This window comes from Bradyrhizobium sp. BTAi1 (assembly GCF_000015165.1).
GTDB classification, from domain to species: Bacteria; Pseudomonadota; Alphaproteobacteria; order Rhizobiales; family Xanthobacteraceae; genus Bradyrhizobium; species Bradyrhizobium denitrificans.
In genome coordinates this window covers 4794359-5020271 of the sequence record NC_009485.1, presented here as the reverse complement: position 1 = coordinate 5020271, position 225913 = coordinate 4794359, and the positions used below count along the sequence as shown (strand labels likewise).

Annotated in this window: 212 protein-coding genes, 3 tRNA genes and 1 pseudogene (1 of these 216 only partly in view); 125 read left to right on the top strand and 91 right to left on the bottom strand. The window is 65.3% G+C overall.

Annotated elements, in window-relative coordinates; translation table 11 throughout:
- Nucleotides 1-358 carry the 3' portion of an FAD-binding oxidoreductase gene (locus BBTA_RS22465; RefSeq protein ID WP_012044803.1) on the top strand. Its footprint begins 881 nt before the window's first position, so only the last 358 of its 1239 coding nucleotides appear in the window; its start codon lies beyond the left edge, outside the window; its stop codon occupies nt 356-358.
- Between the two features lie 249 nt (nt 359-607).
- Entirely contained in the window at nt 608-982 is a 375-nt protein-coding gene (locus BBTA_RS22460; RefSeq protein WP_012044802.1) for a hypothetical protein, read from the top strand.
- Between the two features lie 68 nt (nt 983-1050).
- Here BBTA_RS22460 and BBTA_RS22455 read toward each other — a convergent pair whose 3' ends face one another.
- On the bottom strand, nt 1051-2232 hold the full coding sequence (locus BBTA_RS22455; protein WP_012044801.1) for a polysaccharide deacetylase family protein: 1182 nt from the start codon (nt 2230-2232) through the stop codon (nt 1051-1053).
- Nucleotides 2233-2466: 234 nt separating this feature from the next.
- The gene (locus BBTA_RS22450; protein WP_063719761.1) at nt 2467-3303 is read right to left on the bottom strand and encodes a polysaccharide deacetylase family protein; all 837 of its coding nucleotides are present in this window, start codon (nt 3301-3303) and stop codon (nt 2467-2469) included.
- Nucleotides 3304-3412: 109 nt separating this feature from the next.
- On the opposite strand from BBTA_RS22450, the gene mgtE reads away from it, so the two are divergent.
- The 8 genes from mgtE (at nt 3413) to BBTA_RS22410 (ending at nt 10037) form a co-directional block, all read left to right on the top strand.
- Nucleotides 3413-4831: a magnesium transporter gene (gene mgtE / locus BBTA_RS22445; RefSeq protein WP_012044799.1), complete on the top strand. Its 1419-nt coding sequence runs from the start codon at nt 3413-3415 to the stop codon at nt 4829-4831.
- A gap of 81 nt (nt 4832-4912) precedes the next feature.
- Nucleotides 4913-5203 carry a DNA-binding transcriptional regulator gene (locus tag BBTA_RS22440; RefSeq protein WP_012044798.1) on the top strand — a complete coding sequence of 97 codons (291 nt, stop codon included), beginning with the start codon at nt 4913-4915 and terminating at the stop codon, nt 5201-5203.
- Between the two features lie 74 nt (nt 5204-5277).
- Nucleotides 5278-6096: an aldo/keto reductase gene (locus tag BBTA_RS22435; RefSeq protein ID WP_012044797.1), complete on the top strand. Its 819-nt coding sequence runs from the start codon at nt 5278-5280 to the stop codon at nt 6094-6096.
- A gap of 147 nt (nt 6097-6243) precedes the next feature.
- On the top strand, nt 6244-7128 hold the full coding sequence (locus BBTA_RS22430; RefSeq protein ID WP_012044796.1) for a hypothetical protein: 885 nt from the start codon (nt 6244-6246) through the stop codon (nt 7126-7128).
- Between the two features lie 104 nt (nt 7129-7232).
- Nucleotides 7233-7892, top strand: a complete 660-nt coding sequence (locus tag BBTA_RS22425) for a glutathione S-transferase family protein (protein WP_012044795.1) — start codon at nt 7233-7235, stop codon at nt 7890-7892.
- Between the two features lie 216 nt (nt 7893-8108).
- On the top strand, nt 8109-8300 hold the full coding sequence (locus BBTA_RS22420) for a hypothetical protein (protein ID WP_012044794.1): 192 nt from the start codon (nt 8109-8111) through the stop codon (nt 8298-8300).
- 288 nt (nt 8301-8588) lie between these two features.
- Nucleotides 8589-9578 carry a hypothetical protein gene (locus tag BBTA_RS22415; protein WP_041750826.1) on the top strand — a complete coding sequence of 330 codons (990 nt, stop codon included), beginning with the start codon at nt 8589-8591 and terminating at the stop codon, nt 9576-9578.
- A gap of 18 nt (nt 9579-9596) precedes the next feature.
- Nucleotides 9597-10037, top strand: coding sequence for a DUF1489 family protein (locus BBTA_RS22410; RefSeq protein WP_012044792.1), 441 nt, complete (start codon nt 9597-9599; stop codon nt 10035-10037).
- 8 nt (nt 10038-10045) lie between these two features.
- On the opposite strand, the gene panC is transcribed toward BBTA_RS22410, so the two are convergent.
- Nucleotides 10046-10897, bottom strand: a complete 852-nt coding sequence (gene panC / locus BBTA_RS22405) for a pantoate--beta-alanine ligase (protein ID WP_012044791.1) — start codon at nt 10895-10897, stop codon at nt 10046-10048.
- A 257-nt stretch (nt 10898-11154) separates the two neighbouring features.
- Between panC and BBTA_RS22400 the strand changes: the two genes are divergently transcribed.
- From BBTA_RS22400 to BBTA_RS22385, 4 genes are all read left to right on the top strand, one after another.
- Nucleotides 11155-12075: a division plane positioning ATPase MipZ gene (locus tag BBTA_RS22400; protein ID WP_012044790.1), complete on the top strand. Its 921-nt coding sequence runs from the start codon at nt 11155-11157 to the stop codon at nt 12073-12075.
- Nucleotides 12076-12579: 504 nt separating this feature from the next.
- Nucleotides 12580-13467 carry an alpha/beta fold hydrolase gene (locus BBTA_RS22395; protein ID WP_012044789.1) on the top strand — a complete coding sequence of 296 codons (888 nt, stop codon included), beginning with the start codon at nt 12580-12582 and terminating at the stop codon, nt 13465-13467.
- 150 nt (nt 13468-13617) lie between these two features.
- The gene (locus BBTA_RS22390; RefSeq protein ID WP_041750825.1) at nt 13618-14376 is read left to right on the top strand and encodes a hypothetical protein; all 759 of its coding nucleotides are present in this window, start codon (nt 13618-13620) and stop codon (nt 14374-14376) included.
- Nucleotides 14377-14482: 106 nt separating this feature from the next.
- Nucleotides 14483-15199: a DnaJ domain-containing protein gene (locus BBTA_RS22385; protein ID WP_012044787.1), complete on the top strand. Its 717-nt coding sequence runs from the start codon at nt 14483-14485 to the stop codon at nt 15197-15199.
- 233 nt (nt 15200-15432) lie between these two features.
- Here the strand turns inward: BBTA_RS22385 and BBTA_RS22380 are convergent, their stop codons facing one another.
- Nucleotides 15433-17205 (bottom strand): D-alanyl-D-alanine carboxypeptidase, encoded by a 1773-nt coding sequence (locus BBTA_RS22380; protein ID WP_012044786.1) that lies wholly within the window; start codon nt 17203-17205, stop codon nt 15433-15435.
- Nucleotides 17206-17613: 408 nt separating this feature from the next.
- Between BBTA_RS22380 and BBTA_RS22375 the strand changes: the two genes are divergently transcribed.
- Nucleotides 17614-17955, top strand: coding sequence for a phasin family protein (locus BBTA_RS22375; RefSeq protein ID WP_012044785.1), 342 nt, complete (start codon nt 17614-17616; stop codon nt 17953-17955).
- A gap of 107 nt (nt 17956-18062) precedes the next feature.
- Here BBTA_RS22375 and BBTA_RS22370 read toward each other — a convergent pair whose 3' ends face one another.
- Nucleotides 18063-19838 (bottom strand): pilus assembly protein, encoded by a 1776-nt coding sequence (locus BBTA_RS22370; RefSeq protein WP_041750824.1) that lies wholly within the window; start codon nt 19836-19838, stop codon nt 18063-18065.
- Nucleotides 19839-20352: 514 nt separating this feature from the next.
- Between BBTA_RS22370 and clpS the strand changes: the two genes are divergently transcribed.
- On the top strand, nt 20353-20685 hold the full coding sequence (clpS, locus tag BBTA_RS22365) for an ATP-dependent Clp protease adapter ClpS (protein WP_008960690.1): 333 nt from the start codon (nt 20353-20355) through the stop codon (nt 20683-20685).
- A gap of 385 nt (nt 20686-21070) precedes the next feature.
- A complete protein-coding gene (gene clpA, locus BBTA_RS22360; RefSeq protein ID WP_012044783.1) occupies nt 21071-23461 on the top strand; it encodes an ATP-dependent Clp protease ATP-binding subunit ClpA in 2391 nt (796 codons plus the stop codon).
- Between the two features lie 231 nt (nt 23462-23692).
- Here clpA and BBTA_RS22355 read toward each other — a convergent pair whose 3' ends face one another.
- From BBTA_RS22355 to BBTA_RS22340, 5 genes are all read right to left on the bottom strand, one after another.
- The gene (locus BBTA_RS22355) at nt 23693-24454 is read right to left on the bottom strand and encodes a sulfite exporter TauE/SafE family protein (RefSeq protein WP_012044782.1); all 762 of its coding nucleotides are present in this window, start codon (nt 24452-24454) and stop codon (nt 23693-23695) included.
- A gap of 58 nt (nt 24455-24512) precedes the next feature.
- Nucleotides 24513-25937, bottom strand: coding sequence for an MFS transporter (locus BBTA_RS22350; RefSeq protein ID WP_012044781.1), 1425 nt, complete (start codon nt 25935-25937; stop codon nt 24513-24515).
- A gap of 99 nt (nt 25938-26036) precedes the next feature.
- Nucleotides 26037-26375 carry a cytochrome c gene (locus BBTA_RS22345; RefSeq protein WP_041750823.1) on the bottom strand — a complete coding sequence of 113 codons (339 nt, stop codon included), beginning with the start codon at nt 26373-26375 and terminating at the stop codon, nt 26037-26039.
- 22 nt (nt 26376-26397) lie between these two features.
- On the bottom strand, nt 26398-26559 hold the full coding sequence (locus BBTA_RS40830) for a hypothetical protein (protein ID WP_012044779.1): 162 nt from the start codon (nt 26557-26559) through the stop codon (nt 26398-26400).
- 55 nt (nt 26560-26614) lie between these two features.
- The gene (locus BBTA_RS22340; protein ID WP_012044778.1) at nt 26615-27571 is read right to left on the bottom strand and encodes a helix-turn-helix domain-containing protein; all 957 of its coding nucleotides are present in this window, start codon (nt 27569-27571) and stop codon (nt 26615-26617) included.
- 179 nt (nt 27572-27750) lie between these two features.
- Here BBTA_RS22340 and BBTA_RS22335 point away from each other — a divergent pair, with 179 nt between their 5' ends.
- Nucleotides 27751-28788 (top strand): carbon-nitrogen hydrolase family protein, encoded by a 1038-nt coding sequence (locus tag BBTA_RS22335; protein WP_012044777.1) that lies wholly within the window; start codon nt 27751-27753, stop codon nt 28786-28788.
- Between the two features lie 11 nt (nt 28789-28799).
- Nucleotides 28800-29822, top strand: coding sequence for a phenylacetaldoxime dehydratase family protein (locus BBTA_RS22330; protein WP_012044776.1), 1023 nt, complete (start codon nt 28800-28802; stop codon nt 29820-29822).
- A 106-nt stretch (nt 29823-29928) separates the two neighbouring features.
- Here BBTA_RS22330 and BBTA_RS22325 read toward each other — a convergent pair whose 3' ends face one another.
- Both BBTA_RS22325 and BBTA_RS22320 read right to left on the bottom strand, forming a co-directional pair.
- Complete coding sequence (locus BBTA_RS22325; protein WP_012044775.1) at nt 29929-30390, bottom strand: PEGA domain-containing protein; 462 nt, start codon at nt 30388-30390, stop codon at nt 29929-29931.
- A 124-nt stretch (nt 30391-30514) separates the two neighbouring features.
- Entirely contained in the window at nt 30515-31441 is a 927-nt protein-coding gene (locus tag BBTA_RS22320; RefSeq protein WP_012044774.1) for a glycine/sarcosine/betaine reductase selenoprotein B family protein, read from the bottom strand.
- Between the two features lie 133 nt (nt 31442-31574).
- Here BBTA_RS22320 and BBTA_RS22315 point away from each other — a divergent pair, with 133 nt between their 5' ends.
- The 8 genes from BBTA_RS22315 to nadC all read left to right on the top strand — a co-directional run bounded on the left by BBTA_RS22315 (nt 31575) and on the right by nadC (nt 38776).
- Nucleotides 31575-32600, top strand: a complete 1026-nt coding sequence (locus BBTA_RS22315) for a transglycosylase SLT domain-containing protein (protein WP_041751554.1) — start codon at nt 31575-31577, stop codon at nt 32598-32600.
- A gap of 125 nt (nt 32601-32725) precedes the next feature.
- Nucleotides 32726-33472: an AzlC family ABC transporter permease gene (locus tag BBTA_RS22310; RefSeq protein WP_012044772.1), complete on the top strand. Its 747-nt coding sequence runs from the start codon at nt 32726-32728 to the stop codon at nt 33470-33472.
- Nucleotides 33469-33813, top strand: coding sequence for an AzlD domain-containing protein (locus BBTA_RS22305; RefSeq protein WP_012044771.1), 345 nt, complete (start codon nt 33469-33471; stop codon nt 33811-33813). The genes BBTA_RS22310 and BBTA_RS22305 overlap by 4 nt, the downstream gene beginning before the upstream one ends.
- A gap of 68 nt (nt 33814-33881) precedes the next feature.
- Entirely contained in the window at nt 33882-34370 is a 489-nt protein-coding gene (gene tsaA, locus BBTA_RS22300) for a tRNA (N6-threonylcarbamoyladenosine(37)-N6)-methyltransferase TrmO (protein WP_012044770.1), read from the top strand.
- 10 nt (nt 34371-34380) lie between these two features.
- A complete protein-coding gene (locus BBTA_RS22295) occupies nt 34381-35340 on the top strand; it encodes a membrane protein (protein WP_012044769.1) in 960 nt (319 codons plus the stop codon).
- 54 nt (nt 35341-35394) lie between these two features.
- Nucleotides 35395-36381: a quinolinate synthase NadA gene (nadA, locus tag BBTA_RS22290; protein ID WP_041750822.1), complete on the top strand. Its 987-nt coding sequence runs from the start codon at nt 35395-35397 to the stop codon at nt 36379-36381.
- Nucleotides 36378-37931: an L-aspartate oxidase gene (locus BBTA_RS22285; protein WP_012044767.1), complete on the top strand. Its 1554-nt coding sequence runs from the start codon at nt 36378-36380 to the stop codon at nt 37929-37931. The genes nadA and BBTA_RS22285 overlap by 4 nt, the downstream gene beginning before the upstream one ends.
- The gene (nadC, locus tag BBTA_RS22280) at nt 37928-38776 is read left to right on the top strand and encodes a carboxylating nicotinate-nucleotide diphosphorylase (protein WP_012044766.1); all 849 of its coding nucleotides are present in this window, start codon (nt 37928-37930) and stop codon (nt 38774-38776) included. Before BBTA_RS22285 ends, nadC begins: the two co-directional genes overlap by 4 nt.
- Nucleotides 38777-38788: 12 nt before the next feature.
- Here nadC and BBTA_RS22275 read toward each other — a convergent pair whose 3' ends face one another.
- From BBTA_RS22275 to BBTA_RS22260, 4 genes are all read right to left on the bottom strand, one after another.
- Nucleotides 38789-39214, bottom strand: a complete 426-nt coding sequence (locus tag BBTA_RS22275) for an HIT family protein (protein WP_012044765.1) — start codon at nt 39212-39214, stop codon at nt 38789-38791.
- Nucleotides 39215-39275: 61 nt separating this feature from the next.
- Complete coding sequence (locus BBTA_RS22270) at nt 39276-40484, bottom strand: GNAT family N-acetyltransferase (RefSeq protein ID WP_012044764.1); 1209 nt, start codon at nt 40482-40484, stop codon at nt 39276-39278.
- Between the two features lie 202 nt (nt 40485-40686).
- The gene (locus BBTA_RS22265; RefSeq protein ID WP_012044763.1) at nt 40687-41439 is read right to left on the bottom strand and encodes a glycerophosphodiester phosphodiesterase family protein; all 753 of its coding nucleotides are present in this window, start codon (nt 41437-41439) and stop codon (nt 40687-40689) included.
- A 36-nt stretch (nt 41440-41475) separates the two neighbouring features.
- Nucleotides 41476-41943 (bottom strand): RidA family protein, encoded by a 468-nt coding sequence (locus tag BBTA_RS22260; RefSeq protein ID WP_012044762.1) that lies wholly within the window; start codon nt 41941-41943, stop codon nt 41476-41478.
- 205 nt (nt 41944-42148) lie between these two features.
- Between BBTA_RS22260 and BBTA_RS22255 the strand changes: the two genes are divergently transcribed.
- The gene (locus BBTA_RS22255; RefSeq protein WP_012044761.1) at nt 42149-43006 is read left to right on the top strand and encodes a cell envelope integrity EipB family protein; all 858 of its coding nucleotides are present in this window, start codon (nt 42149-42151) and stop codon (nt 43004-43006) included.
- A gap of 7 nt (nt 43007-43013) precedes the next feature.
- Here BBTA_RS22255 and BBTA_RS22250 read toward each other — a convergent pair whose 3' ends face one another.
- A complete protein-coding gene (locus tag BBTA_RS22250) occupies nt 43014-44321 on the bottom strand; it encodes a DNA polymerase IV (protein WP_012044760.1) in 1308 nt (435 codons plus the stop codon).
- Nucleotides 44318-44617: a DUF3572 domain-containing protein gene (locus tag BBTA_RS22245; protein ID WP_012044759.1), complete on the bottom strand. Its 300-nt coding sequence runs from the start codon at nt 44615-44617 to the stop codon at nt 44318-44320. Before BBTA_RS22245 ends, BBTA_RS22250 begins: the two co-directional genes overlap by 4 nt.
- A gap of 217 nt (nt 44618-44834) precedes the next feature.
- On the opposite strand from BBTA_RS22245, the gene BBTA_RS22240 reads away from it, so the two are divergent.
- Both BBTA_RS22240 and BBTA_RS22235 read left to right on the top strand, forming a co-directional pair.
- Complete coding sequence (locus BBTA_RS22240; RefSeq protein ID WP_012044758.1) at nt 44835-45200, top strand: response regulator; 366 nt, start codon at nt 44835-44837, stop codon at nt 45198-45200.
- A gap of 12 nt (nt 45201-45212) precedes the next feature.
- On the top strand, nt 45213-46631 hold the full coding sequence (locus BBTA_RS22235) for a PleD family two-component system response regulator (protein ID WP_041750821.1): 1419 nt from the start codon (nt 45213-45215) through the stop codon (nt 46629-46631).
- A 15-nt stretch (nt 46632-46646) separates the two neighbouring features.
- Here the strand turns inward: BBTA_RS22235 and BBTA_RS22230 are convergent, their stop codons facing one another.
- Entirely contained in the window at nt 46647-47375 is a 729-nt protein-coding gene (locus tag BBTA_RS22230) for a hypothetical protein (RefSeq protein ID WP_041750820.1), read from the bottom strand.
- A gap of 487 nt (nt 47376-47862) precedes the next feature.
- Between BBTA_RS22230 and BBTA_RS22225 the strand changes: the two genes are divergently transcribed.
- The 4 genes from BBTA_RS22225 to BBTA_RS22210 all read left to right on the top strand — a co-directional run bounded on the left by BBTA_RS22225 (nt 47863) and on the right by BBTA_RS22210 (nt 50528).
- On the top strand, nt 47863-48267 hold the full coding sequence (locus tag BBTA_RS22225) for a DUF1127 domain-containing protein (protein WP_012044754.1): 405 nt from the start codon (nt 47863-47865) through the stop codon (nt 48265-48267).
- A 524-nt stretch (nt 48268-48791) separates the two neighbouring features.
- Nucleotides 48792-49190, top strand: a complete 399-nt coding sequence (locus BBTA_RS22220) for a DUF1127 domain-containing protein (protein WP_012044753.1) — start codon at nt 48792-48794, stop codon at nt 49188-49190.
- Between the two features lie 188 nt (nt 49191-49378).
- On the top strand, nt 49379-50089 hold the full coding sequence (locus BBTA_RS22215) for an aspartate/glutamate racemase family protein (RefSeq protein ID WP_012044752.1): 711 nt from the start codon (nt 49379-49381) through the stop codon (nt 50087-50089).
- Between the two features lie 208 nt (nt 50090-50297).
- Nucleotides 50298-50528, top strand: coding sequence for a hypothetical protein (locus tag BBTA_RS22210; protein ID WP_012044751.1), 231 nt, complete (start codon nt 50298-50300; stop codon nt 50526-50528).
- A gap of 87 nt (nt 50529-50615) precedes the next feature.
- Here BBTA_RS22210 and BBTA_RS22205 read toward each other — a convergent pair whose 3' ends face one another.
- The 7 genes from BBTA_RS22205 to topA form a co-directional block, all read right to left on the bottom strand.
- Complete coding sequence (locus BBTA_RS22205; RefSeq protein WP_012044750.1) at nt 50616-51968, bottom strand: globin-coupled sensor protein; 1353 nt, start codon at nt 51966-51968, stop codon at nt 50616-50618.
- 243 nt (nt 51969-52211) lie between these two features.
- Nucleotides 52212-52379 carry a 50S ribosomal protein L33 gene (rpmG, locus tag BBTA_RS22200; protein ID WP_008960778.1) on the bottom strand — a complete coding sequence of 56 codons (168 nt, stop codon included), beginning with the start codon at nt 52377-52379 and terminating at the stop codon, nt 52212-52214.
- Nucleotides 52380-52497: 118 nt separating this feature from the next.
- A complete protein-coding gene (locus BBTA_RS22195) occupies nt 52498-53823 on the bottom strand; it encodes an LLM class flavin-dependent oxidoreductase (protein WP_012044749.1) in 1326 nt (441 codons plus the stop codon).
- Between the two features lie 209 nt (nt 53824-54032).
- Nucleotides 54033-54803 carry an NUDIX domain-containing protein gene (locus tag BBTA_RS22190; protein ID WP_012044748.1) on the bottom strand — a complete coding sequence of 257 codons (771 nt, stop codon included), beginning with the start codon at nt 54801-54803 and terminating at the stop codon, nt 54033-54035.
- Nucleotides 54804-54844: 41 nt separating this feature from the next.
- On the bottom strand, nt 54845-55300 hold the full coding sequence (locus BBTA_RS22185; RefSeq protein WP_012044747.1) for a DUF983 domain-containing protein: 456 nt from the start codon (nt 55298-55300) through the stop codon (nt 54845-54847).
- Nucleotides 55297-57675: a ribonuclease R gene (gene rnr, locus BBTA_RS22180; protein ID WP_012044746.1), complete on the bottom strand. Its 2379-nt coding sequence runs from the start codon at nt 57673-57675 to the stop codon at nt 55297-55299. The genes BBTA_RS22185 and rnr overlap by 4 nt, the downstream gene beginning before the upstream one ends.
- A gap of 4 nt (nt 57676-57679) precedes the next feature.
- On the bottom strand, nt 57680-60430 hold the full coding sequence (topA, locus tag BBTA_RS22175) for a type I DNA topoisomerase (RefSeq protein WP_012044745.1): 2751 nt from the start codon (nt 60428-60430) through the stop codon (nt 57680-57682).
- Between the two features lie 226 nt (nt 60431-60656).
- Here topA and BBTA_RS22170 point away from each other — a divergent pair, with 226 nt between their 5' ends.
- A complete protein-coding gene (locus tag BBTA_RS22170) occupies nt 60657-60866 on the top strand; it encodes a hypothetical protein (protein ID WP_049795504.1) in 210 nt (69 codons plus the stop codon).
- 68 nt (nt 60867-60934) lie between these two features.
- Here BBTA_RS22170 and BBTA_RS22165 read toward each other — a convergent pair whose 3' ends face one another.
- Nucleotides 60935-61378 (bottom strand): helix-turn-helix domain-containing protein, encoded by a 444-nt coding sequence (locus BBTA_RS22165; RefSeq protein WP_012044744.1) that lies wholly within the window; start codon nt 61376-61378, stop codon nt 60935-60937.
- A 129-nt stretch (nt 61379-61507) separates the two neighbouring features.
- On the opposite strand from BBTA_RS22165, the gene BBTA_RS22160 reads away from it, so the two are divergent.
- Nucleotides 61508-62278: a glucose 1-dehydrogenase gene (locus tag BBTA_RS22160; RefSeq protein ID WP_041751553.1), complete on the top strand. Its 771-nt coding sequence runs from the start codon at nt 61508-61510 to the stop codon at nt 62276-62278.
- 65 nt (nt 62279-62343) lie between these two features.
- Here BBTA_RS22160 and dprA read toward each other — a convergent pair whose 3' ends face one another.
- From dprA to BBTA_RS22135, 5 genes are all read right to left on the bottom strand, one after another.
- Complete coding sequence (gene dprA / locus BBTA_RS22155) at nt 62344-63462, bottom strand: DNA-processing protein DprA (protein ID WP_012044742.1); 1119 nt, start codon at nt 63460-63462, stop codon at nt 62344-62346.
- Nucleotides 63463-63524: 62 nt separating this feature from the next.
- Entirely contained in the window at nt 63525-64937 is a 1413-nt protein-coding gene (locus tag BBTA_RS22150) for a patatin-like phospholipase family protein (RefSeq protein ID WP_012044741.1), read from the bottom strand.
- A gap of 146 nt (nt 64938-65083) precedes the next feature.
- The gene (plsY, locus tag BBTA_RS22145) at nt 65084-65680 is read right to left on the bottom strand and encodes a glycerol-3-phosphate 1-O-acyltransferase PlsY (protein ID WP_012044740.1); all 597 of its coding nucleotides are present in this window, start codon (nt 65678-65680) and stop codon (nt 65084-65086) included.
- A gap of 30 nt (nt 65681-65710) precedes the next feature.
- Nucleotides 65711-67012 carry a dihydroorotase gene (locus tag BBTA_RS22140; protein ID WP_012044739.1) on the bottom strand — a complete coding sequence of 434 codons (1302 nt, stop codon included), beginning with the start codon at nt 67010-67012 and terminating at the stop codon, nt 65711-65713.
- A gap of 22 nt (nt 67013-67034) precedes the next feature.
- Nucleotides 67035-67988 carry an aspartate carbamoyltransferase catalytic subunit gene (locus BBTA_RS22135; RefSeq protein WP_012044738.1) on the bottom strand — a complete coding sequence of 318 codons (954 nt, stop codon included), beginning with the start codon at nt 67986-67988 and terminating at the stop codon, nt 67035-67037.
- A gap of 231 nt (nt 67989-68219) precedes the next feature.
- Here BBTA_RS22135 and BBTA_RS22130 point away from each other — a divergent pair, with 231 nt between their 5' ends.
- Nucleotides 68220-69863: an acyl-CoA dehydrogenase family protein gene (locus BBTA_RS22130; protein WP_012044737.1), complete on the top strand. Its 1644-nt coding sequence runs from the start codon at nt 68220-68222 to the stop codon at nt 69861-69863.
- Nucleotides 69860-70684, top strand: a complete 825-nt coding sequence (locus tag BBTA_RS22125; protein ID WP_012044736.1) for a CPBP family intramembrane glutamic endopeptidase — start codon at nt 69860-69862, stop codon at nt 70682-70684. The genes BBTA_RS22130 and BBTA_RS22125 overlap by 4 nt, the downstream gene beginning before the upstream one ends.
- A gap of 9 nt (nt 70685-70693) precedes the next feature.
- On the opposite strand, the gene BBTA_RS22120 is transcribed toward BBTA_RS22125, so the two are convergent.
- Nucleotides 70694-71617, bottom strand: a complete 924-nt coding sequence (locus tag BBTA_RS22120) for an AEC family transporter (RefSeq protein WP_012044735.1) — start codon at nt 71615-71617, stop codon at nt 70694-70696.
- Between the two features lie 4 nt (nt 71618-71621).
- Nucleotides 71622-72107 carry a Holliday junction resolvase RuvX gene (ruvX, locus tag BBTA_RS22115; protein ID WP_012044734.1) on the bottom strand — a complete coding sequence of 162 codons (486 nt, stop codon included), beginning with the start codon at nt 72105-72107 and terminating at the stop codon, nt 71622-71624.
- Between the two features lie 179 nt (nt 72108-72286).
- Here ruvX and BBTA_RS22110 point away from each other — a divergent pair, with 179 nt between their 5' ends.
- Nucleotides 72287-73861: an ABC-F family ATP-binding cassette domain-containing protein gene (locus BBTA_RS22110; protein WP_012044733.1), complete on the top strand. Its 1575-nt coding sequence runs from the start codon at nt 72287-72289 to the stop codon at nt 73859-73861.
- 56 nt (nt 73862-73917) lie between these two features.
- On the opposite strand, the gene BBTA_RS22105 is transcribed toward BBTA_RS22110, so the two are convergent.
- Entirely contained in the window at nt 73918-74901 is a 984-nt protein-coding gene (locus BBTA_RS22105) for an aldo/keto reductase (RefSeq protein ID WP_012044732.1), read from the bottom strand.
- Between the two features lie 132 nt (nt 74902-75033).
- On the opposite strand from BBTA_RS22105, the gene BBTA_RS22100 reads away from it, so the two are divergent.
- Entirely contained in the window at nt 75034-75924 is an 891-nt protein-coding gene (locus tag BBTA_RS22100) for a LysR family transcriptional regulator (RefSeq protein WP_041750818.1), read from the top strand.
- A 72-nt stretch (nt 75925-75996) separates the two neighbouring features.
- On the opposite strand, the gene BBTA_RS22095 is transcribed toward BBTA_RS22100, so the two are convergent.
- Nucleotides 75997-76956, bottom strand: coding sequence for a cyclase family protein (locus BBTA_RS22095; protein WP_012044730.1), 960 nt, complete (start codon nt 76954-76956; stop codon nt 75997-75999).
- 237 nt (nt 76957-77193) lie between these two features.
- On the bottom strand, nt 77194-78084 hold the full coding sequence (locus BBTA_RS22090; RefSeq protein ID WP_012044729.1) for a LysR family transcriptional regulator: 891 nt from the start codon (nt 78082-78084) through the stop codon (nt 77194-77196).
- A gap of 104 nt (nt 78085-78188) precedes the next feature.
- Between BBTA_RS22090 and BBTA_RS22085 the strand changes: the two genes are divergently transcribed.
- The 11 genes from BBTA_RS22085 (at nt 78189) to BBTA_RS41400 (ending at nt 88449) form a co-directional block, all read left to right on the top strand.
- Nucleotides 78189-79190, top strand: a complete 1002-nt coding sequence (locus BBTA_RS22085) for a nitronate monooxygenase family protein (protein ID WP_012044728.1) — start codon at nt 78189-78191, stop codon at nt 79188-79190.
- A gap of 3 nt (nt 79191-79193) precedes the next feature.
- Nucleotides 79194-80270, top strand: coding sequence for a nitronate monooxygenase family protein (locus BBTA_RS22080; protein ID WP_012044727.1), 1077 nt, complete (start codon nt 79194-79196; stop codon nt 80268-80270).
- Between the two features lie 109 nt (nt 80271-80379).
- Complete coding sequence (gatC, locus tag BBTA_RS22075; protein WP_012044726.1) at nt 80380-80667, top strand: Asp-tRNA(Asn)/Glu-tRNA(Gln) amidotransferase subunit GatC; 288 nt, start codon at nt 80380-80382, stop codon at nt 80665-80667.
- Between the two features lie 71 nt (nt 80668-80738).
- Nucleotides 80739-80987: a hypothetical protein gene (locus tag BBTA_RS22070; protein WP_012044725.1), complete on the top strand. Its 249-nt coding sequence runs from the start codon at nt 80739-80741 to the stop codon at nt 80985-80987.
- Nucleotides 80984-82459, top strand: coding sequence for an Asp-tRNA(Asn)/Glu-tRNA(Gln) amidotransferase subunit GatA (gene gatA / locus BBTA_RS22065; RefSeq protein ID WP_012044724.1), 1476 nt, complete (start codon nt 80984-80986; stop codon nt 82457-82459). Before BBTA_RS22070 ends, gatA begins: the two co-directional genes overlap by 4 nt.
- The gene (locus BBTA_RS22060; protein WP_041750817.1) at nt 82450-82755 is read left to right on the top strand and encodes a hypothetical protein; all 306 of its coding nucleotides are present in this window, start codon (nt 82450-82452) and stop codon (nt 82753-82755) included. Before gatA ends, BBTA_RS22060 begins: the two co-directional genes overlap by 10 nt.
- Nucleotides 82752-84230: an Asp-tRNA(Asn)/Glu-tRNA(Gln) amidotransferase subunit GatB gene (gene gatB, locus BBTA_RS22055; RefSeq protein ID WP_012044722.1), complete on the top strand. Its 1479-nt coding sequence runs from the start codon at nt 82752-82754 to the stop codon at nt 84228-84230. Before BBTA_RS22060 ends, gatB begins: the two co-directional genes overlap by 4 nt.
- Nucleotides 84231-85637: 1407 nt before the next feature.
- Nucleotides 85638-85904 carry a hypothetical protein gene (locus BBTA_RS22050; RefSeq protein WP_012044719.1) on the top strand — a complete coding sequence of 89 codons (267 nt, stop codon included), beginning with the start codon at nt 85638-85640 and terminating at the stop codon, nt 85902-85904.
- Between the two features lie 303 nt (nt 85905-86207).
- Entirely contained in the window at nt 86208-87416 is a 1209-nt protein-coding gene (locus BBTA_RS22045; protein WP_012044717.1) for a Bcr/CflA family efflux MFS transporter, read from the top strand.
- A 20-nt stretch (nt 87417-87436) separates the two neighbouring features.
- Nucleotides 87437-88045: a TetR/AcrR family transcriptional regulator gene (locus tag BBTA_RS22040; protein ID WP_041750816.1), complete on the top strand. Its 609-nt coding sequence runs from the start codon at nt 87437-87439 to the stop codon at nt 88043-88045.
- A gap of 50 nt (nt 88046-88095) precedes the next feature.
- Nucleotides 88096-88449 carry a hypothetical protein gene (locus tag BBTA_RS41400; RefSeq protein ID WP_012044715.1) on the top strand — a complete coding sequence of 118 codons (354 nt, stop codon included), beginning with the start codon at nt 88096-88098 and terminating at the stop codon, nt 88447-88449.
- A 181-nt stretch (nt 88450-88630) separates the two neighbouring features.
- On the opposite strand, the gene BBTA_RS22030 is transcribed toward BBTA_RS41400, so the two are convergent.
- Nucleotides 88631-88724, bottom strand: a tRNA-Ser gene (locus tag BBTA_RS22030).
- 743 nt (nt 88725-89467) lie between these two features.
- Here BBTA_RS22030 and BBTA_RS22025 point away from each other — a divergent pair.
- Both BBTA_RS22025 and BBTA_RS22020 read left to right on the top strand, forming a co-directional pair.
- Entirely contained in the window at nt 89468-91033 is a 1566-nt protein-coding gene (locus BBTA_RS22025) for a porin (RefSeq protein WP_012044714.1), read from the top strand.
- Nucleotides 91034-91857: 824 nt separating this feature from the next.
- On the top strand, nt 91858-92901 hold the full coding sequence (locus BBTA_RS22020; RefSeq protein ID WP_244424076.1) for a S9 family peptidase: 1044 nt from the start codon (nt 91858-91860) through the stop codon (nt 92899-92901).
- A 116-nt stretch (nt 92902-93017) separates the two neighbouring features.
- On the opposite strand, the gene BBTA_RS22015 is transcribed toward BBTA_RS22020, so the two are convergent.
- Nucleotides 93018-93500, bottom strand: coding sequence for a MarR family winged helix-turn-helix transcriptional regulator (locus BBTA_RS22015; protein ID WP_012044712.1), 483 nt, complete (start codon nt 93498-93500; stop codon nt 93018-93020).
- 441 nt (nt 93501-93941) lie between these two features.
- Between BBTA_RS22015 and BBTA_RS22010 the strand changes: the two genes are divergently transcribed.
- Nucleotides 93942-95501, top strand: coding sequence for a porin (locus BBTA_RS22010; RefSeq protein WP_012044711.1), 1560 nt, complete (start codon nt 93942-93944; stop codon nt 95499-95501).
- 721 nt (nt 95502-96222) lie between these two features.
- Complete coding sequence (locus BBTA_RS22005) at nt 96223-97788, top strand: porin (protein ID WP_012044710.1); 1566 nt, start codon at nt 96223-96225, stop codon at nt 97786-97788.
- A 139-nt stretch (nt 97789-97927) separates the two neighbouring features.
- On the opposite strand, the gene BBTA_RS22000 is transcribed toward BBTA_RS22005, so the two are convergent.
- Nucleotides 97928-100234 (bottom strand): lytic transglycosylase domain-containing protein, encoded by a 2307-nt coding sequence (locus tag BBTA_RS22000; RefSeq protein WP_012044709.1) that lies wholly within the window; start codon nt 100232-100234, stop codon nt 97928-97930.
- A 368-nt stretch (nt 100235-100602) separates the two neighbouring features.
- On the opposite strand from BBTA_RS22000, the gene dapA reads away from it, so the two are divergent.
- The 4 genes from dapA to BBTA_RS21980 all read left to right on the top strand — a co-directional run bounded on the left by dapA (nt 100603) and on the right by BBTA_RS21980 (nt 103086).
- On the top strand, nt 100603-101493 hold the full coding sequence (dapA, locus tag BBTA_RS21995) for a 4-hydroxy-tetrahydrodipicolinate synthase (protein WP_012044708.1): 891 nt from the start codon (nt 100603-100605) through the stop codon (nt 101491-101493).
- 54 nt (nt 101494-101547) lie between these two features.
- Complete coding sequence (gene mscL, locus BBTA_RS21990) at nt 101548-101964, top strand: large conductance mechanosensitive channel protein MscL (RefSeq protein ID WP_012044707.1); 417 nt, start codon at nt 101548-101550, stop codon at nt 101962-101964.
- 1 nt (nt 101965) lies between these two features.
- Nucleotides 101966-102439, top strand: coding sequence for an SsrA-binding protein SmpB (gene smpB, locus BBTA_RS21985; RefSeq protein ID WP_012044706.1), 474 nt, complete (start codon nt 101966-101968; stop codon nt 102437-102439).
- Between the two features lie 62 nt (nt 102440-102501).
- On the top strand, nt 102502-103086 hold the full coding sequence (locus BBTA_RS21980; protein WP_012044705.1) for a peroxiredoxin: 585 nt from the start codon (nt 102502-102504) through the stop codon (nt 103084-103086).
- Nucleotides 103087-103228: 142 nt separating this feature from the next.
- Here BBTA_RS21980 and BBTA_RS21975 read toward each other — a convergent pair whose 3' ends face one another.
- Nucleotides 103229-103918 (bottom strand): uracil-DNA glycosylase, encoded by a 690-nt coding sequence (locus tag BBTA_RS21975; protein ID WP_012044704.1) that lies wholly within the window; start codon nt 103916-103918, stop codon nt 103229-103231.
- Nucleotides 103899-104552 (bottom strand): NYN domain-containing protein, encoded by a 654-nt coding sequence (locus BBTA_RS21970; RefSeq protein WP_012044703.1) that lies wholly within the window; start codon nt 104550-104552, stop codon nt 103899-103901. Before BBTA_RS21970 ends, BBTA_RS21975 begins: the two co-directional genes overlap by 20 nt.
- Nucleotides 104553-104906: 354 nt before the next feature.
- Here BBTA_RS21970 and rpoZ point away from each other — a divergent pair, with 354 nt between their 5' ends.
- From rpoZ to BBTA_RS21915, 11 genes are all read left to right on the top strand, one after another.
- Entirely contained in the window at nt 104907-105299 is a 393-nt protein-coding gene (rpoZ, locus tag BBTA_RS21965; protein ID WP_006612728.1) for a DNA-directed RNA polymerase subunit omega, read from the top strand.
- A 162-nt stretch (nt 105300-105461) separates the two neighbouring features.
- A complete protein-coding gene (locus tag BBTA_RS21960) occupies nt 105462-107756 on the top strand; it encodes a bifunctional (p)ppGpp synthetase/guanosine-3',5'-bis(diphosphate) 3'-pyrophosphohydrolase (RefSeq protein ID WP_041750815.1) in 2295 nt (764 codons plus the stop codon).
- Between the two features lie 81 nt (nt 107757-107837).
- Nucleotides 107838-108611 (top strand): pyridoxine 5'-phosphate synthase, encoded by a 774-nt coding sequence (locus BBTA_RS21955; RefSeq protein ID WP_012044701.1) that lies wholly within the window; start codon nt 107838-107840, stop codon nt 108609-108611.
- Nucleotides 108608-109027, top strand: a complete 420-nt coding sequence (acpS, locus tag BBTA_RS21950; RefSeq protein ID WP_012044700.1) for a holo-ACP synthase — start codon at nt 108608-108610, stop codon at nt 109025-109027. Before BBTA_RS21955 ends, acpS begins: the two co-directional genes overlap by 4 nt.
- A 286-nt stretch (nt 109028-109313) precedes the next feature.
- Nucleotides 109314-110075 (top strand): signal peptidase I, encoded by a 762-nt coding sequence (gene lepB, locus BBTA_RS21945; protein WP_012044699.1) that lies wholly within the window; start codon nt 109314-109316, stop codon nt 110073-110075.
- Nucleotides 110072-111178, top strand: a complete 1107-nt coding sequence (rnc, locus tag BBTA_RS21940; protein WP_012044698.1) for a ribonuclease III — start codon at nt 110072-110074, stop codon at nt 111176-111178. The genes lepB and rnc overlap by 4 nt, the downstream gene beginning before the upstream one ends.
- Complete coding sequence (gene era, locus BBTA_RS21935) at nt 111168-112094, top strand: GTPase Era (protein WP_012044697.1); 927 nt, start codon at nt 111168-111170, stop codon at nt 112092-112094. Before rnc ends, era begins: the two co-directional genes overlap by 11 nt.
- Before the next feature lie 2 nt (nt 112095-112096).
- Nucleotides 112097-112477 carry a hypothetical protein gene (locus BBTA_RS21930; RefSeq protein WP_012044696.1) on the top strand — a complete coding sequence of 127 codons (381 nt, stop codon included), beginning with the start codon at nt 112097-112099 and terminating at the stop codon, nt 112475-112477.
- A 247-nt stretch (nt 112478-112724) separates the two neighbouring features.
- Complete coding sequence (gene recO, locus BBTA_RS21925; protein ID WP_012044695.1) at nt 112725-113471, top strand: DNA repair protein RecO; 747 nt, start codon at nt 112725-112727, stop codon at nt 113469-113471.
- A 32-nt stretch (nt 113472-113503) separates the two neighbouring features.
- Complete coding sequence (locus BBTA_RS21920; RefSeq protein ID WP_012044694.1) at nt 113504-114490, top strand: glutathione S-transferase family protein; 987 nt, start codon at nt 113504-113506, stop codon at nt 114488-114490.
- Nucleotides 114491-114499: 9 nt separating this feature from the next.
- Entirely contained in the window at nt 114500-114907 is a 408-nt protein-coding gene (locus BBTA_RS21915) for an ACT domain-containing protein (RefSeq protein ID WP_012044693.1), read from the top strand.
- 37 nt (nt 114908-114944) lie between these two features.
- Here BBTA_RS21915 and BBTA_RS21910 read toward each other — a convergent pair whose 3' ends face one another.
- Nucleotides 114945-115976, bottom strand: a complete 1032-nt coding sequence (locus BBTA_RS21910; RefSeq protein ID WP_012044692.1) for a LysR family transcriptional regulator — start codon at nt 115974-115976, stop codon at nt 114945-114947.
- A gap of 154 nt (nt 115977-116130) precedes the next feature.
- Here BBTA_RS21910 and BBTA_RS21905 point away from each other — a divergent pair, with 154 nt between their 5' ends.
- The 3 genes and pseudogenes from BBTA_RS21905 to BBTA_RS39060 form a co-directional block, all read left to right on the top strand.
- Complete coding sequence (locus BBTA_RS21905) at nt 116131-117792, top strand: acetolactate synthase large subunit (RefSeq protein ID WP_012044691.1); 1662 nt, start codon at nt 116131-116133, stop codon at nt 117790-117792.
- Nucleotide 117793: 1 nt separating this feature from the next.
- The gene (locus tag BBTA_RS21900; protein WP_012044690.1) at nt 117794-119395 is read left to right on the top strand and encodes an FAD-binding protein; all 1602 of its coding nucleotides are present in this window, start codon (nt 117794-117796) and stop codon (nt 119393-119395) included.
- A 307-nt stretch (nt 119396-119702) separates the two neighbouring features.
- Nucleotides 119703-120221 (top strand): annotated as a pseudogene (locus BBTA_RS39060) (glutathione S-transferase family protein); the annotation flags it as partial.
- A 108-nt stretch (nt 120222-120329) separates the two neighbouring features.
- Here the strand turns inward: BBTA_RS39060 and BBTA_RS21885 are convergent.
- The 6 genes from BBTA_RS21885 to BBTA_RS21860 all read right to left on the bottom strand — a co-directional run bounded on the left by BBTA_RS21885 (nt 120330) and on the right by BBTA_RS21860 (nt 126752).
- Nucleotides 120330-121121 carry an IclR family transcriptional regulator gene (locus tag BBTA_RS21885; RefSeq protein ID WP_012044689.1) on the bottom strand — a complete coding sequence of 264 codons (792 nt, stop codon included), beginning with the start codon at nt 121119-121121 and terminating at the stop codon, nt 120330-120332.
- Nucleotides 121122-121153: 32 nt separating this feature from the next.
- Nucleotides 121154-121915, bottom strand: a complete 762-nt coding sequence (locus tag BBTA_RS21880; RefSeq protein ID WP_012044687.1) for an SDR family NAD(P)-dependent oxidoreductase — start codon at nt 121913-121915, stop codon at nt 121154-121156.
- Entirely contained in the window at nt 121912-123645 is a 1734-nt protein-coding gene (locus BBTA_RS21875) for an FAD-dependent oxidoreductase (RefSeq protein WP_012044686.1), read from the bottom strand. The genes BBTA_RS21880 and BBTA_RS21875 overlap by 4 nt, the downstream gene beginning before the upstream one ends.
- 10 nt (nt 123646-123655) lie before the next feature.
- A complete protein-coding gene (locus BBTA_RS21870; protein ID WP_012044685.1) occupies nt 123656-124867 on the bottom strand; it encodes an ABC transporter substrate-binding protein in 1212 nt (403 codons plus the stop codon).
- Between the two features lie 322 nt (nt 124868-125189).
- Nucleotides 125190-125408 (bottom strand): hypothetical protein, encoded by a 219-nt coding sequence (locus BBTA_RS21865; protein WP_012044684.1) that lies wholly within the window; start codon nt 125406-125408, stop codon nt 125190-125192.
- A gap of 513 nt (nt 125409-125921) precedes the next feature.
- Nucleotides 125922-126752, bottom strand: coding sequence for an alpha/beta fold hydrolase (locus BBTA_RS21860; protein ID WP_012044683.1), 831 nt, complete (start codon nt 126750-126752; stop codon nt 125922-125924).
- A 390-nt stretch (nt 126753-127142) separates the two neighbouring features.
- Here BBTA_RS21860 and parC point away from each other — a divergent pair, with 390 nt between their 5' ends.
- Both parC and BBTA_RS21850 read left to right on the top strand, forming a co-directional pair.
- On the top strand, nt 127143-129395 hold the full coding sequence (gene parC, locus BBTA_RS21855) for a DNA topoisomerase IV subunit A (RefSeq protein ID WP_012044682.1): 2253 nt from the start codon (nt 127143-127145) through the stop codon (nt 129393-129395).
- An 83-nt stretch (nt 129396-129478) separates the two neighbouring features.
- Entirely contained in the window at nt 129479-130441 is a 963-nt protein-coding gene (locus BBTA_RS21850) for a cation diffusion facilitator family transporter (protein WP_012044681.1), read from the top strand.
- Nucleotides 130442-130453: 12 nt separating this feature from the next.
- Here the strand turns inward: BBTA_RS21850 and chrA are convergent, their stop codons facing one another.
- Both chrA and BBTA_RS21840 read right to left on the bottom strand, forming a co-directional pair.
- Entirely contained in the window at nt 130454-131845 is a 1392-nt protein-coding gene (gene chrA, locus BBTA_RS21845) for a chromate efflux transporter (RefSeq protein ID WP_012044680.1), read from the bottom strand.
- Complete coding sequence (locus BBTA_RS21840; protein ID WP_012044679.1) at nt 131842-132660, bottom strand: sulfurtransferase/chromate resistance protein; 819 nt, start codon at nt 132658-132660, stop codon at nt 131842-131844. Before BBTA_RS21840 ends, chrA begins: the two co-directional genes overlap by 4 nt.
- A 210-nt stretch (nt 132661-132870) precedes the next feature.
- On the opposite strand from BBTA_RS21840, the gene dmeF reads away from it, so the two are divergent.
- The 4 genes from dmeF to BBTA_RS21820 all read left to right on the top strand — a co-directional run bounded on the left by dmeF (nt 132871) and on the right by BBTA_RS21820 (nt 136079).
- Nucleotides 132871-133827, top strand: coding sequence for a CDF family Co(II)/Ni(II) efflux transporter DmeF (gene dmeF, locus BBTA_RS21835; RefSeq protein ID WP_012044678.1), 957 nt, complete (start codon nt 132871-132873; stop codon nt 133825-133827).
- 36 nt (nt 133828-133863) lie between these two features.
- Nucleotides 133864-134268, top strand: a complete 405-nt coding sequence (gene arsC, locus BBTA_RS21830; RefSeq protein WP_012044677.1) for an arsenate reductase (glutaredoxin) — start codon at nt 133864-133866, stop codon at nt 134266-134268.
- A 39-nt stretch (nt 134269-134307) separates the two neighbouring features.
- Nucleotides 134308-135582 carry an adenylate/guanylate cyclase domain-containing protein gene (locus BBTA_RS21825; protein ID WP_012044676.1) on the top strand — a complete coding sequence of 425 codons (1275 nt, stop codon included), beginning with the start codon at nt 134308-134310 and terminating at the stop codon, nt 135580-135582.
- 62 nt (nt 135583-135644) lie between these two features.
- Nucleotides 135645-136079 (top strand): universal stress protein, encoded by a 435-nt coding sequence (locus BBTA_RS21820; RefSeq protein WP_012044675.1) that lies wholly within the window; start codon nt 135645-135647, stop codon nt 136077-136079.
- Between the two features lies 1 nt (nt 136080).
- On the opposite strand, the gene BBTA_RS21815 is transcribed toward BBTA_RS21820, so the two are convergent.
- Nucleotides 136081-137307, bottom strand: a complete 1227-nt coding sequence (locus tag BBTA_RS21815; RefSeq protein WP_012044674.1) for an MFS transporter — start codon at nt 137305-137307, stop codon at nt 136081-136083.
- 309 nt (nt 137308-137616) lie between these two features.
- Between BBTA_RS21815 and BBTA_RS21810 the strand changes: the two genes are divergently transcribed.
- Nucleotides 137617-138999 carry an Nramp family divalent metal transporter gene (locus tag BBTA_RS21810; protein ID WP_041750812.1) on the top strand — a complete coding sequence of 461 codons (1383 nt, stop codon included), beginning with the start codon at nt 137617-137619 and terminating at the stop codon, nt 138997-138999.
- Nucleotides 139000-139072: 73 nt separating this feature from the next.
- Here the strand turns inward: BBTA_RS21810 and BBTA_RS21805 are convergent, their stop codons facing one another.
- The 3 genes from BBTA_RS21805 to hemB all read right to left on the bottom strand — a co-directional run bounded on the left by BBTA_RS21805 (nt 139073) and on the right by hemB (nt 141667).
- Nucleotides 139073-139849 (bottom strand): arginyltransferase, encoded by a 777-nt coding sequence (locus tag BBTA_RS21805; RefSeq protein WP_012044672.1) that lies wholly within the window; start codon nt 139847-139849, stop codon nt 139073-139075.
- An 88-nt stretch (nt 139850-139937) separates the two neighbouring features.
- Nucleotides 139938-140483 carry an RDD family protein gene (locus BBTA_RS21800; protein ID WP_012044671.1) on the bottom strand — a complete coding sequence of 182 codons (546 nt, stop codon included), beginning with the start codon at nt 140481-140483 and terminating at the stop codon, nt 139938-139940.
- 125 nt (nt 140484-140608) lie between these two features.
- Nucleotides 140609-141667 carry a porphobilinogen synthase gene (gene hemB, locus BBTA_RS21795; protein WP_012044670.1) on the bottom strand — a complete coding sequence of 353 codons (1059 nt, stop codon included), beginning with the start codon at nt 141665-141667 and terminating at the stop codon, nt 140609-140611.
- A gap of 229 nt (nt 141668-141896) precedes the next feature.
- Here hemB and BBTA_RS21790 point away from each other — a divergent pair, with 229 nt between their 5' ends.
- The 13 genes from BBTA_RS21790 to BBTA_RS21730 all read left to right on the top strand — a co-directional run bounded on the left by BBTA_RS21790 (nt 141897) and on the right by BBTA_RS21730 (nt 153002).
- Nucleotides 141897-142364 carry a DUF6163 family protein gene (locus BBTA_RS21790; protein WP_041750811.1) on the top strand — a complete coding sequence of 156 codons (468 nt, stop codon included), beginning with the start codon at nt 141897-141899 and terminating at the stop codon, nt 142362-142364.
- A 360-nt stretch (nt 142365-142724) separates the two neighbouring features.
- Nucleotides 142725-143237, top strand: coding sequence for a transcriptional regulator LdtR (gene ldtR, locus BBTA_RS21785; protein ID WP_006612768.1), 513 nt, complete (start codon nt 142725-142727; stop codon nt 143235-143237).
- 205 nt (nt 143238-143442) lie between these two features.
- On the top strand, nt 143443-143667 hold the full coding sequence (locus BBTA_RS21780; RefSeq protein WP_012044668.1) for a hypothetical protein: 225 nt from the start codon (nt 143443-143445) through the stop codon (nt 143665-143667).
- Between the two features lie 18 nt (nt 143668-143685).
- Nucleotides 143686-143907 carry a hypothetical protein gene (locus BBTA_RS21775; protein ID WP_006612770.1) on the top strand — a complete coding sequence of 74 codons (222 nt, stop codon included), beginning with the start codon at nt 143686-143688 and terminating at the stop codon, nt 143905-143907.
- 31 nt (nt 143908-143938) lie between these two features.
- The gene (locus BBTA_RS21770) at nt 143939-144553 is read left to right on the top strand and encodes a hypothetical protein (RefSeq protein WP_244424074.1); all 615 of its coding nucleotides are present in this window, start codon (nt 143939-143941) and stop codon (nt 144551-144553) included.
- Between the two features lie 129 nt (nt 144554-144682).
- Entirely contained in the window at nt 144683-145987 is a 1305-nt protein-coding gene (gene glyA, locus BBTA_RS21765) for a serine hydroxymethyltransferase (protein ID WP_012044666.1), read from the top strand.
- Between the two features lie 14 nt (nt 145988-146001).
- Nucleotides 146002-146487 (top strand): transcriptional regulator NrdR, encoded by a 486-nt coding sequence (nrdR, locus tag BBTA_RS21760; protein WP_006612773.1) that lies wholly within the window; start codon nt 146002-146004, stop codon nt 146485-146487.
- A complete protein-coding gene (ribD, locus tag BBTA_RS21755) occupies nt 146484-147635 on the top strand; it encodes a bifunctional diaminohydroxyphosphoribosylaminopyrimidine deaminase/5-amino-6-(5-phosphoribosylamino)uracil reductase RibD (RefSeq protein WP_012044665.1) in 1152 nt (383 codons plus the stop codon). The genes nrdR and ribD overlap by 4 nt, the downstream gene beginning before the upstream one ends.
- Entirely contained in the window at nt 147635-148243 is a 609-nt protein-coding gene (locus BBTA_RS21750) for a riboflavin synthase (protein ID WP_012044664.1), read from the top strand. Before ribD ends, BBTA_RS21750 begins: the two co-directional genes overlap by 1 nt.
- A 180-nt stretch (nt 148244-148423) precedes the next feature.
- Complete coding sequence (gene ribH, locus BBTA_RS21745; RefSeq protein WP_012044663.1) at nt 148424-148915, top strand: 6,7-dimethyl-8-ribityllumazine synthase; 492 nt, start codon at nt 148424-148426, stop codon at nt 148913-148915.
- 1 nt (nt 148916) lies between these two features.
- Complete coding sequence (nusB, locus tag BBTA_RS21740; protein ID WP_012044662.1) at nt 148917-149426, top strand: transcription antitermination factor NusB; 510 nt, start codon at nt 148917-148919, stop codon at nt 149424-149426.
- Nucleotides 149427-149684: 258 nt separating this feature from the next.
- Nucleotides 149685-150677, top strand: a complete 993-nt coding sequence (gene thiL, locus BBTA_RS21735; RefSeq protein ID WP_012044661.1) for a thiamine-phosphate kinase — start codon at nt 149685-149687, stop codon at nt 150675-150677.
- A gap of 204 nt (nt 150678-150881) precedes the next feature.
- The gene (locus tag BBTA_RS21730) at nt 150882-153002 is read left to right on the top strand and encodes a sodium-translocating pyrophosphatase (RefSeq protein WP_012044660.1); all 2121 of its coding nucleotides are present in this window, start codon (nt 150882-150884) and stop codon (nt 153000-153002) included.
- A 108-nt stretch (nt 153003-153110) separates the two neighbouring features.
- On the opposite strand, the gene BBTA_RS21725 is transcribed toward BBTA_RS21730, so the two are convergent.
- The 7 genes from BBTA_RS21725 to BBTA_RS21695 form a co-directional block, all read right to left on the bottom strand.
- Nucleotides 153111-153965 (bottom strand): hypothetical protein, encoded by an 855-nt coding sequence (locus BBTA_RS21725; RefSeq protein ID WP_012044659.1) that lies wholly within the window; start codon nt 153963-153965, stop codon nt 153111-153113.
- A 104-nt stretch (nt 153966-154069) separates the two neighbouring features.
- Entirely contained in the window at nt 154070-154762 is a 693-nt protein-coding gene (locus tag BBTA_RS21720) for a hypothetical protein (RefSeq protein WP_012044658.1), read from the bottom strand.
- Nucleotides 154763-155215: 453 nt separating this feature from the next.
- Nucleotides 155216-155902, bottom strand: a complete 687-nt coding sequence (locus BBTA_RS21715; protein WP_049795394.1) for a response regulator transcription factor — start codon at nt 155900-155902, stop codon at nt 155216-155218.
- Nucleotides 155883-156611: a sensor histidine kinase gene (locus BBTA_RS21710; RefSeq protein ID WP_168167910.1), complete on the bottom strand. Its 729-nt coding sequence runs from the start codon at nt 156609-156611 to the stop codon at nt 155883-155885. The genes BBTA_RS21715 and BBTA_RS21710 overlap by 20 nt, the downstream gene beginning before the upstream one ends.
- A gap of 308 nt (nt 156612-156919) precedes the next feature.
- Nucleotides 156920-157999 carry a DUF2336 domain-containing protein gene (locus tag BBTA_RS21705; RefSeq protein ID WP_012044655.1) on the bottom strand — a complete coding sequence of 360 codons (1080 nt, stop codon included), beginning with the start codon at nt 157997-157999 and terminating at the stop codon, nt 156920-156922.
- 222 nt (nt 158000-158221) lie between these two features.
- The gene (locus BBTA_RS21700) at nt 158222-159229 is read right to left on the bottom strand and encodes a tripartite tricarboxylate transporter substrate binding protein (protein ID WP_012044654.1); all 1008 of its coding nucleotides are present in this window, start codon (nt 159227-159229) and stop codon (nt 158222-158224) included.
- Between the two features lie 157 nt (nt 159230-159386).
- The gene (locus BBTA_RS21695; protein WP_041750809.1) at nt 159387-159860 is read right to left on the bottom strand and encodes an outer membrane protein assembly factor BamE; all 474 of its coding nucleotides are present in this window, start codon (nt 159858-159860) and stop codon (nt 159387-159389) included.
- 117 nt (nt 159861-159977) lie between these two features.
- On the opposite strand from BBTA_RS21695, the gene BBTA_RS21690 reads away from it, so the two are divergent.
- The 9 genes from BBTA_RS21690 to BBTA_RS21650 all read left to right on the top strand — a co-directional run bounded on the left by BBTA_RS21690 (nt 159978) and on the right by BBTA_RS21650 (nt 167790).
- On the top strand, nt 159978-160523 hold the full coding sequence (locus tag BBTA_RS21690; RefSeq protein WP_012044652.1) for a ubiquinol-cytochrome C chaperone family protein: 546 nt from the start codon (nt 159978-159980) through the stop codon (nt 160521-160523).
- Nucleotides 160520-161140 (top strand): DUF177 domain-containing protein, encoded by a 621-nt coding sequence (locus tag BBTA_RS21685; RefSeq protein WP_012044651.1) that lies wholly within the window; start codon nt 160520-160522, stop codon nt 161138-161140. Before BBTA_RS21690 ends, BBTA_RS21685 begins: the two co-directional genes overlap by 4 nt.
- A gap of 360 nt (nt 161141-161500) precedes the next feature.
- Nucleotides 161501-162562 carry a phosphate acyltransferase PlsX gene (plsX, locus tag BBTA_RS21680; protein WP_012044650.1) on the top strand — a complete coding sequence of 354 codons (1062 nt, stop codon included), beginning with the start codon at nt 161501-161503 and terminating at the stop codon, nt 162560-162562.
- Nucleotides 162559-163533, top strand: coding sequence for a beta-ketoacyl-ACP synthase III (locus BBTA_RS21675; RefSeq protein WP_012044649.1), 975 nt, complete (start codon nt 162559-162561; stop codon nt 163531-163533). Before plsX ends, BBTA_RS21675 begins: the two co-directional genes overlap by 4 nt.
- Nucleotides 163534-163665: 132 nt before the next feature.
- Nucleotides 163666-164025: an integration host factor subunit alpha gene (locus BBTA_RS21670; protein WP_012044648.1), complete on the top strand. Its 360-nt coding sequence runs from the start codon at nt 163666-163668 to the stop codon at nt 164023-164025.
- 104 nt (nt 164026-164129) lie between these two features.
- Nucleotides 164130-164693 (top strand): MerR family transcriptional regulator, encoded by a 564-nt coding sequence (locus tag BBTA_RS21665; protein WP_012044647.1) that lies wholly within the window; start codon nt 164130-164132, stop codon nt 164691-164693.
- A gap of 97 nt (nt 164694-164790) precedes the next feature.
- Nucleotides 164791-164868: transfer RNA gene (locus BBTA_RS21660), tRNA-Pro, on the top strand.
- Nucleotides 164869-165277: 409 nt separating this feature from the next.
- Nucleotides 165278-166483 carry an acyltransferase gene (locus tag BBTA_RS21655; protein WP_012044646.1) on the top strand — a complete coding sequence of 402 codons (1206 nt, stop codon included), beginning with the start codon at nt 165278-165280 and terminating at the stop codon, nt 166481-166483.
- A gap of 431 nt (nt 166484-166914) precedes the next feature.
- Entirely contained in the window at nt 166915-167790 is an 876-nt protein-coding gene (locus BBTA_RS21650; RefSeq protein ID WP_012044645.1) for a class I SAM-dependent methyltransferase, read from the top strand.
- Between the two features lie 470 nt (nt 167791-168260).
- Here the strand turns inward: BBTA_RS21650 and BBTA_RS21645 are convergent, their stop codons facing one another.
- From BBTA_RS21645 to BBTA_RS40825, 8 genes are all read right to left on the bottom strand, one after another.
- Nucleotides 168261-169820, bottom strand: coding sequence for an oleate hydratase (locus tag BBTA_RS21645; RefSeq protein WP_012044644.1), 1560 nt, complete (start codon nt 169818-169820; stop codon nt 168261-168263).
- 112 nt (nt 169821-169932) lie between these two features.
- Nucleotides 169933-171492: an oleate hydratase gene (locus BBTA_RS21640; RefSeq protein WP_012044643.1), complete on the bottom strand. Its 1560-nt coding sequence runs from the start codon at nt 171490-171492 to the stop codon at nt 169933-169935.
- Between the two features lie 295 nt (nt 171493-171787).
- Nucleotides 171788-173263, bottom strand: coding sequence for an ABC transporter ATP-binding protein (locus BBTA_RS21635; RefSeq protein WP_049795503.1), 1476 nt, complete (start codon nt 173261-173263; stop codon nt 171788-171790).
- Between the two features lie 50 nt (nt 173264-173313).
- Entirely contained in the window at nt 173314-173997 is a 684-nt protein-coding gene (locus BBTA_RS21630) for a cysteine hydrolase family protein (RefSeq protein WP_012044641.1), read from the bottom strand.
- Nucleotides 173998-174012: 15 nt separating this feature from the next.
- Nucleotides 174013-174939, bottom strand: coding sequence for an ABC transporter permease (locus tag BBTA_RS21625; RefSeq protein WP_012044640.1), 927 nt, complete (start codon nt 174937-174939; stop codon nt 174013-174015).
- Nucleotides 174940-174942: 3 nt separating this feature from the next.
- Nucleotides 174943-176052 (bottom strand): ABC transporter permease, encoded by a 1110-nt coding sequence (locus tag BBTA_RS21620; RefSeq protein ID WP_012044639.1) that lies wholly within the window; start codon nt 176050-176052, stop codon nt 174943-174945.
- A complete protein-coding gene (locus BBTA_RS21615) occupies nt 176049-177158 on the bottom strand; it encodes a BMP family ABC transporter substrate-binding protein (protein ID WP_012044638.1) in 1110 nt (369 codons plus the stop codon). Before BBTA_RS21615 ends, BBTA_RS21620 begins: the two co-directional genes overlap by 4 nt.
- Before the next feature lie 495 nt (nt 177159-177653).
- Nucleotides 177654-177809: a hypothetical protein gene (locus BBTA_RS40825; protein WP_012044637.1), complete on the bottom strand. Its 156-nt coding sequence runs from the start codon at nt 177807-177809 to the stop codon at nt 177654-177656.
- Nucleotides 177810-178032: 223 nt separating this feature from the next.
- Here BBTA_RS40825 and BBTA_RS21610 point away from each other — a divergent pair, with 223 nt between their 5' ends.
- Nucleotides 178033-179001, top strand: a complete 969-nt coding sequence (locus tag BBTA_RS21610) for an SDR family NAD(P)-dependent oxidoreductase (RefSeq protein ID WP_041751548.1) — start codon at nt 178033-178035, stop codon at nt 178999-179001.
- A 209-nt stretch (nt 179002-179210) separates the two neighbouring features.
- On the opposite strand, the gene BBTA_RS21605 is transcribed toward BBTA_RS21610, so the two are convergent.
- Together BBTA_RS21605 and BBTA_RS21600 are read right to left on the bottom strand one after the other, a co-directional pair.
- Nucleotides 179211-179690 (bottom strand): GcrA family cell cycle regulator, encoded by a 480-nt coding sequence (locus BBTA_RS21605; RefSeq protein WP_012044635.1) that lies wholly within the window; start codon nt 179688-179690, stop codon nt 179211-179213.
- Nucleotides 179691-179775: 85 nt separating this feature from the next.
- The gene (locus BBTA_RS21600) at nt 179776-179973 is read right to left on the bottom strand and encodes a hypothetical protein (protein WP_006614936.1); all 198 of its coding nucleotides are present in this window, start codon (nt 179971-179973) and stop codon (nt 179776-179778) included.
- Nucleotides 179974-181227: 1254 nt separating this feature from the next.
- Between BBTA_RS21600 and ltrA the strand changes: the two genes are divergently transcribed.
- Nucleotides 181228-182460 carry a group II intron reverse transcriptase/maturase gene (gene ltrA / locus BBTA_RS21595; RefSeq protein ID WP_244424072.1) on the top strand — a complete coding sequence of 411 codons (1233 nt, stop codon included), beginning with the start codon at nt 181228-181230 and terminating at the stop codon, nt 182458-182460.
- A gap of 414 nt (nt 182461-182874) precedes the next feature.
- Here the strand turns inward: ltrA and BBTA_RS21590 are convergent, their stop codons facing one another.
- The gene (locus BBTA_RS21590; RefSeq protein WP_012044632.1) at nt 182875-183816 is read right to left on the bottom strand and encodes an acetamidase/formamidase family protein; all 942 of its coding nucleotides are present in this window, start codon (nt 183814-183816) and stop codon (nt 182875-182877) included.
- Nucleotides 183817-183946: 130 nt separating this feature from the next.
- On the opposite strand from BBTA_RS21590, the gene BBTA_RS21585 reads away from it, so the two are divergent.
- A complete protein-coding gene (locus tag BBTA_RS21585) occupies nt 183947-184735 on the top strand; it encodes a YdcF family protein (RefSeq protein ID WP_012044631.1) in 789 nt (262 codons plus the stop codon).
- On the opposite strand, the gene BBTA_RS21580 is transcribed toward BBTA_RS21585, so the two are convergent.
- The gene (locus BBTA_RS21580; protein ID WP_012044630.1) at nt 184732-186579 is read right to left on the bottom strand and encodes a tetratricopeptide repeat protein; all 1848 of its coding nucleotides are present in this window, start codon (nt 186577-186579) and stop codon (nt 184732-184734) included. The genes BBTA_RS21585 and BBTA_RS21580 overlap by 4 nt on opposite strands.
- Nucleotides 186580-186777: 198 nt before the next feature.
- Here BBTA_RS21580 and BBTA_RS21575 point away from each other — a divergent pair, with 198 nt between their 5' ends.
- The gene (locus tag BBTA_RS21575) at nt 186778-187563 is read left to right on the top strand and encodes a DUF169 domain-containing protein (RefSeq protein WP_012044629.1); all 786 of its coding nucleotides are present in this window, start codon (nt 186778-186780) and stop codon (nt 187561-187563) included.
- A 131-nt stretch (nt 187564-187694) separates the two neighbouring features.
- Entirely contained in the window at nt 187695-188873 is a 1179-nt protein-coding gene (locus BBTA_RS21570; protein WP_012044628.1) for a trans-acting enoyl reductase family protein, read from the top strand.
- On the opposite strand, the gene BBTA_RS21565 is transcribed toward BBTA_RS21570, so the two are convergent.
- The 3 genes from BBTA_RS21565 to BBTA_RS21555 all read right to left on the bottom strand — a co-directional run bounded on the left by BBTA_RS21565 (nt 188870) and on the right by BBTA_RS21555 (nt 193028).
- Complete coding sequence (locus BBTA_RS21565; protein ID WP_012044627.1) at nt 188870-190141, bottom strand: O-antigen ligase; 1272 nt, start codon at nt 190139-190141, stop codon at nt 188870-188872. The genes BBTA_RS21570 and BBTA_RS21565 overlap by 4 nt on opposite strands.
- A gap of 72 nt (nt 190142-190213) precedes the next feature.
- The gene (locus tag BBTA_RS21560) at nt 190214-191740 is read right to left on the bottom strand and encodes an undecaprenyl-phosphate glucose phosphotransferase (RefSeq protein ID WP_012044626.1); all 1527 of its coding nucleotides are present in this window, start codon (nt 191738-191740) and stop codon (nt 190214-190216) included.
- Nucleotides 191741-191894: 154 nt separating this feature from the next.
- The gene (locus BBTA_RS21555) at nt 191895-193028 is read right to left on the bottom strand and encodes a glycosyltransferase family 4 protein (protein WP_012044625.1); all 1134 of its coding nucleotides are present in this window, start codon (nt 193026-193028) and stop codon (nt 191895-191897) included.
- A 361-nt stretch (nt 193029-193389) separates the two neighbouring features.
- Here BBTA_RS21555 and BBTA_RS21550 point away from each other — a divergent pair, with 361 nt between their 5' ends.
- Nucleotides 193390-195681: an exopolysaccharide transport family protein gene (locus tag BBTA_RS21550; protein WP_012044624.1), complete on the top strand. Its 2292-nt coding sequence runs from the start codon at nt 193390-193392 to the stop codon at nt 195679-195681.
- Between the two features lies 1 nt (nt 195682).
- Here the strand turns inward: BBTA_RS21550 and BBTA_RS21545 are convergent, their stop codons facing one another.
- Nucleotides 195683-196903 (bottom strand): GNAT family N-acetyltransferase, encoded by a 1221-nt coding sequence (locus BBTA_RS21545; protein WP_012044623.1) that lies wholly within the window; start codon nt 196901-196903, stop codon nt 195683-195685.
- A 321-nt stretch (nt 196904-197224) separates the two neighbouring features.
- Between BBTA_RS21545 and BBTA_RS21540 the strand changes: the two genes are divergently transcribed.
- A complete protein-coding gene (locus BBTA_RS21540) occupies nt 197225-198286 on the top strand; it encodes a polysaccharide deacetylase family protein (RefSeq protein ID WP_012044622.1) in 1062 nt (353 codons plus the stop codon).
- Here BBTA_RS21540 and BBTA_RS21535 read toward each other — a convergent pair whose 3' ends face one another.
- Complete coding sequence (locus BBTA_RS21535) at nt 198287-198508, bottom strand: DUF2842 domain-containing protein (protein ID WP_012044621.1); 222 nt, start codon at nt 198506-198508, stop codon at nt 198287-198289.
- A gap of 102 nt (nt 198509-198610) precedes the next feature.
- On the opposite strand from BBTA_RS21535, the gene BBTA_RS21530 reads away from it, so the two are divergent.
- Complete coding sequence (locus tag BBTA_RS21530) at nt 198611-199699, top strand: COX15/CtaA family protein (protein ID WP_012044620.1); 1089 nt, start codon at nt 198611-198613, stop codon at nt 199697-199699.
- A 759-nt stretch (nt 199700-200458) separates the two neighbouring features.
- Here the strand turns inward: BBTA_RS21530 and BBTA_RS21525 are convergent.
- From BBTA_RS21525 to BBTA_RS21515, 3 genes are all read right to left on the bottom strand, one after another.
- On the bottom strand, nt 200459-200866 hold the full coding sequence (locus BBTA_RS21525; protein ID WP_012044619.1) for a type II toxin-antitoxin system VapC family toxin: 408 nt from the start codon (nt 200864-200866) through the stop codon (nt 200459-200461).
- Nucleotides 200863-201123 carry an antitoxin gene (locus BBTA_RS21520; protein ID WP_012044618.1) on the bottom strand — a complete coding sequence of 87 codons (261 nt, stop codon included), beginning with the start codon at nt 201121-201123 and terminating at the stop codon, nt 200863-200865. The genes BBTA_RS21525 and BBTA_RS21520 overlap by 4 nt, the downstream gene beginning before the upstream one ends.
- Nucleotides 201124-201269: 146 nt before the next feature.
- Entirely contained in the window at nt 201270-201605 is a 336-nt protein-coding gene (locus BBTA_RS21515; protein ID WP_012044617.1) for a hypothetical protein, read from the bottom strand.
- A gap of 326 nt (nt 201606-201931) precedes the next feature.
- On the opposite strand from BBTA_RS21515, the gene BBTA_RS21510 reads away from it, so the two are divergent.
- Nucleotides 201932-202126, top strand: coding sequence for a hypothetical protein (locus BBTA_RS21510; RefSeq protein ID WP_041750807.1), 195 nt, complete (start codon nt 201932-201934; stop codon nt 202124-202126).
- A 317-nt stretch (nt 202127-202443) separates the two neighbouring features.
- On the opposite strand, the gene BBTA_RS21505 is transcribed toward BBTA_RS21510, so the two are convergent.
- The 3 genes from BBTA_RS21505 to BBTA_RS21495 all read right to left on the bottom strand — a co-directional run bounded on the left by BBTA_RS21505 (nt 202444) and on the right by BBTA_RS21495 (nt 205598).
- Nucleotides 202444-203727 (bottom strand): O-acetylhomoserine aminocarboxypropyltransferase, encoded by a 1284-nt coding sequence (locus BBTA_RS21505; RefSeq protein WP_012044616.1) that lies wholly within the window; start codon nt 203725-203727, stop codon nt 202444-202446.
- A 227-nt stretch (nt 203728-203954) separates the two neighbouring features.
- Entirely contained in the window at nt 203955-204539 is a 585-nt protein-coding gene (locus tag BBTA_RS21500) for a CoA-binding protein (protein WP_012044615.1), read from the bottom strand.
- 237 nt (nt 204540-204776) lie between these two features.
- Nucleotides 204777-205598, bottom strand: a complete 822-nt coding sequence (locus BBTA_RS21495) for an enoyl-CoA hydratase (protein WP_012044614.1) — start codon at nt 205596-205598, stop codon at nt 204777-204779.
- A gap of 84 nt (nt 205599-205682) precedes the next feature.
- Here BBTA_RS21495 and BBTA_RS21490 point away from each other — a divergent pair, with 84 nt between their 5' ends.
- The 3 genes from BBTA_RS21490 to rpsI all read left to right on the top strand — a co-directional run bounded on the left by BBTA_RS21490 (nt 205683) and on the right by rpsI (nt 207218).
- Nucleotides 205683-206111 carry a PaaI family thioesterase gene (locus BBTA_RS21490; protein WP_012044613.1) on the top strand — a complete coding sequence of 143 codons (429 nt, stop codon included), beginning with the start codon at nt 205683-205685 and terminating at the stop codon, nt 206109-206111.
- A gap of 158 nt (nt 206112-206269) precedes the next feature.
- On the top strand, nt 206270-206734 hold the full coding sequence (rplM, locus tag BBTA_RS21485; protein ID WP_008966110.1) for a 50S ribosomal protein L13: 465 nt from the start codon (nt 206270-206272) through the stop codon (nt 206732-206734).
- A gap of 1 nt (nt 206735) precedes the next feature.
- A complete protein-coding gene (gene rpsI, locus BBTA_RS21480; protein WP_012044612.1) occupies nt 206736-207218 on the top strand; it encodes a 30S ribosomal protein S9 in 483 nt (160 codons plus the stop codon).
- 92 nt (nt 207219-207310) lie between these two features.
- On the opposite strand, the gene BBTA_RS21475 is transcribed toward rpsI, so the two are convergent.
- A complete protein-coding gene (locus BBTA_RS21475) occupies nt 207311-209419 on the bottom strand; it encodes a LamG-like jellyroll fold domain-containing protein (RefSeq protein ID WP_012044611.1) in 2109 nt (702 codons plus the stop codon).
- A 389-nt stretch (nt 209420-209808) separates the two neighbouring features.
- On the opposite strand from BBTA_RS21475, the gene BBTA_RS21470 reads away from it, so the two are divergent.
- The 4 genes from BBTA_RS21470 to BBTA_RS21455 all read left to right on the top strand — a co-directional run bounded on the left by BBTA_RS21470 (nt 209809) and on the right by BBTA_RS21455 (nt 213300).
- A complete protein-coding gene (locus BBTA_RS21470; protein WP_012044610.1) occupies nt 209809-211038 on the top strand; it encodes a GGDEF domain-containing protein in 1230 nt (409 codons plus the stop codon).
- Nucleotides 211039-211115: 77 nt separating this feature from the next.
- On the top strand, nt 211116-211418 hold the full coding sequence (locus BBTA_RS21465; RefSeq protein WP_012044609.1) for an antibiotic biosynthesis monooxygenase: 303 nt from the start codon (nt 211116-211118) through the stop codon (nt 211416-211418).
- A gap of 35 nt (nt 211419-211453) precedes the next feature.
- The gene (locus tag BBTA_RS21460) at nt 211454-212002 is read left to right on the top strand and encodes a phosphohydrolase (RefSeq protein ID WP_012044608.1); all 549 of its coding nucleotides are present in this window, start codon (nt 211454-211456) and stop codon (nt 212000-212002) included.
- Between the two features lie 128 nt (nt 212003-212130).
- Entirely contained in the window at nt 212131-213300 is a 1170-nt protein-coding gene (locus BBTA_RS21455) for a M20 aminoacylase family protein (protein WP_012044607.1), read from the top strand.
- A 22-nt stretch (nt 213301-213322) separates the two neighbouring features.
- Here BBTA_RS21455 and BBTA_RS21450 read toward each other — a convergent pair whose 3' ends face one another.
- Entirely contained in the window at nt 213323-214471 is a 1149-nt protein-coding gene (locus tag BBTA_RS21450) for an AI-2E family transporter (RefSeq protein ID WP_012044606.1), read from the bottom strand.
- Between the two features lie 221 nt (nt 214472-214692).
- Between BBTA_RS21450 and BBTA_RS21445 the strand changes: the two genes are divergently transcribed.
- The 3 genes from BBTA_RS21445 (at nt 214693) to BBTA_RS21435 (ending at nt 216786) form a co-directional block, all read left to right on the top strand.
- A complete protein-coding gene (locus BBTA_RS21445) occupies nt 214693-215463 on the top strand; it encodes a gamma-glutamyl-gamma-aminobutyrate hydrolase family protein (protein ID WP_012044605.1) in 771 nt (256 codons plus the stop codon).
- Between the two features lie 80 nt (nt 215464-215543).
- A complete protein-coding gene (locus BBTA_RS21440; RefSeq protein ID WP_012044604.1) occupies nt 215544-216152 on the top strand; it encodes a hypothetical protein in 609 nt (202 codons plus the stop codon).
- A 160-nt stretch (nt 216153-216312) separates the two neighbouring features.
- The gene (locus BBTA_RS21435) at nt 216313-216786 is read left to right on the top strand and encodes a hypothetical protein (protein WP_244424068.1); all 474 of its coding nucleotides are present in this window, start codon (nt 216313-216315) and stop codon (nt 216784-216786) included.
- A 204-nt stretch (nt 216787-216990) separates the two neighbouring features.
- On the opposite strand, the gene glnA is transcribed toward BBTA_RS21435, so the two are convergent.
- Both glnA and BBTA_RS21425 read right to left on the bottom strand, forming a co-directional pair.
- Nucleotides 216991-218400 (bottom strand): type I glutamate--ammonia ligase, encoded by a 1410-nt coding sequence (gene glnA / locus BBTA_RS21430; RefSeq protein WP_006611030.1) that lies wholly within the window; start codon nt 218398-218400, stop codon nt 216991-216993.
- A 227-nt stretch (nt 218401-218627) separates the two neighbouring features.
- Nucleotides 218628-218966, bottom strand: coding sequence for a P-II family nitrogen regulator (locus tag BBTA_RS21425; protein ID WP_009027873.1), 339 nt, complete (start codon nt 218964-218966; stop codon nt 218628-218630).
- A gap of 526 nt (nt 218967-219492) precedes the next feature.
- Between BBTA_RS21425 and BBTA_RS21415 the strand changes: the two genes are divergently transcribed.
- Entirely contained in the window at nt 219493-220992 is a 1500-nt protein-coding gene (locus BBTA_RS21415; protein ID WP_012044602.1) for a bifunctional ADP-dependent NAD(P)H-hydrate dehydratase/NAD(P)H-hydrate epimerase, read from the top strand.
- Between the two features lie 2 nt (nt 220993-220994).
- On the top strand, nt 220995-221441 hold the full coding sequence (locus BBTA_RS21410; protein ID WP_012044601.1) for an N-acetyltransferase: 447 nt from the start codon (nt 220995-220997) through the stop codon (nt 221439-221441).
- Between the two features lie 4 nt (nt 221442-221445).
- On the opposite strand, the gene BBTA_RS21405 is transcribed toward BBTA_RS21410, so the two are convergent.
- A complete protein-coding gene (locus BBTA_RS21405; protein WP_012044600.1) occupies nt 221446-222528 on the bottom strand; it encodes an enolase C-terminal domain-like protein in 1083 nt (360 codons plus the stop codon).
- Between the two features lie 23 nt (nt 222529-222551).
- Entirely contained in the window at nt 222552-223862 is a 1311-nt protein-coding gene (locus BBTA_RS21400; protein WP_012044599.1) for a multicopper oxidase family protein, read from the bottom strand.
- A 174-nt stretch (nt 223863-224036) separates the two neighbouring features.
- Between BBTA_RS21400 and BBTA_RS21395 the strand changes: the two genes are divergently transcribed.
- Together BBTA_RS21395 and tig are read left to right on the top strand one after the other, a co-directional pair.
- A tRNA-Leu gene (locus BBTA_RS21395) sits at nt 224037-224121 on the top strand.
- Between the two features lie 169 nt (nt 224122-224290).
- Complete coding sequence (gene tig / locus BBTA_RS21390) at nt 224291-225649, top strand: trigger factor (protein WP_012044598.1); 1359 nt, start codon at nt 224291-224293, stop codon at nt 225647-225649.
- Nucleotides 225650-225913: the final 264 nt, after the last annotated feature.

The window sequence follows — 225913 nt, the reverse complement described above, 5'->3', positions numbered from 1 at the left end:
TCTGATGAACCCGATGGCCAAGGGCGTGCGCATCACCACCGGCGCGGAGCTGTCGGCGCCGGACGCCGAACTGACGCCGGTGCAACTCGGCAAGGCCGAAGCTGCGGCACGGCAGCTGATCGATCTCGGCAAGCCGGTCGAGCCGGAGCCCTGGCTGGGCACGCGGCCCTGCATGCCGGACATGCTGCCGGTGGTTGGTGAGACCGCGCGGCACAAGGGGCTGTGGCTGCATTTCGGCCATGGTCATCAGGGCTTCACGTTGGGGCCGGCGACCGGCCGTATCCTGGCCGAGCTGATGAGCGGCGAAGCGCCCAGCGTCACGGTCGATGCTCTCTCGCCGGCGCGTTTCGGTGCCTAGGCGCGTCCACGCACGGCTGTTGCAAAGCAAGGTTCGAAAAGGAGTGATCTAAATAGGCTTCAATTGCCGGCTGCAAAGCTCAGCCAGTCGTTTACCAAGCGAGCCGGTCGGTTCTGTCAAAATCTCCCACTTCACGAATTCGCAAGCCAGCGCTCCTAGGGTCGCGCTGGTTGGGCCGGAACGCGGGGGCGAACGCGGTTCGTGAGTTCTGTTGTCGGCCAGTGATCCGGACATCATGTGGGGGAGCAGATGAACTTCGCGGGCCTAGCCTACCGCTTCGTTTCCAATTTCGTATTTCTCGGGGCCGTCTATATGAGCCTCAACTACATCGAGAAATATCAGAATCGCGCGGTTCTCGCACTGGTCATCCTGCTCTACGCCGGCATGCGTGCGGTCACGGTCATTCGCTCGTTCCACTTCTTCGGGCGGATCGAAAAGCTCGAAGGCGATGTTCGCCGCCTCGCCGGCATGCTCGGCGATGGTCCGGTCAGTCAGGTCGTCAACAAGCAGACCATGAACGACGTCGGCTCGCTGCGGCGCGATGGCGAGAAGAAGTCCTACATGGACCTGTTCTTCCTGGCAGCGGCCGTCATCCTCTGCGTCAGCAAGCTCGTCACCAACTGATCACGCACCCGCAGCGAGACGCCCGAGCCCCATCAAGCGATCTCGGGCGGGTCTTGCAAAACCCCGCCTCAGCGCCGCTTCAGGCTGGCCATGCGAACCGGGCGCGGCGCCGGCTTCACGGCCGGACGCTCGACGCGGGCGACTTGACGGCGCTGCGCCGTCAGCGGTGCCGCAGGTGGCCAAGCGAACAGATCGGCCGAGGGAGCCGGCAAGGCGGGCGCTGTCGCGGTCTGCAGCCGTAGCGCTGGCCGCGGCCATGCCGGTTTCGGTGCCGCTCGCGATGCCGGCAATGGATCGAGCACGCCGAAATCGTCCAATGTCGCGCGGGCACGGGTGTCGGCAGCAGCGAGATCGACCGGCGCAATCGCAGGCCATTTGGCGACCGGCGTCTCATCGGATGGACGATGCACCAGCCAGTCATCGGGTTCGGTGGGTGTGGCCGGACGATCCGGTGTCGCCGCCACCACATGCACGATGCGATAGCCCTTGGCCTTCAGCTCGGTCAGGATCTTCGGCAGCGCGTCGACGGTGCGGGCGTGGATGTCGTGCAGCAACAGGATGCCCTTGCCGCGCGCTTCCAGCCGCTTGATCGCGAGTTCATAGACTTTGGTGCCGGAAATGCTGCGCCAATCGTCTGCAAGGAAGTCGGCGCTCCACATCTGCAGGCCGAGCGTGCCAGCATAGTTCTCGACCGCCTCGCCGCGCAACAGGCCGGGCACGCGGAAGAACGGCGACAGCGCCGAGGGATCGTTGAGCGCGGCCGCGGTCGAGGCGATGCCCTGATCGACCTCGGGCTTGACCCGGTCCAGCGTCATCCGGTTGAAGCTCAGCGGATGGTTCTGGCTGTGCGTGCCGATCGTGTGGCCGGCCGCCGCGAGCTTGCGCACACCTTCGGGATCCGCCTTGGCCTGGCGGCCGATCGTGAAAAACGTCGCCTTGACGCATTCATCGGCGAGGATCTGCAGCACCTGATTGCTGTATTTCGGCACTGGACCGTCGTCGAAAGTCAGCACCACCTCGTGATCCCGCAGCGGCAAGGTCTCCTTGTATTGCATCGCGCCGATGCGCGGATGCTCCTGCGGATCGACAACCAGGACGCGAGACGTGCCCAGCGCATTGGGATGGCCGGGACATTCGGCCGCAGCGGCGCCCGGGGATCCCAGGCCTGAGCCGACAGCGGTCAGGGCGCCGAGCAGCAATGCGACCCATGACGATGTCGATCCGACCCAAGCCCACGCACGATCACGCATCACGCTGCCTGCATTCTCTTCAATGGCCGGACTCACTTGGGTCAGGCGCCTCGATGGTCCCGGATATATCGTGGACATAGCACCGCGCCACAAGGAGGAAGGCATAGCAGGGATGATTGGTGGCGGCGACATTACATCGCCTTGCGTTCCGGTTTGCGCATGGCTGTTGCCGGTTTGCAAGGTCTGCAGGCGCCGCACATCGTTTCAGCCTAGCCGGCGCGCCTGAACGGTGGATTAACCGCCTTCCAGGGGCGGCGTGGCCGCACCGGACGGTCTTTCGCTGTGCTGCTGCGGTGGCTCGTCGGTCTTGGCCGGCACCACATGGACCACGCGATAACCGTGCTCCTTGAGATAGCGAAGGAAGGCCGGAAGCATCGCGGCCGTGCGTGGTTGCGGATCGTGCAGCAGGATGATGCCCTTGCGGGCCTGGTTGAGCCGGCTGGTGAGCAGCTTCAGGGTCTGCTGCGGCGACATCGGGTTCCAGTCGCTGGCCCAGAGATCGGCGCCGAACACCGCGATGCCGCGCGAGGCCAGGAGATCCAGCGCGGCCGGCGTCGATTCGAAATAGGGGAAGCGGAAAAACGGCGTCGACGGCGTTGTTGTCTCGATGCCGTTGAGCGCCTTCTCGTCGGCTGCGATGCCGCGATCGATCTCCTCGACCGCTTGCTCCGGCGTGATGTGCGCAAAATGCGCATGCGTGAAGCTGTGATGGCCGATCGTGTGGCCCTCCGCCGCGATCCGCTGCACCAGCGCGGCGCGGCCCGAGGCCGGCTTGCCGACCAGGAAAAATGTCGCGCGCACGCATTCCCGGGCGAGTGCTGCGAGCACCTTGTTGGTCATAGGCGGCGAGGGGCCGTCATCGAAGGTGAGGACCACTTCGCCGTCATGCAGCGGCAGCGTGTCAGGGAAGCTCTTCAGGCCGACCCGCGGATAGTGCTTGGGGTCCACGCTCAGCACGCGCGAGGTGCCGAGCGTGCCTTCGCGCGGACAGGTTTCGGCGGACGCAGCCGCGGCGCAGTGCCCCACCAGCAGCGCGGCCGCCATCGCTGCTGCATTTACCCATCCCACCATCCGTCGCGTCCGAGGCATCTTTTCCCGTTGCGCTCGCTGTTGCCCATTATGTAATGCGTGAAAGCACAAATCAGACCAATTGCTCTGCATTCCGCTCGTGAGGCACGTCATGAACGAGACATCGGACGTTGCCCCTGCAGGTGTGACTCTATCCGATCGCGCCGCGATGCGCACCGATTCCGGCGAGATTCGCACGGAGTTCATCGACGCCATCACGGCGGCGATTGCCGCCGAGAACGAGGCGTTCCTACGCGCGGAAGTCGCCGAGTTGCACGAGGCGGATCTCGGTGACCTGATCGCCGCGCTCGCGCCCGAGCAGCGCGTCCGTCTGGTCGAGCTGACCGGCACCGATTTCGACTTCTCGGCGCTGAACGAGGTCGACGATTCCGTCCGCGAGGAGATCCTCGAGGAGCTGGAGCCTGCGACCGTCGCCGAGGGCGTTCGCGAGCTCGAGTCCGACGATGCCGTCGAGCTGCTGGAAAGCCTCGACGAAGAGGACAAGGAGGAGATTCTTGAGCGGCTGCCGCCCTCGGAGCGCGATGTCCTCGAACGCAGCCTGGATTACCCCGAGGGCTCGGCCGGCCGGCGCATGCAGAGCGAGTTCATCGCGGTTCCGCCGGCCTGGACCGTCGGCCAGGCGCTCGACTACATGCGCGAGACGCCCGACCTTCCCGAGCGCTTCTACGAGATCTATGCCGTGGACGAGGCGCGGCACTGGCAAGGCGCGGTTGCGCTCGACGCGCTGCTGCGCGCCCGGCGTCTCGCACCGCTCGCCGAACTGATCGACGAGGATCGCCGCCGCGTCACCGTCGCCGACGATCTCGCCGAGGTGGCGCGGCTGTTCGGCAAGTACAATCTGGTCGCAACCCCGGTGGTCGATGCCGAGAACCGGCTGGTCGGCGTCATCACCATCGATGATGTCGTCGACGTGATCGAGGAGGAGGCCGATGAGGATTTCAAGGCGCTGGGCGGCGTGTCGCGCGACGAGGAACTGTCCGACAGCTTCTGGACCATCGCCAAGGGCCGCTTCAACTGGCTCCTGATCAACCTGGCCACTGCCTTTCTGGCTTCCTCGGTGCTCGGGCTGTTCGAAGGCCAGCTGCAGCAGATGGTGGCGCTTGCGGTGCTTGCCCCGATCGTGGCGAGCCAGGGCGGCAATGCCGCGACCCAGACCATGACGGTCGCGGTGCGGGCGCTCGCCACCCGTGAGCTCGGACCGAACAATGCCATGCGCGTGGTCATGCGCGAGGCGCTGGTCGGCCTCGTGAACGGGCTCGCTTTCGCGCTCATTACCGGCATCGCCGCGGTCGCCTGGTTCAAGACGCCGGGTCTCGGCATCGTGATCGGGCTCGCCATCATCTCCAACCTCGTGGCCGGCGCGCTTGGCGGCATCCTGATCCCGATGGTGCTCGAACGGGTGCGCGCCGATCCGGCCGTCGCCTCTGGAACCTTCGTCACCACGGTCACCGACGTGGTCGGCTTCTTCTCCTTCCTGGGCATCGCGACGCTCTGGTTCGGTTTGAAATAAGCCCACTGTCCGAACGACTTATATCGTTAATCCGGCCTTAACGCGGCTCGGCGACACTGTCGTCCGAGACGGAGTCGGATCATGCAACGCTTACGGCTGAAGGCAGACGGACGAATCGTGGAGCTGCGCGACGGCGGCGAGTTTCCGCTGGCGCCGGCGACCACCGCACCGGTCGCGCCACTCGAAGTGCGCGATCTCCGGCGACGGGTGCACCTGACCCAGCAGGAGTTTGCCGCCAAGCTCGGCGTGCCGGTCGAGACGATCCGCAATTGGGAGCAGGGCAAGCGCATGCCGCGCGGACCCGCCCGCGCTTTGCTCACGGTCATTGCGCATGCGCCCGATACCGTGTTCGCGGCCTTAGCTAAGACTTAAGCTAAAAACCGGCCGAGCGTGGCACGGTTCGCGTGTGGCATGCATAATGTTGCACGTATCTGGAGTGCACGGCCATGCTGATGATCGAGGCCAATGGTGCCAGGATTCCAGCCCTGGGTCTCGGGACCTGGGAGTTGCGCGGACGCACCTGCGCCCGCATCGTCGAGCAGGCGCTCACGCTCGGCTATCGCCACATCGACACTGCCCAGGTCTATGAGAACGAGCAGGAGGTCGGGGAGGGCCTGCGCGCCTCACGCGTTCGGCGCAGCGAGTTGTTCCTGACCACCAAGGTGTGGACGACGCATTTCGCGCCGAACGATCTCGAACGCTCGACCAAGGAGAGCCTGGTCCGCTTGCGCGTCAGCGACGTCGATCTGCTGCTGCTGCACTGGCCGAATTCACACGTGCCGCTGGCCGAGACGCTCGGCGCGCTGGCGCATGCCAAGACGCTTGGGCTGACGCGCCATATCGGCGTGTCGAATTTCACCGTCGCTCTGCTCGACGAGGCCGTGGCGCTGTCGCCGGAGCCGCTGGTGTGCAACCAGGTCGAGTATCACCCTTATCTGGAGCAGACCAAGATCCGCGAGGCCTGCGCACGGCATGGCATCGCCATGGTCGCCTACAGTCCGATCGCAAAGGGCAAGATCAGGAATGATCCAACCCTGACCCGGATCGGCCACGCCCACGGCAAGAGCCCGGCGCAAATCTGCCTGCGCTGGCTGGTGCAGCAGAACGTCGTGGCGATCCCGCGGACGTCCAAGATCGAACGGTTGTCCGAAAATCTCGACGTGTTCGATTTCGAGCTGTCCGAGCAGGACATGACCGACATCTTTGCGATGGGCAGCGCCGGGGGGCGGATGACCGACTTCGCCTTCGCGCCCAAATGGGATTGAGGGCGGCGCCCGCGTCTTTATGCTACAGCGCGATGTGACAGGGAGCGGCCGGCGGGCCGCGCGGCGGCTGGCGCCGTAGGCCCTGTGCATGATCGGGGTGATCGCGCGCTGCGCGCGTTCGCTCAGGCGCGGATGTAGTGAAGCAGCATGGAACGTTGGCAGTTCATCCGTTGGGGCATCGCCGCGTCCCTGCTGGCGCACCTTCTGATCGCTGGCGGGATCGTGGTCTCGACCGTGGTGCGGCCCTACGAGTTGCCAAAGGCCGACGAGGTGCCGGTCGATATCGTCGATGCCGACGAGTCGCAGAAGACGCCGGAACCGCCGCCGCCGTCGCCATCACCCACGCCTGATTTGACCTTGCCGCAGCCGGCGGCCACTCCGTCGCTCGCGGCCGCTGCTCCGCCGCCGGCCGCCCCGCCGCCGCAGGATGCCAAGGAAGCAGCCAAGGAGACGCCCAAGCCTCCGGTTCCGCCGGAGGCGCCGCAGCAGCCTTCGCCGGTGCCATCCTCCAAAGCCGAGACGAAGCCTCCGGCCAAATCACAATCGAAAGCGGCCGACGCCAAATCCGCAACCAAGCCGGTGCCTGCTCCCTCACCAAGTTATGTGCCCGCGGAGCCCGATCTCACGGTCAAATATGGCGTCATGCTCGGGCTGCCGGCACCGCTCGCGCCGCTGCCGCCGGCGGGCGACGGGTCGGGCGACGATGCCGGGCCTACGGCGACCACGAATCTTGCCGACGATCTGGTCGCCGTGTTTCGCCGCCATCTCAAGTCCTGCGCACGTCTGCCCGCCACGGTGTCTCCGGCCGACAATGTGATGGTGAAGCTGCGGGTGGCCATGACCCCCGATGGGCGACTTGCGGCCGAGCCGTTGCTGATCGCCGGCACCGCCTCGGTCAAGGCGCTGCAGCTGAAGCAGAGCGCGATGGAGGCGCTGGCGGCCTGCCAGCCTTATGCGATGCTGCCGTCATCGCGCTATCGCGAGTGGAAAGTGCTCGAATTGTCGTTTTCGCCGCAGGATTTCGGCGGCTGATCGTCGACGCCGTCGGGGCCCGCCTGTATGCGTGCTGCAGTCGGCGCGCGTGCCGCGTGTGAGTCCGCGCCGGCTGGATGTTGGACGAGGACGGAGAGAGCGACATGACGCTGAAGCTGGTGGTCGGCAACAAGAACTATTCCTCATGGTCGATGCGGCCATGGCTGGCGCTGCGCGGCTGCGACATCGCCTTCGACGAGACCGTGATCCCGCTCTACACCGACGATCCCGCCGACAAGGCGCGGATCCTCAAGCATTCGCCGGCCGGCAAGGTGCCGATCCTGATCGATGGCGCGGTCACGGTGTGGGACTCGCTTGCGATCATTGAATATGTCGCCGAGCGCTATCCCGAGGCGAAACTGTGGCCGAGCGAGGCGGGGGCGCGCGCTCACGCGCGCTCGGTGTGCGCGGAAATGCATTCCGGCTTCCAGGCCCTGCGCAACGAATGCCCGATGAATCTGCACCGGCCGGTGCGTCCGGTCGCGCTGTCGGCGGATGCAAAGGCCAATATTGCGCGGATCGAGGACATCTGGCGTGATTGCCGCGATCGTTACGGCAGCGGGGGCCCGTTCCTGTTCGGCCGCTTCGGCGCCGCGGATGCCATGTTCGCCCCGGTGGTCACCCGTTTTCACACCTTCGCGGTTCCGGTCGCGGCCGAGACGCGGGCCTATATGGAAACGATGATGGCGATGCCGGCTTTCGTCGCTTGGGTCGAGGCTGGGCTGGCGGAGACATGGATCATCGAGCGGGTCGAGAAGGTCTGACCGGCAGGGTCGATCGGCCCCTGGTCCCGCCTGTTAGTCCAGGAATACCGGTTACGGCGCCATCTCGTTGAAGAAGCTTGCAATCTCCGCGTTGCCGGGCGGGAGTCCGCTGGTCAAAACCCGCTCCAGCGTGCTATAGACGTCAAAGTTATAAAGACACGCCGGCCCGGGCAGCGGGACCAGGGGCTCTTGCCGGCACGCGAGCAGGAGAGGGCGTTGAAGCACAAGTTCCCGATCGGGACGACGGTCTATTTCACCGCGAGCAACGTCTCGCGCCCGGCGGCCAGTGGCACCTATGAGATCGTCCGGCAACTTCCGACAGAAGGCGACGACTGCCAGTACCGGATCAAAAGCTCGACGGAAGCCTTTGAGCGGGTTGCCAGAGAAAGCCAATTGGCCTTGTCTTGAAGAGGTCGGCGGCGTCGGCGGACGCGGCCGGTCGGTGATCGAGAGGCGGCCTTTGCCGCGGCGCAGTCTGGTGCTGCGATGCCTCAACACGACCGCCGTGCGATCGCGTTGGGGATAGCGGGTAGCTGCGCACCATCCTGTGCCCGCAACGGGCCTGGAATCGTCTTATCATGGGGCGGGGCCGTGATGGATGGGTGATGGTTTGGGAATGGTGATCGTTTCACGGGCGCCCCATCGCAGGACGCCATCAGGGCCGTTCTCGACGGCCCGCGGCAGGAATCAGCGCGCATGACTTCGATCTGGCCTTCCTCGTTCGACCAGCTCTTGAACTCACCGGCTTTCCCGATGTGGCTCACCGTGGCCGCGGCGGGCTTCTTCGCCCTGATCGTGCTGGCGACCCTGCTCAGGGCCGAGAAGTCGGTTGCCAATGGCGCGCTCACGGTCATCACCTTGCTGGCCGTCGGCATCGCGGTGGCGTCGATGATGCGAAGCCAGGATCAGGGCGCGCGGGGCGGCAGCGATCCCGCTTCGACCGCCTCCGTCAGCTTTGCGCCGCCGGGTCTCGCTTGCGTGGATGATCTGGCCGGTGATCTGGTCTTGTCCAATTGCGAGAAGAACCTGTTCGGATCGCCGGAGATGACGGCCGCCGCCGTCAGCTATGCCGCGGCGATGCTGAGCCGCCTCGCGCAGGCGGGCGACCTCGCGAGCGCCAACAAGGTGATGACCGCGGAACTGCTCGCGCTGCGCCGGGCGGTGGAGCGCGACCGCTATGGCCTGATGGCCTATGTGCTGCTGACCCGCGACCGCTGTACGCCGACCGATTGCGTGATGTTCCGGGCGGTCGGCGATCGCCAGCAACTCGTCAACAACATGGAAGGCCGGACTTATGAAGGGCTGGTGACGCGCTACGCCTCGCAATGGAATGCGCCGGCCGCCCAAACCGCCCAATCGGCCGCCGCGGGGACCTTTGCGGGCTTGGCGCCGACCGCGCCGACCGGCAAGCCGACCAATGCGGAGTTCCCCAGCTCGGCCAACACGCCTGCGGTCAGCATCATGAACCCCGAGCCCACGGCCTCGACGCGCTCGGTCGCGCCCGCGCCGGCGGCTCCGAAGCCGCCCACCCAGCTTGCTCCTGCACCGGCACCGCCGCCGACCGTTGCTGCCAGCCATGCCCAGGCGCCCGCCGCGGCCAAGAAGGCAGCACCCAAGCCGAAGCCCGCCGCTACCGCTCCGCAGGCTGCGCCGGAGGCTGCGGAGCCTGCTGCGAACAATGAATAAGGCTGGTCGAACCGCGTCATGCCGCTGCATCTGATCAAGCTGGCCGTCGGCTGCGAGTCGGTCAAAGAGCTGAAGGAATGGATCGCGGAGCGCATGCTCGCGGCCAAGAAGAAGGGCCTGCCGCAACAGCATGTCCATGTCACGCGCATGACTCCGAAGCGGGTCGACGAGATCCTCGCCGGCGGCTCGCTCTATTGGGTCATCCGCGGCGAGGTCGCCGCGCGTGAGAAAATCGTGGGCATCGAGCCCTTCCGGGATGGCGACGGCATCGGGCGTTGCCGCCTGATCATGCAGCCGAAGGTGATCGCGGTGTCGCCGCGGCCGATGCGGCCGTTCCAGGGCTGGCGTTATCTCACCCCCGAGGACGCGCCGGCCGATCTCGGCAAGGCCGGCGCTGCGGGGCTCGAAGCCATGCCGGAACCGCTGCGGCGCGAGTTGCGCGATCTCGGGCTGCTGTAGCGCAGCCTCTACACCGCGATGTTGTCGATGAGCCGCGTCGTTCCAATCCGGGCGGCGACCAGGATGCGCTTCGGCCCGGACTCGTCCTGTGTGACAGGGGCCAGCGTCTCGGCGTGGCGCACCTCAAGATAATCCAAGTCGAAGCCGGCTTGGGTAATTGTGGCGTTGCCGTCACGAAGGGCGTCCTGCATGTCGCCGCCGGCGCGCAGCCGGCTCGCGAGCTCCTTCAGTGCACGGTGCAGTGTCGGCGCAACGCGGCGTTCGTCTGCACTGAGATAGACATTGCGCGACGACATCGCGAGCCCGTCGCGTTCGCGCACCGTACGCGACCCGACGACGCGAACGCCGAGGTCGAGATCGCGCGCCATCTGCGTCACCACACGGAGCTGCTGATAGTCCTTCTCGCCGAAGATCGCGACATCGGGACGGCACTGTGCGAACAGCTTCGCCACCACGGTTGCAACGCCGCCGAAGAAGTGAGGGCGAAAGCGATCCTCGAGTCCGGCCAAGGCTGGGCCTTCCGGCACGATCCGGGTCGTGAAGCCATCCGGATACATCGCCTTGGCGTCAGGGTGCCAGATCAGATCGACGCGCTCGGCCGCGAGCTTGGCAACATCCTCCTTCCAGGTGCGCGGATAGGAACCGAAATCCTCCGTCGGCGCGAATTGAGTCGGATTGACGAAGATCGAGACGACGACCTTGTCGGCGCGGCGCTTCGCCTGTCGCACGAGCGAGATGTGGCCGTCATGCAAGGCACCCATGGTGGGCACGAGCGCAACGGTGGCCTTTCTCGCGCGCAGGCTGTCGAGCTCGCGGCGAAGCGCGGAAAGACTGCGGGCGACGCGTGGTGTTCGTGACATTTTTGCTCGATCTCCAGGGAAAAATCGCCGTCTTTCCGTTCGGCCTTGACGCTCGGGCAACCGCCCTTAACAAAGGCAGGACGCTGCCCAGCTGACTTGAACACCTCTGTTAGCACGTCTGCGCAGCCGATGCGGAGTAGGTAAACGCGCACATCAAGTAGTAGCGGTGGATGCGCCCCCGTGGATTTACGATGATGATGTATTTCACTTGACCGCAACCGACCGTGACTCGAAGATGATCGTAAGAGGTCGAAAACATGCTGCAGACTAGCCAGGGACAATCGGGCTCGGCCCATGTGGTTGTGCTTGGAAATGAGAAGGGCGGTTCGGGCAAGTCGACGACCGCTCTGCACATTGCCGTGGCGCTTTTGAAGGCCGGCCAGCGTGTCGCCACGATCGATCTCGACTCCCGCCAGCAGAGCTTCACCCATTACATCAACAACCGCAGCGCCTGGGCGCGGCGGACGGGACTGCATCTCGAACTGCCGACTCACTACTGCATCAAGCTCGGCCAGACGTTGCAGATCGATGAGAATGAAAAAGCCGAATTCCAGCAGTTCATGGAAGCGGTGTGCTCCGTCGAGCATGCATTCGATTTCATCGTGGTCGATACGCCGGGCAATGACAGCTACCTGATGCGTCTCGCGCATTCGATGGCCGACACCCTGGTCACCCCTATCAATGACAGCTTTCTCGATTTCGACGTGCTCGGAACCGTCGATCCTGCGACCTATGCGGTGACCGGTGAGAGCCACTATGCCGAGATGGTGCGCGACGTCCGGCGCAAGCGCCGCCAGGTGGACGGCGCGATGACGGATTGGATCGTCGTCCGGAACCGATTGTCGATGCTCGGCTCGCGCAACAAGCAGCTGGTGGCCGACGGCCTGAAGGAACTGTCGCTGCGGCTCGGCTTCCGCGCCATCGACGGCTTCGCCGAGCGCGTCGTCTATCGCGAATTCTTCCCGCGCGGACTGACGGCGCTGGACGATATCGACGAGGCGACGCTCGGCACCCGCCCCAATCTCGGCCATGTCACGGCCCGGGAGGAGGTCACAAGTCTGCTGCGCCAGCTCAAGCTGCCGCTGGACGAGCGCGGCCGCCGCCGCGCCGCCAATCGCGCCGAATGGTTCGCACAGGTCGACAAGCCTCTTGAACTGCACGACATCATCAGCGCCTGAGCCTGTCGGCGCTGGACTGATTTGAAGCTGGACTGATTTGAGTCGGGACTGATTTGACACCTCCAGCCGGGACCAAGGTTCGCTCGGCCCGGCACCGGCCTGAGACGCGGCGTCGCCTGAGACATTGTGCGTCCTGGACGAGTGCCAGCGCTGCGCTCACAATCAGGGCGACGGTGTTTGGTGACCGCTCCGCATCGTGAGCCCTGGGACTGGCCAGCCGGGCTTTTGGCCATATTTGTCTCAGGTCAAGGCGGAAACGGGCGAAATCGCTAGATTGCCGTCAAATTCCTGACTGATTTGAACGTGACGTTCACGATTGAAATCTCATGGAAGGGCGGCTGGCCCATGTTGCACAGCAACTAGGTGCACCGCACAACGAACGGGCGTCGGATACACAACATTTAGCCTTTCTGTCACAGGGCCGTTATATATATTCAACAGAACGGGCTGCGAGAGTCTTACAGGTTTCAAGCGACTTTGGGTTGCGGACCCCGAGGGACGAACATGAAGCGTGGAATTGCCGTTCTTCTGTCTGTCAGCGTTCTGGCCACCGTCGGCTACTTCACGGCGAGCAAGTGGGCGATCCGCCACGAGACGGTGCGGTTATACGATTCCTCCCGCGGCAACCGGCTGGTCGAGGTCGATATCGCCGTGCGTCGCGACAGGGAGATGCAGGCCGAAGCCGGCATGATCAAGCTGCCGGTCGCTGTCCTCAACCACGGCAACACCGTCAAGTTCACCGAGTACTCGTTCCTGGCCAACGTGTTTGCTGCGCGCGGCTACATGGCTGTCAGCATTCAGCATGACCTGCCGACCGACGCGCCGATGGTGACCAAGGCGGGCGAGCTCTATGTCGGCCGACTGCCGCAGATCCAGCGCGGCGTTGCCAACATCAGATTCGCCGTCGAGCAGATGCGCCAGCTCCAGCCGAATGCCGACTACGATCATCTGACCATCGTCGGCCATTCGATGGGCGGCGACATCTCGATGTATTTCGCCAAGCAGTATCCGGACGATGTGCGCAAGGTGGTCACGCTCGACAATCTGCGGGTGCCGTTCGTGACCGATGGCCGGTTCAAGATCCTCTCGTTCCGCTCCAAAGACCCGGTGTTCAAGCCTGATCCTGGTGTCGTTCCGGATGACGAGATCTGCGAGAAGACCGGTATCACTGTCGTGAACACCGATTTCCAGCATAACGACATGCGTGACACCGGCCCCGACGACGCCAAGCAGTCGATCCAGGCCATGCTCGACAAGTTCCTGGCCGACAGCGACAGCTCGAGCGCTATCTCCCCGGTCAAGACCAAGACGCCGTTGCTCGATCCGGGACCGGTCGCGCCCTATGCGCCGGTCGGCAAGGCCGCCACTGCGGCCAAGCCGCTGACGCACTGACCTGAACTTGCGAACCTGAACTCGCGGATCTGAGTTTGCGGCGGGCGGTGCCGCCGGCCATGACTGTCGCCATGACAAGCCGATGATCCTGGCGGCGCATTGAAGGTCGCCGAGTCGTTGCCCACATCAGGCGCATCGAACAGGTGCGTGATGAGCGACGTCCCTTCCAAATCTCGTTTCGGATCCAAAACGTCTCCGCGTGAGGGGACGTCCGACGAACGGTTGCCGCAGGCCGAGCCGTCCGGCGGCGATGCGATTGCCGCCTTCGTTGCTCAGGTGCGCGCTATGGCGCCCGCGACCCAGGGCGCCAGGGGCCGTCTCGTCTTCGCGCTCGATGCGACCTTGAGCCGGCAGCCGACCTGGGACATGGCCTGCGCGCTGCAGGCGGAAATGTTTCGCGAGGCCGCGGCGCTCGGCAGTCTCGACATCAGGCTGGTCTATTATCGCGGCTTCAGCGAGTGTCGTGCCACCGGATGGATTTCCGACAGCAGCGAGCTGGCGCGGTTGATGGGCAAGATCGATTGCCGCGGCGGCAAGACCCAGATCGGCAAGATCCTTGGCGAGGCCAGACGCAACGCGACCGCCGAGGGAATCCGCGCGGTGGTGTTCGTCGGCGATGCGATGGAGGAGAGCGTCGACGAATTGTGCGCCAGGGCTGGCGAACTCGGACTGTTGAAGGTGCCGCTGTTCATGTTCCAGGAGGGCCATGACCCGGCGGCCGAGCAGGCGTTCCGCGAGATGGCGCGGTTGTCAGGCGGCGCCTGGTGCCGGTTCGATCCCGGAGCGGCGGCGCAACTGCGCGATCTGTTGCGTGCCGCCGCGGCCTACGCTGCCGGCGGCCGTGAGGCTCTGCGTCGGCTGGCCGCGGCCGAATCCGGCGCGGCCTTGCTGCTCGGCCAAATGACGTAGCGGCAAGCGATCGGGCGGGCGCGGTCGCAGCCGCGGGCAGGGCGTTAGCGCCCCGAGTTCTCCGCAGCACGATGCCTTTTTTCCCGACAAGCCCTATATTCGAGTGATGACACTGATCGCTGGCGCCGTTGCCGTCATCACCCTCTATCTGTTGCTGCAGATGTTCCGGAACGCCAACCCGGCCGCGCTGGCGCGCGCGATCAAGGTCGCCGGGGGCATCGGCTGTCTGGCCGCCGCGGCCTTTACCGGGATCAAGGGCGAGCTGGTGGTCGCCATTCCCATCGGCCTGTTTGGAGCGGGGCTGCTGGGCTGGAGCCCGGCTGGCCTCGGCAGCTTCGGAAACATGTTCGGGCTGGGGTCGCAGCGCTCCGGCGGTCAAGGCTCGCGCGTGCGCTCGCAGTTCATCGAGATGACGCTCGATCACGACAGCGGTCGCGTGGAGGGACGGTTCGTCGCCGGCGCGCATGCCGGCCGCGCGCTGGACGAATTCGATCTGGCGCAGCTCGCGGCGACGATTCCGAGTCTCGACGCGGACAGCGTGGCTTTACTTGAAACGTATCTGGACCGCCGGTTTCCCGGATGGCGTCAGAACGCGCAGGGCGACGCGGCAGGGCGGCAGCGCCGCGCGGCGGCGAGTTCCAAAATGACGGACGAGGAGGCCTATCAGATCCTTGGCCTGCAGCCGGGCGCGGGGCGCGACGAGATCGGTCGAGCCCACCGTGCGCTCATGAAGAAACTGCATCCCGACCAGGGGGGGTCGACGTATCTCGCCGCGCGGGTGAACGAGGCCAAGGATACTCTGCTTCGTACGCATCACGGCTAACTCCGGCAACGCCACCAACGCCACAAGACCGACATCCGCTTGCACCGCGGCATCGTGTGCTCCGCGGTCTGCGCCGTTATCCGGCGCGATCGTTCTTCATGGTGAAGAAGTTCTAGCGGCAAATCCTTGACGAGAGGTTTGCGCTCGGCCGTCCCGCCTGCGCTCGCGCAGAGCCAAACAAAAAGGCCCGCGCCTGTGTCGCGCGGGCCGCATCGGCTGGGTGTCTCGGTGAGTTAGTTGTGCATGGTCATGCAGGAGATGTCGGCGCGCTTCAGCTTCTTGCAGACTGCTTCCGCCTGATCGCGATCGAGACCGGCGAAGCGGGCGCGGATGAGCTTCTTGTCGCCTTTCGCAACCGTCTCCGTGAAAGGATCTGCCTTGCTCAGAAGGCCCTGCGCCGAGCTGCGGGCCGCCTCGATCCGCTTCTGCGCCTCGGCTTCGGTGTCGAGCGCACCGACCTGGATGATCCAGCCGCTGCGCGTGACGGTCGGCTTGGAGATCGGTTCGGGCGTCGGACTTGCGGAGGCGAGCTGGGTCGGAGCAGGAGCCGGCGGCGGTGATGGCGCGTAGGCCATCGCCTGCGATGAGGCCGGCGGCAGGCTGGAGGCCGGCAGCACGCCGAGAATGCCGTTGCCGGTGCCGTGACCGGCCGGCTGGACCGGCAGCTCGGGCCGCGGCGCTTCGGCGCGGACCAGCGGAGGCGAGGGCGCGACGGCTTCGACGCGCTGAGCGAAGGCGGCCGGAGCCGGGGCGGGCGCGGGGGCCGGGGCGACGGGCTGCGGTGCGGCTGTTGCGAGCTTGACGGTGCCCGCCTTGACCTGGACCGTCTTGACCTTCACCGGCTTCATCGGGTCGGTGGAGCCGGGGATCAGCGCCATCGGCTGGTTCTGGATCACGCCGGAGGTCATCGGCGCGGGGTCGACCTTGGTCTCCTTGGGGGGCGAGGGTGGCAGCGCGGCCGTGGCCTCGGAGAGCGCCGAGATCATCTTGGCCGCGCGGCTCGGCGCCGGGGCGTCGGCCGCCGCAGAGGCCATCTGAACCGTGCTCTGGTCGGCGGTGTCGCCGCCATCCGATGTGCCGCGCTCGCCGATCGCTGCCACGGTGCGCCTGGTGGCGCCCTTCTCGAGGTTTTCAGCGAGCAGGTTGCGCATGATCGCGTCGCGCGAACCGCCGCTGCGGCCGCCCAGGACGACGCCGACCAGATGCCGGTTGCCGCGGCGCAACGAGGTCACGATGTTGAAGCCGGAGGCGCGGGTGTAGCCGGTCTTGATGCCGTCGATGCCCTCGACATTGCCGAGCAGGTGATTGTGGTTGCGGATCGACTGGCCGCGATAATTGAACACCACGGTCGAGAAATAGCGATAATAGCGCGGGAACCGGTCCTGGATCGCCCGGCCCAGGATCGACTGGTCGCGCGCCGTCGTGATCTGTTCGTCGGCGGGAAGCCCGGACGCGTTGACATAGGTGGTGCGGCTCATGCCGAGCGCCCGCGCCTTGCGCGTCATCATCTTGGCGAACTCGTCCTCGTCGCCGCCGATCGCTTCGGCGATCACCACGGCCGCGTCGTTGGCCGAGCGGGTCACCAGGCCCTTGATCGCATCTTCGACACGGATGGTCTGTCCGGGGCGCAGGCCGAGCTTGGTCGGCGACTGCTCGGAGGCATGCTCCGAGACCGGCATTTCGGTGTCGAGCTTCATCTTGCCGGAGTCGAGGCGCTCGAACAGCAGATAAAGCGTCATGATCTTGGTCAGCGAGGCCGGATGGCGGAGCGCGTCGGGATTGGTCGCGGTCAGGACCGCGCCCGAATTGCCGTCGACGACGATCGACGCGAAGGCCGGGCTGTAGCTGCCCTCATCATTGTGGGGGGAGTGACGCGCGTGATGATGGCGGTGGCGCCGGCGCGCCTCCGCGCTGTCGACGGTGACCACGGCTGCCATCGTCAGGGTGAGCAGCCCGTAAACGCCGACCCGCATCAGGCGCGAGGAAGCCAAGTTTTTGCGAAGCATGAAATCCCCGTCCAATTTCTGACGTGATCACCGGCCCGTAAGGCGAAATTGTGCCGAACGCCCCTATGATCAGACCTGCCGACCCCTCGCGCATGGCCTGACGCGGCCCTGCAATCGAAAGTCCGGAACTGAGGTTTTGTTAAGACGCTGTTTTAGAACAGCTTTACGGTCCCCGCCGACGCTGGCCGGGACCACCGGAGAGGTTAGGACGGTGGAGTTGCCAAAAGATTAAAGAAATCTTGCGCGCACCTACAGGATTTCGGGCGATTCGCGCCGAATTGGAGCGCAATGCCCTCAATTGTGCATTGCACAAGATTCTTGATTTATTTGTGCGGTGCACTATATTGTGATTGCGTCAGGGAGCCGGGGCTTCCCTGAGGGCGCTCAAAGTCAGGGAAAGGAATGCCAATGTTTAAGGTCGAAGATTTCCAGAACTACGGTAAGGAGCAGTTCGAGACCGTCGTCAATTCCGCGACCACGGTGCAGAATGGTCTTCATGCGATCGCCACCGCCTATGGCGACTACACCAAGAAGTCCTTCGAAGACACCAAGTCGTTCGTCGAGAAGCTGCAGGGCGTGAAGTCGCTCGACAAGGTGCTCGAGGCCCAGACCGAGTTCGCCAAATCGGCTTACGAGACCTTCGTCGCCGATTCGCAGAAGATCGCCGGCCTGTACTCGGATCTCGCCAAGCAGGCGTTCAAGCCGCTTGAAGGCATCGCTGCGAAGTTCACCCCGCCGGCCGCTCACTAAGTCGTTGGCGCCCGCGCAGGAAGCACGAAGCCCGGCTGACGCCGGGCTTTTTTATTTTGTCTGGTGATTAGGGGAGAGCCTCGACCGCGCGTCTGTCTTGGACGGATCTATTTGGCGACGCGCAATTTCGACAGAGCGGTGCCGATCGAGTTGAAGGTGGTCACGATCTGGCTCGAACTCGTCAGCATGTAGAACTTGTCCGGGCTGCTGGCGCAGTTCTGCAGCACGGTTGAGGTCGGATCGGCGGGCGAGCTGGTGTTCACCTGGATCGTGTAGATCGTGTACATCGCATTACCCTTCGAATCCTTCGTGTTCTTCAGGTTCGAGCAGAGCAGGGCTTGGCGGGCGTCAATCGGGTTCCCCGAGGCCTGGGTCGAGCCGTTGCCATAGTCCGGCCAGCGATCCTCGGTGTTCAATCCGTCCGACAGCAGAATGATCACACGGTTGTAGGTCGTGTTGGCGTCTTCGGCCGGCGCGCCGAGCACGCCGTTGGGAATCAGCGACTGGACCGCCCAGGCCATTCCGATCGCCTGGTTGGTGCCGCCGGTCGGCTCCATCGCATTCACGGCCGACTTCAACGATGTCCAATTGTAGCTGAGCGGAACGATCTGCCCGAGTTTCGTCGAGGCGGAGCTGCTGCAATATTGGACGTTGTTCTCCATGTGCTGATTTGCGGGAAACAGCGTGGCGACGTCCGAGCTCGCCGGCGAGACCGCGTTCGCATCGTTAGGCTGGGTGCGGTCGGCCACGCAGCCAGTCCAAGTGCTCGTGGCGTTCGCGATCCAGGTGTGCGTGAAGGTGTTGACCTTGCACACCGTGCTGGAGCCGCTCCCCGTACAGCTGCAGGTGTTGTTGGGAACATTGCTGCCGGTGGTGGGGCAGCTGCAATAGCTGCCGGTGCACCAATTCACCCTGGTGCTGTTCTGCACGCTGTTCCAGCAGCCATTGTAATAGCTGTGGGACGCGGAATCGTAGCCCGGGCAGATGTAGCCGCTATACGAGCCGCTGGAGGGGACCTTCGACGCGCTTGAGCTCGCGGTCGCAGGCCCGCTGGTGCAGGAGAAATACGGAAAGCCGTTGCCGGAGGTAAAGGGACACGACGACCCCGGTCCGACCATGTCCCACTGCGACTGCGTGAACGACGCATTCGGAATTGCGGCCTGATAGGACCCGTTATTGGGCTGGATCGTGGGCGGATTCTGCCAATCGGTCCAGTCGATCCAGCTCTGAGCGTAATTGCTCGCGCCGACGTTGACGACCTTGGCGAAGGGGATGAGCGAGATATAGACGTCGCCCGGCGACTTGGCGAGCGCGCTGAGCTGGTCGATCAGTCCGCCGCTTCCCGCAACCGCGTTCTGCAGCGCCGTCATCTTGCCGCTATAGGCCATCGATCCGGTATTATCGAGCGCCAGCGCCACCCGCATCTTGACGTCGCCCCAGGTGGTGGTGGCCTTGGTGTTGAAGGTCATGGTCGGAAAGCCCACGAGCTTCATGAACTGCGTAACGATCTGCCCCGACGCGTTCAGCTGAATGTTGGAGGCCGAGGAACTGGTCGACGCGGTGTAGCTCGCCGTGACCGCGACGCTCTGGGCGTCGGTGCTGGTATAGAGCGCCTTGAAATAGGTGCTTGCCTTGGCTGCGACATCGGCGGCGGTGATCGTCCCCTGCGACAAGTCGCGCGACAGCATCAGGGCCGTCGAGTCGAGCGCCCCCTGCATGGCCGATCGGGCGGCGTTGGCGCGGCTGTAGTCGATCGCGGCGCCGATGAAGGCGAGAATCGGCAGCAGCGCGATCGCGAACAGCGTGGCGATATTGCCGCTGATGTCGCCGGAAAAACGTCGCGAGACCTGGCGGCAAAGGCGGACGAGGGGCACATCGGTCATGTCGCTCACCGGTGATGGTTTTCCGGTGGCCATATCGAGGCCCTTTCGCCAAGGGCGGGTGAATGGAAAGCCGAAAAATCGAGCAATTGCCGCCGTACGGCCCGGGTGTCGCCGCGGCGGCGGTTCCCTGTCAACGTCCGCTGAATCGGCTTTGTCAAATGCGTTCGGTTTGATTAACCTTGCCGCTCATCGCCGGGGGAGGGAATCGGTCCGGTCCTGTCGGCACGTCGCTCCATTGGCGGCTACGCTTGATTGGCGGCTACGCTTGCGGCACACCGGCTGCTGACCCATATTCCTGGTGTCGGTCCGAGCGGACCGGTCGGCTGGGACAGGCGATCTGGAAAGCAGGACCGGGCGGCGGAAGCGGCCCGGCAGGGACGTCGTACGGACGGAATCCCGGACCGGACGACGCCCGAGGGGACTATGCGGGAAACCCTTTGTTGGGATCCTCGCAGTCATATCTAATGCATGTAAAATGTCGCAGCCAGCCAGATTGAACCGACCCGCGCCTAGGATGAGCAATAACGACAACAAATCAGGCGGAACCGGCGGCCCGGTGACCTCCGTCATCACCAAGGTCAAGCCCAAGACCAAGCGGCCGAACCTGTATCGCGTCCTGATTCTGAACGACGACTACACGCCGATGGAGTTCGTCGTTCACGTCCTTGAGAAGTTCTTCAACAAGGACGTCGAGGCCGCGACCAAGATCATGCTCCACGTCCATCATCACGGCATCGGCGAGTGCGGGGTCTTCACCTACGAGATCGCCGAGACCAAGGTGACGCAGGTGATGGATTTCGCCCGCAAGCATCAGCATCCGCTGCAATGTGTGATGGAAAAGAAGTAGGCCGCGCGTTCCCGCGGCGCTGAGACCTCTGGTCAGCCGCGCTCTTGGTCAGGGACTCTTGGTCAGGCGCTATTGGTCCGGCGCTCTTGGCGGGGTCGGCTTTGCGCGCCGCTCACCGAACGCGATAGCGTCCGCCCGGAGAATCACGGGCGCGATCGAGTCGCGAGATCCGGGCGCCGTCTGGCGCCGTGACCGTCCCCGGCCTTGCCGACCGGCGGCCGCAACGGGGGGCGGAACGGGTTTTGCATTGACGATCCGGTGAACCCGTAATCGAGTCGCTCGGCCGGTCTTTTGTCGCACTCGGTTATAACTATATTTGACAAAGGTTGTTGTTGCCTGACCGGGCGGCGGCGATCATGATGGCAGGGGGCCACAGAGGACGCGCATGCCGACTTTTTCTCAAAGCCTTGAACAATCCCTGCATCGTGCGCTGGCGATTGCCAACGAGCGTCATCATCAATACGCGACACTGGAGCATCTCCTGCTGTCCTTGATCGATGACAGCGATGCAGCGGCCGTGATGCGCGCATGCAGCGTCGATCTCGACAAGCTGCGCGGCAGTCTCGTGAATTATCTCGAAACCGAGTTCGAAAACCTGGTTACCGACGGCAGCGATGACGCCAAGCCGACCGCGGGTTTCCAGCGTGTGATCCAGCGCGCCGTGATTCACGTCCAGTCGTCCGGCCGCGAAGAGGTGACCGGCGCCAACGTGCTGATCGCGATCTTTGCCGAGCGCGAGAGCCACGCCGCCTATTTCCTGCAAGAGCAGGACATGACGCGCTACGACGCCGTGAACTACATCAGCCACGGCATCGCCAAACGCCCTGGAGTCTCCGAAGCCCGCCCGGTGCGCGGCGTCGACGAGGAGACCGAGACCAAGGGCAACGAGGACTCGAAGAAAAAGGGCGAGGCGCTGGAAACCTATTGCGTCAATCTCAACAAGAAAGCTCGCGACGGCAAAATCGATCCGGTGATCGGCCGTAACTCCGAGATCAATCGCGCCATCCAGGTGCTGTGCCGCCGCCAGAAGAACAATCCGTTGTTCGTCGGCGAGGCCGGCGTCGGCAAGACCGCGATCGCGGAAGGTCTGGCCAAGCGCATCGTCGACAGCGATGTGCCGGAGGTGCTGTCCGCAGCGACCGTGTTCTCGCTGGACATGGGCACGCTGCTTGCGGGCACGCGCTATCGCGGCGACTTCGAGGAGCGCCTGAAGCAGGTCCTCAAGGAGCTCGAGGCGCATCCGAACGCGATCCTGTTCATCGACGAGATCCACACCGTGATCGGTGCCGGCGCGACGTCGGGGGGCGCGATGGACGCGTCGAACCTGCTCAAGCCTGCGCTGGCCTCGGGCTCGATCCGCTGCATGGGTTCCACGACCTACAAGGAGTACCGACAGCATTTCGAGAAGGATCGCGCGCTGGTGCGGCGCTTCCAGAAGATCGACGTCAACGAGCCGTCCGTCGAGGATGCGATCGCGATCCTCAAGGGCCTGAAGCCCTATTTCGAGGATTATCACCGGCTGAAATACACCAACGAGGCCATTGAGGCCGCGGTGCAGCTGTCGTCGCGCTACATCCATGACCGCAAGCTGCCGGACAAGGCGATCGACGTGATCGACGAATCCGGCGCGGCGCAGATGCTGCTGGCCGAGAACAAGCGCAAGAAGACGATCGGCATCAAGGAGATCGAGACCACGATCGCGACCATGGCGCGGATCCCGCCCAAGAGCGTGTCGAAGGACGACGCCGAGGTGCTCAAGCATCTCGAGCAGACCCTGAAGCGCGTGGTGTTCGGTCAGGACAAGGCGATCGACTCGTTGTCGGCCTCGATCAAGCTGGCGCGGGCTGGCCTGCGCGAGCCGGAGAAGCCGATCGGCTGCTATCTGTTCTCGGGCCCGACCGGCGTCGGCAAGACCGAGGTGGCCAAGCAACTCGCGGCGACGCTCGGTGTGGAACTCCTGCGCTTCGACATGTCGGAGTATATGGAGCGGCACACGGTGTCGCGCCTGATCGGCGCCCCTCCGGGCTATGTCGGCTTCGACCAGGGCGGTCTCCTGACCGATGGCGTCGACCAGCATCCGCATTGCGTGGTGTTGCTCGACGAGATCGAGAAGGCGCATCCGGATCTGTACAATGTGCTGTTGCAGATCATGGACCATGGCCGGCTCACCGACCACAACGGCAAGCAGGTCAACTTCCGTAACGTCATCCTGATCATGACGACGAATGCCGGCGCGGCCGACCTCGCCAAACAGGCCTTCGGTTTCCACCGCTCCAAGCGCGAAGGCGACGACCACGAGGCGATCAACCGGCAGTTTGCGTCGGAATTCCGTAACCGTCTCGATGCGATCGTCTCGTTCGCGCATCTGTCGGTCGACGTGATCGGCATGGTGGTCGAGAAGTTCGTGCTGCAGCTCGAAGCCCAGCTGGCCGATCGCGACGTCACGATCGAGCTGTCGGAACCGGCCAAGAGCTGGCTGATCCAGCACGGTTATGACGAGCAGATGGGTGCGCGCCCGATGGGCCGCGTGATCCAGGAGCACATCAAGAAGCCATTGGCCGATGAGGTGCTGTTCGGCAAGCTGAAGGGGGGCGGCCACGTCCGTGTGGTCCTCGTCAAGGACGAGGAAGGCGCCGACGAGAAGATCGGCTTCGAGTTCGTCGAGGGGCCGGTCACGCCGAAGTCGGAAGTGCCGGCGGCGCGCAAGCGCAAGCCGAAATCCGGCGGTGGCGGCTCGAAAGGCCCGGCCCCGAAGGGACCCCTGGTCAAGGCGTGAGCCCGCACCACGATAGCCATGAATGCAAAAGGCCGGCCTCGCGCCGGTCTTTTTCTTTTTGGCAGCGCGGTCGGTGCTGCTTGTGTTCAGCTATCTCCGCGCCGTCATGGCGGGGACAGAGCCGGACAGAGCCCAGGCATGACCAGCAACAAATTAGCAGCAATCTTCGTTGGATAGACCCGTTTTCGCATCAGCGATCGACTTGCCCTTGATGCGAGGGCCTCGCCGAGGTCAGGCCGGCTTGATGAAGAAGTACACCGTCAGCCCGCAGCCGACCGCGATCACGAAACGCCGCACATAGGCCGGCGGGATGATCTGGCCGAGTCGGGCGCCGACGAAGCCGCCGGCCATGGCCGCGGCCATCATTGTCAGCGTTTCCATCCAATGCACGCGCCCGGAAAAGGCGAAGATCACCGAGGCGGTCGTGTTCATCAGTGCGGCGAGCAGCACCTTCATGCCGTTCATCGCGCGGATGTCGCGAATCCCGTAGAACACCAGCGCGGCCAGCATCAGAATGCCGATGCCGCCACCGAAATAGCCGCCATAGATCGCGATCACGAACTGCACCGCCTGGATGGTCAGGGGGCCGAACCAGGGCTTGCCGTCCTTGGGCGTGAAGCGCATGCCGAAGGCGAACACGACGGTGGCGAACAGCAGCAGCCATGGCACCAGCCGGCTGAACGCCGCCGATGGCGTCACCAGGAGCAGGACTGCGCCGAGCGTGCCGCCGATCAGGCTGATGATCGACAGCCGGACGAGGTCGCGGCGCCACGGCGCCTTTGCGTCCGTCAGCACATCGCGCGAGGCAAAGGCGCTGACGAACTGGCCCGGACACAGCGCCACCGTGCTGGAGGCGTTGGCGTCGATGGCGGGAATGCCGGCCGCGAGCAGCGTCGGGAAGGTCAGGAATGCGCCGCCGCCGGCCAGGGCGTTGACGATACCGGACCCGAAGGCGGCGAGGGCCAACAGCGCCAGCGTTGTCCAGTCGGTCATTCCGGTCGCCCGCGTCTCACGGCTTTGTCGCGCTTGGTACCATAATCCGGCGGGCGCATCATTCGCCCTTGAGCCGCTGGCCGTCATGAATTCGCACATGCTCGGCGCCGCGCGCCCCGGCAGGCGACAGCCGTAGCATGCTCAGGAAGGCGCCCATCAGGGCGAAGCCGACGCCGGTCAGGAGCGACAGCCGGGTGCCGTCCGCCGGGTCGATGGCCAGGAACATCGCCACCAGCGCGGCGCCGGTGGTCTGGCCGAGCAAGCGCGCGGTGCCGAGCATGCCGCTGGCGCCGCCAGCGCGCTCGCGCGGCGCGGCGGCGATCATGGTTCGGTTGTTCGGTGTCTGGAACAGGCCGAAGCCGCAGCCGGCCAGCGCCATGCGCCAGACCACGTCCCAGGCCGAAGGCTCCCGCGGCAGCAGTCCGAGGGCGCCGAGCCCGCAGGCGAAGATCACGAGCCCGATGCCGCCGAGCAGGCCGGCCGGAACGCGCTCCACCAGCCGGCCGGCAATCGGCGCGGTTAGCCCGACCGCGATCGGCCAGGGCGTGATCAGCAGGCCCATCTGCACCGGCGAGTAGCCGAAATGGCTTTCCAGATAGAACGGGATCGCCACGAAGGCGAGCATCTGGCCGCAGAACGAGGAGATCGAGGTCGCAATCGACAGCGCGAACACCGGAATGCGCAGCAGGTCGAGCGGCAGCAGCGGCGAGGCCATGTGAGTCTGGCGATATACCAGCCACACCCCGGCGATGATTGCGACGACGAACTCGATGGCGCAGGTCACCAATGCCTCGCCATGGCCGAGGCTGTCGACGGCGGCAATCAGGAAGCCGAACGTCACCGCGCTCAACGCCGCGCTCTGCCAGTCGAACATATGCGGGGCACGCGGCGTGTGCGGCAGGAAGCGGAAGCCGAACACGAAGGTGACGATGCCGAGCGGCACGTTGATCGCGAACAGCCAGGGCCAGCTGCCGACGGCGAGGATGCCGGCCGCGATGGTCGGCCCGACCGCGGCGGACACTGCGACCACCATGGCGTTGATGCCGATGCCGCGGCCGAGCAGGGCCTGCGGATAGGTGAAGCGCACCAGTGCGGAATTGACGCTGAGAATGCCGGCGGCGCCGAACCCCTGCAGAATGCGCGCCAGCGTCAACAGCGGCAGATTGTCGGCCAGCGCGCAGAACGCAGATGCCGCGGTGAACAGGACGAGGCCCGCGAGATAGACGCGGCGATAGCCGATGATCTCGCCGAGCGACGCCAGCGGCAGCAGCGAGATCGTCACCGCCAGCTGATAGCCGTTGACGATCCAGATCGAGAAAGCCGGGCTGGCATTGAGGTCGCGCGCGATGGTCGGCAGCGCGACATTGGCGATGGCGCCGTCGACCACGGCGAGCACGATGCCGAGCGCGATCGTCACGATCGCCCAGGTCCGCTGCGGCAGCGGCAGGCCGTCGGCGTGCAGAACCGTGGTCGTCGATGTCATTGCGCCGGCTCCGGCCGCAGCCGGGCCGCGGACAACGAACGGAAACAGGCAACCGCGCGGGGGAAACGGTGTTCCAGGCTCGTCAGCGCGGCGCGCGCGTCATTTCGGCTTGGGGCGGACCTGAATCGCCTTGAGATAATTGACCGCAGCCTCCGCATCGGCCCGATCGAAGCGGAAGCTCGGCATGTCCTTGTGGATGGTCGAGAGGCCGGTCTGCAATCGCTGGGCAAAGTCTTCGTCGTAAAGCTTGCTGTCACCAAATGTCCTGAATGGCGGCGCGTCGGGATGCGGGCTCGCGCCGGTCCGACCTACCGCATGGCATCTGCTGCAAAGCCTTTGCAAGAGCGCTTTTCCTCGGCTCTGCTCGCTGTCCAGCGCATGGCTGGGGCTCGCCAACGCGCCGAGCAGCAGCAGTCCAAGCCCAGCTTGCATCCTCATGGAACAGCTCACTCCAGTCCGGCTACCAGCGGCCGGTCGTCTTCCCATAGGCGTAAAGTGCGACCAGGCCAATGGTCACGATCGTCGAGGCGACAAGGACGATCCGGTCCCAGCGGGGCGGATCGTCGTCGTCGCGGCTCAACGTCAGCAGGGCAAACAGAGCCTTCATGGCAAAGCGGCGCATGGCATCATCCGGACGCGACCGACCGATGCATCGGGGCCGCCGCGTGCCGGCGAGCTTAGCGCTTCACGGCGGTGCGTCGCCACTCGCGCGGTGACAGGCCGAACTGCGCCCGGAACACACGGCCGAAATGCGAGAGATCGTTAAAGCCCCAGGACAACGCGATCTCGCTGATGTGACGATGCGCCAGCGCCGGCATGCCGAGGTCGCGCTGGCACTGCCTCAGCCGCTCGGCAAGCACGAAACGCTGGAAGGACAGCTGCTCGTCCGAGAACAGATCGTTGACGTAGCGCGCTGACAGCCCAAGCTCGCGGGCTGCCGTCGCCAGCGACAGGTCGGGATCGGCGAGGTGCGTCCGGACATGCGCCTTGATCCGGTACAGCAATGCCGCGCGATGGCTGGAGGCGGGCAGGGGCTGGGTGCGGAGCCGCTCGGCCAGGGTCATCGCAACCAGGTCGGCGGCCTGATCCGACAGGCGTTCAGCATGTTCGGTGCCGATGTGGTCGGCACGCTCGCACAGCCTGATGATGAAGTCATAGGCAAGCGGCTGCAGCGGGCTGTCGGCGCCGAAGCTGATCGCTGTGACTGCTTCGGTCGCGCCGATCCTGCGCTGCAGCATGTCTCGCGGCAGCTTGAACACGGTCTGCCGGAACGCGGCGTCGAACTGCAACTCGTAAGGGCGGGTCGTATCGTAGATGGCGAATTCGCCTGGTCGGATCACCGTGTCACGGCCATCCTGAACCACGCCGCCGATTCCCTCGCGGCCCAGCGCGATCAGCACGTAGTCGGCATCGGCGCGGGCGATGCGCTGCGACGTGCGGTGCACGCGCTGCCGGTCGGACGCGACCTCGGAGCAGACGGCTCGTCCCAAAGCCGTATGCGTCACTGAGCCGCGAAACGCGCTGCCGAGATCGGACGTGCAGTCGAGGCCGACATAGACGTCGCAAACGATATCCTGCCACTGCGCCAGCCGGCGGTGGCCCGGGCTTCCATCCGTGGTGAACAGGACCGGCATCGCTCCGCCTCCGCCTGTTTCGATCGTATCGCCCGGCGCTGCAGCAAATTCCGGGCCGCCAACCCTGCGCCGTGGCCGCAGTCGAGTTTTCGTTCCTTCCAAGACGAGCGCGAATGACGGCCGAGGTCAATAGTGCGGCCATGACAGCGGCGCCAATCGGCAAGCAGGGGAGACGAGCGATGGGACTGGCACATCCGAAATACAAGGTGGCGGTGGTGCAGGCGGCGCCCGCCTGGCTCGATCTGGACGCTTCGATCAAGAAGACGATCGCGCTGATCGAGGAGGCTGCGGACAAGGGCGCCAAGCTGATCGCATTCCCCGAGGTGTTCATCCCCGGCTATCCCTGGCACATCTGGATGGACTCGCCGGCCTGGTGCATCGGACGCGGCTTTGTGCAGCGCTATTTCGACAATTCGCTGGCCTATGACAGCCCGCAGGCCGAGGCGTTGCGCGCCGCGGTGCGCAAGGCCCAGTTGACGGCCGTGCTCGGCCTGTCCGAGCGGGACGGCGGCAGCCTCTATATCGCCCAATGGCTGATCGGAGCGGATGGCGAGACGATCGCCAAGCGCCGGAAGCTGCGGCCGACCCATGCCGAGCGCACCGTCTATGGCGAAGGCGACGGCAGCGACCTCGCAGTCCATGAGCGCCCGGACATCGGACGGATCGGCGCGCTCTGTTGCTGGGAGCATCTGCAGCCGCTGTCGAAATACGCGATGTATGCGCAGAACGAGCAGGTGCACGTCGCGGCCTGGCCGAGCTTCTCGCTGTATGATCCGTTCGCGCCCGCACTCGGCGCCGAGGTCAACAACGCCGCGTCGCGCGTCTATGCGGTGGAGGGCTCGTGCTTCGTGCTGGCGCCATGCGCGACGGTCTCGCAGGCCATGATCGACGAGCTGTGCGACCGGCCCGACAAGCACGCGCTGCTGCATGCCGGCGGCGGCCATGCCGCGATCTTCGGCCCGGACGGCAGCGCGCTGGCCGCGCAGCTGCCGCCGGATCAGGAAGGTCTGCTGATCGCCGAGATCGACCTCGGCATGATCGGCATCGCCAAGAACGCCGCCGATCCGGCCGGGCACTATTCGCGTCCGGACGTGACGCGGCTGCTGCTCAACAAGAAGCCGCTCAACCGCGTCGAGCATTTCTCGCTGCCGGTCGACAGCGCCGCCGCGGCATTACCCGGCGAGGCCGCCGTCGCGCGGCCCGATCAATCCATCTGAGGAACGGCGCCATGGAATCAGCCATTCCCCCGCATCTGATCACCACGCGCTGCCGGCATCGCCGCGTCGATGACGACTACAAGCCGCCTTATCCGTCGTTCGTCGCGCGTCATGGGGCGGACGTCAGCCGGGTGGTCATGGCCTATTTCGGCGTGCAATACCGCGCCGAGACGCCGGCCGCGGCCTCGACAGCCGACTTCATGGTGCTGGTGTCGCGCGCCGACGGCCCCTCGCATTGGGACCTCGCCCATTATGTCGACCAGGCCGGATTTGCGAACGACGTCTTCGTCGCCTATTGGGACGATGTCGTGCGCTTCGACAGCTGGTTCGAGCCGGCGCGTGCGGCGTGGACCGGGCCCGGCGCGGAGGGGGGCGGCCGCTTCATCGAGGTGCTGCGCCCGGCGGTCGAGCGTTACGAGACGTTGTTCTCGTCGCTGGGGCGTCCGGAGGGGATCGCGGTGATCGCCGAGGGCATGAGCGGCGAGGTCTTGGAGCACGCTTATTGGGGCGGCATGCGCGATCGAATCCCGCTGTCGCAGACCAGCGAGATGAGATCGCTCGGCAAGCCGACCCTTGTGCAAGACGGGCCGCGCCTGCGTGTGATTGCGCAGGATAATTTGTGCATGATCCGCTCCGGCCAGGACTGGAGCGATACGGATGCGGCAGAGCGCCGGATGTATCTCGACGATGTCGAGCCGGTGCTGCGCGAGGGGATGGATTTCCTGCGCGATCAAGGACTGTCGATCGGCTGCTATGCCAATCGCTATATGCGGTTGCGAGGCGCGGACGGGGCCCTGACGGAAAAATCCTACGGCCAGAGCTGGTGGCAGAGCCTGTCCGCGCTGGAGCGCTGGGCCGAGTCGCATCCGACCCATGTCAGGATCTTCGGTGCGGCGATGAAATATCTCTCCTCGCTCGGCCCCGCCGCCAGACTTCGGCTCTATCACGAGGTCACGGTGGCGGCCGCAGACGAACAGTTCTTCGAATATCGTGGCTGTCACGCCAAGACGGGCATGCTCGCTGCCGCCGGCTGAGAGCGTCGGCAGATCCGCGAGCAGGCGCGATCGACTACGACGGGACCGACCGGCGCCGATTTCACTGGAGACGCGCCGGCCGCCGCAAAGCACAGGGCTCTGATCGTCAGGTCCCGGCTTCCGGCTGTGCCGGGGGCGGCGCCGAACGGCGCGGCGGACGCTGCGCTCGGCCGGCCGGTGCCGCCATGCGCGGCTGCAGGGTGACGATGACCGGATTGGGCTTATGGTCGGTCGCGGCGCCGGTCGCTGCGTCGACGCCCATGCCGATCAGGCCGCCGGCGATGATGTTGCCGGCGAAACCGGCCGCGCCGGTCGCTGGGATGTCCTTGGTCAGCGGAATGGTCTGGCTTTCATAGCCCGGCTTCTCGACGGTGACGGAGATATCCGCGTTACGCTTGGCGACGAACGAGCAGGGAGTCGTGCAGGTCATCGGCGCTTCGAGACCCGCGATGGTTGCTTCGGCTCCCGACGGGGTTGACGCCACGCTGATCGTTTCGGTTGTCCCCCGCGTCACGGACGCGCAACCACCTACTACGGCGCACAGCACCGCCACCGCTACAACTCTCATTTGGTACTATCCCCCTTGGAACCCGGGGGAACTCAAGCGCAACTGTGGCGGGAGGGCAAGCCTGATCAGCCTTTTCCGAAGAGATATGCGGCCGAGTTTCGGTCCGGTGTGTCTTTCACACCTGCTATTCGCGCAGGCCGCGCGCAATCGCCTTTTGCGCATCGAACTCGGCGCGCCGGCGCGCGAGCTCGTCAGGCGGGAGCAAAGCGGGATTGCTGTAGTCCTGCTTCCAGCTGTGATCCTCGCTCCACTGCAACGGCGACTGCACGGTCGTGCGTGCGGCTGGTGAACTCTCGAGAACGCGCAGGGCGAGATCGAGCGTGAAAGCCTGGGACGACGGATCGTGCGGTTTGCCGGCGGCGTTGCCGAGCGGAAAATCAGAAAACAGGAAACGCGGCGCGGCCGCGTGCTCGACAATGTCCTTGGCACATCCCATCACGACGGTGGCAATGCCGTTGGCTTCGAGATGCCGTGCCACGAGGCTCACCGTCTGGTGGCACACCGGACAGTTCGGCACCAGCACGACGGCATCGATGGCGTCGTCGCGGCAGCGCGCCAGAATCTCCGGCGCGTCGGTCTCGATCGTCACACGCTGGCTGCGATTGGTCGGCGCGCCGAAGAAGCGTGGCCCGACCGCGCCGATGCGGCCCTCGCGCGCCAGCCTGATGAGCTGCGGAAGCGGAAACCAGGTGCCGGAATCCTCGGCCGATGTGTGCGTGCGGTCATAGGCGATGTGCGAGATGCGCAGATCGTGTTGCGCCGACGTGTCGCCGTCATACACCGAATAGAACTTTGCGCTTCCGTTATAAGGCGCTCCGGGACCTTGATCGCCTTTGGCGGGATCGAAAGGTGCAGCCGTCGTGACGATGGTGACGCGCGACTGCGTCAGCGGCTTGCGCAAGGGCTGGAACGGCGCCGACGTGTAGTGGGCCCAGCGATAGGGCGTGTCGTAGCCGATCGCGAGATAGTAGTCGCGGGTGCGCGCCATGTAGGACAATGGTGCCTCGCTGTCGGGCGCGAAGCCGAGTCTGTCGTCGGTCGGTGCGGTCATCCGTCGCGCTCCCTGCAGGACTGGACGATTGCTAGCCGGCTCATCCGCTGTGTCAAGGCGCCGCGCGGTGGAACCCCGCATGGTCTTGGGCTTTGTCTGTCGGCAGAATGCCCTCCATTGCACCACGCTGACGATGCTTTCCATGGTTTCCGTTGCTCGCATTGCCTGTCTCGGCCTTGCCCTGATGCTGACCATGACGTTGTCCGGCATGGCGGCTGAGCATGCTTCGACCCGTGACGTTGCCGCGCCGGCTGATCGCAAGGACGGCGCGCAGCAGAACTCGCCGCAGGAGGCTGCGAAGCCGGCAGACGCTGCCGCAGAGGGCTCGGAGAACAAGACCGAGGAGCCGAAGGAGAGCGGCACCCGCGAAGCGATCTGCCTGATGATCGAATCCGCAGCCAAGGCCAACGACCTGCCGCTCGAATTCTTTGCCCGCGTGATCTGGCAGGAGAGCCGCTTCCAGAGCGACGTGGTCGGGCCGGCGACGCGCAACGGCCAGCGTGCGCAGGGCATCGCGCAGTTCATGCCGGGTACGGCGAACGAGCGCGAGCTGCTCGATCCCTTCGATCCGGTTCAGGCGTTGCCGAAGTCGGCGCAATTCCTGGCCGAGCTGCGCGATCAGTTCGGCAATCTCGGGCTGGCGGCGGCGGCCTATAATGCGGGGCCGCGCAGGGTACAGGACTGGCTCGCGGGCAAGGGACAAATGCCCTGGGAGACCCGCAACTATGTTTCGGCGATCACGGGGGCGACGATCGATGAGTGGGCGGCCGCCGGCAAGGGCGGCAAGACGCCGCCGAGCCCGCCGCCGACCTCGTGTCATCAGCTGATGGCGATGTTGAAGCGCGCGCCGAATCCGTTTGTGTCCGAGCTCGAGCACCACGTGGCGCTGTCGGCCGCCAAGCCGTGGGGCGTCCAGCTGGCCGCGGGCTTCGACCGCAACAAGGCGCTGGCGATGTATTCGCGGGCGATCAAGGGGCTCGGCCCCATCATCGGCGACCGCGATCCGAGCCTGCTGTCGTCGGTGATGCGCTCGCGCGGCAACTGCGCCTTCTACCAGGTGCGGATCGGCGCCGAGACACGGTCCGAGGCCGACGCGCTCTGCAGCCGGATCCGCGAGGCCGGGGGCGCCTGCTTCGTGCTGCGCAATCGCTCTGGATAGCGCTCTGCGGCTCCACGGGCAGGGATGGCTGCGTCGGACGCAGACCCGCGCGCGCGTGCTGGCGGTTGACGTGAGCGGCCTAAGCCAGCCTTATCGCGGCTTCATTCTGCTGGGCCGCCCGCGTCGTGACACTTCCTCCGCTCGATTCGCCACAATGGGACGGCTCGCTCAAGGCGTTCGCTTTCGGCCTGCGCGCGACATCCGCGACGATCCTGTCGGTCGTGCTGTTCGTCACCTTCATCGGCATCGGCGCGCTCGCCCACGACACCCACTTCAGCATGCTGTGGGCGATCCTCAGCACCGTGCTGGTCTGGGCCGGACCGGCGCAGATCATCCTGGTCTCGACGCTGGGCTCGGGCCAGACCATCCTGCAATCGGCCATTGCCGTCACCATGAGCGCGATCCGGCTGTTTCCGATGGTGGTGGCGGTGCTGCCGCTGATCCGCGGGCCCAACACCAAGCGCCGGCATCTGGTGCTGATCGCGCATCTCACCGCGGTGACCTTGTGGGTCGAATGCTATCGCTTCCTGCCGCATGTGCCGCGCGAGCGACGCATCGCCTTTGTCCACGGGCTCGGCTCGGGATTGATGGCGGTCGCGCTGGTCGCGACCATCATCGGTTACCTCCTGGCCGCCAACCTGTCGCAGACCTTTGGCGCCGCCGTGCTGTTGCTGACCCCGCTGGCCTTCTTGTTCTCGACCCTGCGCAACGCCAGGGAGCTCGCCGATGTGCTCGCGCTGGGCCTCGGCCTCGTGCTCTATCCCGTGGCCGCCCAGCTCAACAGCGGCGTGGATATCCTGATCAGCGGGGTCGTCGCCGGAACGATCGCCTTCGGCGCCCACAAATGGCGCGAGCGGCGGGAGGCGGCATGAGCGATTTCATCGGCGATTGGCATGCTTTGTTTGTGCTGCTTGTTGCGGGCGTCATCCCGAACCAGATCTGGCGCCTGCTCGGGCTGTGGTTCGGCAGCGGACTCGACGAAGGCTCGGATCTGCTGATGTGGGTGAAGGCGGTGGCGACCGCGATCCTGGCCGGCGTCATTGCCCAGATCCTGGTGCAGCCGCCGGGCGCGCTGGCCAGCGTGACCTGGGGCCTGCGCTACGGGGCCGTCGTCGCCGGCCTTGCCGCCTTCCTGGCCTCGCGCCGTTCCATCTTCGCTGGCGTTGTCTGCGGCGAAATGGTCATGCTGGCCGGCAAATGGTGGCTCGGTTGACTTGCGCCACAGCAATTGCGGTGGGCCAAGGTTGGGATAATAGATGGCTCACAACCAAGGGATCCGAGATGAGCACTGATACCGATCTCCGTTCGGGTGAAGTCGCGGTGGATGCGCCGCTGCCCCTTGACGCGTCGTTGTATTTCATTGGCCGCATCCGCACGCCCTGGACCTCGCGGCTGGAGACGCCGCGGCAGGGCAGTCTGGAAGGACCGGTGTGCCGGCTCGAGATCTTCGAGCCCTGGGTGGCGGCGCTGCAGGGGATCGAGGGCTTCAGCCATCTGCAGGTGCTGTACTGGCTCAACCAGGCGCGCCGCGATCTGGTCCGCCAGAGTCCGCGCCACCATGACGGCGAGACCCGCGGTACGTTCGCATTGCGCTCGCCGGTGCGGCCCAATCCGATTGGCGTCTCCACGGTGCGTTTCGTCGCGCTGGAGGGCAGCACGGTGCTGGTGCGTGGTCTGGATTGTCTCGACCAGACGCCGCTGATCGATTTGAAGCCGGATCGCTGCGTGTTCACGCCCGAGGCGGCGTCTGACCACGATGACGGAAAATAAGAAAGACGCGATGTCCGATGTGAATGAGCGGCCGCAACAGACCGCAACGCCCCTGGATGCGATCACCGCCGATCTCGTCGCCGTGCTGGTGGCGGTGACCGACGGGTATCCCAAGATCATGACAATCGATCACGCGCAGGCATTGCCGAGCGGCCCGTTCCAGTTCGCGCACCGCTCGTTGCAGATGGGCCTGCGGGCCTGGGTCGAAGCGCAGACCGGTCATCCGCTCGGCTATGTCGAGCAGCTCTACACCTTCGCCGATCGTGGCCGCACCGGTGATCCCGACGCGCCGCACCGCATCTCGATCAGCTATCTCGGGCTGACCCGCGAGGAGGGCGGCCGCGAGGGCACGGATGCACAATGGTCGTCCTGGTACGACTACTTCCCCTGGGAGGATCATCGCGACGGTTCGCCGGACATGTTGGCGAAGATCATCATGCCGCGGCTGAAGGACTGGGCGAGAGCCGCCGAGGATCCGGCGCTGCAGAAAGCGCGGTGGCGTCGCGCCGCCATCTCGTTCGGTCTCGACGGCCGTGAGTGGAACGAGGAACTGGCTTTGCAGCGCTACGAGCTCCTGTACGAGGTGGCACTGCTCCCTGAAAGCGTGCGCGACAAGGGCGGCAGCGAGCCGACATTGCCCGGCCGCGCGATGGTGGCGGACCATCGGCGCATCCTCGCCACCGGAATCGCCCGGCTGCGGGCCAAGATCAAATATCGCCCCGTCGTGTTCGAACTGATGCCCGAGCAATTCACACTGCTGGAGCTCCAGCGGTCGGTCGAGGCGCTGGCCGGCCGGCTGGTGCATAAGCAGAACTTCCGCCGCCTCATCGAGCAGCAGGAGCTCGTCGAGGAAACTGGCACGATGGCCCCCGACACGATCGGCCGCCCGGCCAAGCTGTTTCGCTTCCGCAAGGGCGTGCTGGCCGAGCGCGCCGTGGTCGGAACCAAGCTTCCGCTGTCCCGCTCTTGACAGGACTTATGCTCAGGATAAGTATAAGCCATCTTATGCTCACGGAGAGTATAAATGGCCGAGCTATCGTTTCCCGCGAACGGGTCAAATTCACCGCTGCCTGACCGTCTAAGGGGGGTGATCCCGCCGCCCGAATGGGCGGTCTTCGAGGAGGACATCGCGGCCATTCTGGCGCTCAAGCGCCAGCGCCATGCGGTGGTTCTCGCGCACAATTATCAGACGCCGGAGATCTTTCACGGCGTCGCTGATATCGTCGGCGACAGCCTTCTGCTCGCGCGCGAGGCCACCAAGGTCGATGCCGACGTGATCGTTCTGGCGGGCGTCCACTTCATGGCCGAGACCGCCAAGCTGCTCAATCCCGGCAAGACGGTGCTGATCCCGGATCTGCAGGCGGGCTGCTCGCTCGCGGATTCGATCACCGCCGCCGATGTCCGGCTGATGCGCGCCCGCCATCCCGGCGTGCCGGTGGTCGCCTATGTGAACACGTCGGTCGCGGTGAAAGCAGAGGCCGACGTCTGCTGCACATCGGGCAATGCACGCGCCGTCGTGGAGTCGCTCGGCGCCGAACACGTCATCATGCTGCCGGACGAATATCTGGCCCGCAATGTCGCCACCCAGACCAAGGTCCGGATCACGGCGTGGAAGGGCCACTGCGAAGTGCATGAGCGCTTCAGCGCCGACGACGTCCGGACCCTGCGTGACAATCATCCCGGCGTCGCCGTGCTCGCCCATCCCGAATGCCCGCCCGAGGTGGTGGCAGAGGCCGATTTCGCCGGCTCCACGGCAGCGATGTCCGACTATGTCGGCGCCAAGCGGCCGTCGCGGGTGGTGCTGCTGACGGAGTGCTCGATGAGCGACAATGTCGCGGTGATGTATCCGGATATCGAGTTCGTGCGGCCGTGCAATCTGTGCCCGCACATGAAGCGGATCACGCTCAAGAACATCCGCCATGCGCTCGAAACCACCACGCACGAGGTCACGATCGATCCGGCGCTGGCCGATCGCGCGCGGCGCTCGGTTGAAAGGATGCTGGCGCTATGAGCAGCAATCTGTCTGAACTTGTCGGCCGTCCCGTGATCATCGGCGGCGGCGCGGCCGGGCTGATGACCGCCTTGCAGCTTGCGCCTGAACCCGTCGTGCTGCTGTCGAAGTCGCCGCTCGGCGCCGAGGCCTCCAGCATGTGGGCCCAGGGTGGGCTGGCTGCTGCCGTCGGTGCGGATGATGATCCGGCGCTGCATCTGGCGGACACCCTCGCGGCCGGCGCCGGCCTATGCGACGCCGTTGCCGCGCAGCGGATCGTGCGGGCCGCACCGGCCGCGGTCGAGCGCCTCGCCCGGCTCGGCGTCACGTTCGACCGGGCGACGGACGGGCGCTGGCGCCTCGGTCTCGAGGCTGCGCACGGCCGCAATCGCATCGTGCACGCGACCGGCGACGGCACCGGGCGCGAAATCATGCGCGCGCTGATCGCCGCGGTCAGGCGCTGCCCCTCGGTGACGCTGCTGGAGGGCATCGAGGCGCGCCGCTTGATCGTCGAAGATCAGGCGATCCACGGCGTGGTCGCGGTGCGCGGCGACGAACCGCTGGTGCTTGCGACGCGGCGGGTCGTGATCGCCACCGGCGGCATCGGCGGGCTGTTTCTCGACAGCACCAATCCGGCGGGTTGCTTCGGCCAGGGCTTGGCGCTTGCGGCGCGGGCAGGGGCCGTGCTGTCCGATCTCGAATTCGTGCAGTTTCATCCGACCGCGTTCGACGGTCCGTCGCGGCCGCTGCCGCTTCTCACCGAAGCAATTCGGGGGGATGGCGCCATCCTGATCGATGAGACCGGGGCGCGGTTCATGGCGGACGAACCGGGCGCCGAGCTTGCGCCGCGCGACATCGTGGCCCGGGCCGTGTGGCGTCAGCGCGCACAAGGCCATCGCGTGTTCCTGGATGCCCGCGCCAAGCCGGGTAAGGATTTCGCCGCGCGCTATCCGGTGATCAGCGCGTTCTGCCGCATGGCCGGCATCGATCCGGCCGAGGATCCGATCCCGGTGCGGCCGGCCGTGCACTATCACATGGGCGGCATTGCCGTTGACGCGATGGGACGCAGCACCGTCGAGGGGCTTTGGGCCTGCGGCGAGGTCAGCCGCACCGGCCTGCACGGCGCCAACCGGCTCGCTAGCAATTCGCTGATGGAGGCTATCGTCTGCGCGCAATCGGTGGCCGAGGACGTGGCCGGCACGGTGCAGGGCAGGGCCGTGCCGCGCGACATCGCCGCGACGCCGCCGGCGTCCGATCCGGCCGCCGTGCGGCCGCTGCTGTCGCACGGGCTCGGCGTGCTCAGGGATCGCAGCGCGATCGCGTCGGCCATTCGCGGCCTGCTGCCGCTGGCCGAAACGGCTGGCGCGGCGGCCGATCCGGCCCTGGTCGGCCTGATGATGTCGGTCGCAGCGCTTGCCCGGGAGGAGAGCCGAGGAGCGCATTTCCGCAGCGATTGTCCGGACACGCTGCCGGTCGCGCTGCCGTCGCGCTTCAGCTTGTCCCAGGCGATCGCCGCCGCACGCCATGTCGTCGAGACCGAGCTGCCATCTTTCAGGAGTGCTCTGCCATGACCCTCAATCCGCTCCCGACCTTGTTGTTCGAGCCGCTGGTGCGCATGGCCCTGGCCGAGGATCTCGGCCGTGCCGGGGACATCACCACGGATGCGATCGTTCCGGCCGAACGGCGCGCCTCGCTGCAGCTGAGGGCACGCCAGCCTGGCGTGATCGCCGGCCTTGACGTCGCGCGTTGCGCCTTCCAGACGCTCTCGCCTGAGGTCCGCATGGAGATCATCCGCGGCGACGGCGGCGCCGTCGAGCCCGGCGATGTGATCGCGACGATCAGCGGGCCTGCGCGCGCGCTGCTGACCGGCGAGCGCGTCGCGCTCAACTTCCTCTGCCATCTCAGCGGCGTTGCCAGCGCGACGGCCTCTCTGGTCGCGGCCGTGAAGGGCACGCGGGCGCAGATCGTCTGCACGCGCAAGACCACGCCGGGGCTGCGCGCGCTGGAGAAATATGCGGTGCGCGCCGGCGGCGGCGGCAATCACCGCTTCGGGCTCGATGATGCGGTGCTGATCAAGGACAATCACATCGCGATCGCCGGCGGCATCAAGCCTGCGATCACCAGCGCCAGAGCCCATGCCGGCCACCTCGTCAAGATCGAGGTGGAGGTCGATACCCTGGCGCAGCTCGAGGAGGCGCTGGCGCTCGGCGTCGACGCGGTGCTGCTCGACAATATGACGTCGCCAGAGCTGGCGCGCGCCGTCGCCATGACCGGCGGCAGGGCCATCACCGAGGCCTCAGGCCGCATCACCGTGGAGACGGCCGCCGCCATCGCCGCGGCCGGTGTCGACCTGATCTCCGTCGGCTGGATCACGCATTCGGCGGCCGCGCTCGATATCGGGCTCGACGAGAGGTGAAACGCGAGGTGATCAGCCCTTGAGCGCCGCGATCAGCTTCGCGGCGTTCTCTTCCAGTACCTTCGGGTCTTCCTTGCGGCTCGCCGGCGGGAGCAGGGAATCGCCATTGTGGCGCGGCATGATGTGGACATGCAGGTGAAACACCATCTGTCCGCCGGCATGTTCGTTGAACTGCTGCACGGTGATGCCGTCGGCGGCGAACGCCGTCTTGGCGGCGCGGGCGATGGTGCGCACGGCGCGGCCGACATGGAGATAATCCTCCTCGCTGATGTCGAGGATGTTGCGCGCCGGAGCCTTCGGGATCACCAGCGTATGGCCGGGCACGCGCGGCATGATGTCGAGGAACGCCAGCACATGGTCGTTCTCATAGACCTTGGTGCAGGGGAATTCGCCGCGCAGGATCTTCGCGAACGGGTTGTTGGGATCGTAGGCGGTCATGGGCAGTCCCTCGGCAGTTCCTCGGATGTCGCGCCTTACTTTCACCGGCGCGTGCCGCGGGTCAAGACGGCTCGTCGGCCCCCTTGCGAAACGGCGCGGATTCGGCGAGTTCGCGGCCGACCTCTTCGACATAAGCGCGCTCGCGCTTGAGATAGTCGTCGACGGCGCGGCGCAGGCCGCGATCGGCAATGTAGTGCGCCGAGTACGTGGTCTGCGGAAGATAGCCGCGCGCGATCTTGTGCTCGCCCTGGGCGCCGGCCTCGACAACTCTCAGCTTGTGCGCAATGGCGAAATCGATCGCCTGATAGTAGCAGACTTCGAAATGCAGGAACGGGTGATGCTCGATGGCGCCCCAATTGCGGCCGAACAGCGTGTCTGAGCCGATGAAGTTGATGGCGCCGGCGATCCAGCGGCCCTCGCGCTTGGCCATCACCAGCAGCACGTCGTCGGCCATGCTCTCGCCGATCAGCGCGAAGAATTTGCGGGTCAGATAGGGGCGGCCCCATTTGCGCGAGCCGGTCTCCATGTAGAACTCGAAGAAGGCGTCCCAGGCGTCCTCGGTGATGTCCTTGCCGGTCAGCCAGTGGATCGTGATGCCGGCCGCGAGGGCGTCGCGCCGCTCCCGCTTCATCGCCTTGCGATGGCGCGAGTTCAAGGTCGCCAGGAAGTCGTCGAAGGTTGAAAAACCCTGGTTGTGCCAGTGGAACTGCTGGTCGGTGCGCTGCAGGAACCCCTGTGCCGCGAGCAGGTCCCATTCCGGCTTCTGGGCGAAGGTGACGTGGACCGAGGAGGCTTCGCTGATCCCGCACAGCGCCTTGAGCCCCTGGGTGAGGGCGTTGCCGATCACATCGCGATCCTGATCGGCGCGGATCAGGAGCCGCGGTCCGGTGGCCGGCGTGAACGGAACCGAGACTTGCAGCTTGGGATAATAACGCCCGCCGGCGCGCTCATAGGCGTCGGCCCAGCCGCGGTCGAACACGTATTCGCCTTGCGAGTGGGACTTCAGATAGCAGGGTACGACGCCGAGGATCTCGTCGCCTCGTTTCGCGACCAGATGGCGCGGCGCCCAGCCGGTGCGCAAGGTGGCTGAGCCGGAGGCCTCCAGCGCCGAGAAAAACGCGTGCGAGACAAACGGATTATAGGCGCGGCCGCAGGGAGGAGATGAGCCGGGCGGCACGCGGCCATCGGGATTGGCGCAGGCATCCCAGGAGGCGGACGGGATCTCGCTGATCCCGGGGACGGCTTCGAGCGTAATCTCAGGTGAGGTCATAGAACCCTTGAAACAGCGCCGACGAGGGCATGATCTGAAAAAGCGGAAAACGGCTTCCCGAAAAGATCATGCTCGAACAAAGAGATAAGTTCATGATGCACTCCTGTTGAAACGCATCATGTTCCAGGGAACGCTCAGCCGAGACGCCCGGATTGCCATCCCTTCAAGATCGTGCATCGCAGCAGCGAGTTCAAGGCCGGCGTCAGCTCTCCGGCGTAAAGCCCTCGAAGATCATCTGATCCGCATAGCGGGCCGCGGTCGCGCGCTGCTCCGGCGTGCGCACCGTCCAGGTCAAAAGCGGGCAGCCGAACAGGTTCCGCGCGATCCAGGGTGGGGCGGCGGGCAGCTGTTGCACCCAATAGGCGACAAAGTGCGGCTGGGTGCTCAAGCCATGCTTGAGATGCAGCATGCTGTCGCGCTGCGCCTGGGTCAGCTTGGCCCAATAGCCGTCGTCATAGGTGCGCTGTGCGACGATGCCGCGCGTCAGGTTCGGCATGATCTCCCGCAATGCCAGCACCTGGTCGGGATCGAACGACATGCCCACGACCGGGCCGCCGTAAGAGGCGAGCACGTCGGCCATGCGCCGGACCAGCCGGCGGTCGCCCTGAAACGTGCTCTTGACCTCGACCACCAGCGGCACGCGGCCGGCGACGAGATCGCAGAGCTCGCCCAGCGTCATCATCCGCTCGTCGGTCTGCTTGAATGTGACGGCCTTGAGTTCTGACGCGGTCTTCTCGATCAGGAGCCCGGAGCCCTCGGTCAGGCGCCCGAGCTCATAATCATGATGCACCATCGCCTCGCCGTCGGCGGACAGCTGGATGTCGCATTCGATCGCGAACCGGCCGGCGACCGCTCCGCGCGCGGCGGCCGGCATGTTCTCGATGATGCCGCGGCTCGCATCGTGCAGACCGCGATGGGCGACGGGGCGGGCCGTCAGCCAGTCAGGTGCGCGCATTCGCCCCGTCCATGCCTTGCTTGTTCAATGCCTTGCTTATTCGATCTCGAACACGCCTTCGACTTCGACGGCCGCGTCCGACGGCAGTGACGATACGCCGACCGTGGTGCGGGCGTGCCGGCCCTTGTCGCCGAACACGGCGACCATCAGGTCCGAGGCGCCGTTGAGGACCTTCGGCCCGTCGACGAAGTCCGGTGCCGAATTGACGAAGCCGCCGAGACGCACCACGCGGACGACCTTGTCGAGGTCGCCGACCGCCGCCTTGACCTGCGCCAGCAGGTTGATGCCGCAGCCCTTGGCCGCCGCGTAGCCTTCCTCGATCGACAGATTGCCGCCAAGCTTGCCGGCCGCGATCAGCTTGCCGTCGGTGCCGAGGCAGACCTGCCCGGACACAAACAGCAGGTTGCCGGTGCGCACGAACGGGACGTAATTGGCCACCGGTGCCTTCGGCGCCGGCAAGGTGATGCCCTGAGCCGCCAGATTCTGTTCAACCGTACCCGCCATATCAAATCCCCGTTCTGTCGCCTGGATGCCGATCACGTACCGGACCGCGGCCCTGTTTGGCGCAGTTGCCATGGACATGCAAGCCGCGCCCACAGGCGCGGAAGCGGCGCCCTGATCGCACGTTTCCGTGAGCCAGCCGCAGTTGCGACGTAATGCAGCGGTCTTTAATGTGACGCTTCAACGAGACATCCCGCGAGGATAACGCATGGCTCATTCGTTTCGACTGTCGCTGGGAGCGCTGGCTGTTGCAGCGATCACTTTCGGCCCGGCGCAGGCCGGGGCGGGAGTGCCGTTCCTGCCGCATCAGGCCCTCTACGAGCTGAGCCTCGTCAAGTCGCGGGGATCGAGCCCGGTCAACAGTGCCCGCGGCCGCATCCTCTACAATTTTACGGGCAATGCCTGTAACGGCTACACGTCGGACTTCCGCCAGGTCTCCGAGCTCGATCTCGGCGAAGGCAAGGTGACGCTGAGCGACCTGCGCTCCACCGCGTGGGAGGATGGCGCCGGCAAGAGCTATCGCTTCAAGATCGACTCTCGCATGAACGACCAGCCGTCCAGCCCGGTCGACGGCATCGCCGAGCGCACTGGTGACCATATCACCGTCAAGCTCAAGCTGCCCGAAGCGAAGACCTTCACGCTCGACGGCGCCACCGTGTTCCCCACCGAGCAGATCAAGCGCATCATCGCCGCGGCCCGCGAAGGCAAGTCGCTGCTCGAATTGTCGGTCTATGACGGCTCCGATAATGGCGAGAAGGTCTACAACACGCTGACCGTGATCGGCGCGCCGGTGGCGGCCGACAAGGCGGCGGCCAAGCCGGATGCCTCCACGGCCAGCGACGAGCTGAAGACGATGACGCGCTGGCCGGTCACTGTCAGCTATTACGACCGCGACGCCAAGCGGACCGAGGGGGAGCAGACGCCGGTCTATGCGATGTCGTTCGAACTGTACGAGAACGGCGTCTCGCGATCGCTGGTGCTCGACTACAATGATTTCGTCATCGCCGGCGCGCTCGGCAAGTTCGACGTCAAGGACAGCAAGGACACCAAGCCTTGCAGCAACTGACGGGGCCTTAGTCCGCTGTTTCAGGGCCGCCATAGGCGATGCCGCGAATGATCGCGGCCTGGCCGAATTTCTTACGCAGCGCGTCCATCGCGCGCTCGGCCGAGGCGGAGCGACGGTCCAGCATGTCGGTGTCCGAGGCCTCGGAGCCTGGACGCAGCGCGCTCACGCCGGCGCCCATCAGCCGGAACGCCGTGCCGTCGGTCTCGCGCGCCAGCATCTCCTTGCACACGGCAAAGATCTTGCCGGCAAGCTGCGTGGGGGCCGCGATCGACTGTGAGCGGGTGCGCTGGCGGAAGTCTGCGGTTTTCAGCTTTAGCGTGATGGTCGCGCCGGCGAGCTGGCTCGCCTTCAGGCGTGCCGACACCTTCTCCGACAGCCGCCACAGCAGTTTTTCGAGCGTTGCATAATCGCGAATGTCGGTCTCGAAGGTGGTTTCGCTCGAGATCGTCTTGGCACCGCGATCGGCCACCACCTTGCGATCGTCGATGCCGCGCGCCAGCCGCCACAGCCTGCGGCCCTCGCCGCCGAACTGCTTCATCAGCTCGATCTCGTCGGCCCGCTGCAGCTCGGCGATGCTGCGAAAACCGTGTTGCGCGAGGCGTTGCTGGGTCGCGGGCCCGACGCCGAAGATGAAGCCGACCGGCTTGTCAGCCAGCATCTGACAGGCCTGCTCCTGGTCCAGCGCGGCGAAGCCGCGGGGCTTGTCGAGGTCGGAGGCGATCTTGGCCAGGAACTTGTTGCAGGACAGTCCGACCGAGACCGTGATGCCGATCGTCTGCTCGACCTCGCGGGCGAACCGCGCCAGCACCTTGGCCGGGATCATGCCGTGGACCCGCTCGGTGCCGGCGAGGTCCAGGAAGGCTTCGTCGATCGACAGCGGCTCGACCAGCGGCGTCAGCGCCTGCATCGCCTGCCGGACCTCGCGACCGACGCGGACATATTTCGCCATGTCCGGGGGAATAACGGCCGCCGCGGGGCACAGCTCCAGCGCCTTGAACATCGGCATCGCCGAGCGCACGCCATAGGTGCGGGCGATGTAGCAGGCTGCCGACACCACCCCACGCTTGCCGCCACCGATGATCACCGGGCGGTCGGCGACGGCGGGATTGTCGCGCTTCTCGACCGTGGCGTAGAACGCGTCACAGTCGATATGCGCCAATGTCAGCGCCGGCAAAGCGTGGTGACGGACCAGGCGCGGCGAACCGCAGGCGGCGCAGCGGCGCGTGCCGAAGTCCAGGTCCGTCAGACAGTCGCGGCAGAAGCAGGTCGGACGGCTGCCCCCGCGCGACGCTCCCTCTGGCGCAGCCGCCGTCACGGCACGTCGCGCTCCCACGGCCGGTCGCCCAATACCTGCCTTGCTGCCATGATATTGGTCGGATGTAACTTGGAGCTGGCGGCAAAAGCCTTTACCGTCTCATCATCGCGCAGCACGAAATCGAGCACGCTGGCCAGGAAGTTCGGGTCGGCCGCCGAGGATCGCAGCGTCTCCGGCCCAATCCCGGTCTCGGCCAGGAACCGGCCGATCCGTTCGGGATCCCCGGCCAGGAAAGACAGCGCCTGAACTGCAACGATTTCAGCGACTTCGCGCGGATTTCGAACTGGCTTTTTCAACGGAGCATTTGCCTTTCCGTTAACTTGTCGTCTCTACTTTGGGCCCATCATGCCCGAGTCTTCGGAATGGGTTCAAGCAAGTGGAAACCATCTCGGGGAAAGATCGAATACCGACTTAACGGCTTAGAACGAATCTGGGGCTAGTTTGAATTAGATGAGTAGCGGTGGACAGGTGTCCGCCGGAGGGCATGCCGGTGTCAGTGATTCGGAGGGGCGGATGGGCAAGACCGTCCTGATCGTGGAGGACAACGAGCTCAACATGAAGCTCTTCCGCGATCTGTTGGAGGCCCACGGATACCAGACATCCGGGACCTCCAGCGGCGTGGAGGCGCTCGACATCGTGCGCCGGACCCGTCCCGATCTGATCCTGATGGACATCCAATTGCCCCAGGTCTCCGGCCTGGAGGTGACGCGCTGGATCAAGGATGATCCCGATCTGCGCGCCATCCCGGTGGTGGCGGTCACGGCTTTTGCCATGAAGGGCGACGAGGAGCGCATCCGCGAGGGTGGCTGCGAAGCCTATCTTTCCAAACCGATCTCGGTCGGAAAATTCATTGAAACGGTACGACGCTTTATCGGCTAGGGAGTTCCTGCAGTGTCCGCGCGCATTCTTGTGGTCGACGACGTCCCGGCCAACGTGAAGCTGTTGGAGGCGCGGCTGTCGGCCGAGTATTTCGACGTGCTGACCGCCTCCAATGGCGCCGAAGCGCTGCAGATCTGCCAGCGCGCCGAATGCGACATCATCCTGCTCGACGTCATGATGCCGGACATGGACGGCTTCGAGGTCTGCCGCCGGCTGAAGTCGAATCCGGCCACGCATTTCATTCCGGTGGTGATGGTGACGGCGCTCGACAGCCCGTCCGACCGCGTCCGCGGGTTGGAGGCGGGCGCCGATGATTTCCTGACCAAGCCGGTGTCCGATGTCGTGCTGATCGCGCGCGTGCGCTCGCTGACGCGGCTCAAGATGATGACCGACGAGCTGCGGATGCGGGCGCTGACCTCGCTCGAGATCGGCGTGCAGGCGCCGGAGCGCAACGCGGTGGCCGACACCGGCAAGGGCGGGCGCATTCTGCTGGTCGACGACCGGCCGTCATCCTATGAGCGGCTCGGGCCGATGCTGGCGGCCGAGCATTCCGTCGATGTCGAGCCCAATCCGTCCGAGGCCGTGTTCAACGCCGCCGAAGGCAATTACGACCTCGTCATCGTCTCGCTCGACCTCGACGATTTCGACGGGCTGAGGCTGTGCAGCCAGCTGCGCTCGCTGGAGCGCACCCGGCACGTGCCGATCCTGGCCATTGCCGAGGCCGAGAACAACACGCGCCTGCTGCGCGGTCTCGAGATCGGCGTCAACGACTATCTGCTGCGGCCGGTCGACAAGAACGAACTGATGGCACGCGCGCGCACCCAGATCCGCAAGCGCCGTTACACGGATCATCTGCGCGACAATGTGCAGAATTCGATCGAAATGGCGATCACCGATGCGCTGACCGGGCTGCACAACCGCCGCTACATGGAGACCCATCTGGCGACGCTGGCGGACCAGGCGGCGAGCCGCGGCAAGCCGCTGGCGCTGATGATGCTCGACATCGACTACTTCAAGGCCATCAACGACACCTACGGCCATGATGCCGGCGATGACGTGCTGCGCGAGTTCGCGATGCGCGTGCGCAAATCGATCCGCGGCATCGATCTCGCCTGCCGCTATGGCGGCGAGGAGTTCGTGATCGTGATGCCCGAGACCGACCTCCACGTCGCCGGCATGGTCGCCGAGCGGCTGCGCCGTTCTGTCGCCAACGAGCCATTCGCTGTGCACAAGGGCGAGAAGCGCATCGAGGTTACGACATCGATCGGCATCTCCACCCTGGAGCAGAAGGGCGAGCCGATCGCCGACGTGATGAAGCGCGCCGACACCGCGCTCTACCGCGCCAAGAACGACGGCCGCAACCGCGCGGTGGCCATCGCCCCGGTGCATCAGCCGCAATTCCTGCCGCAGGCCGCCGGCCGCGGCCGCTGAGGGGCAGGGCGGCGGCTACGGAGAATACGATTGTCGTCCAGCCCTGACCAAGTGCAGCTTCAAATCCCGGTCGGGCGTAGAGGGGATGCTAAGGGGCTTGGTGAGTGCGGCAGAGATGTCGATCTCGCAATGCTCTGGCCCGTCGCGATAGACGAGGGTGTTTCGCGAAATTCGTAATGTGATGTTCGAGCCCCGCAGCGGATCGTCGGACCACCGGTCCAGCGCCGCGATGCTCTCTGGCCCGGCAATCCCCTGGAGCACCTTGACCTCCTCAAGAAGCCACCGGGCTCGTCGCGTCCCGTAGAAAATGAACCAGTGAAGGTTCTGGGACCAAACGTCATCTTGGCCAGCCATTGACCGGATATGTGCGCGCGTGCGCTGAAGCTCGATCGTGCGGTTTCGCACATCGCGACGAACGTTCGGAAGCCATGGCGAAAACAGCAGAACGCCAGGCAGCGCGTAACGCATATTGCCGGTCTTGGTTCGCTGCCACGGCCACGGGCTGTCCCGGCCTGTGTCGGCTGACCGGACGAACAGCACGCCCTTTGTCTTGCGGATGAAGGGCCAGAAATTGCGCGCGGGCGATCTGCGAATGGCCTTGTGGAACTGTACGAGGGCAAGCGTGACCGGTGCCGCTTGAGCCAACGCCTCGATGGCCAGTTCAACGTACTCGCTGTGATCTCGGACGTAGTCCTCCACGAGGCGACGGTTCAAGCTGCGAGGATGCTCGCGATAGGTCCGCATCTGCGCATCATAGGGATCGGCTATTCGATCACGCATCGCTTTCACGTCCGAGGCATACCCATTGGATCACAACGCATATTGCACGATCGCGGACGGTGCGATCCGCCCTTGATCAAATGAAATGAGGTCCCCATTGTTTCGATGTCGGCTCAGAATGAACGAGAGTCCATCAGATCCCCGGTCGACACAGCTGACGCCGCGTTCGGTCGTCATACCGACGGTTGTTATTAGCTCAGACCAACTCGCCTTCAGGGTGCATACCTGCAACATATCGCTTGATGTAGGTTGTTCCTCGTGGTATCGACATGCCATGAGCAACTCGGTGCACATGATCAACCTCGACCACATGACCCGCTTCGGCTGGGCCGTGGGAGGATTGGTGCGCTAGGACGTCAACGACGCGCTCTGTCCACCAGGCCCCGCCGGCATCGGACGGGGCCTTTTCATTTGGCCACGCTCGCTGTCGGCACAACAGCAGGAGCAGCCAATGCCACCTTATCCGATCGACCCCACCGCCGAGAGCGTGCGTGATACTGCGCGGCTCGGCCTCAACATCCCGCCGTCGCAAACCGCGATGGGCATCGCGGTGACGTCGGCGTCCGGCGATGCCTCCACCGCCGCGCCGAACGAGGCCGCGTCGGAGAACAGCGGCGCCGGGCCACCGGGCACGCCGCTCCAGAGCCTGCTCCGCCTGCTCGCAGGAGGCTGGCGCGCGTTCCAAGACTGCCGCCGCCGCGAGCGGTTGCGCGCGAGCCTGTGCGGCCTGAGCGAACGGGAGCTGAAGGATATCGGGCTGACGCCCGGCGACATCGATCACATCGTCGCCTTCCGGGCGTTCGAGACGCGACGCAACGACGCGATGAATCCCTGGCCGTGCCGGAGCGTGATGTAGTTCGGACCGGCGCGCCACGATCGCAGGACGGACGATCTGAGGGGGACGGATGCTGCTCGCGCTCATCCGCCCCCGCAGCAGAGAATGTCTGCCATTTGCGCGCGATGGTCGGCACGAGGCCGTCGCGAGCGTCAGCGAGGCAATCCAGGGTCGCGTGCGGCTCTGGACGGCTTCGCTGCATGCGCAATGACGGCGAAGGAGCAGCGCGTCCCTTGTGCACGTGGCTGTGTCGAAGCCGGTTGTGCGCAGACGTCGGCAGCGTTCGAAACATCAGCCGATGTGCTCATCGGCGCGCGCACGAACTACATGCCTTGATTTCGCGCGATGTCCGTGCTAATTGCAAATCATGATCAACGTCGTGCGCCGCTCCAACCGTAAACATACGACCCGCTGCAGCCGGGCCGTGGGAGGAGTCGTGCGCTAGGTTTTCGACGACACGATCATTCCACCAGGCCCCGCCGGCATCGGACGGGGCCTTTTGTTTGGTCACGCTCCCTGTCGGCAACACACAGCAGGAGCGACCGATGCCACCTCAGACCCACCTCAAGATCGCGCACGACGCCACACGTCGTGGGCTCGATCGTCCCAGCGCTGCGGCGAAGGCCGGGCGCGGCGTTCTGCATGCGCCGCGTCCCGATGCGCCGATCGCTGCGCAGCGCGGGGCAGCGTCGGAGAAGGACGCGGCCGGGCCGCCGGGCGTGGCCGTGCCGGGCTTTTTCGGTTGGCTCGCGCGCCAATGGATCGCGTTTCGGGAGAGCCGCCGACGCCGGATGATGCGACTGCATCTGCGCGACCTGAGCGAGGCGCAGCTCATCGATATCGGGCTGAACCGCGGCGATATCGAGCACATCGCCGCGCACCGCGCGCTGGAGAAACTCAAGGACAGCACGGCGCGTCTGATGATATCGCGCGGCGTGATGTAGCTGCGCGCGCCGGCGCCGGCCGCGCGGGTCGTCGACAGGGTGGATCGGCTTGATCTGCCCTGGCGATGCCGCAACATGTCCCGAGGCACCGTGTATTTGGCTGGCGGGCCGTTGCGAGGCAATGATGGAGTGGAGATGGTGCGTTTCTCGACCATCAGCCGCGAGGAAGCGTAAGGAGGCTATGACGGATGACGCAACATATCGGCATTGTCGGCTGCTCGGCCGAGGGGGCGGCGCTGTGCTATCGCACGATCTGCAAGGAGGGCGCCGACATCCTCGGCCCGCACGCCCATCCCGAGGTGTCGATGCACACGCCGTCGCTGGCGGACTACGTGCTCTGCCTCGACCGCGGCGACCTCGCGGGCGTTGCCGAGCTGATGCTGGTCTCGGCGCGCAAGCTCGCGGCGGCCGGCGCGGATTTTCTCATCTGCCCGGACAATACGATTCATCAGGCGCTGCCGCTCGTGCTGCCGCGCTCACCTCTGCCATGGCTGCACATCGCGGACGAGGTCGCCCGGGAGGCCGCGAGGCGAGGTTACAAGCAGGTCGGCATCACCGGCACGAAATGGCTCGTCGACAGCAATGTCTATCCCGACAGCCTTGCTGCGCGCGGCTTGAGGTTTTCGCGACCGGACGAGGACGATCGCATCACCGCGAACCGCATCATCATGGATGAGCTCGTCTACGGCCGCTTCGCGCCGTCATCCATCGCCGCGTTTCAGGCGATCATCGCGCGGCTTCAAGCGAAAGGCTGCGACGCGGTTGCGCTCGGTTGCACCGAGATTCCGCTGATCATCGACGACACCAACTCGCCCTTGCCGACCTTGGACTCGACCCGGCTGCTCGCGCGCGCAGCGTTGGCACGGGCCGTCACGGGATCGCAATCATCGCATCCGTGATGGATTGTGGCGGTCAAATGCGCCTCGCGACCATGGGCTGATCGAGACATGCCCTGACGCGCTTCAGGTCCGACACGGCCTGGCCCCGCTCAGCCGCGAGCTCAGACAGGCGGGCCGGCCGCTGAATCGATCTCGATGATACGGCGGAGCATCACCGGAACCGCTCGGCGCTGCAGACGTTTGTCCCGGCCCAAGGAGGAGCCCCGAGATGAAGAAGCTGATGTTTGCTGTCGCGCTGTCGCTGGTTGTTCTGCCGTCCTTTGCCCAGGCCCAGGGCCATATGGGAACGCCGCAGGAGCAAAAGGCCTGCGCGCCCGATGCCAAGCGCTTCTGCCGCAGTCAGCTCGGCGACGATTTCGCGGTCCAGAATTGCCTGACCCAGAACCGGCAGAAGCTGAGCAAGCGTTGCTCGGCCGTGTTCCAAAGCCATGGAATGTAGCGCGCCCCGCCGACGGAGCAGAGCAGATCTTGTCGCGTGAGCCGCAGCGCCCGTCCTGCGCGCGGTGCGACGCTGATGACACGCGGTCTATGCCGCGCGGACCTTGCGCAGGAATTTCTCCAGCTCGTCCTTGAGATGATCGCTCTCGCGCGACAGCGAGTGCGCGGAGGCGAGCACCTGCGAGGACGCGGTCCCGGTGGCGTTGGCGCCCTTGCTGACGTCGCCGATATTGCTGGCGACGCGCGCGGTGCCGCCGGCAACCTCCTGGACGTTGCGCGAGATCTGCCCGGTCGCCGCGCCTTGCTGCTCGACTGCGGCAGCGATGCCGGCGGCGATCTCCGAGATCTGCTGGATGGTGCCGCCGATCTGCTTGATCGAGGCGACGGAGGATTGCGTCGCGCTCTGGATGCCTTCGATCTGCTGGCCGATCTCCTCGGTGGCCTTGGCGGTCTGCGATGCCAGCGCCTTGACCTCGGAGGCGACCACGGCGAAGCCGCGGCCGGCGTCGCCGGCCCGCGCCGCCTCGATCGTCGCGTTGAGCGCCAGCAGGTTGGTCTGGGCTGCGATCGAGGTGATGAGCTTCAGCACGTCGCCGATGCGCTCGGCGGTGCGGGAGAGCTCGCTGATGCCGACATCGGTCTGCTCGATCTGGCGCACGGCTTCCTTGGCGATGGTGGTCGATGCCGTGACCTGGCGGCCGATCTCGTTAACGGAGGACGCCATCTGCTCGGCGGCGGAGGCGACCGACTGAACGTTGGACGAGACCTGGGTCGAGGCCGCCGCAGCGCTGGTCGACAGCTGCTGGTTCTGCTCGGCGGTCCTGGTCAGCGTGTTGGCCGAGACCTCCAGCGTTTGCGCATCGGCATGGACCCGGTTGATGATCTGGCCGACCGTGGCTTCGAATTCGTCGGCCATGCGGCGCATCGCCAGGTGTTGCTCCTTCTTGGCCGCGTCGAGATACACCGAGATCGCCAGATCCATGTCGAGCATGGCCGCGCGGGTGATGGCGGCCTGCATCGCGGCTCGCTTCTCGCGCGCCGCCAGGCCACCGAACCAGCCGTCCGACAATTCGGTCTCGATCGCCTTCTGAAGGCCGGTGACGATCAGCGAGTAGCCCGCGATGTACCAGCGCGGCTCGAGCCCCATCCGGTGGTGGGCCTCGCCGATGCGCGTCACCGATTTCACATAGGCGTCGTCGAACGCGGCGGTCGCCAGTGACATCCAGTGGTCGTGCTGGGCCTGCTTCGCATGGCGCACCGCGGCCGGGCTCGAGAACATGGTGGCCAGATGCGGAAACCTGCCGACATGGGCGTAGAACTGGTCGAGCAGGCCGGGCAGCACCTTGCCGATCAGCGGCCGCAGCTCGCGCAGCGCCTCTCGGGTCGCCTGGTCGATGCCGAGGAAATCGAGACGGGATTGCAGGCTCTGGGAAGCGGTCATGCGAGATCTGCCGGGCGAGGGAGCGACGGGGAGGGGCTCAGCCCGCCAATCTGCATGTGTTTGGTTGATGGTTCCTTGCAACGGAACCGAAATCCCCGGCCCAATCACCAAAATAATACCGTTGCAGCCTCGGCCCGTTACAACCGGTGAGGGCGCGGCAGACAGTAAAATGCAGACAATGGAAGGCAGGCAATAAAAAACGGGGCCGAAACGGCCCCGTTGAAGTCGCAGCTGACCGCGATCTTACTTGATCTTGGCTTCGCGGAATTCGACATGCTTGCGCGCGACCGGGTCATACTTCTTCTTGACCATCTTTTCGGTCATGGTGCGCGAGTTCTTCTTGGCAACGTAATAGAAGCCGGTGTCGGCCGACGACACGAGCTTGACCTTGATGGTGACCGCTTTGGCCATGTCTTGAACCTCTGGAAACGAATGGGGGTGGGCACCGGCCAAAGAGGGGGGCGCCGTTGGCGGGCAACCTACCCAGCCAGCCCCCAAAGTCAAGGTTGCCGGGCCAGAATCTGTCCCCTCAGGACGCGAAGAACCGGTTTTTTGGCCGTGGCAGGCCCAGATTGTCGCGCAAGGTCGGCCCCTCATACTCCCTGCGGAAGATCCCGCGACGCTGCAGCTCGGGAATCACCTTGTCGACGAAGTCGTCGAGCCCTGCGGGGAGGAACGGGAACATGATATTGAAGCCGTCGGAGCCGCGGCTTTCCAGCCACTCCTGCATCTGGTCGGCGATGGTCGTCGCGGTGCCGACGAAAGCCAGCCCGCCATAGCCGCCGACCCGCTGCGCCAGCTGCCGGACCGTGAGCTTGTCGCGGGCGGCGACGTCGACCAGGCGCTGGCGGCCGCTCTTGGAGGCGTTGGTCTCGGGAATCGGCGGCAGCGGGCCGTCGGGATCGAAACCGGAGGCGTCGGTGCCCAGGATGACCGAGAGCGAGGCGATGGCGCTCTCGTAATGCACCTTGCTGTCGAGCAGCGCGCGCTTCTCCTTGGCTTCCTCGACGCTGTCGCCGACCACGACGAAAGCGCCGGGCAGGATCTTCAGATGTTCGGGGTTGCGGCCGATCTTCTCCATTCGGCCCTTGATGTCGGCATAGAGTGTCTTGCCGTCGGTCAGGCTGCCGCCGCCGGTGAAGACGGCTTCCGCCGTCTCGGCCGCGAGCTGCTTGCCGTCCTCCGAGGCGCCGGCCTGGACGATGACGGGCCAGCCCTGGACGGGGCGGGCGATGTTCAGCGGTCCCCGTACTTTCAGATATTTGCCCTTGTGGTCGAGCACGTGCATCTTCTCGGGTTCGAAGAACAGCCCGCTCTCGACATCACGCACGAAGGCATCGTCGGCGAACGAATCCCACAGGCCGGTGACGACATCGTAGAACTCGCGGGCGCGCTTGTAGCGCTCGGCATGCTCCATGTGGTCGTCGAGACCGAAATTCAGCGCCGCGTCCGGGTTCGACGTCGTCACGATGTTCCAGCCGGCACGGCCGCCCGAGATGTGGTCGAGCGAGGCGAAGCGGCGGGCGACATGATAGGGCTCGTCGAAGGTGGTCGACCCCGTTGCGATCAGGCCGATGTTCTCGGTGACCGCCGACAATGCCGAGAGCAGCGTGAAGGGCTCGAACGAGGTCACGGTGTGGCTGCGCTTCAGCGCATTGATCGGCATGTTCAGCACGGCCAGATGATCGGCCATGAAGAAAGCGTCGAACTTGCCGGCCTCAAGCTTGCGGATCAGCTGCTTCAGATGTGCGAAATTGAAATTGGCGTCCGGCCAGGCGCCGGGATAGCGCCAGGCGCCGGTATGGATCGAGACCGGGCGCATGAAGGCGCCGAGCTTGAGTTGACGAGGGGCCATGGAGTGGGGTCCGCGATGATTGCGCTGAAGAAAATAGATGGGAACTGCGCGACCACACGCCAGTCACGATGCCCAGAACGATTTGCTGATTTGGGCCGGACTGAGAGAACAAACCCCGTCATTGCGAGCGGAAGCGAAGCAATCCAGGGCTGCACGAGGACTCTGGATTGCTTCGTCGCTGCGCTCCTCGCAATGACGCCAGCCAGCTCTCAGCCGCCCAGCACGTCCTTCTGCATCTTGCCGCCGTAGAAGTGGAAGAACGGTACCGGCGCGTCATGGCGCAATGGGCCGGTGGCGAGGCGGCGGTCGAGCTCGTTGAGCACGTTCTTGGTCATCGGATGCAGATCGGCGAGCGGCTTGGAGCCGAGCTCGACCCAGACCAGCTCGACCAGTTCCGCATCGGCATGCACTACGCCCTCCACGCGGTGGGTGATGGCGGAGGCGTCGGCGGTGAAGAAGCGGGTGTCGAAGCGCTTGATGCGGCCGGGCGGGGTGATGGCGCGGGCGATCAGATAGAGGCCGGAGGGATCGGGCAGCAGGCCGGCCTCGGCGAACGGCGCCCAGGGACCTTTAAGCTGACCGTCGAGTTTCGGCGCGGAGCGGTCGATCTTGCGGCCGAGGCAGAGACCCGTTTCCTCGCAGGCCTCGCGGATCGCGGCGACGGCAAGCGATTTCGCGCGCGACGCCGTCGTCTGCGGCTTGCCCTTAAACAAATTGGCTTCGAGCTCGGCCGGCATGGGCGCGGCGACAGGGATGCGGTGATCGGTTTTGTCGACGCGGCCGCCGGGGAAGACGAACTTGCCGGGCATGAACACGACCTTGTCGTGGCGCTTGCCAACCAGCACCTTCGGCACTGCGCCGCTGCGATCGACCAGGATCAAGGTCGCCGCGTCGCGCGGCTTGGTGTAGGGATGATGATCCGCTTCCTTCTCGGCGGGCTTGCCCGCCGGTGCGTCCGTCGCCTGTGCCGTCTCGCTCATGTCCTCCCCGCGTGCTTCTTATTGGTTGATCATCTGGTCGTTCAGACCGGCGGAATGCCTTCCACCGGATTGTCGTCGAAGCCGTGCATGCGGAACGCCCATTGCAGCCCGACGACGGCGCCCTTGACCGGTTGCAGCAGCGCGAGCGAGGCGATCAAGGTCACCGGCAGATAGATCGCGAGCTGCAGCGCCACCGGCGGCGCGTAGTTGGTCTCGATCGACAGAGCCAGCGGCACGACGATGTGGCCGACGATGACGATCACGAGATAGGCGGGCAGGTCGTCGGCGCGATGGCCGGAAAAATCCTGGCCGCAGCGATCGCAGGCGTCGGCGACCTTCAGGAAGGCGCGGAACAGTCTGCCCTCGCCGCAGCGGGGGCAGCGGCCGCGCAGGCCGCGCTTCATCGCCGTCCAGACGTCACGCTTCTCGACGGCGCCGGCGTCACGCGTCCAAGTCTGTGGCAAGGCCTGTGGCAATGCGCGGGGCGTTGAACTCATGGCGTCCATGATCTGCCTTTCTTCGATGTGCCGGGCTTGCGTTTTGCGCCTGCCTTTTGGTTTTTCTTGCGGCTTTTTTCCTTGTGCCGCGGACGAGCGTCGGCTTGGGTCGCCTTGGCTTTCGTCTTGGTATTCCTCTTGGCGGTACTCTTGCGCCTGGGGCCTGCGCCACGCGGATGCCGCGACACCAGGACATCGGCCTGTGTCAGCAATTCGAAGCGCAGCGCGCCGGCCACCGGTTGAGCTTCTACCAGACGCACGTCGACGACGTCACCCAGCCGATGCATGGCACCGCTGCGCTGGCCGATCAGCGCATGCCGGGTTTCGTCATAGTCGAAATATTCCGTGCCGAGGGTGCGGATCGGAACCAGGCCGTCGGCGCCGGTGTCGTCGAGCTTGATGAAGAGACCGGCGCGGGTGACGCCGGAGATGCGGCCCTGGAAGGTGGCGCCGACGCGGTCCGCGAGGTGATGCGCGATCAGGCGGTCGGCGGTCTCGCGCTCTGCCTTCATCGCGCGCCGCTCGGTGACCGAGATCTGCGCCGCAACCTCGGCGAGATGATCCGGCGTCTCGCTGTCGGGCAGGGCGCCGTCGCCGAGATTCAGCGCGCGCAACAGGCCGCGATGCACGACGAGGTCGGCATAGCGGCGGATCGGCGAGGTGAAATGGGCGTAGCGGCGCAGATTGAGGCCGAAATGCCCGTAATTGTCCGTGGAGTATTCCGCTTGCGCCTGCGAGCGCAGCACGACCTCGTTGACGAGATGTTCATAGTCCTGGCCCGCGACGAGCGTCAGCACGCGGTTGAACAGCGACGGCCTGAGCGCTCCGCTCTTGGCGAAGGGTACGTCGAGCGTCTTGAGAAATTCCTGCAGCGCATGGATCTTCTCCACCGTCGGCTCGTCGTGCACGCGGTAGATCAAGGGGAGCGCCTTCTTCTCCAGCAGTTCGGCCGCGGCCACGTTGGCCGAGATCATGAACTCCTCGATCAGTCTGTGGGCGTCCAGCCGCTCGGGCACGACGACGCGGTCGACCGTGCCGTCCTTCTTGAGCAGGATCTTGCGCTCGGGAATGTCGAGGTCGAGCGGATCGCGCGCGTCGCGGCCGCGCTTGGCGACCTCGTAGGCCGCGTAGAGCGGCTTCAGGATCGGCTCGAGCAGGGGACCGGTGATGTCGTCCGGCTTGCCGTCGATCGCGGCCTGGGCTTGCGCGTAGGACAGTCTTGCCGCCGAGCGCATCAGCACGCGGTGGAACGAGTGCGAGCGCTTGCGGCCGTCGGCACCGATCACCATGCGCACGGCGAGCGCGCCGCGCGGCTCGCCCGGCACCAGCGAGCACAGATTGTTGGAGATGCGTTCCGGCAGCATCGGCACGACGCGGTCGGGGAAGTACACCGAATTGCCGCGGATCAGCGCGTCGCGATCGAGCGCCGAGCCCGGCCGCACATAGTAGGCGACGTCGGCGATCGCGACATGGACGATGACGCCGCCGGCATTGCTCGGATCGGCATCCGGCTCGGCATGAACCGCGTCGTCGTGATCCTTGGCGTCGCGCGGATCGATGGTGATGAGCGGCAGCTCGCGCCAGTCCTCACGGCCCTTCAGGGTCGCGGGCTGCGCGGCCTCGGCCTCGGCGATCGCCGCGGCCGAGAAGTCCATCGGGATCTCGTGGGCATGGATCGCGATCAGGCTGATCGCCTTCTCGGTCGCGACCGAGCCGAAGCGCTCCTTCACCCGACCTGCGGGCAGGCCATAGCCGCGCCCGCGCAGCAGGTCGACGCTGATGAGGTCGCCGTCCTTGGCGTCCTTGGTGTCATCGGGGGCGATCGAGAGCTCGCGTCCCGCCTGCTTCTTGTCGACCGGGATCAGGCGGCCACCGCCGCCTGGATTGCTTTTGAAGATGCCGAGCACGCGGTTGCGCGCCTGATCGAGCACCTTCAGCACGCGGCCGCGATAGGCGATGCCCTCGGCGTCGTTGATCGGCTCCACGCGAACAAGCGCGCGGTCGCCGACACCGGCCGTCGCGCCGGGCCGCGCATGGCGCGGCGTGTGGATGCGGATGCGCGGCGGCTCGGATTGCTCCGCCTCGTCCCATTCGGCGGGCTTGGCGATCAGCTCGCCATCGCTGTCGCGGCCGGTAATGTCCGCCACCAGCGTCGCCGGCAAGGTCGCAGGCTCGACGATCTTCTTGCGGCCGCTCTTCTTGACGGTGCCGTCGGCGACGAGTTCGCGCAGCAACTGCTTGAGCGCGGCGCGATCGGCGTTCTTCAGGCCGAACGCGCGGGCGATGTCCTTGGTGCCAACCTTGCCCGGATTGGCGCGGATGAAGGCGACGATGGCCTCCCGCGGAGGGAGGCCGATGTCGCTCTTTTTGATCATTTTCTCATCCGCGGGCCTTGCCGGCGCTCTTCTTGGGCGTCGCCTTGGTCGCAGGCTTGGCCGATGTCTTGGCCGCCTTGGCAACCGGCGCGCGCGCCTTGCTGGTGGACTCTGATTTCGGCTTCGTCGCAGCCTTCTTCGCGACGGCCTTCTTTGCCGGCTTCGGCGAGTCGTCGTCGCCGCCGGCCTTCGGCTTCGCGGCCGCCTTGGCCGGCTTCGCAGCCTTTTTGGCGCCCTTGGCCTTGCCGCCGCCCTTGGCCGCGCGCTCGTCGAGCAGCGCGATCGCCTCGGCGAGCGTGATCGTATCCTTCTCCTTGTCGCCGGGAATGGTGGCGTTGACGCCGCCAGCGGTGACATAGGCGCCGTAGCGGCCGGCCTTCACGGCGACCGGGCCGAGCGAGGGATGATCACCCAGCGCCTTGCCGGGATCGGCGCCGAAGCGCTTGCTCGGGCCCTTCGCGACCTTTTCGGCGATCAGGGTGACCGCACGGTTGAGGCCGATATCGAACACCTCGTCGCCGGCCTCCAGGCTCGCATAGGTCTTGTCGTGCTTCACGAACGGCCCGAAGCGGCCGAGGCCCGCGGTGATCGGCAGGCCGGTCTCCGGATGCTTGCCGATCTCGCGCGGCAGCGACAGCAGCTTCAGCGCGAGATCGAGATCGACGTCCGAGGGCTGCGTGCCCTTGGGAATGCCGGCGCGCTTGGGCTTCTCGCCCTCGGCATAGTCCTTCTGCTCGCCGAGCTGGATGTAGGGGCCGAAGCGGCCGGCCTTGACGGCGACGTCGAGGCCCGAATCCGGGTCCTGGCCGAGAATGCGATCGGCCGCGGCCTCGCTGTCGGCGGCGAGCGGGCGGGTGTAGCGGCATTCCGGATAGTTCGAGCAGCCGACGAAGGCGCCGAACTTGCCGGCCTTGAGGTTGAGCCGTCCGGTGCCGCAGGTCGGGCATTGCCGGACGTCGCCACCATCGGCGCGCGGCGGATAGATGTGCGGCCCCAGCATCTCATCGAGCGCATCGAGCACCTGCGCGACGCGCAGATCCTTGATGTCGTCGACGGCGCCGATGAAGCCGGTCCAGAAATCCTTCAGCACCTGCTGCCAGGCGATCTCGTTGTTGGAGATGCGGTCGAGCTGCTCTTCCAAGTCCGCCGTGAAATCGTACTCGACATAGCGGCGGAAGAAGTTCTCCAGGAACGCGATCACGACGCGACCCTTGTCCTCGCCATGCAGCCGCTTCTTCTCGAGCTTCACATAGCCGCGGGCTTTCAGCACATCGAGGATCGAGGCGTAGGTCGAGGGCCGGCCGATGCCGAGTTCCTCCATGCGCTTGACCAGAGAGGCTTCCGAGAAGCGTGGTGGCGGCTCGGTGAAGTGCTGAGTGACCGCGAGGTTCTGACGCTTCAGTGGCTCGTTCGGGCTCATCTGCGGCAGTCGGCGGCTGTCCTCGTCCTCCTCGTCGTCGCGGCCTTCCTGATAGAGCGCGAGGAAGCCGTCGAACTTGACGACCTGGCCGGTGGCGCGCAGTTCCAGCGTGCGACCGCCTGCCTTGGCGATGATGTCGACGGTGGTGCGCTCGAGCTCGGCCGACTCCATCTGGCTGGCGATGGTGCGGGTCCAGATCAGCTCATAGAGCTTGGCCTGGTCGTCATCGAGCCGCTTGCGCAGGTCCGCGGGCTTGCGCGACAAATCGGTCGGGCGGATCGCCTCGTGCGCTTCCTGGGCGTTCTTGGCCTTGGTCTGGTACTGGCGCGGGCTGTCCGGCACATATTTGTTGCCGTAGATCTCGCCGATCACCTTGCGCGCCTGGGTGATCGCCGAGCCGTCGATCTGCACGCCGTCGGTTCGCATATAGGTGATGAGACCGGTGGTCTCGCCGCCGATGTCGATGCCTTCATAGAGACGCTGCGCAATGCGCATCGTGTGCGCCGGCGCGAAGCCGAGCTTGCGGCTCGCCTCCTGCTGCAGCGTCGAGGTGGTGAACGGGGCCTGCGGATTGCGCCGCGCCGGCTTGGCATCGACGGTGGCGACCGTGTAGCTCGCCGCGTTCAGCGCCTGCTTGAAGTCTTCGGCTTCCGCGCCGGTGCCGATGTCGAGCCGCTGGATCTTCTTGCCGTCGGCGCCGACCAGCCGCGCTTCGAACGTGTCGCCGCGCGGCGTCGCCAGCGTGGCGATCAGCGACCAATATTCGCGCGGAACGAACTTCTCGATCTCGAGCTCGCGATCGCACACAAGGCGCAGTGCCACTGACTGCACGCGCCCGGCCGAGCGCGCGCCCGGCAGCTTGCGCCACAGCACGGGGGAGAGCGTGAAGCCGACGAGGTAATCGAGGGCGCGGCGCGCCATATAGGCGTCGACCAGCGCGCCGTCGATCTGGCGCGGATGCTTCATCGCCTCCGACACGGCCTGCTTGGTGATGGCGTTGAAGACCACGCGCTCGATCTTCTGATCCTTGAGCGCGCGCTTCTCCTTCAACACTTCGAGCACGTGCCAGGAGATCGCCTCTCCCTCACGATCGGGGTCAGTGGCGAGAATCAGTCGGTCTGCATTCTTGAGCGATTTGGCGATGTCGTTGAGTCGGCCGGCAGCCTTGGGGTCGACCTCCCAGATCATCCGGAAATTCTCGTCCGGATCGACCGAACCGTTCTTGGCCGGAAGGTCGCGGACATGACCAAAAGAGGCCAGAACCTCGTAGGAGGAGCCCAGATATTTATTGATCGTCTTGGCCTTTGCAGGCGACTCCACGATGACGATGTTCATGTATTTCCAATGACTTAGTGGAAGGATTGGAGCCGGTTTCGCGGGATTCGCGCACGCTCCCTTGACGCGAACATGGGTGGTGAGGCGGTTCCTGTCAAATCGACCAGTGCCGAAAGTCGATTGCGTTGGCGCCGCGAAGTACCTATCAGGTTGTGAGGAACGCTATTGGAACCGCACTCATTTTGTGTTCGTTTGTCTCAGACAACCCCGATGTTGGATATATTTGTTGGCCAAGGTAGCGGACAGACACGATCCCGACATTGAAGCGACGGTTGAGGATGCCGACGCGGCGGCGGCGCTCGTCGCGGAGGTGACCGCCAGTCTCGCCCAGCTTGCGCAGCGCCATCACCTCGACATGCTCGACTACCTTTTGCGCATGGCGAACCTTGAGGCAGAGGAACATCTGCGGTTGCGCAGTCGTCATAGACTCTGCTGACGCGCGTGTCTTCCTCGCAATGCGGCGGTGCTATCTTCCGGATCGTTTCTGCTGAGCGGTAATTGCGCTCATCGTGGTACCAGGGTGGTGTCCTCCGGTCGCAACGGCGTGCCGTCATTGGCACAGAGCAGCAGCTTGCGCACGGGCTGGTGGTGCGAGCGATCCACCAGCATGGTCGCAATCTCCTCGGGATGCTCGTCGAATTCCTCGCTCCACTGGCGCAGCGCGACCAGGATCGGAAACAGCCCTCGGCCTTTCGCCGTCAGCACGTAGTCGCGATAGGCACTGCCGTCAGCCGCCGGCTCAGTCGTGAGAATACCGCGATCGACGAGGGAGCGCAGCCGCACGGTCAGAATGTTCTTCGCCAGCCCAAGGCTGCGCTGGAAGGCGCTGAAGCGGCGCACGCCGAAAAACGCATCGCGGATGATGAGGAGCGACCACCAATCGCCGATCGCGTCCAGTGATCGTGCGATCGGGCAGCCGTCTCCCTCGAGGCTCGTGCGTTTGACCATCGCGCCATTCCTATCGTGTTCCCGCAGATTGGACTGCGCAGCGCATCACGCGCTTGTGTGGTTGCATTATAAAACCAGTCCGTTTATGTCGTCCATGCGGTTTAATGATGCAACCATATGGAGGCGGGCGTGAGGCTTGCAAACAAGACGGCTCTGATTACCGGCGGCAGCAGCGGCATCGGGCTCGCGACGGCGCGCCGCTTCGTTGCTGAGGGCGCCAAGGTCGCGATCACCGGACGCGATGCGGGGCGGTTGGAGGCGGCGGCACGGGATCTGGGGCCGAACGCCCAGGCGCTGGTGGCTGACGTGACCGACATCGCTGCGACGGAGGCTGCGGTTGCGCGCGCGGCGGAGCGCTTCGGCAAGCTTGACATCCTGTTCGCAAATGCCGGCATTCCCGGTGCCACGCCGGCCGGAGCAACCAAGCCGGAGGTGTTCGAGCAGGTGATCCGCACCAACCTGACCGGAGTTTTCTTCACGGTGCAGGCGGCGCTGCAATATCTCAACGATGGCGCCTCCATCATTCTCAACGGCTCGGTGATCTCGGTGCTCGGCAATCCCGGCTATTCAGCCTACGCCGCGAGCAAAGCCGGCGTGCGTGCGATGGCCCGGGTGCTGGCGTCCGAACTGTCGCCGCGCGGCATCCGCGTCAATGTGGTGTCGCCCGGGGCTACGCGGACGCCGATCTGGGGCGCCGCGCTCGCGACGCCCGATGCAGAAAGAGCGTTCGAGGCTCGGATCGCGGCGACGACACCGCTCGGCCACATCGGCGAGCCCGAGAACATCGCGAGCACCGTGCTGTTCCTGGCCTCGGACGAGGCTGCGCATATCCAGGGTCAGGAGCTGTTCGTCGATGGCGGCGTCACCAGCTCGCCGGCGGGCGCGCCGATCTATCGCTGAACCGCACCAGGAGCAGATCGAGCAGGCGCGCTCGCGCATAGACGCCCGCAAGGGCGTCGATGAGCTCACGCCAGCGACACCATCCCGCCGCCATGGCGCTCCAGGCGGCCGGCCAGTTCGAGTTCGAGCAGCACCACGCGCAGCACGGCGGGTGAGAGGCCGCTGATCCGGATCAGGTCGTCGATCGAGACCGGCGTCGGACCAAGCAGCGCGATGATCTGATCGCGATCATGGCTCTCCGGCGCAGGCGCGAACAACTCTTCGTCGGACTCGCGCAGCGACGCTGATGGCGGGCGCTCCATGATCGGGCCGACCGCTTGGATAATGTCTGCGGCCTCTGTCACGAGCGTTGCCCCTTGCTTGATGAGATCGTTGGTACCGGCCGCGCGCGGATCGAGCGGCGAGCCCGGGACGGCGAACACCTCGCGTCCCTGTTCGCCCGCCATGCGCGCGGTGATCAGCGAGCCCGAGCGATGCGCCGCCTCGACCACCACGACGCCGAGCGAGGCGCCGGAGATCAGCCGGTTCCGCCGCGGGAAGTCGCGCGCCCGCGGCTCGTGTCCGAGCGGCATTTCCGAGATCGCCGCACCGTTGCGCTCCACAATCGCGCCGAGCAGGTCGATATGTTCCGGCGGATAGATCCGGTCATGGCCGCCGGCGAGCACCGCGACCGTGCCGCTCGACAGGCTGGCGCGATGAGCGGCCTGGTCGATCCCGCGGGCGAGACCGGAAATGATCACGAAGCCGGCGCGGCCGAGCTCGTGAGCAAGCTGGCCCGCAAATTTGAGGCCCGCAGCCGATGCGTTGCGCGAGCCGACAATGGCGATCATCGGCTGCATCAAGGTCTCCCGGGCGCCGCGGACACCGAGCAGCGGCGGCGCATCCTCGCAACTGGCGAGGCGGGGCGGATAGCCGTTCTCTTCGGGCGCGAGCAGCTGCACGCCCTGCCGCAGGCAGGCGTCGAGCTCGGCTTCGGCTTCGTCGATCGTGCAGATGCGGCCGACCCTGGCCGCGCCGCCGCGGCGCGCTAGCTCCGGCAATCGATCGAGCGCGGCGCGGGCGGTGCCAAAATGGTTGAGCAGCGACCGGAATGTTCGCGGGCCGACATTGTCGGAGCGGATCAGCCGCAGGCGATCGCGCCGCTCGGTGTCGGTGAGCTCCTGCCTCGTGCTGATGGCGTCCACGTGATCCCCCTCGAAGAAGAGGCCAGAATGGAACAACCCGAGGACGCAGGGAAGAGGGCGCGCTATGTCAGAGCGACGTCGCGCACCTCATCCTGAGACGCCACCGGCTGTTCGCCGGGGATCGCCAAGGTGGTGCCGAATGGCGCATCGCGGAGCCAGCGGTCTGCGGCGTCGCGCCCGCGCTGGTGCAACAGCGCGATGAAGTCGCTGCCGAACTCGGTCGCATTGCGCTGCGCAAGGGCCTCGATCTCGTCTTCGGCCGCAAGCCGATGCACACGCGGCGGATGCAGGCCGTCGCTACGGGCCCATTCGAGCGCGGCAAGCTCGGCATGGACCACGGCATTGGCGGCAATCTGGTCAAGGCGGCGATCGATCGCAGCGGAGGTGACGGGGACGTAGCCATCCTGCGCGGGCGTGACCTGAACCACCAGCAGATCTGCGGCGCTGGACTCGTGCGCGATCTGGACCAGCGGCGGATTGGCGGAATAGCCGCCATCCCAATAGGCCTCGTCGTCGATGTCGACCGCGCCATGCAGCTGGGCCGGGCAGGTCGAGGCCAGCAGGACGTCCGGCGTGATGGCGGCGTTGCGGAAGATCTGCGGAAGGCCATCGCGCACCCGGGTCGCCGCCACCAGGAGGCGCGGCGCATTTGCACTTCGGACGGCGTCGAAATCGATGGTGTCCGCGAGCATCTCGCGCAGCGGGTCGAGGTCGAACGGGTCCGCACGTCCGCCGCGCAGCCCTGAGCCGAACGAGACCGCGCTGCTGGCGGGCGAATAGCCGCCGATCACCATCAGCGAGCGGAACGAGGCTTGCTCGGTCAGCCGGGTCCAGAACTGCGCGAGCCGGTTGCGGGCGTCCTCACGGCCGTGATTGGCAAGTCCGCTGGCCAGCAGAGCGGCATTGATCGCTCCGGCGCTGGCGCCGCTGATCGTATCGAAGTCGCAGCCCGGTTCCTGCAGCAGCCGATCCAGCACGCCCCAGGTGAAGGCGGAAAAAGTCCCGCCGCCTTGCAAGGCGAGCGACAGCTTGCGCGGCGGCCATGTCCGCGGCGGCGGCGGCAGCGTCGCGGTGGCGATCGTCTCCGCGAATGTGCGCTCCGGGATATCAGCAGCCTTGGTCTCGGACATCACGGCCGCATGGGTCGCCGCCATGATCATTTCGGCCACGACGGGGGCGAATTCACTCGGCTCGGACGCCGACTCCGCGACGCAGGCCTGAGCCTCTGCGACCTCCGAAGTCGCTGGCGCAGCCGACGCGATGGGCTCGGAGATGAGTGGCTCGGAAACGACTGGCTCGGAAACGAACTCCGGCTCCTGGGTGATCGTCGCCTCGTTCGACCAGATCTGCGCAGCTGAGAGCAGGAGGCTGGCGTTGGATCGGGCCGGGGCTGCATTCTGCTGCGCCGGTGCCGGATCATTGCGGTCATCGTGCGTGGCCGACGAACCGCTTGAATTGGTCTTGCGTAACCACATGCAGAAATCATGACAGGCAATCATGATTCACGCCAGAGTCTCTCGTTAACTTATTAGCTGATCACGCGGCGGTGTTGCCGCGCAGCCGCTGTTCGATACGGCGAAACACAGGTTTTGCGCATCTGCTCCGTATTTGTCCGGAGTGATTACTTCTTCGCCCCGATCTTGCCTTCGGTGCCGGCCTGCAATCGCCTGATGTTTTCGCGATGCATGTAAATCAGCAACAGTGTGAGCAGGGCGAACAACGCCGCCAGCGCGGTGTGACCGAAAGCCCACAGCACGATCGGCGTCAGCACGCTGGCGACGAGCGCGGCGACTGATGAGTAGCGGAACGCGAACGCCGTTGCGAGCCAGACGAGACAGAAGAAGATGGCGCCGGGCCAGAACAGACCAATCAAAATACCGATATAGACCGCGACGCCCTTGCCGCCGCGGAATTTCAGCCACACTGGGAACAAATGTCCGAGGAAGGCGCCCAGGCCTGCGATCATCGCCGCATTCGGGCCGCCGAGATAGCCGGAGATGATGACGGCGGCGGTGCCCTTCAGCGCGTCGCCGAGCAGGGTTCCGGCGGCGAGGCCCTTGCGCCCGGTGCGCAGCACGTTGGTGGCGCCGATATTGCCGGAGCCGATGCTGCGCAGGTCCTGCGTGCCGGCGAGCTTGGTCAGGATCAGGCCGAACGGGATCGAGCCGAACAGATAGCCGATGATGAGAGCGACAGGCAGGAAGGCTTCAGGTCCCATCACATAACTCCATCCACGCTTGGACGCGCGTCAGACATGTTCAAACACGGTGCGGCCGCCGACGATGGTGCGGACCACGCGGCCGGTGAAGCGGGCCTCGTCGAACGGCGTGTTCTTGCACAGCGATTTGAGATCGGCCGGATCGAGGATCCAGGGCACGTCCGGATCGATCACGATGATGTCCGCCGGCGCACCGGCGCGCAACGTGCCGCCGGGGAGGCCGAGCAGTTCCGCAGGCCGCGTCGACATCGCGCGGATCAAGGTGGTCCAGCTCAGCTCGTCATTGTGCACCAGTCTCAAGCCCGCGGTCAGCATCGTTTCCAGACCCACCGCGCCGCTGGCGGCTTCCGCGAACGGCAGCCGCTTCACCTCGACGTCCTGTGGATTGTGGTCGGACATGATGACGTCGACGAGGCCGGAGGCCAGCGCCTCGACCAGCGCGCGGCGATCGACCTCGGTGCGCAGCGGCGGCGTCAGCTTGAGGAAGGTGCGGTAGGGGCCGATGTCGTTCTCGTTCAAGGTGAGGTGGTTGATCGAGACCGAGGCGCTCACCGCGAGGCCGGCCTCGCGGGCGCGCCGGAGAATGTCGAGCGAGTCCACCGAGCTCAGCGCCGCGGCGTGGTAGCGGCCCTTGCTGAGCGCGACGAGGCGCATGTCGCGTTCCAGCACGACCGCTTCGGCGGCCGGCGGGATGCCGGAAAGGCCGAGACGCGAGGCGAACTCGCCCTCGTTCATGACGCCTTCGCCGACGAGGTCGGGGTCCTCGGTGTGATGCACGATCAGGGCGTCGAAGTCGCGCGCATAGGTCAGCGCGCGGCGCATCACCTGCGCGTTCATCACGCTGGTATGACCGTTGGAGAATGCCACCGCGCCGGCGGCACGCAGCAGGCCGATCTCCGTCATCTCCTCGCCGCGCAGCCCCTTGGTCAGTGCCGCCATCGGCTGGATGTTGACGATCGCGGTGTCGCGGGCGCGGCGCAGCACGAAATCGACGGTCGCCGAATTGTCGATGACAGGCTCGGTGCCGGGCTGGCAGATGATTGTGGTGATGCCGCCGGTCGCCGCGGCCTGGCTGGCGCTGGCAAAGGTCTCGCGATGGCCGAGGCCCGGCTCGCCGACGAAGGCGCACATGTCGATCAGGCCGGGCGCCACGATCTTGCCGGCGCAGTTGACGACATCGGTTCCCTCGGGAACACCGGCGGCGCCGATGCCGCGCTTGAGGTCGCGGATAACGCCGTCGGCGATCAGCACGTCGCCGGGCCCGTCGATGTCGCGGGATGGGTCGATGACGCGCGCGTTGGCGAGCAGGATCGGGCGGCGATCGGTCAGCATGTCGTTTCGTCCCGACTTCGTATCAAGCGTTGGGCAGGTTGCGGGCCAGAGCCTCGAGCACGGCCATGCGCACGGCAACCCCCATTTCGACCTGTTCCCGGATCAGCGATTGCGCGCCGTCGGCGACGATGGAGTCGATCTCGACGCCGCGGTTCATCGGCCCCGGATGCATCACCAGCGCATCGGGCTTGGCATAGGCCAGCTTCTTCTGGTCGAGCCCGAAATATTGGAAATATTCCGACGACGACGGCACGAAGGAGCCGTTCATGCGCTCGCGCTGCAGCCGCAGCATCATCACAATATCGGCGCCGTTGAGTCCCTCGCGCATGTCGCGCGCGACCTCGACGCCCATGCGCTCGATGCCCGGCGGCAGCAAAGTGGAGGGCGCGACGACGCGGACGCGGGCACCCATCGTATTGAGCAGCAGGATGTTGGAGCGTGCGACGCGCGAATGCAGCACGTCGCCGCAGATCGCGATGACCAGCCCCTCGAGACGGCCCTTGTTGCGGCGGATCGTCAGCGCATCGAGCAGCGCCTGGGTCGGGTGCTCATGGGCGCCGTCGCCGGCATTGATCACGGAGCCGTCGACCTTGCGGGCCAGAAGCTCCACCGCGCCGGAGGCATGGTGGCGGACCACCAGGATGTCCGGATGCATCGCGTTGAGCGTGACCGCGGTATCCATCAGGGTCTCGCCCTTCTTGATGGACGAGGACGATACCGACATGTTCATGACGTCGGCACCGAGCCGCTTGCCGGCAAGCTCGAATGAGGATTGCGTCCTTGTCGAGGCCTCGAAGAACAGGTTGACCTGGGTGCGGCCGCGCAGCACCGTGCGCTTCTTGTCGACCTGACGGTTCAGTTCGACATACTCCTCGGACAGGTCGAGGAGGCCGGTGATGTCGTGAGCGGAAAGGCCCTCGATTCCCAGCAAATGCCGGTGCCCGAGGACGAAAGTCGATTTCGGAGAGGTTGCCATTAAAGCCAGAGCTATAGGCGCGGTTTCCATGGCGGGCAAGGCCGAAAGCCCGGGTTCCGAGTTATCCCCCGTTCCGTCGGTCCGGCCGGACCGGCTTGCTGGATGGCGCGGCAATGCTTTGTGAACTATGCCAGGGGAGCGGCACCCGTTTGGGCTGCCGGGCGCGGGCGGGACGGCTTATGATTTCGTCCATTCGGCCGCGCCGATAATGGATTTCCACAGGGCACGGCCATGACCCAGCCTTCCTTCGAGACTCATGACGTCTTCAACCAGTCGCCGCCGTTCGCGGACGTGAACCTGTTCACCGCCGACCGGCCGCTGGTCGATGCGGTCACGGCTTATGGCGCGGCTGGCACCGAACCGGAGCTGGCCGCGTTCGGGGCCTTGTGGGGTTCGGCCGAGATGGCCGAGCAGGGCCGGCTTGCCAACGAGAACACGCCGAAGCTGCGCAGCTTCGATGCCAAGGGCTTTCGGCGCGACGTCGTCGAGTTTCATCCGGCCTATCATCAGATGATGGCGCGTGCGGTCGAAGCCGGCCTGCACAATTCGACCTGGACATCCGAGGGCAGGCCACGCGGCGCTCCTTCGGAGGTCGTGCGCGCCGCGAAATTCTACATCGCCGCGCAGGTGGAGAGCGGTCATCTCTGCCCGATCACGATGACCCGCGCCTCGGTCGCGGCGCTGGCCGCGCAGCCCGATCTGCTGGCGAAATCCATGCCTGTGATCGCGACACGCCACTATGACGCGGCGTTTGCCCCGTGGTGGCAAAAGCGCGGCATGACGCTCGGCATGGGCATGACCGAGAAGCAGGGCGGGACCGACGTGCGCGCCAACATGACGACGGCGGAACGTGCTGGCGACGGCTACCGCATCACCGGGCACAAATGGTTCATGTCGGCGCCGATGTGCGACGCCTTCCTGGTGCTGGCGCAGGCCGAGAGCGGCCTGACCTGCTTCTTCATGCCGCGCTTCACGCCCGACGGCGCCGTCAATGCGCTCCGCTTCCAGCGTCTGAAGGACAAGCTCGGCAACCGCTCCAACGCCTCTTCGGAAGTGGAGTTCGCCGGCGCCTATGCCGTGCGCGTCGGCGAGGAGGGCAGGGGTATCCGAACCATCATCCAGATGGTGCAGCTGACGCGGCAGGATTGCGCGATCTCGTCCGCCGGGCTGATGCGCTCTGGCCTGGCGCATGCGCTGCATCACGCGCGCCATCGCAGCGTGTTCCAGAAGCGTCTCGCCGATCAGCCCTTGATGCAGGCGGTGCTCGCCGACATGGCCCTCCATGTCGAGGCGACGGTGGCGCTGGTGATGCGGCTGTGCCGCGCGTTCGACCGCACGCCGGACGATCTCAAGGAGGCGGCCTATATGCGGCTGCTGACGCCCGCGATCAAATACTGGGTGTGCAAGAGCGCGCCGCCGTTCCTGTACGAGGCAATGGAGTGCCTCGGCGGCAATGGCTATGTCGAGGACGGCATTCTCGCGCGTCACTTCCGGGAGTCGCCGGTCAATGCGATCTGGGAAGGCTCGGGCAATGTGATGTGCCTGGACGTGCTGCGCGCACTGTCACGTGAAGCCGATGCAGCGATGGCGATCCTCAAGTACCTGGCGGCGGACACCAACGGACTTCCTGGCGCCGCCGCGGCCGTGGCCGCCATCGGCCAGGCATTCCGGCGCGGCGACAGCGAGCGCGTCGCGCGGCTGGCGGTCGAAAAGCTGGCGCTACTGGCGGCCGCCGCTGCGCTGAACAAGGTCACGCCGCGTCACGCCGAACTGTTCGCCGCCACGCGGCTCGCCGCTGTTCATCCGAGCATGTACGGCGCCGTCGATCTCGATCCTGCTGATATCCGTGACCTGCTGGAGCGCGCCCTGCCTTGACCGACAGTCCCGAAGCCGCCGTCATGGATTCGCTCGATCCCGGCAACCCGCCGCAGCAGGTCGTTCCGGCGCAACATCTGCCGCGGACGCTTGGCTTCTGGCGAACGACGCTGTGGGGCGTGCTCATCATCATCGCCTTTTTCGTCGGCCAGTTGCTGCCGATCGTCTATCTCTTCGCCCGTTTCGATGGGCCGCTCGATGATTTCGAGGCGTTTCGTCTGGCTCTGACCAAGACCGCCGCCTCGCCGCTGACGGTCGCGCTCTCGGCCATCATGGGGTTGCCTGGATTGCTGATCCCCATCTACTTCGCGGTTCGGTACACGCGCCTCTCGTTTGCCGAATACCTTGGTCTGCGCTGGACCGGATGGAAGCATCTGGGCTTCGGCGTGCTCGGCATGGTCGTCATCGTCGGCGCCTGGGAGCTGGTCTCACAGCTGACGGGACGAGAGGAGGCGGCGTCGGGCTTCATGGTCGACATGCTGAAGCATGCCAAGACTGATGGCACGGTGTGGCTCCTGGTGATCGCCTTCTGCGTCGCGGCTCCGGTCTCTGAGGAGCTGATGGCGCGCGGCTTTCTTTATCGCGGCTGGTCGGACTCTTTCCTGCGCGTTCCCGGCGCGATCATCCTGTCGTCGCTGATCTGGACGCTGCTGCATTTCCAATATGACTGGTTTGCCCTGCTCAATGTGTTCGCGCTCGGGGTCTGGTTCGGCTATCTGCGATACCGGACGCACTCCACCTATCTGACCATGGTGCTGCACGGCCTCAACAACCTTGCCGCCACGGTGCAGACGATATGGCTCGCCAGCGGCCCCTCCTGAGCGCGCGGCTCAGCTCGCCCAGGCGATCGCAAGCGGCATCGTCAGTGCGGCCAGCACGGTCTGCAGCGAGATGATCTGGGCCAGCAGCGGCGCATCGCCGCCCATCTGCTTGGCAAGCACATAGGCGCTCGAGGACGTCGGCACCGCGGCGCAGATGGCGACCACCACGAGGCTGGAGCCTGTGACCCCGAACCAGCCGGCGAGGCCGACCGCCATGATCGGCATCAGCACCAGCTTGAGCACCACGCCGAGCGCGGCAGCCGCGCCGGCGCGCCGCAAGCCCTCGAAATGCAGCCCCGCGCCGGTCACCAACAGGCCGATCGGCAGCGATGCCTGGCCGAGCGCGTCGGCGGCATCGTGCCAGAGTTTCGGCAGCGGCAGATGCGCCACGTTCAGCGCGAGGCCGACCACGCAGGCCCAGATCAGCGGATTGCGTCCGATCGTGGCAATGATCTCGCCGATCGAGCGCCGTGTCGGCGAAGCATAATGGGCGAGCACGCTCACGCTGAGCACGTTGACCAGCGGAATGATCGCCACCATCGCCACCGACGCCAAGGCAAGGCCGGTCGGGCCGAACAGGCTGCCCGACACGCTGAGTCCGACATAGGTCTGCCAGCGCGTCGCGCCCTGGAAGATGGAGGTGAAGGCCGGGCCATCGATGCCCTGCCGCGTCAGGAACGGCCGCAGCGCGAGGCAGAGCAGGGACATCGCCAGCGCCGCGAGGAACAGCGCGCCGCCGACACCGGCGACCGGTACCTTGGCGAGATCGGCCTTGACGAGGCTTTGCACCAACAGCGCTGGAAACAACACATAATATGTCAGTCGCTCCAGCCCATGCCATTGCGTGTCGAGCCGGATGAGGCTGTGGCGCAGGCCGACGCCGACCACGATCAGCAGGAACACCGGTGCGAGCGCTGCGACGACGACGCCCATGAGGCTATTGGCCGGACCGGCGGAGCGTGGCGAGCCGGTCGAGCGCGCCCTGCAGGATGAAGATCGCGGCGTGGGTGTCGATGACCTCGGCGCGCCGGGCGCGGCTGACATCCATGCCGATCAGTTCGCGTTCGACTGCCGCCGTCGACAGCCGCTCGTCCCACAGGCCGATCGGCAAGTCCGTCAGGTTCGCGAGATTACGCGCGAATGCGCGGGTCGATTGCGCCCGAGGTCCCTCACTGCCGTCCATGTTGATCGGCAGGCCGAGCACGAAGCCGACCACCTTGCGCTCGCTTGAGATCGCAAGCAGCCGCGCCGCATCGGCCTTGAAGGCCTTGCGCTGGATGGTCTCGACGCCGGTGGCGAGCCGGCGGTCCGGATCGGACACCGCGACGCCGATCGTCTTGGTGCCCAGATCAAGGCCGACGAGCGCGCCGCGCTCGGGCCAGCGGCTGGCGGCTTCGATGAGGGGAAGAATGGGAGCAGGCATGGCGTGCCGCTTAGCACGGCCACCTGCGCCGGGCCAGCAGGCGCGGACGTGGCAGCCATGGAGTTGTCGCTGCGCTGCAATGAGTCTATATCAGTCCAATACCGTGAACAGGAGTGGTGCCGTGGATCGCAGGACCAACATTGCCCGCCGCTTTGTGTCTCCTGCCATCACGGTTGCTCATGCCCTCCTTTCTCACGCTCGACGCGGTCGCCGCCGCCACACCTGACGATCATCGTCTGTTCGACAAACTCTCGTTCTCCATCGGCGCCGAACGGGTCGGGCTGGTCGGCCGTAATGGTTGCGGCAAATCAACCTTGCTGCGGATCATCGCCGGCACGTTGGATCCTGCAGCGGGAAAGGTGACGCGCGGCGGGACGCTCGGGCTGCTGGCGCAGCAATGGAATCCCGGACTGCGCATCGACGAGGCGCTCGGCGTCGCGACCGGACTTGCGATCATCGACCGGATCGTTGCCGGGAACGGTCATGACGATGACCTCGCGCGCGTCGACTGGAGCCTGCCCCGGCGGGTCGATGATGCGCTGACGGAAGCCGGGCTGGGGCGCATCGGACTGCATCGTTCGATTGAGTCCCTCAGCGGCGGCGAGCGGACACGCATCGGCATCGCGCGGCTGCTGATCGAAGCGCCGGATCTGCTGCTGCTCGACGAGCCGACCAACAATCTCGATGCGGACGGCCGCGTCGCCATCGGCCGGCTCGTGCAGAATTGGCGCGGTGGCGTGCTGGTCGCCAGTCATGATCGCGCGCTGCTGGGGATAATGGACCGGATCGTCGAACTTACTCCGGTCGGGGTACATATCGTCGGCGGCGGCTGGTCGATGTTCGCGCAGGCGCGGGATGAGGCGCGGGCGCGGGCGTCCGCTGCGCTGGACCGCGCCGATGCCCATTTGCGCGAGGTGGGCCGCGCCGTGCAGCGCCAGCGCGAAGCCAAGATGCGCAAGGACAAGGCCGGGCGCGCCTTCGCCGCGCGTGGCTCGGCGCCCAGAATCCTGCTCGGCGCGCGCGCCGAACGGGCTGAGAACACCGGCGGCCGGGCGCAGCGGCTGGCCGAGCGAGTGACGGCCGAGGCCACCGCGCAGGCCGAGGAGGCGCGGCAGGGAGTGGAAGTCCTGACGCCTCTCTCCATGGTGCTGCCGGCAACGGGGCTCGGCACCGGCACCGAACTGCTCGCCATGGAGGATGCGGTCGTGACCGCCGGCGACAGGAAATTCGGTCCATGGACGTTGCACATCAGGGGTCGTCAGCGCATCGCGATCGTGGGGCGTAACGGCGCTGGCAAGACCACGCTGCTCCGGACTGCGATCGGCACGATGTCCCTGGCCGGCGGAATGGTCCGACGCGCCGAGGGACGGGTCGCGATGCTGGATCAGCACGTCGCCCTGCTCGATGGCAGCGACAGCATCATCGGCAATTTCCGCCGCCTGCATCCGGCGCTCGGGGCGGAGGCGGCGTACGCCGCCTGCGCGCGCTTCGCGTTCCGCAACCGCGACGCCGAGCAGACGGTAGCGACGCTGTCCGGCGGCGAGCGGCTGCGCGCAGGCCTCGCCTGCACGTTCGGTGGCGAGCAGCCGCCCTGGCTGCTGCTGCTGGACGAGCCCACCAACCATCTCGACATCGCTTCCATCGAGATCTTGGAGCAGGCGCTGCGCGACTTCGACGGCGCGCTGCTCGTCGTCAGTCATGATCCGTCGTTTCTCGCCGCGATCGGCATCACCCAGGAGTTTGCGGTCGGTTGAGGATCGATCGGCACGTCAAGAGACGACGATCTGCTGATCGTCGTCTCTTGGCCGGCTCATCGGTTGACGAAACGCTGTTGCGCAGCGGCGTAGCGGTCGCCATGCACCGCGACCGAGGCGAGGGCTTGCGCGATGCGGGCGAGATCATCGGCCGTCAGCTCGACATCGGCGGCGCCGAGATTTTCCTCGAGCCGGTGCAGTTTGGTGGTGCCGGGGATCGGTACGATCCAGGGCTTGCGGGCGAGCAGCCAGGCCAGCGCGATCTGCGCCGGCGTCACGCCCTTGGCGTCGGCGAGGCTGCGGACCAGATCGGCGATCGCCTGGTTCGCTTTGATTGCTTCCGGTGCGAAGCGGGGAACAGTGCTGCGGAAGTCGGCCTTGTCGAACGTCGCATCGGCGCCGAACCGGCCGGTGAGGAAGCCCTTGCCGAGCGGGCTGAACGGCACGAAGCCGATGCCGAGCTCCTCGAGCGCCGGCAGCACCTCCGTCTCGGGCTCGCGCCACCACATCGAATATTCGCTCTGCAGCGCCGTCACGGGCTGCACGGCATGGGCCCTGCGGATCGACTCCACGCCGGCTTCGGACAGGCCGAAATGCCGGACCTTGCCCGCCGCGATCAGCTCCTTCACGGTGCCGGCGACGTCCTCGATCGGCACGTCCGGATCGACGCGGTGCTGGTAGAACAGATCGATCCGATCGGTGCGCAGCCGCATCAGGGATTCGTCGGCGACCTCGCGGATGCGCGCTGGCCGGCTGTCGAGCCCGTCCTGCGGCTTGCCGTTCAGGAAGCCGAATTTGGTCGCGATGACGACGTCGTCGCGGAACGGCGCGAGCGCCTCGCCGACGACCTCCTCATTGAGTCCCGGGCCATAGGCTTCGGCGGTGTCGAAGAAGGTCACTCCGCGTTCGACGGCCGCGCGGATCAATGCGACGGCTTCGGACCTGTCGGTCGCCGGCCCATAGCCGAAGCTCAGTCCCATGCAGCCCAGGCCTAAGGCCGAGACCTCGAGGCCGCCACGTCCCAGAATTCGCTTTTTCATGATCCGTCCTCACGATGCGGGCGCGGGCGCCCAGGCTCTGCCGGACGATCTAGGATGTATTTCTCATTGCGATTAGGCGGCTAATGTTGGATGGGCTTATGACAATTTGTCATTAATCCAGGAGGCGCGGCCGTGCGGCGGATGGATATGGGCGGTCTGGCGATGTTCCTCGCCGTGGCTGAGGAGCGCAGTTTCACCCGCGCGGCAGCCAAGCTCGGCGTATCACCGTCGGCGCTGAGCCATGCCATCCGCCGGCTCGAGCAGCGCATGGACGTCCGGCTGCTGACGCGGACGACGCGCAGCGTCGCGCCCACGGAGGCGGGCGAACGCCTGATGGAAACGGTGGCCCCGGCGTTCGACGAGATCGACGCCCGGATCGCCGCACTGACCGAGTTGCGCAGCCGGCCAGCCGGCACTGTGCGGATCACGACGTCGGAGCACGCCGCCCGCACCCTGTTATGGCCCGCGATCGACCGGATCGTCGCAGACTATCCGGACATCAAGGTCGAGCTGAACGTCCAGTCCGGGCTTACCGACATCGTCGCCGAACGTTTCGACGCGGGCGTGCGGCTCGGCGAGCGGCTCGAGCAGGACATGGTGGCGGTGCGGATCGGCCCGAGGCTCCGCATGGCCACGGTCGGCTCGCCCGCATATCTCGCCAAATGCGGCGCCCCGAAATCGCCGGACGATCTGACGCGTCACGCCTGCATCAATCTGCGCATGGTGAACGGCAGCATCTATCAGTGGGAATATGGCCGGGGCGGCCGCGAATTGAAGGTCAAGGTCGATGGTCCGGTCGTGTTGAACGACGTCGATCTGATCGTCGCTGCGGCCTCGGCCGGTCACGGCCTGGCCCATCTCGTCGATGATCGCGTCGCGCCGCTGCTGGCAAAGGGCGCGCTGGTGCGCGTTCTCGACGACTGGTGCGAGCCGTTCGACGGCTACTACCTGTATTATCCGAGCCGGCGGCAGCCGTCGGCCGCATTCAGCCTCATCCTCGAAGCCTTGCGCTATCTCGACTAGCGGTGTGTTCCGCGTCATGGTCGTGGCGGAAGGGGCGAGGGGCACGGCGCTGCGAACGCCGTGCCGCCCGGATCAGCGGATCGCGATCGGGTTGATGTTGCCCTGGACGCCGCCGCGCCAGCGCGGCTGGCCCAGCACGAACAGGAACTCGTAGCCTTTGTCCCTGGCGAGATCGGCGGTGTTCATGTTCTCGAGGATGTAGGTCCCGTTCATCGCGAGCAGGATCTGGTGTACCTCGAACAGGTTCGACGACTCGAACGGAATCGCCTCCACCGCCCAATTGTCGGCCCCGATGGCCACCACGCCCTTCGAGGTCAGGTATTTGGCGCCTTCGACGCCCAGACCGGGCTCGCCGGCGCTGTAGCGCTTGTCGTCCTTGCCGATCAGGCCGAGCCAGCCGGTATGGAAGATGACGATGTCGCCCTGGCGGATCTCGACGCCCTGTTTCTTGGCGGCCTCCTCGATCTCCTTGACGTTGAAGGCGGTGCCTTCCTTGACGACGTCGGTGTTGTAGTAGGCGGCCATGTCGAGCAGGACGCCGCGCGCCACCAGCGGCGGTACCTTCTCGATGCCCAGCTTCTTCAGGCCGGTCGGATCAGCGAAGTCGAGCAGTTTGTTGCCGTTGTAATAGACGTGCTCGATGCCGAGATGGCCGAGGCCGTCGAGCTGGCTGCCGACGCCGACCCAGCCTTCGATGATGTCGTCATTATAAGTCGCCTTGTTGGGGCCGAGCCCTGGGATGCCGGCCTGTCCCGGCTGCACCACCGTGATCTTGAAGGAACGCGGTGGATAGGCCGGCGTCTTGGAGTCGATGATCATGCCGAGCGGGTAGGTCTTGCCGGTCTTCACCAGCGAGGCCGCTTTGACCACGAGTTCCGGCGTGATGTAGTTGGCGGCGCCGATCTCGTCCTGCGGTCCCCATTTCGATTTGGTCCAGTCTTGGGGCTTGTCCTGGGTCTTCTCTTGGGCATTGGCCGTCCCGATCACACCCATCAAGGCAATCGAGCAGCACAACACGAACGCGTTGCGCATCGCATTTCCTCCGACATGTTGACGTTTATTGTGTTTCGCGCTGGCCAGCGCCGCATCCTAACGTAGTAGGAGACGGTCGCGCGAAGTTTTTCCGGCGCGTGCAGAGCCCTGCGCCCTAAAGTCGCATCGGCCGAATTTGCTGCTTCTGCAACGGGTGACTGTCATTCTCCGCAATGGAATTCGCGTCGGCGATTGCGGCGCGGCATGCATCGGGGGCGCATCACGCTCTGGGACGCATCACGCCGCGATGTCGTGACCCCGGCCCGCCAGCCCCGCCATGAACGCCGAGAGTGCGCTGCTGCGATGCGCCGCGCGGCGATGGATGAAAAGCGTATCGACCCGCGCATGAGATGGCGTGAGCGTGTGCAGGCCGACGCTGCCGATCATCTCATGCCGCGTCACCACCGCGCGGGGTAGCAGTGCGACGCCCATGCCGGCGGCCACGCAGCCGATCATGCCGTCGAGCGTGCCGAGTTCGATGCGGGCTGCGGCGGGCCAGCCGAACTCGTTGAAGACCTGCTCCAGACGTTGCCGGTAGGTGCAGCCGGCCCGGAACACCAGCGCGGTCGGACCCGACGCGGCGGTCGCGGCACGCAACGCCGCCAGCGTCTCGAAGCGCCGGGCTGTCACCAGCACGAGTTCTTCCTCGAAGGCGACCACGCCGGTGAGGTCGGGATGCTCGATCGGGCCGGCCACGAATGCGCCGTCGAGCGTTCCGTCCAGAACGCCAGCCACCAGATCCGCTGTCGGCGCCGTGCGCAGGCTCAAGGCCACGGAAGGGAAGCGCCGGTGAAAATCCGCAAGGCGTGTCGGCAGGCGCACTGCCGCGGTCGTCTCCATCGAGCCGATCAGCAGCGGCCCCATCGGCTCGCCGTCGTCGCGCGCGGCGAGCAGGGCTTCGCGCGATAGCGCGGCGATCCGGTCGGCATAGGGCAACAGGCGCAGTCCGGCGCCGGTGAGAGTCATGCCGCGGCTGTGGCGTTCGAACAATGCGGTGCCGATCTCGGCCTCCAAGGCCTTGATCCGCTGCGTGACGTTGGACTGCACCGTGTTGAGAGCTTCGGCGGCGCGCGTGATGCCGCCCGTGCGCGCGACGGCCGCGAAAGTCTGCAGGTCGCTTAGTTCCACGGTCGATCCCCGTTTTGAATCTGCGATGGCAGAGTTCTCAAGTATTCATTTTGAGAGAATGCTAGCCCCGCCTAGAGTCCGCGTCCAGAGGCGAGGAGACCTGCATGGCGCTGAGGACACTGCTGACGGAGAGGCTTGGGGTCTGCCATCCCATCCTGCTGGCCCCGATGGATGGTGTTGCCAACGCCAATCTGGTGCGCGCCGTCAGCCGCGCCGGCGGCCTCGGCATTCTCGGCGGCGGATACGGCAATCGCGCGTGGCTCGTGCAGGAGAGCGCCAAGCTCGGCGGCCTGCAGATGCCGTTCGGCATCGGCTTCATCACCTGGTCGCTGGCGAAGCAGCCCGACCTGCTCGACATCGCGCTGGCGGCGAAGCCCACGGCCGTGATGCTGTCATTCGGTGATCCCCGGTGCTTTGCGTCCGCGATCAAGCAGGCCGGCGCGCTGCTGATCTGCCAGGTGCAGGATGAAGCGATGGCAGAGCAGGCGCTTGCCGCCGGCGCCGACATCCTGATCGCGCAGGGAACTGAAGCCGGCGGCCATGGCGCCTCGCGCACCACGCTCGACATCGTGCCTGCGATCGTCGATCTCGCCGCCGGCCGCGTGCCGGTGGTGGCTGCGGGCGGACTTGCCGACGGCCGCGGACTTGCGGCCATGCTGTCGCTCGGCGCGGATGGCGTGCTGCTCGGCACGCGCTTCTACGCCAGTCAGGAAGCCGCCGGTGCCGATGAAGCCAAGCGGCGCATCTGCGCAGCGCGCGCTGGCGAGACCGTGCGCGGCATCATCTTCGACCTGTCGCGCAACAATGTCTGGCCGGCGCCGTTTACCGGCCGCTGCCTGATCAACGATCACGCGCGACGCTGGCTCGGCCGCGAGGTCGAGCTGCTGCAGCAGGTCGAACGCGTGTCCGCCGACTACGTCAAGGCTCGGACCGATGGCAATTTCGATGTCGCCGCCGTCATCGCTGGCGAGGCGGTCGGCCTGATCCATGATATTCCGGCGGCCGGCGAGATCGTTCAGCGCATCGTCAGCGAGGCCGAGCGGATCCTGCAAGGGCAGCGCAACTCATCCTGGCGGCCGGCGGAACTCAACGAAACTGCGAGGTGAACCATGTGGCCCGATCGTCGCTTTCTCGATGTCGTCAAGACCGAACATCCGATCGTCCTGGCGCCGATGGCCGGCGTGATGGATGCCGATCTCGTCATCGCGGTCGCGGAAGGTGGCGGACTGGGTTCGCTGCCCTGCGCGATGCTCTCCGCCGAAAAGGCGCGGGAGCAGGTGAACATCATCCGTCAGCGCTTATCGGCGCCGATCAATGTGAACTTCTTCTGCCATACCCCCGTGGAGGCGGATGCTGCGCGCGAGGCTGGCTGGAAACAACGTCTCGACTCCTATTATCAGGAGTACGGCGTCGATCCGGCGGCGCCGGTCACGGCGGCCAACCGTGCGCCGTTCGACGCGGCGATGTGCGCCGTCGTCGAGGAGCTGAAGCCGGAGATCGTCAGTTTCCATTTCGGCCTGCCGGAGCCGACGCTGCTGGCGCGGGTGAAGGCGACCGGGGCGGTCGTGATGGCCTCGGCGACAGTGGTCCGCGAGGCGGTGTGGCTGGAGCGGAACGGCGCCGACATCATCATCGCGCAGGGGGCGGAGGCCGGCGGCCATCGCGGTATGTTCCTGACCGACAAATTGGCTGAGCAGGTTGGCACGCTCGCGCTGGTGCCGCAGGTGGTCGATGCGGTGAAGGTCCCGGTGATCGCGGCGGGCGGCATTGCCGATGCGCGCGGCATTGCTGCCGCCTTTGCGCTCGGCGCGTCCGGCGTCCAGATCGGCAGCGCCTATCTGCGCTGTCCGGAGTCCAAGGTCAGCGGTCCCGCGCGCGCCGCGCTCGCGGCCGCCAGCGACGAATCCACGGTCATCACCAATGTGATGACCGGCCGGCTTGCGCGCGGCGTCGCCAACCGGGTGATGCGCGAGGTCGGGCCGATCGCGCCGGAGGCGCCGGCCTTTCCGCATGCGGCGACCGCGCTCGGCCCGCTCAAGGCGGCGGCCGAGAAGCAGGGCAAAGTGGATTTCACAAATCTCTGGGCCGGGCAGGCGCTGCCGCTAGGCCGCGAGATACCGGCGGCTGACCTGACGCGAACGCTGGCCGAACAGGCGCTGGCGCGCCTTGCGACGATCGCGGGCTGAGGCTTCGGGCGGGGCCGCCGTCCCCGGAAAGTCCAGCGGCTGCCGGTTGCGGCGCGAAAGCGGCCTCTGCTATAGGGCGGGTTCATCCTGTCCCGTGAGGCCCTATATAATGTCGGTCGATGCCGCCACCGTCCGCCGGATCGCGCAATTGGCGCGGATCGCTGTCACTGACGCCGAGGTCCCGCATCTGCAGGGCGAGCTCAACGCGATGCTGAACTTCGTCGAGCAGCTCTCCGAGGTCAATGTCGAGGGCGTCGAGCCGATGACCTCGGTCACGCCGATGGCGATGAAGAAGCGCCAGGACGTGGTCAATGACGGCGAGATCGCCGACGACATCGTCAAGAACGCGCCGGCAACCGAGAACCATTTCTTCCTGGTGCCGAAGGTGGTGGAATAGCCAAGGGGTCGCTGGATGGCGCGCATTCGCCGCGTGATCCGCTCCTCCAACCGATGAAGCGAGCCAACGCCATGTGCCTGCTCTGCGACGATGAAGCGGCCTACAAGGCCTATATGGATTATCTCGACGCGATGGAGCGGCAGGGCAAGGCCGCCGATCCCGACAAGACCGTGAACGAGATCCTCGACCAGCTCGAGGCGGCCAATGCGACCAAGGCCAATGCCGACAACGCGAAGGCGAAGATGAATAAATTCTTTGCCGACGACGCGGCCGACGACAAGACACTTTCCCCCTTCTTCTGCAGCCCGATCAATAAATGACCGATTTGACTTCCCTGACGCTCGCCGAGGCCCGTAAGGGCCTTGCGAGCAAGACCTTCACGTCGCTCGAGCTGACCGACGCCCATCTCAAGGCGATGGAGGAGGCGCGCGCCCTCAACGCCTTCGTGATGGAAACGCCGGACCAGGCGCGCGCGATGGCGCGCGAGGCCGATGCCAGGATCGGCAAGGGCGAGGCCGGGCCGCTGGCCGGCATTCCCTTGGGGATCAAGGACCTGTTCGCGACCAAGGACGTTCGCACCACGGCCTGTTCGAAGATCCTCGGCAATTTCGTGCCGACCTACGAGTCCACCGTGACCTCGCAGCTCTGGCGCGATGGCGCGGTCATGCTCGGCAAGCTCAACAATGACGAGTTCGCGATGGGCTCGTCCAACGAGACCTCGTGCTTCGGCCCCGTGGGCAACCCGTGGCGTCGCGAAGGCTCCAACACGACCCTGGTGCCGGGCGGCTCGTCCGGCGGCTCGGCCTCTGCAGTGGCGGCGCTGCTGTGCATGGGCGCGACCGCGACCGACACCGGCGGCTCGATCCGTCAACCCGCGGCGTTCACCGCCACCGTCGGAATCAAGCCGACCTATGGCCGCTGCTCGCGCTGGGGCATCGTTGCCTTCGCCTCGTCGCTCGACCAGGCCGGTCCGATCGCGCGCTCGACCCGCGACGCCGCGATCCTGCTGCGCTCGATGGCCGGCCACGATCCGAAGGATACGACCTCCGTCGACATCCCCGTGCCGGACTATGAGGCCGCGATCGGCCGGTCCGTGAAGGGGATGAAGATCGGCATTCCCCGGGAATATCGGCTCGATGGCATGCCGGCCGAGATCGAGAAGCTGTGGAGCGATGGCGCGGACTGGCTCAAGGCGGCCGGCGCCGAGCTGGTCGAAGTGTCGCTGCCGCACACCAAATACGCGCTGCCGGCCTATTACATCGTGGCGCCGGCCGAGGCGTCGTCGAACCTCGCGCGCTACGATGGGGTCCGTTACGGCCTGCGGGTGTCGGGCAAGTCCATCGGCGAGTTGTACGAGAACACCCGCGCCGAAGGGTTCGGGCCCGAGGTGCGGCGCCGCGTCATGATCGGCACCTATGTGCTCTCGGCCGGCTATTACGACGCCTATTATATCCGGGCGCAGAAGGTCCGTACCCTCATCAAGAGGGATTTCGAGGACTGCTTCGCCAAGGGCGTGAACGCGATCCTCACCCCCGCGACGCCGTCCGCCGCCTTCGGCATCGGCGAGAAGGGCGGCGCCGATCCGGTCGAGATGTATCTCAACGACATCTTCACGGTCACGGTGAACATGGCGGGTCTGCCGGGTATCGCGGTGCCCGCCGGCAAGGATAGCCAGGGCCTGCCGCTCGGGCTGCAACTGATCGGCCGTCCGTTCGACGAGGAGACGTTGTTCTCGCTCGGCGAGGTGATCGAGCAGGCGGCGGGCCGCTTCACGCCGGTCCGGTGGTGGTGAGCGTCACCGACTTCAAGCACAGCCTCGCGGGCGACGCGCCCGCGGCCGGTCTCTCGCCGGTGCTCGCTGGCCTGTGGTGGCTGGCGAAAGGCGATTGGGATCGGGCGCACAGGATCATTCAGGACGAGCCCGGCCGCGAAGCGGCCTGGGCGCACGCGCATCTGCACCGCGTCGAGGGCGATCTCGGCAATGCCGGCTACTGGTACCGCCAGGCCGGACAGAAGGTCGCCACCGATGCGCTGGATATCGAATTTGAGCGGATCATCTCCGCGCTGATGGGGAGTTCAGGGCCATGACGGCAACCAGCGGCAAGCTGATGAAGGGCGCCACCGGCGACTGGGAAGTCGTGATCGGGATGGAGATCCATGCCCAGGTCACGTCGAAGTCGAAACTGTTCTCCGGCGCCTCCACCGCCTTCGGCGGCGATCCCAACAGCCACGTCTCGCTGGTCGACGTGGCCATGCCCGGCATGCTGCCGGTCATCAACGAGGAGTGCGTGCGCCAGGCCGTGCGCACCGGGCTCGGGCTCAATGCCAAGATCAACCTGCGCTCGGTGTTCGACCGTAAGAACTATTTCTACCCCGACCTGCCGCAAGGCTACCAGATCAGCCAGTACAAGGACCCGATCGTGGGCGAGGGCGAGGTCACGGTCGAGCTCGACGGCGGCAAGACCGCGACGATCGGCATCGAGCGCCTGCACCTCGAGCAGGATCCCGGGAAGATGCTGCACGACCAGTCGCCGTCGCTGTCCTATATCGACTATAACCGCTGCGGCGTGGCGCTGATGGAGATCGTCTCCAAGCCCGACATCCGCGACGCCGAGCAGGCCAAGGCCTACGTCACCAAGCTGCGCTCGATCCTGCGCTATCTCGGCACCTGCGACGGCGACATGGAGAAGGGAAGCTTGCGCGCCGACGTCAACGTCTCCGTGCGCAAGCCGGGCGGGCCGCTCGGCACCCGCTGCGAGATCAAGAACATCAACTCGATCAGCTTCATCGGCCAGGCGGTCGAGGCCGAGGCGCGGCGCCAGATCGAGATCATCGAGGACGGCGGCACGATCGAGCAGGAAACCCGGCGGTTCGATCCCGACAAGGGCGAGACACGGTCGATGCGCTCGAAAGAAGAGGCGCATGATTACCGCTACTTCCCCGATCCTGACCTGTTGCCGCTCGAGTTCGACCAGGCCTTCGTCGACGCGCTGAAGGCCGCGCTGCCGGAGCTGCCGGACCAGAAGAAGGCGCGCTTCATCGCCGATTTCGGTCTCTCGCCCTACGACGCCTCCGTGCTGGTGGCCGAGCGCGAGAGCGCGGCGTTCTATGAGAGCGTGCTGGAGGCGCTGTCCGACCGCGGCCGTGACGGCAAGCTGGCGGCCAATTGGGTCATCAACGAGCTGTTCGGGCGCCTCAACAAGGAAGGGCGCGACATCGCGTCGTCGCCGGTGTCGTCGGCGCAGCTCGCCGCCATCGTCGCGCTGATCGGCGAGGGGACGATCTCCGGAAAGATCGCCAAGGATCTGTTCGAGATCGTCTGGAGCGAGGGCGGCGATCCGCGCGAGCTGGTCGAAAGCCGCGGCATGAAGCAGGTCACCGATCTCGGCGCGATCGAGAAGGTGGTCGATGAGATCATTGCCGCCAATCCGGACAAGGTCGCGCAGGCGAAGGCCAAGCCGCAACTCGCCGGCTGGTTCGTTGGCCAGGTGATGAAGTCGTCGGGCGGCAAGGCCAACCCGCAGGCGGTCAATGATCTCCTGAAGAGCAAGCTCGGTATCTGAAACCGCGAGCGCTCATCTTCGTTCCGACGGCGCGCACATGGTGCGCGCCGTTTTTGTTTGGCCCTCGCGTCCCGCGAATCGCCGCGCGCGATTCGCAAAAAAGCCACCTTTGGCGAGCGCTCGAACGCACACGAGGGCGTGTGCAATGAAAATTTTTTCGTTGCCAAAATTTACGACTCAGAGTCCGCGAGCGGCTCTCATCGCGCGAGTCTGCGCGCTGCTCCGCGCATCGAGCTGCTTTCGTCGCATCATGCAGTAGTTCAGGAAATGGCTTGCAGTGCAGGCTTTTCGTGCGATCGCTATTAGTAGCAGGCGCGCCGCTGCGGACGCGCGCGTCGGCATTTTCGATGTCGCCCGACGCGCTGCTTCGCGCGTTGCGTCAGCCGCGTGCGCGCGCGCGTGTCAACACTTCCTTAAGCCGGAAGCTGTTTTTTTTCACTCGTTGGTGTATCGATGAGGAGTGCAGCTCGATTCCCGAGTGCACGCATCGACTAAGCCATCTCACATCGGAGGGCAACATGGCCAAGAAAGCGAAGAAGGCGAAGAAGGCAGTGAAGAAGGTCGCGAAGACCGCGGCGAAGAAGACTGCCAAGAAGACCAAGAAGGTCGCCAAGAAGAAGTAAGTCTCGCAGTCCGTGCGAGATGAGCCCGGCAGACTGATGCCGGCACGTCATTGGAACGCAGGTCGGCGCAGCTCTTCGAGAGCGAGGCAGATCTCCTGAAGCTCCAATCGACGATAGAGGGTGTCGGCGAGACATCAGGTCAACGGTCGGATCGAACTTGCGAGCGGTCTCGCTCCCGGTGCGGTCCGGCAGAAGAAACAGGATTTCTTCGTTCGGTGCAGATCGCGTTTCCGGTCTGCAATCTCACCGGCGGTTCTCGAACCAATGTGGGATCTGATCCTGACGTGTTCGCCGACGCCCTCGATCTTGGCACCCGCCCGAGTGCCGCGTGCCTGACGACCTCCTTCCCAGTCCATCATACGATCTCCCGCCGGAGCATTGGCGCATCGCTTGAGCGGTGCCGCCACCGGACGGCGTCGTCTTGTACGCGCATCCTGCTGCGCGCCGGCGATCTGCCTCGTGTCACCGGATCATCCACGCCGTGTTGCGTGGCTACGCCGGTGTTGGCCGGATGGTTAGAGGTTTGCCAAACAGAACGGTAAACCGCTCTTTGCCAGTTCAGAAAATCTGATCTCTTTCAAATATTTGCTGGCCGGCTCCAAAGATCGGGCGGTTTCCGTTCAGGCTTCCTTCAGCACGATGTTTAAACTGCCTTTCAAACTTGATCGGTCATCCTTCGCGCATAAGCCGACAAACGGCATGGGGACTAATCAGGCGTTGAACAGTTGGACGGGGGCTGGGCTCAGTGAGCGACCCGCCTCCTTGCGAAGGAAGGAGAGCGACAATGTTTCAGGGGCAACTCAATTTCGATGACGTGACGACCGCGGAGCAGGGGGGCAGTGCGGACGTGCTGTTCGAGCTCGGCATGCTCTATGCGAGTGGTCGCGACGGGATCGTGGATCTCATCGCCGCGCACAAATGGTTCAATCTTGCGGCTCTGAAAGGACGCGTCGATGCGGTGGCGATGCGACGCGAGGTCGCCGAGCAGATGTCGGATGCCGACATCGCTGCCGCGCAACGCGAGGCCCGGGCCTGGATGGCCACGCATTGAACGGACATCATTGGCGCGGCGCGCATGGTGCCGGATCGCATGAGCCGCTGGGCGACACGCCTGGCGGCTTTCGACATTCAGCCGTCGTGCGCGCGTCCTGCCGTCTTTGATTGGGCGCGATCGCCACTCGGCCGCAGGACCTGCGGCTATTTTTCCCCACGACACACATTCTATTGCGGCACCGCCGCCTGCGACATCGCCGCACTTGCCATATTGGCTACCTATCGGTAGGTAGGTATCGCCTCACGAAGGCTTGGGCCCCCGGCGACGGCGGTCCTCACAGCTGACCGACATTCACCAATCATGACGCAATCCGTACCGTTCTCCGTCGCTGTTGCGCTGGGCCTGATCACGCTGCTCGCCCCGGTGTCGGTCGACATGTATCTGCCCTCGCTCCCGGTGATGGCCGAGGAGATGAACACGACCTATCCCGCGATGCAGCTGACATTGATGGTGTTCCTGCTGGCCATGGGGGCAGGGCAGATCGTCTTCGGTCCGGTCATCGACGCCTATGGTCGTCGCCGGCCCTTGCTTGTCGCCCTCGCGATCTTCGTGGTGGCGTCGCTCTGCGCGGCGGTGGCGCACTCGGTCGAGGCGTTGCTGCTCGCGCGGTTGCTGCAAGGCTTGGCGGCGTCACTTGCGATCGTGACGGCGATGAGCACCGTGCGCGACATCGCCTCGGGTGTCGCGGCCGTGCAGATTTTCGCGTTGCTGATGACGATCCAAGGGCTCGGCCCGGTGATGGCGCCGGTGCTGGGCGGAATGATCGGCGCCGGGCTCGGCTGGCGCGCGGTCTTCTACTTTCTTGCCGCTCTCGGCGCGATCGTGCTCGCGAATACGTTCACGAGGCTGCCTGAGAGCTTGCCGCCGAACAAGCGATCGTCACTCCATCCCGTTCAGGTGTGGCGGACCTATGTTAGCATTGTCATGGATCGACGCTTCTTGGTGCCGGGCCTCGCGCTCTCCGGCGTCTTCTTTATTCTGTTCGGCTATATCGGCGGCGCGTCCTATGTGTATCAGTCGTTCTATGGCCTGCCGTCGCGCGAGTTCGGCTTCATCTTCGGCGCGACGGGGATCGCCGTTCTGATCGGCGCGATCATCTGCGCGAGGCTGGTCAAGACGTTCGATGTCGAGAGGCTTGCCTTGGCCGGGGTGCTGGCGATGCTGGGCGGCGCGCTGATCGGATGGGTGTCGGTGCTGGTCGGTATCGGTCTCCCCGGAATCGTCGCCGGCATGATCCTGACGCTCGCCGGTCTCGGCACTGCAGAGGCCACGCTGACATCGATTGCGCTCGCCTCGCGCGCGTCAGCGCTTGGCGCAAGCACGGCGCTGCTTGGGGCGGTTCCGCTGGTGCTTGGGGCGGCGGCGACGCCCTTGGCTGCGCTGCTGGCCGAGATCGGCCCCGCATGGTGGCTGGCCTTTCTTGCGCTGGCCGGGGTCGTGACGGCCGGCCTGACCCTTGCCTCCCTGCGCATGGTGGCTGGCCAGGGTGTTCGGGTCGTGCAGCACTGAGACTGGCAGGGGACGCTTCGATGAAATCCAGATCTCCATCGCTTGCCCGGATTTGCGATGCCGCCGTTCAGCATTTTGCCGTGGCGGGGTATGACGCGGCCTCACTGAACGAGATTGCCGGCATGGTCGGCATCAGAAAGGCCTCGCTCTATTCCCACGTCGCCAGCAAGGACGAGCTTTTCCTGCTGGTGCTGGAGGACGCGGCCCGGATCGAGCGTGATTTCGTGATGGCGACGCTGGCCGCGCCGCCCTCCGCAGGCGAGCCGGGAGGCGCCTATATCGAGGTCCTCGCAGCGCGCTACGACGCCTCGGTGCATCTGCGGTTTCTGCTGCGGACCGCGTTTCTGCCGCCGGTTGCGCTGAAGCCGGTGATCGGCAAGATCTATATTGGTTTTCTCGAGTGCTTGCAGGCGTGCTTTCTCGCGCAAGTGCCGGACGTCTTGTCGCCGCCCGATCGATCGCGCTTCGGCCACGCCTATCTTGGCATTGTCGAGAGCCTGTTTGTGGTGATGATTTACGCCGACCAGGCGGAAACGGAGATCCGCAAGGAGGCCATGTGGCGCATGTTCCGCGATGCGCTCGCGCTGCGGATGAGCCGCGCGTCCGGCACTTCCCTTCGGCCGGAGTGATCGCTATCGGAATGATGGCGGGGCATGCGGGGTGGCTGGACGGGAGCAGGATGGTCGCGAAACAGGGCCGTGCATCGCGGCCGGAGCTGATCGAGTGCCATGATTGCGGACAAGCTGTGTCCTTCACGGCTGCGGCCTGTCCGCATTGCGGGTCGACCGAGCCTGCCGGTCCCGTGGTGCAGAGCCGGCGTGAGTTGCGGCGGTTGCGGATCGAGGCGTCCAACGACCGGCGCCTCGTGATCGTCACTCTGCTGTGTGCCGGGCTGGGCGGATTTTATGGAGCCGTGATGGGGCCGGGCGGTGTGGCCTCGGCCGGAACGGCGTTGTTCTACGGCTTCATCGGTGCCGTGATCGGCATGCCCGCGGCCTTCATCATCAACGTGACGCGGGGGCTGTTCGACTGATCGCGCGCGGTCCGGCTGCGCGTCCGTCGCAGCCCGCTGCGGTCGGGACTGGGGCGATCGGTCCTGCCGGATTGCGGCGCTCGACGTGACCGGGCGTCCGATCCCCACACTCTATATGAAGACAGCGAAGTCCAGGGAATGCGAACGCGGATGATTTAAAGGCTGGCGGAGACATAAAGGCTGGCGGAGACGGAGGGATTCGAACCCTCGATAGGGCTTTACAACCCTATAACGGTTTAGCAAACCGCCGCCTTCAGCCACTCGGCCACGTCTCCAACGCGGTCGGTATGCCCGACGACGCGCCGAGCCGCAAGCGGCAGATTGCACGCCGATCGGAAATCCTCACAGCTGCGCATAGCTAATCGGGCAGGAGGTGAGGCTCGACACGGCCGGAACGCGGCGGCCGGCGCCTCACCGCCGGAGAGTTGCTGCCAAGCCTGATTCCAACTCACCGATGAGAACCGAGCAGCCGAGTCGCCATGCTTCGAACGGTGTTGCCGACGTAGCCTTCGGACACTCCGGGTGAACTGGAACCTATTTGCCACACCTCCGGCGTCCATCCCGATTCTCGCTGGGGCTATGTCGAGATTCAGCATCCAAGCTGCCCGAGTTGCGCCCGGTTCGTTGGGAGGGAAGTGTGGCGCCTCTAATTACCGGAGATTGCGCTGTCATAAAATAATAATATAAACAAATGCTTAGCCGATCCCGCAGAACCACGGCTCCGTGCCTTTTGTGCAACACACCTCCAAAAAGGCGCCCGCTGACCGCCGCAATGATGGTTCCTTTGTTGCGTGTGCAAAGTCCTTCGGTAATTCTGCTCCCACGACGAAGGGGGGCATCCCTGCGTCGTCCCGTTGAGGTCGTTCGCTCAAGTCCCTCGCGTTCATGCGGGTGTGTCCGATAGCGCGAAGCGGCTGAGCGACGGGTCGAAGAGGGGATTACGGGGCCAACCTCAAGGGTGACTCACACCCAGCGGAGCGGAACCTTCCCTGACTGAGCAACTTGGAGGTTTAACATTATGAACACGATCAAGAGCCTCGTCCTGGGCTCGGCGGCAGCTCTCGTCGCCATGTCTGGGGCCCAGGCAGCTGACCTTCCGATCAAGGCCAAGGCGGTCGAATATGTGAAGGTCTGCTCCCTCTACGGCGCTGGCTTCTACTACATCCCCGGCACCGACACCTGCATCAAGCTCGGCGGCTATCTCCGTGCTGAGACGTCGTTCGCCAGCAACGGCCAGTACAACAACGCCGTCAACGGCGTTTCCGGTGCGAACAACCGTCTGAGCAACTACTTCTACAGCCGCGCTCGTCAGGACCTGAACATCGACACGCGCACCGCGACCGAATACGGCGTGGTCCGCACCTACTTCGATGCGACGTTCACCTGGACCTCGGGCACCTACGGCGGCACCGGTTCGGCTGCTGGCGGCACCGCCTACAGCAGCGCCATCGGCCTGAACGCCGCTGGTACCGCGACCGCTGGTGCGACCAGCGTCAACCCGACCGACGGCGGCATCGCCGGTGGCTCGCTCGGCGTGTACTATGCCTTCATCCAGTTCGCTGGCTTCACCATGGGTAAGGCCGTGTCGCAGTTCGACGCGCCCTGGACCAACTACCCGGGCAACAACTTCGACGGTCTGTGGGGCGGCGGCGGCACTGTCACCGGTGTCAACCAGTTCACCTACACCGCCGATTTCGGCTCGGGCATCACGGCGGCGATCTCGGCGCAGGATGCGACCCAGTACTACCAGACCAACCTCTGGAACGTGTCGGGCATCACCGCGGCCGGCATCATCGGCGGCGCCTACGGCAGCAACAGCTACGGCGGCAACGTTGCTCCGGACATCGTCGGTATGGTCCGTGTCGACCAGGCTTGGGGTCTGTTCCAGGCGTCGTTCGCGGCGCATGACAACCACACCGGCTACTACGGCGCTTCGGAGACCTCGGGTCATCCGGGCGACAAGTGGGGCTGGGCTGCTCAGCTGGCCTTGTCGATCAAGAACATCCCGACTGGCCCCGGCGACACGATCAGCATCCAGGGCGTCTACACCAACGGTGCGAGCCGCTACAACGCGCAGAGCCTGGTTCCGACCACCTATGCGATGTACGGCGGCAGCAGCACGCCTGGCGTGTACGGCACGCTGGCCTTCGCTGGCCTGAGCGACTCCGTCTACGTGAACGGTGGCGAGCAGCAGCTGACCACGACCTACGGCTTCCGTGGCGCTTACACCCACAACTGGAGCCCGACCTGGAACTCGGCGATCTACGGTTCGTGGGCTGCCGTGAGCTACAACAACACTGCCAAGGGCCTGATCTGCGGCAGCGCGGCGATGACGACGATCGCGGGCGCAGGCTTCACCTGCAACCCCGACTTCAACATCTCCTCGCTGGGTGTGATCACCCGTTGGACCCCGGTCAAGAACCTGACCTTCTCGGCTGACGTTGCCTGGACGAACCTCGACCAGAAGTACACCGGCAACATCGCCTATCCGGGTTCGGCTGGCATCGCGAAGCCGGCTGCGACCTACCAGCTCAAGGACCAGAACTCGGTCTCCTTGCTGCTCCGCGCTCAGCGCAACTTCTGATCTGATCGAGAGATCGGTTCAAGGATCCCCGGCAGGCAACTGCCGGGGATTTTTGTTTGTGTGGTGCTTGTCTCCGAAGGTGGGCACACGCCTCGGCCCGCCGCGTGTTAGGATCGGATCGTGGCGTCGGGCAGGGCGATGACCGCAGGGCGGCAGTGCTGCGCGTTTCGTCTCGTCGCTCCGCCGCGTGAGGATGGAGACGTGAGAGCCTGATTTCTGTGCGCAGTGCGGCGAGACGGGGCCTGCTTGCGCCGCATCATGCCGATCTGGAATCCAATCTCTATCGCTGAAAAGCGCGGGTCGAGCCGCGATCACGCGCCGAGGGCAATGAGCACAGCGATAAAAGACGTTTATCAACAGGGCCTTATAAGAATTTTTCCGGTTTCGATAATTGGGTATTGAAATTAGATGAGTTGATAAGATAATTTTCCAGCGTCGCTACATCAGCTGTGTACCGGCCGAATGCTACCGTCCAATGTTGAATCTCCGAAGCCCTCGACGATGCCCCGTCGGGGGTTTCTTCATTTGGGCGGAACCCGCGCGGGCTCCGGTCCTTCCGCTTCGCGTTGAAGCTCTCTCCATATGGGGGCGTGCTCGAGCCGCATTGGCATCAGCGACCCTGTGCTATGGTGACGCGACCGGTTGCTAACCTCCAGAAACATACGGAAAAAAGAGTCACGACGTGGCTTGACCGTGAATTCGCGGATCATCACAGTCTGACAAACAGATGACGGATGAAAAAGCCGTCACGGGCGAGGAAGCGGTGCGCGATGGGTTCGGAAGGCGTTCTGAAGGCGTTTGGGCCGTGGTCTGAGAGGGAAGAGGTGTCCGACGCGTTGACGCGTCTGTTGGACGCGTCGGAAAGGGAAAGCGAACTCGCCGAATGTCTGGCGATCGTGCAGCGCATCTACAATGATGACGCCGACTCCTGGTACCAAGAATGGATGCGAGCGGCCGAGGTCATGCGAGGCGGTGCGTGCAGTCTCGCGGATGCAGGGCTGCTCGAAGCGGCCCGGAGAAAGTGGCTTCGCGCCGTCAACTACTATGAGGTTGCCGCGTCGTCGATTGGCAACTGCCCCGTGCGGTCGCAAAGCGTAGACGCAGGCATTCGCACTTGCGCGTTGGACTATCTCAGTCTCGGCGTTCGGCAGGGCGAGGTGGTCACGATCGCCTGGCGGCCGGATTATCCGCTGGAGGCCTATTTTCTCCCGGCATCCGATCGGCCAGAGCCTGCGCCGATGGTGGTCTGCATCTGTGAGCCCGGCCGCCGTAAAGAGAAGTCTCTGCTCATGCTTGCCGGACACGCCGCAGAGCGCGGCCTGTCGCTTTTGGTCGTCGATCTGCTCGGGCCTGGGCCGACCAGCCGGTTCGAGGACATCGTCGGGCATCGCGATCTCGAGACCGCGATCGGCAGCGTGATGGATTATGTGTGCGGACGGGACGACGTGGATGACGGCAGGATCGCCATCCTGGCCGACGATTGGAGTTCGTCCTTCGTGGCCCGCGGGATCGCGCTTGATCCGCGCTACGCAGCCGCGGTGTGTGATGCCGGACTTTGGGACATTCACGAGCGTGTCTGTTTGTCTCGCCGGCTGACTCCGGACGAGCGCGCCTGCCTCCCAAGCGCCAGCGATTGTCGCGTGGCGCGACAGATCATGTGTCCGCTTTTGGTCGCTCTGCCTGACCGCGGCTGGTTGCGCGCCGACATCGCGACCCGCTTGGTCGCACAGATGAAGCGCGAGCATCTTGATGTCACGCTGAAGATCTTTCCGAGCGATCGGGGCGGCGTGTGCGACGCGCAGTCGAATGCCGCGATATTCGACTGGATTGCGGCGCGTCTCGCGGGCGCTCCCAAGCTGCCGAGCTGAAGCGGTCGGCTTCTCGAAGGGATCAACGCGCTTCGAGTCCGGGCGCAGCGGTTGCTGTGAGTTGAGCTGTCGATACCGTCACGCTCGTCCTGACGGCCGCGGCTGCCGCGATTCGATCAGACCCCGAGCGAGACTCGGGCGCTCGCCTTTTCGAAGCGCTCCTTGAGCGCGGCGAGCTTGTCCGTGAACGTCGAAAGCTCGGAGGCGTCGAACTCCTCGAAGATGAAGCCGAAGATCTGCGCCTGGTGGGTTTCGAGCTCGGAAAAATGCTCCGAGGTCTTGGCGGTCAGGGACATCCTGACCACGCGTGCATCCTCCGGGGCGGGCTTGCGGTGCACGAACCCCTTTTTCTCGAGCAGCTTCGACTGAGTCGTGACGAAGGAGGGGTCGACGTGGAGCCGCTTGGCTGCCGCATTGACCGCGACGCCTTCGCCCTGATCGAGTTCCGAGATGGCCATCAGGATCATCCATTGTGGACCGCTGATGCCGATTCGCTTCGCCCAGAAGTACCTCAGTTCCTCGAGATGCACGTTGATCGTTGCGATCTCCCGGGCGAAACGCAGAACAGCGTCGCGATTCTTCGGCAGACGATCTGACATCTGCTGTTCCTCAGCCGCCTCCACAGATGCGGCAGATATATTCTTCAAGGGCGCCATTGCTCGAGAGGTCCAGTTCCTCGGTCGACCCTAATGAAAAAAAATCTGCAGCAAAATCACTAATCTAGGAGGTAATGCGCAGGTGCCCTTGCGTCGCACAATGAGCTGCCTTGGTGTTGCCCTGGGGACACATTTCGGCTTCATTCAATTACCTGACTGCATAAACTATTTTGCTTACCGAATGAGCGGAGGCATAGTTCCTGGCGACGGTGGGGGGATTACTCGATCGTCCCGTTACAGGTGGTTTCGCTTAAGTCCCTCGCGTGATGCGGGTGTGTCCGATGGCGCGAAGCGACTGAAGCGGTTTTTCGGGAGCGGAGGAAGCGGATCGTCCTGGGGGATCCTGGTCCGGTTCTTTCTCAAAAGCGCAACTTGGAGGTTTAAATGAAGACGGTTAAGAGCCTTGTCCTCGGCTCAGCGGCGGCCCTGCTCGCCATGTCCGGGGCTCAGGCGGCCGACCTTCCGATCAAGGCCAAAGCGGTCGAGTATGTGAAGGTTTGCTCCCTGTATGGTGCGGGTTTCTACTACATCCCCGGCACCGACACCTGCATCAAGCTCGGCGGCTACCTGCGCGTGGAAGCCGGTCTGGGCACCAACAGCCTCTACAACTGGGCCAGTGGCGCTCCCGCCGGCGCGCATAACCGCCTCAGCAACTACTACACCGCTCGCGCTCGTGAAGATCTGAACATCGACACCCGCACGGCGACCGAATACGGCGTTGTCCGCACCTTCTTCGATGCGACCTTCTCGTGGACCACGGGCGGCTACACCGGTACCGGCTCGGCGGCCGGTGCAACGGCCTACAGCACCGCGATCGGCCTCAATGCCGCGGGTACTGCGACCGCTGGTGCGGCGAGCGTCAACCCGACGGACGGCGGCGTCGCCGGCGGTTCGCTCGGTGTCTACTACGCCTTCATCCAGTTCGCTGGATTCACCATGGGTAAGGCCGTGTCGCAGTTCGATGCGCCCTGGCAGAACTACCCGGGCAACAACTACGACGGTCTGTGGGGCGGCGGCGGCACTGTCACCGGTGTCAACCAATTCTCCTACACGGCTGACTTCGGCCAGGGCATCACCGTGTCGGTGTCGGCGGAAGATGCGACCCAGTACTATCAGGCTGGCAACCTCAACCTGTCGGGCGCCAGCGGTGCAGGCATGATCGGCGGTGCTTACGGCGCCAACGCCATCGGCGGTACGCGCTCGCCGAACCTCGTCGGCCAGCTGCGTATCGATCAAGCCTGGGGTCTGTTCCAGTTGTCGGTTGCGGCGCATGACAACCACGTCGGCTACTACGGTGCCAGCGAGACCAGCGGCGCGCCTGCCGACAAGTGGGGCTGGGCGGTCCAGGGTGCTCTGTCGATCAAGAACATCCCGACGGGTCCCGGCGACACGATCAACATCCAGGGCGTCTACACCGATGGTGCGACGCGCTACAACGCGCAGAGCTTGGCTCCGGTCAGCTACTCGATCTACGGCGGCAGCAATGTTGCCGGCGCCTATGGCAGCATCGCCTTCGCCAACGCGCCGGACACGGTGTTCGTGACCAACGGTGCGCAGGAGAGCGTCAAGACCTGGGGCTTCCGTGGTGCTTACACGCACAACTGGAACGCTGCCTGGAACACGGCGATCTACGGATCGTACGCTCAGGTGAAGTACGGCACGGTCGGCACGGCGGCGATTTGCGCCAATGCGACGGCTCTGCTGGGTCTGGTCGGAACCTGCAACCCGAACTTCGATATCTCGACGATCGGCTTGATCACCCGCTGGACCCCGGTCAAGAATCTCACCTTCTCGGCCGACTTCGCCTATAGCCAGCTCGACCAGAAGTATTCGGGCACGATTGCGGCCCCCGCGAGCGCTGGCAATGCCAAGCCCGCCGGCATCTACGAGCTGAAGGATCAGAACAGCATGACCCTGCTGATCCGCGCTCAGCGCAACTGGTAACAGTGCTCTGATCACAGGCTACGACCCCCGGCAGGCAACTGCCGGGGGTTTTCTTTTGCGCCGACGCCGGGCTGGGCGAACGGAGCAGGGCCCGGGCTGATTCGCCGTGCAAGGGACGAATTTCCTGGCCTGGTCTCGAGGCTGGCCGATCAGCATCGCTCTGCAGGATCATTGTAGTTTCGCCTTGTCCCGATTGTGGTGTCGCCGCAGTTCAGCCGCTGACCGGCGCAACCAGCATGCCCACCATGCGCGCGGACCGTCCGGTTGACCGGTCATCGAACCGCGACATGGTGAAACCTGGCGGCGCAGATTGGGCGGCCGCACGGCGAGGTCCTGACGGCATCGAAGCCTCAGACCTTCAGAACAGGCCGCACGGCGGCGCGCCTCCTGAGCAACAGGCCTGACCCCAGTATTGCCCCGCCTGCGGCCGACATTTCCGCTTCATTGCTGCCGTGCTCTCGACATGGATCCGGCGCCGCCGGCCAGCCTCACTCTCTATAAGGCGAAGATGCGCTGCAGCCGTGCGTGCCGCATCGGCGTCACATGCATGGTCCGGCCCGCCACGAGAATGGTCCGATAAAACACCAAAAGCGCCTCGCGATCGTTCCCACTGTAACGCTATGCGCAAGCACTGTACGGCGGCTGGAGATGAGCTGACCCCGTGGGGGCGGACGTTCGCTTCTGAGCCAGGCCGTCTCGCGTGAGTCATGTGGAGGTTACTATGAAGACTGTGAAGAGCCTTGTTCTGGGCTCAGGGGCGGCTTTGCTCGCCATGAGTGGGGCTCATGCAGCCGACCTTCCGATCAAGGCCAAACCGGTCGAGTATGTGAGGGTTTGTTCGATGTACGGTGCGGGATTCTTCTACATCCCGGGCACCGACACCTGCATCAAGCTGGGGGGATTTCTGCGTGCTGAGGCGGCCTTCGGGACCAACGCTCTGTTTCAGAATGCCACCAACGGCGTAGCTGGCGCGCGCAATCGCCTCAGCAACTACTACACGACTCGCTCGCGCGCGGACTTCAACATCGACACGCGCACCGCGACCGAATATGGCGTCGTCCGCACCTACTTCGATGCCGTCTTCCAGTGGACGTCGGGCAGCTATACCGGCACCGGCTCGGCCACGGGTGCCACTGTCTATAGCAGCAACATCGCCCTCAACGCGGCCGGAAATGCGATTGCCGGCGCAACGACGGTCAATCCGTCCGATGGCGGCATCGCCGGCGGTGGACTTGGCGTGTTCTACGCCTTCATCCAGTTTGCCGGCTTCACGATGGGTAAGGCGGTGTCGCAATTCGATGCGCCCTGGAGCAACTATCCCGGTAACAATTTCGATGGTCTCACCGGCGGCGGCGGCAGCATCACCGGCGTCAATCAGTTCACCTACACCGCCGATTTCGGCTCTGGCATCACGGCCGCGATCTCGGCCCAGGATGCGACGCAATATGGGCAGTCGCAGATCTGGAACACGACCGGGCAAACCGCAGCCGGCGTCATCACCGGCGCCTATGGCACGTCGAACTTCGGCGGCAATGTCGCGCCCGACATCGTCGGCATGGTGCGCGTCGACCAGGCCTGGGGCCTGTTCCAGGCCTCTTTCGCCGCTCACGACAATCACGCCGGCTTCAACGGCGCGACCGAGGTCACCGGCCATCCCGCCGACAAATGGGGCTATGCCGGCCAGCTCGCGCTGTCGATCAAGAACATCCCGACCGGACCCGGCGACACCCTCAACGTGCAGGGCGTCTACACCAACGGCGCCAGCCGCTACAATTTCCAGAGTCTTGCGCCGATCAACTACGCCATGTACGGCGCCAGCAACATGGCGGGTGCCTATCAGAGCCTCGGCTTTGCCGGTGTGTCTGATTCCGTCTTCGCGACGGGCACCCAGCAGCAGCTGACGACGACCTATGGCTTCCGCGGCGCGTTCACCCACAATTGGGATCCGTTCTGGAACACCGCCGTCTACGGTTCCTGGAGCGCGGTCAGGTACAATAACACGGCCAAGGGATTGATCTGCAACGGCGCCGGCATGGTTGCGCTCGGCATCACCGGTGCGAACTGCAATCCGGACTTCAACATCTCGACGCTCGGCGTGATCACCCGCTGGACCCCGGTCAAGAACCTGACTTTCTCGGCCGACGTGGCGTGGACCCGGCTGGATCAGAAGTTCAACGGCGTGGCGAACGCGCCGGCCGCGGCGGTCGTCGCCAAGCCGGCGACGACCTATCAGCTCAAGGACCAGGATTCGGTCTCGCTGCTGCTCCGCGCCCAGCGCAACTGGTAACGAACTGCGAGTGGTGAATAGGGAGTAGCGAATGGTGTTGACAGGCCGAGCTAGGCCTGACTCGCTACTCGCTACTCGCTACTCGCTACTCGCTACTCGCTACTCGCTACTCGCTACTCGCTACTCGCTACGCTACTCGCTACTCGACCACGGCACCGCGACGCAGATCGGCCTCGATCTGCAGCCGCGAGCCGCCGCCGAAACGGGCGCGATAGACCTGCAGATTCTCCATGACGCGCTGCACGTAGTTGCGGGTCTCCGCGAATGGGATCAGCTCGACCCAGTCGACTGCGTCGACCTTCGGATCGCGCGGGTCGCCGTAGCGCTCGACCCATTTCTTCACGCTGCCGCGGCCGGCATTGTAGGCCGCAAACGTCATGATGTACGAACCGCGATAGTCCTCGAGCAGCCCGCCCAGCTCGGCGGCGCCGAGCGCGGCGTTGTAGACCGGATCGGTCTTCATCCGGTTCAGATCGAAGCTGACGCCAGCGCGCTTGCAGACATAGCGGCCTGCATCCGGCGTCACCTGCATCAGGCCATAGGCCTGCGCGGGCGAGACCACGGCCTGGTTGAAGGCGCTTTCCTGGCGCGCGATCGAGAAGATCACGCTCTGCTCGACCTCCGGTCCGATCGAGCGGAACGGCGGGATGCCGGTCACGGGATACGCGTAGTGATCGAACGGCAGTCCGCGATTCAGCGCCGCCTTGCCGACCAGCAGCATCGCCCGCGCGTCGCTGTTCCGTCCCGCGATCTCGGCGAGGCCGACCAGCACGTCCGGATCGCCATTGTCCCCCATGTCGGCGAACATCGGGATCGCGACCTCGCCCTCGTCGAGCTCGTAGAGCAGCTGCGCCGCACGCACCACCTCCAGCCGCTCGACGCCGCGTCCGCGGCCGCTCGGTGCGGCGTTGAGCCCGAGCTGCGGCAGCCCCAGCTTGGCCCGGGCGAGCTGCCCATAATAACTGGTCGATTGCTCGGCGGCCGCCGTGTAGGCCGCGCGCGCCTCCTGCATGCGCCCCATCGCTTCCGCCGCACGGCCCTGCCAATATCCGGCGCGGGCCAGGGTGGTCGGATTGACGCTGCCGACGCCGATCCGGGCAAAATGCTGGGCCGCGGTCGCGGGATCGTTGAGGAAGCGCAGCGCGATCCAACCGGCGGTGAATTCCTGCTCGGTCTTGTAGATGTCGCGGTTGGGCAGTGCGGCATCACGGGCGATCAGATAGGCGCTGCGGTACTCGCCGGTGTCGATCATCTTGCGCGACAGCAGCCGTCGCTCGATCCACCATTCGTCGAGATTGTGCAGGCGTCCCGGATCCTTCGGCGCGTTCAGCATCAGTTGTGCTGCCTCGGCAAACTTCTCGTCGCGTCGCAGCAGCTGGATCCGGCTGAAAATGTAGCCGGCGTCGCCGTGCAGCTCGTGCGGCACCGCATCGAGCAGAGCGCGGCTGTTGGGCGCCTTGCGGTAGGTCGCGATCCGCGCTTTGGCCAGGGCGACATGGCCGGCGCCGAGGCGCCGGGCCGCACGCAACGCGGCCTCGTGCTCGCTGCCATACAGTAGAGTGTCCATCCGCGCCTTGTGGTCGCCGCCGGAGATCAGCGGGCCAAACTGGTCGAGGATGTTGTTCTCCGTCTCCTCCGACATGGCATCGTTGCGCCAGGCTTCGCGCACCAGGCGCTCGGCATTGGCGCGATCCCCCCGGTTGAGCATGACGCGGGCCAGCGCGAACCGGCCCTTGGCCGATAGCGGCGACTCGTTCTCGAACCAGGACCACACCACGGCGTCGTCGCGCTTGTCGTCCCACAGCGCAGCCTCCAGGCGGCGGCGCAGGAAGCTCTGGGACGGCCAGCTCGGATTCGCCGTGATGAAGGCGCGATAGCGCTCGACGGTGGCATTGTTGTTGTCGCTGCGCAGGATCACCCATTCGGCCAGCTTGCGCGCCACGGGATCCGAGATCGCCTGCGCGACCTGGGTGGCATCGTCGGGCTTGCGCTTGCGAACCAGTTCGATGACGTTTTCGAGCGCGTCCTTGTCCGATTGCGAGGTCGAAGAGGTTGCCGCCACGGCGGCCGGGACGACGGGCTTGCGGGCGGCGGGCAGGGCAGCGTGCTGGCGCGGCGCCGGCAGGCCGGCGGTTCCAGGCATGATGTCCCGCGGCGCGGCGGCCCGCGGCGCCTCGCTCGCACCCTTGGGGCCGCTCTTGCTGTCGGGTTTTGCCTCGGCCCGGGCGTCGGCCTTGCCCTTGGACTCCGCGCCCTCTTTGGCGGCGGTACCGGGAACCACGCTGCGGGCGATCGGGCGCGCCTTGGGCAGCGGAACCTTGTCCTTGGCGAGAGCGATGTCTCCGGCGAGCCCCCATGCGAGCGTCAGGCCGGCGGCCAAGGACACCGAGAGGGACTTCGACAGGGCGGTCGAGCGCAATGCGGCGGCGCGGGCAGAGAGGGGCACGGCGTTCCTTTGCGGCGGATAACTTCGATCCCTGACGAACGTGGTCTATCGAAAAGGTGAACAAATCCTAAATGTACCGGGAGGCCCGGCAACCTGCGCCAACACCGCGGCAAAATCACGACCGGAGGGCGGCATGCGGCGACCCCGACCCAGGTGTCGAGGTTCTTGACCCCCCGACAACCGGCACGTCTCGTATCTGGCTTGCAGGGACCGAAGCTCTGGCCTCAAGGTCGGTCCATGGGTGATTCGAACGATTGGTGTGCCTGTTGAGAAGGCAGCTCCGGGGCCGGCGGGCCTTCCGCCCCGTGTCCGGACCCGTTATGTAGGGCGTTTCGTACAGGGGCCAACACGCGTTGGGAGGGAGTTTCATGGCAGCCAAGACGAATTTCCGGGGCTCTTTCACCGCCTTGGTCACTCCTTTCAAAAACGGGGCCGTCGACGAGGCCGCGTTCCGCAGCCTGGTGAACTGGCAGATCGACGAGGGCACCAACGGCCTGGTGCCGGTCGGCACCACGGGCGAGAGCCCGACACTCAGCCATGACGAGCACAAGCAGGTGGTCGAGTGGTGCATCGCCGAGGCCAAGGGCCGCGTGCCGGTGATCGCGGGGGCCGGATCGAACTCGACCAGGGAAGCCGTCGAACTCGCGGAGCACGCCGAGAAGGCCGGCGCCGACGCGGTGCTGGTGGTGACGCCCTATTACAACAAGCCGACGCAGGAAGGCCTGTATCAGCACTTCAAGGCGATCAACGACGCAATCGGCATTCCGATCATCATCTACAACATTCCGCCGCGCTCGGTGATCGACATGTCGGTCGACACCATGAAGCGGCTGTTCGAGCTGAAGAACATCGCCGGCGTGAAGGACGCCACGGCCAGCATGGTGCGGGTGTCGCAGCAGCGCGCGACGCTGGGCGAGGATTTCAACCAGCTGTCGGGCGAGGACGCCACCATCATCGGCTACATGGCCCATGGCGGCCATGGCTGCATCTCGGTGACCTCGAACGTCGCGCCGCGGCTGTGCGCGGAATTCCATGCCGCCTGGCAGAAGGGCGATGTCGCCACCGCGCTGAAGATCCACGACAAGCTGATGCCGCTGCACACCAACCTGTTCATCGAGTCCAATCCGGGTCCGGTGAAATACGCGCTGTCGCTGCTCGGCAAGCTGGAGGAGCGGCTGCGTTTGCCGATGGTGCCGGTCTCCGAGCCGACGCGGATCGCCGTACGCGAGGCCATGGTCCATGCCGGGCTGATCAACTGAGACGGGGCGGCCCGGCCGGGAATTTTCTCGCAACGCTTCAAGGGGGATGAGAGCATGCTGAAGGAATTCCGTGAATTCGCGATGAAGGGCAACGTCGTCGACCTCGCGGTCGGCGTCATCATTGGCGCGGCCTTCGGTGCCATCGTCACCTCGCTGGTTAGCGACGTCATCATGCCGATCATCGGCGCGATCACCGGCGGCCTCGATTTCTCGAACTACTTCATCCCGCTGTCCAAGTCGGTCACGGCCGGCAATCTCGCCGATGCCAAGAAGCAGGGCGCTGTGCTGGCCTATGGACAGTTCCTGACACTGACCTTGAACTTCTTCATCATCGCCTTTGTGCTGTTCCTGATCATTCGTGGGATGAACAGGCTGAAGCGGTTGCAGGAGACCCAGCCTGCGGCGGCGCCGAAGCCCTCGCGCGAGGTGGAGCTTTTGACCGAAATCAGGGATCTCCTGAAGAAAGCCTGACGTGGCAGACAAGAAAGAGCCCAAGATCACGGTCGCTGCCGAGAACCGCAAGGCGCGGTTCAACTATGCGATCGAGGACACGATCGAGGCCGGCATCGCGCTGACCGGCACCGAGGTGAAGTCGATCCGCAGCGGCAAGTCGACGATCGCGGAATCCTATGCGGATTCCCGCGACGGCGAGATCTGGCTGATCAACGCCAACATTCCCGAATATCTGCAGGCCAACCGCTTCAATCACGAGCCGAAGCGGCCGCGCAAGCTGCTGCTCCATCGCAAGCAGATCAACAAGCTGATGGGCGCGGTCGAGCGCGAGGGCATGACGCTCATTCCGCTCAAGCTCTATTTCAACGAGCGCGGCCGCGCCAAGCTCTTGCTCGCGGTCGCCAAGGGCAAGAAGCTGCACGACAAGCGCGAGAGCGAGAAGAAGCGCGATTGGGGCCGCGAGAAGGGGCGGCTGCTGCGGGCGCGCGGCTGACCAGGCGATGGCGCGGTCGTCCGTGCCAGCGCAAGCGGCACAACCATGCTGGGACATGACCGATGACTCAGAAGAACCTGCTCGACGTCGACTGGAGCAAGATTCCGGCACCGACCGATGACGGTGCGGCTGATCATCTGGTCGGGATGATCATGCCCGCCATCGGGCTGCGGGCCACCGACGATACCGTCGTGGATCTGTCGGCCCTGAAGGGGCGCACCGTCGTGTTCGCCTATCCTCGGACCGGCGAGCCCGGCAAGGCCTCCCTGGTCGAAGACTGGGACATGATCCCGGGCGCCCGCGGCTGCACGCCGCAGGTCTGCAGCTTCCGCGACCTGTTCGGGGAACTGAAGGCCGCAGGGGCCGCGCATGTGTTCGGGCTATCGACGCAGAGCAATGCCTATCAGACCGAGATGGCCTCACGGCTGCATTTGCCGTTTGCCGTGCTGTCGGACGAGAAGCTCGAACTGACCGGCGCGCTGCGATTGCCGACCATGGAAATTGCCGGCCTGACCTTGATCAAGCGGCTGGCGATGATCGTTGACGATGCGCGCATTACCCACGTCTTCTATCCGGTCTTTCCGCCGGACCGGAATTCCGCCGACGTGCTGGCCTGGCTGCGCGCGAACCGCCTGTCCGCTGCGTGACGGGCCGGCATACAACAGATGCGCGGGATCAGGGGCTGCTCGCTCGGCCCGTGGCTGCGCCGATCTGGCGCGAGGGCTGATCGGATCATTCGTTGCGCTTGATCTTTTCGGAAAACCGGTTTCGACCGTTCCGGACCTGGCTCTAATCCAGCTCCGCCTTCACGCGGGCGAACACGGCATGAAACATCTCGGTGGTGAGCACGCCGGTATTCGTGTTGTAGCGTGAGCAGTGATAGCTGTCGTAAAGCTTGATCGCTCCGGCCTGATGCACGGCGCCGTGAGCAAACGGCGCGGCGGCGGCGCGCAGCCCGAGCAGTTTCAGCAGCGTGTCGTGCGAGATGCGGCCGAGCGCGACGATGCTGCGCAGGCGCGGCATCGCTGCGATCGTGGCGCCGAGAAACGCCCGGCACTGATTGATCTCGGCCGGCAGCGGCTTGTTCTGCGGCGGGACGCAGCGGACGGCGTTGCTGATCCGGCAATCGACCAGCGTCAGCCCGTCATCGGGGCGTGCTTCGAAGCGGCCTTTGGCAAAGCCGTAGCGCAGTAGGGTTCCATAGAGCAGTTCCCCGGCGTAATCGCCGGTGAAGGGGCGGCCGGTACGGTTGGCACCCTGCAGTCCCGGCGCAAGCCCGACGATCAGGAGGCGGCCGTCGGCGGCGCCGAACGAAGGTACGGGGGAATTGAACCAAGACGGCTCGCGCGCCCGCTGCGCCTCGCGGAACTCCACGAGGCGAGGGCACAGCGGACAGTCTTGATGCGGATCGGTTGACGAGGGCGGGGCGCTGCCGGCCCGGCCGCCGCTGGAGCGCGGCCTAGTCGTCGAAGTCGTCATCAGGGGTCGTGGCGGCGGTGGTCGTGGTGCTGCGGGTGGCCGGGGTGGTCGAGCGCTGCAGGAACTGCGGAGAATGGTGGCGCGGCTCGCGCGGCGCCGGGCGTTCCGACGGATCGCGGCCGAGCTTGGACTGCAGCTCGACGAGATCGGTGAACACATCGGCCTGGCGGCGCAGCTCGTCGGCGATCATCGGCGGCTGGCTCGAAATGGTGGAGATCACGGTGACGCGAACGCCGCGCCGCTGCATCGCCTCGACCAGGGAGCGGAAGTCGCCGTCACCGGAAAACAGCACCATCTGGTCGATGTGCTCGGCGAGTTCCATGGCATCGACGGCGAGCTCGATGTCCATATTGCCCTTCACCTTGCGCCGGCCGCTGGCGTCGATGAATTCCTTGGTGGCCTTGGTGACCACCGTGTACCCGTTGTAGTCGAGCCAGTCGATCAGAGGCCGAATCGACGAGTACTCCTGATCTTCGATGATCGCCGTGTAATAGAACGCGCGCAGCAGGGTGCCGCGGCTCTGGAATTCCTTGAGGAGGCGCTTGTAGTCGATATCGAATCCGAGCGTCTTGGCCGTGGCGTATAGGTTGGCGCCGTCAATGAAGAGCGCAATCTTGTTGGTCGAAGATGACATTCAGTGTCTCGCGTTGAGTTAGCTTCTGTTTTTTGGCGCGACTCAGGCCGGCCGCGCATTCCATCTCAAGATACTGCCAAGGCGTCGAAGCCGCCCGTCTGGTGTGAGGCTACCGCAAACTGGAGTGATATGGGCAACAAAGGCGCACTAATGACGACGCAATGAAGCGTTTTCTTGTCCAAAGTGCGCACGAGGCAGATCCGGGCGGACTGCCAGCCAAGGTTGCGGAATCCTTACTCCTTGCCCCTTACCGAAGCCTGACCACCAGATTGGCCTTGCGAAAACCCGTCAGGCTCTATAACTAGCCCAGCATAATCAGCATATTAAGCACACAAACGACCGGAGCGACAATCAATGGCGCGCGTCACCGTTGAAGATTGTATTGATAAAGTGGACAATCGGTTCGACCTGGTCCTCCTGGCCGCGCATCGCGCCCGTATGATCTCGTCGGGCTCACAACTTACAATTGACAGAGATAACGACAAGAATCCCGTTGTGGCACTCCGGGAGATTGCGGATTCTACCATTTCTCCCGAAGACTTGAAGGAAGAGCTGGTGCATTCGCTGCAGAAGTTTGTCGAAGTCGATGAGCCGGAGCCCGATACGGTGCCGCTGATCGGTTCGGCCGGCGCCAGCGTCGATGCCGACGACACCGAGGTCGCGGTCGAGCGGATGACCGAGGAAGAGCTCCTCAAGGGGCTCGAGGGCCTCGCCCCGCCGGAAGAGCAGCCGGAAGAGGACGAGTGACGATCCCGCCATCGTCCTCTCGGATTAACTTGTGAGAATGTGAAGGCCCGGATCGCGTCCGGGCCTTTGCATTTGATCGGGATTCCGTGATTACCATAGGGGCATCGGGCGGCATCGGCGTCGCCGAATCAGGCACTGACGGTAAAGGTTTAGACAATTTTCATGGCGGTCTCTCGCCACACGCCTCCGCAAATGCAGGCCGCAGCCGAATCATCTGTGGCGGCCCCGACGGCTGAGCGGCCTCGGCCCCAGAAGCCGCGCTCCCGCATGATGCGGCAGTATGACCTCGTCGAACGGGTCCGCTCCTACAATCCCGATACTAACGAGGATCTGCTCAACCGCGCCTATGTCTATGCGATGAAGGCGCACGGCTCGCAGACCCGGGCCTCGGGCGATCCGTATTTCACCCATCCGCTCGAAGTCGCGGCCATTCTGACCGACCTCAAGCTCGATGACGCCACCATCGTGGCCGCGCTGCTTCACGACACGATCGAGGACACCGAGGCCACCCGCGCCGAGATCGATCGCCTGTTCGGGCCCGAGATCGGCGCGCTGGTCGAAGGTCTGACCAAGCTGAAGCGGCTCGAGCTCGTCTCGCGCGAGGCCAAGCAGGCCGAGAACCTGCGCAAGCTGCTGCTGGCGATCGCCGACGACGTGCGTGTGCTGCTCGTCAAGCTTGCCGATCGTTTGCACAACATGCGCACGCTGGAATTCGTGCCGGAAGCCTCGCGGCGGCGCATCGCCGAGGAGACACTCGACATCTATGCGCCGCTCGCCGGGCGCATGGGCATGCAGGAGATGCGCGAGGAACTCGAGGATCTCTCGTTCCGGACGCTCGACCCGCAAGCCTATGACGTCGTCATGCAGCGGCTCGACGCGCTCGCGGAGCGCAACCGGAACCTGATCGGCGAGATCGAAAGCCAGCTCGCGCGGAAGTTTCGCGATCACGGCCTGACGGCGCGGGTTTTTGGTCGTCGCAAGCGGCCATTCTCGATCTGGACCAAGATGGAGCGCAAATCCATCGGCTTCGAGCAGCTGTCGGACATCTTCGGCTTCCGGGTCATCATGCCGGACCTCGAGTCCTGCTATCGTGCGCTCGGCATCGTGCACACGACATGGCCGGTCGTTCCAGGGCGCTTCAAGGATTACATCTCGACGCCCAAGCAGAACGATTATCGCTCGATACACACGACTGTGATCGGACCCGGCAAGCAGCGCGTCGAGCTCCAGATCCGCACCGAGGAGATGGACCAGATCGCCGAGCTCGGGATCGCCGCTCACGCCTTCTACAAGGACGATATCGGCTCGCCCACCGAGCTGCTCAAGCGCGAATCGAATGCGTTCGCTTGGCTCCGTCACACCATCGGAATCCTGTCGGAGAGCGCCAACCCCGAGGAGTTTCTCGAGCATACCAAGCTCGAACTCTTCCACGACCAGGTGTTCTGCTTCACGCCGAAGGGGAAGTTGATCGCGCTGCCGCGCCACGCAAATGTGATCGACTTCGCCTATGCCGTGCATACCGATGTCGGCAACAGCGCCGTCGGCTGCAAGATCAATGGCAAGTTCGCCGCACTCTCGTCGGAATTGCAGAACGGCGACGAGGTGGAGGTGCTGACATCGGATGCTCAATCCGCGCCGCCTTCGGCCTGGGAGACGCTCGCGGTCACCGGCAAGGCGAGAGCTGCGATCCGCCGCGCCACCCGCACGGCGGTGCGCGATCAATATGCCGGGCTTGGCCGGCGCATCGTCGAACGCCTGTTCGAGCGCACCAAGCTCGATTATGCCGATGACAAGCTCAAGGGCGCCTTGCCGCGCCTCGCGCGGGCCTCGATCGAGGACGTGATGGCGGCGGTCGGCCGCGGCGAGATCAAGGCCTCCGACGTCGCCCGCGCGATGTATCCCGACTATAAGGAAGAGCGGATCGTGCGCTATGGCAGCAAGAAGACAGCCGCTGCGGCTGCCAAGGCTGCTGCGGCGCCGACGGCCGAGCCCGCGCGCGGGGCTTTCGCGATCCCGATCAGTGGCCTCAATTCAGGCCTGCCGGTGAAGTTCGCGCCCAATGGCGGCGCCGTTCCCGGCGACCGCATCGTCGGCATTGTGACGCCGGGCGAGGGGATCACGATCTATCCGATCCAGTCGCCGGCCCTGAAGGATTTCGAGGAGGAGCCGGAGCGCTGGCTCGACGTGCGCTGGGATGTCGACGAGACCACCCCGCAACGCTTCCCGGCGCGGATCCGGGTGGAGAACGTCAACGAGCCCGGCAGCCTCGCCCAGGTCGCGACCGTGATCGCCGAGCATGACGGCAATATCGACAATATCAGCATGAGCCGCCGCTCGCCCGATTTCACCGAGCTGACGATCGATCTCGAAGTCTACGACCTCAAGCATCTCTCGGCGATCATCAACCAGCTCCGCGCGAAAACCATCGTCGCCAGGGTCGACCGCGTGAATGGCTAATCTGCGGGTTTGGTGGCGGCGTTCTGGCTCGTGATGCGCTAAACAAGCCGTATTCCTACCGAGAGTTCTGCGAGCCGGTCCATGTCAGATCCTGCGAAGCCACATCCTCCGAAGCTGCGCCTCGGCGTCAATGTCGACCACGTGGCGACGTTGCGAAATGCCCGCGGCGGCCGCAGTCCGGATCCGGTGCGCGCCGCGCTGCTGGCCATCGAGGCCGGTGCTGACGGCATCACCGCCCATTTGCGCGAGGATCGGCGGCATATCCGCGACGACGACATGGCGCGCCTGAAAGCGGAAATCGCCAAGCCGCTGAATTTCGAGATGGCCGCGACCGACGAGATGGTGCGGATCGCGCTTGCAACCCGCCCGCATGCCTGCTGCCTGGTGCCGGAGCGGCGCGAGGAACTGACCACCGAGGGAGGCCTCGACGTGGTCGGCCAGCACAATGCCCTGGCGCCCGCGATCGCCCGGCTGAACGATGCCGGCATCCGTGTCTCGCTGTTCATCGCCGCCGATCCTGCGCAGATCGAGATGGCAGCGCGCCTGCGCGCGCCGGTGATCGAGATCCACACCGGCGGCTGGTGTGATGCCATCGCCGACGGCCATCACGACAAGGCTGCCACCGAATGGGAGCGAATCGTCGCCGGCGCCCGGTTGGCCTATTCCGCCGGCCTCGAGGTCCATGCCGGCCACGGGCTCGATTATACGACCGCCGAGCAGATCGCGGCTTTGCCGGAAATCGTCGAGCTCAACATCGGTTACTTCATGATGGGGGAGGCGCTGTTCGTCGGCTTGCCCCAATCGGTGCGGTCCATGCGCGTGGCGATGGATCGCGGCCGGAGCCGGGCGGCATGATCATCGGCATCGGCTCCGACCTCATCGACATCCGCCGCGTGGCCGAGGTCATCGAGCGCCATGGCGATCGGTTCTTGAACCGTATCTTCACCGAGGCCGAGCGCGCCAAGGCCGAGCGGCGTGCCAAGAACGAGAAGATGGTGGTCGCCACCTATGCCAAGCGATTCGCCGCCAAGGAGGCCTGCTCCAAGGCGCTCGGCACCGGCATCCGGCACGGGGTGTGGTGGCGCGACATGGGCGTGGTCAATTTGCCCGGAGGCCGGCCAACGATGCAGCTCACGGGCGGCGCGGCGGAGCGGCTGAAGGCGCTGACCCCGGCGGGCCATGACGCCCGCATCGACCTGTCGATCACCGACGATTGGCCGCTGGCGCAGGCCTTTGTCATCATTTCGGCGGTGAGCCTGGCCACCTCCTGAGCCGTCCCGGCTTTGTCGGAAAAACAAAAATGCAATCGATTCCAGTACGTTATGGAGTTTTGATGCGGCCCTTGATTGCGCGGGCCGGAACAGTCGTCTAAAACCCGCTGGAATTGAACCGGCAGCATCAGGGGCGGATTCTGGGTCATACCGGAATTGGCCTTTACCACCAGAATCAGGCCAGACTCCCTCAAACCGCGGCACGAAGCGTTGTTCGCGGGGAGGAGGGTGTTCTGCAACGGCTGGCGAATCGTCGGACCATTCGCCAAGGGACAGTGAAAGAGCGATGAGCGTGACCTCCGGAACCAAGACTGAGAGCGGCGTCGGCGAAACCGTTCGCGTCGTCGTTCATGCGCTCCTGATCGCGCTCGTGATCCGCACCTTCCTGTTCCAGCCCTTCAACATCCCGTCGGGATCGATGAAGGCGACGCTGCTGGTCGGCGATTATCTGTTCGTGTCGAAATATTCCTACGGCTACAGCCACTACTCGATCCCGCTGTCGCCGCCGCTGTTTTCCGGCCGCATCTTCGGCTCCGAGCCGAGCCGGGGCGATATCGTCGTGTTCCGTCTGCCGAAGGACGACACCACCGACTACATCAAGCGCGTGATCGGCTTGCCGGGCGATCGGATCCAGGTCCGCGAGGGCCTGCTCTACATCAACGACAAGCCGGTGCAGCGCGAGCGTCTCAGCGATTTCGTCGGAGAGGATCCGTGCGGGCAGCCGGACTCCACGGCGCGGGTGAAACGCTGGAAGGAAACCCTGCCGAACGGCGTGAGCTACGAGACGCTGGATTGCGTCGACAATGGCTATGTCGACAACACCAATGTCTACACCGTGCCGCCCGGCCACTTCTTCATGATGGGCGACAACCGCGATAACTCGACCGATAGCCGCTTCTTGTCCCAGGTGGGCTATGTGCCGTTCGAGAACATTGTCGGCCGCGCCCAGCTGATCTTTTTCTCCATCGCCGAAGGCGAGCATGCCTGGGCCTTCTGGCGTTGGCCGGTGTCGGTGCGTTGGAACCGTATTTTCAAAATTGTGCGATGATCGACGACTCACCCGAGATCCAGACCACCCAGGCGGCCGCGCCGAGCCCGCAATCGGGCACGGCTGCGCTGGACTCGCCGGCGAAATCCGTGTCCCGGCCCAGATCGGAGAGCAAGTCCGAGATAAAGTCCGAACCGAAGCCTGACGGAAGATCTGAAGCCAAGTCTGATACCAAGTCTGATACCAAGCCTGAAGCCAAGGTCGAGGCCAAGTCCGACAAGGCAGAGGCAAAGACCGAGTCCCGCGGCGCCGACGCTAGCGAGGCCCAGGCGGAGACAGACGCCGGACCTGACGCACCGCCTGCGGAGAAGTCTGATGCCAAGCCGCGGAGCAAGGCCAAGGGCAGTCGCGGCACCAAGAGTGCTGGCGCCAGCGCGACCAAGGGCGCCAGGGCCGCCGAGAAGGCGGCCAATGCCGCGATCGAAGCGCGAATCGGGCATCACTTTGCCGATCCGTCCTTGCTCAGCACCGCCGTTACCCACGTCTCGGCGCTGAAATCGTCCAAGAAGCGCGGTGACAGCTATCAGCGGCTTGAATTCCTCGGCGATCACGTGCTCGGCCTGATCGTCTCCGACATGCTCTACCGGTCGTTTCCAAGCGCCGATGAGGGCGAATTGTCGAAGCGGCTGGCCGATCTCGTGCGCAAGGAAAGCTGTGCCGACGTTGCCAAATCGCTCGGCCTGCTCGATGACATCAAGCTCGGCGCCGTCGGCGCAGGGGCGGGCGCGCGGCTGCGCAAGTCGGTGCTGGGGGATGTCTGCGAGGCGGTGATCGGCGCGATCTTCCTGGACGGCGGTTATGCGGCCGCGGCCGGTTTCGTCGAGCGCAACTGGACGGAGCGCATGCACAAGCCGCGGCGTCCCTTGCGCGATCCCAAGACGGTGCTGCAGGAATGGGCCCAGGGCAAGGGCCTGCCGACGCCGGTGTATCGCGAGGTCGAGCGGACCGGTCCACATCACGACCCGCAGTTCCGGGTCGCCGTCGATCTGCCGGGCCTGGAGTCGGCCGAAGGGGTTGGCGGGTCCAAACGTGCAGCGGAGAAGGTGGCCGCATCCGTCATGATCGAACGTGAAGGCGTCAGCGGCGGCAGCAATGACGGCTGAGCAACACGCCGGGCCGGGGGCGGAGACCCGCTGCGGATTCGTCGCGCTGATCGGCGCCCCCAATGTCGGCAAGTCGACGCTGGTCAATGCGTTGGTGGGCTCCAAGGTCACGATCGTCTCGCGCAAGGTGCAGACTACGCGCGCGCTGATCCGTGGCATCGTGATCGAGGGAACGTCGCAGATCATTCTGGTCGACACGCCCGGCATTTTCTCGCCGAAGCGCCGGCTCGATCGCGCCATGGTGACGACGGCCTGGAGCGGCGCCCATGATGCCGATCTCGTCTGCGTGCTGCTCGACGCCAAGAAGGGTCTCGACGACGAGGCGCAGGCCATCATCGACAAGGCGGCCGCGGTCGCGCATCAGAAGATCCTGGTGGTCAACAAGGTCGATCTGGTGCCGCGCGAGAAGCTGCTGGCGCTGGTTGCGGCGGCCAATGAGAAGCTGCCCTTTGCGCGCACCTTCATGATCTCGGCGCTCTCCGGCGATGGAGTCGACGATCTCAAGCAGGCGCTGGCGGCAATGGTGCCGCCCGGTCCGTTCCATTATCCCGAGGACCAGATGTCGGACGCGCCGATGCGTCACCTCGCGGCCGAGATCACCCGCGAAAAGATCTACTCGCATCTGCATCAGGAATTGCCGTATCAATCCACCGTCGAGACCGACAGCTGGACGGAGCGCAAGGACGGTTCGATCCGGATCGAACAGACGATCTTCGTGGAGCGCGACAGCCAGCGCAAGATCGTGCTCGGCAAGGGCGGCGCGACGATCAAGTCGATCGGCGCACAGTCGCGCAAGGAGATCGCCGAGATCACCGGCGTGCCGGTGCATCTCTTCCTGTTCGTCAAGGTCCGTGAGAACTGGGGCGACGATCCCGATCGCTATCGGGAAATGGGGCTTGAGTTCCCCAGGGAATGACAATGAGCGTGCCGCGCAACGTGTTGTGGTTCGAAGTCCTGCTCTACATCTCGTTGATGCTGGATGCACTTTCTGTGGCCGTGTCCGATCGCACGCCGAGCTTCGACATGACGGAGGACATGATCACGGCGCAGACCGTGCTCAACGGCGCCATCATCCTGCTGCTGTTCTATTTCGTCTATCTGGCGGCGCAGCGCCGCAAGAACTGGCCGCGCTGGGTGATCCTGGCCGCGCTGGTGCTGTCGGACATGTCGCTGGTGCAGGTCATCGGCCAGAAGGGCATGACCCTCGACGCCGGCATCGAGGTCATCTCCTGCGCACTCACGACCATCGGGCTGTACTACTCCTTCACTGGCGATGCTCGCGGCTGGTTCAATGCGTGAGCTCACTGTGCCCGGCCTCGTTTGAAGCTGGAGCGGAGCCCGCCATCGACCAGCAAGCCTGACGCGTTCGCCGCATGATTGCCGGCGTCACCGGGCGGTGCCAGGGAGAATCGGAGGCGGCAGGCCCGCTTGGCTCGTCCCATTGAGGTGTTTGCGGAGATATCACGCGCAGGCTACGTTAGCCATCGATGCGCAGTTGGCGTTGGCGATCGAGCGCCCTGTGAGAACCGTGGAGACCGTCCGCCTCATGGAATGGACCGATGACGGCATCGTGCTGGGGCTGCGGCGGCACGGCGAATCCTCGGCCGTGCTGGAACTGCTGACGCGCGAGCATGGCCGCCATCTCGGGCTGGTGCGGGGCGCCAGCGGCGCGCGCATGCGGCCGATGCTGCAGCCCGGCAATACGGTGCGGGCGGTCTGGCGTGCACGGCTCGACGAGCATCTTGGCATGTACGCGATCGACGGCCTGACGCTGCGCGCGGCGGAGCTGATGTCGGTCGCGCATGGCGCCTATGGGGTGACCCATCTCGCGGCGCTGGCGCGGCTGTTGCCCGAGCGCGATCCGCATCAGGAGATGTATCTGAGGCTGGAACATGCGCTCGACGATTTCGCCGAGGCCGGCGGAGCCGCGGTTCACATCGTGCGCTTCGAGCTCGCGATCCTGGCCGAACTCGGCTTCGGGCTCGATCTGGAGTCCTGCGCCGCGACCGGCGAAACCACCGACCTGGTCTACGTCTCGCCCAAATCCGGCGGCGCGGTGTCGCGCAGCGCCGGCGCGCCCTGGGCCGACCGGCTGCTGCCGCTGCCGCCGTTCCTGCGTGAGAGCGAGGACGATCATGGCTTCAGCGATCAGGACCTGCTCGATGGCTTTCGCCTGACCGGCCTGTTCCTGCTACGTCACGTGCTGGAGCCGCGTGGGCAGGGCCACTCCGATGCGCGCGAAGGCTTCATCAATGCGGTGACACGGGCGAGGGCGCGGCTGGCGCAAGTCTAGGGCTGGCGCAAGTTTAAGGTTGGAGAAGGCTGATGGGATTGCTCGTCGACGGCCAATGGCACGACGTCTGGTACGACACGGCAGCCTCGGGCGGGCGCTTCGTGCGCAAGGATTCGTCGTTTCGCAGCTTCGTCACCGCCGACGGCAGCCCGGGCCCGACCGGGTCCGGCGGCTTCAAGGCGGAGCCCGGGCGCTACCACCTCTATGTCAGCCTGGCCTGTCCCTGGGCGCACCGTACCCTGATCATGCGGGCGCTGAAGGGATTGACCGAGATGATCTCCGTCTCGGTCGTGCATTGGCTGATGCGGGAGCAGGGCTGGACCTTTGCCGACGGCCCGGCCGTCGTGCGCGACAGCATCAATCACGCCGAGCTGCTGCACCAGGTCTACACCGCGGCCGATCCGCATTATTCGGGGCGCGTCACCGTGCCGGTGCTGTGGGACAAGGCGCAGCGAACCATCGTCAACAACGAGTCGTCCGAGATCATCCGGATGCTCAATACGGCGTTCGACGGCGTCGGCGCCGCGCCAGGCGACTATTATCCGGAGCCGTCGCGCAGCGAGATCGACGCCATCAATCAGCGCGTCTACGACACGCTCAACAACGGCGTCTACAAATGCGGTTTTGCGACCACCCAAGCCGCCTATGAGGAGGCGATCGGGCCGCTGTTCGCGACGCTCGACTGGCTGGAGGAGCGATTGGCGACCCGCCGCTTCCTGCTCGGCGATGCCATGACCGAGGCCGATATCCGGTTGTTCACCACGTTGATCCGATTCGATGCCGTCTATGTCGGCCACTTCAAGTGCAACATCCGCCGCATCGCCGACTATCCGCATCTGTCGGCCTATACGCGCGACCTCTACCAATGGCCCGGCGTTGCGGCGACGGTGAATTTCGAGCACATCAAGCGGCATTATTACGAAAGCCACCGCACCATCAATCCGACCGGCATTGTCCCGGTCGGGCCGTTGCAGGATTTCACCGCGGCGCATGGGCGCGAGCGCCTGTCGGCGAGCTGACGAAGGCCGATGACAGGCGAGCGTGAGCTGGCTTCGCTGCTCAAGACGATGACGCCTGAGCTGCAGGATGGCGTCTTCGTGTTCTGCACGATCGGTACGACCGACGCGCTTCCCGCGACGCTGACGCCGATCATGCTGTTTCGTGAGCGTGAAGGCATCACGCTGATCCTGCGGCGTGAGCATGCCGAGCTGGCCGGCCTGACCTGGCAGTTCGCAGCACGCCTGATCACGCTCACCGTCCATTCCGCACTGGATGCGGTCGGTTTTCTCGCCGCCGTGACGGCGGAGCTGGCCGCAGTCGGCATCAGCGTCAACGCGGTATCCGCGTTTCACCACGATCATCTGTTCGTGCCCGAGCAACGCGCCGAAGAGGCCTTGGCGGTGCTGCGGCGGATGTCGGACCAAGCCCGGCGCTGACGGCTGGCTGCTGACGCGCAGGTGGTGACGCTGGAGCTCAGGCGCGGCGCTTGATGGCGGAGCGAGCCGGCTTCGTCTTGGTGCGCGACGACGGCCGCGTCTTGCGGCGCGGCGGCGCTGCCCCGGCTCTCGGCGGCATCAGCGTTCGGCCGGCTTCCGCGCGGACCATGTCCATCAGCACCATGGCGGCAGGCGAGAGCGTGCGCCCCTTCAGCGTGAGCATGCCGAACTGAGCCATCAGGAGACCTGAGATGCGCGGCTCCTCCAGCTCCTTGACATCGAGCCGGACCAGCTGGCCGGATGCAAGCTCGGAGGTGAGCACGGCATCGCCGGCGAGCAGCAGGAGGTCCGAGCGGATCGCGACCTGCGTCAGCAGGCTGACATTCTCGGATTGCAGCGTGACGGCGAAGCCATTGCCGTCGTCCGACGCGATCAGCTGGTTCAAGCGCTTGCTGAAATCCTCCGGGATGATGACCGAGGCGAAGCGCTGACCGGCCAGGTCGCGGGCCGAGAGCGCAGACCGTCCGGCCAGCGGATGTGCCGGCCGGCAGTAGAAGTGTCCCGGCTGATTGCCGAGGGCCTCGACCTGAAGGCCGTCATCGCCGCGGATATCCGACGTGTGCGCCAGGAAGAAGTCGAGCTTGCCCTGCTGCAGCAGATGCATCAGCGCGCGCCAATTGTCCTGCACCAGGGTCACGCGGACCGACGGGTGCTCGGCATAGAGCCGCGCCAGCGCCTCCGGCAGCAAGGTCAGCGCGGTGAAGGCGCCGACGCCGACGGCGACCTCGCCGGCATCGCCCGACCGCAGCATGCGCATCTCGCGGCCAAGATCGGCGGCGCTGGAGAGCAGCGTTTGCGCGTGGGCCACCAGCCGCTCGCCGACCGGCGTGATCTCAACCGAGCGCGAGCTGCGGTCGAACAGGCGCATGCCGACCGCGTCCTCCAAGGTCTGCAGGCTGCGGCTGAGCGCCGACTGGGTGACGTTCGCGCGCTTGGCAGCCTTGGCGAAATGCCGCTCGTCGGCGAGGAACACCAACTGCTGCAATTGCCGGAGGGTTGGAATATCCATTGATGATCGCAATGCATTGATTGAGGCACAACAATTCATTGGATTTCTTGGCGCGTCAATCCCACAATGACACAAACAACATCGGGGAACGCCACAGCCAGGCCGATCGGGGTCGCGCTCATGCTCTGGCGCCCCTCGGCAACAGGCCGTCTCCATGCCCAATGGCGCACAAGCTCTGATACGGACCCTCGCCAATGCTGGCGTGCGGGTCTGCTTCACCAATCCCGGCACGTCCGAAATGCACTTCGTCGCGGCGCTGGATTCCGCAGCCGAGATGCGCGCCGTGCTGTGCCTATTCGAGGGCGTCGCCACCGGCGCGGCCGATGGTTATGCGCGCATGACCGGCATGCCCGCGGCGACCTTGCTGCATCTCGGCTGCGGTCTCGGCAATGGGCTCGCCAACCTGCACAATGCGCGCAAGGGCAAGGTGCCGGTCGTCAACATCGTCGGCGACCACGCGACCTACCACGTCAAATACGACGCGCAGCTGCAGTCCGACATCGAGACCGTGGCCCGCAACGTCTCGCCCAACTTCGTCTGGACGTCGCAGGTGACCTCCGAACTGTGCCGGGACGCGGTCGCGGCCGTCAAGGCGGCGTGCTCCTGGCCAGGGCAGGTGGCGACCTTGATCCTGCCCGCCGATGTCTCCTGGGGCGAGGGCGGCGTTCCGGAGCCGGCACCAGTGATCGAGCCGCCTCCCGCCGCGGACGATGCGACCGTGACGGAGGTCGCCGACACCATCAAGGCGGGCGGCCGCAGTGCCATTCTGCTCGGTGGCACGGCGCTGCACGAAGAGTCGCTGCTGGCCGCGGCGCGCATTGCCGCGACTTGCGGCGTCAAGGTCTATGCCGAGACCTTTCCGACGCGCATGCAGCGCGGCGCCGGCCTGCCTGCGGTCGATCGCATCGCCTATCTCGCCGAGATGGCGTCGATCCAGCTCCGGGAGATCGACACGCTCATACTGGTCGACGCCAAGGCGCCGGTGTCGTTCTTCGCCTATCCGGGCAAGAAGAGCTATCTCGCTCCCGACAATTGCAAGGTGCTGACCCTGTCGACCCCGGCGCAGGACGCCGCCGGCAGCCTTAAAAAGCTTGCGGCCGCGCTGCAGGCTGAGAGTGCTACGCCACCATTGGCGCCGCCGGCGCGGCCCGGACGTCCGCGCGGCAACAAGCTCACGGCGGAGAAGGTCTGCAAAGCGGTGGGGCATCTGCTGCCCGAGAACGCCATCCTCATCGACGAGGCCATCAGCTCCGGCCTGATGCTGTCGAAATTCACCGCCGGCGCGCCGCGCCATGATCTGATCACGCTGACAGGCGGTGCCATCGGGCAGGGGCTGCCGAATGCGATCGGCGCCGCGATCGCCTGCCCGGACCGGCCGGTGATCGCTCTGATCGGCGATGGCAGCTCGATGTACACGATCCAGTCGCTGTGGACGATCGCGCGCGAGCAATTGAACGTCACCGCCATCATCTTCAACAACGCCTCCTATTCAGTGCTCAATGTCGAACTGGAGCGGGTCGGCGCCGAGCGGATCGGGCCAAAGGCCAGAGCTCAGCTCGACCTGCACGGACCGGTGTTGAAGTTCGCCCAGATCGCCGACGGCATGGGCGTGCGCGCGACCCGTGCCACCACACCGGATGAGTTGACGGATGCCTTGGCCAGTGCGCTGAAACGGCCGGGGCCGCATCTGATCGAAGCGGTAGTGCCGCCGGCGCTCTCCGGGCTCAAGCTGAAGCTGCTGCCGCATCTGTTGGGCTCGCTGGATCGCATGCCGCTGTCGGTCGCGCGCATGCTCAAGCGCAAGATCGCGCCGTGACATGAGCACGGCCATTCAATCCGATGTGGTCATCGCCGGCGGCGGTCTCGCCGGCATCGTCACGGCGCTGGAGGCGCTGCGGCGCGGCAAGTCCGTGACCCTGGTGGATCGCGACACACCGGGGCGGTTCGGCGGGCTGGCGCTGTGGGCGTTCGGCGGCATGGCGCTGGTCGGCACCCCGCTGCAGGCGCGGATGAAGATCCCCGACACGCCCGAGATCGCGCTGCGCGACTGGATCAGGTTCGGCGAACTCGACGCGTCCGAGCACTGGCCGCTGCAATGGGCGCGCTATTACGTCGAGCACTCGCGTGCCGAGGTCTATGACTGGCTGCTGTCGCATGGCGTGACCTTCATGCCGGCGGTGAACTGGGTCGAGCGCGGCCTGCAGGGCGACGGCAATGCGCTGCCGCGCTATCACATCGTCTGGGGAACATCGCAGCGGCTTACGCGGGTGATGATCGATGCAATGCGCGCCGCCGACAAAGGCGGCCGGCTGACCGTGCTGCATCGTCACCGCGCCGTCAGCCTTGATCACACTGCGGGCGCCGTGTCGGGCGTGGTGGCCGTCAACGAGGAGACCGGCGCCGAGATCCGCATCGCCGCGCCGCTGACGGTGCTGGCGATGGGCGGCATCAATGGCAGCCATGAGGAAGCCCGTGCGAATTGGGTGAGAGGGCGGCCGCTGCCGGCGGCGATGCTCAACGGCGCGCATCCGTTTGCGGATGGGAAGCTGCACCACCACGCCGCCGATACGGTCGGCGCTGAGATCACGCATGCCGGCGAGATGTGGAACTACGCCGCCGGCATTCCGCATCCCTTTCCGCATTTCGAAGGCCATGGCCTGTCGCTGGTGCCGTGCAAATCGGCGCTTTGGCTCAATCACCGTGGCGAACGCATCGGGCCGGAGCCGCTGGTCACCGGCTTTGATACTCATGATCTGTGCCAGCGCGTCGCGTCGCAGGAGAAGCCCTATACGTGGCATCTCCTGAACTGGCGCATCGCCGCCAGGGAGTTCGCCATCTCGGGCGCCGAGCACAATCCGCGCATCCGCGACCGCCAGATGCCGATGTTCCTCAAGGAGATGCTGCTCGGCAACCATCGCCTGGTCCGGCAGATGCAGCGCGAGAGCCGGCACTTCCTGGTCGATCCGACCCTCGCCGGCCTTGCCGCCAAGATGAACGCGCTGACCGGCACGGACGACGTCAAGCCGGAGGTGCTGCAGGCGACGGCCGATGCCTTCGACGCCAACTTCAAGAATGGCGACAGGCTATTCAACGACGATCAGCTGCGCCGCATCCTGCATGCGCGACAATGGGGCCCGGACAAGCTCCGCACCTGCAAGCCGGCGCCGCTGCAATCCATCGGGGCAGGGCCGTACATCGCGATCCACATGCAGCTGATCACCCGCAAGAGCCTCGGTGGCCTCAAGACCGATCTGCAGAGTCGGGTGCTGGATGCGGCGGGCGCGCCGATCCCGGGCCTCTATGCGGTGGGCGAGGCGGCCGGCTTCGGCGGCGGCGGCGCGTCGGGCAAGCGCTCGTTGGAAGGCACCTTCCTGCCGGGCTGCATCCTGACGGCACGGGCAGCTGCGCGGGGAATGTGATCTCCCGAGGCGGCAAGTCTGTCGCGTAGGATGCTCCGAGCTTGGGTCTGCCTCCCTCCGCGGCGTCATGGCCGGGCTTGTCCCGTCCATCCACATCTTTCGGCAACCGCGGACGGACCTGGATGCCCGGGACGGAGCCCGGGCATGACGACGGAGAGCCGCCTGGCGAAGCCTATGCACCAGCCGTTGGCCAGCCTAGCTAGGAGAGCGGCGGGCATCCGCGGAACCGTTGCAAACTTTTCCGTGGGCCGCTGTCGATCCGGCGCTCGTGCGTTCGTCTTCATAGTATCGGAAACGGAGATCCGTCATGAAGATCTATTGGATCAAGGCCCAGGCGCCGCGCCGCGTGCTGGCGCTGGTCAAGCATCTCGGCGCGCCGGCCGAGTTCATCGACATCAGCCGTGGCCTGAAGACGCCGGACTTCGCCGCGCTCAATCCCAACATGAAGGCGCCGGTGCTGGTGGATGGCGAGACCGTGCTGTGGGAGTCCACCGCCATCATGGCGCATCTCTGCGTCCGCGAGAGCTGCGACATGTGGCCAGCGCGCCATCCGCAGGAGCAGGTCGAGGTGCTGCGCTGGCTGGCCTGGACCGACAGTCACTGGAGTCCGGCGGTCGCGCCGTTCTATTTCGAGCACATCGTGCGGAAGAATTTCGGGCTCGGGGCGCCGAACCGCGCTGCGCTGATCGACAAGGTCGCCGACCTCAAGACCTTCGCATCTGTGCTCGACGCGCATCTGCGCTCGCACAGCCACGTCGCCTGCGACCGGCTGACCATCGCCGATTTCGCCGCGGCGTCGATGGCGACTGATTGGCGCGAGGCGGAGATGCCGTTCGAGACGTTTCCGAACATCGTGCGCTGGCTCGATGGCCTGATGCGGCTGCCGGCCTGGGCCGAGCCGTGGCCCGACATGCGTTCGGCCGCGGCGCAAGGGCTACGCTGGCTGCACGATGCCGTGGCCGAGCTGTTTGGAGATCTCGGCCGCGCAAGCCCGCAGGCGGTTGGCGAGGGGGGATTGCCAGCCGGCATCGAAGGTGCCGGCCGGCCCCATCGCGGTGATCACCAGCGCGATGTGTCCGGCATGATCGAACACCGGCGCGGCGAAGGCGTTGACGCCGGGAAGGGGATCGCCGACGGCGCGCGCCAGGCCTTGCGCGCGCACCTCGGCCAGCATCTCCGTGACCTTCGGACTCTTGGGGGCGCGCTTCGGATTGTAGCCGACGCCGAGATGATCGAGGCCGGCGTCGAGCGCGGCCTTGACTGTCTTCGGCGGAAGAAAGGCTGCGAAAGCGCGGCCCGTCGCGGTCTCCAGCAGTGCCATGATCGAACCGACGCGCATCACGATATGCACCGCATGGCTCGGCTCCTCCAGCCGCACCACGGTCGGGCCGTTGGTGCCCCACACCGCGAGCGACACCGCGTGGTCGATGGCGCCGGCGAGTGCGGCGATCTTGGGTGTCGCGATCCGCACGGCCGACAGCCTTCGCAGGCTGATCAGGCCGAGCTCGAGCGCCAGCGGGCCGATCTCGTAGCGGCCGGTGGTCGCGTCCTGCTCGATCAGGCCGATGCGCGAGAAGCTGACGAGATAGGGATGCGCCTTGGCGGGCGGCAGCCCGGCCTCGCGCGCGAGGTCGCGCAGCATCATCGGCTCGCCGCTGCGCGCCAGGGCCTGCAGCAAGGTGCCGCCGACCTCGATCGACTGGATACCGCGGCTCTCTCGTCCCATGCTGTTGAAGGTCTCCTGGTCCGGCGCCGTGCCTACACCGCCAGGAAGCCGCCGTCGACCGGCAGCGTGACGCCGTTGACGTAGGACGCCATGTCGGAGACCAGGAACGCGACGGGGCCGGCGAGCTCCTCCGGCTGGCCGACTCGGCCGAGCGGCGTGCGGCTCATGAAGCCGGCGAGCCGCTCCGGATCATTGCGGGTCGACTCGGTCATCGCGGTCGCGATCACGCCGGGCGCGATAGCGTTGACGCGGATGCCGTCGGGCGCGAGCTCGCGGGCCAGCGCCTGGGTCAGCGACTTCACGCCGCCCTTGGACGGCGAGTAGCCCAGCGTGTTGCTGATGCCGATGAAGGACGCGACGGAGGCGATGTTGACGATCGTGCCGCGCGTCTCGCGCAAGGCGCCGAGAAAGGCATAGGTGACGTTGAACACGCCGTTGAGATTGACGTCGAGCACGCGCTGCCAGTTCTGCGCCGCGCGCGGCGAGTCGATGTTCTCGCGGATGATGATGCCGGCATTGTTGACGAGGATCGAGATGGCGCCGACCTCGGCGCGCAGCTGCGCCGCCAATGCGGTGCAGCCCGCGGCGTCGGTGACGTCGAGCCGATGCGCCCACGCCTTGCGGCCGTGGTCGCGGATCTCGGTGGCGCAACGCTCGGCCCCGTCCACGTCGATATCGGTGATGACAAGATCGGCGCCGCGGCCGGCGAGCCCGAGCGCAATCGCGCGGCCATTGCCGTTCGCGGCCCCCGTGACCAGGGCGAGCCGTCCGGCCAACATCTGACTGTCGCTCATGCGGCGCTCCCTTGGCCAGCGCGTTCGGCGAGATGCCGGCCGGCAATGTAGCCGAATGTCAGCGCCGGTCCCAGCGTGATCCCGGCGCCGGGATAGGTGCCGCCCATGATGCTCGCCATGTCGTTGCCGGCGGCATAGAGCCCCTCGATCGGCTGGCCCTGGGCGTCGAGCGCGCGGGCGTGTTCGTCGGTGCGGATTCCGGCATAGGTGCCGAGATCGCCGATCACCATCTTGATCGCGTAGAACGGCCCGTCCTTGATCGGCGCGACGCACGGGTTCGGCCCATGCAGTGCATCGCCCTGATAGCGGTTGTAGGCGCGCGAGCCCTTGCCGAAACCCGGATCCTGGCCGAGCGCGGCATCCGCATTGAAGGCGGCGACGGTCGCTTCCAGCGACATCGCATCGATTCCGGTCACGCGCGCGAGCTCGGCAAGCGTCGCGCCGCGCTTGAGATAGCCCGTGCTGAGATGGTGGCTGAGCGGCATCGGGAAGGGCGGCACGCAGCCGAGTCCGTAGCGGCGCAGCGAGCGGTGATCGGTGACCAGGTAGGCCGCGATCTCGCGGCCGGGCTTGGCCGCTTTCACCATCGCCTGCACGAAGTCGTGGTAGGAATTGCCCTCATTGGCGAAGCGCACGCCATCTGCGGTCACCGCGATCACGCCCGGCTTAGCGCGATCGATGAAATGCGGCATCACGCCTTTGCTGCCGTCCTTCCGCGTGGTGACGGAGACCGGCACCCAGGCCGCCGCATGCGGCAGGCCGTCCTCGACGCGGCCGCCGACGGCTTCCGCCAGCCGAAGCCCATCGCCGGTGTTGCCGACGGGCCCGGGCGAGACATGCTCCTGTCCCGTCGGCGCATGCGGAAACATCGCCCTGCGTCGTTCGACGTCATGTGGGAAGCCGCCGCAGGCGAGCACCACGCCGAGCCGCGCATTCACCCGGATACGCCGGCCCTGCCGGGTGACCACGGCGCCGCGCACGGCCTCCCCGTCGCGGATCAGCTCGGCCACCGGCGAGGACAGCCACAAGGGAATGCCGAGGTCGAACGCCGATTTCGCCAGCCGCCCCGCCAGCGCATTGCCGTTGGTGAGCGTCATGCCGCGGCCATGGCGCAGCACGTCCAGCGCATGTTTCGACAGCCGCTTGGCGACGTAGAAGGCCGAGGTCAGCGACTTCGTCGCGCGCATGAAATGGATGATCTCCTTGCCGGAGCCGAGCATCATGCCGAACACGGTGAGCTCGGGCAGGGGCTGCCCGAGATCCTTGATGTGATGGCCGAGCTCGCGGCCGTCGAACGGCCGCGTCACCATCGAGCGACCGCCTTGCGTGCCGCCCGGCGCCTCCGCGTGATAGTCCGGAAAGGTCAGCGGCATGTCGAATTTCAGCGCCGTCTTGCTGGTGAAGAAGTCGACTGCCTCCGGCCCCTTGGTCAGGAACGCATCGACCCGCGCGGCGTCGTAATTGTTGCCGGCTTCGTGACGCAAATAGGTACGCGCCAAGTCCGGCGGCTCGTCGATGCCCCAGGCCTTGGCCAGCGACGTGCCGGGAATCCACAGCCAGCCGCCGGAGCGCGCCGTGGTGCCGCCGAAGCGCGGCTCCTTCTCGGTGACCACGACCTTCAGCCCGGCATAAGCGGCGGTGACCGCCGCCGACAGCCCGGCGCAGCCGGAGCCGACCACCAGCACGTCGCAATCATAGCTGTCGCCGTCCTTGGGTTCAGCTCCGCTCATGGACGTGCTCCTATTTCTTCAACAGCGGGCACTTGGATTCGGAGACCGGGCGGAATGCATCCTCGCCCTTCACGGTCTTGACGATCTCCAGATAGTCCCACGGCTCCTTGGATTCCGACGGCTTCTTGACGCGCGCGAGATACATGTCGCGGACGACGCGGCCATCCTCGCGCAGCTTGCCGCCGTGGACGAAAACATCCTCGATCGGCAGCTCGCGCATCTTGGCCATGACAGCCTTGGGATCATCGGTGCCGGCCGCCTTGATCGCCTTGAGATAATGCAGCACGGATCCGTAGACGCCGGTCTGAATCATGGTCGGCATCACCTTGGTGCGGACGAAGAACCTCTTCGACCAGGCGCGGGTGTTGTCGTCCATGTTCCAGTATGACGCCGTCGTCATGTAGGTGCCTTGGGCTGCCTCGAGGCCGATCGCATGTACGTCGGTGTCGAACATCAGGAGGCCGACCAGCTTCTGGCCGCCCTTGACCAGGCCGAACTCACCGGACTGCTTGATGGCATTGTCGGTGTCCTGGCCGGCATTGGCGAAGGCGACGACATCCGCCTTCGAGCTCTGCGCCTGCAGCGCAAAGGAGGAGAAGTCGGCGGTGTTGGTCGGATGCTTGACGCCGCCGAGGATGGTGCCGCCGAGCTCCTTGATGAAGCGCGTGGCGTCCTTTTCGAGCTGCTGGCCGAAGGCGTAGTCCGCGGTGATGAAGTACCAGGACTTGCCGCCCTGGCTGATCACAGCGGAGGTCGTCACCTTGGACAGCGCATAGGTGTCGTAGGTGAAATGCACGGTGTTCGGGCTGCACAGCTCATCGGTCAGCGAGCTTGCGCCGGGGCCGGACAGCAGCGCGATCTTGTTGCGCTCGCGCACCATGTTGTGCACGGCGATCGCGATACCGGAATTGGGGATATCGACGACCGCATCGACCTTGCCGTTGTCGAACCAGTCGCGGACGATCGTGGTGCCGACGTCGGTCTTCATCTGGTGGTCGGCGCTGATGATCTCGATCGGCTTGCCGAGCACGGTGGGACCGAACTCCTCCACGGCCATCTTCGCGGCTTCGACCGAACCCGGGCCGCTGTTGTCGCGTCCCCAGCTCGAAAGGTCCGTCAGCACGCCGATCCGCACCACGTCGTCGGAGACCTGGGCCGATGCGTTGGTCGCAAGGAATGATGTTGTGGCCAGAAACGCGCAGGCGAGCAGCTGCCGTCGCATGAAGATCCTCCCCGGTTCATCCGCTCTGTCGGCGGTGATCACGAGTTAGGCATTGACGAATTGATTTGTCAATTGCGAATAGCGCGCATGCGGCGCGACAATGGTGGTCGGAACAGGCTTGAGCTTTGATGTCTTGGTCGATGAGCGCCGTGGTGCGTCCGCCCATGGAGGTCCTCGTGATGCCCGGGCTTGCCCCAGGCATCAACGTCGTTCGGCGTGTGCGGTGCCGCGTGGATGGACGGGACAGGCCCGGCCATGACGAGGAGATCGCGCTCACAGAACAGGCGTTCGTGTGCGCAGCGAAGGAAGGGGCGTCCGCGCGCTACACGCGCGGCATGATTTGCAGTTCGAGCAAGGCGAGGCGCTGCATCACCGCGGGGTCGCGTTCTCCCGTCTTGGCCGCCCGCAGGACCGACTCCGCGAGCAGGGTGACATGGGTTGAACTGACCGGCTCGGGAAGGGCGGCCACGGCGCCATCGAGCGCCTGCGTCATCAGCGCAATCAGGTCAGGAGAAAATGAAGCGTCTGAAAAGTCCTTCATCGGACGGGATCCGCAGCAGAGGAGTTCGGAAAAATCGTTGACGCGATACGCTGCGAGGCTTGGCAACTTCATTGGCAACTTCACGCGATCAACGCGCGGCCCGGCCGACCGGTTCCCCGTGAGCCGATTCGATTATGCAGAAATGCGAGTCTCCCATGTGCAAACTGCCCGTCGAGCCGAGCTGTGGCGGGCAGATCAGGACGATTTCACATCAGCAACGTATCGCGGTCGTCGCGAGACGTAGGAGGCGGAGGTTTGACCACAGCGTCAGCTAAGGGGATTGAAGCGATGGCGGATGAGTATCAGCTCGTCATGCCCGGGTTTGCCCCGCCTGCGCGGCCGAAGCCGCTTCGGCGCGACGAAGGCCGGAACATCCACGTCCTTTTGGGTGCGCTACGACGTGGATGGCCGGGACAAGCCCGGCCATGAGAGCAAGCTGGGGCGTCTCCCCCGTCATCTGCGTTTGGCTATTCACTGAAAAGCGCGTCTCGTTCAGCGAACGGGGCCGTCGGGTTACCCCTTGATGAACGCCAGCAGGTCCGCATTGATGATTTCGGCATGCGTGGTGGCCATGCCGTGCGGGAAGCCGGGATAGGTCTTCAAGGTCCCATGTTTCAGCAGCTTGATGCCGATGCGCGCGGAATCGTCGATCGGCACGATCTGGTCGTCCTCGCCATGCATCAGCAGCACGGGCACGTCGATCGCCTTGAGATCCTCGGTGAAGTCGGTCTCGGAGAACGCCTTGATGCAGTCGTAATGCGCCTTGGTGCCGCCCATCATGCCCTGGCGCCACCAATTGCGGATCACGCCTTCGGAGATTTTGGCGCCGGCGCGGTTGAAGCCGTAGAACGGGCCGGTCGGAATATCGAGGAAGAACTGCGCGCGGTTGGCGGCGAGCGCGGCACGGAAGCCGTCGAAGACCTCGATCGGCAGGCCGCCCGGATTGCTCTCGGTCTTCAGCATGATCGGCGGCACGGCGCCGAGCAGCGCCGCCTTGGCGACGCGGCCCTTGCCATGCTTCGCCACATAGCGCGCGACCTCGCCGCCGCCGGTGGAGTGGCCGACATGAACAGCATCCTTGAGGTCGAGCTTGGCGGCGAGGGCGGCGACATCGGCCGCATATGTATCCATCTCATTGCCAGTCTCTGTCTGGCTCGACCGGCCATGGCCGCGACGGTCATGCGCGATGACGCGAAACCCCTTGGCGAGGAAGAACAGCATCTGCGCGTCCCAGTCGTCTGACGACAGCGGCCAGCCATGGTGGAAGACGATGGGCTGCCCCGCGCCCCAATCCTTGTAGAAGATCTGCGTGCCGTCCGATGTCGTCACGTAACCTGAGCTCATGGCTGTGCCTTTCTCTCGGGATGGAGTCAGCCGCGAAGGCGCGGCCCGCTGGCGCCCCGCGTCGATGCAATGTGTCGGCGAGGGGGTGCATCGTCATCTTATCCGTCACCACGGAGGTTCTCAGTACGGCAGAGGTATATGCGACATCGTTACGCCCCGAGGCTGCGATGCGCTCTGCTCAAATCATGAGCCAGCGCCCCAGCATGATGGCGGCCTTATTCAGCGCCGTTCCCAGGCAAGCCGCCCGGTTCCATGCCGGACGCCTCGATCGCGTGCGCGGAACCCGGCGAGCGCATCGTTGCGCCGGGGCCCGCGATCGCATAAAGCCTGTTCCCAAATCGTTCACGTTGGCTCAAGCCCATGGGCTAACTCATTGAAAGCTCAACGCTAATGGGAAAATCGCTGATTCCGCCGGAGCCCGCGGAGATTCACGAGGTCGCACTGCGCGAGGCGCTGGAAGAGCGCTATCTGGCTTATGCGCTCTCCACCATCATGCACCGCGCGTTGCCCGACGCCCGCGACGGCCTCAAGCCGGTGCACCGGCGCATCCTCTACGGCATGCGGCTGCTGCGGCTCGATCCCGGCACGGCGTTCAAGAAGTCGGCCAAGATCGTCGGCGACGTGATGGGCTCGTTCCATCCGCATGGCGACCAGGCGATCTACGACGCGATGGTGCGCCTCGCGCAGGATTTCTCCTCGCGCTATCCGCTGGTCGACGGCCAGGGCAATTTCGGCAATATCGACGGCGATAACGCCGCCGCCTACCGCTACACCGAAGCGCGCATGACCGACGTCGCGCGGCTGCTGCTCGAGGGCATCGACGAGGACGGCGTCGAGTTCCGGCCGAATTATGACGGCCAGTCGAAGGAGCCGGTGGTGCTTCCGGGCGGCTTCCCGAACCTGCTCGCCAATGGCGCGCAGGGCATCGCCGTGGGCATGGCGACCTCGATCCCGCCGCACAACGCCGCCGAGCTGTGCGACGCCGCGCTGCATCTGATCGAGAAGCCCGACGCCAAGTCGCGCGCGCTGTTGCGCTGGGTGAAAGGCCCGGACTTCCCGACCGGCGGCACCGTGATCGACTCGAAGGAGTCGATCATCGAGGCCTACACCACGGGCCGCGGCTCGTTCCGCGTCCGTGCCAAGTGGAAGCAGGAGGAGGGCAACCGCGGCACCTGGATCGTGGTGATCACCGAGATCCCCTATCTCGTGCAGAAGTCGCGCCTGGTCGAGAAGATCGCCGAGCTGCTCAACGAGAAGAAGCTGCCGCTGGTCGGCGACGTCCGCGATGAATCCGCCGAGGATGTGCGGCTCGTCATCGAGCCGAAGTCGAAGAACGTCGATCCCGCGCTGATGATGGAATCGCTGTTCCGGCTGACCGATCTCGAGAGCAAGATTCCGCTGAACCTGAACGTGCTGATCAAGGGCAAGATCCCGAAAGTGGTGGGTCTCGCCGAGTGCCTGCGCGAATGGCTCGACCATCTGCGTGACGTGCTGCTGCGGCGCTCGAACTACCGCAAGAAGCAGATCGAGAACCGGCTGGAGATCCTGGGCGGCTATCTGATCGCCTATCTCAATATCGACGAGGTGATCCGGATCATCCGCACCGAGGATGAGCCGAAGCCGGTCCTGATGAAGACCTTCAAGCTCACCGAGGTGCAGGCCGAGGCGATCCTCAACATGCGCCTGCGCTCGCTGCGCAAGCTCGAGGAAATGGAGATCCGCACCGAGGACAAGAACCTGCGTGGCGAGCTCAAGGGCATCAACGAGCTGCTCGCCTCCGAGCAGGTGCAGTGGGCCAAGGTCGGCGAGCAGGTCAAGACAGTGCGCGACCTGTTCGGGCCGAAGACGCCGCTGGGCCGACGCCGCACCAATTTCGCCGACGCGCCGGAGCACGACCTCGCCGCCATCGAGGAAGCCTTCATTGAGCGCGAGCCGGTCACGGTGGTCGTCTCCGAGAAGGGCTGGGTGCGCACGCTCAAGGGCCACGTCGCCGATCTGTCGAACCTGCAGTTCAAGACCGACGACCAGCTCGGCCAGGCGTTTTTCGCCGAGAACACGTCCAAGGTGCTGCTGTTCGCCTCCAACGGCAAGTTCTACTCGCTCGATGTCGGCAAGCTGCCCGGCGGCCGCGGCCATGGCGAGCCGATCCGCATGTTCATCGACCTCGACCAGGACGCCTCGATCGTCTCGATGTTCGTCAGCAAGGGCGAGCGCAAATTCCTCATTGCCGCCTCCGACGGCCAGGGGTTCGTGGTCAAGGAGGAGGATTGCGTCAGCAACACCCGCAAGGGCAAGCAGGTGCTGAACGTGACGGCGCCGGCCGAGGCGCGCGCGATCACCACCGTCCAGGGCGATCAGGTCGCGGTGATCGGCACCAACCACAAGATGGTGGTGTTCGGTCTCGATCAGGTGCCGGAGATGGCGCGCGGCCGCGGCGTCCGGCTGCAGAAATACACCAGCGCGCAACTGTCCGACGTCACGACGTTCGAGCAGAAGCAGGGGCTGGCCTGGAAGGATTCCGCCGGTCGCGACCAGGGCCTCAGCTGGAAGGAGCTGGCCGACTACCGCGGCAACCGCGCCGACGCCGGCCGCATCGCGCAGGGGCTGCCGAAGTCGAACAAGTTCAACCGGCCGATCGAGTAGCGACGTAATAGTATCCGTCCGGCCGCCGTCTATATCAGACAGCAGGCGATCACGAGGTAGCGCGATCGCCGGGGACCTTTCGGATGGCGCACTCGCATTCTCACCATCACGGCCATGATCATTCGCATGATCATGGCCAGTCTCACGCCCACGGCCACGCCGGCCACAGCCACGCGCCCACGAGCTTCGGTGCGGCGTTCGCGATCGGCGTCTCGCTCAACACCGCGTTCGTCATCGCCGAACTCGTGTTCGGCTATGCCGCGAACTCGCTGGCGCTGATCTCGGACGCCGTCCACAATCTTTCCGACGTGATGTCGCTGCTGCTGGCCTGGGGTGCGCTCTGGCTGTCCGGCCGCAAGCCGACCGATCGCCACACCTACGGCTATCGGCGCGCCTCGATCCTCGCTGCGCTCATCAATGCCGGCCTGCTGCTGCTCGTGGTCGGCGGCATCGCCGTCGAAGCCATTGATCGCCTGCGCAACCCCGGCGAAGTGGCCGGCAGCACCGTGCTGTGGGTCGCGTCGCTCGGCATCGTCATCAACGGCGCCACCGCGCTGTTGTTCATGCGCGGCCGCGACACCGATCTCAACATTCGTGGCGCCTATCTGCACATGGCCGCCGATGCTGGCGTGTCGTTCGGCGTCGTCGTGGCCGCGCTGGTGACGATCTGGACCGGCTGGCTATGGGTCGATCCGGTGGTCAGCCTGATCATCGCGGTGGTGGTGCTGCTGAGCGGCTGGGAGCTCGCGCGCGACAGCGTCAACCTCGCGCTCGACGCCGTGCCGCGCGACATCGCGCTGCCGGAGGTGCGCGACTATCTCGCCGCGCTCGACGGCGTCAGCGAGGTACATGATCTCCACATCTGGGCGATGAGCACCAACGAGACCGCGCTGACCGCGCATCTGGTGCGGCCGGGCGGCACCGACGACGCGTTCCTGCATCAGGTCTGCGCCGAGCTGTCCCGCCGCTTCAACATCCAGCATCCGACGCTGCAGATCGAGGCCGACGGCTGCGCCTGCAAGCTGGCGCCGGCGGACGTGGTCTGAGCCGGCGATGCCTCAGCTCCATCCCGCCAGCCTCAGCAGCACGCCGGCGGCGCAAGCCGCTCCAAGCACCGTCATCATGCCGAGCTTGAAGCGGAGGATGGCGACCGCCGCGGCGAGCGAGAGCAGCAGCGCCGCGCCGTCGACGCTTGCCAGCACCGGCGCGTCGAAGTCGAGGCCGAAGCCGGTGACCGGGACAGTCTGGCGGAACAGCGTATGCAGCGCGAACCAGATCGACAGATTGAGGATCACGCCGACCACTGCCGCGGTGATCGCGCCCAGCGCGCCCGCGAGGCCCTTGTTGCCGCGCAGACGCTCGATGTACGGCGCCCCGACGAAGATCCACAGGAAGCATGGCGTGAACGTCACCCAGGTCGCGAGCAGGCCGCCGAGCGTGCCGGCGATCAGCGGTGAGAGCGATCCGGGATCGCGCGCAGCGGCGATGAAGCCGACGAATTGCAGCACCATGATCAGCGGGCCCGGCGTGGTCTCGGCCATGCCGAGCCCGTCCAGCATCTCGGCAGGGGCAAGCCAATGATAGTGCTCGACCGCCTGCTGCCCGACATAGGCGAGCACCGCATAGGCACCGCCGAACGTCACCATCGCCATCTTGCTGAAGAACAGCGCGATCTGGCTGAAGGTGCTCTCGGTGCCCAGCATCGCGACCAGTGCGATCACGGGGGTCAGCCAGAGCGCAAGCCAGACCAGGGCCGTGACGACCGTGCGTCGCGGATTCGGCTTGGCATGCTCCGGCAGCAGCTCGCCGAGCGCGCTGTCGCGGTCGCCATTGTCGCCGGATCCATGGCCCGCGGCGGCGAATTCGGGGCGTCCGGCGCGGGCGCCGAGATAGCCGATCACCCCGGCGGCGATGATGATCAGCGGAAACGGGACGGCAAAAAAGAAGATCGCGATGAACGCGGCGGCGGCGAGGCCGATCATGAGGTTGTTGCGCAGCGCGCGGCTGCCGACCCGCACCACCGCCTGGATCACGATCGCGAGCACCGCGGCCTTCAGCCCGAAGAACAATGCCTCGACGAACCAGACATGGCCGAACGCAACGTAGATCCAGCTCAAGGCCATGATGGCGATGATGCCGGGCAGGATGAACAGGCCGCCGGCCATCAAGCCACCGGCGGTCCGGTGCATCAGCCAGCCGATATAGGTCGCCAGCTGCTGCGCCTCGGGGCCAGGCAGCAGCATGCAATAGTTCAGCGCGTGCAGGAACCGGCTCTCCGACACCCAGCGCTTTTCGTCGACGATGATCCGGTGCATCATCGCGATCTGGCCCGCCGGGCCGCCGAACGACAGCAGCGCCACGCGCAGCCAGACCCGGAACGCCTCGGCAAAGCTGACGCCGTGACCGGCGTCAACCTTGGTGGAGGCAGTTGATGAGACCAGTTCGGTCATGGCTTCACCTTGCTGGTCGGCCAGTTGTGCGATTCGCCGGTTGCGTCGCGGCACCAGCGATAAAACGCATCATAGAGCCCAAGGCCAGCGTCGAGTTGCGCAAGGTCGTCGTCGTAGATGCGGGACAGGCCGAGCGAGGCGGCGAGCAGCCCCGGCGCCTCCGCGCTGAGATCGAGCCGCGCCGTATCTGCCGCGCGCACGATCCTGGCCAGCCGCTGCAGGGCCGGCGTCGTCAGCCCGAATTCCTCGATCATGACATCGAAGGTACAGAATTCGCCGCGGTGGCTCCAGAACGTGCTCTCGACGTCGAACGGCGCAGCCTTGAAACGCTCGCCGACCGCCATGACTTCGGACGGAGCGACGAAGAGAAACACCGCCTGCGGATCGACGAAGCGGCGGATCAGCCAGGGGCAGGCGATGCGGTCGATCTTCGGCCGGGCGCGGGTGACCCAGACGGTTCGTCCTTCGCCGTCCCGCGGCGGCAGCTTGGCGACGGGGACCAGCGGCAGGCCCGCAGCCTTCCACGCCTCGAAGCCGCCGTCCAGGTTTTCGGCCGAGGCCTTGGCCACGCGCAGCCAGGCCGCAGCACCGTGCGAAAGCTTGGCACCCCGCTGGCAGATGACAATGACCGAGCGGCCGGCGAACGCCGCGCTCCACTGCGGCGCCTCCACCGCGGGGCGCCGGATCGCGCCGGGAATGAGCCGCGGATCGGCGGCGAAATCCTCGTCGGTGCGAACGTCGATCAAGATCGGTGCCTGCGGGGTTCCGATCAGACGGCTGAGCTTGTCGGGAGAAATCGATGCGAAGGATGACATGTTGCGTCCTCGTGTCAAAATGACGGGACGCGATACTTGGGCATGTCGCCTCGTGGGGAGATCGCGAGGTCCCCATGTCGGGCATTACAGCGGAACCGAATTGCGCTGTCAATCGCGGTGCGGCGCAGTCGTCCGGCTCTATGGTAACGTCGCTGCCGCGCCACTCGGGTCGCGCCGAGAGCGATGCGGGTGAAACGAGGAGAACGGGCGATGCCCTCACAAGCCGATCATTGGGCGCATGATCACGTCTTCCTGGGCGCCCAGCACGAGCGCAACGAGCGCCGCACCTGGTTCGTGGTCGGCCTGACCCTGGTGATGATGGCCGGCGAGATCGCTGCCGGCTCGCTGTTCGGATCGATGGCGCTGCTCGCCGACGGCTGGCACATGGGCACGCATGCGGCGGCGCTCGGGATCGCCGGGCTGGCCTATCTCTTTGCCCGCCGGCACGCGCGCAATTCGTCGTTCAGCTTCGGGACCGGCAAGTTCGGCGAACTGGCCGCCTTTTCGAGCGCGATCATTCTGCTGATCATCGCGCTCCAGGTCGCCTATGAGAGCGTGATCCGGCTGTTGCGCCCGGAGCCGATCGCCTATGGCGAGGCGATCGCCGTCGCGATCCTGGGTCTCCTCATCAATCTCCTCAGCGCCTGGCTGCTGGCCGATTCGCACCCGCATCATCACGGTCATCACCATCACGCCGAACATCATCATGACCACGGCGACCGCGAGCATCACCACCATCACCACGACAACAATCTGCGCGCCGCCTATCTCCACGTGCTGGCGGATGCGGCGACTTCACTGCTGGCCATCGCGGCCCTGCTGATCGGCATGTATCTGGGCTGGGCCTGGGCGGATGCCGCCGTCGGCGTCGTCGGCAGCGCCGTCATCGCCAGCTGGGCGTATGGACTGATCCGCGATGCCGGCGCAGTACTGCTGGACGTCAATGCCGATCGCAGGCTCGAGGCCACGATCCGGGCTCGGCTGGAGGCGGGCGGCGACCGTGTCACCGATCTGCACCTTTGGCAGGTCGGGCCCGGTCACCGCGCGGTGGTCGTTTCGATCGTTTCTAAGACCCCTCTGGCGCCGGCGATATACAAAAAGCGCCTGACGGATCTGCATGGGCTGAGCCACGTCACCGTCGAGGTGGAGCACGGCCTGCATGTCTGATAACAGCCCCTTGCAATACATGGATGGACTGCCCCGATGCCTGTGACGATCTATCATAATCCCGCCTGTGGCACGTCGCGCAACACGCTGGCGATGATCCGCGCGTCCGGCGAGGAGCCAGAGGTGATCGAATATCTCAAGACGCCCCCGAGTTGGGAGCAACTGATTGCGCTCATCAATGCCATGGGAGTGAAGGTGCGTGACGTGTTGCGCGAGAAGGGCACGCCCTATGCCGCGCTCGGGCTCGGCGATCCCAAATGGACCGACGATCAGCTGATCGAGGCGATGCTGGCGCATCCGATCCTGATCAACCGGCCGATCGTGGTGACCGGCAAGGGCGCGCGTCTGTGCCGTCCTTCGGAACTCGTTCTCGACCTGCTCGATCATCCGGTCACGTCGTTCACCAAGGAGGATGGCGAGCGGGTGACCTGGCCTGCCTGATCAGGCGCTTGCACGTTGAACGCGCGGTGAGTTGAAAGCATGGATATCGCGGCCCGCCTCGATCTGATCAACTGGCTCGTCGCCCAGAGCCTCACCGGCGTCGCCGAGAACGATATTCTGCGCGGCTTCTGCGAACGCTGCCGCGCTGCCGGGCTCGATCTGTCGCGCGGCCTCGCCTTCATCGACACATTGCATCCGATCTTCGAAGGACGCGGCTTTCGCTGGAACGAGATCGCCACCAACGAGTCCGACAGTTTCGAATATGGCTCCAGCAATGACGGCGAGGCGGCGCAGAATTGGCGGCGCTCGGTGTTCCACCACATGCTGGAGAAGGGACATGACGAGCTCAGCATCGATCTGACCGATTGTGCGCATCTCGACTTCAACATGATCCATGATCTGTCGGCCAAGGGGCATCGGCACTTCCTGGCCTTCGTGCACCGGTTCGGCGAGGCCGGCACGCTGGGCCAGATGGACTGCTTCTATTCCTATTGGCTGACCCGGCGTGACGGCGGCTTCACCGAGCTGCAGCTGGCCGCGCTCCGCGACCTGATTCCGTTGCTTGCGCTGACCATCAAGTCCGCCCAGCAGGTCGACATCGTGCGCACCTTGGGACGGGTCTATCTCGGCCGCGACGCCTCGGAGCAGGTGCTGCGCGGCCGCATCTCCCGCGGTGTCACCGAGCGCATCAATGCGGTGCTCTGGTTCTCCGACCTGCGCGGCTCGACCGCGATCTCCGAGAGCATCGCTCCCGACGAGATCATTCCGCTGCTCAACGACTACGCCGAGGCGTCGATCGACGCGATCTATGAAACCGGCGGCGACGTGCTGAAGTTGATCGGTGACGGCGTGCTGGCGATCTTTGCCGGCGGCGACATGAGCGCAGCCCGCCAGGCCGCGCTGCGCGCCGAGCATCGATTCCGGCTCAATATCGCCAGGCTCAATGCCCGTCGCACGGGCGAAGGACGGCCCGTCACCTCGGCCTATGTCGGCCTGCATGTCGGCGAAGTGTTCTATGGCAATATCGGCAGCGAGGACCGGCTCGACTTCACCGTTGTCGGGCCCGCCGTCAACGAGGTCAGCCGCATCGCCTCGATGTGCCGCTCCGTCGATCGCGAGCTATTGGCCTCGTCGGAGTTCTGCGAGGGGCTTGATCCTGAGGGGCGCCGCTACCTGGTGTCGACCGGTCGCTATGCGCTGCGGGGCATCGGCCGCGCGCAGGACCTGTTCACGCTCGATCCGGAGATCGCGGCGAGCAGGCCCGCGACCAAGGCCTATGAGAACTACCTGGCGGACGAGTTGTCGCACCCTTGACCCACGTCAATGCCCGCCAGCCTCGAGTCTGCCCAGCATCGGAAGCCGGGGAGATGACGCTCATGTACACGCATATCTTGCTTCCGACCGACGGTTCCGATCTGTCCAAGGCCGCGATCAAGCACGGCGTCGCGCTCGCGAAGGCCACTGGCGCCAAGATCACCGCGCTGGTGGTGTCGACGCCGCTGCATTCGCTGGTGGTCGATCCGCACGCCGCCACCAAGGCGCTGGCGCAATACAAGTCGCTGGTCGCGGATCAGACCGCGAAATATCTCGACCATGTAAAAGAGGATGCGGAGCAGGCCGGCGTCGCCTGTTCCACGCTCTGCGTCGAGCATGACAAGCCCTATGAGGCGATCGTTGACGCGGCGCGCAATGAGGATTGCGACCTGGTGCTGATGGCCTCGCATGGCCTGCGCGGCGTCTCGGCGATTCTCGGCAGCGAGACCTTGAAGGTGCTGACGCATTCGACCGTGCCGATCCTGGTCTACCGCTAGATTAGGCCGGCTGTGGGGCGGGCTGCTGCGGGATCGCGATCGCCGGCGAGGTCAGGATGACCAGGGCCTGCAGGCCGAAGATCGCGGCGGCGACGTAGAGGCAAGCGTCGGCGCCGTAGCGGCCGCCAATGATCGCCCCGAGCAGCGAGCCCAGCGGACGGGCGCCGTAGCTCAGGATGTTGATGGCGGAGACGCGCCCGAGCAATCCCGCCGGCGTCACCGACTGCCGCAGCGTGGTGGTCGAGATCACCCAGAGGATCGGCCCCGCGCCGAGCAGGAAGAAGCTGAGCGCCGCCAGCAAAGGGGAGGGGACGATCGTGGTCAGCGCCATCACCAGCGCCGCGGCGAAGCCGGTGACGGGGCCGAGCCCGATCACAGTGCCGAACGGGAGAAGCCGCAGGACGCGCGTTGCCAGCAGCGCGCCGCACACCATGCCGACGCCGAACATCGACAGCACTGTGCCGATGCCGCCGGCCGCCAGGCCGAGCCGATGCACCGCATAGGGCACGAACACGGCCAGCAGCAGGAAATGCGCGGTATTGAAGATGAACTGGGTCACGAACACCGGTCGCAGCAGCGGATGACGCAACACGAAGGCCGCGCCCTCGCTGAGGTCGGCGAGCGGATGGCGGCGGGGCGCTGGCGCGCGAACGGGCTCGCCGAGGCCGGCGAGGCACAGCGCCGCGATCAGCGACAATACCGCGGCGCAGCCGAAGGCGGGAACTCCGCCGATCCAGCCGACCAGCATGCCGCCGAGCGCGGGCCCGGCGGCGAAGGCGACGGTGCGGGCGAGCTCGATCCTGGCATTCGCAGTGGCGAGATGGGCCGGAGCCACCAGGCTTGGCACCAAGGCCGGCGCCGCCACGCTGAACACGACCGTGCCGCACACCGCCGTGAAGCCGAGCGCAGCCAGCAGCGGCAGCGTCAGCATGCCGCTGGCAAACGCCAGGACGATCGTGAGCAGAGCGAGCGCGCGCAGCGCCTCTGCCGAGGCCATCAGCAGCCGTCGCGGCATGCGGTCGGCGAGCAGGCCAGCCGGAATGGCGAACAGCACGAAGGGCGCGGTCAGCGCCATCTGCAGCAGGCCTGTCTCGCCCTCACCAACGCCGAGCGCAAGCACCGCAACGATCGGCGCGGCGGCGAGCGCGATCTGCTCGGCCGATTGCGCGACGAGGTTGGACCAGGCGAGGCGATGAAAGCCTGTGGGAAGGGCGGGCGTGCGATGCATGACAAGGAACCTGACGTGATGTTGCCTGGCCATCATCGACTTGGGAAATCAGCGCGCCCACCCGGTTTCCGACCGCGCCGCAGCAGTCGTCCCAAGCGGCCGCCCGACTGCCATCGCGGCAACGGCCTCGTCGCAATGCGCCGGGGGAGGTGCGAACGGCTGCGCCGACATCAACCGGCGGAGCGGCCATGATCGATCGGCAGCATCATGGTATCGAGGTATCTCCGGTCCCCGTTGCCGAACTGCCCCGGAAATGTCTGCTCTTGCAAATAAGTTGCATTAAACGTCGGTTTCGTTCAGGATAATGCCATGGACGCAAAACCGTCAGACCTCTCTCCTGTGCACGCCATGGCCTCGACGAGCGACGGCCATGCCCGAGGCGGCTGGCGCGGCGAGCGGGGCGACCCCTCGCTGGGGAACATGTTCGCCTCAGTGCGCACCAGCGCCAAGGGGTCGCTCTGGCGCAAACTGGTCGCCTTTCTCGGCCCGGGCTATCTGGTCGCGGTCGGCTACATGGATCCGGGCAACTGGGCCACTTCGCTCGCCGGCGGGTCCAAGTTCGGCTACGTGCTGCTCTCGGTCGCGCTGCTGTCCAACATCATGGCGATCGTGCTGCAATCGCTGTGCACGCGGCTTGGCGTCGGCACCGGCCGGGACCTTGCCCAGGCCTGCCGCGACTCCACGCCGCGCTGGGTATCCGTGCCGCTGTGGCTGTCGGCGGAAATCGCGATCACGGCGACCGACCTTGCCGAAGTGATCGGTACGGCGATCGGTCTCAGCCTGCTGTTCGGACTGCCACTGTCGATCGGCGTCTGCGTCACGGCGCTCGACGTCTTTCTGATCCTGGCGCTGCAGGCCTTCGGCTTCCGTTGGATCGAGGCCTTCGTGGTCGCGCTGCTCGGCATCATCGCGCTGTGCTTTGCGATCCAGATCGCCATGGCGCAGCCGGACTGGGCGCAAGTGATCAAGGGTTTCGTTCCGAGCGGGCAGCTGCTCGCCAATCCGGAGATGCTCTATCTGGCGCTGGGCATTCTCGGTGCGACGGTGATGCCGCATAATCTCTACCTGCATTCCGGTCTGGTCCAGACCCGCGGCTATGGCGACAGTCTCAAGGAGAAGCGCGAGGCGATCACGCTGTCGACGATCGACTCCACGATCGCGTTGTGCCTGGCGCTGACCATCAACGCCTCGATCCTCATCCTTGCCGCGGCGACGTTCCACCGCACGGGCCAGCATGACGTGGCCGAGCTCGATCAGGCGCATTCCTTCCTGGCACCGCTGCTGGGCTCGACGCTGGCTCCGACCCTGTTCGCGATCGCGCTGTTGTGCTGCGGTCTGAATTCGACGATCACCGCGACCCTCTCCGGGCAGATCGTGATGGAAGGCTTTCTGCATTGGCGCATTGCACCATGGCTGCGCCGGCTGATCACGCGCATGATCGCGATCGTGCCGGCCGTGGTGGTGACGATCTGGGCCGGCGAGAAGGCGACGGGGCAGCTGTTGATCCTCAGTCAGGTCGTGCTCAGCCTGCAACTGCCGTTCGCCGTTGTGCCGCTGGTCCTGATCACGGCGAGCCGCGCCAAGATGGGACCGTTCGTCGCGCCGCGCTGGCTCACGGCGATCGCAACCGTGATCGCGATAGCCATCATCGGGCTGAATGCCAAGCTGGTGTGGGATCTGGCGACGGGATAGGGGCGAATGGCGAATAGGGAGTAGCGAAGAGGGCGATTCGAAGTGCGCTACTCCCTATTCGCTACTCGCCCTCTCACTCCTGCGGCTCCGGCGCCGTGTGGCCCTCGTCATCCACGCGCAGCCAACCGGCCGCCGCCAGCCGCTGCTGCGGCAGATAGCGGCTCTTGTAGTCCATCTTCTTCGAGCCCTCGATCCAGTAGCCGAGATAGACGTAAGGCAGCCCCTGGCGCCGGGCGCGCGCGATGTGGTCGAGGATCATGAAGGTGCCGAGCGAGCGCGTGGTCTCGGATGGGTCGAAGAAGGAATAGACCATCGACAGCCCGTCGCTGAGCACGTCGGTCAGGGCGACCGCGATCAACTCACCACCCCTGGCGTTCGGGCCGTTGCTCAGATTGCGGCGGCGGTACTCGATGATTCGCGTCTCGACATGGCTGTCCTCGACCATCATGGCGTAGTCGAGCACCGTCATGTCGGCCATGCCGCCATGGCGATGGCGTTGATCGAGATAGCTGCGGAAGATCGAATATTGTTCCGAGGTCGGCACGGCGCTGCGCTGCTCGCCGACCAGATCCGAATTGCGCGCGAGCACCTTGCGGAAATTGCGCGAAGGGCGGAATTCATTGGCAATCACGCGGACCGATACGCAGGCCCGGCACTGGTCGCAAGCCGGCCGATAGGCGATCGACTGGCTGCGGCGGAAACCGCCATGGGTCAAAAGGTCGTTGAGATCGGTCGCCTTGTCACCGACCAGATGCGTGAACACCTTGCGCTCCTGTCGCCCGGGCAAATACGGGCAGGGCGACGGCGCGGTGAGATAGAATTGCGGGGTGTCACGCGAATGCTGGGTCAAGGAACGTCGCGAGCCTCCGAGGCGATCGTGAACAGAATTGCGCTCCGAAGGCGGCCGGTCAATCGCTTTTGATGCGCCACGTCAGCTCTCACCAGGTGCGGGCGGGTTGAGCGAGCTGCGCCCGCACCGAGGTGTTGATCACCACGGTTCCGAGCACGAAATCGTGGAGCAGTCGCCGGCGTCCGTTGAACAGTCCGACAAGCAGCACGAAAGGCGAGAGCACGGACACCGAGATCCAGAAGCACACCGCGTGCACCGCACCGAGCACAAAGTAGCCGGGCGCGCCGTACCAGGTCCGCAACTCCAGATCCATGATCCGCATGCCGATCGTCGCCGAGTTCGGACCGCCGATGGTGGCGCCGTAATAGACGATCGCCCAGATCACCGAGGCCGGCGACACCAGCCAGAACAGTGCCCAGCCGAGACCGAGCGTGACCAGGCCGAACACCGCGATGAAGATCACGGCCAGGATCACCGGGACCGCGAGCACCAGCAGGTCGATCAGGAACGCGATCATGCGCCGCGTCAGCACGCCGCGAAACAGCTCCGGCTGTTGATAGGGATCATAGGCGTGCGGGCGAATCTCGGCGCCGCCGCTGGACCAGCCACCTCTGCCGGGGTCCGTATACGCCATGGATGCATCCTCCCAAATTGGCAACGAGGACATGGGAACCCCGGCGGCGCTTGCAAGAGGCGATCCTTGGACACTCTGCGGCGAATTTCTGGCGTTTTCGCGTCGTGGCGCGCGAGACGCGTTGGTCAGCGATGCTGCTGGCGAAGCCGCTCGGCCGCTTGCGGTGCGAAATAAGTGAGCACGCCATCGGCCCCGGCGCGCTTGAACGCGAGAAGGCTCTCCATCATCGCCCGGTCACCGTCGATCCAGCCATTATTCGCCGCCGCCGCGATCATCGCGTATTCGCCCGACACCTGGTAGGCGAAGGTCGGCATGCTGAACGTGTCCTTCACGCGCCTGACAACGTCGAGATAGGGCATGCCCGGCTTCACCATCACCATGTCGGCGCCCTCGGCGATGTCGAGTTCGACCTCGCGCAGCGCCTCGTCGGTGTTGGCGCTGTCCATCTGATAGGTGCGCTTGTCGCCGGTCAGCGTCTTGGCCGAGCCGATCGCATCGCGAAACGGGCCGTAGAAGGCGGAGGCATATTTGGCCGCATAGGCCATGATCTGCACATCGAGGAAGCCGGCCTGGTCGAGCGCCTGGCGGATGGCTCCCACCCGGCCGTCCATCATGTCCGATGGCGCGATGATGTCGCAGCCGGCTTCGGCCTGGACCAAAGCCTGGCGCACCAGCACCGCGACGGTCTCGTCGTTCAGGATCCGGCCATCCTTGATCAGGCCATCATGGCCATGGCTGGTAAACGGGTCGAGCGCGACGTCGCACAGCACGCCGATGTCCGGGAATTCCTGCTTGATCGCGCGCACCGCCTGGCAGACCAGATTGTCGGGGTTGCAGGCTTCGGAGCCGTGCTCGTCGCGCAGCGACGGCTCGGTATAGGGGAACAGCGCGATGCAGGGAATGTCGAGCTTGGCAGCGCGTTCCGCATCGCGCACGATCTCGTCGACGCTCAGCCGTTCCACGCCCGGCATGGAGGCGACTGTGCTGCGGGTCCGGTCGCCCTGGACGACGAACAGCGGCCAGATCAGGTCGTCGGTCGTGAGCACGTTCTCGCGCACCAGCCGACGCGCCCACTCGGCCTTGCGGTTGCGGCGGGGACGAATGGTCAGATCGAGCGCCGGCTGAGTCGCGGTGGTGCGCGCGACGTCGCGCAGGTCGATCGGGCGCCCGAATTTGATCGCCATGGGGTGCTGGCTCCTTGAGCTGGCCGGCGAGCCGGAGGATTTGATTTGTTGTAATTCCAACAATGTCTATCACCTTGCGCGCGCCCCGTCACTTGACCTGACGCAAGCTGCCCAGTTGATTTGCCGCCCGGTTGGTTTCACGGTCCCAGCCGGCCCAGAATCGCCATTCTCCTGATCTTGAGAACCCTTATGATCCCCTTGATGACGCGCCCCATCCCGCCGAGCCGCTATGCCTGAGATCCCTTCGGCGAGAGATCTGGCCCGCGACAACGCCGCCATGTCGGTCGCGGCCCTGTCCTCGGAGCGGCGTGACAGCGACGAGAATATCTGGACCCGCCGCCTCGTGCTGTTCCTGCGGGTCATGGCCATGCTGTCGATTGCCAAGGGGCTGTACCATTGGGCCCAGGTGACCGGGTTCATCGGCGGCGAGGACGACGCGTTCGAGAACCAGGCCATGGCCTGGCAGGCGGCGACGGTCTATTTCGCGGTCATCGAACTCGTCGCCGCCGTCGGCCTGTGGCTGGCCACCCCCTGGGGCGCGGTGGTGTGGCTCACCACGGTCGTGTCCATGGCGGTGATCGAGCTGATGTTCCCGGGAATCTATGGCGGCAGCCTGCTGGTGGTCGCGGGCGAGGCGGTCATGCTCGCCGCCTATCTGGTGCTGGCCTGGATGGCTGCGCGCGAGCGTCCACCATAGGTGGTGCGGTAAATTTGTTGCACGTTGTAAATCTTCTCAGCGCGATGCAAGTAATGTTTCGAACACCTTAAGATCGCTTGCCACAGCTGTTACACAGACCTTAGCGGCGGCAAGCTCACCTGTTTTGGAATGCAACAGGGGGGTGAAACAGAGCGCGAACATCGCGCATCGACCGTCAACGGATACTTGCAAAAGCTGCTGTATTTACAGGCTTAAAAGAGGATTCACTCTCCGCGATTCATTCTCTCTTTATGCTCTTATTTAAGGCGATCTTCAAAGCACCCCCCTTAAGTTCGTTCTATCAGACGGGACAAAAGTTTCGTCGAATAAGTCGACAAAAACGACGACAGGGGAAGTGTCATGATGAAAGCCGTTGCGACGGCCGTGGAGACTGCTGCGCCCGGCCAGGGCGGCACCGTGCAGTCGCTCTATCTGGAAGCCCTGACGCTGGTGGAGCGGCTGCATCGCCGCCTGCTCGACGTCATCAAGGACGAGTTCGATCGGCGCGGTCGTTCCGACATCAACTCTGTGCAGGCGCTTCTGCTGTACAACATCGGCGACAAGGAGCTGACCGCGGGCGAGTTGCGCACGCGCGGCTATTATCTCGGCTCCAACGTCTCCTACAATCTCAAGAAGCTGGTCGAGCTTGGCTTCCTCGATCACCAGCGCTCCCGCGTTGATCGCCGCTCGGTCCGCATCCGCCTGACGCCGCAAGGGCAGGAGATCCGCCGCATCGTCGACGCGCTGTATCAGAAGCACGTCAAGACCGTGGAGCAGGTCGGCGGCATTTCGAGCGAGGAGTTCTCCACGCTCAACAAGTCGCTGCATCGTCTCGAGCGGTTCTGGACCGACCAGATCCTGTATCGCCTCTGAGGCGTTCACCTCGTTTCGGCTGAGCCGGCGTCGACGATAAAGACCGGAGAGCTGATCATCATCTGAGTTCGATTTCGCGTCGGCCCGATCGGGCCGGCGCTTTTTCTTTGCGCGCGCGATCCGATCATTCGCTGTTGCGAGAAACAGTCGTTCCGAACTGGAACCATTCACGCCGTCCGGACTTGTCCCTGCCGGAGGTCGCATCATGCTGCACGATCACGGAATGCAGATCATGAACGTGGAGCTGGTCGGCGACGCCTATGCGATCGCGGCCAACTATCTGCGCCTGTCGGGGGCGATGCCTGACACCATCGCGCCGGACGAACGGCTCGTCGACATCATCGTTCAGCTGGTTCACCGCGGAGAGTTCAACAAGCTCAGGCTCGCGAACAAGGCCATCTCGATGTTCGAGATGGCCCAGTCGGCCTGACCATCAAGAGGGGATGATATGGAAGCCGCCATCGATCGCATCATGCACACTTATGACCTGCTGGCGAACCGCACGGCTGCGGCCAGCGAGGAGGCGCGCCGGAAGGTCAGCGCCTACATCCAGACTCTGTTCGAAGCCGGTGAGCGGGACCCGCATCGCCTGACGGTGTGCGGCCTGACTTACTTGCGTCAACTCGATGGGCGCGTCGATCCGGTGAAGGCGGGCTACACCGGACTGTGAGATAGATCGCAAGGTTGCTCGCGCTGCGCGCTTGCCTCATGATATCGACAACCTGTATGAGACTATCCGGTTTCATGCAGGTTGTTTGTTTTCGAGGGGAAGCGATGCGTTTGCGCCTCGCGCCGTCGGTACGGCGGTGACTTTGGCTTTGGTATGCGCACAGTCGAGCCGGTCGACGAGCACAGCTGAAACGGTCGCGGCACCGCAGTTCACGAAAGAGTGGAAGGCGCTGGGGAAGAAGATTGGCGCCTGCGCTGAGACGAGGATCACGAAAATCACTGATCGCGGCGAGAAGCCCTTGTCTCCCACCCCATTCAAGTTGGGGGAAAAGCTCGACGAGGATGGTGAACCCCTGATGTATCAAGGGACCTACGTTCAGGAACAAGACGGCGCGGAGCAGATCGACGCGGAGTGGAATGCCGGCGTGGTCCACTCCAGACTGGGCGATCGTATGCGTCTTTGCACCGTCTGGAAGCCGAAGAAATGCCCGCCCGGCGATGATCGGGGACGAATCTACAAGGCGACCAATCTCCGGACCAAGGACACGTGGCAGATGTCGGAAAGCTGGCACTCCTGCGGCGGGGCCTGTGGGACCGGACTTGCTCTGCCGCCCGTCCACCATATCTGGCATAATGACCCAGGATGACCCGCAACGGCTGGCCTGTCCCTTGGCCTGCCGCCGCCCGTATGGTAAGGGCAGGGGATCTTTCCGACCGCCTTCACTGAACCGACCGCAGGCCACTTAAGGTCTTGCGGACGTGGAGATATTCCGCCGATGACCGCTTCCAGCGCCAAGCCCGCCTCGTCAGTCGATTCCTTCTTCTCCGCCACTTTGGCCGAGGCCGATCCCGAGATCGCCGCCGCCATCAAGGGTGAACTCGGTCGGCAACGGCACGAAATCGAGCTGATCGCCTCGGAAAACATCGTCAGCCGGGCGGTCCTTGAGGCCCAGGGCTCGGTGATGACCAACAAATACGCCGAAGGGTATCCGGGCGCGCGCTATTATGGCGGTTGCGAATGGGTCGACGTCGCCGAGAACCTCGCGATCGACCGCGCCAAGAAGCTGTTCGGGGCCAATTTCGCCAACGTCCAGCCGAATTCCGGCAGCCAGATGAATCAGGCCGTGTTCCTGGCGCTGCTGCAGCCTGGCGACACCTTCATGGGCCTCGACCTCGCCGCCGGCGGCCATCTGACCCACGGCTCGCCGGTCAACATGTCCGGCAAGTGGTTCAAGGCCGCGCATTACACCGTTCGTCGCGACGACCATCTGATCGACATGGATGCGGTGGCGAAGCAGGCCGAGGAGGTCAAGCCGAAGCTGATCATCGCCGGCGGCAGCGCCTATTCGCGCCCGTGGGACTTCAAGCGCTTCCGCGAGATCGCCGACCACGTCGGCGCCTATCTGCTGGTCGACATGGCGCATTTCGCCGGCCTGGTCGCCGGCGGCGCGCATGCCTCGCCGGTGCCGCATGCTCACATCGTCACCACCACCACCCACAAATCCCTGCGCGGCCCGCGCGGCGGCCTGATCCTGTGGAACGACGAGCAGTTCACCAAGAAGCTGAACTCGGCGATCTTCCCGGGCCTGCAGGGCGGCCCGCTGATGCATGTCATCGCCGCCAAGGCGGTGGCGTTTGCCGAGGCGCTGCGGCCCGAGTTCAAGACTTACGCGAAGAACATCGTCGAGAATGCGAAGGCGCTGGCGGAATCGCTGCGCGCGCAGGGCTTCGACATCGTCTCCGGCGGCACCGACAATCATTTGATGCTGGTCGATCTCCGGCCGAAGGGGCTGAAGGGCAACGTCTCCGAGAAGGCGCTGGTCCGCGCCGGCATCACCTGCAACAAGAACGGCATCCCGTTCGACCCCGAGAAGCCGTTCGTCACCTCGGGCCTGCGGCTCGGCACCCCCGCCGCGACCACCCGCGGCTTCGGCGTCGCCGAGTTCCAGCAGGTCGGCAGCCTGATCGCCGAGGTTCTGAATGCGATCGCGCAGGCGCCGGACGGCAGCGCGCCGCTGGTGGAAGCCGCGGTCAAGGCCAAGGTGAAGGCGCTGACCGACCGGTTCCCGATCTATCAGTAAGGCTTGACGCCACGATGCGCTGCCCGAGCTGCAACAGCCTCGATACGCAGGTGAAGGACTCCCGTCCCACCGAGGATTCCTCGGTGATCCGGCGGCGGCGGGTCTGCGTCACCTGCAATTTCCGCTTCACGACCTTCGAGCGGGTGCAGCTGCGCGAACTCACCGTCATCAAGCGCAACGGCCGCCGCGTGCCGTTCGACCGCGACAAGCTGATGCGCTCGGTGCAGATCTCATTGCGCAAGCGCTCGGTCGATCCGGAGCGGGTCGAGAAGATGGTGTCGGCGATCGTGCGCGAGCTCGAGAGCGGCGGTGAATCGGAAGTGTCCTCGGAGGCGATCGGCGAGATCGTGATGGAGCATCTGCGCGATCTCGACGATGTCGCCTATGTCCGCTTCGCCTCGGTCTATCGCAATTTCCGCGAGGCCAAGGATTTCGAGGCCGTGCTCGGCGAGCTCTCCGCAGAGGACGAAGCTCCGCGCCTGGCGCCGGTTCGCAAATGATCTTCCGGGTCCTGGTCGATCAGGTCGGCGAGAAGCTGAAGGCGCAGAAGGACGCTGACCGCCGCTTCATGCAGCTGGCGCTCGCGCTCGGCCGGCGCGGGCAGGGGCGAACCTGGCCCAATCCGGCCGTCGGCGCCGTCGTGGTGAAGGACGGCGTCATCGTCGGCCGCGGCTGGACGCAGCCAGGAGGCCGGCCGCATGCCGAGCCGGAGGCGCTCCGGCGCGCCGGCGCGGCCACCAAGGGCGCCACACTCTATGTCTCGCTTGAGCCGTGCTCGCATTTCGGCAAGTCGCCGCCTTGCGCCGACGCGGTCATTGCGGCCGGCATCAGCCGCGTCGTGTCGGCGATCGAGGATCCCAATCCGGAGGTCTCGGGGCAGGGCCATGCGCGACTCCGGGCCGCCGGCATCCAGGTCGAAGTCGGCCTGTGCTCGGCGGACGCCAAGCGCGACCATGCCGGATTTTTCCGCCGCATCCGCGACAGCCGGCCGCACGTGATCCTGAAGTTGGCCGTCTCCGCGGACGACAAGATCGCAGCCGCCGGCAATAAGCCGGTCGCGATTACCGGCGAGGCGGCCCGCACGCGCGTGCATCTGTTGCGCGCCCAGAGCGATGCCATCCTGATCGGGGTGCGCACGGCGATTGCCGACGATCCGCTGCTGACCTGCCGGCTGCCGGGCATGGAGGCCCGCTCGCCGGTGCGCGTGGTGCTCGATCCGATGCTGCGGCTTCCGATGACCAGCCGCCTGGTGCAGAGCGCGCGGACCACGCCGCTCTGGATGATCGCCTCCGCGGTGGCGGAGCCCGCGGCGGCGACCAAGCTCGGCGCTGCTGGCGCGCAGGTGATCCGCGTTCCGCCGCAGGTTGAACCATCGGTGCTGGAGCCGCCGGCGGTGCTGAAAGCGCTCGCCGACAAAGGCATCACCCGCTTGATGATCGAGGGCGGCAGCCGCGTAGCATCTTCTTTCATGCAAAGCGGCCTGGTCGATGAAATCTGGCTCCTGCGGGGGGCCGGCGAGATCGGCGCCGACGGAATCGCTGCGCTGGACGCATTGCCGCTGACCGCAATCACGCAGTCGCCGGCCTATCGCGTTCGTGCTAGCGAAACGCTCGATACCGACATCCTCACGATTTACGAGCGCGCGTAATGTTCACCGGCATCGTCACCGACATCGGCGAGATCGTCAGCCTGACGCCGCGGACCGAAGGCAAGCTGCACCGGCTGCGCATCGCCTGCAGCTATGATCAGGCGACCATCGCCGATGGCGCGTCGATCGCCAACAATGGCGTCTGCCTTACAGTTGTGCAGTCCGGCGTATTAGATGGAAAGACCTGGTTTGAGGTCGATGCCGCCGCCGAGACGCTGGCGCTGACCACCGCCAGGCACTGGCGCGTCGGCACCAGGCTGAACCTGGAGCGGGCGCTGAAGATCGGCGACGAGCTCGGCGGCCACATCGTCTCGGGCCATGTCGACGGCATCGCCACCATCGTCAGCCGTGAGAACCTGCCGGACATGGCGCGGTTCGTTTTCAAGACGACGCGTGAGCTGGCGCGCTTCATCGCGACCAAGGGCTCGATCACCCTCGACGGCGTCTCGCTCACGGTCAACACCGTGGACGATCTGACCTTTTCGGTCCTCATCATTCCGCATACGCTCTCGGTCACCACGCTGTCGTCCTGGCACGCCGGCAGCGACGTCAATATCGAGGTCGATCTGATGGCGCGCTACGCCGCGCGCCTCACTGAAATGAAGTAACGTCCCCGCCAGGGGCCTTTCAGTCTTGGCTTTGCCGGCTGTCGCGCCTACAAGGCCAGCCCTCACGGTGAGGCGGCGCAGCACGCCCCGATCCGCGAGGCCGATTTCATCTTCCCCTTCGAGACGCGGCGAAAGCGCCGTTCCTCAGGGTGAGTCACCTGTGACAATGGAAACAGAACCATGGCAGACGCACGGCGCGCGCCGCTCAAAGACCAGACCGACATCACCGGCGCCCGGGCGCTGATCGTGGAGGCCCGCTTCTACGACGACATCCAGGATGCAATGCTCGAAGGCGCCACCGCCGAGCTGAAGGCGGCCGGCGTGGGCTATGATGTCCTGACCGTGACCGGCTCGCTGGAAATCCCGGCGACCATCGCGATCGCGCTCGATGCGGCCACACAGCACGGCAAGCCCTATGACCTGGCGATCGCGCTCGGCTGCGTCATTCGCGGCGACACTATTCATTTCGAGATCGTGTCGCAGGAATCCTCGCGGGCGCTGATGGACCTGTCGGTGGCGCGCGGCCTGCCGCTCGGCAACGGCATCCTGACGGTCAACAATGAAGACCAGGCCTGGGCGCGCGCCCGGGTCTCGGAGATGAACAAGGGCGGCGATGCCGCCCGCGCCGCGCTCGCCGTGCTGCGCATCAAACGCCGTCTGGCGCGAGGCTGACATGGCCGAGAGCAGCAACAAGCCGTTCAGGGGCCCGGTCAGAGCCAACGACCGCAAGGCCAACCGCCGCGGTGCGGCGCGACTCGCCGCCGTGCAGGCGCTCTACCAGATGGACATTGCCGGCGCTGGCATCAATGACGTGCTGGCCGAGTTCGAGAGCCATTGGCTCGGCAGCGAGGTCGAGGGCGAGCAGTATCTGCCCGCCGAGGCGGCCTTCTTCCGCGACATCGTCTCCGGCGTGGTGCGCGACCAGACCAAGATCGATCCCGTTCTCGACACTGCGCTGGAGCGCGGCTGGCCGCTGCAGCGGATCGAGGCCATCCTGCGCGCCGTGTTGCGCGCCGGCGCCTACGAGTTGGAGCGCCGCAAGGACGTGCCGGCGAAGGTCGTGGTGTCCGAATATGTCGACATCGCCCATGCCTTCGTCGAGCGCGACGAGACCGGCATGGTCAATGCCGTGCTGGAGCAGTTGGCGCGGCAGTATCGCGCCGACGAGATGGGGCCGAAGTAGCGCGATGGGGTGGGGCGCACCAGGATCGTTGCGGACCGGAGCCCTCCCAGTTTGTTCATTCGACCGTCATCACCCGCGAAAGCGGGTGATCCAGTATCCCAGAGGCGTCGCAAGGGTACCGAGAGGCCGCGGCGTGCTGGATCGCCGGGTCCCGTCTTCGCCTGCCGGCTTCGACGCGGCGACTGATACAAGGGCGCGCCGTAGCTTTAGCGAAGGCGGCAAGCCGGGCGATGACAGTGGAGTGTGGGGAACGAGCGCATGACCCACCAGCCCTCCGGCGAAGACTCCCTGATCGCGCGCTACTTCAAGCCGCTGGCGACCGACCCTGGCGCCTTCGGCCTGGTCGATGACGCCGCCATCATTCCTGCCGATGGTGACGATCTGGTCGTCAACACCGACGCCATCGTCGAAGGCGTCCATTATCTGCCCGATGATCCGCCCGACACCATCGCGCGCAAGGCGTTGCGGGTGAACCTGTCCGATCTTGCCGCCAAAGGCGCCGTCCCGGCCGGCTTTGTTCTAACCCTAGCACTGCGACAGAAGGACGAAGCCTGGCTCAGTGCCTTCGCGCGCGGGCTCGGCGAGGACGCCGCAGCCTTCGGCTGCCCGCTTCTGGGCGGCGACACGGTGTCGACGCCTGGTCCGGTGATGATCTCGATCACGGCTTGGGGCCGGGTGCCCAAGGGGCGGATGGTGCACCGCTTCGGCGCCCGCCCCGGCGATCGGGTCTGGGTCACGGGAACGATCGGCGACGCGATGCTCGGGCTTGCCGTGTCGAAGGGCGGGCCGGCGGCTGCCGCCCTGGCCGGCGATCCCGCCGCGCGGGATATGCTGATCGGCCGCTATCGCGTGCCGCAGCCGCGTCACTTGTTAGCTGTGCCGGTGAGGGAGTTTGCGACCGCCTCGATGGATGTCTCCGACGGCCTCGCGGGGGATCTTTCCAAGCTCTGCGCCGCGTCGCGCGTGAGTGCCGACATCGCTTTGTCGCAGGTGCCGATCTCATCAGCAGCGGCAAAGCTTGTGACGGCGGGCTATCACCAGCTTGAAGGCCTGATCTCCGGCGGCGACGATTATGAGATCGTCTGCACTGTTCCCGCAGCGCGATGCGCCGCTTTTTGCGCTGCGGCCGGAGCGGCTGGCGTGGCTGTCACCGACATCGGGGTCATCGTCGAAGGACCCGACGTGCCGCGCTTCCTGGATGAGCAGGGGCGTCCGGTCGTCTTGAAACAGCGGTCCTACAGCCACTTCTGACATCTATTCGCAACCGCACATTGCGACCAAAGAAGCGTCTGAATTTGGAGCGGTTCAGGCGTCGCGGCGTTGCGTCATGATGGCGATTTTGGCAAGGTCTGGGACGTTCGAGGCGGCTCCGCCCGGGGCGGCCTGACAAGGGGGCGTGCGTCGCACAACCGCGGCGTGTCGTAGTTAGAAAAAGCAAAGAGCCGAGGAAACTAAATGTCAGCTTTATGGGTGATCGTGCTCTGCGGAGCGCTGTCGATCGTCTATGCGATCTGGGCCACACAATCCGTGCTCAGCGCCGACGCCGGCAATGCGCGGATGCAGGAAATTGCGGCTGCCGTGCGTGAGGGCGCGCAGGCCTATCTCCGCCGCCAATATACGACGATCGGAATTGTCGGCGTCGTGATCTTCGTGCTCCTGGCCTATTTCCTCGGCATGCTTGTCGCGATCGGCTTTGCGATCGGCGCGATCCTCTCCGGCGCGGCCGGCTTCATCGGCATGAACGTGTCGGTGCGTGCCAACGTCCGCACCGCGCAGGCGGCGATCACCTCGCTCGCCGGCGGCCTCGAGCTCGCCTTCAAGGCCGGCGCGATCACCGGCCTGCTGGTGGCCGGCCTCGCGCTGCTCGGTGTCACCATCTACTTCGGCATCCTCACCGGATTCATGAAGCTCGCGCCCGACAGCCGGACCGTGATCGATGCGCTGGTCGCGCTCGGCTTCGGCGCCTCGCTGATCTCGATCTTCGCCCGTCTCGGCGGCGGCATCTTCACCAAGGGCGCCGACGTCGGCGGTGACCTCGTCGGTAAGGTCGAAGCCGGCATCCCCGAGGATGATCCGCGCAACCCCGCAACCATCGCCGACAATGTCGGCGACAATGTCGGTGACTGCGCCGGCATGGCGGCCGACCTGTTCGAGACCTATGCGGTGACCGCCGTGGCCACCATGGTGCTGGCGGCGATCTTCTTCGCCAAATCGTCGCTGCTCGCCAACATGATGACTTTGCCGCTCGCCATCGGCGGCATCTGCATCATCACCTCGATCGCCGGCACCTTCTTCGTCAAGCTCGGCGCCAGCCAGTCGATCATGGGCGCGCTGTACAAGGGCCTGATCGCGACCGGCGTGCTCTCGCTCGCCGGCCTTGCCATCGCCATCGCCTGGCTGATCGGCTTCGGCAAGCTCGACGGCGTCGACTATACCGGCACCGCCTTGTTCATCTGCGGCGTCGTCGGCCTCGTCGTCACCGGCCTGATCATCTGGATCACCGAATACTACACCGGAACCGACTTCCGTCCGGTCAAGTCGATCGCGGCGGCCTCGGTCACCGGTCACGGCACCAACGTGATCCAGGGCCTGGCGATCTCGATGGAGGCGACCGCGCTGCCCGCGATCGTGATCATCGCCGGCATCCTGGTCACCTACAGCCTCGCCGGCCTGTTCGGTATTGCGATCGCGACCACGACGATGCTGGCGCTGGCCGGCATGATCGTCGCGCTCGACGCCTTCGGCCCGGTCACCGACAATGCCGGCGGCATCGCCGAGATGGCCGGACTGCCGAAGGAGGTGCGCAAGTCCACCGACGCGCTCGACGCCGTCGGCAACACCACCAAGGCCGTCACCAAGGGCTACGCGATCGGCTCCGCCGGTCTCGGAGCGCTGGTGCTGTTCGCGGCCTATAACCAGGACCTGCAGTTCTTCATCGCCGACTCCGCGCACCATCCCTATTTCGCGGGGATCAAGCCGGACTTCTCGCTGAACAATCCCTACGTGGTGGTCGGCCTCTTGTTCGGCGGCCTGCTGCCTTATCTGTTCGGCGCCATGGGCATGACCGCGGTCGGCCGTGCCGCCGGCGCGATCGTCGAGGAGGTGCGCCGGCAGTTCCGCGAGAAGCCGGGAATCATGCAGGGCACCGACAAGCCGGACTACGGCAAGGCTGTCGACCTGCTGACCAAGGCGGCGATCAAGGAGATGATCATCCCCTCGCTGCTGCCGGTGCTGTCGCCGATCGTCGTCTACTTCCTGATCTATGCGATCGCGGGCGGCGGCGCGGCCGGCAAATCGGCGGCGTTCTCGGCGGTCGGCGCCATGCTGCTCGGCGTCATCGTCACCGGTCTCTTTGTCGCGATCTCGATGACCTCGGGTGGTGGCGCCTGGGACAACGCCAAGAAGTACATCGAGGACGGCCACTTCGGCGGCAAAGGCTCGGATGCGCACAAGGCGGCCGTCACCGGTGACACCGTCGGCGATCCCTACAAGGACACGGCGGGCCCCGCGGTCAACCCGATGATCAAGATCACCAACATCGTGGCGCTGCTGCTGCTGGCGATCCTCGCGCATTAAGCGCGGCATCAGTCGATCGGACAAATCCCGCAGGCGCAGGCCTGCGGGATTTTTCGTTGCGGGTTACGTCACGGCGAGCACCGCTCGCCGATACGCGCGTGAAGTGACCTAGCAGGAGATCAGCCAGCGCTTCAACGTCGTCCGCGCCCGGGCCTGTTCGCCCTTCAGCACGTCCGGGTGGTCGAGATCGGGACGGTACACGAGGGCAGGGTCGAGGAAGACCTCCAGCGCCTGGAGAGCAAAGAACTGGTCCGGGTCACGCAGCTGCTTCATCAGCAGCGGCACGATGTCGGGTCCCATCGTGATCAGATTCATGAACTCGTTCGACCGGGTCCGCATCTGTGGGCTCGAGAACATCGCGTTGTTCTCGTCATACCAGGTGGCACGCCAGGCCTTGTAACGGGTGTCGAACTCGCTGACGAGATCCTGCGGCACGCGCTTCACCTTCTGGTTCAGCCGCGTTTCTTCGGCGTCGGTCAGAGGATCTAGCAGCATCGGCCTCTCCTGCGCGACGGCGCCCTGCGCCGATTTTGCGCTTGCGTGCGGATAATCATAGTAGCGATTGACATAGCCGTATAGCGAGCCGGGGCCTGCGAGATCGGCAAGCGTGTGCGAGACCAGCAGCCAGGCCCCGAGCTTGCTGGTCCATTGCCCGCCATAGACGACCGCGCCGTGGGTCATGTCATTGACCGAAATCCCATAGGCGGCGACGTCGCCGGGGCCGCCGACCGGACCGCCGGCGATCGTGTAGTGGTGGGCCTGATAGAGAGCGTCGAACTGCGCGCGGCTGACATTCGGGTTGGACCACGGCCAGACCCAGGCATTGAGAATGTTCAGGGTCCATGCAAGGCAATTATACGTGCTCGAGGCCGGACCGAGCACCGTCATCGCCGCGACGTTGGCGTTCGGAAAATCATGGAGCATCTGAGCCTGTTCTTGCGGCGTGAGTGGACGGGGTGACATGAAGATTCCTCCTGCTGCGGAAGCGATGTCTTCGGCGCCGGCAAGTCCGGCCGCCGAAACGGCGGAGGGTGCGATAATCCCTCCGCCGCATCGGGCTGACCGGGCTATTGCTGGGTCCACTGGTTGCTGCTGTTGAGCGTGCAGGTGACGGCGTAGACATTCACCGGGAACTTGACCTGGAGGTTCTGCGTCACCGTCGTGATGTCGAGGATCGTTCCGACCTGGACATTGGTGCCGGCGGCGATCCAGTAGGTCGGCGTCGGAGTGAATGTGTGGGTGAGGTTGGGGCCGGCCATGGTCACGAAGGTGCCGGCGCTGCCCATGCCGATGCCGACAGAGAAGGAGTTGTTGGGCACGTTGGCGGCGTCACTGATGACCAGCGAGCCTTGCGGCGGCCCGGCCACGGCTTGCGAGAGGTTCGGTCCAGGCGAGGTCGAAAACGTGGTGGTGTTGGCCGATGCCGGATCGGCATCTATGGTCTGGCCCGCCGAGAAGGTCACGCCGGGCTGGATCGTGCCGGTCTGGCCCCAGACGAAGGTGTAGTCGATGCTCCACTGGAAGGTGATGTTGGCGCCGGGGACGATCTGGTAGGGGCTGGCGAACCAGGCCAGCGAAAACACGTTCGCCGATTGCTGGTTGGGCAGCTGCTGATAGACGTAGAACACCCACGGAGACGCCGAATTGTTGATGAGCTTGAGCGAGTAGGGCGTGCCGGTGGCATCGACCTCGGTTGCGACTCGTGAAATGGCCTTCTGAATGCGCAGGTCGCGAGGCGTGGCGTAGCTAATAAGGGTCATGAGCATTCTCCATCGTTTCTATCGATCAGCTCGCAAATGCAGGTGCTGGGACAACAAGACATCATCGTTGCGATCGCGATGGCGCTCGGGTCATGTTCGTCCCCGCTGGCCGGCAGCCTCAGATCGGCTTCCAGGCCGTGATTGAGGATCATCCGATGAGGGGGCGGACACATCGGGGTGGCGCCCCATTTCGCCTGCGAGCGCATCCTGATTCTCCGGATGGGGGAATCTCCCATGCGGCCTGCGTTTCGCTTAGCCGCGCGAGGTGCGATTCAGGCTTCGTGAGGGTATGATCGCGTCCCTTCGCAGGGCGGTTCGAATGGCCCTATCGAGCCCGATCATTTGCTTATTGTTGATGTTGCGATGAGTGCCGGCCGCGACCGCGCAGCGGACAGGGACGCAGCTACGATGATGTCCGGGCGTTGCATTGGCTGCGCGCCAGCGCCGACAGTGTCAGCCTCTCCGCGCGGTCTCGACCCATTGCGTCGCACGCTGCGCCAGCTCGGCGGCGCTCTCGATGCCGAGCTTGTTCTTGATGTGCTCGACATGGGATTCGATGGTCTTGATGCTGCGGCCAAGCATGGCGGCGATCTGACGCGTCGTGCGGCCTTCTCCGACGAGCTGGAAGACCTGCAATTCGCGGTCGCTGAGCGCACGCATGGTGGAGGTTGCCTCCAGCGTATGGCCACTGACATAGCGCTCCGCAAGCCGCCGCTGCAGCGCCTCGCTCATGTAGATCTCGCCGCTGAGCACACGACGGATCGCCGTCAGCAGGGTTGTCTCCATTTGCTGCTTGGTGACGTAGCCGAGCGCGCCAGCGGCCAGCGCACGCTCCGCATAGGCGGCTTCGTCATAGAATGACAGCACGAGAGATCGCGTGCCGGGGTGACGCGTCTTGATCTCCTTGATGAGATCGAGACCGTCGTCGCGGTCGAGCATGAGATCGACGATCACGAGATCGGGGCGGCTGGCCTCGATGGCCGCGAATGCGGCGGTGCGCGAGCCGACCGAGCCGTTGACGACGAGGCCGGGCTCGGACTCGATGAGGGCGGTGAGGCCTCGCCGCAGCACCGGATGATCGTCGACGATGAGGAGCGTCTTGCGACCGTCACCGGTCGCGTCAGTTGGGCATTTGGGCATCGGCCCCCCGATGCCCGGCAGGGGCCGGCAGCGGAAACGCGCAGGTGACCACCACGCCGCGCACGGGGTGCGGAGCCACCTTCAGCGCGCCGCCGATCGCGTCGGCGCGGTATTCCATCGTATGCAAACCGAGGCCGGCGCGATCTCTGAAATCTTCGGGAAGGCCGACGCCCCGGTCGCAGATGCTCAACACGGCCATGCTGCAGCGGCAGTCCAGGCGGATCTCGATCTCGTCGGCTTTGCCGTGGCTGATCGCGTTGCGCACCGCTTCCTGAGCGATGCGGACGAGGTGCGTTGTTGTCTCGCCGCGGAGGCTGGGACATCGGCCGTCGTCGATCAACACGCAATGCGTGCCGTGCGCGCGGCTCACATTGCGTGCCAGAGCGCCAAGCGCATCGACCAGGCTGCGGCCTCTGACGGCGACCGGCGTAAGACCGCGTGCGAGATCGCGCGCTTCACTGATCGCCTCGTTCAGCAGCCGCAGGATTTCGGAGGCAGACGCGGCCGGGCCGGGACCGACATTGGCCGCGAGGTCGCGCGACAAGGCTGCCGTCAACGCCGCGATACCGGCCAGCGACTGACATAGTCCGTCGTGCAGCTCACGTCCGAGGCGACGCCGTTCGCGATCGGCGATCTCAATAACATCTGGCTCTGAATGCGCCGGTGGCGCGAACTCGCTCGCGATCGCCTTGGTCCGTCCGGTGAGCATCATCGGTCGCCAGCTTGAAATACTCGGTCAATACACTCATAGGTTGCTGTAAAAAAATATCGCCGTCAATGCGCGAATCAACCGGACAACATGTCACGCGCTTCTCGGCAGTGCCGACGCAGGCAACTACCATTGTTGTCGGTGCTTCAACTCACATTGAAACAAATTATCTGCGTTGCAGAGAGACCATGCTGGTCTTTGCGGCTGAGCCGCAGATCAAGCAGCATCGCTGCAACCGTGATGTGTGGCCGACGCGGCGAGCCGGCGCAACTGACAGGGGAGCCGATCGCGGCGCGCGGCTTTTCCGGCTACTCGGCCGCGCGCTGTTTCGTGCGATAGCTCTGCAAGGTGCTCTGTGCGGCGCGCGGCTGCAGCTGCGAGAAGCTCGCCAGATGCTGGTCGAGCTGCGGGCGCGAGCTGCCGCTGACATGGGCCTGCATGAACAGCAGCGTCGTCGTCGTCACCCAGGACAGATCGAGCGCCTTGGCCAACACCAGCAGCTGGTCCGGTTGCTTGCGTGCGAAGGCGCGCTCGACGATGTCGAGCGGCAGCTTGCACATCAGCGATAGCGCCAAGGTGACCTTGTCGAAGCTGCCTTCCTTGGCGAAGCCGTGCAGCTGGGCCTCGTGGAGTTGCCCCGAGGCATGCAGCAGCTCGACATAGGCCTTGGCATTGGCAAAATCGACCGAGTGTGCACGCGCATTGGCCTGGAGCTGATCGGACGCTTGCGCCACCGCGAGCTCGACGATCTCGGCCCGCGTCGCGTCGGTCGCGAGCTGGTTGCGCACGGCATCGGAGGCTTCGACGAACAGCCGGACCAGCACCTCGCGCGGACTGTCTGGCCTGCTCCAGAGCTTCATCGCCAGCGCAGGATCGTCGGACGCCTTTGTCACGAGGCCGGAGAAGCCGTGATCGGAGAATCGCGCGCCGCCATTATTGGCGGTGTTCGCGACCACCGCCTGATCGCCGCGATCGACCAGGACGTCGGTGACGGCTTCGGTCAGGATCTTGCGGCCGGAGATCGCCAGCAGGTGCTCCTGGCCGCGGGTTTGCGCGGTGGCGACCAGCGTCTGCTCGTCGAGCCGGTCGCTCGCGCGCAACACCGGACCGGCGACGGCGATCGTCTCGTCATTGGCAAGCAGCTTGATGAGGCGCGGCGGCGCGTCGGGCAGCACGGCGAGCCGGCTGCCGAGTTCGGCCCGTGCCGCGACCGCGACATTGTCGAGCAGCTTAAACAGCACGTGGTCGAACAGATCGACGTGCTCCTCGTTGAACTTGCCCGAGCCGACGACGAACAGATCGGTCACGCGCGCGAGGATGTCGGCGCGTCGGGACACGTAGCGGCTGGCGAGGATGTCTTCGAGCTGGTGGAGGACGTTGTTGGGCAAGGCACGAACTCATGCGATGGACAGCGCCGGTGCCTGCCCCTCGGACGGTGATCGGGCCGCCCTTGGAGCTTGTCGGCCCGGCATCCGTAGATGGTATCTTGCAACCAGATCAAAGACACGCGGCTGCCATCTATCGCATCCCCTCGCTTAAGGTGCCGTTACACCTCGGATCCCATTTTGGGACGCCTGTGGAGGAGGGGGCGTCCGGTCCGAACGGCACGGTCACTGCACATCCATCTGCAGGCCTTCCTTCTGGATGATCGACGCAAATTTCGTGGTCTCCGCCTGGACGAAGTCGGCGAATTGCTGCGGCGTCCCGTAGTCGGCCCGGGCGCCCATGCCGGCAATTCTGTTGCGGATGTCCTCGCGCTCCAGCATCGCTTTGACCTGCAGGTTGAGCGCATGGACGATCTCCGGCGGGCAGGCCTTGGGCAGGAACACCCCGAACCAGGACGACACGTCGAACTTGGCGAGTTCCGGCGCGGTCTCGCGCATGGTCGGCATGTCAGGCGCGTTGGCGCTGCGCTCGGGCGTGGTCACGCACAGGCCGATGAGCTTGCCGTCCTGAATCTGCGGCAGCGACGGAAACAGATTGTCGAACAGGATCTGGATGTCGCCGGCAAGCGCGGCCTGCAGCGCAGGGCCGGCGCCGCGGAACGGGATGTGGGTCATCTTCAATCCTGTGAGCTGCAGAAACCAGGCACCGGTCAGATGCGGGCTCTGGCCGACGCCGGAAGAGCCGTAATTGAGCTTGTCCGGATTAGCCTTGAGATAGGTGATCAGTTCCGGGATGGATTTCAGGCCGGTCGAGGGATGTGCCGAGACGATGTTGGGGATGCGGATCATGTTGGAGACCGCCTGCAGCTGATCCGGCCTGTAGGCGAGATTGCGGAAGATCGAATAGGCGATCGCGTTCGGGCCGGGATTGCCGATCAGCACCGTGGTGCCGTCGCCCTTGGTGCTGCGGGCGACCTCGGCCGTGCCGATCGTGCCGCCGCCGCCGGAGCGGTTCTCGACCACGGCCGATTGCCCCCAGGCCGTCTGCAGGTGCGCCGCGAGCAGCCGACCCATCACGTCGGTGCTGCCGCCCGGCGCGGCGGGCACGATCAGCCTGACGGTCTCGCTCGGGCGCCAGTCGGCCAGACTGCTCCGCGGCAAGATGGCGGCGGTCGCCAGCGCGGCGGCCCCGGACAACAGCTTGCGGCGCGACAGCGCGATGCGGTGAGCCACTGATTCCTCCCTGCTTTTGTTTTGCAGCAGGGTAGGGAAGGTTGCGGCGCCAGAGCAAGCAGCTGGATCGCAGCCGAGCTGCGCCAATCAGCGCAGTCCGCGGCGACTTGCCGTGAACCGGAACATCATATTCCGGGCGGCGGCGATCAGGTCTGGATCAGTTGAAGCTGAGCAGCTTGAACAGCGGCGTCAGATAGCTGAGCTCCTGCCCGGAGGTCGGCGTGGTGCGGCTGACGAAGTCGAAGATCTTGCCGTCCTTCATGCCGTAATTGGCGAGTCGGCGGACCTGGCGGTTCTTGTCGAAATAGACCGCGACGACGCGCTGATCGACCACCTTCTGGTTCATGAAGGCGACCGGACGCTCGGCGCGCTGCGAGATGTAGTAGAACACCTCGCCGTCCAGCGTCGCGACCGTCGACGGCGTGCCCATCACGATCAGGACCTGGTCCTGGCTCGCCCCGATCGGAATCTGCTCGAGGGCGCCGGGCGGCATGATGTAGCCCTTCTGGAACTGCTCGCCCGTACAGGCGCCGAGCGCCAGGCAGGTCAGCGCGATCGCACCAAAGGTGCGCAGACGGGTGCTCAGGCCGCGGGTGAGCGTGCGGGCAGTCGTTCGCATTGTCTGGGTCATCTTCTTGAGATCGGATCCCGTCCCCTTGCGTCGGGCAGGGCGTTGACGTACCGGGCAAACTTGCGGATTGCAACATGCCCCCGAACCGGGTCAGGGAAACTCAGGCGCGGAACCATCATGCTCTGGCCATTCAACCATCTCAGGAAAACCCGACCGTCCCCGCGCGGGACCATCGAGCCGATCTATGGCATGATCGTGGCACAAACCCGAGAACCGTTGTTTTATAGGCACTTAAATGTCCCTGACACGGTCGACGGGCGGTTTGATCTGCTGATTTTCCACCTCTGGCTGGTGCTGCGCCGGCTGCGTGGGGTTGGGACGGAACTGTCCCAGGCCCTGTTCGACCGCTTCTGCGATGACATGGACGACAATCTGCGCGAGATGGGAGTCGGCGATCTCACCGTGCCGAAGCGCATGCAGAAGTTCGGCGAGGCGTTCTATGGCCGCACGGCGGCCTATGATCTCGCCTGGTCGGAGAGCGAGGCGCGGCTGGCGGACGCGCTGCAGAAGAATATCTTGAATGGCGAGCATCCGAATGGTGCGGCAGGGCTGGCATCCTATGCAAGCCGGGTCATGGCGACCCTGGCCGCCCTGGACGACGCAGCCTTGTTCCGGGCGGCCTGGACCTTTCCGCCGCCGCTACGGCAGGATGAGCAAATATGAGCAACAGAGACAGAGACGCATCGGGTGAGACCGCGCGAGACCCCGCGAAAGACCGGTCGAAGGACCCGGTGAAGGATGCCTTGAAAAGTCCGTGGCGCACCGCTCCGGTGATCGTGGCGCAGATCCCGGACGCCGGCCTGCATCGGGAGATCGAGGCTGACCCCACGGCCCGGGCTGCGCTGGCTGCGGCTGCGGATTTGCGCGAGGTGATCTCGGCGCAGGCCTCGTTCGACGTGGTTCAGAAGCGCGACGGGAAAGTGCATGTCGAGGGCCACGTGCGCGCCCGGATCGGGCAGACCTGCGTCGTGACCCTTGACCCGATCGAGACCGAGATCGACGAGCCGATCGACCAGATGTTCGCCCCGCCGGACCAGATTCCGGAACTGGCCGAACTTGTCGAGGATGATCCCAACAGCGAGGTCGAGACCGCGGATCCGCCGGAGCCGATCGTGGGCGGCCAGATCGATCTCGGCCGGCTCGCCGCGGACGCGCTGTTTCTCGGGATCGATCCCTATCCGCGCAAGCCGGGAGCGGTTTTCGAGCAACCCACCGAGGCCCTCGACACCAAGGATCATCCGTTTGCGGCGCTGAAGGCGCTCAAACCGGGCTCGGATTAGGAGGGCGTGCCGAGCGAGGTTTGGGACGTCCGGCGAGGATTGATAAACTCTGCGGATCGCGCGCTGGGCTCGATCCTCGCACCAGGAGTCTTGAAATTCAATTAAGTTATTGTTTTAGAGGGATAATTTACTTCTTTCCCGAAGCCGCATGGTGGCGGCGGTTGTAAATGGGCGCGGGGCAGGAGGTTGTGTCGACACGGAGAGACGCTATTGTCGCGCCGGGTCGGGGTGCGACGAAAAGGCTCGGACGGCCGCTGGCCCGTCCATGGGCCGCGCAGTGCTTCTGAGCGATCGCCAAACAGGGCCGTGGACGACACGGCCAAGACGAGATCAGGTTCGAGATCAGGTTTCCGGGACGTCATGCCTCAAAAGGTTCGAATCGCGCTGGACGCCATGGGCGGGGATGTCGGCGCGGCCGTCGTGATTCCCGGTGCCGCGATCGCGCTGAGCCGCCATCCCGACGCGGAGTTTCTGCTGTTCGGCGACAGTGCCAAGATCGTTCCGGAGCTCGACCAGCACCCGCGGCTGAAAGCCGTGTCGCGTGTGATCCACACGGACGTCGCCGTCAGCATGGAGGACAAGCCGAGCCAGGCGCTGCGGCGGGGCCGCAAGACCTCGTCGATGTGGCTGGCGCTGGAGGCGGTGAAGAAGGGCGAGGCCGATGTCGCGGTGTCCGCCGGCAATACCGGCGCGCTGGTGGCGATGGCGCGGTTCTGCCTGCGCATGCTCGAGGGGATCGACCGTCCCGCTCTGGCGGCCATCTGGCCGACGCGGCGGGCCAAATGCGTCGTCCTCGATCTCGGCGCGACCATCGGCGGCGATGCGCACCATCTGGTGGCGCTGGCGGCGATGGGCGGCGCGCTGGCCAGCGTGCTGTTCGAGAAGCCGCGTCCGACCGTCGGCCTGCTCAATATCGGCGTCGAGGAAATCAAGGGACATCAGGAGATCCGCGAGGCCGGTGAAATGCTGCGCAGCATGAACCTGCCGCAACTGGATTATATCGGCTTCGTCGAGGGCGACGGCATCGGCAAAGGCGAGGCCGACGTGATCGTCACCGAGGGGTTCAGCGGCAATATTGCGCTCAAGGCCGCCGAAGGCGCGGTGCGGCAGATGATGGATCTGCTGCGCAGTGCCATCAAGGCGAGCTGGCTGGCGCAGATCGGCTATCTGCTGGCGCGCGGTGCCTTCCGCGTGCTGCGGGAGAAGATCGATCCGAAGAACTATAATGGAAGTGTGGTGCTGGGACTGAACGGCATCGTGGTCAAGAGTCACGGCGGCTCCGATGCCGAGGGCTTTGCGCGCGCCGTTGATGTTGGCTATGAGATGGCCCGCTTCGATCTCCTGACCAAGATCAATCAAACACTCAATCGCGACGGCGGCGCGCTGGCGCCCGCGCCCGTCGCCCAGGAGGCTGTCTCGTGACAATTCGTTCGGTCGTGCTCGGCTGTGGCTCCTACCTCCCGCAGCGGGTCGTGACCAATGCCGAGCTGGCAAGCCGCATCGAGACATCCGACGACTGGATCGTGCAGCGCACCGGCATTCGTGAGCGCCATGTTGCCGCCGAGGGCGAGTTCACCTCGCATCTTGCGATCAACGCCGCCCGCGCGGCGCTTGCCGCCGCCGATGTCGATCCGCAATCGATTGACCTGATCGTGCTGGGCACCTCGACGCCGGACAACACTTTTCCGGCGACTGCGGTGGCCGTGCAGGACGGGCTCGGCATCCATCACGGTGCGGCGTTCGACCTGCAGGCGGTGTGCTCGGGCTTCGTCTATGCGCTGGCGACGGCCGACAATTTTCTCCGCAGCGGCTCGTTCAAACGGGCGCTGGTGATCGGTGCCGAGACGTTTTCGCGCATCCTCGACTGGAACGATCGCACCACCTGCGTGCTGTTCGGCGACGGTGCTGGCGCGCTGGTGCTGGACGCCCAGCGGCAGGACGGCACCTCAGCCGATCGCGGCGTCCTGACCACCCATCTGCGCTCCGACGGCCGCCACAAGGCCAAGCTCTATGTCGATGGCGGGCCGTCCTCGACGCAAACGGTCGGTCATCTCCGGATGGAGGGCCGCGAGGTGTTCAAGCATGCGGTCGGCATGATCACCGACGTGATCGTCGACGCTTTCGAGGCGACCGGACTGTCGGCGGAAACCATCGACTGGTTCGTGCCGCACCAGGCCAACAAGCGAATCATCGACGCCTCGGCGCACAAGCTGCACATCGCGCCGGAGAAGGTGGTGCTGACAGTCGACCGGCATGGCAATACCTCCGCAGCCTCGATTCCGCTGGCGCTCGACGTTGCCGTCAAGGACGGCCGCATCAAAAAGGGCGATGTGGTGCTGCTGGAGGCGATGGGCGGCGGTTTCACCTGGGGCTCGGCGCTGGTTCGCTGGTAGCCGGACGTCAGAGCGGTGGACGGTGGCGAAAAGGCGCGAATCGCGCGCCTGCAGCTTCACGCTGCTGTTGACCACCGCCGCTTAACCTCTTAATTTCCGAAGCGAATTATTCGCCGAGAGTTGGGGCAGGCGATGACGGGAACCGGAAAAACAGTCACACGCGTTGATCTCTGCGAGGCAGTCTACCAGAAGGTGGGTCTGTCGCGGACGGAGTCGTCCGCCTTCGTCGAGCTCGTCTTGAAGGAGATCACCGACTGCCTCGAGCGTGGCGAGACGGTGAAGCTGTCGTCGTTCGGCTCCTTCATGGTGCGCAAAAAGGGGCAGCGGATCGGGCGCAACCCGAAGACCGGCACGGAAGTGCCGATCTCGCCGCGCCGTGTCATGGTGTTCAAACCTTCGGCAATCCTCAAGCAGCGCATCAACGGCCAGCAGGGCTCCGGCAAGATGAACGGCGAGGCCAGCCACGAGCAGCTGAGCGCCGAGCCCGAGTAGCGCGCGCGGCGGCGGCCGGGCTGCGTTGCCGCAACCGGGCGCGGCCGCCGCGCCGCATGCGTTCAGCGTAGTCTCCTCATCTCGTCAGCACGGGGAACGGGAATTTGGACAAGGCGCCGGACGCGTTTCGGACCATCAGCGAGGTCGCCCAGGAGCTCGACATCCCGCAGCACGTGCTGCGCTTCTGGGAAACCCGGTTCGCCCAGATCAAGCCGATGAAACGGAGCGGCGGCCGGCGCTATTACCGGCCGGACGACGTCGACCTGCTGAAGGGCATTCGCCGCCTGCTGTACGGCGAAGGCTACACCATCAAGGGCGTACAGCGGATCCTCAAGGAGCACGGCGTCAAGTCGGTGCAAGGGCTTGCCGACAGCTCCGCGGCGGTCTCGTTCGGCGCGCTCGAGGAGACGCTCGGCCAGGCCCTCATGGAGGAAGAGCCGATCGAGGAGGCCGAGGTCACCTCGGAGGACGAGGAAGAGGAGGCCTCCGACGAAGAAGGCATCGATTTCCGCTTCGTCGACACCGAGGACGACATCCTCGACACGTTCCGGGTCGGGCCGCCGCAGCGGGCCGGGATCAGGTCGGAGGACCGCGAAAAGCTCGAAGGCGTGCTCAAGGAACTGGTCGACTGCCGCGCGCTGCTCGACCGGGCGATGAAGGACGTCTGAGGACGCTCGGGGGTGCGCGCACTGGGCCTGATCATCCCACGAAACCCGCCCGCCGTGCCTTGCATCGCGTCCCGATCACGGCTACAGGAACGGCCATCGGAGCGTGGCGCAGCCCGGTTAGCGCACTAGTCTGGGGGACTAGGGGTCGTGGGTTCGAATCCCGCCGCTCCGACCATTCAATCTTTTTGATCCAGAAGGTTTTTTGTTTTTCGGCCCTCTCGCCGCGAGGGGCGGAAAAGCGAACGAAACACAGCGAAAACCTCCCAATCTCTGCACATTCCACCGGAGCAACCACCGGATTCGCTCGCGCGGGTCGCGCAAAAGCAGTGCCACCCGCCAGCGCTCTCTCATCCTGATTATTGCTGGGGGCTCAGCTTGATTGTCGCCGCGCGGCCGCCGAAGCGGCAGCGGTTGCACTTCGATCTCCCTGATCGACACCGCGATCCGCGGCATTCTCGGAGCAGCGTGCGATTTCAGATGCAGGTTCAAATATCCTGCCTTAGGCGTTAACAATCGCAGCGCATTGGTTGCGGTATACCGCCCCGATTTGTTACCCCCGTTGCGTGATTGGGCAGGGGGCTTTCATGGCGGCTACCGAACGCGGCGACGCGGGACGCGTTGATTATCTAGACGGCCTGCGCGGCGTCGCCGCCTTGGCTGTCTTGATCGGCCATTCCTGGCTAATGTTCAGCCAGCCTATATCGAGCTATCATGTGACTGATGGCGTCGCGGCGTTGCCGGCAGTGCTCCTCAAGATCATCGGGCATGTCTCGAACAGCAATTCCGCGGTCTGCATCTTCTTTCTCCTCAGCGGCTATGTCATGGCGGATTTCGGCCAGGGAACGTTGCTCAGCTTTCCCGCACAGATGGTGCGTCGTTATATCCGCCTCGCCATCCCGATTTTGATGACCTCCTCATTCGCATATCTGCTGCTCCGATTTGGTTTATTCCGAAATGCCGAGGCGGGCCGCCTCTTCGGCGAATGGGCCGGCCAGTGGTACCAGTTCGCGCCCTCCGGGCCCTCGATGGTCTATGAGGCTCTCGTAGGCACCTTTTCCAGCGGATCTAACGCCTACAATCCAAATCTCTGGACGATGCATCCCGAGTTGCTCGGATCGTTCTATGTGCTCCTGATTAACGCCGTTGCAGCAAGCAGGCGTTGGCGAATGACGTTGTATGCCTGTTTGATCGCATATTATCTGTTCGATTATCTTCCGCTCTTCGCGGTGGGTGCTCTGCTTCGCGAATATGAAATTGAGGTTCGCCAACTCGATCGGTTTCCCGGTGCGCCGATCACGCTTTGCATCATTGGGCTCTATCTGTGTACGTTTCCTGACGCCACGCTTGGCCCGAAGCTCCAGATTGTTTACCCGCTCCCAGAGTTCAACCTCGACAATGCTCGGAATTGGCATTCGATCGGCGCCACATTGCTGCTTATCGGAGTGTTGACCTCGCGCGCTGCCCAACGCCCGCTGGCATCGTCGCCCGCCAAGATGCTCGGACGCATCAGCTTCACGCTCTATTTGATTCACGTTCCCATCCTCTGCAGCCTTGGCTCCTGGCTGATTGTCGCTCTTGCGCCTTACGGCTACACGCCGGCTGCGGCCTTTGGTTTGTTCGTCACGTTCTTCACCTGCTTGGTGCTATCGACGCTCCTTTCGCCGTTGGTGGATGGAAGCGCAGTCTCCATGTCGCGCAAACTCGGTCGGCGGGTCGACGAACTGATGGCCGACGACAAAGTTCCGTTCGAACGGCTGTCGTCTCAATACCCACCGCCTGTTGCACCCTGACCGAAAGCGGAGGGGTACGGCTGTAGCGTCCCTCTCTGCATCGGCGGCGTCGCCAGCCGTGCCTTGCCCCGTTGAACGAAATCGACCCGATAACAAGTACGCGACTTCCACGTCGCAGCGTCCGTCGAGACGCCCGATCAGCAGTCAGGCTTTGGATACCGGACGTTATCTCCCGTGTTCCCGGCTGGCATGCCTGATCCGAAACGCGGCCAGATCTCGCGCGGATCTGGCAGAATGGACATGCTTTGGCGGCGAATGGCGGCGCCTCTGGAACGTCCGTCAGCGAGCTCGGGTGCGGGGGCGCGCCGACGCGGCTCGCTAGGCCGGGACCTTTTCAACGCAGCCCGCGGCACCTAAAATCCGGCGCCTGCGGGCGGGTGATGAGCTGCGCCGCACTGGTTGTTTTTTTCAGTCATATTGAGATTCTCCCCATGGACGCCGCTGTCGCCGACATCTCCTTTGGCCATTACGAAAATGCCGAGCAGATCGCCTTCTGGAATGGCGCGGGGGGCGAGCGCTGGGTGGCGCGGCGGGCGGAGCTCGATGCCATGCTGGCGCCGGTGCAGGCGGCGCTGTTGGAGCGGGCGGCAATCCAGCCGGGCGAGCGGGTGCTCGACATCGGCTGCGGCTGCGGCGCTACCCTGATCGCTGCGGCCGAGCAGGCCGGCCCCGGCGGCACGGTGCTCGGACTCGATGTCTCCGCCGCGATGCTCACCTGTGCCCATGAGCTCGCGCCGGCCGACGCGCCGGTCAGCTTCGTCCAGGGCGATGCGATGGTGCACCACTTCAAGGCCGCGAGCGCCGATTTGGTGCTGTCGCGGCTCGGCGTCATGTACTTCGCCGACCCCGTGCGCGCCATTCTCAACATTCGCAATGCGCTGCGGTCGGAGGGCCGGGTCGCGTTCGCCTGCTGGGGAGAGCTGCGCGACAATCCCTGGGCGCTGGAGCCGCTGCAGGCGGCCTATGACCACGTGCCGAAGCTGCCCGGGCTGCAGCCGCATGCGCCGGATGACTTCGCCTTCGGATCCGCCGAATGGGTTGAGAAGGTGCTGACCGACGCCGGCCTGCGGCGTATCCGGCTGGAGCGGTGCGATGTCGGCCTGGATCTGGCGGCCGGCGGCGGCCTCGACAGCGCGGTGCAGACCGCGCTGGCGGTTGGGCCCGCCGGCCGGGCCATCGCCGGACAGTCGCCCGATGCCACCGAGGCGGCGATCGTCGCCGTGAGGAAGGCGCTCGCCCGCTACGTCAGGGGGCAGAGCGTCAGCGTGCCGTCCTCGTTCTGGATCGCGACTGCCGTCGATCCCTGAAGGATGCGCCGGGGCAGCGACCTGTTAGTCACGTCGCTGTGCATTGGAACTCTCATTGATAGCGGAACCGCGTCCGAGGCATCGTCGTTGACGGATCAACATCCGTGGACGCGACGATCCTCCACATTGAACCTTTGTGCACTCGCGCTCACAAACCTGATGTTCGGCTCGAGGCTGAGTCGGTTTCAGGAAATTTTAACCGGTCGCCGGGGTTGATCCCGGTGTCAGTATTGTCGGGAGGCGCGTATGGTCCTCAAGGCTTTGAAAGTCTCGCTATCGGTTGTTGCTGCTGCGAGCTCGGTGGCGTCGTTGTTTGCCGTGAGCTGGGTCGGTCTGGCCTTGCTTGGCTACTGATCAATTCACGCAATGATGCACAGAGGCGCGCTGCGCCTCGTGAGAAGCGCAGAATGCGCCCGGATCAATCATGATCCGGGCGCATTTGTTTGTCGGGGCGGGCCGGTCAGCGCGGCTCAGGCGAACGCCTTCTCCACCGTCTCGATCAGCACGCGGAACGATTTGTCGTGGCGCGTGATCGGCGGCACGGCCCTGTCGATGCCGAGCAGCTGATAGACCGCCATCTGGGCCGCGCGCACTGAATATTCCACCGTGAACACGACGTCGTCCGGGATCTCGACGAACTGGCTGATGAAAGCGAGGTTCTTGGAGTTCGCCGGCACCGGCAGCGGACGGTCGTTCTTGTTGCGCGGCATGAACATGCTGGTGATGTAGGGCAGGCGGCAGGGCACGCAGGTCGCGTTCTCGAACACCGAGAGGTCGAAGTTGAGGTGGCCGCACAGCTCCTTGAGGATGTCGGCGCCGCCGCAATCGGCCATGGCCTTGGGCACGAAATTGCCGATGCGGTCCGGATGCAGCCCATAGCCCCAGAACACCTGCACGTCTTGGGGCTGATCGGCGAAATGCGGCTGATGATACAGCACGACCGACATCAGCCAGTTGGACTCGGTGAAGGTGACCAGCCCGCCGGTGCCGGCGGCATTGCCGCTGAACGCCTCCATCGCGTCGAAGAAGCGCGGATTGCGGCAGGTGACCGTGAAGGATTCCCAGCAGGATTCGGGGATCGACGCGTTGAACGCCGCGGGATTGCCGAACTCCGGACGGCCCTTGGCGATCTTCTCCCAGAGCACCCAGCCCTGGCTGTCTTGCTTGGTCAGCCGCGGCGGCGGCGCATCCTGGGTGCCGAGGCTGGTCGCATCGGTCATCGAGCCGTTCTGGAAGAACACGAGATCATCGGCCGACAGCGCGATCGTGTCCGCCTGGCCGGCGCGATCGAGCACCAGCCGCGTCACGACATGCTTGCCGCCCTGGCTGGCGATCTCCATGTCGGTGACATCGACGCCGCCGACGAAATTGACGCCGTGGCCCTCCAGCCATTTCATCAGCGGCACCACGATCGCATCATATTGGTTGAAGGCGGTGCGCTTGACGCCCCCAAGCGTTTCGATGCGTGGAAACTCGTTCATGAACCGATGCAGATAGCGCTTGAGCTCGACGGCGCTATGCCAGGGCTGGAACGCGAACGTCGTCTGCCACATGAACCAGAAATTGGTGGTGAAGAACGCTGGCGACAGCCAGTCGGTGATGCGGGAATTGCCGAGCTTCTCCTCGGACGCTTCGGTCAGCCTGACAAGCTCAAGCCGGTCCTGCATCGAGAAGCCCATGGTCGAGACATCGACCTTGTGCCGGTTGCGATCGACCAGCCGCGCCTGCGAGTGCGCGACATGCGCCTTGTTGAAGGCGATGGTCTCGTCGCGCACGCTCCTTCCGGGGTCGCTGGCGCCGGGGATGGTCGAGAGCAGGCCCCAGGTGCACTCATAGTGATCGGTGGTCAGCATGCGGCCGCCGCGCAGCGAATAGGAGCCGTCGGGCAGACGTGCGCCGTCGAGGCTGCCGCCATAGGGCAGGTGCTTCTCGAAGATCGAGATATCGCGGCCGGCGACGCCGCCGTCACGAATGAGGAATGCCGCGCCGGCCAATGCGCCGATGCCGCTGCCGATGAAATAGGCCTTCATGATCATTACCCGGATCGTTGTTACCACGACGGGAATACCGGCGAGGTTCCCGGGCGGAACTGATCCAGGTCAACATTGAAGGTATCGGGTGATCACGATCTCGCGCGGTTGGTTATGCAAACGATTTCGCCACCGATTGCAGCAGCACCTTCAGCGACTTGTCATAGGGGGTGACCGGCGGAATGGCTCGGTCGATGTTCAAGAGCTGATAGACGGCATGCATCGCCGCACGCACCGAATATTCAATCGTGAACACCGCATCCTCCGGCAGCTCGACGTACTGGCCGATGAAAGCGAGGTTCTTGGAGGTGAGCGGCACCGGCAACGGCCGGTCGCCATCGCTGCGCGGCATGAACATGCTCATGATGTAGGGCATCCAGCACGGCACGCAGCTGGCGTTCTCGAACACCGACAGTGGCAGGCGCAGATGTCCGCACAGCTCCTTCAGGATCTCGGCACCGCTGCACTCCGACATCGGCTTGGGCACGAAATTGCCGACGCGGTCGGGAAACAGGCCATAGCCCCAGAAGATCTGGATGTCCGCGGGCTGGTCCGGGAAATAGGGCTGCGTGTACAGCACGATCGACATGCGCCAATACGAGTCGGTGAAGGTCACGAGCCCGCCGGTGCCCGCGACATTCCCGCTGAAATTCTGCATCGCCTCGAAGAAGCGCGGATTGCGGCAGGTCACCGTGAACGATTCGAAGCTGGATTCCGGAATACAGGTGTTGAAGACGGCGGGCCGGCCGAATTCGGGGCGGCCGGCGGCGAGCTTCTCCCACAAGGTCCAGCCATGGCTGTCGGCCTTGGTGAGCTGCTTCGGCGGGCTGTCATGGCTGCCGAGGCTGGTCGCATCGGTCATCGACCCGGCCGTGTAGAACACCAGATCGCCGACGGCGAGATCGATACTGCGCCGCGCGCCAGCCTGGGTCAGGACGAGGCGCGTGGCGCGGTGCATACCCTCGGTCGTGGCGATCTCGATGTCCTCGACATCGGCGCCGCCGACGAAGTTGACGCCGTGGCCCTCGAGCCAGCGAACCAGCGGCAGCACGATGGAGTCATACTGATTGTAGACCGACCGTTTGACGCCGCCGAGCGTATTCATCATCGGGAATTCGTTCATGAAGCGGCGCAGATAGCGCCGGAACTCGACCGCGCTGTGCCACGTCTGGAACGCAAACGTCGTCTGCCACATGTACCAGAAATTGGTCGTGAAGAACGGCGGTGACAGCCAGTCCGAGATCAGCGAGTTGCCGAGCTTCTCTTCGGAGGTCTCGGTGAGCCGGGTCAGCTCGATGCGGTCCTGCATCGAGAAGCCCATCGTCGACACGTCGACCTTGTGCCGATTGCCGTCGACCAGCCGCGCCTGCGCGTGGGTGACGTGAAGCTTGTTGAAGGCGATGGTCTCCTGGAGGATGTTCTCCTTCGGATCCGTGTCGCTCGGGATCGTCGACAGCAGATCCCAGGTGCATTCGTATTGTTCGGTCGTGAGCATGCGGCCGCCGCGCATCGAGTAGGAGCCGTCCGGCAGCCGCGTGGCATCCAGGCTGCCGCCATAGGGCAGGCGCTTCTCGAAGATGGTGATGTCCTGTCCGGGAATGCCGCCGTCCCGGACCATGAATGCTGCGCCTGAGAGCGACCCGATGCCGCCGCCGATGAAATAGGCCTTCATGATGTCGACCTGTCAAATTAAGGGTTTGATGAAAAATATGAAAAATGCCGGCAGGCCCGGCGAATCACTGGCCGAGCAAAAGCACGCCGATGGTCATGTTACCGCGGCGGGATGAAATAGTCGTCAACACGTTGAGGTCGTTGCCCCGGTGCGGCTCAATGTCCCGCCATCCGGCGTGGTTGGTCTCACCGCGTCATTGCGAGCGCTCGCAAATGACACGGTGAGAGTGATGGACGTCAGGAGCAGCGCGGCAGTTTGCTGGTTTCCTAGTCCCGAAACGCATCGACCCTCGCGCTCAATGCCCCGCCATGTGGCGGCCGATCTCGGTGAGGTCGGCTTCACCAGCGCGGGTCTCGTAGGTGAGCTGGCCGTGGAACATCACCACCAGCCGGTCGGACAGTTCAAGCAGCTCGTCGAGATCCTCGCTCACCAGCAGCACCGCGGCGCCGCGGTTGCGCGCGGCCATGATCTCGGCATGAATCTGCGCCACCGCCGCGAAGTCGAGGCCGAAGCAGGGATTGGCGGCGATCAGCACCTCGACGTCATGGCCGAGCTCGCGCGCCAGCACCGCGCGCTGCACGTTGCCGCCGGACAGCGCCGCGATCGGCGTGTCCGGCGTGCGGGTCTTGATCTTGTAGCGGTCGATCTTGGCGGTGGCGTCCTGGCGGAACGCCGATCTGTTGAGCCACCAGCCACCGCGGGCGAACGGGGCGCGGTCGAATTCGCGCAGTGCGATGTTGTCGGCGACGCTCATGCCGCCGACGCAGGCGTTCTTCAGCGGCTCCTCGGGAAGCAGGGACATCTTGTGGCGGCGCATCTCCTCGCGGTTGGCCGAATAGGCCTCGCCGGAGACCCTGATGGTGCCGCTCTCGGCCTCGCGCTGGCCGGCGAGCACCTCGACCAGCTGGCGCTGGCCGTTGCCGGAGACCCCGGCGATGCCGACGATCTCGCCGGCGCGGACGGTCAGCGACAGGTCATGCACGGCAAGGCCACCGGCATCGTCGCGGGCGACGAGCCTGTCCACTTCGAGCCGAATGGTGCCGGTCTCGCCGGTGCGCGCCGGCTGCACCGTGAGCTGCTCGGCGCCGATCATCATCCGCGCCATGTCATCCGGCGTGAGCTCAGAGACCTTGCCGCGCCCGGCGAGCTTGCCGCGCCGGAGGACCGTGACCTCGTCGGCGAACGCCATCACCTCGCGAAACTTGTGCGTGATCATCAGGATGGTCAGCTCGCCGGCCTCGACCATCTTGCGCAGCATGCCCAGCACCTCGTCGGCCTCGCCTGGTGTCAGCACCGAGGTCGGCTCGTCCAGGATCAAAAAGCGGCGCTTCAGATAGAGCTGCTTGAGGATCTCGCATTTCTGCCGCTCGCCGGCCGAGATGTCCGAGACCTTGGCGTCGAGCGGCACGCGGAACGGCATATGCGACAGGAACGCTTCCAGCGCCTGCTTCTCCTTGGCCCAGTTGACCACCGCCGGCACGTCGTCGCGCGCCAGCACCAGGTTCTCGGCAACCGTCATCGCCGGCACCAGGGTGAAGTGCTGATAGACCATGCCGAGGCCGAGCGCGTGCGCGTCCCGGGGATTGCTGATGGCGCGCTCGCGTTCGGCGATCAGCACGTCGCCTTCGGTCGGGCGATAGTAGCCCATGATGCATTTGACGAGCGTCGACTTGCCGGCGCCGTTCTCGCCGAGCAACGCGTGGAACGAGCCGGGCCTGACCTTCAGCTCGACATTGTCGAGCGCGGTGAACGCGCCGAAGCGCATGGTCATGGCGATGGCCTCGACGCCGAACGCGGAGGATGGCGTCGGATCCTCGCCGATCACGACAGCGCCTCGATGACAGCGGAGGAGGTCGCGACCGCGCCGAACACGCCGCCCTGCATCTTGATCATCTTCAGCGCGTGGTCGTGATTGCCCTTGTCGGTGGCGCCGCAGCAGTCGGACAGCAGCACGCATTCGAAGCCGCGATCGTTGGCCTCGCGCATCGTGGTGTGGACGCAGACATCGGTGGTGATGCCGGTGAGCACGATGTTCTGGATGCCCTTGAGGCGCAGGATCAGCTCAAGATCGGTGGCACAGAACGAGCCCTTGCCGGGCTTGTCGATCACGATCTCGCCGGGCAGGGGCGCGAGCTCCGGGATGATCTCCCAGCCCGGCTCGCCGCGCACCAGGATGCGGCCGCACGGGCCGGGATCCCCGATGCCGGCGCCGATCTGCTGCGAACGCCAGCGCTTGTTGGCGGGCAGGTCGGAGAGATCGGTGCGATGGCCCTCGCGGGTGTGGATGATCAGGAAGTTTTGCGCGCGCATCACCGTGAGTAGCTTCTTGATCGGTTCGATCGGCGCCCGCGTGAGCGACAGGTCATAGCCCATCTTGTCGACATAGCCGCCGACACCGCAGAAATCGGTCTGCATGTCGATCACGATCAGCGCGGTGTTTTCAGGGCGGAGGTCGCCGTTGTAGGGCCAGGCATAGGGCTCGGAGCGGATGGTGCGCGCGGTCATTGCGGACCTCTGGAACTAGCGGGTGATGGACAACTCGGCCGGCGCGCCGCTGAGCGTGCGTTTCGGCGAGCAGGTGATGATCATGATGAGCAGCGTCAGGATGTAGGGCGCGGCGTTGAACAGATGATAGCCGGAGGTGACGCCGACCGATTGCAGTGCCGGTCCCAGCGCGGCCGCGCCGCCGAAGGCGAGCGAGGCCCACAGGCACAGCATCGGGTCCCAGCGCGCGAAGATCACCAGCGCGACCGCGGTGATGCCCTGACCGGAGGACAGGCCCTCGTTCCAGCTGCCGGGATAGAACAGCGACAGAAACGAGCCGCCGATGCCGGCGAGGAAGCCGCCGGCCATGGTGGCGCGCAGCCGGATCATCAGCACCGAATGGCCCATCGCCCGCGCCGCATCTGCGCTCTCGCCGGCGGTGCGGATGAGAAGGCCCCAGCGCGTCGTCTTGAACGCCCAGAACAGGATCGGGGCCAGCACCACGCCCAACAAGAACAGCACGTTGATGCGCAGCGCGGCGCGGACCTGCGGCACGTCGCTCCACCAGCCGAAATCGATCGCCGGCAGCCGTGCGGCGGTTGGCTCGATCAGCGGCTTGCCGAGGAAGAACGCCAGCCCGGTGCCGAACAGCATCAGTGAGATGCCGACCGCGACGTCGTTGACGCGCGGCAGCGAGCAGATGCCGGCATGCAGCGCGCCCAACAGCGCGCCGGTCAGGCCGGCGGCGAGCACCCCTAACCACGGCGAGCCCGTGAGATAGGAAATGCCGTAGGCGCTCATTGCGCCCATCACCAAGGTGCCCTCGAGGCCGAGATTGATGCGGCCCGCGCGCTCGGTGATGCATTCGCCGAGACTGACGAACAGGAACGGCGTGGAGACGCGGATGGCGCCGCCGAGCACCGCGAGCGGCACGGTCCAGAGTCCGATATTGCCGTCAGCCATGTCTCACGACTTTCCCTTCAGGAAACCGATGCGGCCGTAGAGCGCGTCGCTCGCCAGTACCGAGATGAAGATGATGCCCTGCAGCACCAGCACCGAGGCGTCGGGCAGGCCGAGCCGGCGCTGCAACAGGCCGCCTGACGCGTTGATGCCGCCGAGCAGGATCGCGACCGGGATGATGGCGAGCGGATTCTGCCGGGCGAGAAACGCGACGAGAATGCCGGTGAAGCCGTAGCCGACCGCGAGATTGGCATTGGTGCGGCCCTGCACGGCGGCGACCTCGACCATGCCGGCGAGCCCGGCGCACGCGCCCGCCAGGAAGCAGGCGGTGAGGATCAGCCTGCCGACGGAGAGGCCGACGATCTTGGCGGCGCGGATATTGCCGCCAGCAACGCGGGCGGCGAAGCCGAAGGTGGTGTGATAGATCAGCACATAGGCCGCGACCGTCACGATCAGCCCGAACACGAGGCCCCAATGCACATCGGTGCCGGGGATGCTGCCGATCATGTTGGCGGCGCCGATCTCCCGCGTCGACGGCTTGTTCAGGCTGGCCGGATCGCGCATCACGCCTTCGACGAGATGGTTGAGGATCGCGAGTGCGATATAGACCAGCAACAGGCTGGAAATGGTCTCGTTGACGCCGCGATATTGGCGCAAGGCTCCTGACAGCAGGATCCACAATCCGCCGCCGGCCATGCCGGCGACCACCATCGCGATCTGCACGACGAGCGGCGGCATCCCCTGCAGCGCCAGCGCGGCCGAGGTCGCCGCGAGCGCGCCGATCAGCAGCGCGCCTTCGCCGCCGATGATCACCATGCCCAATTGCGCGGGCAAAGCGGTGCACAGCGCGGTGAGGATCAAAGGTGCGGCGCGGGTCAGCGTGTTCTGCCAGGAGAACCAGGTGCCGAACGCGCCGTAATACATGTACCAATAGAGGTCGAGCGGGTTCTTGCCGAACAGCGCGACGAAGATGCCGAACAGGACGAGCGCGGCGACAAGTGCCGCGCCCGGAATCAGGATGTACTCGATCTCCGTGCCCCAGCGCTGCAGAAAGCCTGCATCCGCGGCCGGCGCGATGGCGGCCGCATCAACCGGATCGGCCGCCTCCGTGGTCACGACGTCGCTCCGATGACGCCCTCGACCAGATAGTCCATCTTCTCCAGCTCCGGATCCTTCTGGCCGCGCTCGGTGCCCGCGGTGATCACGGTGTTGCCCTTGTTGTCCTTGATCGGGCCCTTGAAGATCGTGTAGCCGTCGCCGAGGAACTTGGCCTTGATCTCGTCGGCATGCTTCCGCGCCTGCTCGGACACCGCCTCGCCATAGGGCGACACCTTGACCAGCTCTTCCTTCAGACCGCCGCGATAGAAGTTCGGAATGCTCTCGCCGGCGGCCAGCATCTTCACGAATTTCGGATACAGCGCCTCCCAATTCCATTCCGCGCCGGTGAGATAGGCCTTGGGCGCCAGCGGCGACTGGTTGACGTGATAGCCGGTGACGAAGGCGCCGCGGCGCGCCGCGTTCTCGACCATCGTCTTCGGACCGTCGACATGGCAGGTCAGCACGTCCACGCCTTGGTCGATCAGGCTGTTGGTGGCCTCGGCTTCCTTGACCGGCATCGACCAGTCGCCGGTGAAGATCACCTGCGTGGTGGCCTTGGGATTGGCGAGCTTCGCGCCAAGCGTGAAGGCGTTGATGTTGCGCAAGACCTGCGGGATCGGCTTGGCGGCGACGAAGCCGAGCTTGCCGCTCTTGCTCGTATAGCCCGCGACGATGCCGGCGATATATTGCGCCTCGTCGATATAGCCGAAATAGGAACCGGCGTTCTTCGGGTCCTTCTCGCTCCACAGGCCACCGCAATGCTCGAAGCGCAGCTTCGGATATTTGGTGGCCATCTTGATCATGTGCGGATTGTAGTAGCCGAACGAGGTCGGGAAGAGCAGCGTCGCGCCGTCGAGATTGATCATCGACTCCATGGTCTTCTCGACCGCGTCGGTCTCCGGCACCTTCTCCTCTTCAATCACCTTCAGCCCGGGCAGCTTCTTCAGCGCCGCGGCACCTTGCGCATGCGCCTGGTTGTAGCCGTAGTCGTCGCGCGAGCCGACATAGATGAACCCGATTGTCGTCTCGGCGGCGAAGGCCGGCCGCAGGCCTGCGGCTGCGCCGAGCGTCAGCGCCGCGCCACCCTGCAACAGATGCCGTCGTGAAATCCTGCCAAAGTCCATTGCTGTGCTCCCCTCGGCGAGCCCCCGGGCCCGCGCATCTCGGCTTCACCGGCACGGCGGAGCCTCGGTGGGGATCGCAAGCTTCGTGCCAGGGGCAGTCGGATCGGTTGGAGAGCTAAGTCCCTGAAGTGACTTTGCTTTACGATTGCTTGCAATGTGGGCAACGAACACCGCGAGCAAATGTCAGCCTATGTTTTAATCAATCGACTTCAATTGTATGCAACGAGTTCAGCGTAGCGAGACCTTCGGAGAGTCAGCCGAGCACTTCGCCGGATGCGGTCGTGAGAACTTGGTCCGGGGCGCCAAGCTCTGCAGAAATCGACCCTCTCCACGTCATTGCGAGCGCAGCGAAGCAATCCAGCGGCTGTGGGCGGGACTCTGGACTGCTTCGCTGCGCTCGCAATGACGGAGGAAACAGCGGCGCGCACGACGCCGAGGCCGCGCTTGGCGAGGCCTTCTGTCACGTCATCGATGACGCACGTCGCGACGATCAGATCAGATGCCGAGCAGCCAGACCGCCACGATGGTACCGATCACGGCAAGGCCGCTGATCGTCCAACCGGTGACGTAAGCGCCATCATCATGCGCTGCCGGATCGACCATCGTGTCGCGCCAGCCATCGTCCTGCCAGTGCCCCTGTTGGTACGCCATGCGAACCTCCTCGAGCCTGCCTCCCCACGGAATAAGTCGGAATCGATCGCCTCGGGTTCAACCCCTGGGTGAAGTTTTCCTGTGGTGCACTGCAATGCCGGTCCGCGTCATCCGCTCTGGTCTTGCCGGCCAATCGTCCTAAGCTCGTGGCGCGTTCCGACAAGAGAACGAGCAAGGCCGGGGCCGCATGCGCGGTCCCGCAAAAGGGAAGGAAGAGCATCCGATGAAGGATTTCGCCGGCAAGATCGCCGTGATCACCGGGGGCGGCACGGGCATGGGCCGCGAGCTGGCGCGCCAGCTCGTCGCTGAAGGCTGCAATGTCGCGATGTGCGACGTCTCGGCCGAGGCGATGGCCGAGACCAGGAGATTGTGCGAGGCCGAGACGCTGCCGCAGGGCCTGCGCGTCACCACGCACGTCGCCGACGTCTCGATCGAGGCGCAGCTGCAGCGCTTCCGCGACGAGCTCGCCGAGCAGCAGGCCACCGACAAGATCCATCTGTTGTTCAACAATGCCGGCATCGGCGGCGGCGGCAGCCTGTTCACCAACAGCCGCGAGCAGTGGGAGCGCACCTTCAACATCTGCTGGGGCGGCGTCTATCTCGGCGTCCGCACCTTCCTGCCGATGCTGCTGAAGGCCGCCGAAGGACACATCGTCAACACCTCCAGCGTCAACGGCTTCTGGGCCTCGGTCGGCATGGGCGTCTCGCACACCGCCTACAGCGCGGCGAAATTCGCCGTGAAGGGGTTCACCGAGGCGCTGATCAACGACCTCCGCCTGAATGCGCCGCACATCAAATGCTCTGTGGTGATGCCCGGCCATATCGGCACCTCGATCGTCTCGAACTCGCGCAAGCTGCAGAGCGGCACCGAGTCCGACGAGCTCAGCGAGACCGAGATCGCCCAGGCCCGCCAGCGCATGAAAGGCATGGGCATCGACGTCGCCGCGATGAGTGATCAGGACATCCAGAACGCCGCCCGCGAGCGCGCCCGCAGTTTCCTCGAGGACGCCCCGACGACAGCGGCGCAGGCGGCGAAGATCATCCTCGACGGCGTGAAGGCCGAGCAATGGCGCATCCTGGTCGGCGAGGACGCCAAGCTCCTGGACATGCGCGTGCGCCAGTCACCGGAGCAGGCGTATGAGCCCGAGTTCTTCCAGCGTTTTGCGCAGGAGGCGGGGTGGAAGCTGGGGTAGGGGATTGCTGTTAGTTGTAAAAGCACGCCTCTTGCCACGCAGACGGTGAGCTCCCCTCCCCGCAAGGGGAGGGGGGACGAGATCGGTGCGCCGTCCCCGCAGACCGCGGCGACCCAGCAAGGCGTAGGGGTGTACGCGTCATCTATCTCTATGCGAGCTTTGCTGCCCGCGCGGGAAGGCTCCGCGAAGTGAGCCCTGCAGATTGCTCCCTACCGCGACGACGCCACGCGATACGCCATCCGCGTATGGCTCGGACAATACGGCAGGCCGTCGAGCGGCTTCGAGCCGCAGAAGCAGAAATCATCCGCGCCGGGCGTCGAGATCGGCCAGCGGCAGCGCTCCTTGGAGAGTTCGAACAGTGAGCAGCCGTTCTCGACGGGGCCTGCGGGCGGCTCCTCGATCATGATCGGCGGCGGATCGTTGCTCACGGCGCGCAGGATGCGGCGGCGCAGTTTGGGGACGGGGCGGCGTGCGCCGTCCCTGGCATTCTCGGCGCGGACCACGCGCCGTGTGTCGCCGCCATTGTCGCGCGTCAGCGCCAGGCGGGAGATCTTGCCGATCACGGCATTTCGGCTGACGCCGAGCTCGGCGGCGATCTCGCGGCAGGTCAGCCCGGCTTCAAAGTGCTGTTTCAGGGCCCGGAGGCGTTCCTCGGTCCAGGTGGGTTGGGTCTGTCGTTCGGCGGGCATTGTCTATCGCTTCCAAGTTTGATCCGTCCTGGATCGTCCTGGCCGACGGCCGCACCAAAACTGTCTCCGCGTCGCGCCCCTAGATTTACGCCCGTCCGTTGTCGCGAATCGACAGCAGCCCATCCTTGATGGCGAGCCGGATGCCTTCTTCGATCAACGTTCTGCAGACACCCGGAACGCTGGTGCCGTGGGTTCCCTGTTTCACGAGCTTTTCGAGATAGCCGATGGTTGCCAGGGCTAGGGTTACGGGGATGCGGTCAGTCTCGGCTTTTTCCGTCGCCATGCCTAAAAGCTAGTCCGTAACCGGTGTACAGAAAAGTAACTTTTTAGACTCTATTAGGAATCCAATAGGTTGTACAGCCACTTGGGGATAAGTGGTTAAGATATTGAATTTTAAAGGAATATGACGAATCTGGTCGGTCGCGGCGGTGACTCTCCGCGCGGTCGGCGAGTCCGTGCCCGGAATGCGACGGTGCACGAGCCGGTGGAGAGGATTCGCGCCACAACTGGCGGCCAGCCGGCCGGGTGGCTTCACCGAAGGTCCGGACCTGGTCGCGGGGGCCGGGGGGCGATCTGGGTCGGCGTCTCGTCGTCCTGATCGCGATTTCCATAATTCAGAAATTAGGGCTTTCGCTTTTCCGGAAATTGTGCTCTACTGCGCCCATCCCGCCTCATTCGGAAGGGGCGTTGCGCGCGATCGTCACGACACGCGAGGCGGGGATGCGATGGCCGCGATGGAGCCGCAGCGTGTCGTTGAGCGATGCGCGGACGAACGGCGCTGTTGCGGACGCAAAAGCGTGTGGTCCTGGCGCCCCGAAGCTGGCGCTCAATCAGGGGGTGATGATCCCGCTGATGTCGGTGGCTATCAAGCCGGGAGAGCCCGCCATAAGCGTAAAACGCCATCGCGCAGGGAAGGCCGGTCGTCTCGGCTGCACCCGTGGTACCTGCCGCCTGCATTTTTTTGTCCGCAGGCGGGCCATGGGCCGGTGTGCCGAGTATGAACGACAGCTTGGAGGTGGAAGTCCTCTATCCAGCCTGATGACGGCGAAGGATTAGCGAAGCGCAAGGGCGTCATCGCGAGGTGGGGTCTGAAGACAGCGTGGAGCAAAGCCGCGGCCCGATGAACAAACAGCGGATGCGAGGCCTACCCGTCCGGACGAGCGAGCCGCCAATCGCGAAGTCCACGGTCATCAAGGGGCGGGGTGGTAAATCCGACGGGTATGCGGTGAAGGCGGTCGGTCTTACCTCGGGAGATCTGTGTCGTGTCCCAACGGGACTGAGGTCGTCGTAAGGCGGCCGGATCGCGGCGCAGAAGTCAGCAGAGGGCGTAGTAGGCGGTAGCGTGCCGCTAAAGGCCCAAACGATGGAAGGGGTCAGTAGAGCGGTGATCTCGCACGATCCAATGCGGCCGGAAGATCAGAGCAATCTGAACCCTCGCCTCGGACCGAGGGGTGAAGCCCCGCGTGCCGGCGCCGGGGAGGCCGAAGCTCGTGCGGCGTTGACCTGTCTCGAACGCCCGGCGGTCGCGGGACCGTCGATGGAAAGGATCGTCGCACGTGAGAACCTGAAGAAGGCATTGGACCGAGTGAAGCGCAACAAGGGGGCGGCAGGTGTCGACGGGATGACCGTGGACGATCTGCCGACCTACCTGAAGGCGAACTGGCTCACGATCCGGGCTCAGCTGCTCGACGGCACCTACAAACCGCAGGCGGTGCGGCGTGTCGAGATCCCGAAGGCATCGGGTGGCGTTCGGCTGCTCGGCATCCCGACGGTTGTCGACCGCTTCATCCAGCAGGCGGTGTTGCAGGTGTTGCAGGGCGAATGGGACCGGACGTTCTCCGACGCGAGCTACGGCTTCAGGCCAGGCCGCTCGGCGCATCAGGCGGTGACGAAGGCGCAGGCGTACATTGCGTCCCGGCACCGCATCGTGGTGGATATCGACCTGGAGAAGTTCTTCGACCGGGTCAACCACGACATCCTGATGGGGCTGGTTGCCAAACGGGTCGCTGACAAGCGTCTTCTGAAGCTGATCCGCGGCTTCTTGACTGCGGGTGTGCTCGAGGGAGGGCTGGTCAGCCCGACGGAGGAAGGCGCGCCGCAAGGCGGGCCGCTCTCGCCGCTGCTGTCGAACCTGATGCTGGACGTGCTGGACAAGGAGCTGGAGAGGCGAGGTCATCGCTTCGTGCGCTATGCCGACGACTGCAACATCTATGTGCGCAGTCGAAAGGCGGGCGAGCGGGTGATGGCGAGCATCGAGACGTTCCTGGAACGGTGCCTCAAGCTCAAGGTGAACAGGGCCAAGAGCGCGGTCGCCAGACCGAACCACCGCAAGTTCCTGGGCTTCAGCTTTACCCAGGGGAGAAAGCCGCGTCGGCGCATCGCGCCCGAGGCGATCGCCCGCTGCAAGGCCAGAGTTCGGGAACTGACGGGGCGACAATCTGGTCGAAGCCTCGCGCAGATCATCGAGAGGCTGTCGCTGTACCTGAAGGGATGGCGCGGCTACTTCGGGTTCTGCGAGACACCGTCGGTGTTGCGCAAGCTGGATGAGTGGATCAGGCGGCGGTTGCGCGCCGTCGTCTGGACCCAATGGAAGCACGGTCGTACTCGCTTCGACGAGCTGCAACGCTGCGGCGTTGGCCGGGAGCTGGCGCTCAAAACCGCCGGCAACCCACGTGGCCCTTGGCGGCTGGCGAACAGTGCCGGGCTGACCATGGCTCTGCCAAACGTCTTCTTCGCCTCACGCGGATTGCCCTACCTCGCACCCCGCTGAACCGCTCAATCTGTCGAACCGCCGTATACGTGACCCGTACGTACGGTGGTGTGGGAGGGGAGGAAGTCGCGAGACTCCCCCCTATCCCGATTCGGCAGACGCTCGGTCTTCCCTGCACCCTCTGACCTTTCAGGGGGCGAGACCTGCAGCATCATCCGGGCAGCATCTGCCGCGGGGCCGCGCACGCTCGGCCCTGAGTTGCTCCGCTCCCGCCTCGTTCTCCGTTGTCGTCCCGGCAGGCCACGGGCGACGAGTCAGCGGCGGCGCGGCGCCGACCCCGGGTCCATAACCCTAGGGAGCCATTGATTTGCGCAAGTCCATCCATCTCGCGTTACCACGCCCGCCGGTGGCGATGGGTCCCGGCTCAAGGCCGGGACGACAGCTGCGTGCGCCCGCGAGCCTGGAACTCTTCACTCACCCGTGCACGACAGACTTCGCGATCATGCAATGAATACCCTTGGAGCCGTTGACCGTCTGGGTGACGCGCAGGTCGGCCGCGAGACTGCACAGCGTGTAGGCGTCCTCGCGCGACAGATTGCGCTTCTCGCCCAGCAGCACGATCATGTCGCGCAGCGCCCGCACCACGCATTGGTCGAGATCGGGGTCCATCGCCATTGTCATATAATGGGTGGCGGTCTCGCCGCGCGGATAGTCGAGCTTGATGTCCTTGCGGACCGTCAGACGGAAGCGGCCCTGCAGCGCGGTCTCGATCGCGGTCACGCAGACCTCGCCATCGCCCTGCACGCCATGGCCGTCGCCACAGGAGAACAGCGCGCCCGGCACGAACACCGGCAGATACAGTTTGGCGCCCGCACCGAGCTCCTTATTGTCGAGATTGCCGCCCATGGCGCGCGGGATCAGCGAGGTGATGCGACCCCAGGCCGGCGGCGGCGCGACGCCCATCACGCCGAAGAACGGCGCCAGCGGCAGTTCCAGACCCCATGGCAGTTTGCCGACCATCCGGCCCTTGTCGAGCGGGATGTTGAGCAGTCGGCTCTCGCGGAAATCGTCGGGCAGCGTGCCGGCGAGCGGGCGGATGAAATTGTAGCCCCAATCCTGGCGCAGCTGCACGTCCAGGATATCGACCTCGAGCACATCGCCGACGTCGGCGCCTTTGACGGCGATCGGCCCGGTCAGGATGTGGCCGGGCACCATGCGCTCGCTCCTGGCGTGAACCTCGAACAGCTCCGGCGGGACGTAGAATTGGCTGCTGTCGGGGACCACGTCCGGCCCGCCGCTGATCGTGTCGATCGTGACCTCGTCACCGCTGTCGATCGTGAGCACCGGCTTCAGCCGGGATTCGAAAAAGCCCCAATGGCAGGTCTCGGGGCTCGCGTGCAGATGATGATGCGTCATGATCCTCTCATTCGCGCCGGTTCGGGGCTCACCATAGCGCATCCGCCGGCCGCCGCAGAGAGATGGCGATGCATGGCGGCTGTCGTGTATGAGGACGGCAGCGGCGATTCACTCCGCGCCGGAGCTTGGTATGTTTTTTGTCTTGTCGAAGACGCTCGGCCTGCTGGCGTTGCCGACCAATTTCATGATCGTGCTCGGGCTGCTTGGCGTCGTCCTGATGCTGACCCGATTCGCCGTATTCGGCCGCAGGCTCGTTGTGGCCGCGATGCTGCTGCTCGCCGTGCTCGGATTGACGCCGCTCGGCAGCCTGATGCTGTCGCCGCTCGAGAGCCGCTTTCCGAAATGGGATCCAGCCAAGGGCGCGCCGGACGGCATCATCGTGCTGGGCGGGCCGGTCGATCCCGATCTGTCAATAATGTATGGAATGCCGGTGACCGTCGCCGGCGCCGACCGGCTGATCCAGGCGGCCGCGCTGGCGCGGCGCTATCCGAATGCGCGCATCGTGTTCACGGGCGGCAGCGCCAACCTGATCTCGACGGACGCGAGGGAGGCCGACGTCGCCGCCGATATTCTGCTCAGCCTCGGCGTCGCCAAGGAGCGGCTGACCTTGGAGCGGGAGTCGCGCAACACCTACGAGAACGCGGTGTTCTCCAAGGCCATGGTCGCGCCGAAGCCGGGGGAGCGCTGGTTGCTGGTGACCTCGGCCTTTCACATGCCGCGCTCGGTCGGGCTGTTCCGAAAGGCGGGTTTTCCGGTCGAACCCTATCCGGTGGACTGGCGCGTCGGCCGCGTCCTCGACGTCGATGGTGTCTCGCTGCTGGGGCTGCGGCGCGCCGACATTGCGGTGCGCGAATGGGTCGGGCTCGTCGCCTACCGCCTGCGTGGTCGGATCGACGATCTGTTCCCGGCGCCGAACTAGGCGGCTCGAGGCCCGAATCCGGCGATCGCGGTCGTCAGCTCGGCGCGCACGCGCTCAACGACCGGCTCGTAGCGGCAGCTTGCATCCTGGTGGAACAGCCGGGCGCTACCGTACCACGGGCTGTCGTCGCGATCACGCAGCCATCGCCAGTCGGCGAGGTAGGGCAGCATGATCCAGGTCGGACGACCCAGCGTGGCGGCGAGGTGGGCCACGCTGGTGCAAACGCTGATGACGACGTCGAGGCAGGAGATCAGCGCGGCGGTCTCGACGAAGTCGGTCAGATCGCCACTGACGTCGATGATACGGCTCTGCTGAATCAGCAGGGCCTGGTCTGCCGGCCGCGGCTCTTTCTGCAGGCTGATGAAATCGGCATCGAGATCCAGCAGTGGCAGCAGCGTCGAAAGTGGCATCGAGCGGTGACGATCGTTGCCCTGGTGCGGATTGCCGGACCAGACAAGGCCGACCCGCAGCCGTTGATGCGATCCCAGCCGCTGCTCCCAGGCCGACACACGGTCGGCCGGCGGCGGCGGCAAATAGGTCGCGGGCGGGATGGTCTCCAGCGTGGTTCCAAAGGCGAGCGGCAGGCTCATCACCGGACAATGCATGTCGAAGGCCGGGCGCTGCAGCTCCGGCTTGAAGGCGAGACATTGCGAGACGCCTGCAATGCCCGTCATCAGCGGCCGCAGCGCCTCGCGGACCACCAGGATGACCTTGGCGCCGCGCGCCGCGACCTGGGGGATGTAGCGGGCAAACTGAATGGTGTCGCCAAAGCCTTCGTCCTCCTCGATGAGGATGGTCTTGCCGCTGATGTCCTCATTGCCGAGCCATTTCGGCGCGGCGAAACGCGGATATTCGGGCGAGAAATCCGGCATGTTCCAGCGTGCCTCGCGCCGGGCCCAGCCGGAGACGTAGTCGCCGCATTGCAACTCGACATGGGCGAGCTGCCAAGCGGCCTTGGCATTGCCAGGATCTATGGCAAGGATCTTCTGATAGACGTCGGCCGCGTCGGCGAAGCGCCGCAGCTGCAACAGCGCAAAGCCCTTGTTGAGCAGCACCTCGATCATGCCCGGCTGCAAGCTCAGCGCACGGTCGAACCAGCTCAGCGCCTCTGCGTGACGGCCGAGACAGACAAGCGCGTCGCCGACATTGTTGCAGGCCAGCGGATCGGCCGGCGCGAGCGTCGATGCGCGCTCTGTATCGGCGAGATAGTCCGGGTAACGGTTCAGCTTGCGGAGGCATTTGGCGCGCATCTGCAGCGCCGTCAGGTCGTTCGGCTGCTGCGTGAGGCAGACGGTAAACGCCTCGACGGCCTCCGCGTCGCGCTGCTGCTGGTGCAGCAGCAGTCCGCTCTGGAACGCGGCCTCCTTGTGAGCGGGATCAATCGAGAGCGCATGCTGGTAACTCAGCAATGCTTCGGCGCCGCGATCGAGCGCCAGGAGCACGCCGCCGAGATGCTTCCACAATTCGGCATCATCCGGTTTGAGCTGAATGGCCTTGTCGAACACCGCCAGCGCATCGTCGAGCCGGCCCATCTGCTTGAGCGTGAAGCCGAGGCTGGTCAGATAGTCGATCTTTGGCGTCTGCCGGATGGCCTGCGAAAGCCAAGCCACGGCGTGATCGTGTTGCCGCGACTGCAGCGAGATCAGGCCCATCAGATAGAGGCTGTCGGCGTGGCCGGGATCGAGCTCGAGCGCCTGCTGGCAGCACAGCTGGGCATCGAGCAGCTGGCCTGCGCCGAGGTGATGCAGTCCGGCCTCGTACAGCGCGGCAGGCGAAAGGGTGGGCACGCCATCCGAGCCGCCTGCCACGCTCTTGCCGCCTTGCTTCCGGTCGCTGCGGCCCATCGCATGTTCCTGTTCGAGCGAGACAAATTCATAAGTGATTCCCGAGACATCGAGAAGGGTCCGGAAGACCGGGCGCGGGCGGGGCGGGGAGGGGCTGGCCTCGACGCCTGCGACCGTCTAACAAGCGCCTCGACCCGTAAACAGACCTTGCAAGGGAGCACCGCGCGCCCAGACGGTGCGGCAGGGAGGGAGCGCCACATGCAACAGCCCAACATCTCCGAACGGCTCGATCTGGCGGCAATGGTCGCCGACCTCAATGCCTTGCTGCGTCTCAAGACCACGGTGATCGGCATCAAGATGTTTGCCCGGGTCGAGGACATGGCAGCGGTGGAGAAGATTCGCCGGCCCAATGCGGTGCACACCACCGATCAGATCGTCAGCATGGCCGCGCGGCTCGGCTGGACCGTCGGAATCACCGCCGACGATCTCGTTGGCGCGCAGTGCCGCGCGGTGATCGGGCTCGGACCGCAGGACGATACCTGGCTCAAGGGCGAGAATTATGTCGGCGTCTGGCACGGCACGGCCGAGGACGCACGCAAGCGGCAGGAGGCGCTCGACGTCGTGCCGTTCGGCCGTTACCAGGCGATGGCGGTCAGCCCACTGTCGAGCGGCCGCCTCGATCCGCCGGACATCTGTCTTGTGTATGCGACGCCGGGACAGATGATCATCCTGATCAACGGCCTCCAATATGTCGGCTACAAGAAATTCGAATGGGGGGTCGTCGGCGAAACGGCCTGTGCCGATTCCTGGGGCCGCGCGCTGAAGACCGGCGAGCCCAGCCTCTCGCTGCCATGCTTCGCCGAGCGCCGCTATGGCGGCGTGCCGGATGAAGAAATGTTGATGGCGCTCAAGCCCGCGGATCTTGCCAAGGCGATCGCCGGCATGAAACAGCTGGCGAAGAATGGCCTGCGCTATCCGATCGCGCCTTATGGCATCCAGAACGACGTCCGCGCCGGAATGAGCGTGTCGTATGGGAAGAAGTGACATGTGTCGTCATTGCGAGCGCAGCGACGCAATCCAGAGTCTTGTCGCTGAGACAGTCTGGATTGCTTCGTCGCAAGGGCTCCTCGCAATGACGGAGCAACTGATTTGCGGCTGATCTCCAGGGAACAAGAATGACGTCACCCAAATTCGACCTCATCGTCTATGGCGCCACGGGCTTCACGGGCAAGCTCGTCGCCGAATATCTCACCACGCAATATCGCGGCGATGCGTCGCTGTGCTGGGCAATGGCAGGCCGCAGTCTCGACAAGCTCGCGGCCGTGCGCGATGAGATCGGCGCGCCCGCCGATACGCCGCTGATCGCGGCCGACGCATCCGATCCCGCCTCGCTGGCGGCGATGGTGGCGCAGACCAAGCTGGTGCTCACCACGGTCGGACCCTATCAATTCTATGGCAACGAGCTCGTGGCCGCCTGCGTTGACACCGGCACCGACTATGTCGATCTTTGCGGCGAGCCGGTCTGGATGCGGCAGATGATCGACAAGCATCAGGCCGCCGCCGAGAAGAGCGGGGCCCGCATCATGTTCTCCTGCGGTTTCGACTCCGTGCCGTTCGAGCTCGGCGTCTACTTCGTGCAGCAGCAGGCGAAAAAGGTGCTTGGCGCCACCGCGGCGCGCGTCAAGGGGCGGGTGCGGGGCATGAGCGGCACGCTGTCGGGCGGCACAGCTGCGAGCGCCAAGGCGACCTTCGACGCCGTTGCCAAGGATCTCAGCCTGGTATCGATCCTGAAAGACGCGTTCGCGCTGACGCTGGGATTCAAGGGTCCGAAGCAGCCGGCCGGCAACAAGCCCCTCTATGAGGAGGATCTGCAGTCCTGGACGGCGCCGTTCATGATGGCGCTGATCAATACGCGCAACGTTCACCGCTCCAATATGCTGATGGGCTTTCCGTACGGCCAGGACTTCGTCTATGACGAGATGGTGCTGACCGGCCCGGGTGAGAAGGGCGAGGCCAATGCCAAGAAGGTCATGGCCGCCAACGCCGAGAAGACCGGGCCGAATGCGCCGAAGCCGGGCGAGGGACCCTCGAAGGAGGAGCGTGAGAAGGGCTACTACAATCTGTTGTTTGTCGCGATCGCGGCCGATGGCCGCCAGGTCCGCGCAACCGTCAAGGGCGACCGCGATCCTGGCTACGGCTCGACCTCGAAAATGATCTCAGAATGCGCGATCGGCCTGCTGCGCGACGGCGCCAACGTCAAGGGCGGGTTCTGGACGCCGGGCGCAGCACTGGGCGACAGCCTGATCAAGCGGCTGGTCGACCATGCTGGCCTGACCTTCACGGTGGAGGATTAGGAGAGTGCGCCCTGCGGGCCGATCCCGGCGGATCGGCCCGTCTCGACCTGGTAGGTGCGTGCGGCGGCGATCATGCCCCACATCGTGCCCAGCATCAGGAAGAAATGCCGCCAATGGTCGGTATCGATGATGAAGCTTTCGCCGACGGTGCCGAGGAACGCCGAGAACACCGCGATATAGGTCCGCTGCCAGGGCACGCGTACGAAGAGGTAGCGGAAGCCGAGAAAGACGGTCGTAAAGACCAGGGCGGGATAGCAGATGCCCGACAGCCAGCCGCCCGACATGAACGCGTTCAGATAGGAGTTATGGGTGTCCTCGGGGAAGTAGTTGTGAAACTGCAGCGGCCCGATGCCGAACGGCAGATCGAGCGCCATGTCGGCCCCCAGGATGTGGCGGCCGAAGCGACCGAACCGGCCGCCATCATAGCTCTGGTCGAAGCTCGCCCGCTGCTTGAACATGTCGGCGACTGAATCGAGGGAGAGCAGAACCGCGATCAGCATGAGGCCGATTACAGCAGCGGCAAGCGTCATGACGATGATGCGGGAGCGCTCGCGCGACGATGTGCTGGTCAGGACCATCAGCGCGAGCATGAAGGCGGAGGTGAGGACCAGTCCGCCCCAGGCCGCACGCGAGAAGGCAAGCAGGATGGCCAGGGCCATCACGCCGAGCGCGAAGCCGGCGCGCAAGGTTGCGGCCAGGCGCGCCGTGACGACATTCTGCAGCGCGAGCAGCGCCGGCAGGATGAGGAATGCGCCGAGCACATTGGGATCCTTGAAGGTGCCGCGGGCGCGGCCGTACAGAGTGAGGAGATCGTAGCCGCCGGGCACCAGATGGAAATAGCCGGCGACGCCGGCCAGTGCGGCGACGGCACCGCCCATCACCAGGCCGCGACGAAGCATATCGAGCCGCGCCCCGGTATCGTCGGATGTCACCAAGGCCAGGAGCATGGCGGTGACGGCCATGTACCAGGAGGTGGCGATCCAGCTCGCGATCTTCGAGTCGTCGAGCAGCGGAATGGCGCTGATCGTGTAACCGAGATTGATGAGGAACAGCAGCAGGAGGAGAGGCAGGAAGACCAGGCGCAGCCGGATGCCGGTGGCAATGAAGACCGCCGCCGAGGCAAGCGTCGCGAGCTCGTAGGGGCTGGGTTCGATGAAGACGATGGCGCCGGCAGCGCCGACCAGCCACACCAGCGCGCGCTGCAGCGCCACGACGCCCGGAGGGGTGATCGTCGGGGACACGAACTCTCTGGCTGCCACCTCGGCCATCAGGACCTCGCACTCATACGCAACGCCTGGCGCGACCGGTCCTTGCAGGTGGGCCGCGCCGGGGACCTGGCATCAATAGGCGTTCTCGCTCTTGGTCATCAGCGCAAGCGGCGTCTTGAGCAGGATGTAGAGGTCGAGCAGAACGGACCAGTTCTCGATATAATAGAGGTCGAACTCGACGCGCTTCTGGATCTTTTCTTCCTTGTCGATCTCGCCGCGCCAGCCATTGATCTGCGCCCATCCGGTGATCCCGGGTTTGACGCGGTGGCGCGCGAAATAGCCGTCGACGGCTTCGTCGAACAAGCGGTTCTGCAGCTTGCCCTGCACGGCGTGCGGACGCGGACCGACCAGCGACAGATTGCCCTTGAATACCACGTTGAACAGCTGCGGCAGCTCGTCGAGACTGGTCTTGCGGATGAAGCGGCCGACGCGGGTGACGCGCGGATCGTTCTTGGTCACGACCTTGGAGGCAGTGGGGTCGGCCTGGTGATGATAGAGCGAGCGGAACTTGAAGACGTCGATGCGCTCATTGTTGAAGCCGAAGCGTTTCTGTCGAAACAGCACCGGACCGGGGCTGTCGAGCTTGATCGCCAGTGCGACCAGCGCCATCACAGGGAGCGCCAGCAGCAGGATCAGCGCGCCGACCAGCCGATCGAACAGCCACTTCATCACCAGATCCCAATCGGTGATCGGGGCCTCGAAGACGTCGAGCGTCGGCACCGCGCCGAGATAGGAATAAGAGCGAGGACGGAAACGCAGCTTGTTGGTATGCGCCGAGAGGCGGATGTCGACAGGCAGAACCCACAGCTTCTTCAGCATGTCGAGAATGCGGGTCTCCGCCGAGATCGGCAAAGCGAACAACACCAGGTCGACGCGCGTGCGTCGGGCGAATTCGACGATGTCGTCGACCTTGCCGAGCTTCGGGACGCCTGCGCAGGTGTCGAGCGACCTGGAATCGCTGCGGTCGTCGAACACGCCGAGGATTTCGATCTCGGAGTCGTTCTGCAGTTTCAGTGCGCGCACGAGATCTTCGCCGCTCTGATCGGCGCCGACGATGATGGTTCGACGGTCGAGACGACCTTGCCTGGCCCAACTGCGGATCCTGTTGGCGAGAACGACGCGACTTGTGATCAGCGCGCCAAGACCGATGAAGAAGAAGGCCGCAAGCCACAGGCGGGAGACCTCGCTGCCGAGCTTGGCGAAAAACGACAGGCCGATGAACAGCAGGAAGACGAAGCAGTAGGAGGAGATCATCCGGGTCATTTGCCGCACTTGGGCGCGAAAGACCTGGATTTGATAGATGTCGGCGGCCTGGAAGCAGATCACCGCGCTGATCGCCATACCGACGATGGCAGCGAGATACTCCCAATGGAAACCGCTGATCGGAACGACGTAACCGAAATAGACGGCGCTGCCGACGAAGCTCAGCAGCACGAAATCCGCAATCCGGACGAAGCCGGCGAGCACGATCGGGGAATAGGCGCGGTGGACCTTTTGATTGGTGACGGCCAGCGCGGCTGGCGACAGGCGTCGCCGGCGTTCAATCGCCGGCTGGCCGGCGACGGCGATGGTGGCGGCGGAGGCCGCAGCATCCAGCATCGATCGAGCGTTGATCGGTTCCACAATGGTACAAGCCCGGATTATGTTTGTTAGTATTCTTGGTCAGATAAGCGCTGACAGCGCCGGGAGAAATTCCTCACCAGCGGTCATAGACGGCAATTCGGAACAATCGGTTAGCGATGTCTCGCAGGCATCAGGTCTTGGTAAACGCTTCGCGGTAGCCACCGAGCACGCCCTCGACCATCGCCCTCTGGGAGAAATGCTGGAATATCCGCTCGCGCAGCGCCTTGGCACGGAGTTGCGTGGTGGCGGCGTTGTCGAGCGCGTTGGCGATCGCCCCCGCCATCGCATCGACGTTGCTCGGCGTGAACAATGCGTCGGCATGGGGGCCGAAGATCTCCGGGATACCGCCGACCTTGGCGGCGATCATCGGAACCCCGGCTGCGCCGGCCTCGATCACCACATAGGGCATCGAATCGCCTCGCGACGGAACGACCAGAAGGCGCCCCTTGGAAAATCCCTCGCGGGCCTTCACATGCCCGATGAAGCGCACTGAAGAGGTCAGACCGAGACGCTCGACCTGTGCCTTTAGCCGGGCCGTCTCTTCGCCGTCGCCACCCAGGGTGAGGGTGAGCGGCCGACCGCTGTCGCGCAGCTGCGCGACTGCGTCGATCAGGATATCTGCGCCCTTGATATGACGAAACTCGCCGACGTAAGCGAGATCGGTCTGGTCGGCCGCCGGTGAGATGGGATCGAATTCGCCCGCGGTTACGCCGTTGAACACGCAATGGACCAGGCCCTGGGGATGGCCGATCATGCGTTCATATGTGTCGCGGGCAAAGATGCTTTCGAACAGGAAAAGCTCGGTCCGGTTCATCAGCGCGCGCTCGAGCCGTGCGTAGAGCGCGCCTTTGAGCGTGTTGCGCGGGTAATGCAGTGATCCGCCATGCGGTGTGTAGATGCGGATCGTTTCGGTCCGATGTGGCAGCATGCGGATGAAGGCGCCAGCCTTCGCACCATGACCGTGCAGAACGTCCGGATTGAGTCTGCGGGCGATCGCATGAAAATGGCCAAGCGCCAGGACATCGGTCGGCCAGGGCTCCCGATGAATCGCGACGCGATGAACACCGAGGGTCAGGCGCGGAGCGATTTGCGCGAGTGCCGCATCAGCCCGTTCGCCGCCGGTCAGGCTGTCTGCAAGGATTCCCACATGATGGCCAAGATCGGCCTGGCCGTTCGCGAGGTCGATAATATGTCGGAAGATGCCGCCGACCGGGGCACGGACGGCATGCAGAATTCTAAGCGGCTTGTGTGGCGACGGGGCCAGGCCAAGCTCGCTTCGTTGCGCGGCGGGGTCGTGATCTCGCCAGCCGTCAGCGGGCGAGCGGACCTGACGGCTGGTTGGTAGAGGAAGCACGGGGGCCTCTTGTCACTAGGTTCCTTGCGGCTTCAGTCTGGATAGATCGTTGATGGTTAATAAACGCCTCACAGCTCAGCGCTCGGGATCGGACCGCAAGGATTATGGTGATGATCGTGTATAAGCGGGAGATCTGCATCCATGGGAGATGCCAATGAATGTTCGCGCGCGCCGCTGACAGGTCGGTCGGATTAACCGACCGGCAACCTTAATAGAGTGTAATTGTACCACGTATGTTGGTGGCGTAGCGTTTGTCTCGCGGGAGTGGATGATGCGGTTGGCGTTCTGGCGTGCCAGCAAGGAAGACAAGACGACTCGGATCGAGACGGCTCCCGTCGCGCAGTCGACGAAGGCGCAATCGCCGGACGCGCCGGCGCAGGCCTCTGGCGACCTGGATGTGCGTACGATTGGCCGTGCTCTGGCTCGCAAGCGTGGTTTCATTCTCACCGCGACCTTGCTTGCACTTGCGTTGGCCGTCACTGCCGTGAACATGATCACGCCGCGCTACAAATCGGAGGCGCGTATCCTGATTGATGGCCGCGAGAACATTTTCCTACGGTCCAACAGTGAGCGTAGCGAAGAACGGACCGCGCTGGACGCGGAGGCGGTGGCGAGCCAGGTGCAACTGGTGCTGTCGCGGGACCTGGCGCGCGACGTCATCGCCAAGAACAAGCTCGGCGAGTTGCCGGAATTCGACCCGGTGCTGCGCGGCGTATCGCCGTTGAAGTCGATCTTTGCCATGTTTGGGCTGGTGAAAGACCCGCTGTCGATGACCCCCGAAGAGCGGGTCATGGACGCCTATTATGAGCGCCTCACGGTCTACGCCGTCGACAAATCGCGCGTCCTCGTGGTCGAATTCCAGTCGCAGAACCCGGCGCTCGCGGCCCAGATCGCCAATGCCGTTGCCGATGGATATCTGGTGGTGCAGCAGAATGCCCGTCAGGCTCAGGCGAAATCGGCCAGCCAATGGCTGGCAGGGGAGATCCAGAACCTCCGCAAGAAGGTCGAGGACGCGGAATCGCGGGTCGAAGAGTTTCGTGCCAAGTCCAGCCTGTTCATCGGCACCAACAACACCTCGCTGTCGAACCAGCAGATGGGCGAGATCAACACCCAGCTCAACAATGCCCGCGCGCTGAAATCAGATGCCGAGACCAAGGCGCGGTTGATCCGCGAGAGGCTGCAGAGCGGACAGCCGATCGAGGCTTCCGAGGTGCTCAATTCCGAGCTGATGCGCCGGTTGTCAGAGCAGCGGGTGAATCTTCGCGCGCAATTGGCCGAGCAATCGTCGACGCTGCTGGACAACCATCCGCGCATCAAGGAGCTGAAGGCGCAATTGGCCGATCTCGACCGCCAGATCCGCGACGAAGCCGCCAAGATCTCGCGCTCGCTCGACAGCGACGCGCGGATCGCCGAGGGGCGGGTGCAGATGCTGAGCCAGAGCCTCGATCAAGCCAAGAAGCAGGCGACGTCCACCAACGGTCAGGACGTTCAGCTGCGGGCGCTGGAGCGCGAGGCCAAGTCGCAGCGCGACTTGCTGGAATCCTATCTCGCCAAATACCGCGACGCCAACAGCCGCGAGACCCTGGACACGCCGCCGGCGGAAGGGCGCATCATCTCGCGGGCGGTGGTCTCGAACACGCCGGCCTATCCGAAAAAGCTGCCGATCGTGCTGATCGCGACGCTCGCCACGCTGATGCTGACCTCGGGCGTGGTCGTCACCGGCGAGCTGCTGCGCCTCACCGCGCCACGCGCCGTCAGCGCCGGGTTGCTGGCTCCCGTGATGGTCGCGGCCACGCCCGCCCCCCGGGTAGAGCCGGTGATGTCCGCGCCCGCTGTGCCCGCGGCCCCGGCCGCACCGGTCCAAGTTGCGCCTGTGCCTCCCGTTGCCGCGCCTCCCGTTCCCGTCGCGCCAGCTCCCGTCGCCGCAGCGCCGGAGTCTGAGCTTGCCGAGCCTGCGCCGTCGACCGAGCTCGACCAGCTCGCGGCCGAGCTGCTTGCCTTGGGCGAGGGCGCCCGCAAGATCACCGTGCTCGGGACGGCCGGTGGCCACACCGTCACCGCCACGGCGCTGTCGATCGCCCGCAACATGGCGCGGCAGGCCCGAATCGTACTGGTCGACCTCGCCGGCAGCCCGCAGATGCTTGCAGGTGTCTCGGTCGATCCGGCGGCGCCTGGACTGATCGAGCTGATGCTGGGCGAGGCCTCGTTCTCCGCCATCATCACCAAGGATCAGGCCTCGCGGCTGCATCTCGTCAATGCCGGCCGGCCCGGCGGCGATCGCGGCCAGCTGCAATCGCCGCGACTTGCGCTCGCGATCGATGCGCTGCTGCGCGTCTACGATCATGTGCTGCTCGATGCCGGTACGGCCTCCGACCTGCCGGCCGAACTGCTGACAGCGGGGGCGCGCGCCGTGGTCGTGCCGGACCCCAACATGACCTCCGAGGCGCGCAGCCAGATGACCACGCAGCTGCGCGAGGTCGGCTTTGGCGCCGTGACCATGCTGAAGGCGCCGCTCGAAGAGACCGGGTCCACCCAAGCGGGCCCGCGCGGCGTCGCCGCCTAGACTAATCGTCGGCCCGTTCCTCGGCTCTGGCGGCGCTGCCGCCAGACTGCAGCGCGCCGCGGACGCGCTGCGCCAGACGAAACAGAGCAGGGCTGTGCTTGACGGCATGCTTGGCGCGGCCAAGCGCGGCCATCGTCCGCGCCGCCACGAGCCCGCGCGCAGTCAAGGACAGATAGCTGTCGAAGATCGGCTCGTCATCCTTGCAGAACATCCGCTTGTAGTCGTCGGAGCCAATGCCGAGATCGAGCGCGCGGAACCCGCTTTGCGCATAATGATCGATGATCGAGCGCATCAGGATCAGTCCCGGACTCCAGCGGGCATTCTCCGACAGCGTATAGGTGTTGAACATCATCGAGAAGCGCTCGCCATCGGCGACGCCGGCGAACAGCGCGATGATCTCGTCGTCGCAGCGCAGCGCATGAATCTCGATGGCGCGATGACCGCAGCTGAGCTTGGCCAGGCATGCGGCGCGCACGAAGGCTTCGATGCCGGGTTCGGCGAAGACGTTGGGCAGCTTCTGCTCGGCCATGCGGATCGGCTTGATCCGGAAGAACCAGTCCAGCAGCTCGGCGATCTCGGCATCGCTGCTGGCGATCATGTAGCGATAGCCGGGCAGCGCCTGCAGCTTCTTCTCCTTGCTCTTGAGCCGCTTGCGGAATGAGTTCGACAACAAAGCGGTCGATGCGGCGCCGGGGGGCATCAACAGCACCGGGCAGTCGTTCACGGATGGCTGGCGCGGCCATTGCGCCAGCGGGTTGGCGATCGTGCTCCAGCGCAGCGGCTGTTGCGTCAACGCCAGCACGTCCACGCCGCCATGATCACGCAGTCCGGCAAGCAGGAATTCGAGATCGCCAACGCTGGCACGCGCCGCAAACGCGCGGTGCATCAGCGGCATGTTGAAGGTGGTGTGCTTGCCGCCCATGAAGCTCGCGACCCGCGCCCCGAACGCGTGCGTCAGCGCCAGCGGCAGCAGCAGCAACGGCTGCTGCTTGGCATCGCGAGCGATGACGATGAAGGGCGTCGCCTGCTCGCGGGCGCCGACCTCGTGCTGCCACGCGGCGAGCAGGTCGAAGCGCTGGTAGGGCGTCGAGATGTGGTCGGGTGCCTCGAGAATGCGCCAGGCCGGTTCGGCCGCGGCGAGATCAGAGACGATCTCGACCTGTGCAAGTCCAGACAGCGGCGACTGCGCCGTCCGGTTTTCGATCACGGCGGCCATGGTCATCGCGCAACCTGCGTTGTTGTGGAATTTTGTTGCTCTGGATCGCCTGAGCTTTGCAAAGAAACATCAATAAAAAGTAAGGGCAATGACACCGCCCCAAATCGGGGTGACGCGGCAAAAGACCTGTTCAAATCAGTATCCACCACGCGATCTTAAGAATGGATGTCTTTAAGGGCATGGACATCAAGAGGATGCCCATCACGAGCATCGCCATCGTTCCGACGTGTGCTGCGTGCGATGTCGCGCTCGCGTCACGGTCGCTCCGCATCAGGTGGGCGCGGTCGGTTTGGTTTCAAGTGGATCTCTCGGGAAGGGGCGCGCGATTTGTCGTCGGACAACAGATGGCTGCGGACGGCGCGGTTGGAACTGGCCTATTTCAGCGGCGGCACATGGCTGGCCTCGCGCACCACGGCGGGCGCCGGTGCCGTGCTGCGTTTCGAGCGGGTGCGTCCGCGCCGCAAAGGTGCGTTCCAGCCGCTCAAGCACGCGGAGATCACGCCGGTCTTCCTCGACAAGATGATCCGGGCGCTGAAGCGCTGGGGCTACGACATCGTCGCGCTCGACGAGGCCTGTGAGCGCGCGGTGCGGTTGGCCGAAGACCGCCGGTTCGCCTGCCTGACCTTCGATGGCGCATGGAAGGACCTGATCACCCATGCCTATCCGGTGCTGGCCCGCCATGGCGTGCCGTTCACGGTCTACGTTGCGTCCGCCTTCCCGGATGGTCTCGGCGAGGCCTGGTGGCTGGCGCTGGAAGCCGTCATCGCGCGCGAGAGCCGGATCAGCCTCGTGATCGATCATCGCGAGCAGCGCTTTTCCGTGGCCAGGCCGGCGGAAAAATACGAGCTGTTCGCCTATCTCTGGGGCTGGCTGCGCAAGCTGCCGCCGGCGGAGCGGTCGATCGCGATCCGCGATCTCTGCTCGCGCCATTCGGTCGATTTGGTCGCTCTCTCGCGCGAGGCCGCGATGGATTGGGCGGATATCGCGCAGCTTGCGGCCGATCCGAATGTCACGATCGGCAGCGCCACGGTGCATTATCCCGCGCTCGCCCATCTCAAGGATGCCGACGCCCAGCGCGAGATCGCGATGGGCAAGGCGGTGCTGGAGACCGCGCTGCGGCGCCCGGTCCGGCATATGGCCTATCCGTTCGGCGACCGCGATGCCGTCCGCCGCAGCGATGCCGTGCTGGCCGCGCAGGCGGGCTTTGTCAGCGCCGCGACCGCGATCGGCGGGGTGATCCAGCCGGAGGGCCGCACCCGACTGCACCTGCTGCCGCGCATCGCCTGGGACGGCCGCTCGCGCTCGCTGCGCGCGCTCAAGGTGCTGATGGCCGGCGTGACCCTGCCGAAGGCGAAAGCGGCGCCGCAGCCGTCGCTGGACATCGGCTGATCAGTTCTCCTGCCGCTCCGAATCGGGGCGCAGCATCCAGCTCACGATCGGCATAGCCGGCAGCACCCAGCCCATGCCGACGACGACGTAATAGACCGCCTGCATCCAGCCGGAATTGGCGATCAGCGGGAATTGCGCGAGCACCATGCCCATCAGCGACCAGGCGAAGGCGAGCAGCAGCAGCGCGACGGCGCCGATCAGTTTGCGGGTGCGGATCGTCATGACGGGAATGTCAACTTTGGCTCGGGACGGCGCGGCTTGCGCGCGGTTTCTCTGAGATTATAAGGGCCTGTCAGCCCCGGTTCAATCGAGCGTTCAACGTCCATGACCACGGTTCCCCGCACGACAGATCTCGCCGCGATCCGCATCTGGCTCACGGTGGTGGCCGGCCTGATCGCGCTGATGGTGCTGGTCGGCGGGGCGACGCGGCTGACCGAATCCGGCCTGTCGATCGTCGAATGGAAGCCGGTCACCGGCACTTTGCCGCCGTTGTCGGAGCGGGCCTGGACCGACGCCTTCGAGGCCTACAAGACCATTCCGCAGTACCGGCAGATGAATGCCGGCATGACGCTGCACGAGTTCAAGACCATCTTCTGGTGGGAGTGGGGCCACCGGCTGCTCGGCCGCGTCATCGGCATGGTCTATCTGCTGCCGTTCCTGTGGTTTCTGTGGCGCGGCGCCGTGTCCGGGCCGCTCGGCCGCAGGCTGTGGCTGATCTTCGGGCTTGGCGCGCTGCAGGGTGCGGTGGGCTGGTGGATGGTGGCCTCGGGTTTGACCGAGCGCACCGAGGTGGCGCCGGTCCGGCTCGCGACGCATCTGTCGCTGGCGTTGTTGATCTTTGCCGCGATTGTCTGGACCCTGCGGCGGCTCGCGCCGCGTGCGGAGGCCGAGGTACCGGCACGGCTGCGGCTCACGGCCTGGGGGCTGGTCGGCGTCACTTTCGTGCAGCTTTATCTCGGCGCCCTGGTCGCCGGCCTGCGCGCCGGCCTCGTCTACAACACCTGGCCTGACATCGACGGCGGCCTGATCCCGAAGGCGGCCAATCTGTGGATCCAGTCGCCGTGGTGGATCAATTTGTTCGAGAACGATCTGACGGTGCAGTTCATGCATCGCATGACCGCCTACACGCTGTTCCTGCTGGGGGCGTGGCACGCTTTCGACGTGATGCGCGCCGGTGCCGGCCGCACCGTGGTGCGCGGCGCGCACCGGCTGCTGGCCGCGATCCTGGTGCAGGCTGGGCTCGGCATCGCGACCCTGCTGATGGTGGTGCCGATCTCGCTGGCGCTGCTGCATCAGGGCACGGCGATCATCGTGCTGACCTTCGCCGTGCTGCAGGCCGAACGGCTGTCGCCGCGGCGCGTCGCTGCGGTGGTGGTGCCGCAGGCGGCCGTGGCCGCCGGGCAGGCGGGGTAGGCGACCATTTTCGTCATTGCGAGGAGCCGGAGGCGACGAAGCCATCCAGAGTCCCGCCCACGACTCCGGATGCCTTCGTCGCTTCGCTCCTCGCAATGACGTGAAGACATCAGTTTTCATCCTCGCGCGCTGACAGCGCCGAGCCGTGCCGATCGTTTCACCCCCGAAACACGCGAGGGCGCAGGGAAGGCCGGATGCCTGGCCGGCACCCATGGCCCGCGTGCAACAAAAAAAGCACGCGGCGGTCACCACAGGTACGGCCTGGAAACACCCGGCCTTCCCCGCGCGGTGGTTTTAACGCTTATACGCGATCTCCCCGGGGATCGGCTGTCTTGCCCCCGTCACCTCGCGCGATGCCTTGGGCACCGTCACGAGACTTGGCGCCAGCATCGGGGCGCCAGGACCACGCGATTTCGCCGTCCATGACAGGCCGCTCGTCCGCGCAGAGACTTTCGCCCACGCACAGCCTGCCACGTCCACCGCATTCCCAATCCCACGCAACTGGACGATCCGGAAGCGCCCCTCGGCTGGACAGGAACAAAGGCAGAATATGCTGATTTGCCGAATTTTGCAAGACGAGTGCTTCGGTGGCTGTCGCCCGACCTGTCCATTTCTTTACCGTCTGTCGGATGACGCGATGCAGGGCGCGATGAGCGGTTTTGCCCGTTGCGAGTCTGGGCGAGCGCGCATGTCTTCACACGGCTTGCCCAGGTTCGTTGGCTCTCTCCCGAGCTTAGGTCGCTTTGACGATACGGGAGATCAAGCCGGCCAATCGAGCACGAGTAATCCAGGGACACGCTCGAACTCACGCCGGTTCAACGTCACCAGTGCCGCGTCACGCCGGCGAGCCTGTGCCGCGATCAGATAGTCGAACGCGCCAATCGGCGTCCCTTTTCTCTCGAGATCCGCCCGAATCTCGGCAGCATGCTCGGCATCGCTCCCATCGAAGGGCAGCAGCTCGATGCCGAGACTCAGAAAGCGGTCGAGCAGGCGTTCATTTTCCGAGCGGCGGGTGCTCCTCGCGATGCCATAGCGCAGTTCGAAAAGTGCGACGACGGAAAGCCCGATCGGAGTGCCCGAGCGGATCTGTTCGCCGAGCCGATGCCGCAGAGCCGTGCTGCGCCCGCTCACCGCGGCAATGACGATGTTGGTGTCGAGACAGATCATTCGTCGAACAGAGCGCGCGGATCCGGCTGCAGCGGCGGGTCGTCCGGAAGCCCTTCGGGCAGAAAGTCCCGTGCGCCGAGGGCGTCGAGCTCATCCCAGAACTTGTCGAGATCGAGCGGCGGCTTGGATATCGGCTCCAGGATCACCTTGTCGCCGACCTTGCTGACGCGGACCTCGGTGCCTTCGAAACGGAACTCTTTTGGCAGGCGTACGGCTTGGCTGCGGCCGTGCATGAACAGCTTGGCGGTCGCGGTCATCGCGCGCTCCTGCTGATGGTAGATACCGATGATATCTATCTAGTGCCGGCTCGTCGGTCAACCTAGTCCTTGAGCGCTCTGGCGGGCAGCAACGCGCCGCGCGAGGGTGCTTGAGCCGTCTGCGAAGACGAGCTCATGAGGGCTTCTCAGCAATACCCCGTCACGCCGCAGGCATAGGGCAGGCGGAACATGTAGTTCGTGTAGCCTTCGCCGCCGTAATAGGGGCCTTGATAGTCGTAGGAGAAGGCGCGGCCGTAATAGCCGGGCAGTTCCTGGCGGCCGAGCAGGAGCGGGGTCGAGGGCAGCATCGGGGAGATCAGCGAGTCCTGGTCCTCGACAATGACCGCCGGAGGTGGCGCCTTGACGGCGCGGCGGGCCTTGTAGTGCAGGACCTTGTCATGGACACCCGGCAGGTCGGCGGCGAGCACAACACCATTCGCCGCGATGGCTGCCAGCAGTATCATGATCACCAATAGTCGCATCCTGCTCTCCTGCCTTCTGGTAGAAAGGTCCGTCCAACGCATTCAACCGGCCAGAGGCCGCCGCGTTCGCCTCGGGACGCCCCCGAGCGATTCCATGCCCGGCAGGATGGGGCCGGTATGGTTAACGAAAACCTTCCAGGGCCTGGTGCGCTGCTGCAATCGCCCGTAGAAGGACGGGCTTTTTCAGCTTTCGTTAAGTTCTGCTGGTGCAAGCTTACTTCTGCCGGCGATTTTTGAAGGCCGGCCGAAGGCAGCCCGGCCGCTGCGTTCGGGAACGAAAATCTCTGCTGCATTTCATCAGAGTCTCAGACCCAAAGGTTTCGAGCATGTCTGTGATCATGTTTTCGGCGTCAGGGCGCCAGATTTTCCAATCACGGACCAGCTCATTCAACGCCGACCGCGCGGGCCTCGATGAGGACGCCGCCTGCCTGCAGGCGCGGTCCGTGGGCCGGCTGATCACTGCGTCCGAAATGCCACTGGCGGACGCGATGCAGGCGCGCGTGCTGCACCTGATGACATGACCATCTGCAGTTAACGAGGGCGCGGTTCGAGAAGCCGGCAACGGCCCGACCGTGGGACGAAGGAGAGCGCGGAAGGCCATGGGCCCGCCCGCGCTCTCTTTGGTTTTGGAGGCGATCAGATCGCAGTCTTGTGCCCGTCTCTCTCCACCTCGTCATGGGCCGGGCTTGTCCCGGCCATCCACGCCGTCCGGCATGCTGAGAACGACGTGGATGCCCGGGCCCTTCGCCGTGCCGAAGCGGCTTCGGCCGCGCAGGCGGGACAAGCCCGGGCATGACGGATTCACTCACGGACAGGATCGTCCGCCGGGACAGTGCGCTTACGCGCTCAGGGCCTGTTCGAGGTCGGCGATCAGGTCTTCCTTGTCCTCGATGCCGACGGAGATGCGGACGATGTCGGGGCCGGCGCCGGCCTTGATCTTGGCGGCGTCGTCGAGCTGGCTGTGCGTGGTCGAGGCCGGGTGGATCACCAGGGAGCGGGTGTCGCCGACATTGGCGAGATGCGAAAACAGCTTCAGGTTCGACACCAGCTTGACGCCGGCGTCATAGCCGCCCTTGAGCGAGAAGGTGAACACGGCGCCGGCGCCCTTCGGCGAATATTTGCGGGCGAGCGCGTGATACTTGTCCTCGGGCAGGCCGGCATAGCTGACCGACGCCACAGCGGGATGCTTGCTGAGATATTCCGCGACGGCCTTGGCGTTGTCGCTGTGCTTCTGCACCCGCAGCGGCAGGGTCTCGATGCCGGTCAGGATCAGGAACGCGTTGAACGGCGACAGCGCGGGGCCGAGGTCGCGCAGGCCGAGCACGCGGCAGGCGATGGCGAAGGCGAAATTGCCGAAGGTCTCGTGGATGCGAATGCCGTGATATTCGGGACGCGGCTGCGTCAGCATCGGATATTTGTCCCCGCTGCCGGCCCAGTCGAACGTGCCGGCATCGACGATGATGCCGCCGATCGAGTTGCCGTGACCGCCCAGGAACTTGGTCAGCGAGTGCAGCACGATGTCGGCGCCGTGATCGATCGGGCGGATGAGATAGGGCGAGGCCAGCGTGTTGTCGACGATCAGCGGCACGCCCGCCTTGCGCGCGACCTGCGCGACGGCCTCGATGTCGGTGATGGTGCCGCCGGGATTGGCGATCGACTCGATGAAGATCGCCTTGGTGCGCGGGCTCACCGCGGCCTCGAAGCTCGAAATGTCATCGGTGTCGGCCCACACCACGTTCCAGCCGAAGCTCTTGAACGAATGCGTGAACTGGTTGATCGAGCCGCCATAGAGTTTTCGCGCGGCGATGAACTCGTCGCCGGGCGACAGCAGCTGCTGCAGCGCCACGACCTGCGCAGCATGGCCCGAGGCCACTGCGAGCGCGGCGGTCCCGCCCTCGAGGGCAGCGACGCGCTCTTCCAGCACGGCGTTGGTCGGGTTGCCGATGCGGGTGTAGATGTTGCCGAACGCCTGCAGGCCGAACAGCGAGGCGGCGTGGTCGGCATCGTTGAAGACAAAGGACGTGGTCTGGTAGATCGGCGTCGCCCGCGCGCCGGTGGTCGGGTCGGGCTGGGCGCCGGCGTGGATGGCGAGGGTGGCAAATCCGGGGGCACGTTCGGTCATGGTGTTTCCTCGTGGGCTTGATCCCGCGCGCGGCGGCGCCGGCCGGCACGGGGATCGATGATGGGAGACGGTGTCGATAGCGCGCCGTTGTGCGCCTCCGCGTCATCCCGGCGGAGGACATTTGCCACCGCCCAGGGTGGCGTCAAGGCGGCTGGCGACAATCGCTCGGATTTGAAATGCGTTGCTGTGTCGCGCATCCCCCGCGACACAATCCTTTCGCAGATGCGTCAGGTGGGATCGCTTCTGTCCTTTGCGGCGCGGTCGGCCGCCGATGTCGCGCCGCCGCCGACGCTGGTGCGGTTCAGCGACAGCCGCATGCCCTGCGTCGGGATCGGCGCGCGCTTGGCGCTGATGGTGCGGGAGTTGACGCCCATCCAGGAGATCTCCGAGGACAGCCGGCCATATTCGATCTTGGGGCAGCGGTTCATCACCACTTTCAGCCCGGCGGCTTCGGCCTTCTCGGCCGCCGCGTCGTCACGCGCGCCGAGCTGCATCCAGATCACCTTCGGCAAAGGCTGCAGCTTCAGCGCCTCGTCGACCACGGGCATGATGTGCTGAGAGCTTCTGAAAATGTCGACCATGTCGAGCGGCCGGCCGATGTCGGCGAGCGAGGCGACGAACGGCCGGCCCATCAGGCTCTTGCCGACATGATCGGGGTTGACCGGGATCATGTCATAACCGCGCTGCACCAGATATTTGAAGGCGAAGAAGCTGGGCCGGATCTCGGACGGCGAGGCGCCGACCATCGCGATCACCTTCACGCCGTTGAGAATGCCGCGGATGTAGTCGTCGGGATAGGTGTCGTGATTCATGGGCGGTACGATCTGTTAGTTGCCGTCATTCCGGGGCGCCGAAGCGCGAACCGGGAATCTCAGGCTGAGTTCAACAATCTCGAGATTCCGAGTTCGATGCTTCGCATCGCCCCGAAATGACGAAGTGACTGAGACCGTCATTGCGAGGAGCGAAGCGACGAAGCAATCCAGGGGTTCGGGTGGGACTCTGGACTGCTTCGCTGCGCTCGCAAGACGAAGGAAAGAGAGCGGGGTAAACTATTCATCCCGCCACGTGGGCGTCCGCTTCTCGATGAAGGCGCCGATGCCTTCCTCCGCGTCGCGGGCGAGCATGTTCTCGGTCATCACCTCTGCCGCATATTGATAGGCGTCGGCAAGGCTCATCTCGGCCTGGCGGTAGAACGCCTCCTTGCCGAGCTTGACCGTATAGGCTGATTTGCGCGCGACTTGTTGTGCCAGCGCAATCGCGGCGTCGCGTTCGGTGCCGGCCGTGACCACGCGGTTGACGAGGCCGATCTCGCGGGCGCGCTCCGCCGGAACCGGCTCGCCGGTCAGCAGCATCTCCATCGCCTGCTTGCGACTGACATTGCGCGACAGCGCCACCATCGGGGTCGAGCAGAACAGGCCGATATCGACGCCGGGCGTCGCAAAGGAGGCGTGCTCGGAGGCGACGGCGAGATCGCAGCTCGCGACCAGCTGGCAGCCGGCCGCGGTGGCGATGCCCTGCACCGAGGCGACGACCGGTTTGGGCAGATGCACGATCGCCTGCATCATCGCGCTGCAGGCGCTCATGAGCCTCGCGAAGAAGGCGCGGCCGAGATCGGCGTCGCTGCGGCGCGCGGTGAGTTCCTTCAGATCATGGCCGGCACAGAAGGCAGGCCCATGGGCCGCAATCACCACCGCGCGCACGGCCTTGTCGGATGCGATCCCGGCCAGCGCCTGATGCAGCTCCGCGATCAGCGCTTCCGACAGGCTGTTGCGCTGCGCCGGCCGGTTGAGCGTCAGCACGGCGACAGGGCCGGCCATCTCGCGCAACAGGATCGGCGCGTCGGCAGGGGTGGCGAGGGCAGGGGCGGACATTGCGATTTCCGTTTGGCGATTTCCGTTTGGGCGCTTGGCGGCGGCTAATGTAACAGAAGGCAACGCGACAGAGCAGGGGGAGACATGACGGCAAAGATGACGATCGCGGAACTCGAAGCGTTCCTGCATGCGGAATTTCCCCAGGCATTTCGCACCGGCGGCGACATCGCCATCGAGAGCGCCGACGGCAGGAGCTGCCGTCTGCGCCAGCGTTTCAACGAGCGCATGCTGCGCCCGGGCGGCACGGTGTCCGGGCCGACCCTGATGGCGCTGGCGGATTTCGCCATGTACGTGGTGCTGCTGTCGGCGATCGGCCCGGTCGGGCTCGCGGTGACGACGAATCTCAACATCAACTTCCTGCGCAAGGGCGCGGCCGGCGCCGACGTGCTCGCCGAGGCGCGGCTGCTCAAGCTCGGCAAGCGGCTTGCGGTCGGCGAAGTCGCGCTATTGTCAGGAGAATCGCCCGATCCGATCGCCCATGTCACGGCGACCTATTCCATTCCGAACGCATAGGGTTTTCGAGGGTATTATTGCACCATATTTGCAAGTTGTTGTTTTTGCTGGTGTAATTTTGCGCCGATGGCGTTGACGAATGCAGGCCGCTTCTCTAGAAGCTGCGACCAGTTCGGCGCGTCATCCGCGCCGCATTCTCCCTGTCACGGATATCTCTCATGAAAACCTTTTCGGCAAAGCCGGCCGAGGTCCAGAAGAAGTGGGTCGTGATCGACGCCAAGGGTCTGGTCGTCGGCCGTCTCGCCACGCTGGTCGCCATGCGCCTGCGCGGCAAGCACCTCCCGATCTACACCCCGCATGTCGATTGCGGCGACAACGTCATCATCGTCAACGCCAAGCATGCCGTGTTCACCGGCCGCAAGCGCGAGCAGAAGACGTACTACAAGCACACCGGCTTCGTCGGTCACGTCAAGGAGCGCACCGCGCGCCAGATCCTCGAGGGCCGCTTCCCGGAGCGCGTGCTCGAGAAGGCCGTCGAGCGCATGATCCCGCGTGGCCCGCTCGGCCGCGTGCAGATGGGCAATCTGCGTGTCTATGGCGGACCTGATCATCCGCACGAGGCGCAGAACCCCGAGAAGATCGACATCGCGAAGTTGAACCGCAAGAACACGAGGGCCGCATAAGATGGCCGAAAGCATCCAGTCTCTCGATCAGCTGTCGCAGCTCAAGGGCGCGGTCACCGCTCCGGACGCTCCGAAGTATGAGAAGAAGGTCGACAAGTTTGGCCGCGCCTATGCCACCGGCAAGCGCAAGGACGCGGTCGCCCGCGTCTGGATCAAGCCGGGCTCCGGCAAGGTCACCGTCAACACCCGCGACATCGAGGTCTACTTCGCCCGCCCCGTGCTGCGGATGATGATCCAGCAGCCGCTGGTCGCCGCGGCGCGCAACGGCCAGTACGACGTGATCTGCACGGTCGCCGGTGGCGGTCTGTCCGGCCAGGCCGGCGCGGTCCGTCACGGCCTGTCCAAGGCGCTGACCAATTTCGAGCCGGAGCTGCGCGGCGTCCTCAAGAAGGGCGGCTTCCTGACCCGCGACTCGCGCGTCGTCGAGCGTAAGAAGTACGGCAAGGCCAAGGCCCGCCGCTCCTTCCAGTTCTCGAAGCGCTGATCTCCAGGACCCGGCTGCGGCCGGATCCTCTGGTCTCCAATACGAACGGGCGCCCTCGCGGGCGCCCGTTTTGTTTGTCGGTGTGTTGTCGATCAGGCGCTGGCGCGGCGCGCCGTCAGCCACTGGTTCGGCGCCAGCGGCTTCGACACCACGCGGACCTCGCCGATGCTGCCGATGAAGCCGTCCGACGGCGCGCGGTCCCACCAGCCGCAGCCGAGGGCCCAGGGCTGCGACGCCGCAACGCTGGCGATGCCGTTGCCGCCGATCACGCTGCGCACCACCGGCGCGCCCTCGATATACAGCACCGTCGAATTGTCCTTGGGGTCGTTGACGATGGCGAGGTGATACCAGGTGTTGAGCATGATCTCGCCGGACCAGTCGGTCTGCGGCTGCTTGGTCGAGCTCGACGGCACGATCTCCCACTGCACCTCGCGCAGGTTGGAGATCGCGAACAGGATCGGCGGCGATTCCGGATCACCGCCGGCATAGCCCGGCAGCCAGCCGCGATTGCCGAAGCGGGTGAGGATGTTGCACCAGGCGTGGTCGGCCGCCTTCCAGTTCGGATCGATCTTGATGAAGGTCTCGATCGTATAGCCGTTGGCGAAGGTCGCGGCATTGATCGGGGCGTTCGCCGCGGTCGTGAACCAGCTGAAGCGGCCGGGGCCCTGGTGGGTGGTGTTGAGGAACTGCACGCTGCCCGGCGCCGACGACAGCCGGTGCTTGTCGGCGGTGAACGCCACGTCGGCGACCTGGGCGGCGCCGGCGAGCGCGGCGCGCTGCATTGGATTGGCGGCGGTGAGATCCGCAAGCGCTGTGCCTGCGGCCACGGCCTTGCCGATGGCCGACGACGTGATCCGCCAATGCGCGACGGTCTCGGCGATCAGCGGATAGTCCTGCTCGCTGGTCGGCGGCACCACCACCGGCTCGGGCTGTTCGGTGTAGTTGGCATAGAGATCCTGCTTGACCCGCGGCAGGATCGGCGTGCCGGCGAAGGCCGGCAGATGGCAGAAATGGGTGAAGCGCGAGAAGCGGCGCTGGAAGTCGATGTCGATCGAGAATTCGTGGTTCGGCTCGGTCAGCCAGGCGCGGTCGAACTGCTTGAGGCTGTCCTTCGGCTTCTCGACCACCCAGGGCGAGAACGAGGCGACGTCGATCTTGTTGCGGGTGAAGTCGAACTCGTACAGCCGCATCAGGCCGTTGCCGCCCTGATAGGCCATCTGGTAGTCGACGACCATCTCGTGCACCGGATTATGGAAGTCGTTGATCTTCGTCAGCAGCGCGCCGCCATGATAGTGGCCGTTGAGCGTCATGAAGATCTGGTCATTGTGACGGATCAGCTTGTCCCAGAGATACTGGCCATAGGCGACTTCGAGCGGGCTCACACCATCATTGGCGATGTTCAGCAGCTGGTGGTTGGCGAGGATGACCGGCAGCATCGGATAGCGCGCGATCATGCTGTGCGCCCAGGCGATCGCATCGTCGGAGGCGCGCCATGACAGCGACAGCACCATGAAGCTGACGCCGCAGGCGTGGAACACATGTGCCTCGTGCCAGCCGCTCGGATGCCGCTCCAGGAAGGTGCGCTGCTTGGCGGCGCGGCTGGTTGGAAACCAAGTCAGATACGGCTCGGACGAACCGCGCTGTGCGTCGGTGCCCGAGCTCTGGCTGGCCGCGCTCTCGAACTCCAGCGCCGACAACACGTCATGATTGCCGGCGAGCACCGAATAGGGCCGGCCGGCATTCTCCAGCACCTTCATCGCCGCATCGGCGACCGCCCATTGCTGCGGATGCTTGGACTGATCGACGACGTCGCCGAGATGGATGGTGAACGGAATATGATATTTGGCGGCGTTGTCGACGATGAACTGCGTCTGCGCCGGGTAGGGCGTGCTGCCATATTGGCGCTGATAGGCTTGGCCTTCTTCCGAGGTCGCGTAGCGGGAATAGAATTGCGTGTCGGGCAGGACGGCGAGCGCGAAGCTGGTCGTGACATGATGATGGTGATGATGCATGCGCCAATGCCAGTGCGCATGCGCCTCGCGCGGCAGCATGCTGGCGCCGAGGCCGAGCGCCGAGGCGCCCATGGCGTTGCGCAACAGCGTGCGGCGGTCCAAGCGGGTCGGCTCCGCGCCGGTCGACGGCTGCGACGAATGACCCCCTGTGGCCTGCTTGTCGTTTGATGTATCGTCTTCGAAAGACATGGTCGTCCCCAATTCAGCCGCGCACGGTGCCGCGGCGGGGACGTGTTAGGGAGACATGATCTCAAATTTGAGAAGGTTTCTTATCGTTTCGATGAGTTGTCGCGGCAATCACCCGAAATCAGCGAACCTCTCGACCGTTTCAGCAACTAACGATCGATGCGCCTGCGCAGCCTGCAATTGAAGCGAGCGGCCCCCCCTGGCCTCCGGTTTGCTTTTGAATTCTTTTTGCCGATTTTTTGCGCAGCAATTGCTGGCGAGTTGCGGCGCGCTTTTCCAGAAAACTTGGCATCCCACGCAAACGTCTTCCGAACAGACCGCACGCTAGGTTGATCGCGATAAGGCCGCGCTAACCCTGAGTTCCCGCGCTGCCGCAGCAACCGAGGTGACGCATGGCGCTCGACAGCATGACGCTCGACATCGTAGCGACTATGGTCGCGGCGCTGCTTGGCGCGATGTTGCTGCACTTCGGACGGCAGGAGAACACGCCGGCACTGCGCTGGTGGGGCGCGGCCTACATTCTCGGCGCGGTCGCGATCGCGCTGTGGACCTTGGTCGGCGAGGTCTATGGCGTGGTGGTGTCGCTGTTTCTCAGCGCGATCGGGCTGGTCGCAACCGCGATGGTCTGGAACGCCGCGCGCGTCTTCCACGGCAAGCCGCCGAGCGTGATCGGCCTGGTGCTCGGCGCGCTGGTGTGGATCACGAGCGGCATGCTGCTCGACCCGGCCGCACAGTCGCTCCGCCTGACCATCGGCGCCGCCATCGTCGTGATCTACGCCATGCTGACGGCGGCCGAGCTCTGGCAGGAGCGGCGGCGCACGCTGCATCGGCGCTGGCCGGCGCTGATCGTGCCGGCGATGCATGGCTTCGTGCTGATGCTGCCGATCCTGCTCGGCAACATGCTGCGCGACGCCGATGGTGCCTTCGCGGCCGCCTGGGTGACGATCTTCTCGATCGAGCTGGTGCTGTATGCGGTCGGCACGGTGTTCGTGATCTTCATGCTGGTGTCGGAGCGCATCGTCAGTGCGCATAAGCGCGCCGCCACCACCGACCCGCTCACGGGCCTGCTCAATCGTCGCGGCTTTGCGGACGCCTGCGCGCAGCTGATTGCCCGCGAGGCGCGCGAGCAGCGGCCGGTCAGCGTGCTGATCTTCGACATCGATCATTTCAAATCCATCAATGACCGGTTCGGCCACGCCGAAGGCGACACGGTGCTGAAGCTGTTCGCGGATGTCGTGGTCAACAATCTGCGTCTCACCGATCTCTCTGGGCGGATCGGCGGCGAGGAGTTCGCAGCGCTGCTGCCCTGTTCGATCGAGGAGGCGATGGTCGCCGCCGAGCGCGTCCGCGAGGCGTTCGCGGCGTCCGGCGTGGTCTGCGAGGAGAAGCCGGTCGACACCACCGTGAGCATCGGCGTCGCCGGCGGCCCGGCGGGAACCGAGCTCGACGTGCTGCTCGCGGCCGCCGACACCGCGCTCTACAAGGCCAAGCGGTCGGGCCGCAACCGCGTCGAGGCGGCGTCCGAATTGCCGCTGTCGCTGGAGCGCTACCGGCGTCAGCGGGCCGCCGCAGCGGCCGGAGCGCCACCGGTGCAGCCGGGGCAGGCGGTGGTGTCGAGCTGACCGCCGCGCAGCTTTCTCTCGCCATCGGTCTGGGCTAGACACGGTCTCGACCGACAATGAGGGGAGGCCGCCAGACCATGATCACGGAAATCGCCCAGATCGACATCAAGCCGGGCAGCGAGAAGGATTTCGAGGCAGCGGTCGCCAAGGCGCGCGCCGCCTTCGGCCGCTCCAAGGGCTTCCATGGCTTCGAGCTGCACAAATCGATCGAGAAGCCGCAGCGCTACCGGCTGATGGTGAAGTGGGAGACGCTCGAGAACCACACGGTGGATTTTCGCGGCTCGGAGAACTTCACCGAGTGGCGCGGCCTTGTCGGGCCGTATTTCGCCGCGCCGCCGGATGTCGAGCACACCGAGACGGTGCTGACCTCGGCGGGCTGAGGCGCACCTGGACAGGCGCTGTGACGGAGCGCGGCATGACCCATGACGATCTGGTCGCGGCCTATTCCGCGCCGGGCCGCCACTATCACGATCTGCGCCATGTTCAGGACTGCCTGACATGGCTGGCGGGCGTCGCCGGCCTCAGCGCCGGCGATCGGGAGATCCTGACCGCGGCGATCTGGTGGCACGACGTCGTCTATGATCCCACGCGCGCCGACAATGAGGAGCAGAGCGCTGTTCTCGCCGAGCGCCATGTCGCGCCGGAGCTGCGCGACGAGGTCGGCCGCCTGATCCGGCTGACCCGGACGCATGATGTCGCGCCGGGCGACCGGCGCGGCGCATTGCTGGTCTCGATCGATCTCGCCATTCTCGCCGCCGACGACATCACTTACGATGCCTATGCGCGCGCGATCCGGCGCGAATATGCCCATGTGCCGGACGAGGCCTATCGCGCGGGGCGCGCGGCGGTGCTGGAGCGGTTTGTGAGCCGGCCGGTGATCTATCCCGACCCCGGCTTCGCCGCGGCGCTCGATGAGAAGGCGCGGGCCAATCTCGCCCGCGAGCTGGACGAGCTGCGAACCTGACTGCAATGCAGTCGGCGCAGCAACGCATGAGCGAATGGCGCTTGTGTTTTGCGGTCGGCCGACATGCAATGAGATGCAATGCGCGTTGTCCCTGACGTGCCTCTCCTCATGATTCGGAACTCCGTAACATGCCGATCATCAACCGCGCCGCCGAGCTGGCGGAGGACGCCAAGGTCTGGCGGCGCGATTTCCACCAGCATCCCGAGCTGCTCTACGAGGTCCACCGGACGGCGGCGCGCGTCGCCGAACTGTTGACGTCGTTCGGCGTCGATGAGGTCGTGACGGGCATCGGCCGCACCGGTGTGGTCGGCGTCATCAGAGGTCGCGAGCCGTCACCGCGCGTGATCGGTCTGCGCGCCGACATGGACGCGCTGCCGCTGCAGGAAGTCAGCGACATTCCGCACAAATCGACCATCCCCGGCCGGATGCATGCCTGCGGTCATGACGGCCACACCGCAATGCTGCTGGGCGCGGCGCGCTATCTTGCCGAGACGCGCAATTTCGCGGGCACCGCGGTCGTGATCTTCCAGCCGGCGGAGGAGGGCGGCGCCGGCGGCCGCGCCATGGTCGATGACGGCCTGATGGAGCGCTTCGGAATCGAGGAGGTCTACGGCCTGCACAACGCGCCGGGCCTGCCGCTCGGCGCCGTTTCGACGCGGGTCGGCGCCGTCATGGCGGCGGCCGATACGTTCGAGGTGCGGCTGAAGGGGCTCGGCGGTCATGCCGCGCGCCCGAACAAATGCGTCGATCCGATCATCGCGGGCGCGCAGATCGTGACCGCGCTGCAGACCATCGTGGCGCGCAACGTCGATCCGGTCGAGAGCGCGGTGCTGTCGATCACGCGCTTCCATGCGGGCACGTCGGCCGACAACATCATTCCGCAGACCGCGATCATCGGCGGCACCGTGCGCACGCTCGACGAGGAGGTCCGGCGTTTGATGGACAAGCGGTTCAAGGATCTCGTGGCGGCGATGGCGAGCGGCATGGGCGTCGAGGTCGAGATCGACTACGAATGGGGCTATCCGGTCGTCGTCAACCACGCGGAGCAGACCGCATTCGCGGCGAAGGTGGCACGCGACGTGGTCGGGCCGGATCAGGTCAAGACCGACATGCCGCCCCGGCTCGGCGGCGAGGATTTCGCCTATATGCTGCAGGCGCGGCCCGGCGCGTTCGTGTTCATGGGCATCGGCGACGGGGCCGGCGTGCATCACCCCGAATACGACTTCAACGACGACGTGATCCCGCACGGGATCAGCTATTGGGCCAAGCTCGTCGAGACCGCGATGCCGGTCGGTTGACGCGCCGACGGCGCGGAGGGCTTCAGATCGCAGCCGCTGCGTCTTCGGTGCTGCGGTCGCTCTTGAAATAGTCGATCATCACCTTGGCGATCGCCATCAGCGGCAGCGCCAGGGTCAGTCCCCAGACGCCGAACACGATGCCGAGCAGGATCTGGAAGGCGAACAGCGTCGCTGGGGGGATGTCGAGCGCCTGACGCTGGATCAAGGGCGTCAGCACGTAGCTCTCCATCGCGTGCACGCCGAGGAACAGCACAAAAGCGGAGACCGCCGCAACCCAGCCCGAGGCGAGGCTCGCCAGCACCACGATGACCCCGGCGATGATGGCGCCGACGGTCGGAATAAAGGCGAGCAGGCCGGCCTGGATGCCGAGGATGAACGAACTCTGCACGCCGATGACGGCAAGCCCGATCCAGGTGACCAAGAACACCGCGAACATCGTGGTGATCTGGGCGATCAGCCATCGCTCCAGCGTGTAGCTGATGCGGTCGATGATCACGGTGGCCTGGTCGCGGTACTTCGCCGGCGCCAGGAACAGGAGCCCGCTGCGATAGACCGCGGGCTGCGCCGCGAAAGCCAGGCCGAGGAACAGGACAATGAAGAAGTTGCCGACGGCGCTGACGGTGCCCAGCAGCAGCTTGAAGGTCTGGCTGACGATGGCCCCGCCCGAGGAAGCCAGCGCACTCGGCGAGGGCAGGCCGCCCGGCAGGCTGTGAGACGGTGCCTGGGTCGGTGTGGTCGAGCCGCCATCGGGGGCGGGGGTGGCCTGGGTTGCCGCGCTGAAATCGAAGAAGCTGGTGTCGATACCGTTGCGGTCGAGGAAGCCCTTGATGTTGCCGAGCTGCGACTTGATGGTGTCGCTGAGCACCTTGGCCTGGTCGGCGATGGTGGTACCGCCGAGGAACACGATGCCGACGAGCAGCGCTGCAAGCGTGAGACACACCAGGGCGAGACGCAGCGGATGCGGCCACGGCAGCACGCGGCCGAGCAGGCTGGTCATCGCATTGAGCGCGACGCCGAGCAGCATGCCCGAGAACAGCAGAAACAACGCGGCAGCGTAATACCAGCTGAAGGCGAGTGTCGCCGCGAACAGGATCACCCCGATGCCGCCGACGGTGATGGCCCAGGCCAGGTCGCTGCGGGCCTCGAGGCGCGGGTCGGCGGGGGCGGTCATGAAGGGTCCTTTATGCTGATCGGCCTCCACACATTGGCGAAAACCGCCGCCGGATCAAGCATAGGGTTGGCGGATCTTTGCAGGCGAGCCAGCTGCGGGGTTGTCCGGAATTGGCATTGGGGACCCGCGCGGTCATAGGTTGATCCGGCCCGGCGACGCGGGCATGATTTTTCAGAGGCATGACTTATGCTTCGCGCGGGAGAGAAACGGAAACGAGGGCTATGAAACGTCCGGTCGTCGGCGTGATCGGCAACAGCCACCGCGTCGAGAACAGGTTCACCGTGCAGATGGTGGGCGAACGCAATCTGAGCGCCGTGGCTGAGGTCGCGGGCGCGCTGCCGCTGATGTTCGCCGGTGTTCCCGAGATTACCGACATCGCGGCGCTGCTCGACATCGTCGATGGCGTGGTGCTGACCGGCGCCCGCGCCAACGTGCATCCGACGCGGTTCAACACCGAGCCCAGCCTCAAGCACGAGCCCTACGATATTCACCGCGACGAGGTTGCCCTGCAGTTGTCGGAGGCCTGCGTCGCCAGAGGCATTCCGCTGTTCGGCATCTGCCGCGGCCTGCAGGAAATGAACGTCGCCTTCGGCGGCACGCTGCATCCGGAGATCCGCGAGATCCCCGGCCGCATGAACCATCGCATGCCCCGGCTGGAGAATGGCGAGATCCATCCCGATCCGACGGTCGTGTTCGCCGACCGGCACGAGGTCAGGCTGACGCCGGGCGGCGCCTTCGCAACCATTCTCGGCTGCGACAGCATCAAGGTGAATTCGCTGCATGGCCAGGGCATTCTCGAGCCCGGCGATCGCGTCGTCATCGAGGGCATCGCGGAGGACGGCACCATCGAGGCCATCCGCATCGCCGACGCGCCGAACTTTGCGCTGGGCGTGCAGTGGCACGCCGAATACGACCCGCAGAAGAACCCGATCAACCGCAAGCTGTTCGAGGCGTTCGGCTCGGCGGTGAGGAAGCGGCATCTCGCGGCTTGATGTCGGACGTGAACCGGGCTTAGCGCGGGCCAGACCAAGCTCAAAGGCAACCTTATGATGTCGCGGAGCAAGGGTCCCGGATGCGCCACCTCCTGATCACAGCAGGTTTGCTGATGGCTTCTTCCGCCCTGGCGCAGACCGCCCCGCCGAGCGAGGGACCGATCACCTGCACGCTCCCGGTGGCGGCCACCGACACCGCGAAAAGCCTCCAACAGCGCTATGGCGCCGAGGCGGTCGTGCAGGATCTGCCGGGCGCGGAGGGCGAGACCTATCAGGGCCTCGTGCTGTTTCCGCGGGCGATGGACCGGCGCATCGAAGTCGCCTTCATCGAGGACAAGACGGCAACGGTGTCCGCGCTGACCTTGCGCGACAACGCCAAGAGCAGCCGCTGGACCGTGGCCGGCATCAGTATCGGCGCCAGCCTCGCGGCGGTCCAGAAGGCCAACGGCAAGCCGTTCGTCGTGAGCGGCTTCGGCTGGGACTATGGCGGCTTCGTCACCGACTTCAAGAATGGCGCGCTCGGGCGCAGGCTGCCGGGCGGCTGCTCGATCACGCTGCGCTTCGGCAAGGACAAGGACGCGCCGCGGGCGCTGTCAGGGGATGGTGTGAAGGTGTCGTCCGACATTCCGGCGCTGCTGAAATTCGCGCCTGTCGTCACCGAGATCGGCGTCAATTTCGCCGCGAAGTGATGGCATTATTGTCGCAAGCCTGACCGGGATCAGCATGCGCCGAACGCTCTTGTTGTTAATGCTTCTCGCCTCGCCGGCATCGGCGCAGATCACGCCGCCAGCCGATGGGCTGATCACCTGCACTTCGCCGGTGTCGGTCTCAGACTCCGCGAGGAGCCTGATGCAGCGCTACGGCCAGGACGCGGTGATTGACGAGCAACTGTACACCGGGGTGGAGGATATCACCTATCCGGGCGTCGTGCTGTCGCCGAAATCGCCGGACTGGCGCATCGAGATCGGCTTTACGGACGAGACGATGCAGCGGGTGTCGCGCCTCACCTTGATCGACGCCAAGACCAGTCACTGGAACGTTGCCGGCGTGACGCTCGGCTCCACCCTGGCCGAGGTGCAGAAGATCAACGGCCGGCCGTTTCTGATCCGCGAGTTCTTCACTGATGGCGGCGGCTTCGTCGTCGACTGGAAGGGCGGCGCGCTGGACCGTCCTCTGCCCGGGGGCTGCCGGATTGCGGTTCGATTCGGCAAGGGCAGCGAGATGGGCGCGCCTGCAGGCGACCGGATTTCGTCCGGTGATGCGAAGGCACGAGAATGGGCACCCGTTGTCGAGCAGGTTGTCGTGCACTTTCCCGAGAGATAGCGATCGAGACCGGGTCGGCAGACGGGCCTCATGGTTCCAGACAGCGCACGATTGTTTGTCGGTTGCTCTCGCGCGCTGATCCCAAGGGAGCGCGGCGTCTCGAAGGACGAGGCCCCTGATCTCACTGCGCCAAGTAACGTGCGCCACCAAACAAAAGGCGCCCCGCGAGGGGCGCCTTCGTGATCCGCCGATCTTATCGGGCGCTCAGCCCGAGTAGTACATGTCGAACTCGACCGGGTGCGGGGTCATTTCGAAGCGCTCGACCTCGGTCATCTTCAGCGCGATGTAGCTGTCGATGAAGTCGTCGTCGAACACGCCGCCGGCCTTCAGGAAGGCGCGGTCCTTGTCGAGATTCTCGAGCGCCTCACGGAGCGAGCCGCAGACGGTCGGGATCTGCTTCAGCTCTTCCTTCGGCAGGTCGTAGAGGTCCTTGTCCATCGCCGGGCCCGGATCGAGCTTGTTCTTCACGCCGTCGAGGCCGGCCATCAGCATCGCGGCGAAGCCGAGATAGGGGTTGGCGAGCGGATCGGGGAAGCGGACCTCGACGCGCTTGGCCTTCGGCGAGGAGGTGTAGGGGATGCGGCACGAGGCCGAGCGGTTGCGCGCGGAGTAGGCGAGCAGCACCGGCGCCTCATAGCCCGGGACCAGACGCTTGTAGGAGTTGGTCGACGGGTTGGTGAAGGCGTTGATGGCCTTGGCATGCTTGATGATGCCGGCGATGTAGGACAGGCAGGTCTCCGACAGGTCGGAGTATTTGTTGCCCGCGAACACCGGTTTGCCGTCCTTCCAGATCGACTGGTGGACGTGCATGCCCGAGCCGTTGTCGCCATAGACCGGCTTCGGCATGAAGGTGGCGGTCTTGCCGTAGATGTGCGCGACCTGGTGGATGCAGTATTTGTAGATCTGCATCTGGTCGGCCATCAAGGTCAGCGTGTCGAACTTCATGCCGAGCTCGTGCTGGGCCGAGGCGACCTCGTGATGGTGCTTCTCGACCTTGACGCCCATGCGGGCCATCGCACCCAGCATCTCCGAGCGCATGTCCTGCACCGAGTCCTGCGGCGGCACCGGGAAGTAGCCGGCCTTGGTGCGGATGCGGTGGCCGAGATTGCCGCCCTCATACTCGGTGTCCGAGTTGGTCGGCAGCTCCGAGGAGTCGAGGCGGAAGCCGGTGTTGTAGGGCGACGAGCTGTAGCGCACGTCATCGAACACGAAGAACTCGGCTTCGGGGCCGACGAACACGGTGTCGCCCACGCCCATCGACTTCACCATCGCCTCGGCCTTCTTGGCGATGCCGCGGGGATCGCGGTTGTACGGCTCGCCGGTGGTCGGCTCAAGCACGTCGCAGGTGATGATCATGGTGGTTTCGGCGAAGAACGGATCGATCGTGGCCGTCACCGGGTCGGGCATCAGGCACATGTCCGACTCGTTGATCGCCTTCCAGCCGGCGATCGAGGAGCCGTCGAACATCGTGCCTTCAGCAAAAATGTCCTCGTCGATCATGCTGACGTCGAAGGTGACGTGCTGCCACTTGCCCCGCGGATCGGTGAAGCGGAGGTCGACATATTTGACGTCGTTGTCTTTGATTGCTTTCAAGACGTCCTTGGCGGTCTTCATGAATACCCCTCTTGGCTGAAACGTCACGGCCCGGCGCGGGACGGCGTCCGCGGGTCATGCTCCATTAGCCTCGCGCGGGGGCCAAGACAATATCGGAAAACGCCAAAAGGGCCGCCTGCAAGCGCCTCGCAGAGGACGCCTGGGCTGCCGTCACCGCTGCATGCGCAGCATATCTTCTCTGTCGGAGGCTTGGGGCGGGGATGCCGTTCCAAGCCTCCCGCAGAGGATCAGATGGCATCCAGCCCGGATTCTCCGGTTCGGATGCGGATGGCCTCCTCGATATTGGACACGAAGATCTTGCCGTCGCCGATGCGGCCGGTCTGGGCGGCGCGGCGGATCGCCTCGATCGCGCGCTCGACCAGATCGTCGCCGATCACGATCTCGATCTTCACCTTGGGCAGGAAATCGACGATGTATTCGGCGCCCCGATACAGTTCGGCATGGCCCTTCTGCCGGCCGAACCCCTTGGCTTCAGTCACGGTAATGCCCTGAAGTCCGACCTCCTGAAGCGCCTCCTTCACCTCGTCGAGCTTGAACGGCTTGATGATGGCTTCGATCTTCTTCACTGAGCGCCTCCCGGGCATTCCGCATTAAGAAACATAAGGGTCATCGTCAGGCTGCGCTGACGCGCACGTTGTTCGATCACTTCGTTACCGGGCCCGACGCTCTCCGGCGGAGGCCCGGTCATTGACAGCCCGTCTTGCCCCGTGCCGAAGTGGCTCTACAAAAGCAGGGTCTATGCCAAGTCGTTAACGGGCCTGAATCAAGCCGTTAATCAGGCATTTTGCGATTGCCCGACGATTCCCGCTGGGAAAGCCTAGAATACCGGAGCCTGGAGATTAGGCAAATAGATCAAACGTTGTGCATGCGGGGCGGTGGCATCCGCATGCTGGTCAGAATGCCCAGGGAAAAGGCGGCTGTGCCGCGATTTCACGCGGCTTTTCAGTCTCCGATGCGCGCTTGGAAGTTGCGGACAGGCGCGGCAATAGGGTGGGCGGACGGCGATCGCGGCGAGGGCGCTGCTGCGGCCGCAGGCAAATGAACGGATATCGCAGCCGCCCGGCGGCCGCTGCGGGGGACAAGAGCGGATTGATGGAAGTTTTGACCACGAGCGAAATGGAGCGGGCCGACCGGCTGACGATTGCCGCCGGGACGCCGGGGTTTTCGCTGATGCTGAGCGCCGGCCAGGCGGTGGCCGATGCCGCCATGGACTTGGTGGAGACCGGGCCGATCCTGGTGGTCTGCGGCCCCGGGAACAATGGCGGCGACGGCTTCGTCGCGGCTGCGGAGCTCGCGGCGCAGGGCCGCGAGGTGTCGGTGGTGCTGATGTGCGAGCGCGATGCGCTCCAGGGCGACGCGGCCTCCGCCGCCAGAGGCTGGAAATTTCCGGTGCTGCCGTTCACGCCGCAGGCGATCGGCAAGCCGGCTTTGATCATCGACGCGCTGTTCGGCGCCGGCCTCAGCCGTCCGGTGGCCGGCGATCCCCACGATGTCATCGCCGCGATCAACGCCAATGGCGCGCCGGTGCTCGCGGTCGATCTGCCAAGCGGCATCAACGGCACCACGGGGGCGGTGATGGGGATCGCCGTCAAGGCGACCGAGACCGTGACCTTCTTCCGGAAGAAGCCGGCGCATCTTCTGCTTCCCGGCCGCCAGCATTGCGGCCATGTCCGGCTCGCCGACATCGGCATCGCGCCGCAGGTGCTCGATGAAATCAAGCCGCAGGCCTTCGAGAACGATCCCGAGCTTTGGCACGGCCACTTTCCCGTGCCGCGCATCGATGGCCACAAATATGCGCGCGGGCACGTGCTGGCGATGTCCGGCGACGTCGCCGCGACCGGGGCCGCGCGGATGGCGGCGCGGGCGGCGCTGCGCGCCGGCGCCGGCCTGGTGACGCTGGCCTCGCCGCGAGACGCGCTCGCGGTCAATGCGGCGGCGCTGACGGCTGTCATGGTGCGCGCCGCCGACACCGTCCTCGAATTCGCCGAGCTGCTCGGCGACAGGCGCTACAACACCTGCATCATCGGGCCGGGCACGGGAGTCAACGAGCGCACGCGCGATGTCGTGTTCACGGCGCTCACGGCGCAGCGCCATCTCGTGCTGGATGCCGATGCGCTGACGAGCTTTGCCGACGCCCCGGAGCGGCTGTTCGAGCAGATCAGGGCCACGCCCGCGGCGCAGATCGTGCTGACCCCGCATGAGGGTGAATTTCCGCGGCTGTTCTCCGACCTCAGCAACAAGCATCCCGGCCGCTCCAAGCTGGAGCGCGTGCGCGCCGCCGCCGCGCGCTGCGGCGCGGTGGTGCTGCTGAAGGGGGCCGACACCACGGTCGCCGCGCCGGATGGCCGCGCCGCGATTGCGGCCAACGCACCGCCCTGGCTCGCGACCGCCGGGGCCGGCGACGTGCTCGCCGGCATCATCGCCGGCCTCCTGGCCCAGGGCGTGCCGGCCTTCGAGGCCGCCTGTATCGGCGTCTGGATGCATGGCGAGGCCGGCGCCGAGGCGGGGCCGGGGCTGATCGCCGAGGACCTGACCGAGACATTGCCGGCGGTGTTCCGGCGCCTCTATGACCGGTTGGGCGTCGAGTATTGAGCATGGCGAACATCGTCCGGCAGCTTGCAATGTCGGACATGGGCGCAGCCGCAGCCGTCCATCGTGCCGCATTCGACGCAGCCTTGCCCTGGCTCGCCGGCTTGCATACCCCCGACGAAGATCGCTGGTTCTATCGCGAGCGCGTGTTTCGAGACTGCGCGTTGTGGGGCGCTTTCCAGCGCGACGCATTGGCCGGGTTCATCGCGTTGCGCAACGAATGGATCGACCAGCTCTACGTGCATCCGGGGGCACAAGGGCGAGGCGTCGGCAGCGCGCTGCTCGATCTCGCCAAGACCACCGGCGATCGCCTGCAGCTCTGGACGTTTCAGCGCAACCTGGCTGCGCGCCGCTTCTATGAGCGGCACGGCTTCGTGCTGGTCGAGGAGACCGACGGCGCCCGCAATGAAGAGCGCGAGCCTGACGCGCTCTATCGCTGGACACGGGCGTGACGGCTCACTGCACCTGATATTTCGCGACCGCGGGCTCGTTCCAGGCGAGCCCCAATCCGGGCCCTCGCGCGGTTACCTTGCCGTCGATCACCTGCAGCGGCTCGGCGAGGATGGCGCCGGCGACGTCGAGCACCTCCAGGAAGTGCGCCGTCGGCGTCACCGCCAGCACATGCGCGCTGGCCTCGGGCAGGATGTGGCTGGACATCGGGATCGAGGCCGCGTCGGCCTGGCCTGCGACATTGAGCCAGCCGGTGATGCCGCCGACCTTCATCAGATCGGGCATGATGAAGTCGGAGGCGCCGGCCGCGATCGCCTCGGCGAAGCCGCGCGGAAACCACCAGTTCTCACCGGCCTGGATCGGAATGTCCGAGCGCTCGCGCACCTGGGCGTGACCGGACAGGTTTTCCTGCGGCACCGGCTCCTCGATCCAGGTCAAATCGTAATTCGCAAGGCGCGTGATTCTGCGCGTCGCTTCCGCGGGATCCAGCGACTGGTTGAAGTCGAGCATCAGCGCGATGTCGGGGCCGAGCAACGTGCGCAGGCCCTCGATCATCGCCGCGTCGGTGGCGAGGTCGCCATGGCCGCCTTTGGTCTTGATGGCGCGGAAGCCGTGCTCGTCGCAGGCCGTGCGCAGGGTGCGCGCGTCGGCTTTGGCGTCGAGCACGCCATAGCTGTCATAGGCGGGAATCGGCCGCGCAGCGCCGCCAAGCAGCTCGACCACCGGCTTGCCGGCGATCTGACCCAGCGCATCCCAGAACGCCATGTCGAGACCGGACACCGCCATGCCGACCAGCCCCTGCCAGCCGAGCAGCCGGAATTTTGCGTCCATGAGCTTCATCAGATCGATCGGGACCAGCGCCTTGCCGGTGAGCTCGCGGCCGATCTCCTCGACCAAGAGCACCAGCGGCTTCAGCGCGAGCCTGGTGTAGGCAAACAGATAAGAGTGGCCCGTAACCCCCTGATCGGTCGCGACGTCGATCAGCACCAGGGGGCCGGTGTCGATGACGCCGAAGGCGTTGCGCAGCGGACGCTTCATCGGCGTGATCACGGCTCGCGCGGTGACGCCGGTGATGGCGGCAATGGTCATGGGAGTTCTCCCTGTCGGTTTCCTCACCTGATCTCATACCATCGCAACCGGCGCGGCGCCGCCCAGTTCGTCGCCATGCTCTCGATCAGGAACCGGCCGGATTGCTCGGCCAGGAAGGCGATGCGCTGGGTCTGGCCGGCTTCCAGCGCCAGCGTGTCGAGCCAATACGGCTTCCAGCCATCGTCGAGCCGGTCGAGCAGCCGGAACGGCTGGCCGTGCAGATGGACCACGGCGGTGCCGGCCGTCTTGTTGGCGAGCGCCAGCACGATGACGCGGCCGGCCTTGGCCTGAAAGGCGGGCGCCATGGTCGTGGCGAACTGGGCGGGCAGGCGCCAATCGGGACCGTCAAGCGCGAGCTCGGCACGAATCGCTGCGCGCAGGTCGAGCTGGTCTGGCAGGCCGGACGCCGGGAGAGGGGCTGGTGGCGGCAGCGCGGTGGCCCGCAGCGGCGGCTCGGTCAAGACCAGCAGGCGGGCCACCGGGCGCGCCGCGCTGCCGTCGTGCAGCAGCACCGGCAGCGGCGCCTTGGCCGGGGGCATGTCGATGACCACGTCGGTGCGGCCGCCGGGCGGCAGCACCACGGCGCCATTGCGGGCCAGGAACGGCTCGGCGGGCTGGCTGTCGATGGCCAGCACTCTGACGGCGCCGAGCTCGGCGATTTTGAGTGCGATGACAGCGCGATGGCAGCCATTGATGAACCTCAGCCTGACCCGCGCCTGGGCGGGCAGCGCCAGCTCCGGCTGGAACTGGCCGTTGACTGTATACAAGAGCTCGGTCTCGCCGGGATCGAGGCCCGGCGCGATCGCGGTGCCGTCGGCCTTGAGCCGGAAGTCCTCGACCAGGAAAACCTCGTCACGGTCGAAGCTTACCGCAGGGGCCTCATCGACGATCAGAGCCAGTGGCCGGATCGGTGCTTTGGCACCGTCGGCCAGCAGGCGCAGGTCGAGCAGTCCGGTGCCGGCGCGCGCCAGCCGGGCCGGCATGGTGGCGCGACCGCCCGGACCGACCGGCGCCTGAACGGCCAGAGGGGCCGGCAGAGCGAGGCCACGCCCGGACAGAGCCGCCGGGATCTTCAGTCCATTCGTCAAAGCGAGATCGAGTGCAGCGCCGCGCTGGAGCCGAAGCACCGGGGCGGTTCCGGTCAGCCGCCAGATCTCGGACGCGGCGCGGCCGGGGCTCAGCGCCACAGATTCGGTCCGCGCCTCCAGCGCGACCGACAGGCGCTCGGCCGCTGTCGCGAACCGCGGGACCGTGCCCGCCAGGGCTGCGGCAAAGCCGCTGAGCAGAGACCGCCGGCTGAGCCGCTCGGGAGCCGGCCTCATGCGACAAAACATTGTTGATTGAGGGGGATGCGCATCATGCTGTTTTCCCTTATGTGTGCGGCGAGCTTGGCCGATTGGCCGGCCGCGGGCGCTGTCGAAGGCCCATTTTTTTGCTGCGGACGGTTTCACGCGTGGTATAAGCCGCGCCGCCCGCGGCATCGCGGCCGGGCTATCGATGCAGTTCACGCGGGCGTGGCGGAACTGGTAGACGCGCTGGATTTAGGTTCCAGTGACGAAAGTTGTGGGGGTTCGAGTCCCTCCGCCCGCACCAAGCGCTTCTCCGGCGTTTGCCCCAAGTTTCACGGCGCGCCCGTTCTCCGCGATGGAGGGCGGGGTCGCCGATCCCACCGGCGCAAGGCTCTGGCCGCGCGTCGTCCACAATTGAATCAGGTGTGTTCGGATCGCAAGGGTCCGAACCGAAGCGGAAGAAGATTGACGCCATGCAGGTCACAGAAACCTTGTCGGAAGGCTTGAAGCACGAGTTCCAGGTCAGCGTCCCCGCGGCCGATCTCGACGCCAAGGCGGATGCGAAGCTGGTCGACCTGAAGGACAAGGTCCGCATCAACGGCTTCCGCCCCGGCAAGGTGCCGGTGGCGCATCTGAAGAAGATCTACGGCAAGTCGGTCATGGCCGAGACCATCGACCAGACCATCCGCGACACCAACACGCAGATCTTCACCGAGCGCGGCTTCCGTCTCGCCACCGAGCCGAAGGTCACCATGCCGACCGAGGAGGCCGAGGTCGAGAAGATCCTCAGCGGCCAGTCGGACCTCACTTACACGGTGGCCGTCGAGGTCGTGCCGGCGATCACGCTCGCCGACTTCAAGACCTTCTCGGTCGAGAAGCCGGTCGCCGACATCACCGATGCCGATGTCGATGAGGCGATCAAGCGTCTGGCGGACGCCAACCGCAGCTATGCGGCCAAGGCCGAGGGCGCCAAGGCTGAGAGCGGCGATCGCGTGAAGGTCAACTTCAAGGGCACGATCGACGGCGTGGCGTTCGACGGCGGCACCGGCGAGGGCATCGACGTCGTGATCGGCTCGAACACCTTCATCCCCGGCTTCGAGGATCAGCTGATCGGCATCGGCGTCGGCGAGACCCGGACGCTCAAGGTCGCGTTCCCGAAAAACTATCTGAACAACGATCTCGCCGGAAAGGACGCCGAGTTCGAGACCACCGCGACCGCGATCGAAACGCCCGAAGAGAAGGTCGTCGACGACGAGTTCGCCAAGACGCTGGGTCTCGAATCGCTCGACAAGCTGAAGCAGCTGATGCGCGACCGCCTCGCCGGCGAGTTCAACCAGGCGACCCGCCAGCGCGTGAAGCGCGCGCTGCTCGATCGCCTCGACGAGACGCACAAATTCGATGCGCCGCCCTCGCTGATCGACGAGGAGTTCAACCTGATGTGGAACTCGGTGAAGGCCGAGATGGACTCCAGCGGCAAGACATTCGCCGACGAGAACACCACCGAGGAGAAGGCGAAGGAGGAGTATCGCACCATCGCCGACCGTCGCGTGCGGCTCGGCCTCGTGCTGTCGGAGATCGGCGAGAAGAACAAGATCACCGTGACCGATGACGAGGTCAGCCGCGCCGTGATCGAGCGCGCGCGCTCGATGCCGGGCCGCGAGAAGGAGGTCTGGGACTTCTACCGCAGCAACCCGCAGGCGCTCGCGCAGCTGCGGGCCCCGATCTACGAGGACAAGGTCGTCGACTTCATCCTCGAGCTCGCCAATGTCACCGAGAAGAAGGTCTCCAAGGACGAGCTCTTCAAGGATGATGAGAACGACAAGGCGGCCTGATGGTGACGACAGTGCGGCCTGACGGGGCCGCACTGGGGCGCTGCCCGGCACGATAAGCCGACGATTAAGGTTGACCGGCGAAAGCGCCGGCCGGCCCGGTTCCTCGGCTGGCCGAGCGGCGGGGAATCAGCTTGAACAGCACAAAGGCTCGCTCGCGGAAGGCCATGCTGGTCCGGTCTTGTCACCGGGAAAATGGTCCATATCTGTGGGCTCGGTCTTGAAGTTCTGCATCACGGGCCTCTGTCCGTCGTCGTTGCTCCCTTT

Excerpts from the sequence above, each read along its gene's own strand:
- BBTA_RS22460 (WP_012044802.1), top strand. The coding sequence starts at position 608 with ATGAACTTCGCGGGCCTAGCCTACCGCTTCGTTTCCAATTTCGTATTT.
- BBTA_RS22455 (WP_012044801.1), bottom strand. The coding sequence starts at position 2,232 with ATGCGTGATCGTGCGTGGGCTTGGGTCGGATCGACATCGTCATGGGTC.
- BBTA_RS22450 (WP_063719761.1), bottom strand. The coding sequence starts at position 3,303 with ATGGTGGGATGGGTAAATGCAGCAGCGATGGCGGCCGCGCTGCTGGTG.
- mgtE (WP_012044799.1), top strand. The coding sequence starts at position 3,413 with ATGAACGAGACATCGGACGTTGCCCCTGCAGGTGTGACTCTATCCGAT.
- BBTA_RS22440 (WP_012044798.1), top strand. The coding sequence starts at position 4,913 with ATGCAACGCTTACGGCTGAAGGCAGACGGACGAATCGTGGAGCTGCGC.
- BBTA_RS22435 (WP_012044797.1), top strand. The coding sequence starts at position 5,278 with ATGCTGATGATCGAGGCCAATGGTGCCAGGATTCCAGCCCTGGGTCTC.
- BBTA_RS22430 (WP_012044796.1), top strand. The coding sequence starts at position 6,244 with ATGGAACGTTGGCAGTTCATCCGTTGGGGCATCGCCGCGTCCCTGCTG.
- BBTA_RS22425 (WP_012044795.1), top strand. The coding sequence starts at position 7,233 with ATGACGCTGAAGCTGGTGGTCGGCAACAAGAACTATTCCTCATGGTCG.
- BBTA_RS22415 (WP_041750826.1), top strand. The coding sequence starts at position 8,589 with ATGACTTCGATCTGGCCTTCCTCGTTCGACCAGCTCTTGAACTCACCG.
- BBTA_RS22410 (WP_012044792.1), top strand. The coding sequence starts at position 9,597 with ATGCCGCTGCATCTGATCAAGCTGGCCGTCGGCTGCGAGTCGGTCAAA.
- panC (WP_012044791.1), bottom strand. The coding sequence starts at position 10,897 with ATGTCACGAACACCACGCGTCGCCCGCAGTCTTTCCGCGCTTCGCCGC.
- BBTA_RS22400 (WP_012044790.1), top strand. The coding sequence starts at position 11,155 with ATGCTGCAGACTAGCCAGGGACAATCGGGCTCGGCCCATGTGGTTGTG.
- BBTA_RS22395 (WP_012044789.1), top strand. The coding sequence starts at position 12,580 with ATGAAGCGTGGAATTGCCGTTCTTCTGTCTGTCAGCGTTCTGGCCACC.
- BBTA_RS22390 (WP_041750825.1), top strand. The coding sequence starts at position 13,618 with ATGAGCGACGTCCCTTCCAAATCTCGTTTCGGATCCAAAACGTCTCCG.
- BBTA_RS22385 (WP_012044787.1), top strand. The coding sequence starts at position 14,483 with ATGACACTGATCGCTGGCGCCGTTGCCGTCATCACCCTCTATCTGTTG.
- BBTA_RS22380 (WP_012044786.1), bottom strand. The coding sequence starts at position 17,205 with ATGCTTCGCAAAAACTTGGCTTCCTCGCGCCTGATGCGGGTCGGCGTT.
- BBTA_RS22375 (WP_012044785.1), top strand. The coding sequence starts at position 17,614 with ATGTTTAAGGTCGAAGATTTCCAGAACTACGGTAAGGAGCAGTTCGAG.
- BBTA_RS22370 (WP_041750824.1), bottom strand. The coding sequence starts at position 19,838 with ATGACCGATGTGCCCCTCGTCCGCCTTTGCCGCCAGGTCTCGCGACGT.
- clpS (WP_008960690.1), top strand. The coding sequence starts at position 20,353 with ATGAGCAATAACGACAACAAATCAGGCGGAACCGGCGGCCCGGTGACC.
- clpA (WP_012044783.1), top strand. The coding sequence starts at position 21,071 with ATGCCGACTTTTTCTCAAAGCCTTGAACAATCCCTGCATCGTGCGCTG.
- BBTA_RS22355 (WP_012044782.1), bottom strand. The coding sequence starts at position 24,454 with ATGACCGACTGGACAACGCTGGCGCTGTTGGCCCTCGCCGCCTTCGGG.
- BBTA_RS22350 (WP_012044781.1), bottom strand. The coding sequence starts at position 25,937 with ATGACATCGACGACCACGGTTCTGCACGCCGACGGCCTGCCGCTGCCG.
- BBTA_RS22345 (WP_041750823.1), bottom strand. The coding sequence starts at position 26,375 with ATGAGGATGCAAGCTGGGCTTGGACTGCTGCTGCTCGGCGCGTTGGCG.
- BBTA_RS40830 (WP_012044779.1), bottom strand. The coding sequence starts at position 26,559 with ATGCGCCGCTTTGCCATGAAGGCTCTGTTTGCCCTGCTGACGTTGAGC.
- BBTA_RS22340 (WP_012044778.1), bottom strand. The coding sequence starts at position 27,571 with ATGCCGGTCCTGTTCACCACGGATGGAAGCCCGGGCCACCGCCGGCTG.
- BBTA_RS22335 (WP_012044777.1), top strand. The coding sequence starts at position 27,751 with ATGGGACTGGCACATCCGAAATACAAGGTGGCGGTGGTGCAGGCGGCG.
- BBTA_RS22330 (WP_012044776.1), top strand. The coding sequence starts at position 28,800 with ATGGAATCAGCCATTCCCCCGCATCTGATCACCACGCGCTGCCGGCAT.
- BBTA_RS22325 (WP_012044775.1), bottom strand. The coding sequence starts at position 30,390 with ATGAGAGTTGTAGCGGTGGCGGTGCTGTGCGCCGTAGTAGGTGGTTGC.
- BBTA_RS22320 (WP_012044774.1), bottom strand. The coding sequence starts at position 31,441 with ATGACCGCACCGACCGACGACAGACTCGGCTTCGCGCCCGACAGCGAG.
- BBTA_RS22315 (WP_041751554.1), top strand. The coding sequence starts at position 31,575 with ATGCTTTCCATGGTTTCCGTTGCTCGCATTGCCTGTCTCGGCCTTGCC.
- BBTA_RS22305 (WP_012044771.1), top strand. The coding sequence starts at position 33,469 with ATGAGCGATTTCATCGGCGATTGGCATGCTTTGTTTGTGCTGCTTGTT.
- tsaA (WP_012044770.1), top strand. The coding sequence starts at position 33,882 with ATGAGCACTGATACCGATCTCCGTTCGGGTGAAGTCGCGGTGGATGCG.
- BBTA_RS22295 (WP_012044769.1), top strand. The coding sequence starts at position 34,381 with ATGTCCGATGTGAATGAGCGGCCGCAACAGACCGCAACGCCCCTGGAT.
- nadA (WP_041750822.1), top strand. The coding sequence starts at position 35,395 with ATGGCCGAGCTATCGTTTCCCGCGAACGGGTCAAATTCACCGCTGCCT.
- BBTA_RS22285 (WP_012044767.1), top strand. The coding sequence starts at position 36,378 with ATGAGCAGCAATCTGTCTGAACTTGTCGGCCGTCCCGTGATCATCGGC.
- nadC (WP_012044766.1), top strand. The coding sequence starts at position 37,928 with ATGACCCTCAATCCGCTCCCGACCTTGTTGTTCGAGCCGCTGGTGCGC.
- BBTA_RS22275 (WP_012044765.1), bottom strand. The coding sequence starts at position 39,214 with ATGACCGCCTACGATCCCAACAACCCGTTCGCGAAGATCCTGCGCGGC.
- BBTA_RS22270 (WP_012044764.1), bottom strand. The coding sequence starts at position 40,484 with ATGACCTCACCTGAGATTACGCTCGAAGCCGTCCCCGGGATCAGCGAG.
- BBTA_RS22265 (WP_012044763.1), bottom strand. The coding sequence starts at position 41,439 with ATGCGCGCACCTGACTGGCTGACGGCCCGCCCCGTCGCCCATCGCGGT.
- BBTA_RS22260 (WP_012044762.1), bottom strand. The coding sequence starts at position 41,943 with ATGGCGGGTACGGTTGAACAGAATCTGGCGGCTCAGGGCATCACCTTG.
- BBTA_RS22255 (WP_012044761.1), top strand. The coding sequence starts at position 42,149 with ATGGCTCATTCGTTTCGACTGTCGCTGGGAGCGCTGGCTGTTGCAGCG.
- BBTA_RS22240 (WP_012044758.1), top strand. The coding sequence starts at position 44,835 with ATGGGCAAGACCGTCCTGATCGTGGAGGACAACGAGCTCAACATGAAG.
- BBTA_RS22230 (WP_041750820.1), bottom strand. The coding sequence starts at position 47,375 with ATGCGGACCTATCGCGAGCATCCTCGCAGCTTGAACCGTCGCCTCGTG.
- BBTA_RS22225 (WP_012044754.1), top strand. The coding sequence starts at position 47,863 with ATGCCACCTTATCCGATCGACCCCACCGCCGAGAGCGTGCGTGATACT.
- BBTA_RS22220 (WP_012044753.1), top strand. The coding sequence starts at position 48,792 with ATGCCACCTCAGACCCACCTCAAGATCGCGCACGACGCCACACGTCGT.
- BBTA_RS22215 (WP_012044752.1), top strand. The coding sequence starts at position 49,379 with ATGACGCAACATATCGGCATTGTCGGCTGCTCGGCCGAGGGGGCGGCG.
- BBTA_RS22210 (WP_012044751.1), top strand. The coding sequence starts at position 50,298 with ATGAAGAAGCTGATGTTTGCTGTCGCGCTGTCGCTGGTTGTTCTGCCG.
- BBTA_RS22205 (WP_012044750.1), bottom strand. The coding sequence starts at position 51,968 with ATGACCGCTTCCCAGAGCCTGCAATCCCGTCTCGATTTCCTCGGCATC.
- rpmG (WP_008960778.1), bottom strand. The coding sequence starts at position 52,379 with ATGGCCAAAGCGGTCACCATCAAGGTCAAGCTCGTGTCGTCGGCCGAC.
- BBTA_RS22195 (WP_012044749.1), bottom strand. The coding sequence starts at position 53,823 with ATGGCCCCTCGTCAACTCAAGCTCGGCGCCTTCATGCGCCCGGTCTCG.
- BBTA_RS22190 (WP_012044748.1), bottom strand. The coding sequence starts at position 54,803 with ATGAGCGAGACGGCACAGGCGACGGACGCACCGGCGGGCAAGCCCGCC.
- BBTA_RS22185 (WP_012044747.1), bottom strand. The coding sequence starts at position 55,300 with ATGAGTTCAACGCCCCGCGCATTGCCACAGGCCTTGCCACAGACTTGG.
- rnr (WP_012044746.1), bottom strand. The coding sequence starts at position 57,675 with ATGATCAAAAAGAGCGACATCGGCCTCCCTCCGCGGGAGGCCATCGTC.
- topA (WP_012044745.1), bottom strand. The coding sequence starts at position 60,430 with ATGAACATCGTCATCGTGGAGTCGCCTGCAAAGGCCAAGACGATCAAT.
- BBTA_RS22165 (WP_012044744.1), bottom strand. The coding sequence starts at position 61,378 with ATGGTCAAACGCACGAGCCTCGAGGGAGACGGCTGCCCGATCGCACGA.
- BBTA_RS22150 (WP_012044741.1), bottom strand. The coding sequence starts at position 64,937 with ATGTGGTTACGCAAGACCAATTCAAGCGGTTCGTCGGCCACGCACGAT.
- plsY (WP_012044740.1), bottom strand. The coding sequence starts at position 65,680 with ATGGGACCTGAAGCCTTCCTGCCTGTCGCTCTCATCATCGGCTATCTG.
- BBTA_RS22140 (WP_012044739.1), bottom strand. The coding sequence starts at position 67,012 with ATGCTGACCGATCGCCGCCCGATCCTGCTCGCCAACGCGCGCGTCATC.
- BBTA_RS22135 (WP_012044738.1), bottom strand. The coding sequence starts at position 67,988 with ATGGCAACCTCTCCGAAATCGACTTTCGTCCTCGGGCACCGGCATTTG.
- BBTA_RS22130 (WP_012044737.1), top strand. The coding sequence starts at position 68,220 with ATGACCCAGCCTTCCTTCGAGACTCATGACGTCTTCAACCAGTCGCCG.
- BBTA_RS22120 (WP_012044735.1), bottom strand. The coding sequence starts at position 71,617 with ATGGGCGTCGTCGTCGCAGCGCTCGCACCGGTGTTCCTGCTGATCGTG.
- ruvX (WP_012044734.1), bottom strand. The coding sequence starts at position 72,107 with ATGCCTGCTCCCATTCTTCCCCTCATCGAAGCCGCCAGCCGCTGGCCC.
- BBTA_RS22110 (WP_012044733.1), top strand. The coding sequence starts at position 72,287 with ATGCCCTCCTTTCTCACGCTCGACGCGGTCGCCGCCGCCACACCTGAC.
- BBTA_RS22105 (WP_012044732.1), bottom strand. The coding sequence starts at position 74,901 with ATGAAAAAGCGAATTCTGGGACGTGGCGGCCTCGAGGTCTCGGCCTTA.
- BBTA_RS22095 (WP_012044730.1), bottom strand. The coding sequence starts at position 76,956 with ATGCGCAACGCGTTCGTGTTGTGCTGCTCGATTGCCTTGATGGGTGTG.
- BBTA_RS22085 (WP_012044728.1), top strand. The coding sequence starts at position 78,189 with ATGGCGCTGAGGACACTGCTGACGGAGAGGCTTGGGGTCTGCCATCCC.
- BBTA_RS22080 (WP_012044727.1), top strand. The coding sequence starts at position 79,194 with ATGTGGCCCGATCGTCGCTTTCTCGATGTCGTCAAGACCGAACATCCG.
- gatC (WP_012044726.1), top strand. The coding sequence starts at position 80,380 with ATGTCGGTCGATGCCGCCACCGTCCGCCGGATCGCGCAATTGGCGCGG.
- BBTA_RS22070 (WP_012044725.1), top strand. The coding sequence starts at position 80,739 with ATGTGCCTGCTCTGCGACGATGAAGCGGCCTACAAGGCCTATATGGAT.
- gatA (WP_012044724.1), top strand. The coding sequence starts at position 80,984 with ATGACCGATTTGACTTCCCTGACGCTCGCCGAGGCCCGTAAGGGCCTT.
- gatB (WP_012044722.1), top strand. The coding sequence starts at position 82,752 with ATGACGGCAACCAGCGGCAAGCTGATGAAGGGCGCCACCGGCGACTGG.
- BBTA_RS22050 (WP_012044719.1), top strand. The coding sequence starts at position 85,638 with ATGTTTCAGGGGCAACTCAATTTCGATGACGTGACGACCGCGGAGCAG.
- BBTA_RS22045 (WP_012044717.1), top strand. The coding sequence starts at position 86,208 with ATGACGCAATCCGTACCGTTCTCCGTCGCTGTTGCGCTGGGCCTGATC.
- BBTA_RS22040 (WP_041750816.1), top strand. The coding sequence starts at position 87,437 with ATGAAATCCAGATCTCCATCGCTTGCCCGGATTTGCGATGCCGCCGTT.
- BBTA_RS41400 (WP_012044715.1), top strand. The coding sequence starts at position 88,096 with ATGGTCGCGAAACAGGGCCGTGCATCGCGGCCGGAGCTGATCGAGTGC.
- BBTA_RS22025 (WP_012044714.1), top strand. The coding sequence starts at position 89,468 with ATGAACACGATCAAGAGCCTCGTCCTGGGCTCGGCGGCAGCTCTCGTC.
- BBTA_RS22015 (WP_012044712.1), bottom strand. The coding sequence starts at position 93,500 with ATGTCAGATCGTCTGCCGAAGAATCGCGACGCTGTTCTGCGTTTCGCC.
- BBTA_RS22010 (WP_012044711.1), top strand. The coding sequence starts at position 93,942 with ATGAAGACGGTTAAGAGCCTTGTCCTCGGCTCAGCGGCGGCCCTGCTC.
- BBTA_RS22005 (WP_012044710.1), top strand. The coding sequence starts at position 96,223 with ATGAAGACTGTGAAGAGCCTTGTTCTGGGCTCAGGGGCGGCTTTGCTC.
- dapA (WP_012044708.1), top strand. The coding sequence starts at position 100,603 with ATGGCAGCCAAGACGAATTTCCGGGGCTCTTTCACCGCCTTGGTCACT.
- mscL (WP_012044707.1), top strand. The coding sequence starts at position 101,548 with ATGCTGAAGGAATTCCGTGAATTCGCGATGAAGGGCAACGTCGTCGAC.
- BBTA_RS21980 (WP_012044705.1), top strand. The coding sequence starts at position 102,502 with ATGACTCAGAAGAACCTGCTCGACGTCGACTGGAGCAAGATTCCGGCA.
- BBTA_RS21975 (WP_012044704.1), bottom strand. The coding sequence starts at position 103,918 with ATGACGACTTCGACGACTAGGCCGCGCTCCAGCGGCGGCCGGGCCGGC.
- BBTA_RS21970 (WP_012044703.1), bottom strand. The coding sequence starts at position 104,552 with ATGTCATCTTCGACCAACAAGATTGCGCTCTTCATTGACGGCGCCAAC.
- rpoZ (WP_006612728.1), top strand. The coding sequence starts at position 104,907 with ATGGCGCGCGTCACCGTTGAAGATTGTATTGATAAAGTGGACAATCGG.
- BBTA_RS21960 (WP_041750815.1), top strand. The coding sequence starts at position 105,462 with ATGGCGGTCTCTCGCCACACGCCTCCGCAAATGCAGGCCGCAGCCGAA.
- BBTA_RS21955 (WP_012044701.1), top strand. The coding sequence starts at position 107,838 with ATGTCAGATCCTGCGAAGCCACATCCTCCGAAGCTGCGCCTCGGCGTC.
- acpS (WP_012044700.1), top strand. The coding sequence starts at position 108,608 with ATGATCATCGGCATCGGCTCCGACCTCATCGACATCCGCCGCGTGGCC.
- lepB (WP_012044699.1), top strand. The coding sequence starts at position 109,314 with ATGAGCGTGACCTCCGGAACCAAGACTGAGAGCGGCGTCGGCGAAACC.
- rnc (WP_012044698.1), top strand. The coding sequence starts at position 110,072 with ATGATCGACGACTCACCCGAGATCCAGACCACCCAGGCGGCCGCGCCG.
- era (WP_012044697.1), top strand. The coding sequence starts at position 111,168 with ATGACGGCTGAGCAACACGCCGGGCCGGGGGCGGAGACCCGCTGCGGA.
- BBTA_RS21930 (WP_012044696.1), top strand. The coding sequence starts at position 112,097 with ATGAGCGTGCCGCGCAACGTGTTGTGGTTCGAAGTCCTGCTCTACATC.
- recO (WP_012044695.1), top strand. The coding sequence starts at position 112,725 with ATGGAATGGACCGATGACGGCATCGTGCTGGGGCTGCGGCGGCACGGC.
- BBTA_RS21920 (WP_012044694.1), top strand. The coding sequence starts at position 113,504 with ATGGGATTGCTCGTCGACGGCCAATGGCACGACGTCTGGTACGACACG.
- BBTA_RS21915 (WP_012044693.1), top strand. The coding sequence starts at position 114,500 with ATGACAGGCGAGCGTGAGCTGGCTTCGCTGCTCAAGACGATGACGCCT.
- BBTA_RS21910 (WP_012044692.1), bottom strand. The coding sequence starts at position 115,976 with ATGGATATTCCAACCCTCCGGCAATTGCAGCAGTTGGTGTTCCTCGCC.
- BBTA_RS21905 (WP_012044691.1), top strand. The coding sequence starts at position 116,131 with ATGCCCAATGGCGCACAAGCTCTGATACGGACCCTCGCCAATGCTGGC.
- BBTA_RS21900 (WP_012044690.1), top strand. The coding sequence starts at position 117,794 with ATGAGCACGGCCATTCAATCCGATGTGGTCATCGCCGGCGGCGGTCTC.
- BBTA_RS21885 (WP_012044689.1), bottom strand. The coding sequence starts at position 121,121 with ATGGGACGAGAGAGCCGCGGTATCCAGTCGATCGAGGTCGGCGGCACC.
- BBTA_RS21880 (WP_012044687.1), bottom strand. The coding sequence starts at position 121,915 with ATGAGCGACAGTCAGATGTTGGCCGGACGGCTCGCCCTGGTCACGGGG.
- BBTA_RS21875 (WP_012044686.1), bottom strand. The coding sequence starts at position 123,645 with ATGAGCGGAGCTGAACCCAAGGACGGCGACAGCTATGATTGCGACGTG.
- BBTA_RS21870 (WP_012044685.1), bottom strand. The coding sequence starts at position 124,867 with ATGCGACGGCAGCTGCTCGCCTGCGCGTTTCTGGCCACAACATCATTC.
- BBTA_RS21865 (WP_012044684.1), bottom strand. The coding sequence starts at position 125,408 with ATGAAGGACTTTTCAGACGCTTCATTTTCTCCTGACCTGATTGCGCTG.
- BBTA_RS21860 (WP_012044683.1), bottom strand. The coding sequence starts at position 126,752 with ATGAGCTCAGGTTACGTGACGACATCGGACGGCACGCAGATCTTCTAC.
- parC (WP_012044682.1), top strand. The coding sequence starts at position 127,143 with ATGGGAAAATCGCTGATTCCGCCGGAGCCCGCGGAGATTCACGAGGTC.
- BBTA_RS21850 (WP_012044681.1), top strand. The coding sequence starts at position 129,479 with ATGGCGCACTCGCATTCTCACCATCACGGCCATGATCATTCGCATGAT.
- chrA (WP_012044680.1), bottom strand. The coding sequence starts at position 131,845 with ATGACCGAACTGGTCTCATCAACTGCCTCCACCAAGGTTGACGCCGGT.
- BBTA_RS21840 (WP_012044679.1), bottom strand. The coding sequence starts at position 132,660 with ATGTCATCCTTCGCATCGATTTCTCCCGACAAGCTCAGCCGTCTGATC.
- dmeF (WP_012044678.1), top strand. The coding sequence starts at position 132,871 with ATGCCCTCACAAGCCGATCATTGGGCGCATGATCACGTCTTCCTGGGC.
- arsC (WP_012044677.1), top strand. The coding sequence starts at position 133,864 with ATGCCTGTGACGATCTATCATAATCCCGCCTGTGGCACGTCGCGCAAC.
- BBTA_RS21825 (WP_012044676.1), top strand. The coding sequence starts at position 134,308 with ATGGATATCGCGGCCCGCCTCGATCTGATCAACTGGCTCGTCGCCCAG.
- BBTA_RS21820 (WP_012044675.1), top strand. The coding sequence starts at position 135,645 with ATGTACACGCATATCTTGCTTCCGACCGACGGTTCCGATCTGTCCAAG.
- BBTA_RS21815 (WP_012044674.1), bottom strand. The coding sequence starts at position 137,307 with ATGCATCGCACGCCCGCCCTTCCCACAGGCTTTCATCGCCTCGCCTGG.
- BBTA_RS21810 (WP_041750812.1), top strand. The coding sequence starts at position 137,617 with ATGGACGCAAAACCGTCAGACCTCTCTCCTGTGCACGCCATGGCCTCG.
- BBTA_RS21800 (WP_012044671.1), bottom strand. The coding sequence starts at position 140,483 with ATGGCGTATACGGACCCCGGCAGAGGTGGCTGGTCCAGCGGCGGCGCC.
- hemB (WP_012044670.1), bottom strand. The coding sequence starts at position 141,667 with ATGGCGATCAAATTCGGGCGCCCGATCGACCTGCGCGACGTCGCGCGC.
- BBTA_RS21790 (WP_041750811.1), top strand. The coding sequence starts at position 141,897 with ATGCCTGAGATCCCTTCGGCGAGAGATCTGGCCCGCGACAACGCCGCC.
- ldtR (WP_006612768.1), top strand. The coding sequence starts at position 142,725 with ATGATGAAAGCCGTTGCGACGGCCGTGGAGACTGCTGCGCCCGGCCAG.
- BBTA_RS21780 (WP_012044668.1), top strand. The coding sequence starts at position 143,443 with ATGCTGCACGATCACGGAATGCAGATCATGAACGTGGAGCTGGTCGGC.
- BBTA_RS21775 (WP_006612770.1), top strand. The coding sequence starts at position 143,686 with ATGGAAGCCGCCATCGATCGCATCATGCACACTTATGACCTGCTGGCG.
- glyA (WP_012044666.1), top strand. The coding sequence starts at position 144,683 with ATGACCGCTTCCAGCGCCAAGCCCGCCTCGTCAGTCGATTCCTTCTTC.
- nrdR (WP_006612773.1), top strand. The coding sequence starts at position 146,002 with ATGCGCTGCCCGAGCTGCAACAGCCTCGATACGCAGGTGAAGGACTCC.
- ribD (WP_012044665.1), top strand. The coding sequence starts at position 146,484 with ATGATCTTCCGGGTCCTGGTCGATCAGGTCGGCGAGAAGCTGAAGGCG.
- BBTA_RS21750 (WP_012044664.1), top strand. The coding sequence starts at position 147,635 with ATGTTCACCGGCATCGTCACCGACATCGGCGAGATCGTCAGCCTGACG.
- ribH (WP_012044663.1), top strand. The coding sequence starts at position 148,424 with ATGGCAGACGCACGGCGCGCGCCGCTCAAAGACCAGACCGACATCACC.
- nusB (WP_012044662.1), top strand. The coding sequence starts at position 148,917 with ATGGCCGAGAGCAGCAACAAGCCGTTCAGGGGCCCGGTCAGAGCCAAC.
- thiL (WP_012044661.1), top strand. The coding sequence starts at position 149,685 with ATGACCCACCAGCCCTCCGGCGAAGACTCCCTGATCGCGCGCTACTTC.
- BBTA_RS21730 (WP_012044660.1), top strand. The coding sequence starts at position 150,882 with ATGTCAGCTTTATGGGTGATCGTGCTCTGCGGAGCGCTGTCGATCGTC.
- BBTA_RS21725 (WP_012044659.1), bottom strand. The coding sequence starts at position 153,965 with ATGTCACCCCGTCCACTCACGCCGCAAGAACAGGCTCAGATGCTCCAT.
- BBTA_RS21720 (WP_012044658.1), bottom strand. The coding sequence starts at position 154,762 with ATGACCCTTATTAGCTACGCCACGCCTCGCGACCTGCGCATTCAGAAG.
- BBTA_RS21715 (WP_049795394.1), bottom strand. The coding sequence starts at position 155,902 with ATGCCCAAATGCCCAACTGACGCGACCGGTGACGGTCGCAAGACGCTC.
- BBTA_RS21710 (WP_168167910.1), bottom strand. The coding sequence starts at position 156,611 with ATGCTCACCGGACGGACCAAGGCGATCGCGAGCGAGTTCGCGCCACCG.
- BBTA_RS21695 (WP_041750809.1), bottom strand. The coding sequence starts at position 159,860 with ATGACCCAGACAATGCGAACGACTGCCCGCACGCTCACCCGCGGCCTG.
- BBTA_RS21690 (WP_012044652.1), top strand. The coding sequence starts at position 159,978 with ATGCTCTGGCCATTCAACCATCTCAGGAAAACCCGACCGTCCCCGCGC.
- BBTA_RS21685 (WP_012044651.1), top strand. The coding sequence starts at position 160,520 with ATGAGCAACAGAGACAGAGACGCATCGGGTGAGACCGCGCGAGACCCC.
- plsX (WP_012044650.1), top strand. The coding sequence starts at position 161,501 with ATGCCTCAAAAGGTTCGAATCGCGCTGGACGCCATGGGCGGGGATGTC.
- BBTA_RS21670 (WP_012044648.1), top strand. The coding sequence starts at position 163,666 with ATGACGGGAACCGGAAAAACAGTCACACGCGTTGATCTCTGCGAGGCA.
- BBTA_RS21655 (WP_012044646.1), top strand. The coding sequence starts at position 165,278 with ATGGCGGCTACCGAACGCGGCGACGCGGGACGCGTTGATTATCTAGAC.
- BBTA_RS21650 (WP_012044645.1), top strand. The coding sequence starts at position 166,915 with ATGGACGCCGCTGTCGCCGACATCTCCTTTGGCCATTACGAAAATGCC.
- BBTA_RS21645 (WP_012044644.1), bottom strand. The coding sequence starts at position 169,820 with ATGAAGGCCTATTTCATCGGCAGCGGCATCGGCGCATTGGCCGGCGCG.
- BBTA_RS21640 (WP_012044643.1), bottom strand. The coding sequence starts at position 171,492 with ATGAAGGCCTATTTCATCGGCGGCGGCATCGGGTCGCTCTCAGGCGCA.
- BBTA_RS21635 (WP_049795503.1), bottom strand. The coding sequence starts at position 173,263 with ATGACCATGCGCTTCGGCGCGTTCACCGCGCTCGACAATGTCGAGCTG.
- BBTA_RS21630 (WP_012044641.1), bottom strand. The coding sequence starts at position 173,997 with ATGACCGCGCGCACCATCCGCTCCGAGCCCTATGCCTGGCCCTACAAC.
- BBTA_RS21625 (WP_012044640.1), bottom strand. The coding sequence starts at position 174,939 with ATGGCTGACGGCAATATCGGACTCTGGACCGTGCCGCTCGCGGTGCTC.
- BBTA_RS21615 (WP_012044638.1), bottom strand. The coding sequence starts at position 177,158 with ATGGACTTTGGCAGGATTTCACGACGGCATCTGTTGCAGGGTGGCGCG.
- BBTA_RS40825 (WP_012044637.1), bottom strand. The coding sequence starts at position 177,809 with ATGGCGTACCAACAGGGGCACTGGCAGGACGATGGCTGGCGCGACACG.
- BBTA_RS21610 (WP_041751548.1), top strand. The coding sequence starts at position 178,033 with ATGAAGGATTTCGCCGGCAAGATCGCCGTGATCACCGGGGGCGGCACG.
- BBTA_RS21605 (WP_012044635.1), bottom strand. The coding sequence starts at position 179,690 with ATGCCCGCCGAACGACAGACCCAACCCACCTGGACCGAGGAACGCCTC.
- BBTA_RS21600 (WP_006614936.1), bottom strand. The coding sequence starts at position 179,973 with ATGGCGACGGAAAAAGCCGAGACTGACCGCATCCCCGTAACCCTAGCC.
- ltrA (WP_244424072.1), top strand. The coding sequence starts at position 181,228 with ATGGAAAGGATCGTCGCACGTGAGAACCTGAAGAAGGCATTGGACCGA.
- BBTA_RS21590 (WP_012044632.1), bottom strand. The coding sequence starts at position 183,816 with ATGACGCATCATCATCTGCACGCGAGCCCCGAGACCTGCCATTGGGGC.
- BBTA_RS21585 (WP_012044631.1), top strand. The coding sequence starts at position 183,947 with ATGTTTTTTGTCTTGTCGAAGACGCTCGGCCTGCTGGCGTTGCCGACC.
- BBTA_RS21580 (WP_012044630.1), bottom strand. The coding sequence starts at position 186,579 with ATGGGCCGCAGCGACCGGAAGCAAGGCGGCAAGAGCGTGGCAGGCGGC.
- BBTA_RS21575 (WP_012044629.1), top strand. The coding sequence starts at position 186,778 with ATGCAACAGCCCAACATCTCCGAACGGCTCGATCTGGCGGCAATGGTC.
- BBTA_RS21570 (WP_012044628.1), top strand. The coding sequence starts at position 187,695 with ATGACGTCACCCAAATTCGACCTCATCGTCTATGGCGCCACGGGCTTC.
- BBTA_RS21565 (WP_012044627.1), bottom strand. The coding sequence starts at position 190,141 with ATGGCCGAGGTGGCAGCCAGAGAGTTCGTGTCCCCGACGATCACCCCT.
- BBTA_RS21560 (WP_012044626.1), bottom strand. The coding sequence starts at position 191,740 with ATGCTGGATGCTGCGGCCTCCGCCGCCACCATCGCCGTCGCCGGCCAG.
- BBTA_RS21550 (WP_012044624.1), top strand. The coding sequence starts at position 193,390 with ATGCGGTTGGCGTTCTGGCGTGCCAGCAAGGAAGACAAGACGACTCGG.
- BBTA_RS21545 (WP_012044623.1), bottom strand. The coding sequence starts at position 196,903 with ATGACCATGGCCGCCGTGATCGAAAACCGGACGGCGCAGTCGCCGCTG.
- BBTA_RS21535 (WP_012044621.1), bottom strand. The coding sequence starts at position 198,508 with ATGACGATCCGCACCCGCAAACTGATCGGCGCCGTCGCGCTGCTGCTG.
- BBTA_RS21530 (WP_012044620.1), top strand. The coding sequence starts at position 198,611 with ATGACCACGGTTCCCCGCACGACAGATCTCGCCGCGATCCGCATCTGG.
- BBTA_RS21525 (WP_012044619.1), bottom strand. The coding sequence starts at position 200,866 with ATGATCTGTCTCGACACCAACATCGTCATTGCCGCGGTGAGCGGGCGC.
- BBTA_RS21520 (WP_012044618.1), bottom strand. The coding sequence starts at position 201,123 with ATGACCGCGACCGCCAAGCTGTTCATGCACGGCCGCAGCCAAGCCGTA.
- BBTA_RS21515 (WP_012044617.1), bottom strand. The coding sequence starts at position 201,605 with ATGCGACTATTGGTGATCATGATACTGCTGGCAGCCATCGCGGCGAAT.
- BBTA_RS21510 (WP_041750807.1), top strand. The coding sequence starts at position 201,932 with ATGTCTGTGATCATGTTTTCGGCGTCAGGGCGCCAGATTTTCCAATCA.
- BBTA_RS21505 (WP_012044616.1), bottom strand. The coding sequence starts at position 203,727 with ATGACCGAACGTGCCCCCGGATTTGCCACCCTCGCCATCCACGCCGGC.
- BBTA_RS21500 (WP_012044615.1), bottom strand. The coding sequence starts at position 204,539 with ATGAATCACGACACCTATCCCGACGACTACATCCGCGGCATTCTCAAC.
- BBTA_RS21495 (WP_012044614.1), bottom strand. The coding sequence starts at position 205,598 with ATGTCCGCCCCTGCCCTCGCCACCCCTGCCGACGCGCCGATCCTGTTG.
- BBTA_RS21490 (WP_012044613.1), top strand. The coding sequence starts at position 205,683 with ATGACGGCAAAGATGACGATCGCGGAACTCGAAGCGTTCCTGCATGCG.
- rplM (WP_008966110.1), top strand. The coding sequence starts at position 206,270 with ATGAAAACCTTTTCGGCAAAGCCGGCCGAGGTCCAGAAGAAGTGGGTC.
- rpsI (WP_012044612.1), top strand. The coding sequence starts at position 206,736 with ATGGCCGAAAGCATCCAGTCTCTCGATCAGCTGTCGCAGCTCAAGGGC.
- BBTA_RS21475 (WP_012044611.1), bottom strand. The coding sequence starts at position 209,419 with ATGTCTTTCGAAGACGATACATCAAACGACAAGCAGGCCACAGGGGGT.
- BBTA_RS21470 (WP_012044610.1), top strand. The coding sequence starts at position 209,809 with ATGGCGCTCGACAGCATGACGCTCGACATCGTAGCGACTATGGTCGCG.
- BBTA_RS21465 (WP_012044609.1), top strand. The coding sequence starts at position 211,116 with ATGATCACGGAAATCGCCCAGATCGACATCAAGCCGGGCAGCGAGAAG.
- BBTA_RS21460 (WP_012044608.1), top strand. The coding sequence starts at position 211,454 with ATGACCCATGACGATCTGGTCGCGGCCTATTCCGCGCCGGGCCGCCAC.
- BBTA_RS21455 (WP_012044607.1), top strand. The coding sequence starts at position 212,131 with ATGCCGATCATCAACCGCGCCGCCGAGCTGGCGGAGGACGCCAAGGTC.
- BBTA_RS21450 (WP_012044606.1), bottom strand. The coding sequence starts at position 214,471 with ATGACCGCCCCCGCCGACCCGCGCCTCGAGGCCCGCAGCGACCTGGCC.
- BBTA_RS21445 (WP_012044605.1), top strand. The coding sequence starts at position 214,693 with ATGAAACGTCCGGTCGTCGGCGTGATCGGCAACAGCCACCGCGTCGAG.
- BBTA_RS21440 (WP_012044604.1), top strand. The coding sequence starts at position 215,544 with ATGCGCCACCTCCTGATCACAGCAGGTTTGCTGATGGCTTCTTCCGCC.
- BBTA_RS21435 (WP_244424068.1), top strand. The coding sequence starts at position 216,313 with ATGCAGCGCTACGGCCAGGACGCGGTGATTGACGAGCAACTGTACACC.
- glnA (WP_006611030.1), bottom strand. The coding sequence starts at position 218,400 with ATGAAGACCGCCAAGGACGTCTTGAAAGCAATCAAAGACAACGACGTC.
- BBTA_RS21415 (WP_012044602.1), top strand. The coding sequence starts at position 219,493 with ATGGAAGTTTTGACCACGAGCGAAATGGAGCGGGCCGACCGGCTGACG.
- BBTA_RS21410 (WP_012044601.1), top strand. The coding sequence starts at position 220,995 with ATGGCGAACATCGTCCGGCAGCTTGCAATGTCGGACATGGGCGCAGCC.
- BBTA_RS21405 (WP_012044600.1), bottom strand. The coding sequence starts at position 222,528 with ATGACCATTGCCGCCATCACCGGCGTCACCGCGCGAGCCGTGATCACG.
- BBTA_RS21400 (WP_012044599.1), bottom strand. The coding sequence starts at position 223,862 with ATGTTTTGTCGCATGAGGCCGGCTCCCGAGCGGCTCAGCCGGCGGTCT.
- tig (WP_012044598.1), top strand. The coding sequence starts at position 224,291 with ATGCAGGTCACAGAAACCTTGTCGGAAGGCTTGAAGCACGAGTTCCAG.